The 224,610-nt window shown below is 64.0% G+C and carries 223 protein-coding genes, 1 pseudogene, 1 riboswitch and 1 other annotated feature (1 of these 226 running past the window's edge); of the genes and pseudogenes, 124 read left to right on the top strand and 100 right to left on the bottom strand.

Annotation, left to right across the window (positions count from 1 at the left end; all coding sequences use genetic code 11):
- Positions 1–97 precede the first annotated feature (97 nt).
- From GRI97_RS10715 to GRI97_RS10705, 3 genes are all read left to right on the top strand, one after another.
- Complete coding sequence (locus GRI97_RS10715; protein WP_161391179.1) at positions 98–388, top strand: hypothetical protein; 291 nt, start codon at positions 98–100, stop codon at positions 386–388.
- Between the two features lie 118 nt (positions 389–506).
- Entirely contained in the window at positions 507–914 is a 408-nt protein-coding gene (locus GRI97_RS10710; protein ID WP_202392708.1) for a DUF4279 domain-containing protein, read from the top strand.
- An 83-nt stretch (positions 915–997) separates the two neighbouring features.
- Positions 998–1,267: a hypothetical protein gene (locus GRI97_RS10705; RefSeq protein WP_161391178.1), complete on the top strand. Its 270-nt coding sequence runs from the start codon at positions 998–1,000 to the stop codon at positions 1,265–1,267.
- Positions 1,268–1,352: 85 nt separating this feature from the next.
- Here GRI97_RS10705 and GRI97_RS10700 read toward each other — a convergent pair whose 3' ends face one another.
- Positions 1,353–1,799: a DUF4440 domain-containing protein gene (locus tag GRI97_RS10700; RefSeq protein ID WP_161391177.1), complete on the bottom strand. Its 447-nt coding sequence runs from the start codon at positions 1,797–1,799 to the stop codon at positions 1,353–1,355.
- Positions 1,800–1,965: 166 nt separating this feature from the next.
- Positions 1,966–2,021 (top strand) — a sequence feature (sul1 is cis-regulatory element that is thought to sense ions involved in sulfur or methionine metabolism; They are found in Alphaproteobacteria).
- Positions 2,022–2,104: 83 nt separating this feature from the next.
- Between GRI97_RS10700 and GRI97_RS10695 the strand changes: the two genes are divergently transcribed.
- Positions 2,105–3,601, top strand: coding sequence for a SulP family inorganic anion transporter (locus tag GRI97_RS10695; protein WP_235917761.1), 1,497 nt, complete (start codon positions 2,105–2,107; stop codon positions 3,599–3,601).
- A gap of 17 nt (positions 3,602–3,618) precedes the next feature.
- Complete coding sequence (locus GRI97_RS10690; RefSeq protein WP_161391175.1) at positions 3,619–4,305, top strand: pentapeptide repeat-containing protein; 687 nt, start codon at positions 3,619–3,621, stop codon at positions 4,303–4,305.
- Positions 4,306–4,505: 200 nt separating this feature from the next.
- Here GRI97_RS10690 and GRI97_RS10685 read toward each other — a convergent pair.
- The 7 genes and pseudogenes from GRI97_RS10685 to GRI97_RS10655 form a co-directional block, all read right to left on the bottom strand.
- Positions 4,506–4,824: pseudogene (locus tag GRI97_RS10685) on the bottom strand (GIY-YIG nuclease family protein).
- Position 4,825: 1 nt separating this feature from the next.
- Complete coding sequence (locus GRI97_RS10680) at positions 4,826–5,560, bottom strand: RES family NAD+ phosphorylase (protein WP_161391174.1); 735 nt, start codon at positions 5,558–5,560, stop codon at positions 4,826–4,828.
- A complete protein-coding gene (locus GRI97_RS10675) occupies positions 5,560–5,973 on the bottom strand; it encodes an MbcA/ParS/Xre antitoxin family protein (protein WP_161391173.1) in 414 nt (137 codons plus the stop codon). The genes GRI97_RS10680 and GRI97_RS10675 overlap by 1 nt, the downstream gene beginning before the upstream one ends.
- A gap of 90 nt (positions 5,974–6,063) precedes the next feature.
- The gene (locus GRI97_RS10670; protein ID WP_161391172.1) at positions 6,064–6,657 is read right to left on the bottom strand and encodes an NIF family HAD-type phosphatase; all 594 of its coding nucleotides are present in this window, start codon (positions 6,655–6,657) and stop codon (positions 6,064–6,066) included.
- A 132-nt stretch (positions 6,658–6,789) separates the two neighbouring features.
- A complete protein-coding gene (locus GRI97_RS10665; RefSeq protein WP_161391171.1) occupies positions 6,790–7,401 on the bottom strand; it encodes a hypothetical protein in 612 nt (203 codons plus the stop codon).
- 46 nt (positions 7,402–7,447) lie between these two features.
- Positions 7,448–7,984, bottom strand: a complete 537-nt coding sequence (locus GRI97_RS10660; RefSeq protein WP_161391170.1) for a hypothetical protein — start codon at positions 7,982–7,984, stop codon at positions 7,448–7,450.
- A 170-nt stretch (positions 7,985–8,154) separates the two neighbouring features.
- Positions 8,155–9,108, bottom strand: coding sequence for a J domain-containing protein (locus GRI97_RS10655; RefSeq protein WP_161391169.1), 954 nt, complete (start codon positions 9,106–9,108; stop codon positions 8,155–8,157).
- Positions 9,109–9,314: 206 nt separating this feature from the next.
- Here GRI97_RS10655 and GRI97_RS10650 point away from each other — a divergent pair, with 206 nt between their 5' ends.
- The gene (locus GRI97_RS10650) at positions 9,315–10,151 is read left to right on the top strand and encodes a hypothetical protein (protein WP_161391168.1); all 837 of its coding nucleotides are present in this window, start codon (positions 9,315–9,317) and stop codon (positions 10,149–10,151) included.
- A 141-nt stretch (positions 10,152–10,292) separates the two neighbouring features.
- Here the strand turns inward: GRI97_RS10650 and GRI97_RS10645 are convergent, their stop codons facing one another.
- Positions 10,293–10,772, bottom strand: a complete 480-nt coding sequence (locus tag GRI97_RS10645) for a diacylglycerol kinase family protein (RefSeq protein WP_202392707.1) — start codon at positions 10,770–10,772, stop codon at positions 10,293–10,295.
- 116 nt (positions 10,773–10,888) lie between these two features.
- On the bottom strand, positions 10,889–11,851 hold the full coding sequence (gene bla, locus GRI97_RS10640; protein ID WP_161391167.1) for a class A beta-lactamase: 963 nt from the start codon (positions 11,849–11,851) through the stop codon (positions 10,889–10,891).
- A gap of 107 nt (positions 11,852–11,958) precedes the next feature.
- On the opposite strand from bla, the gene GRI97_RS10635 reads away from it, so the two are divergent.
- The gene (locus GRI97_RS10635; protein WP_161391166.1) at positions 11,959–12,822 is read left to right on the top strand and encodes a LysR family transcriptional regulator; all 864 of its coding nucleotides are present in this window, start codon (positions 11,959–11,961) and stop codon (positions 12,820–12,822) included.
- A 59-nt stretch (positions 12,823–12,881) separates the two neighbouring features.
- On the opposite strand, the gene prfH is transcribed toward GRI97_RS10635, so the two are convergent.
- The 3 genes from prfH to GRI97_RS10620 are packed head-to-tail and all read right to left on the bottom strand — an operon-like array spanning position 12,882 to position 14,994.
- The gene (prfH, locus tag GRI97_RS10630; protein ID WP_161391165.1) at positions 12,882–13,505 is read right to left on the bottom strand and encodes a peptide chain release factor H; all 624 of its coding nucleotides are present in this window, start codon (positions 13,503–13,505) and stop codon (positions 12,882–12,884) included.
- Positions 13,502–14,620 carry an RNA ligase RtcB family protein gene (locus GRI97_RS10625; RefSeq protein ID WP_161391164.1) on the bottom strand — a complete coding sequence of 373 codons (1,119 nt, stop codon included), beginning with the start codon at positions 14,618–14,620 and terminating at the stop codon, positions 13,502–13,504. The genes prfH and GRI97_RS10625 overlap by 4 nt, the downstream gene beginning before the upstream one ends.
- On the bottom strand, positions 14,620–14,994 hold the full coding sequence (locus GRI97_RS10620) for a hypothetical protein (RefSeq protein ID WP_202392706.1): 375 nt from the start codon (positions 14,992–14,994) through the stop codon (positions 14,620–14,622). The genes GRI97_RS10625 and GRI97_RS10620 overlap by 1 nt, the downstream gene beginning before the upstream one ends.
- Positions 14,995–15,461: 467 nt before the next feature.
- Here GRI97_RS10620 and GRI97_RS10615 point away from each other — a divergent pair, with 467 nt between their 5' ends.
- The 16 genes from GRI97_RS10615 (at position 15,462) to lysC (ending at position 30,071) form a co-directional block, all read left to right on the top strand.
- On the top strand, positions 15,462–16,079 hold the full coding sequence (locus GRI97_RS10615) for a GbsR/MarR family transcriptional regulator (protein ID WP_161391162.1): 618 nt from the start codon (positions 15,462–15,464) through the stop codon (positions 16,077–16,079).
- A 58-nt stretch (positions 16,080–16,137) separates the two neighbouring features.
- A complete protein-coding gene (locus GRI97_RS10610; RefSeq protein ID WP_161391161.1) occupies positions 16,138–16,872 on the top strand; it encodes a DUF4166 domain-containing protein in 735 nt (244 codons plus the stop codon).
- A complete protein-coding gene (locus GRI97_RS10605) occupies positions 16,865–18,409 on the top strand; it encodes a TIGR01777 family oxidoreductase (RefSeq protein WP_161391160.1) in 1,545 nt (514 codons plus the stop codon). Before GRI97_RS10610 ends, GRI97_RS10605 begins: the two co-directional genes overlap by 8 nt.
- Before the next feature lies 1 nt (position 18,410).
- Positions 18,411–19,286: an oxygenase MpaB family protein gene (locus tag GRI97_RS10600; protein ID WP_161391159.1), complete on the top strand. Its 876-nt coding sequence runs from the start codon at positions 18,411–18,413 to the stop codon at positions 19,284–19,286.
- 87 nt (positions 19,287–19,373) lie between these two features.
- Entirely contained in the window at positions 19,374–19,964 is a 591-nt protein-coding gene (locus GRI97_RS10595; RefSeq protein ID WP_161391158.1) for a hypothetical protein, read from the top strand.
- Positions 19,961–20,635 (top strand): hypothetical protein, encoded by a 675-nt coding sequence (locus tag GRI97_RS10590; RefSeq protein WP_161391157.1) that lies wholly within the window; start codon positions 19,961–19,963, stop codon positions 20,633–20,635. The genes GRI97_RS10595 and GRI97_RS10590 overlap by 4 nt, the downstream gene beginning before the upstream one ends.
- Complete coding sequence (locus GRI97_RS10585; RefSeq protein ID WP_161391156.1) at positions 20,635–22,458, top strand: hypothetical protein; 1,824 nt, start codon at positions 20,635–20,637, stop codon at positions 22,456–22,458. The genes GRI97_RS10590 and GRI97_RS10585 overlap by 1 nt, the downstream gene beginning before the upstream one ends.
- A complete protein-coding gene (locus GRI97_RS10580; RefSeq protein ID WP_202392705.1) occupies positions 22,455–22,964 on the top strand; it encodes a hypothetical protein in 510 nt (169 codons plus the stop codon). Before GRI97_RS10585 ends, GRI97_RS10580 begins: the two co-directional genes overlap by 4 nt.
- Positions 22,949–23,485 carry a hypothetical protein gene (locus GRI97_RS10575; RefSeq protein ID WP_202392704.1) on the top strand — a complete coding sequence of 179 codons (537 nt, stop codon included), beginning with the start codon at positions 22,949–22,951 and terminating at the stop codon, positions 23,483–23,485. The genes GRI97_RS10580 and GRI97_RS10575 overlap by 16 nt, the downstream gene beginning before the upstream one ends.
- Positions 23,486–23,816: 331 nt before the next feature.
- Positions 23,817–27,137: a hypothetical protein gene (locus GRI97_RS10570; RefSeq protein ID WP_161391155.1), complete on the top strand. Its 3,321-nt coding sequence runs from the start codon at positions 23,817–23,819 to the stop codon at positions 27,135–27,137.
- A 9-nt stretch (positions 27,138–27,146) separates the two neighbouring features.
- Entirely contained in the window at positions 27,147–27,560 is a 414-nt protein-coding gene (locus GRI97_RS10565) for an SGNH/GDSL hydrolase family protein (protein ID WP_161391154.1), read from the top strand.
- A gap of 4 nt (positions 27,561–27,564) precedes the next feature.
- A complete protein-coding gene (locus GRI97_RS10560; protein WP_161391153.1) occupies positions 27,565–28,470 on the top strand; it encodes a hypothetical protein in 906 nt (301 codons plus the stop codon).
- Between the two features lie 87 nt (positions 28,471–28,557).
- Positions 28,558–29,121, top strand: coding sequence for a lysozyme family protein (locus tag GRI97_RS10555; RefSeq protein ID WP_161391152.1), 564 nt, complete (start codon positions 28,558–28,560; stop codon positions 29,119–29,121).
- Positions 29,121–29,489: a phage holin family protein gene (locus GRI97_RS10550; RefSeq protein WP_161391151.1), complete on the top strand. Its 369-nt coding sequence runs from the start codon at positions 29,121–29,123 to the stop codon at positions 29,487–29,489. Before GRI97_RS10555 ends, GRI97_RS10550 begins: the two co-directional genes overlap by 1 nt.
- Positions 29,486–29,875 carry a hypothetical protein gene (locus GRI97_RS10545; protein WP_161391150.1) on the top strand — a complete coding sequence of 130 codons (390 nt, stop codon included), beginning with the start codon at positions 29,486–29,488 and terminating at the stop codon, positions 29,873–29,875. Before GRI97_RS10550 ends, GRI97_RS10545 begins: the two co-directional genes overlap by 4 nt.
- Positions 29,763–30,071, top strand: coding sequence for an Rz1-like lysis system protein LysC (gene lysC, locus GRI97_RS19005; RefSeq protein WP_456236741.1), 309 nt, complete (start codon positions 29,763–29,765; stop codon positions 30,069–30,071). The genes GRI97_RS10545 and lysC overlap by 113 nt, the downstream gene beginning before the upstream one ends.
- On the opposite strand, the gene GRI97_RS10540 is transcribed toward lysC, so the two are convergent.
- The 4 genes from GRI97_RS10540 to GRI97_RS10525 all read right to left on the bottom strand — a co-directional run bounded on the left by GRI97_RS10540 (position 30,072) and on the right by GRI97_RS10525 (position 33,576).
- The gene (locus GRI97_RS10540; protein ID WP_268891186.1) at positions 30,072–31,229 is read right to left on the bottom strand and encodes an acyltransferase family protein; all 1,158 of its coding nucleotides are present in this window, start codon (positions 31,227–31,229) and stop codon (positions 30,072–30,074) included.
- A 631-nt stretch (positions 31,230–31,860) separates the two neighbouring features.
- Positions 31,861–32,478, bottom strand: a complete 618-nt coding sequence (locus GRI97_RS10535) for a hemerythrin domain-containing protein (RefSeq protein ID WP_161391148.1) — start codon at positions 32,476–32,478, stop codon at positions 31,861–31,863.
- Positions 32,479–32,602: 124 nt separating this feature from the next.
- Positions 32,603–33,061, bottom strand: coding sequence for an NADH-quinone oxidoreductase subunit A (gene ndhC / locus GRI97_RS10530; RefSeq protein WP_161391147.1), 459 nt, complete (start codon positions 33,059–33,061; stop codon positions 32,603–32,605).
- Positions 33,062–33,255: 194 nt separating this feature from the next.
- Entirely contained in the window at positions 33,256–33,576 is a 321-nt protein-coding gene (locus tag GRI97_RS10525) for a DMT family transporter (RefSeq protein ID WP_161391146.1), read from the bottom strand.
- A gap of 170 nt (positions 33,577–33,746) precedes the next feature.
- On the opposite strand from GRI97_RS10525, the gene GRI97_RS10520 reads away from it, so the two are divergent.
- The gene (locus tag GRI97_RS10520; RefSeq protein ID WP_161391145.1) at positions 33,747–34,751 is read left to right on the top strand and encodes an asparaginase; all 1,005 of its coding nucleotides are present in this window, start codon (positions 33,747–33,749) and stop codon (positions 34,749–34,751) included.
- Here the strand turns inward: GRI97_RS10520 and GRI97_RS10515 are convergent, their stop codons facing one another.
- Positions 34,752–35,378, bottom strand: coding sequence for a TetR/AcrR family transcriptional regulator (locus GRI97_RS10515; protein WP_161391144.1), 627 nt, complete (start codon positions 35,376–35,378; stop codon positions 34,752–34,754).
- Positions 35,379–35,499: 121 nt separating this feature from the next.
- Here GRI97_RS10515 and GRI97_RS10510 point away from each other — a divergent pair, with 121 nt between their 5' ends.
- Together GRI97_RS10510 and GRI97_RS10505 are read left to right on the top strand one after the other, a co-directional pair.
- The gene (locus GRI97_RS10510) at positions 35,500–36,261 is read left to right on the top strand and encodes a MipA/OmpV family protein (protein WP_161391143.1); all 762 of its coding nucleotides are present in this window, start codon (positions 35,500–35,502) and stop codon (positions 36,259–36,261) included.
- Positions 36,262–36,347: 86 nt separating this feature from the next.
- Positions 36,348–36,653: a hypothetical protein gene (locus GRI97_RS10505; protein WP_161391142.1), complete on the top strand. Its 306-nt coding sequence runs from the start codon at positions 36,348–36,350 to the stop codon at positions 36,651–36,653.
- Positions 36,654–36,716: 63 nt separating this feature from the next.
- Here GRI97_RS10505 and cobT read toward each other — a convergent pair whose 3' ends face one another.
- Complete coding sequence (gene cobT / locus GRI97_RS10500; RefSeq protein ID WP_161391141.1) at positions 36,717–38,537, bottom strand: cobaltochelatase subunit CobT; 1,821 nt, start codon at positions 38,535–38,537, stop codon at positions 36,717–36,719.
- A gap of 98 nt (positions 38,538–38,635) precedes the next feature.
- The gene (locus tag GRI97_RS10495; protein ID WP_161391140.1) at positions 38,636–39,355 is read right to left on the bottom strand and encodes a DUF4197 domain-containing protein; all 720 of its coding nucleotides are present in this window, start codon (positions 39,353–39,355) and stop codon (positions 38,636–38,638) included.
- 77 nt (positions 39,356–39,432) lie between these two features.
- Here GRI97_RS10495 and GRI97_RS10490 point away from each other — a divergent pair, with 77 nt between their 5' ends.
- Entirely contained in the window at positions 39,433–41,598 is a 2,166-nt protein-coding gene (locus GRI97_RS10490; protein ID WP_161391139.1) for a primosomal protein N', read from the top strand.
- On the opposite strand, the gene GRI97_RS10485 is transcribed toward GRI97_RS10490, so the two are convergent.
- Positions 41,583–42,512, bottom strand: coding sequence for a CPBP family intramembrane glutamic endopeptidase (locus GRI97_RS10485; protein WP_161391138.1), 930 nt, complete (start codon positions 42,510–42,512; stop codon positions 41,583–41,585). The two genes, GRI97_RS10490 and GRI97_RS10485, sit on opposite strands and share 16 nt — an antisense overlap.
- Positions 42,481–43,530, bottom strand: coding sequence for a bifunctional DNA-binding transcriptional regulator/O6-methylguanine-DNA methyltransferase Ada (ada, locus tag GRI97_RS10480; protein ID WP_161391137.1), 1,050 nt, complete (start codon positions 43,528–43,530; stop codon positions 42,481–42,483). The genes GRI97_RS10485 and ada overlap by 32 nt, the downstream gene beginning before the upstream one ends.
- Before the next feature lie 230 nt (positions 43,531–43,760).
- Between ada and GRI97_RS10475 the strand changes: the two genes are divergently transcribed.
- The 7 genes from GRI97_RS10475 (at position 43,761) to GRI97_RS10445 (ending at position 50,817) form a co-directional block, all read left to right on the top strand.
- Complete coding sequence (locus GRI97_RS10475; RefSeq protein ID WP_328598536.1) at positions 43,761–45,305, top strand: S1C family serine protease; 1,545 nt, start codon at positions 43,761–43,763, stop codon at positions 45,303–45,305.
- 137 nt (positions 45,306–45,442) lie between these two features.
- Positions 45,443–45,997 carry a F0F1 ATP synthase subunit delta gene (locus GRI97_RS10470; RefSeq protein ID WP_161391135.1) on the top strand — a complete coding sequence of 185 codons (555 nt, stop codon included), beginning with the start codon at positions 45,443–45,445 and terminating at the stop codon, positions 45,995–45,997.
- Positions 45,998–46,011: 14 nt separating this feature from the next.
- On the top strand, positions 46,012–47,541 hold the full coding sequence (gene atpA / locus GRI97_RS10465; RefSeq protein WP_161391134.1) for a F0F1 ATP synthase subunit alpha: 1,530 nt from the start codon (positions 46,012–46,014) through the stop codon (positions 47,539–47,541).
- A 24-nt stretch (positions 47,542–47,565) separates the two neighbouring features.
- Positions 47,566–48,192: a LysE family translocator gene (locus tag GRI97_RS10460; RefSeq protein WP_161391133.1), complete on the top strand. Its 627-nt coding sequence runs from the start codon at positions 47,566–47,568 to the stop codon at positions 48,190–48,192.
- Between the two features lie 4 nt (positions 48,193–48,196).
- The gene (locus tag GRI97_RS10455; protein WP_161391132.1) at positions 48,197–49,075 is read left to right on the top strand and encodes a F0F1 ATP synthase subunit gamma; all 879 of its coding nucleotides are present in this window, start codon (positions 48,197–48,199) and stop codon (positions 49,073–49,075) included.
- Between the two features lie 24 nt (positions 49,076–49,099).
- Positions 49,100–50,557 (top strand): F0F1 ATP synthase subunit beta, encoded by a 1,458-nt coding sequence (gene atpD, locus GRI97_RS10450; RefSeq protein ID WP_161391131.1) that lies wholly within the window; start codon positions 49,100–49,102, stop codon positions 50,555–50,557.
- A 2-nt stretch (positions 50,558–50,559) separates the two neighbouring features.
- On the top strand, positions 50,560–50,817 hold the full coding sequence (locus GRI97_RS10445; protein ID WP_161391130.1) for an ATP synthase F1 subunit epsilon: 258 nt from the start codon (positions 50,560–50,562) through the stop codon (positions 50,815–50,817).
- 66 nt (positions 50,818–50,883) lie between these two features.
- On the opposite strand, the gene GRI97_RS10440 is transcribed toward GRI97_RS10445, so the two are convergent.
- The 12 genes from GRI97_RS10440 to GRI97_RS10385 all read right to left on the bottom strand — a co-directional run bounded on the left by GRI97_RS10440 (position 50,884) and on the right by GRI97_RS10385 (position 59,106).
- Entirely contained in the window at positions 50,884–51,486 is a 603-nt protein-coding gene (locus GRI97_RS10440) for a hypothetical protein (protein WP_161391129.1), read from the bottom strand.
- A gap of 86 nt (positions 51,487–51,572) precedes the next feature.
- Positions 51,573–52,166: a DUF938 domain-containing protein gene (locus GRI97_RS10435; protein WP_161391128.1), complete on the bottom strand. Its 594-nt coding sequence runs from the start codon at positions 52,164–52,166 to the stop codon at positions 51,573–51,575.
- Positions 52,163–52,849, bottom strand: a complete 687-nt coding sequence (locus GRI97_RS10430) for an NAD(P)H-binding protein (protein WP_161391127.1) — start codon at positions 52,847–52,849, stop codon at positions 52,163–52,165. The genes GRI97_RS10435 and GRI97_RS10430 overlap by 4 nt, the downstream gene beginning before the upstream one ends.
- An 18-nt stretch (positions 52,850–52,867) precedes the next feature.
- Positions 52,868–54,028, bottom strand: a complete 1,161-nt coding sequence (locus GRI97_RS10425) for a deoxyguanosinetriphosphate triphosphohydrolase (protein ID WP_161391126.1) — start codon at positions 54,026–54,028, stop codon at positions 52,868–52,870.
- A 72-nt stretch (positions 54,029–54,100) separates the two neighbouring features.
- Positions 54,101–54,796 carry an aspartate/glutamate racemase family protein gene (locus tag GRI97_RS10420; RefSeq protein WP_161391125.1) on the bottom strand — a complete coding sequence of 232 codons (696 nt, stop codon included), beginning with the start codon at positions 54,794–54,796 and terminating at the stop codon, positions 54,101–54,103.
- 70 nt (positions 54,797–54,866) lie between these two features.
- Positions 54,867–56,339, bottom strand: a complete 1,473-nt coding sequence (locus GRI97_RS10415; RefSeq protein ID WP_161391124.1) for an NAD(P)(+) transhydrogenase (Re/Si-specific) subunit beta — start codon at positions 56,337–56,339, stop codon at positions 54,867–54,869.
- Positions 56,339–56,656, bottom strand: a complete 318-nt coding sequence (locus GRI97_RS10410; RefSeq protein ID WP_161391123.1) for an NAD(P) transhydrogenase subunit alpha — start codon at positions 56,654–56,656, stop codon at positions 56,339–56,341. The genes GRI97_RS10415 and GRI97_RS10410 overlap by 1 nt, the downstream gene beginning before the upstream one ends.
- A 2-nt stretch (positions 56,657–56,658) precedes the next feature.
- Positions 56,659–57,234, bottom strand: a complete 576-nt coding sequence (locus GRI97_RS10405) for a hypothetical protein (RefSeq protein ID WP_161391122.1) — start codon at positions 57,232–57,234, stop codon at positions 56,659–56,661.
- Between the two features lie 15 nt (positions 57,235–57,249).
- The gene (locus GRI97_RS10400) at positions 57,250–58,374 is read right to left on the bottom strand and encodes an NAD(P) transhydrogenase subunit alpha (RefSeq protein ID WP_161391121.1); all 1,125 of its coding nucleotides are present in this window, start codon (positions 58,372–58,374) and stop codon (positions 57,250–57,252) included.
- Between the two features lie 12 nt (positions 58,375–58,386).
- Positions 58,387–58,521, bottom strand: coding sequence for an aa3-type cytochrome c oxidase subunit IV (locus GRI97_RS10395; RefSeq protein ID WP_161391120.1), 135 nt, complete (start codon positions 58,519–58,521; stop codon positions 58,387–58,389).
- 129 nt (positions 58,522–58,650) lie between these two features.
- Positions 58,651–58,836 (bottom strand): hypothetical protein, encoded by a 186-nt coding sequence (locus GRI97_RS10390; RefSeq protein WP_161391119.1) that lies wholly within the window; start codon positions 58,834–58,836, stop codon positions 58,651–58,653.
- A 117-nt stretch (positions 58,837–58,953) separates the two neighbouring features.
- On the bottom strand, positions 58,954–59,106 hold the full coding sequence (locus GRI97_RS10385; RefSeq protein WP_161391118.1) for a hypothetical protein: 153 nt from the start codon (positions 59,104–59,106) through the stop codon (positions 58,954–58,956).
- A 218-nt stretch (positions 59,107–59,324) separates the two neighbouring features.
- On the opposite strand from GRI97_RS10385, the gene GRI97_RS10380 reads away from it, so the two are divergent.
- Complete coding sequence (locus tag GRI97_RS10380; RefSeq protein WP_161391117.1) at positions 59,325–60,743, top strand: sigma-54-dependent transcriptional regulator; 1,419 nt, start codon at positions 59,325–59,327, stop codon at positions 60,741–60,743.
- Positions 60,744–60,772: 29 nt separating this feature from the next.
- Here the strand turns inward: GRI97_RS10380 and folP are convergent, their stop codons facing one another.
- From folP to GRI97_RS10365, 3 genes are all read right to left on the bottom strand, one after another.
- Positions 60,773–61,885 (bottom strand): dihydropteroate synthase, encoded by a 1,113-nt coding sequence (gene folP, locus GRI97_RS10375; protein ID WP_161391116.1) that lies wholly within the window; start codon positions 61,883–61,885, stop codon positions 60,773–60,775.
- The gene (locus tag GRI97_RS10370; RefSeq protein WP_161391115.1) at positions 61,882–63,018 is read right to left on the bottom strand and encodes a site-specific DNA-methyltransferase; all 1,137 of its coding nucleotides are present in this window, start codon (positions 63,016–63,018) and stop codon (positions 61,882–61,884) included. The genes folP and GRI97_RS10370 overlap by 4 nt, the downstream gene beginning before the upstream one ends.
- A gap of 191 nt (positions 63,019–63,209) precedes the next feature.
- Positions 63,210–63,851, bottom strand: a complete 642-nt coding sequence (locus GRI97_RS10365) for a ribonuclease HII (RefSeq protein ID WP_161391114.1) — start codon at positions 63,849–63,851, stop codon at positions 63,210–63,212.
- Here GRI97_RS10365 and GRI97_RS10360 point away from each other — a divergent pair.
- The 7 genes from GRI97_RS10360 to GRI97_RS18415 all read left to right on the top strand — a co-directional run bounded on the left by GRI97_RS10360 (position 63,850) and on the right by GRI97_RS18415 (position 69,714).
- Entirely contained in the window at positions 63,850–65,019 is a 1,170-nt protein-coding gene (locus GRI97_RS10360; protein WP_161391113.1) for a PQQ-dependent sugar dehydrogenase, read from the top strand. The two genes, GRI97_RS10365 and GRI97_RS10360, sit on opposite strands and share 2 nt — an antisense overlap.
- A gap of 66 nt (positions 65,020–65,085) precedes the next feature.
- Positions 65,086–65,874, top strand: a complete 789-nt coding sequence (locus GRI97_RS10355; RefSeq protein ID WP_161391112.1) for a TSUP family transporter — start codon at positions 65,086–65,088, stop codon at positions 65,872–65,874.
- Between the two features lie 70 nt (positions 65,875–65,944).
- Positions 65,945–66,457, top strand: a complete 513-nt coding sequence (locus tag GRI97_RS10350) for a GNAT family N-acetyltransferase (protein WP_161391111.1) — start codon at positions 65,945–65,947, stop codon at positions 66,455–66,457.
- Positions 66,458–66,512: 55 nt separating this feature from the next.
- Entirely contained in the window at positions 66,513–67,058 is a 546-nt protein-coding gene (locus tag GRI97_RS10345; protein WP_161391110.1) for a DUF1285 domain-containing protein, read from the top strand.
- Entirely contained in the window at positions 67,058–67,660 is a 603-nt protein-coding gene (locus tag GRI97_RS10340) for a CoA pyrophosphatase (RefSeq protein ID WP_161391109.1), read from the top strand. Before GRI97_RS10345 ends, GRI97_RS10340 begins: the two co-directional genes overlap by 1 nt.
- Positions 67,657–68,856 carry a CCA tRNA nucleotidyltransferase gene (locus tag GRI97_RS10335; RefSeq protein WP_161391108.1) on the top strand — a complete coding sequence of 400 codons (1,200 nt, stop codon included), beginning with the start codon at positions 67,657–67,659 and terminating at the stop codon, positions 68,854–68,856. Before GRI97_RS10340 ends, GRI97_RS10335 begins: the two co-directional genes overlap by 4 nt.
- 267 nt (positions 68,857–69,123) lie before the next feature.
- Positions 69,124–69,714, top strand: coding sequence for a hypothetical protein (locus tag GRI97_RS18415; protein WP_202392702.1), 591 nt, complete (start codon positions 69,124–69,126; stop codon positions 69,712–69,714).
- A 62-nt stretch (positions 69,715–69,776) separates the two neighbouring features.
- Here GRI97_RS18415 and parC read toward each other — a convergent pair whose 3' ends face one another.
- The gene (parC, locus tag GRI97_RS10330) at positions 69,777–72,068 is read right to left on the bottom strand and encodes a DNA topoisomerase IV subunit A (protein WP_161391107.1); all 2,292 of its coding nucleotides are present in this window, start codon (positions 72,066–72,068) and stop codon (positions 69,777–69,779) included.
- 143 nt (positions 72,069–72,211) lie between these two features.
- Here parC and GRI97_RS10325 point away from each other — a divergent pair, with 143 nt between their 5' ends.
- Both GRI97_RS10325 and GRI97_RS10320 read left to right on the top strand, forming a co-directional pair.
- Positions 72,212–73,138, top strand: a complete 927-nt coding sequence (locus tag GRI97_RS10325; protein WP_161391106.1) for a DUF4238 domain-containing protein — start codon at positions 72,212–72,214, stop codon at positions 73,136–73,138.
- A gap of 182 nt (positions 73,139–73,320) precedes the next feature.
- A complete protein-coding gene (locus GRI97_RS10320) occupies positions 73,321–74,262 on the top strand; it encodes a hypothetical protein (protein WP_202392701.1) in 942 nt (313 codons plus the stop codon).
- Positions 74,263–75,105: 843 nt separating this feature from the next.
- On the opposite strand, the gene GRI97_RS10315 is transcribed toward GRI97_RS10320, so the two are convergent.
- Positions 75,106–76,485: a PIN domain-containing protein gene (locus GRI97_RS10315; protein WP_161391104.1), complete on the bottom strand. Its 1,380-nt coding sequence runs from the start codon at positions 76,483–76,485 to the stop codon at positions 75,106–75,108.
- Positions 76,486–77,379: 894 nt separating this feature from the next.
- Between GRI97_RS10315 and GRI97_RS10310 the strand changes: the two genes are divergently transcribed.
- Entirely contained in the window at positions 77,380–78,951 is a 1,572-nt protein-coding gene (locus GRI97_RS10310) for an anti-phage dCTP deaminase (RefSeq protein WP_235917760.1), read from the top strand.
- A 723-nt stretch (positions 78,952–79,674) separates the two neighbouring features.
- Positions 79,675–80,508: a DUF4349 domain-containing protein gene (locus tag GRI97_RS10305; protein ID WP_161391103.1), complete on the top strand. Its 834-nt coding sequence runs from the start codon at positions 79,675–79,677 to the stop codon at positions 80,506–80,508.
- Between the two features lie 63 nt (positions 80,509–80,571).
- On the opposite strand, the gene GRI97_RS10300 is transcribed toward GRI97_RS10305, so the two are convergent.
- From GRI97_RS10300 to GRI97_RS10290, 3 genes are read right to left on the bottom strand one after another with little or no spacing between them, the layout of a single operon-like run.
- Complete coding sequence (locus GRI97_RS10300) at positions 80,572–80,907, bottom strand: 2Fe-2S iron-sulfur cluster-binding protein (RefSeq protein ID WP_161391102.1); 336 nt, start codon at positions 80,905–80,907, stop codon at positions 80,572–80,574.
- Positions 80,907–81,992, bottom strand: a complete 1,086-nt coding sequence (locus GRI97_RS10295) for a cysteine desulfurase family protein (RefSeq protein ID WP_161391736.1) — start codon at positions 81,990–81,992, stop codon at positions 80,907–80,909. Before GRI97_RS10295 ends, GRI97_RS10300 begins: the two co-directional genes overlap by 1 nt.
- Entirely contained in the window at positions 81,989–83,065 is a 1,077-nt protein-coding gene (locus GRI97_RS10290) for a cysteine desulfurase family protein (protein WP_161391101.1), read from the bottom strand. Before GRI97_RS10290 ends, GRI97_RS10295 begins: the two co-directional genes overlap by 4 nt.
- A gap of 92 nt (positions 83,066–83,157) precedes the next feature.
- On the opposite strand from GRI97_RS10290, the gene GRI97_RS10285 reads away from it, so the two are divergent.
- Positions 83,158–83,814 (top strand): alpha/beta hydrolase, encoded by a 657-nt coding sequence (locus GRI97_RS10285; RefSeq protein ID WP_161391100.1) that lies wholly within the window; start codon positions 83,158–83,160, stop codon positions 83,812–83,814.
- 139 nt (positions 83,815–83,953) lie between these two features.
- Positions 83,954–84,652 (top strand): TonB family protein, encoded by a 699-nt coding sequence (locus GRI97_RS10280; protein WP_161391099.1) that lies wholly within the window; start codon positions 83,954–83,956, stop codon positions 84,650–84,652.
- Positions 84,653–84,683: 31 nt separating this feature from the next.
- On the opposite strand, the gene GRI97_RS10275 is transcribed toward GRI97_RS10280, so the two are convergent.
- Positions 84,684–84,893: a hypothetical protein gene (locus GRI97_RS10275; protein ID WP_161391098.1), complete on the bottom strand. Its 210-nt coding sequence runs from the start codon at positions 84,891–84,893 to the stop codon at positions 84,684–84,686.
- Between the two features lie 97 nt (positions 84,894–84,990).
- On the opposite strand from GRI97_RS10275, the gene GRI97_RS10270 reads away from it, so the two are divergent.
- Positions 84,991–86,856 (top strand): DUF885 domain-containing protein, encoded by a 1,866-nt coding sequence (locus GRI97_RS10270; protein WP_161391097.1) that lies wholly within the window; start codon positions 84,991–84,993, stop codon positions 86,854–86,856.
- 105 nt (positions 86,857–86,961) lie between these two features.
- Here GRI97_RS10270 and GRI97_RS10265 read toward each other — a convergent pair whose 3' ends face one another.
- The 9 genes from GRI97_RS10265 to GRI97_RS10225 all read right to left on the bottom strand — a co-directional run bounded on the left by GRI97_RS10265 (position 86,962) and on the right by GRI97_RS10225 (position 94,601).
- Entirely contained in the window at positions 86,962–87,231 is a 270-nt protein-coding gene (locus tag GRI97_RS10265) for a hypothetical protein (RefSeq protein ID WP_161391096.1), read from the bottom strand.
- Positions 87,232–87,433: 202 nt separating this feature from the next.
- Complete coding sequence (locus GRI97_RS10260) at positions 87,434–87,619, bottom strand: hypothetical protein (protein ID WP_161391095.1); 186 nt, start codon at positions 87,617–87,619, stop codon at positions 87,434–87,436.
- Positions 87,620–87,740: 121 nt separating this feature from the next.
- Positions 87,741–88,367 carry a hypothetical protein gene (locus GRI97_RS10255; protein WP_161391094.1) on the bottom strand — a complete coding sequence of 209 codons (627 nt, stop codon included), beginning with the start codon at positions 88,365–88,367 and terminating at the stop codon, positions 87,741–87,743.
- A 248-nt stretch (positions 88,368–88,615) separates the two neighbouring features.
- Entirely contained in the window at positions 88,616–88,849 is a 234-nt protein-coding gene (locus tag GRI97_RS10250; RefSeq protein WP_161391093.1) for a hypothetical protein, read from the bottom strand.
- A 4-nt stretch (positions 88,850–88,853) separates the two neighbouring features.
- A complete protein-coding gene (locus GRI97_RS10245) occupies positions 88,854–89,135 on the bottom strand; it encodes a transposase (protein WP_161391092.1) in 282 nt (93 codons plus the stop codon).
- Positions 89,123–89,629 carry a hypothetical protein gene (locus tag GRI97_RS10240; protein ID WP_161391091.1) on the bottom strand — a complete coding sequence of 169 codons (507 nt, stop codon included), beginning with the start codon at positions 89,627–89,629 and terminating at the stop codon, positions 89,123–89,125. The genes GRI97_RS10245 and GRI97_RS10240 overlap by 13 nt, the downstream gene beginning before the upstream one ends.
- Before the next feature lie 407 nt (positions 89,630–90,036).
- A complete protein-coding gene (locus GRI97_RS10235) occupies positions 90,037–92,049 on the bottom strand; it encodes an acyltransferase family protein (protein ID WP_161391090.1) in 2,013 nt (670 codons plus the stop codon).
- A 430-nt stretch (positions 92,050–92,479) separates the two neighbouring features.
- Complete coding sequence (locus tag GRI97_RS10230; RefSeq protein WP_161391089.1) at positions 92,480–92,803, bottom strand: hypothetical protein; 324 nt, start codon at positions 92,801–92,803, stop codon at positions 92,480–92,482.
- 205 nt (positions 92,804–93,008) lie between these two features.
- The gene (locus GRI97_RS10225) at positions 93,009–94,601 is read right to left on the bottom strand and encodes a phosphoenolpyruvate carboxykinase (RefSeq protein WP_377019504.1); all 1,593 of its coding nucleotides are present in this window, start codon (positions 94,599–94,601) and stop codon (positions 93,009–93,011) included.
- Positions 94,602–94,914: 313 nt separating this feature from the next.
- On the opposite strand from GRI97_RS10225, the gene GRI97_RS10220 reads away from it, so the two are divergent.
- The 9 genes from GRI97_RS10220 to GRI97_RS18410 all read left to right on the top strand — a co-directional run bounded on the left by GRI97_RS10220 (position 94,915) and on the right by GRI97_RS18410 (position 100,958).
- A complete protein-coding gene (locus GRI97_RS10220; RefSeq protein WP_161391087.1) occupies positions 94,915–95,664 on the top strand; it encodes a response regulator transcription factor in 750 nt (249 codons plus the stop codon).
- Positions 95,657–97,213, top strand: coding sequence for a sensor histidine kinase (locus GRI97_RS10215; protein ID WP_235917758.1), 1,557 nt, complete (start codon positions 95,657–95,659; stop codon positions 97,211–97,213). Before GRI97_RS10220 ends, GRI97_RS10215 begins: the two co-directional genes overlap by 8 nt.
- Positions 97,210–97,701 (top strand): HPr kinase/phosphorylase, encoded by a 492-nt coding sequence (locus GRI97_RS10210; protein WP_377019507.1) that lies wholly within the window; start codon positions 97,210–97,212, stop codon positions 97,699–97,701. Before GRI97_RS10215 ends, GRI97_RS10210 begins: the two co-directional genes overlap by 4 nt.
- An 89-nt stretch (positions 97,702–97,790) precedes the next feature.
- Entirely contained in the window at positions 97,791–98,699 is a 909-nt protein-coding gene (gene rapZ, locus GRI97_RS10205; RefSeq protein ID WP_235917757.1) for an RNase adapter RapZ, read from the top strand.
- A 72-nt stretch (positions 98,700–98,771) separates the two neighbouring features.
- Positions 98,772–99,176 (top strand): PTS sugar transporter subunit IIA, encoded by a 405-nt coding sequence (locus GRI97_RS10200; protein WP_161391084.1) that lies wholly within the window; start codon positions 98,772–98,774, stop codon positions 99,174–99,176.
- A 16-nt stretch (positions 99,177–99,192) separates the two neighbouring features.
- Entirely contained in the window at positions 99,193–99,468 is a 276-nt protein-coding gene (locus tag GRI97_RS10195) for an HPr family phosphocarrier protein (protein ID WP_328598535.1), read from the top strand.
- Between the two features lie 6 nt (positions 99,469–99,474).
- Positions 99,475–100,275 (top strand): TrmH family RNA methyltransferase, encoded by an 801-nt coding sequence (locus GRI97_RS10190; protein ID WP_161391082.1) that lies wholly within the window; start codon positions 99,475–99,477, stop codon positions 100,273–100,275.
- 44 nt (positions 100,276–100,319) lie between these two features.
- Positions 100,320–100,730 (top strand): hypothetical protein, encoded by a 411-nt coding sequence (locus tag GRI97_RS10185; RefSeq protein WP_161391081.1) that lies wholly within the window; start codon positions 100,320–100,322, stop codon positions 100,728–100,730.
- Between the two features lie 39 nt (positions 100,731–100,769).
- Complete coding sequence (locus tag GRI97_RS18410) at positions 100,770–100,958, top strand: hypothetical protein (RefSeq protein ID WP_202392700.1); 189 nt, start codon at positions 100,770–100,772, stop codon at positions 100,956–100,958.
- Between the two features lie 325 nt (positions 100,959–101,283).
- On the opposite strand, the gene GRI97_RS10175 is transcribed toward GRI97_RS18410, so the two are convergent.
- Both GRI97_RS10175 and rmuC read right to left on the bottom strand, forming a co-directional pair.
- Positions 101,284–101,988, bottom strand: a complete 705-nt coding sequence (locus GRI97_RS10175; protein ID WP_161391080.1) for a hypothetical protein — start codon at positions 101,986–101,988, stop codon at positions 101,284–101,286.
- Positions 101,985–103,406: a DNA recombination protein RmuC gene (gene rmuC, locus GRI97_RS10170; protein WP_161391079.1), complete on the bottom strand. Its 1,422-nt coding sequence runs from the start codon at positions 103,404–103,406 to the stop codon at positions 101,985–101,987. Before rmuC ends, GRI97_RS10175 begins: the two co-directional genes overlap by 4 nt.
- A gap of 244 nt (positions 103,407–103,650) precedes the next feature.
- Here rmuC and GRI97_RS10165 point away from each other — a divergent pair, with 244 nt between their 5' ends.
- On the top strand, positions 103,651–105,315 hold the full coding sequence (locus tag GRI97_RS10165) for a formate--tetrahydrofolate ligase (RefSeq protein WP_161391078.1): 1,665 nt from the start codon (positions 103,651–103,653) through the stop codon (positions 105,313–105,315).
- 215 nt (positions 105,316–105,530) lie between these two features.
- On the top strand, positions 105,531–106,739 hold the full coding sequence (locus GRI97_RS10160) for a hypothetical protein (protein ID WP_161391077.1): 1,209 nt from the start codon (positions 105,531–105,533) through the stop codon (positions 106,737–106,739).
- 104 nt (positions 106,740–106,843) lie between these two features.
- Here GRI97_RS10160 and def read toward each other — a convergent pair whose 3' ends face one another.
- Positions 106,844–107,413, bottom strand: coding sequence for a peptide deformylase (def, locus tag GRI97_RS10155; RefSeq protein ID WP_161391076.1), 570 nt, complete (start codon positions 107,411–107,413; stop codon positions 106,844–106,846).
- A 149-nt stretch (positions 107,414–107,562) separates the two neighbouring features.
- On the opposite strand from def, the gene GRI97_RS10150 reads away from it, so the two are divergent.
- Entirely contained in the window at positions 107,563–107,952 is a 390-nt protein-coding gene (locus GRI97_RS10150) for a nuclear transport factor 2 family protein (RefSeq protein WP_161391075.1), read from the top strand.
- A 9-nt stretch (positions 107,953–107,961) separates the two neighbouring features.
- On the opposite strand, the gene recR is transcribed toward GRI97_RS10150, so the two are convergent.
- Positions 107,962–108,558, bottom strand: coding sequence for a recombination mediator RecR (gene recR / locus GRI97_RS10145; RefSeq protein WP_161391074.1), 597 nt, complete (start codon positions 108,556–108,558; stop codon positions 107,962–107,964).
- 45 nt (positions 108,559–108,603) lie between these two features.
- On the opposite strand from recR, the gene fmt reads away from it, so the two are divergent.
- Positions 108,604–109,509 (top strand): methionyl-tRNA formyltransferase, encoded by a 906-nt coding sequence (gene fmt, locus GRI97_RS10140; protein ID WP_161391073.1) that lies wholly within the window; start codon positions 108,604–108,606, stop codon positions 109,507–109,509.
- A gap of 258 nt (positions 109,510–109,767) precedes the next feature.
- On the top strand, positions 109,768–110,514 hold the full coding sequence (gene truA, locus GRI97_RS10135) for a tRNA pseudouridine(38-40) synthase TruA (RefSeq protein ID WP_161391072.1): 747 nt from the start codon (positions 109,768–109,770) through the stop codon (positions 110,512–110,514).
- A gap of 113 nt (positions 110,515–110,627) precedes the next feature.
- On the opposite strand, the gene GRI97_RS10130 is transcribed toward truA, so the two are convergent.
- The 3 genes from GRI97_RS10130 to cobS form a co-directional block, all read right to left on the bottom strand.
- Entirely contained in the window at positions 110,628–112,703 is a 2,076-nt protein-coding gene (locus GRI97_RS10130; RefSeq protein WP_407924103.1) for a transglycosylase domain-containing protein, read from the bottom strand.
- 353 nt (positions 112,704–113,056) lie between these two features.
- On the bottom strand, positions 113,057–114,859 hold the full coding sequence (locus tag GRI97_RS10125; protein WP_161391071.1) for a WG repeat-containing protein: 1,803 nt from the start codon (positions 114,857–114,859) through the stop codon (positions 113,057–113,059).
- A gap of 153 nt (positions 114,860–115,012) precedes the next feature.
- On the bottom strand, positions 115,013–115,996 hold the full coding sequence (cobS, locus tag GRI97_RS10120; protein WP_161391070.1) for a cobaltochelatase subunit CobS: 984 nt from the start codon (positions 115,994–115,996) through the stop codon (positions 115,013–115,015).
- A gap of 86 nt (positions 115,997–116,082) precedes the next feature.
- Here cobS and GRI97_RS10115 point away from each other — a divergent pair, with 86 nt between their 5' ends.
- Positions 116,083–116,724 carry a glutathione S-transferase family protein gene (locus GRI97_RS10115; RefSeq protein ID WP_161391069.1) on the top strand — a complete coding sequence of 214 codons (642 nt, stop codon included), beginning with the start codon at positions 116,083–116,085 and terminating at the stop codon, positions 116,722–116,724.
- A 9-nt stretch (positions 116,725–116,733) separates the two neighbouring features.
- Here GRI97_RS10115 and GRI97_RS10110 read toward each other — a convergent pair whose 3' ends face one another.
- Positions 116,734–117,429 carry a winged helix-turn-helix transcriptional regulator gene (locus tag GRI97_RS10110; RefSeq protein ID WP_161391068.1) on the bottom strand — a complete coding sequence of 232 codons (696 nt, stop codon included), beginning with the start codon at positions 117,427–117,429 and terminating at the stop codon, positions 116,734–116,736.
- A 67-nt stretch (positions 117,430–117,496) separates the two neighbouring features.
- On the opposite strand from GRI97_RS10110, the gene GRI97_RS10105 reads away from it, so the two are divergent.
- Genes GRI97_RS10105 through GRI97_RS10075 form a run of 7 tightly spaced genes read left to right on the top strand, consistent with a single transcriptional unit; the run spans position 117,497 to position 121,654 of the window.
- Positions 117,497–117,922, top strand: a complete 426-nt coding sequence (locus GRI97_RS10105) for a VOC family protein (RefSeq protein ID WP_161391067.1) — start codon at positions 117,497–117,499, stop codon at positions 117,920–117,922.
- 41 nt (positions 117,923–117,963) lie between these two features.
- Entirely contained in the window at positions 117,964–118,650 is a 687-nt protein-coding gene (locus tag GRI97_RS10100) for a glutathione S-transferase family protein (RefSeq protein WP_161391066.1), read from the top strand.
- A 2-nt stretch (positions 118,651–118,652) separates the two neighbouring features.
- A complete protein-coding gene (locus GRI97_RS10095; RefSeq protein WP_161391733.1) occupies positions 118,653–119,009 on the top strand; it encodes a DUF1428 domain-containing protein in 357 nt (118 codons plus the stop codon).
- Position 119,010: 1 nt separating this feature from the next.
- Positions 119,011–119,808, top strand: coding sequence for a VOC family protein (locus tag GRI97_RS10090; RefSeq protein ID WP_161391065.1), 798 nt, complete (start codon positions 119,011–119,013; stop codon positions 119,806–119,808).
- 2 nt (positions 119,809–119,810) lie between these two features.
- Complete coding sequence (locus GRI97_RS10085) at positions 119,811–120,302, top strand: VOC family protein (RefSeq protein ID WP_161391064.1); 492 nt, start codon at positions 119,811–119,813, stop codon at positions 120,300–120,302.
- 36 nt (positions 120,303–120,338) lie between these two features.
- Positions 120,339–121,004, top strand: a complete 666-nt coding sequence (locus tag GRI97_RS10080) for a dihydrofolate reductase family protein (RefSeq protein WP_161391063.1) — start codon at positions 120,339–120,341, stop codon at positions 121,002–121,004.
- On the top strand, positions 120,998–121,654 hold the full coding sequence (locus GRI97_RS10075) for a glutathione S-transferase family protein (protein WP_235917756.1): 657 nt from the start codon (positions 120,998–121,000) through the stop codon (positions 121,652–121,654). The genes GRI97_RS10080 and GRI97_RS10075 overlap by 7 nt, the downstream gene beginning before the upstream one ends.
- Before the next feature lie 51 nt (positions 121,655–121,705).
- Here the strand turns inward: GRI97_RS10075 and GRI97_RS10070 are convergent, their stop codons facing one another.
- Positions 121,706–122,215, bottom strand: coding sequence for a hypothetical protein (locus GRI97_RS10070; RefSeq protein WP_161391062.1), 510 nt, complete (start codon positions 122,213–122,215; stop codon positions 121,706–121,708).
- Between the two features lie 68 nt (positions 122,216–122,283).
- Between GRI97_RS10070 and GRI97_RS10065 the strand changes: the two genes are divergently transcribed.
- Complete coding sequence (locus tag GRI97_RS10065; RefSeq protein ID WP_161391061.1) at positions 122,284–122,934, top strand: glutathione S-transferase family protein; 651 nt, start codon at positions 122,284–122,286, stop codon at positions 122,932–122,934.
- The gene (locus GRI97_RS10060; RefSeq protein WP_161391060.1) at positions 122,931–123,281 is read left to right on the top strand and encodes a GFA family protein; all 351 of its coding nucleotides are present in this window, start codon (positions 122,931–122,933) and stop codon (positions 123,279–123,281) included. The genes GRI97_RS10065 and GRI97_RS10060 overlap by 4 nt, the downstream gene beginning before the upstream one ends.
- Before the next feature lie 35 nt (positions 123,282–123,316).
- On the opposite strand, the gene GRI97_RS10055 is transcribed toward GRI97_RS10060, so the two are convergent.
- Positions 123,317–123,910 carry a J domain-containing protein gene (locus GRI97_RS10055; RefSeq protein ID WP_161391059.1) on the bottom strand — a complete coding sequence of 198 codons (594 nt, stop codon included), beginning with the start codon at positions 123,908–123,910 and terminating at the stop codon, positions 123,317–123,319.
- Positions 123,911–123,965: 55 nt separating this feature from the next.
- Between GRI97_RS10055 and GRI97_RS10050 the strand changes: the two genes are divergently transcribed.
- The 4 genes from GRI97_RS10050 (at position 123,966) to GRI97_RS10035 (ending at position 126,071) form a co-directional block, all read left to right on the top strand.
- A complete protein-coding gene (locus GRI97_RS10050; protein ID WP_161391058.1) occupies positions 123,966–124,247 on the top strand; it encodes a BolA family protein in 282 nt (93 codons plus the stop codon).
- Positions 124,244–125,128, top strand: coding sequence for a pirin family protein (locus tag GRI97_RS10045; protein WP_161391057.1), 885 nt, complete (start codon positions 124,244–124,246; stop codon positions 125,126–125,128). Before GRI97_RS10050 ends, GRI97_RS10045 begins: the two co-directional genes overlap by 4 nt.
- A 50-nt stretch (positions 125,129–125,178) precedes the next feature.
- A complete protein-coding gene (locus tag GRI97_RS10040; protein WP_235917755.1) occupies positions 125,179–125,685 on the top strand; it encodes an FKBP-type peptidyl-prolyl cis-trans isomerase in 507 nt (168 codons plus the stop codon).
- A gap of 83 nt (positions 125,686–125,768) precedes the next feature.
- Positions 125,769–126,071 (top strand): hypothetical protein, encoded by a 303-nt coding sequence (locus tag GRI97_RS10035; RefSeq protein ID WP_161391056.1) that lies wholly within the window; start codon positions 125,769–125,771, stop codon positions 126,069–126,071.
- Positions 126,072–126,078: 7 nt separating this feature from the next.
- Here the strand turns inward: GRI97_RS10035 and GRI97_RS10030 are convergent, their stop codons facing one another.
- Positions 126,079–126,639: a hypothetical protein gene (locus GRI97_RS10030; protein ID WP_161391055.1), complete on the bottom strand. Its 561-nt coding sequence runs from the start codon at positions 126,637–126,639 to the stop codon at positions 126,079–126,081.
- Positions 126,640–126,808: 169 nt separating this feature from the next.
- Here GRI97_RS10030 and GRI97_RS10025 point away from each other — a divergent pair, with 169 nt between their 5' ends.
- Together GRI97_RS10025 and GRI97_RS10020 are read left to right on the top strand one after the other, a co-directional pair.
- Complete coding sequence (locus GRI97_RS10025; protein ID WP_161391054.1) at positions 126,809–127,870, top strand: NAD(P)H-dependent flavin oxidoreductase; 1,062 nt, start codon at positions 126,809–126,811, stop codon at positions 127,868–127,870.
- 53 nt (positions 127,871–127,923) lie between these two features.
- Positions 127,924–128,697, top strand: coding sequence for a Fic family protein (locus GRI97_RS10020; RefSeq protein WP_328598533.1), 774 nt, complete (start codon positions 127,924–127,926; stop codon positions 128,695–128,697).
- 9 nt (positions 128,698–128,706) lie between these two features.
- Here GRI97_RS10020 and GRI97_RS10015 read toward each other — a convergent pair whose 3' ends face one another.
- The 3 genes from GRI97_RS10015 to GRI97_RS10005 all read right to left on the bottom strand — a co-directional run bounded on the left by GRI97_RS10015 (position 128,707) and on the right by GRI97_RS10005 (position 131,499).
- Positions 128,707–129,324: a glutathione S-transferase family protein gene (locus GRI97_RS10015; RefSeq protein ID WP_161391052.1), complete on the bottom strand. Its 618-nt coding sequence runs from the start codon at positions 129,322–129,324 to the stop codon at positions 128,707–128,709.
- Between the two features lie 80 nt (positions 129,325–129,404).
- Entirely contained in the window at positions 129,405–129,944 is a 540-nt protein-coding gene (locus GRI97_RS10010; protein ID WP_161391051.1) for a TetR/AcrR family transcriptional regulator, read from the bottom strand.
- Positions 129,925–131,499, bottom strand: coding sequence for an MFS transporter (locus GRI97_RS10005; protein WP_161391050.1), 1,575 nt, complete (start codon positions 131,497–131,499; stop codon positions 129,925–129,927). Before GRI97_RS10005 ends, GRI97_RS10010 begins: the two co-directional genes overlap by 20 nt.
- Before the next feature lie 721 nt (positions 131,500–132,220).
- Between GRI97_RS10005 and GRI97_RS10000 the strand changes: the two genes are divergently transcribed.
- From GRI97_RS10000 to GRI97_RS09985, 4 genes are all read left to right on the top strand, one after another.
- The gene (locus GRI97_RS10000) at positions 132,221–132,652 is read left to right on the top strand and encodes a DUF6152 family protein (RefSeq protein WP_161391049.1); all 432 of its coding nucleotides are present in this window, start codon (positions 132,221–132,223) and stop codon (positions 132,650–132,652) included.
- On the top strand, positions 132,649–133,515 hold the full coding sequence (locus GRI97_RS09995) for a hypothetical protein (RefSeq protein WP_202392697.1): 867 nt from the start codon (positions 132,649–132,651) through the stop codon (positions 133,513–133,515). Before GRI97_RS10000 ends, GRI97_RS09995 begins: the two co-directional genes overlap by 4 nt.
- Complete coding sequence (locus GRI97_RS09990) at positions 133,515–134,522, top strand: hypothetical protein (protein WP_161391048.1); 1,008 nt, start codon at positions 133,515–133,517, stop codon at positions 134,520–134,522. The genes GRI97_RS09995 and GRI97_RS09990 overlap by 1 nt, the downstream gene beginning before the upstream one ends.
- A 205-nt stretch (positions 134,523–134,727) precedes the next feature.
- Positions 134,728–137,280, top strand: coding sequence for a TonB-dependent receptor plug domain-containing protein (locus GRI97_RS09985; RefSeq protein ID WP_161391047.1), 2,553 nt, complete (start codon positions 134,728–134,730; stop codon positions 137,278–137,280).
- A 66-nt stretch (positions 137,281–137,346) separates the two neighbouring features.
- Here the strand turns inward: GRI97_RS09985 and GRI97_RS09980 are convergent, their stop codons facing one another.
- Positions 137,347–137,808, bottom strand: a complete 462-nt coding sequence (locus GRI97_RS09980; RefSeq protein WP_161391046.1) for a hypothetical protein — start codon at positions 137,806–137,808, stop codon at positions 137,347–137,349.
- Positions 137,809–137,960: 152 nt separating this feature from the next.
- Here GRI97_RS09980 and GRI97_RS09975 point away from each other — a divergent pair, with 152 nt between their 5' ends.
- The gene (locus GRI97_RS09975) at positions 137,961–138,323 is read left to right on the top strand and encodes a hypothetical protein (protein ID WP_161391045.1); all 363 of its coding nucleotides are present in this window, start codon (positions 137,961–137,963) and stop codon (positions 138,321–138,323) included.
- Between the two features lie 315 nt (positions 138,324–138,638).
- Here GRI97_RS09975 and GRI97_RS09970 read toward each other — a convergent pair whose 3' ends face one another.
- Entirely contained in the window at positions 138,639–139,034 is a 396-nt protein-coding gene (locus GRI97_RS09970; protein ID WP_161391044.1) for a hypothetical protein, read from the bottom strand.
- Position 139,035: 1 nt separating this feature from the next.
- Positions 139,036–142,095: a TonB-dependent receptor domain-containing protein gene (locus tag GRI97_RS09965; protein ID WP_161391043.1), complete on the bottom strand. Its 3,060-nt coding sequence runs from the start codon at positions 142,093–142,095 to the stop codon at positions 139,036–139,038.
- A 587-nt stretch (positions 142,096–142,682) separates the two neighbouring features.
- On the opposite strand from GRI97_RS09965, the gene GRI97_RS09960 reads away from it, so the two are divergent.
- From GRI97_RS09960 to GRI97_RS09935, 6 genes are read left to right on the top strand one after another with little or no spacing between them, the layout of a single operon-like run.
- The gene (locus GRI97_RS09960; RefSeq protein WP_161391042.1) at positions 142,683–143,246 is read left to right on the top strand and encodes a hypothetical protein; all 564 of its coding nucleotides are present in this window, start codon (positions 142,683–142,685) and stop codon (positions 143,244–143,246) included.
- Between the two features lie 18 nt (positions 143,247–143,264).
- On the top strand, positions 143,265–143,666 hold the full coding sequence (locus tag GRI97_RS09955) for a hypothetical protein (RefSeq protein ID WP_161391041.1): 402 nt from the start codon (positions 143,265–143,267) through the stop codon (positions 143,664–143,666).
- Positions 143,663–144,661, top strand: a complete 999-nt coding sequence (locus GRI97_RS09950) for a hypothetical protein (RefSeq protein WP_161391040.1) — start codon at positions 143,663–143,665, stop codon at positions 144,659–144,661. The genes GRI97_RS09955 and GRI97_RS09950 overlap by 4 nt, the downstream gene beginning before the upstream one ends.
- A 13-nt stretch (positions 144,662–144,674) precedes the next feature.
- Positions 144,675–145,115: an antitoxin YezG family protein gene (locus GRI97_RS09945; RefSeq protein ID WP_161391039.1), complete on the top strand. Its 441-nt coding sequence runs from the start codon at positions 144,675–144,677 to the stop codon at positions 145,113–145,115.
- Between the two features lie 35 nt (positions 145,116–145,150).
- The gene (locus GRI97_RS09940) at positions 145,151–145,765 is read left to right on the top strand and encodes a glutathione S-transferase (RefSeq protein WP_161391038.1); all 615 of its coding nucleotides are present in this window, start codon (positions 145,151–145,153) and stop codon (positions 145,763–145,765) included.
- Between the two features lie 4 nt (positions 145,766–145,769).
- Positions 145,770–146,315 (top strand): SMI1/KNR4 family protein, encoded by a 546-nt coding sequence (locus tag GRI97_RS09935; protein WP_161391037.1) that lies wholly within the window; start codon positions 145,770–145,772, stop codon positions 146,313–146,315.
- 9 nt (positions 146,316–146,324) lie between these two features.
- On the opposite strand, the gene GRI97_RS09930 is transcribed toward GRI97_RS09935, so the two are convergent.
- The 7 genes from GRI97_RS09930 to GRI97_RS09900 form a co-directional block, all read right to left on the bottom strand.
- On the bottom strand, positions 146,325–147,752 hold the full coding sequence (locus GRI97_RS09930) for a L,D-transpeptidase family protein (RefSeq protein ID WP_161391036.1): 1,428 nt from the start codon (positions 147,750–147,752) through the stop codon (positions 146,325–146,327).
- A gap of 68 nt (positions 147,753–147,820) precedes the next feature.
- The gene (locus GRI97_RS09925) at positions 147,821–148,528 is read right to left on the bottom strand and encodes a murein L,D-transpeptidase catalytic domain family protein (protein ID WP_235917754.1); all 708 of its coding nucleotides are present in this window, start codon (positions 148,526–148,528) and stop codon (positions 147,821–147,823) included.
- A gap of 217 nt (positions 148,529–148,745) precedes the next feature.
- The gene (locus GRI97_RS09920) at positions 148,746–149,264 is read right to left on the bottom strand and encodes a L,D-transpeptidase family protein (RefSeq protein ID WP_161391035.1); all 519 of its coding nucleotides are present in this window, start codon (positions 149,262–149,264) and stop codon (positions 148,746–148,748) included.
- A 4-nt stretch (positions 149,265–149,268) separates the two neighbouring features.
- Positions 149,269–150,558 carry an adenylosuccinate synthase gene (locus tag GRI97_RS09915; RefSeq protein ID WP_161391034.1) on the bottom strand — a complete coding sequence of 430 codons (1,290 nt, stop codon included), beginning with the start codon at positions 150,556–150,558 and terminating at the stop codon, positions 149,269–149,271.
- A gap of 157 nt (positions 150,559–150,715) precedes the next feature.
- On the bottom strand, positions 150,716–151,999 hold the full coding sequence (locus GRI97_RS09910; RefSeq protein WP_161391033.1) for a PQQ-dependent sugar dehydrogenase: 1,284 nt from the start codon (positions 151,997–151,999) through the stop codon (positions 150,716–150,718).
- Positions 152,000–152,102: 103 nt separating this feature from the next.
- A complete protein-coding gene (locus tag GRI97_RS09905) occupies positions 152,103–153,323 on the bottom strand; it encodes a tetratricopeptide repeat protein (protein WP_161391032.1) in 1,221 nt (406 codons plus the stop codon).
- A 91-nt stretch (positions 153,324–153,414) separates the two neighbouring features.
- Complete coding sequence (locus tag GRI97_RS09900) at positions 153,415–154,488, bottom strand: helix-turn-helix transcriptional regulator (RefSeq protein ID WP_161391031.1); 1,074 nt, start codon at positions 154,486–154,488, stop codon at positions 153,415–153,417.
- A 227-nt stretch (positions 154,489–154,715) separates the two neighbouring features.
- Between GRI97_RS09900 and GRI97_RS09895 the strand changes: the two genes are divergently transcribed.
- Complete coding sequence (locus GRI97_RS09895; RefSeq protein ID WP_161391030.1) at positions 154,716–160,178, top strand: autotransporter domain-containing protein; 5,463 nt, start codon at positions 154,716–154,718, stop codon at positions 160,176–160,178.
- A 51-nt stretch (positions 160,179–160,229) separates the two neighbouring features.
- Here the strand turns inward: GRI97_RS09895 and GRI97_RS09890 are convergent, their stop codons facing one another.
- The gene (locus tag GRI97_RS09890) at positions 160,230–160,535 is read right to left on the bottom strand and encodes a hypothetical protein (protein ID WP_202392696.1); all 306 of its coding nucleotides are present in this window, start codon (positions 160,533–160,535) and stop codon (positions 160,230–160,232) included.
- A 19-nt stretch (positions 160,536–160,554) separates the two neighbouring features.
- Entirely contained in the window at positions 160,555–160,908 is a 354-nt protein-coding gene (locus GRI97_RS09885; protein ID WP_161391029.1) for a hypothetical protein, read from the bottom strand.
- 134 nt (positions 160,909–161,042) lie between these two features.
- A riboswitch (cobalamin riboswitch) is annotated at positions 161,043–161,232 on the top strand.
- Positions 161,233–161,402: 170 nt separating this feature from the next.
- Between GRI97_RS09885 and GRI97_RS09880 the strand changes: the two genes are divergently transcribed.
- The 5 genes from GRI97_RS09880 to GRI97_RS18405 all read left to right on the top strand — a co-directional run bounded on the left by GRI97_RS09880 (position 161,403) and on the right by GRI97_RS18405 (position 166,340).
- Entirely contained in the window at positions 161,403–163,544 is a 2,142-nt protein-coding gene (locus GRI97_RS09880) for a TonB-dependent receptor (protein WP_161391028.1), read from the top strand.
- Positions 163,545–163,645: 101 nt separating this feature from the next.
- Positions 163,646–163,825 (top strand): hypothetical protein, encoded by a 180-nt coding sequence (locus GRI97_RS09875; RefSeq protein ID WP_161391027.1) that lies wholly within the window; start codon positions 163,646–163,648, stop codon positions 163,823–163,825.
- On the top strand, positions 163,822–165,348 hold the full coding sequence (locus tag GRI97_RS09870; protein ID WP_161391026.1) for a PepSY-associated TM helix domain-containing protein: 1,527 nt from the start codon (positions 163,822–163,824) through the stop codon (positions 165,346–165,348). Before GRI97_RS09875 ends, GRI97_RS09870 begins: the two co-directional genes overlap by 4 nt.
- 331 nt (positions 165,349–165,679) lie before the next feature.
- A complete protein-coding gene (locus tag GRI97_RS09865) occupies positions 165,680–166,132 on the top strand; it encodes an alpha/beta fold hydrolase (RefSeq protein WP_202392695.1) in 453 nt (150 codons plus the stop codon).
- The gene (locus GRI97_RS18405) at positions 166,095–166,340 is read left to right on the top strand and encodes an alpha/beta fold hydrolase (protein ID WP_202392694.1); all 246 of its coding nucleotides are present in this window, start codon (positions 166,095–166,097) and stop codon (positions 166,338–166,340) included. The genes GRI97_RS09865 and GRI97_RS18405 overlap by 38 nt, the downstream gene beginning before the upstream one ends.
- A 6-nt stretch (positions 166,341–166,346) precedes the next feature.
- On the opposite strand, the gene GRI97_RS09860 is transcribed toward GRI97_RS18405, so the two are convergent.
- Entirely contained in the window at positions 166,347–166,736 is a 390-nt protein-coding gene (locus tag GRI97_RS09860; protein ID WP_161391025.1) for a hypothetical protein, read from the bottom strand.
- 527 nt (positions 166,737–167,263) lie between these two features.
- Here GRI97_RS09860 and GRI97_RS09855 point away from each other — a divergent pair.
- The 3 genes from GRI97_RS09855 to GRI97_RS09845 all read left to right on the top strand — a co-directional run bounded on the left by GRI97_RS09855 (position 167,264) and on the right by GRI97_RS09845 (position 168,447).
- Positions 167,264–167,560 carry a hypothetical protein gene (locus GRI97_RS09855; protein ID WP_161391024.1) on the top strand — a complete coding sequence of 99 codons (297 nt, stop codon included), beginning with the start codon at positions 167,264–167,266 and terminating at the stop codon, positions 167,558–167,560.
- Positions 167,561–167,656: 96 nt separating this feature from the next.
- On the top strand, positions 167,657–168,010 hold the full coding sequence (locus tag GRI97_RS09850; protein WP_161391023.1) for a hypothetical protein: 354 nt from the start codon (positions 167,657–167,659) through the stop codon (positions 168,008–168,010).
- 125 nt (positions 168,011–168,135) lie between these two features.
- The gene (locus tag GRI97_RS09845; protein WP_161391022.1) at positions 168,136–168,447 is read left to right on the top strand and encodes a DUF3817 domain-containing protein; all 312 of its coding nucleotides are present in this window, start codon (positions 168,136–168,138) and stop codon (positions 168,445–168,447) included.
- An 18-nt stretch (positions 168,448–168,465) separates the two neighbouring features.
- On the opposite strand, the gene GRI97_RS09840 is transcribed toward GRI97_RS09845, so the two are convergent.
- Positions 168,466–169,518, bottom strand: a complete 1,053-nt coding sequence (locus tag GRI97_RS09840) for a LacI family DNA-binding transcriptional regulator (RefSeq protein ID WP_161391021.1) — start codon at positions 169,516–169,518, stop codon at positions 168,466–168,468.
- Positions 169,519–169,793: 275 nt separating this feature from the next.
- Here GRI97_RS09840 and GRI97_RS09835 point away from each other — a divergent pair, with 275 nt between their 5' ends.
- The 3 genes from GRI97_RS09835 to GRI97_RS09825 are packed head-to-tail and all read left to right on the top strand — an operon-like array spanning position 169,794 to position 175,296.
- A complete protein-coding gene (locus GRI97_RS09835; RefSeq protein WP_161391020.1) occupies positions 169,794–172,577 on the top strand; it encodes a TonB-dependent receptor in 2,784 nt (927 codons plus the stop codon).
- A gap of 41 nt (positions 172,578–172,618) precedes the next feature.
- The gene (locus tag GRI97_RS09830; protein ID WP_161391019.1) at positions 172,619–174,340 is read left to right on the top strand and encodes a sulfatase-like hydrolase/transferase; all 1,722 of its coding nucleotides are present in this window, start codon (positions 172,619–172,621) and stop codon (positions 174,338–174,340) included.
- Between the two features lie 32 nt (positions 174,341–174,372).
- Positions 174,373–175,296 (top strand): formylglycine-generating enzyme family protein, encoded by a 924-nt coding sequence (locus tag GRI97_RS09825; protein ID WP_161391727.1) that lies wholly within the window; start codon positions 174,373–174,375, stop codon positions 175,294–175,296.
- Positions 175,297–175,392: 96 nt separating this feature from the next.
- Here the strand turns inward: GRI97_RS09825 and GRI97_RS09820 are convergent, their stop codons facing one another.
- Positions 175,393–176,505 (bottom strand): ATP phosphoribosyltransferase regulatory subunit, encoded by a 1,113-nt coding sequence (locus tag GRI97_RS09820; protein WP_377019540.1) that lies wholly within the window; start codon positions 176,503–176,505, stop codon positions 175,393–175,395.
- Between the two features lie 95 nt (positions 176,506–176,600).
- Positions 176,601–177,200, bottom strand: a complete 600-nt coding sequence (locus tag GRI97_RS09815; RefSeq protein WP_161391018.1) for a TetR/AcrR family transcriptional regulator — start codon at positions 177,198–177,200, stop codon at positions 176,601–176,603.
- A 129-nt stretch (positions 177,201–177,329) separates the two neighbouring features.
- On the opposite strand from GRI97_RS09815, the gene GRI97_RS09810 reads away from it, so the two are divergent.
- From GRI97_RS09810 to GRI97_RS09800, 3 genes are read left to right on the top strand one after another with little or no spacing between them, the layout of a single operon-like run.
- Complete coding sequence (locus GRI97_RS09810; RefSeq protein ID WP_235917753.1) at positions 177,330–178,733, top strand: efflux transporter outer membrane subunit; 1,404 nt, start codon at positions 177,330–177,332, stop codon at positions 178,731–178,733.
- An 11-nt stretch (positions 178,734–178,744) separates the two neighbouring features.
- Positions 178,745–179,893 (top strand): HlyD family secretion protein, encoded by a 1,149-nt coding sequence (locus tag GRI97_RS09805; RefSeq protein WP_161391016.1) that lies wholly within the window; start codon positions 178,745–178,747, stop codon positions 179,891–179,893.
- Between the two features lie 19 nt (positions 179,894–179,912).
- Positions 179,913–181,457 (top strand): DHA2 family efflux MFS transporter permease subunit, encoded by a 1,545-nt coding sequence (locus tag GRI97_RS09800; protein WP_161391015.1) that lies wholly within the window; start codon positions 179,913–179,915, stop codon positions 181,455–181,457.
- Positions 181,458–181,498: 41 nt separating this feature from the next.
- Here GRI97_RS09800 and GRI97_RS09795 read toward each other — a convergent pair whose 3' ends face one another.
- On the bottom strand, positions 181,499–183,226 hold the full coding sequence (locus tag GRI97_RS09795) for a bifunctional metallophosphatase/5'-nucleotidase (protein ID WP_161391014.1): 1,728 nt from the start codon (positions 183,224–183,226) through the stop codon (positions 181,499–181,501).
- A 71-nt stretch (positions 183,227–183,297) separates the two neighbouring features.
- Positions 183,298–185,874, bottom strand: coding sequence for a TonB-dependent receptor (locus GRI97_RS09790; RefSeq protein WP_161391013.1), 2,577 nt, complete (start codon positions 185,872–185,874; stop codon positions 183,298–183,300).
- Between the two features lie 346 nt (positions 185,875–186,220).
- Here GRI97_RS09790 and GRI97_RS18400 point away from each other — a divergent pair, with 346 nt between their 5' ends.
- Entirely contained in the window at positions 186,221–187,627 is a 1,407-nt protein-coding gene (locus GRI97_RS18400) for a hypothetical protein (protein WP_202392693.1), read from the top strand.
- A 43-nt stretch (positions 187,628–187,670) separates the two neighbouring features.
- Here the strand turns inward: GRI97_RS18400 and GRI97_RS09785 are convergent, their stop codons facing one another.
- The 3 genes from GRI97_RS09785 to GRI97_RS09775 form a co-directional block, all read right to left on the bottom strand.
- Positions 187,671–190,220 carry an HWE histidine kinase domain-containing protein gene (locus tag GRI97_RS09785; RefSeq protein ID WP_161391012.1) on the bottom strand — a complete coding sequence of 850 codons (2,550 nt, stop codon included), beginning with the start codon at positions 190,218–190,220 and terminating at the stop codon, positions 187,671–187,673.
- Between the two features lie 220 nt (positions 190,221–190,440).
- Complete coding sequence (serA, locus tag GRI97_RS09780; RefSeq protein ID WP_161391011.1) at positions 190,441–192,024, bottom strand: phosphoglycerate dehydrogenase; 1,584 nt, start codon at positions 192,022–192,024, stop codon at positions 190,441–190,443.
- A 106-nt stretch (positions 192,025–192,130) separates the two neighbouring features.
- Positions 192,131–193,270: a phosphoserine transaminase gene (locus GRI97_RS09775; RefSeq protein ID WP_161391010.1), complete on the bottom strand. Its 1,140-nt coding sequence runs from the start codon at positions 193,268–193,270 to the stop codon at positions 192,131–192,133.
- A 191-nt stretch (positions 193,271–193,461) separates the two neighbouring features.
- Between GRI97_RS09775 and GRI97_RS09770 the strand changes: the two genes are divergently transcribed.
- The 3 genes from GRI97_RS09770 to GRI97_RS09760 all read left to right on the top strand — a co-directional run bounded on the left by GRI97_RS09770 (position 193,462) and on the right by GRI97_RS09760 (position 195,362).
- Positions 193,462–193,920, top strand: a complete 459-nt coding sequence (locus GRI97_RS09770; RefSeq protein ID WP_202392692.1) for an MgtC/SapB family protein — start codon at positions 193,462–193,464, stop codon at positions 193,918–193,920.
- 114 nt (positions 193,921–194,034) lie between these two features.
- On the top strand, positions 194,035–194,721 hold the full coding sequence (locus GRI97_RS09765; protein ID WP_161391009.1) for an extensin family protein: 687 nt from the start codon (positions 194,035–194,037) through the stop codon (positions 194,719–194,721).
- 83 nt (positions 194,722–194,804) lie between these two features.
- Positions 194,805–195,362, top strand: a complete 558-nt coding sequence (locus GRI97_RS09760; RefSeq protein ID WP_161391008.1) for a rhodanese-like domain-containing protein — start codon at positions 194,805–194,807, stop codon at positions 195,360–195,362.
- Between the two features lie 6 nt (positions 195,363–195,368).
- Here the strand turns inward: GRI97_RS09760 and GRI97_RS09755 are convergent, their stop codons facing one another.
- Entirely contained in the window at positions 195,369–196,274 is a 906-nt protein-coding gene (locus tag GRI97_RS09755; RefSeq protein ID WP_161391007.1) for an AraC family transcriptional regulator, read from the bottom strand.
- 144 nt (positions 196,275–196,418) lie between these two features.
- Here GRI97_RS09755 and GRI97_RS09750 point away from each other — a divergent pair, with 144 nt between their 5' ends.
- Positions 196,419–197,453: an aldo/keto reductase gene (locus GRI97_RS09750; protein WP_161391006.1), complete on the top strand. Its 1,035-nt coding sequence runs from the start codon at positions 196,419–196,421 to the stop codon at positions 197,451–197,453.
- Positions 197,454–197,510: 57 nt separating this feature from the next.
- On the opposite strand, the gene GRI97_RS09745 is transcribed toward GRI97_RS09750, so the two are convergent.
- From GRI97_RS09745 to GRI97_RS09715, 7 genes are all read right to left on the bottom strand, one after another.
- Positions 197,511–198,263 carry a proteasome-type protease gene (locus GRI97_RS09745; RefSeq protein ID WP_161391005.1) on the bottom strand — a complete coding sequence of 251 codons (753 nt, stop codon included), beginning with the start codon at positions 198,261–198,263 and terminating at the stop codon, positions 197,511–197,513.
- Positions 198,264–198,300: 37 nt separating this feature from the next.
- A complete protein-coding gene (locus GRI97_RS09740; protein WP_161391004.1) occupies positions 198,301–199,116 on the bottom strand; it encodes a transglutaminase family protein in 816 nt (271 codons plus the stop codon).
- Between the two features lie 25 nt (positions 199,117–199,141).
- The gene (locus tag GRI97_RS09735; RefSeq protein WP_161391003.1) at positions 199,142–200,086 is read right to left on the bottom strand and encodes an alpha-E domain-containing protein; all 945 of its coding nucleotides are present in this window, start codon (positions 200,084–200,086) and stop codon (positions 199,142–199,144) included.
- Between the two features lie 16 nt (positions 200,087–200,102).
- Positions 200,103–201,533: a circularly permuted type 2 ATP-grasp protein gene (locus GRI97_RS09730; protein WP_161391002.1), complete on the bottom strand. Its 1,431-nt coding sequence runs from the start codon at positions 201,531–201,533 to the stop codon at positions 200,103–200,105.
- An 89-nt stretch (positions 201,534–201,622) separates the two neighbouring features.
- Positions 201,623–202,405, bottom strand: coding sequence for an alpha/beta fold hydrolase (locus GRI97_RS09725; protein ID WP_161391001.1), 783 nt, complete (start codon positions 202,403–202,405; stop codon positions 201,623–201,625).
- Positions 202,406–202,499: 94 nt separating this feature from the next.
- Positions 202,500–203,057 (bottom strand): DUF3617 domain-containing protein, encoded by a 558-nt coding sequence (locus tag GRI97_RS09720; protein WP_161391000.1) that lies wholly within the window; start codon positions 203,055–203,057, stop codon positions 202,500–202,502.
- Positions 203,048–203,602, bottom strand: coding sequence for a DUF3617 domain-containing protein (locus tag GRI97_RS09715; RefSeq protein ID WP_161390999.1), 555 nt, complete (start codon positions 203,600–203,602; stop codon positions 203,048–203,050). Before GRI97_RS09715 ends, GRI97_RS09720 begins: the two co-directional genes overlap by 10 nt.
- 91 nt (positions 203,603–203,693) lie before the next feature.
- Between GRI97_RS09715 and uvrB the strand changes: the two genes are divergently transcribed.
- From uvrB to GRI97_RS09700, 3 genes are all read left to right on the top strand, one after another.
- A complete protein-coding gene (gene uvrB / locus GRI97_RS09710) occupies positions 203,694–205,880 on the top strand; it encodes an excinuclease ABC subunit UvrB (RefSeq protein ID WP_161390998.1) in 2,187 nt (728 codons plus the stop codon).
- A gap of 94 nt (positions 205,881–205,974) precedes the next feature.
- Positions 205,975–206,259 (top strand): type II toxin-antitoxin system RelE/ParE family toxin, encoded by a 285-nt coding sequence (locus GRI97_RS09705; protein ID WP_328598532.1) that lies wholly within the window; start codon positions 205,975–205,977, stop codon positions 206,257–206,259.
- The gene (locus GRI97_RS09700; protein WP_161390997.1) at positions 206,234–206,551 is read left to right on the top strand and encodes a HigA family addiction module antitoxin; all 318 of its coding nucleotides are present in this window, start codon (positions 206,234–206,236) and stop codon (positions 206,549–206,551) included. The genes GRI97_RS09705 and GRI97_RS09700 overlap by 26 nt, the downstream gene beginning before the upstream one ends.
- Before the next feature lie 52 nt (positions 206,552–206,603).
- On the opposite strand, the gene GRI97_RS09695 is transcribed toward GRI97_RS09700, so the two are convergent.
- Positions 206,604–207,785, bottom strand: a complete 1,182-nt coding sequence (locus GRI97_RS09695; RefSeq protein ID WP_161390996.1) for an NAD(P)/FAD-dependent oxidoreductase — start codon at positions 207,783–207,785, stop codon at positions 206,604–206,606.
- A 286-nt stretch (positions 207,786–208,071) separates the two neighbouring features.
- Between GRI97_RS09695 and GRI97_RS09690 the strand changes: the two genes are divergently transcribed.
- Positions 208,072–208,725 carry a hypothetical protein gene (locus GRI97_RS09690; RefSeq protein ID WP_161390995.1) on the top strand — a complete coding sequence of 218 codons (654 nt, stop codon included), beginning with the start codon at positions 208,072–208,074 and terminating at the stop codon, positions 208,723–208,725.
- Positions 208,726–209,115: 390 nt separating this feature from the next.
- A complete protein-coding gene (locus tag GRI97_RS09685) occupies positions 209,116–210,021 on the top strand; it encodes an OmpA family protein (protein WP_161390994.1) in 906 nt (301 codons plus the stop codon).
- A gap of 50 nt (positions 210,022–210,071) precedes the next feature.
- Here GRI97_RS09685 and GRI97_RS09680 read toward each other — a convergent pair whose 3' ends face one another.
- Positions 210,072–212,171: a protein-disulfide reductase DsbD family protein gene (locus GRI97_RS09680; RefSeq protein ID WP_161390993.1), complete on the bottom strand. Its 2,100-nt coding sequence runs from the start codon at positions 212,169–212,171 to the stop codon at positions 210,072–210,074.
- Here GRI97_RS09680 and GRI97_RS09675 point away from each other — a divergent pair.
- On the top strand, positions 212,155–213,414 hold the full coding sequence (locus GRI97_RS09675; protein WP_235917752.1) for an FAD-dependent monooxygenase: 1,260 nt from the start codon (positions 212,155–212,157) through the stop codon (positions 213,412–213,414). The two genes, GRI97_RS09680 and GRI97_RS09675, sit on opposite strands and share 17 nt — an antisense overlap.
- A 113-nt stretch (positions 213,415–213,527) precedes the next feature.
- A complete protein-coding gene (locus GRI97_RS09670; RefSeq protein ID WP_161390992.1) occupies positions 213,528–214,592 on the top strand; it encodes a lipase family protein in 1,065 nt (354 codons plus the stop codon).
- On the opposite strand, the gene GRI97_RS09665 is transcribed toward GRI97_RS09670, so the two are convergent.
- From GRI97_RS09665 to hemC, 3 genes are read right to left on the bottom strand one after another with little or no spacing between them, the layout of a single operon-like run.
- Positions 214,589–215,518, bottom strand: a complete 930-nt coding sequence (locus GRI97_RS09665) for an MICOS complex subunit MIC60 (RefSeq protein ID WP_161390991.1) — start codon at positions 215,516–215,518, stop codon at positions 214,589–214,591. The genes GRI97_RS09670 and GRI97_RS09665 overlap by 4 nt on opposite strands.
- Positions 215,519–215,548: 30 nt before the next feature.
- A complete protein-coding gene (locus GRI97_RS09660; protein WP_161390990.1) occupies positions 215,549–216,253 on the bottom strand; it encodes a uroporphyrinogen-III synthase in 705 nt (234 codons plus the stop codon).
- Positions 216,250–217,209 carry a hydroxymethylbilane synthase gene (hemC, locus tag GRI97_RS09655; RefSeq protein WP_161390989.1) on the bottom strand — a complete coding sequence of 320 codons (960 nt, stop codon included), beginning with the start codon at positions 217,207–217,209 and terminating at the stop codon, positions 216,250–216,252. Before hemC ends, GRI97_RS09660 begins: the two co-directional genes overlap by 4 nt.
- A gap of 48 nt (positions 217,210–217,257) precedes the next feature.
- On the opposite strand from hemC, the gene tsaD reads away from it, so the two are divergent.
- The 7 genes from tsaD to GRI97_RS09620 all read left to right on the top strand — a co-directional run.
- The gene (gene tsaD, locus GRI97_RS09650; protein WP_161390988.1) at positions 217,258–218,301 is read left to right on the top strand and encodes a tRNA (adenosine(37)-N6)-threonylcarbamoyltransferase complex transferase subunit TsaD; all 1,044 of its coding nucleotides are present in this window, start codon (positions 217,258–217,260) and stop codon (positions 218,299–218,301) included.
- A complete protein-coding gene (locus GRI97_RS09645; protein WP_161390987.1) occupies positions 218,298–219,326 on the top strand; it encodes an NAD(P)H-dependent glycerol-3-phosphate dehydrogenase in 1,029 nt (342 codons plus the stop codon). The genes tsaD and GRI97_RS09645 overlap by 4 nt, the downstream gene beginning before the upstream one ends.
- Complete coding sequence (locus GRI97_RS09640; protein WP_328598531.1) at positions 219,323–220,864, top strand: lipopolysaccharide biosynthesis protein; 1,542 nt, start codon at positions 219,323–219,325, stop codon at positions 220,862–220,864. Before GRI97_RS09645 ends, GRI97_RS09640 begins: the two co-directional genes overlap by 4 nt.
- Before the next feature lie 427 nt (positions 220,865–221,291).
- Positions 221,292–222,743 (top strand): vWA domain-containing protein, encoded by a 1,452-nt coding sequence (locus GRI97_RS09635; RefSeq protein WP_328598530.1) that lies wholly within the window; start codon positions 221,292–221,294, stop codon positions 222,741–222,743.
- Between the two features lie 100 nt (positions 222,744–222,843).
- Positions 222,844–223,593, top strand: a complete 750-nt coding sequence (locus GRI97_RS09630) for an OmpA family protein (protein WP_161390986.1) — start codon at positions 222,844–222,846, stop codon at positions 223,591–223,593.
- A 231-nt stretch (positions 223,594–223,824) separates the two neighbouring features.
- Entirely contained in the window at positions 223,825–224,457 is a 633-nt protein-coding gene (locus GRI97_RS09625; RefSeq protein ID WP_161390985.1) for a hypothetical protein, read from the top strand.
- Positions 224,458–224,544: 87 nt separating this feature from the next.
- Positions 224,545–224,610, top strand: the beginning of a protein-coding gene (locus tag GRI97_RS09620) for a response regulator (RefSeq protein ID WP_235917751.1). The gene runs 330 nt beyond the window's last position; the window shows 66 of its 396 coding nt (coding positions 1–66); its start codon is at positions 224,545–224,547; its stop codon lies off the right edge, out of view.

Below are 224,610 nucleotides of genomic sequence, written 5' to 3'. Positions count from 1 at the left end.
GACAATGGCTTCGATAGACCCGCGCGTGGCCTTCGACGGGCTCAGGCCGAGCGGATGCGGTGCGTGGGCCGTGGCGGTGTTTGGAGGAGCGCTTTTCATGCGGCAGGATCATGATCTCAATCGCGGGACCCTGCCCGCGCGGCGCGGGCAGGTGCAGCCGGGGCCGGTGACGCCGGCCAGCGCCGGGGATATTGCCGGGCTGACGACAGAACTGACGGGCCGGCTGGAAACGCAAATGGCCGCGCAGGCAGCGGCATTGGCGGTGACGGAAGGCGCGCTCGCCACCAGTCTTGCTGCGCTGGAGGCGGCGCTGGCTGCGCTAGATGCGGAACTGGCCGCGCTGGGCGGGCGGGTGACGGCGCTGGAGGCGGTCGCTGTGGAGGAGTGATGCTGCGCCGCATCTGGGGCATTGCGTGCCATCGCTGCTGATGGTTACACAAGGGCATGGAATATATTCGCCTGAATTATCATCATCTTTGTCATAGCCATGGCTGCCCGGTGCAGCCGTGAGTCATCTGCGCAAATCGGCGGCATCGCTGGGTTTTCAGGGCGATCATCTCGACCCCGGAGAGATCACCCGGCTGCTGGGCCGATCCCCCTCTGTCGCCGTGGCCAAGGGCGAATACTGGTACACCTCACTCGGCGCGGAAAAGAAGGCGGAGACCGGTTCGTGGCGGATCTGGGCAGATCACCGCCAGCCGGCTGATCTGGACGGGCAGATCCGCCTGCTGCTGGAGCCGCTGTCCGCCGATCTGGAGGTGTGGCGCCGGCTTTCCGGATTGTATGCGGGGCGGATCTTTGCCGGGATGTTCCTGGGCAGTTACAATCAGGGGATCGGAATCCATGCCGATACCGTGACCATGATGGGCGAGCGCGGACTGCATATGGAGTTCGACATTTATGGCCCGGATTGATCAGGGTCAGGATGGACCGGGTTCAGGATTGATCGGGGTTCGATTGATCTTGTCGTCCGGCGCACGGGCGATAGAGTGATGCCATGCCGATCCTGTTTCTGAATATCGCCCTGGCCCTGTTGCTGATTGCCGCGCTGGTGGGCGTGGTGCGCCCCTATGGCGGGCGCTGGGGACGGTTGCATTTCAGCGTGCTGGCGATCGGACTGGCGCTGTTGCTGCTGGTGATGGGCGGACTGATGGTGACCGAGCGGGTGCTGGGCGAGGCGGCGGAGCGGCCCCCGGCAGAGGCACAACCGGTGGGTGAAACGATCGAGGCCGATCAGCCGGGAACGCCGCCTGGCCAGATTGTGTGAGCGCCAGATCGTTTAAGCGCCAGATCGTCTAAGCAGATGTTTGCCCTGCCCTGACAGAATGAGAGCGGGCGGGCAGACCGGATTGTCAGTCGATGATGCCGTGGCGGCGCAGTTCGGCATCTTCATCGCCGGTGATCCAGCCGAACACCTGCGCCTGCCCGTCGGTGATGCGAACCAGATAGGCATTGGTGAAATCCACGTCCTTGTGCGCGCCGCGCACATCATAGCTGGCGCGCCAGTCGACATGGGCCAGCGCGTGGAGATCGTCGATCGGGGTGATGCGCAAGTTCTGCACGGTCATCGATTTCGTGCCGATGGCGCAATAATGAGCGAAGCCTTCGGCCATCGACTGTTCCAGCGTCGGCCCGTCGCGACAGCCATCCTTCGCCCCCGTGCTGACCCCGGCCGGGGCGGCGGCGATGAAAGCATCGGCATAGAGATCGCGGATCGCGGCCATGTCGGCATGATCATCCAGCGCATCATTCACCAGGCTTTCGTAGCGGGCGAACAATTGGGTGATGGCATGCTGCATGGTGAGTATCCGGGCCTGTGCTTGCGACGTGGGGGGCCGTTTTGACACGGCCGATACAGGCCAAACACGGCGCCGGAGGGGGCGGTTCCCGTTAACCACAGTAAGATACCGCAAGCGCCCGGGGACTTGCCTTATGCGACAAAGCGGTTAGAGGGCGCGGCATTCGCATGGACCCGGTGCAATTCCGGGTGGCTATCCCGGCCGCCGATCCGCCGGGCAACCCGATATCGTCACTGCCCTGCCCCGCCCGTTCCCCCAGGGAAGCGCCGGAGGATGCGTGCGACATCGCGTTTGTCAGTATCATCATGATCCCCAATCCTTTCCGTCAACGGACCCAATGGTTCGTCAATGCCGTCCAGTTGCGCCGCGACATTCTGGCCGGGGTGCTGGTTGCCCTGGCCCTGATCCCCGAGGCGATCGGTTTTTCCCTGATTGCCGGGGTCGATCCACGGGTCGGGCTCTATGCATCCTTTTCCATCGCGGTGATCATCGCCTTTGCCGGCGGGCGCCCGGGGATGATTTCCGCCGCGACCGCCGCCGTGGCGGTGCTGGTGGGCCCGCTGGTGCGCGATCACGGGCTGGAATATCTGTTTGCCGCCACAGTGCTGATGGGGCTGATCCAGATCCTGGCCGGCTTCCTGCGGCTGGACATGCTGATGGACTATGTTTCCCGATCAGTGGTGACCGGTTTCGTCAATGCATTGGCGATCCTGATCTTCATGGCGCAATTGCCCGAGCTGATCGGGGTGCCGGTGGCGACGTATGTGCTGGTCGCCGGCGGGCTGGCGATCATCTATCTGTTTCCGCTGCTGACCCGCGCGGTGCCCGCGCCGCTGGTGGCGATCGGCGTGCTGACGGTGATTGTGGTGATGCTGGGGCTGGATGTGCGCACGGTCAGCGACATGGGCGCCCTGCCCGATGCGCCGCCGCATTTCCTGATCCCCGATGTGCCGCTGACCATGGAAACGCTGCGCATCATCCTGCCCTATTCCCTGACCATGGCCGCCGTGGGGCTGCTGGAATCGATGATGACGGCGCAGATCGTCGACGATCTGACCGATACCCCATCGGACAAGCGGCAGGAGATGAAGGGACAGGGCATCGCCAGCCTGGTGACCGGATTTCTGGGCGGCATGGGCGGCTGCGCCATGATCGGCCAGTCGGTGATCAATGTGAAATCGGGCGGACGCACGCGGCTGTCCACGCTGGTGGCGGGCGTGTTCCTGCTGTTCCTGCTGCTGGCGCTGGGCCCGGTGGTGGCGATCATCCCGATGGCGGCGCTGGTGGCGGTGATGATCATGGTATCGATCGGCACCTTCAGCTGGCGATCGATCACCGATATCCGCCACCACCCCTGGCAATCATCGCTGGTAATGCTGGCGACGGTGGTGGTGACGGTGTGGACCCATGATCTGGCGCGCGGCGTGCTGACCGGCGTGGTGCTGTCCGGCCTGTTCTTCGCCGGCAAGGTGCGGCGGCTGTTCGCGGTGACATCGCAACTGTCGGATGATGGCAGGCGGCGCGACTATGCGATCGGCGGACAGATCTTCTTTGCCTCTGCCGAACAATTTGCCGGGGCGTTCGATTATGCCGAACCGGTGGAGCTGGTGGTGATCGATGTGTCGCAGGCGCATTTCTGGGACATTTCGGCCGTGGGCACGCTGGACAAGGTGGTGCTGCGGTTCCGGCGGGCCGGGGCCAGGGTGGAAGTGGCCGGGCTGAACGAAGCCAGCGCATCCATGGTCGAACGGTTCGGCCGCCACGACAAAATCGGCGAAGGGCAGATGCCGGGCGGGCATTGAGCCGCTATCGGACGCCGATGGATGATTTGTTCGCTGATTCACCGCTGCAGTCGCAGACCCTGACCCGCACCGATATCGAAGCCCTGACCGGAATACCCCGCACGCTGATCGGATGCGATCTGGAAGAGGTGGATCTGGGGCGGATGGATCTGTCCGGCTGGGTGTTCCGGCAATGTTACCTGCGCCATGCCGATTTCAGCGGGGCGCAGCTGGAGGGCACCAGCTGGCAATCCTGCCGGGGTGCCTTCACCCGCTTCATTGGCAGCGACCTGACCGATGCGCAGATGGTGGGCAGCGATTTCAACAATGGCAGCTTCCGCGGGGCGATACTGCAGGGCGCTGAGCTGAGCGGATGCAAGCTGACCGGCGCCGATCTGGCCGAGGTGCAGGCGATCGATTGCGCGATGGAAGAGGTGCTGCTGGTGAATGCCCGCCTGCCCGGCTGGTCATTCCGCAAGGCGGTGCTGAAGCGGGTGGATTTTGCCCAGGCCGATCTGCGCCAGTGCGATTTCCGCGATGCGGTGTTGGAACAATGCAGCCTGCGCAACGCCCTGCTGGACGGGGCACGGTTCGACGGTGCCGATCTGCGCGGCGCCGATCTGGGCGGGGTGCGGCTGGCCGATGCGAGCGCGTTTCGCGGCGCGACGATTTCGCGCGATCAGGCCGGGCAATTGCTGCGCGAACTGGGGCTGGTGGTGCGGTGATGGTGGCGGGCACCGCCCTCTCGGGTTCGTCATGCCGGACCCCGATCCGGCATCCATTTCGCAGGTCAGGGCCGTGGTGGAGGCGGATTGTTGGGCGTCAGGCTGGGCGCGTGGCGTGGGGTGGTGCTTCCAGCGGCAGGACGGCGGCGGGGGCGGCATGGATGCCGGATCGGGGTCCGGCATGACGGGTGATAGGGTGGCTATTTGCGGGAAGGCTTTGGTTCAAAACCGAGCCCGATGGCCAGATCGCCACTGCTGGTTTGCTTCGTTGATCAGCGCGATCTTCCAGTTACGGCGCCAGTTCTTCAACTGCTTCTCACGCTTGATCGCATTGTCCATGTCATCGAGAATTTCGAAATAGACCAATCTGTGCACGCCGTAACGCGTGGTGAAGCCTTCGATCACGCCCTCACGATGTTGCCACAGGCGCACGAGCAGATCGGATGTTACGCCAATATACAGCGTGCCATAGTATCCGCTGGCCAGAATATAGACGCAAGGCTGGCGGTCGGCAGGCACCCTACCCCGTTTCCACCACCCGAAACATGCGGTCTTCTCCGCCACTGCCGCCAGCCGTGCGGACCAGATCGACCGTGGTGCCGTTCCAGTGATAATCGAGATGGCGGGCCTGGATCGGGCCCGATGCGCCATCGGGATAGAACAGGCCGACGCATTGGCCGCCTTCGTGGCGCACGCTGGGATAGGCGATGCCGTCCGATCCGTCGCGGCGGAGGCGACGGGCGAGATCCTGGGCCGGGGTGTAATCATCCGGGTGGAGCAGCGGATCGCCCGGCCCGCGCCCCAGCAGATCGGTGCAGTCTGCCTTTACCGTCAGCACCAGTTCGCGGAACTGGGAGGTCCAGCCGGGCGCTTCATGCGTGGCGGCCATGAAGCGGGCGTGGTGGTGGATGGTTTCGAACAGCGCGGTTTCGAAGGCGCGCGCCGCATAGAGCACGCCATAGTGCCCGTCCGAGAAGCGGCTGGGCCGATCCGGGCTGGCATGGGTGAACGGCGCCATCAGCCAGGACGCGCCGGGTCCGCCGACGCGGCGCGCGGGCGGCACCAGATCGAGATTGCCGACGCCGGCCATCAGGCGCGGATTGCTCTTCTGTTCGCCCGACAGCAGCAGCGGCCAGTCGGCAGGATCGGCGATATCTTCAAACAGATCGATCGGGGGGAAGGCGCTGCGGATGATGCGGACGGCGCCGGGCCAGTGGATGGCGGTTGTGCCCGGTTCTGGCGCCGGATCGACCATTACCAGGCACCGCGTTCGGCATCGAGATAGCGGCGCACGCGCATCAGATCAGTCAGTTCCCCGCCCAGCATGATATCGAGCGCACTGGCGCCGGCGAAATCACGGCTGGGGGCGCGGACCCAGCCATAGGCGCGCTGCGGTTCGGTGAAGATCAGCCGCAGGGATTTGTGGATACCCATCAGATTGGACAGCCGCGCCCGCGCATCGCGCGAGAGCCGGCCGGGCCCTTCCGCCTTCCAGCGGCGGAAGCTGCGCAAAGGCATATCCAGCAGCACGGCCGCCTGATCATCGGTGATGGCCCATTTGCCGAACAGATTGATCGCTGCGCGAAACATCGCCGCGCCTTCATCCTGCGTCACCGGCTGGGCGGTGAAACCTTGCGGGGTGAAGTCCACGGGTTGCAATGCGGGCATGACTAATCCTCCAATATGGCAGCATGTAGGAGAATGAGTGCCATTTGGCAATATTTGGATCGGTTTGTGACGCTTGGCCTGCAAGCGAAGCTATTCCCCGCTCGGCTGGCCGCGCCAGTTGCGCTTTTCTATCTTTCGAACATCGGCGGTATCTTTGAGGGTCGTCAGATAGGACGCGAGCAATGCCAGTTCCTGGTCGGCGGGATCACCTTCAAACGGGCGCGGATAAATGGCGTTGCCATAGTTGCGCGCGCATTTTGCCGGTGTGTCATCCACGATCAGCATACGCTGCAACGACCAGCCGATCCGGCGCACCTTCCGGAGCGGTTTGAGATAATGCATGTGATCCCAGGCGTCGATCATATAGCCGCCGCTGTCGGTGTAGGCCCGACGCAAGGTAGCGCGGCTGCGCCCCCAGACGAACTGAAGCCTGGCCGGATCAGGAAAAATCCTGTCCACCACTGCCTGAACATAGAGGTCGGAAGCCGACGACCATACCGCGACATCGAAATGGGTCAGCACGTGGCTGAGGAATTCATCGAGACCCGGCCGACGATAGACATGGTATCCGTAGATTTCGAAATCAGCGGTGCGATCCAGCGGTTGTTCGCAGGCATGGATCAGCGTTTCATCCAGATCGAGGATGAGCAGGGTTCTATCCGGGTTGCGGTGATACCGGTCCATTCGTTGCCGATAGAACAGAACGGCACGAAAATCATTCAGGTTCCAGCAGGCATTCCGCGCTGCGCGCGGCCTCTCCACCACCTGTTCCGGCCGTTTCCCCTCCCCCCAGCGAGCTGGGGGAGGATTTTTTGTTTATTCTGTGGGGGAATAGGGGCGGTTGCAGTGTTCGATGAAGCTGGCGATGGCGCGGGTGCCGGCCGGGGTGGCGGCCATGTCGGTGGTGGGGCCGGCGGCGGTGAGGCGGAGCCAGCCGTTGGTGGCGAAGCTGGCGAGGAAGGGGGAATCGCCGGGAATTTCGCGCGAGGTGAAGCGGGGCATATCGGCCATTTCGGTCTGCCGGGTTACGCCCACCAGCCGCAGCGCCTGTTCGCCCGAAGCGACGGTGATGGCGGACAGATCCGGCGCACCGCCGGTGATGCCGGCGAAAATGCGCGCGCCGCCTTCCTCGCAGGAGAAATTGAGCGGCTGATCGTCGGTGCCGCTGCGTTCATAGGCCAGGATGGCCGGGCGGGTGCGGTCGCTTTCGTCGATGCGCAGGGCCCAATCGTAACCCGCGCGCGGGGACGGCGGGGCTGTGGTGGGCTCTGCCGTCGGTTCGGCAATGGGAGCGGGGTCCGTTGCCGCGATCGGGCTTTCTTCTGCCGCCACCATATCGGCATCGGCCGCCGTGTCGTCAGCGGAGGAGCCGCAGGCGGTGGTGGCGAGCAGGATCAGCGAACAGCAGGCGGCAAGGTGGGATTTCATGCGGAACCTTTCGGCGGGAATGCAGGATGAAGGATTGCCACAGCGATCAGGCCGGCGGCGAATAGGGCCGGTTGCAATGTTCGATGAAACTGGCGATCGCGCGGGCGCCCACCGGGGTCGCCACCATGTCGCGCGTATCGCCGGTGCCGCTCAGCCGCAGCCAGCCATTGGTGGCAAAGGCCTTGATCAGCGGCGCATCGCCGGGAATCTCCTGGCTGGAGAAATAGGGCATGTCGTCCAGTTCGGTCGCTTCGGTGCTGCCGGTCAGGCGCAAGGTCTGATCGCCGGACGCGAGGGTAATTTCGCGCAGGGTCACCGGCCCGCCCGTGATGCCGGCGAAGATCCGCGCCCCGCCCTCTTCACAGGAAAAGCTGATCGGCTGATCATCCGTATTGGCCATTTCATAGGCCAGGATTGCCGGGCGCGTGCGTTCTTCATCATCGATGCGCAGGGCCCAGTCATAACCTTCTTCCGGGGTCGGGCCAGACACTGGAGTGACGGCGCTCGCTGGCATGGACAGCGGCGCAACCAGCGCGACGGCGGCAACCGCAGCGGTGCGGACAATGGCGGAGAACATGGTCACGGATCCCTTCCTGAACCGCCCGGGCGGGCGCCTGTCTCGATTACCGCCAAACATCCATCCGACAATCCTGCCGAACGAAAGCGCGCGGTGAGCAGACGGATCAGGGCGGTGAATGGCGCGGAAACGCGTGGACCACAGGCGGGTTCCACCCGTTCGCCAGCATCAGCGGGTTACAGGCAGCCTTCGGTGTATTCGATGCTGCGCGTGCCCACAGAAATGCCGGTGACCTCGCCACCCTGGATCGAGAACTTGATCCCGCGCTGGCCGCCGCGTTCATAATGAATGAGCTTCTTGTCGGGCGCGTCGGAGTAGATGTCCGGCTCTTCCTTCAGATTGGTGTAGGCGGCGTGCACCGCCGATTCCGGATCACCCAGGCTGACCCCGCGATCGGTGGTGAAGACCGGCGCTCCGTTGCCGCTGTAAGCCTCCACCGTGGAGATCTTGCCCTCTTCCACCAGCATGACGATGCTGGGCGGGCCGCCGACCACTTCGAAGCCGAGGCAGATCCCGTCATCCACATCGGTATATTGGCCATTGTCCCGGATGATCAGGTCGGATGCCTGCATGGCGGCTTCGACCGTGGCGCCGGCCTCGATCCCGGCCCAGCCGGAAGGGGTGAGGATGCGGCAATCCACCCCACGACAGGGGGCAGGCGTGGTGGTTTCTGCCGCAAGCGCGGGGGATGGTTGCGGGGCAACTGGTGCCGGATCGCCAATGGGTGGCGCGATGGAAGCGGCCGCGACCGGTACCGCCTGCTGTTTCATGTAGAAGGCCGCACCGCAGAGGGAGAGTACGGTCACCCCAGCCAGCGCCAGAATGCCGCCACGCCGCAAGCCGCGCACATTTTCGTCCGAAGGGGACGGCGCGGAAACGGGGACGGGAGGGCTGGATACGGGGGCCGAAGCGGGTGCGGCGGGTTGGAGCGCCGCATCATAGGCCCGGCGGCGGTCGGGATCGCCCAGCACCGCATAGGCATCTTCGAGCCGGGCTGCGTAATCTTCGGCATCCTCATTCGAACCGCCGAATTCATCGGGGTGGCAGCGGCGGATCATCACGCCATAGGCCGCATCGATGACATCCGCGTCTGCTGCGCGATCGACACCCAATATCTCGTAATGGTTCATTCTGGCCCCTGTGCAGCCGGCCGGGCGGCGACCGGAGCCCGCGCTTAAGCCCATCTGCGGCGGCGACCGCAAGGCCGGGTCAGGTGAATGGAGTGATGCCGTGGACCGGTTGATTGTGCCGTTGGCAGAGTGATGGCACTCTGGGCCGGGGATGGAGCGGGGTAGCGGGCATGCCGAATGTAATCTTGAGCCTGAGCATCTGGTACATGGTGGCCCTGCTGGCGACCCTGATCGGGTCTTGCCGCCCGTTCATCCCGGGCTGGACGCGGCGACGGTCTGCCCTGATCGCCAGCATCTTGCTGGCAACGGGGGTTGCGCTGGCTGCATTTGCAATTGGCCAAAGCGCCGACATTGCGGACATACGCAAACCTGCGGAAATACTCCTGCTGTGTTTGGGTGGGACGTCCATCATGCTGGCGGCCGGAGCATCAATGCGGCGGTTGATCAAACGGCCAAGGGCACCAGACGATACTGATTCAGGATCGCATTCGACCATGGATTGGGCCCGCAACTGGGCCGACAACTGGCACTGGCGGGAATTGTTGCTGCTCGCGCTGGCAGGCGCGGCCGGCGTGGAAATCTTCGTCTTGATCAATTCCCCGGCCCAATGGGTTGCAACCGGCAATCTCTCGAAATGGATCGCCATCCTGGTCGCCGCCCCAGCCGCCCTGATTCTGCCAGCCTATGGCTTGGCCATTGCGCTGGGCATCGTGCGGCCGCACAGGGCCGACCGCAGCCGCATGCAATACGCCTTTCGGGCGATTGCTTATAGCTTGATCTGCGCGGTGATCCTGTCAGTTCTGACGGTCTTCATCATGCACCCACTGGATCTGGTTTTGCCGGTCGTGATCGGTGTGGTCTTTACCGCATTTGGCTGGTTCGTTGTCGGCACAGCCGGACTGATGATCGGGGTTGCAGGTTCGATCCATCCCTTGTGGCGCGATTGGCGACGGCAGGACTTTGCCGTGTTGGCCGGGGTCAGCCCTTTGGTGATGATGGCTGTCTATTGGGCAGTGCTCGAACCCTTCAGGTACTCGCTGTAAAAACGCCGGGATGGCAGGAGTATGCTGGCAGTCGTGTTTTTGCCGAGCCACATCACGGTCCAAGACCCTGCTGCGGCAATCGTTGCGAAAGAAACAGGAGTGAACAGTGAAAGCTCGCCCCACCGACCCCGTGGCGATGGGTCAGAGCGGTGCCCAGGTCTCAAACAGCATAGGCGCCAGATTTTGCCATAGTGGCGGACCCAGAACACTGCCCCCGATCAATGCCGCCGCGATCGAGGCGATCAGCACCGCCCCGGCGGCCACATCCTTGGCAGCGCGGATTTCGGGACGTTTTTCCCGCGTGATCGCATTGCAGGCCTGCTCGATCCCGGTGTTGAGCAATTCAGCGATCATCACCAGAGCCATGGCCAGAACGAGCCAGCGAAACCCGGTCAGATCAATCTGCAGCCAAAGGCCGGCAATCAGCACCAGCCCCGCGACCAGCAGGTGTACGCGCATATTGCGTTCGCTTCGCAACGCGAAGCCGATGCCCGCAGCAGCATGGGCGAAACTGCCCAAAAAATCCCGCCAGGACTGAACCCGGCCGGCGCCCATACGCCAGCCCGCATAGGCCAGCAAAACCACCAGCGGCAAAGCAAAAACCGGCATGCTGTCGAACATCGGAACCTGCGGCAAAGTGGGATAGACGGCGATGACGATGCGCTTGTTTGCCGATTGCCGCGTCTTGTAAAGTCGATTGGCGCAACGTCGATTGGCGGGCATTTCTGCCGGCCGTTTCAGAAGAGCGAATTGTGCCGGATCAACAGCGCCTGGGGTGGCGTGCCGCGGGTGGCGGCGGCGATCTGGCCGACGCGGGCCAGCGTGGCGATGGCGCCGGGATCGCGCGGTTCGATGCGGGCGGATGGTTCGAACCAGGCGGCGATGATCAGCGGGGTGGCGCCGGACGGCCCACCAAAGGCGAGATCGCCATAGGTGTGGCGGGTGGCACCGAAGCCGGTGCCGGTCTTGTCCCCCGCGATCCAGCCCGCGGGGAAGCCGGCGCGAATGCGGTCGAGGCCGGTTTCGATGGCCATCATCCATTGCCGCAGCGTGGCCCGCGCGGTGGGTGACAGCACAGCGCCCAGCAGCAGGCGCGACACGGTGCGGGCCATGGCGGCCGGCGTGCTGGTGTCGTAATCGGTATTGGGCGGAGTATCGTTGAGTTCGGTTTCAAACCGGTCCAGCCGACTGACATCATCACCCATGGCGCGCCAGAAGCGGGTCATCGCTGCCGGGCCGCCATATTCGCGCAGCAGCACATTGGCGGCGGTGTTGTCACTCAGGACCAGCGTCGCGCGGGCGAGATCGAGCGCCGTCATCCCGTCTGCCAGCGCCGGTTCGGTTGCCGGGCTGTGAGGCACGAGATCGGATTTGGACCAGTACAGCGTGTGCAAGGGATCCAGTTCACCATGGTCGGCCATGGCCAGCACCATGGCGGCAAGCGACAGCTTGAAGGTGCTGCACATGGAAAAGCGTTCATCTTCGCGCCAGCCGAACCCCTGCCCGCGCGCGGGATCGACAATGAACGCACCCAGCCGGCCATCGGCCTGCCGTTCCAGTTCGGCGAGCGCATCAACCGCACCGGTGGAATCGAACGGCGCCCGATCATCAGTTTTGTCAGGGGCAGCGCCTTCCCCTTGGGTGCAGCCCATGGCCAGTGCCGCCACTGCGCCTGCCAGTAAAGATCGCCTGTCGAACATGTTTACCCCTTGCCAGCGCCGTGATTGCCGGGCTTTTCTGGCGTCTGCCGGCACTGGCGGCAAATCATGGTTTTCAGGGTTCGCCCCCAGATATTCTAAGGACAACAATGGATATCCGATCCCTGTCGCTCAACACGCTGCGCGCGTTCGAAGCTTCGGCACGGCATCTGAATTTTACCCGCGCCGCCGATGAATTGTGCGTGACGCAGGCGGCGGTGAGCCAGCAGGTCAAGACGCTGGAGGCGCATATCGGCAAGGCCCTGTTCCGCCGCACCACGCGCGGATTGGTGCTGAGCGATGAGGGCGCGCTGCTGGCGCCGGTGGTGGGTGATGCCCTGGCGCGAATGGGTGATGCGCTGACGGTGGTGAGCGGCGAAGGCGCGCGCGAGGTGCTGACGCTGGGCGCGGTGGGCACCTTCGCACTGAGCATATTGCTGCCGCGCCTGCCCGAGTTCCAGGCGCTGCACCCCGGGGTGGATGTGCGCCTGCTGACCAACAACAATGCCGTCGATCTGTGGACCGAGAGCCTGGATCTGGCCATCCGGTTCGGTGACGGGGCGTGGCACGGGGTCCATGCCCAGCCGCTGATGCGCGCGCCGATGGCCCCGATGTGCAGTCCCGCCCTGGCCGACGGCATCCGCACCCCGGCCGATCTGGCGCGGCTGCCGCTGCTGCGATCCTATCGCGCGCGGGACTGGCCCGCCTGGTTCGATGCGGCCGGAATAAAGGGTGCGACGGCGCAGGGCCCGGTGTTCGATGCATCGCATCTGATGGCGCTGGCGGCGATGCGCGGCCTGGGGGTGGCGCTGCTGCCTGTACCGCTGTTCGACCGGGAGCAGGCCGCAGGGCAATTGGTGGCGCCGTTCGACATCACGGTCGATCGCGGCGGATATTGGCTGACGCGATTGTCGTCACGACCGGTGAGCCCGGCCATGGCGGTGTTTTCACAATGGCTGGCGGAGGTGGTTTGAGCCGCTAGCGAATGCGGCCCTGCCCCCGAGAGGGAGGCAGGGCCACAAAGCCCACCAGATCAACCGGTTTTCAGGACAAAACGCGGGCCGGTGTAGATGCGCCGGGCATTGCCGCGTTCGAGTTGCTGGTTCGCCACCCAGCGCGATTGGCTGTTGCCGGCGCGGGCCCGTTCTGCGCGTTCCGAGAGCATGATCGCCAGCCGCAGCCGGGCCAGCCGGCGGTTGGCCTGTTGCGATCTCTGATCCTGCGCCGTGGCCACCAGTCCGGTAGGGCGGTGGGTGGCGCGGATAGCGCTGTCCGTCTTGTTGACATGCTGACCGCCCGGCCCGCTGGCACGCATGGCCTGCCATTCGATATCTGCATCGCGCAGTTCGGGCATGTCGTCAGGCTGTGGCGCCAGGCTGACCCCGGCAAACCAGTTGCGCCGCCGATGATGCGGGCGAAACGGGCTGGTACCCACCCACAGCATGGTGCCGATCCGTGCGGCGGCAAAACCATCCGCCCCCGTACCGGAAAGCTGCAGCAACAGCGACGACGGCAGGCCATCGGGACTGTCGAGCAGACTGCAGGTGAGACCGGCCACCAAAGCCTCCGCCGCGAAGGCCTCTGCCAATCTGGCCACGACCCAGCGGCATTCTTCCGGCCCGGAGCCGGAGGTGAGATGCAGGACGATCTCGGTCATTGGCTGCGGACCTTGTAGCTGAGCAGCGGGCGCAACCGGGCGATCACCCGGATAAGCCCGACATGCTGAAGATCGGCGATCACACCGGTGATATCCTTGTAGGCCTGTGGTGCCTCTTCAAAGATCAGCCGGCGATCTTCACAGATCACCCGACTGCCGAGCGGTGTGCGTTCGAGTTCCGCCGCCCGGAACCGGCGGGAGAGCCGGGCGTGGGCATCGCTGCGGCTCCACCGCCGGCCCGCGCCATGGGCCAGCGAGTGGAGTGCCCGGTCACCTGCGGCGGCCACCGGTTCAACCAGGAAACTGAAATCCCCGCGCGATCCCGGTATGGCCACCAAGCCGCGATCGGCCGGTGCCGCCCCCTTGCGATGGAGCCAACCGGCCTGCCCCGCCACAGCATGCGGGGTGACGGAATTGTGGCAGATGTCGAGGATGCGGCGTCCGCCCATGGCCAGTTTTTCCGCAAAGCGATCTGCGATGATCTGCCGGTTGAGCACGGCCCAGGCCATGGCCCGGTCATGATCCTGCAGATAGGCCTGGCCGGATGTGCTGTCCGCCGGAAGGCCGACATTGCCGTTGCGCGAGATATGCCCCTGCAGCGCCGCATGGCCGAGACCACGCGACCCGGAATGGACCATCATCCACAGGCGATCGGCATCCAGATCCAGTTCGGCAAAGCGCGCGGGATCGGCGATGTCTTCCACCCGCTGCAGTTCGACGAAATGATTGCCGCCGCCAATGGTACCGAGCGAAGGATCGGCCATGCTTGCCGGAAGATCAGCGCGCACCAGCGCCGCCGCCTGATCGCCATCCCACGGCCCATCCAGATCCCGCAGCCGCCGTTCCGCATGGGCCAGGCGGAATTTGCGCAGCGCGCCATCCATCTGCCACAGTGCCATGCCGCAGCCGATGTCACTGCCAACCAGCGGCGGGTGGATGTGATCGGGCGACCAGAAGGCCGCCCCCACGGCAATGCCATGGCCGGCGTGGAGATCGGGCAGGCCCACGACATGCCGGATGCCTGCCAGCCGGGCGGAAGATCGCAGTTGATCCACTGCCTGCGGATCGAACTGGGCTGGATCGCGGGCGATCAGTTTGATGTCTGACCGTTCCATCACTTGCCCCCTTTCCGTACGGGTGTGCGATTGATCGGTGGCAGGCGATGTTGCAGTTCGCGACAATCCTTCAGCAATCCATCGGCCGGATCGACAAAGAAACAATCCCGCATGGCAGGATGGAAACGAATAACCCGCCCCTGCCACATCCATTCGCCATCGCGACCGACAGCGATGCGGGAGAACACGAAATCGTCCACATGCAGACGGACATGCATCTTGACCGTGCTGCCCGTATCCAGCCCGGCGCAGATTTCGCTGAAAACATCATCCCATTTCTGCCCGCGCCGGCTACGCAGGAAGCGCACCAGTGGACGGAGATTTTCGTTCAGCGATTTGGTGTAGGGCGCCGCGATCCGGGCGTGGCGTTTCAATCCGATGTGTTGGTTTTCAGGAGTTCTGTGCCCTTTCAATTTGGGAGAGGCAGCATGGCTGGCGCCCCAGCGAGGGCGTTCGACAATGACCTTGAACATGTCAGCGCGCATGAACAGCCTCCCCCGAAACAGAGGGGCAAGAGGCCTGGCGCGCCAGAGCGAAGCAGCAATGAAGAAGAATATGTGCGGAGGCGGCAGCGTGCCGGCCCGCAGCAGGGATCAGGTGAGCGTGCTCACCTGCAGGGGAATTGCCCATGCAATATCATCCTGAAAAATCGAGATAAGAAGATCATGATGCTGGCTGACGATGTTCGAGCGCATGATATCCTCCTTTCGATTCCAGGATGGCCGTGATTGGCCGGCGCGCGCATTAGCGCAACTGCCCGCACCGTACAAGTTGCAAAAGATACCGGAATGACAGCGACGCTGCGCTTGACTTTGCATCCTGATAATCAGATATTTCTGTCATGACAGAAATTACAAACACCACAGTCGATGAGTCGGGCAAGCTTCCCGCCGCTGTCGAGCAGTTCATCCTGAGCTGGGGCGATATGGGCGGGCAATGGGGCGTGAACCGTTCCGTGGCGCAAATCCAGGCCTTGCTGTTCCTGTCCGAACGGCCGCTGACGGCGGAGGATATTTCCGAGAAGCTGGGCATCGCCCGGTCCAATGTTTCCAACAGCCTGCGCGAATTGCTGGCGTGGAAGCTGGTGCGGCGGGTGCCGGTGCTGGGCGATCGGCGCGATCATTATGAGGCGGAGAGCGATCTGTGGCAGATGACTCGCAAGGTGGCCCAGGGCCGCAAGGAGCGGGAGATCGATCCGATGGTCGGCGCGATCCGCGATGCCATGCAGGGTGTGGATGATCCGCGCATCAGCCCGGTGGTGCGGCAACGGCTGCATGCGATGCATGATTTCGCCAACACCGTGGACAGCTGGTACCAGCAGATGCTGAACGTGCCGCCGGCCCAGCTGATGACGCTGATCCGCATGGGCAGCAAGGTCGTGGGGTTGCTGCGCTTCATGGGCGGCAAGGGCGACAAATCCGCTGCATCGGCCGGGAGCAAGGATCGAGGGGCGGACTGAGCCCCCCTTTTGCCCATCAATTTCTCTCAATACAGAAATATCGGAAGAGACATACACCATGATCAACCCGATAGCTGCCCCGCCCGCCGACCGCCCTGCCCACCCTGCACTGGCAGATACACCGCTGGCCGATTTACGATTTCGTACCTTGCTGGGCGCCGAGGGCTGGGCGCGCTTGCCGGCAGTGGTGCAGGCGCGGTTTGCCCATCGGTTTCAGCCCGGGCAGTCGGTCGATTACCCCGGAGTGGTGACTTTCTGCGCCATGCGCGGCGCCGGCTGGGTGCTGGCGCAGGCGGTGCGGTTGATCGGTGCGCCGCTGCCGCTTGGGCGCGGAGGCGGAATGGCGGCGGTGGTGAAGGTGAGCGAGGATGCCGCATCGGGCGGGCAGGTGTGGACGCGCAGCTATGCGCGCGCTGCAGGACGTCCGCAGGTGATCCGGAGCGTCAAGCGGTTCGCCGGGCCGACCGGGCTGGAGGAATATCTGGGAGCCGGCTTCGGCATTGCGCTGCGCGTTCAGGCGCGGGCATCGGGGATCCGCTTCAGCAGCGACCATTATTTCTGGCGTGTCGGCACGCGCAAGCTGGGCTGGCGGCTGCGGCTGCCACGCTGGCTGGCGCCCGGTACGCTGGTGATCGACCATCGCGATCTGGGCGATGGCGATTTCAGCTTTGCCCTCACGCTGCGGCATCCGCTGCTGGGGGTGCTGATCCGCCAGGTCGCGCGCTTCCGCGATGCTGCCCTCCCCCACCTGCCTGAGAACCAACTGCCCGAAACGGAGATGTGCCATGACTGATGTGCTGTGGTTGCTGGTGTTCGCCCAGATGATGATGGGCGGGTTCGACACGCTGTATCACCATGAGGGGACGCAGCGGCTGGCCTGGCGGCCCGGGCAGGCGGCGGAGCTGCGCCTGCATGGGGTGCGCAATCTGGCCTATGCGCTGCTGTTCATGGCGCTGGGCTGGACCACGCCGCAGGGCTTGTGGGCCTGGGCGCTGATCGTGCTGGTGGCGGGCGAGATGGTGATCACGCTGTGGGATTTCGTGGAGGAAGACCGGTCGCGCCTGCTGCCGGCGACCGAGCGGGTGATCCATACGCTGCTGACGCTCAATTATGGTGCGATCCTGGCCCTGCTGATCCCGGCCTTGTGGAAACAGGCGGGGCAGCCGACCGCCCTGCCCCCGGCCTGGCACGGGCTGATGAGCTGGTTCTGCCTGATCGCAGCCGTGGGCGTGATCCTGTCCGGCCTGCGCGATCTGGCCGCCGCGGCGCGGTGCAAGCGGATCGCGCCGGCCGATGCGGCGCCGCTGGCCGAAGCCCTGGCCGATGCCGCGCATGTGGCCAGCCATGCCGACATGCGGCATGTGCTGGTGACCGGCGGAACCGGCTTTGTCGGCAGCCGGTTGGTGGAAGCGCTGGCGGGTGCCGGGCATGCGGTGACTGTGCTGACCCGCGCGAAGGACAAGGCCGCGCCACTGGCGCTGCATGGAAGGGTGCGGATCATCGATACGCTGGATGCGATTGCCGATGACGAGCCGATCGATGCGGTGGTCAATCTGGCCGGCGAGGCGATTTCGGACAGCCCCTGGACCCGGGCCAAGCGCATCCGCATCATCCGTTCGCGGCTGGCGGTGACCCATGCGCTGGTACGGCTGATCGCGCGGCTGGAGCGCAAGCCGGAGGTGCTGGTGAGCGGATCGGCGATCGGCATCTATGGCCTGCGCGGCGATGAATGCCTGCAGGAACGCGACGAGGGGACGGCCTGTTTTTCCAGCCGGGTCTGCGTCAGCTGGGAACGCGCCGCCAAGCGCGCCCGGGCGCATGGCACGCGGGTGGTGCTGCTGCGGACGGGACTGGTGCTGGACAACAGCGGCGGGATGCTGGCGCGGATGCTTACGCCGTTCGAATTCGGCCTGGGCGGGCGGTTCGGCCACGGGCGGCAATGGATGAGCTGGATCCACCGGGACGATCTGGTGCGGATGATCGTGCATTGCCTGGCGCGCACCGACATGCAGGGCCCGGTCAATGGCACGGCGCCGGAGCCGGTGACCAATGCCGGGCTGACGGCGGCGATCGGGCAGGCGCTGCACCGGCCGGCGCTGATCCCGGTGCCGGCCGCGCCGCTGCGCCGCCTGCTGGGCGGGTTTGCCGAGGAACTGCTGTTGTCGGGGCAGCGGGTGCTGCCAGGGGTGGCGATGGACCATGGGTTCCGTTTCCTCTATCCCGAGATCGACAGCGCCATGGCGGTGATCACCGGCAACAGAGCCAAGGCTCAGGCCAACGGTCAGGGCATGCAACTTGCACCCGCCCCGCTGCAACCCGGAGGTGCCTGACATGACGGCGACAGCGCGTAACCATTTTGCCCCCGGCGCCCGGCTGAGCGAGCGGCTGCGGGCCCGGTTCGTGGGGCAGGTGCGCAGCGTGTTCAACGATGCATCGCAGGGTGAGGTGCCGGTGGTGCCATCCGACCACGCGCTTTATCCCAGAGGATCGGTGATCTGGCGCGTGCACGGCGATGTGGCGACGATGATGGTGGGCGGGGTCGCCGCGCTGCTGCTGCAGATGCTGCACCCCGCGGCGCTGGCCGGGGTGTGGGACCACAGCCATTTCCGCAACGACATGCAGGGCCGGCTGCGGCGGACGGCGCGCTTCATCGCGAAGACCACCTATGCCGAGAAGACGGAGGCCGAGGCGGCGATCGCCCGCGTGCGGCAGGTGCATGACCATGTGCGTGGCACCCTGCCCGATGGCACGCCCTACAGCGCCAATGACCCCGAACTGCTGGCCTGGGTGCATGTGTGCGAGGCATTGTGTTTCCTGGATGCCTGGCGCGCCTTTGGCGAACCGGGGATCAGCCGGCGCGATCAGGACGCCTATTTCGCCCAGGCGGCGCTGGTGGCGCGCGCATTGGGGGCCGACCCGGTGCCGGAAAGCCGCGCGGAGGCGGAGGCGCTGATCCGGCGGTTCCGCCCCGCCCTGCGCGCCGAAACGCGGACGCGCGAGGTGGCGCGGATGGTGCTGGACCAGCCGGCGCTGAGCCGTGCGATGGCGCCGATGCAGGCAGTGACGATGCAGGCCGCGATCGGCATCCTGCCACGCTGGGCGCAGGATCTGCATGGGCTGCATCCCGCGCCGCTGACCCGCCATGCCAACAGCGCGGCGACCTGGGCGATGGCCGGCACGCTGCGCTGGGCGTTTCGGCGGCGCTGAGCAATCATGATGCTGTGGGCGCCTTCTACCTCGTCTTGACGGAAAGGGCGCGATTCAACCTGCTGCCCGATCCGCTAGACCCGGGGGATGGCCGCACTCATCACGCTTTGCAACCAAGCCCTTTCCCTGGTGTGGAAGGGGCAGATCGCCAGCCTGAACGAAGGGACGCTGGAGGCGCGGGAATGCCTGCGCTTTGCCGGTCCCATCCTGCAGGAAATGGCCGACTGGTCCGACGATCTGCCGATCGGACGGGCCCAGGTGATGCTGGCGGAGGTGGCCAATGACCGGGCTGGCGAATGGCGCCATGCCCATGCCGCACCGGCCGATATGGCGGCGCCTGTTACCGTGCTGGCGGATGATGCATCCCCGGCCGCGTATCTGTACGAGAACGGGCGCATTTACTGCGATATCGCGCCGGTGCGGCTGAACTACACCCGGTCCACCGTGGATGCCGGGGAACTGCCCCCGCTGCTGGCGCGGGCCTTTGTCGATGAACTGGCGGCGCGGATTGCCGGACCGCTGACGCGCGATGCCGGGCTGGCCCAGGCGCTGATCCAGCAGGCCGAAGTGTCACGCGCGCGGGCGCTGGCAGATGAGGAGAACAAGCGCAACCGCAGCGACCGGGCCTGGCCCTCACAGGCCGAGCAGGCGCGGCTTGGCGCAGGAGATGCGGCATGAGCCGGTTTCGCGCCGCCCAGCCCAATTTCAGCCGGGGCGAGCTGGCCCCGGCGCTGCATGCCCGGTTCGATGTCGATGCGTGGAATGCCGCCGTGCGCCGCGCGCGCAATGTGGTGATCCTGAAGCATGGCGGGCTGAGCAAGCGACCGGGCACCGAACTGGTGGCCGAGGTGCTGGACGACAGCGCGCCCAACCGGCTGATCCCGTTCCAGTTTTCCCTGACCCAGAGCTATGCGCTGGAAATGGGCCAGGGCTATATGGCGCCCTGCGCGCATGGCGGCCGGGTGGTGGAGGAAGAGCTGGCCATCACCCACATCAGCAATGCGGCGCAGGCGCGGGTGAGCGCGGCGTTCCATGGATTTGCGGCGGGCGATGTCGTCTATCTGTCGGGCATTGCCGGCGGCCTGGGCGATCTGCTGAACGGGCGGGCCTGGCGGGTAACCGGCGTGACGGATGCCAATGGCCTCAACGCCAGCTTCACCATCGATGCCGATACCAGCGCCCTGCCCGCCTTCACCACGGCCGAAGGGGGCACGAACCGGGCAGCTGCCGGGCCGCCGGCTGCGGTTGCGCCCGTGGTGCCGATCCCGATTGCCCCACCCATCGCGCCGCCGATCCGTGGCGGGGGTGGCGGGGCGTGGCGCAGGCCGCTGATGCAGGATGATCGCTGATGGGTGTCGCCCGCGTCTATCGCGCCGGATCGCCATATAATGGCGTGGAACTGGCAGAGATCGATTTCGAACAGACCGCCGATACGCTGTATCTGGCGCATATCGACCATCCCCCGGCCAAGCTGGTGCGATCCGGCCATACGCAATGGCAATTCCGCGATGTCGTCTTCGGCCCGACGCTGGCCGCGCCAGCCGGCTGTTCCGCCGGATCGATGGTGGCCAACACCGATGGCGACAATGACCACAAGAACTACTTCCCCCAGCCCGCACGCTATTGCGTGACGGCGATCAATGACGACACGGGGGAAGAAAGCCGCGCATCGGGCAGTGCCACGACCACCAATGATCTGACGCTGAAGCGCAATTACAACACGATCAGTTGGCCGGCCGTGACCGGCGCGACGCGGTATCATGTCTACAAGGCTGAAAATTCGCAGTTCTTCGGCTATATCGGCACCACGCAGGGGCTGACTTTCCGCGACGACAATATCGGCCCGGCGCTGGACCAGGCGCCGCCGACGCGGTGGGATCCCTTTGCCGCAGCGGGCGATTACCCGTCCACCGTGACGCTGTTCGAACAAAGATCGGTCTGGGCGCGCAGCGGCCATGCGCCCAATGCCGTCTATGCGTCCCGTTCCGGCCAGCTGGAAAACATGGACCGGTCCCGCCCCTTGCGGGAGGATGACAGCCTGTCTTTCACGATCATCGCCGGGCGGGTCAATTCGGTGAACCAGCTGGTTTCCACCACTGGCCTGCTGGCGCTGACATCGGACAGCGTGTTCACCGTGGATGGCGATGGCCAGGGCGGGATCCTGACCGGCAATTCGCCGCCGGCCACCCGGCGCCAGATCGGCCGGGGATCGACGCGGTTGCCGCCGCTGGTGGTGGACAATGTGGTGTTTTACGCCCCATCCACCGGCAGCGCGGTGCGGACGATCAATTACAGTTTCGAGATCGACGGCCTGCGATCGAGCGATGTGTCGATTTTCTCCCCCCATTTCTTCGAAGGGATGGAGATCCTGTCCTGGGCTTATGCGCAGGAACCGCGATCGCTGATCTGGGCGGTGCGATCCGATGGGAAGCTGCTGTGCTTCACCTGGGAACAGGAACAGAATGTCTGGGGCTGGACGCTGTGCGAAACCGACGGGCGGGTGCTGAATGTCTGCACCATCACCGAAGAGGGTGAGGATCGGCTGTATCTGATCGTCGAACGGATGGTGGACGGGCCTGAAGGCAGGCGCGCGCGGCGCTTTGTCGAACGCATGGCTTCGCACCGGTGGGACGATGTGCGCGATTGCTGTTTCCTGGATTGCGCCGTCTCCGCCCGGTTCGACACACCGCAATCGCGGTTCACCGGATTGTGGCATCTGGAAGGGCGCGATGATGTGGCCGGGCTGGTGGACGGCGTGGCCGTGCGCGGGCTGCGTGTGACGGGCGGGGTGCTGGAACTGCCGGCGCATGTGCCATCGGGGCGCGAGGTGCGGTTCGGCCTGCCCTATGCTTGCGAGGTGGAGCTGTTGCCGCTGCGCACGCCGATGGACGGGATCGGCACCAATATCGGCCGGCGGCAGCAGAGCGGCGACATCGTGCTGACGCTGCGCGACAGCCGGGCGGTGATGGCGGGCATCGATGCAGCCAATCTGTTTCCGCTCAAATCTCGCAGCGGCGAGGCCTGGGGCACGCCCGATGCGCTGATGACCGGCGATTATGTGGTGACGAGCGCGGGCAGGGCCGGCGATGCCATCACCTGCCTGATCCGGCAGGACGATCCCCTGCCCTTCACTTTGCTCGGCGTCGCGCGCGATGTGATCGTGCAGGGATGAACCCCGCCATCATCCCGGCAGAATGGCGCCATATCGGCGCGATCGCGCGCGGAATGCGAGCCTGCGACCGGCGCGAATGTGCGGCGATGGGGCACGGCCCGAAGCAGGCGCTGCGGCTGGGTCTGCAGGCCAGCGACCAGGCCTTCACGGTGATGATCGACGGGCGACCGGCGGCGATGTTCGGGCTGGTGGTGCGGTGCGCGCTGACGGGTGAGGCGGTGCCGTGGATGCTGGGCACCGATGCGCTGCACCGCCAGGCGCGCGCGCTGTTGCAGCAGGGGCCGGCGATCATCGAGCGCCTGCGGCGGAGCGGGCGGGCGCAGGGCCGCTGGCGGCTGAGCAATTGGGTCGCGGCGGACAATAGCCGCGCGATCCGCCTGCTGCGCCGCTGGGGCGTTGCAGTGGAGGACGCGCGCGTGACGCGGCGCGGGGTGGATTTTCACGCTTTCCACCTGGACGGCGGGGATGGCCGAGAGAAGGAGACGCAAGAATGTGTGAACCGGTAAGCGCCGTGATGACCGCTGTCAGCACCGCCATGGGCGCGCTGCAGGCCAATGCCCAGGCCCGCTATGCCGCGCGGATTGCCGATCGCAATGCGGATATGGAACGTGAAGCCGCGCGGCAGGACATCAGCAATTCGCAGGAACAGGCGCAGGCGCATTATCGCCAGCTCGCCGCGCTGAAAGGCGCGCAGCGGGCACGGGCAGCGGCCAATGGCGTGGGCGTGGACTGGGGCACCAGCGGCGATCTGCTGGCCGAGACCGAAGCATTGGGGCGGGAGGATATCGGGCGGATCTATCGCCAGGGCCATGAACGCCTGCGCACGCGCGACATCGGCGCGGCCAATTATGCGGCGGAGGCCAATGCCCAGCGATCCGCCGGGCGAGCCGCATTGGCCAAGGGCGTGCTGGATCTGGGATCGAGCGTGCTGACGAATGCGGCGCAGTTCGGTGGGCGTGCTGGTCAGGCTGGGCGGGCCACGATCAACAAGGGGTCCGCCGCGAAGAAAGGCCTGCCGAAGCGGTGAGGTGGTGGGGTGTGATGGGCCACTCAGGCGCAACGCTGAGCCCCAGTTTCATGCTCCGCTCAGGCCGAGGGATGGATGCCGGATCAAGTCCGGCATGACGGTGTGTGGGGGGTGGATGATGGGGTTTTCGGCTGATGTGGCCGATGCGACTGGCCATGCAATTCAGCTGCGAGCACTGTCCGCCTCTCCCTGACGTCATACCGGACTTGATCCGGTATCCATGCTGCCTTCGCCGTCGGTCTTGCGGAAGATCGCGGGGGTTTGCGCCCTGCCCACCCCGCTGCGACCAACGCCTGCTTCAATCTCCATCGCCGCGATTCAACGCCTCTCTATGCCGACTTACACAACCATTCTGTTTTCCAGCGGGGATGCCATGGCGGTCAGCACCGATAATGCCTTTTCCGGACCCTTTCTGACGAATGGGGCCACCACCCAGTTTCCTTTCGGCTTCACGGCGCCGGGCGCGGCGGAGGTGGCGGTGGTCACCTATGATGCGGCCGGCCAGCGGGCCGATGTGGCTGCGGCCGATTACACGGTTGTGCTGAACGGCGGCACCGGTTTTGCAACCGGCGGCAGCGTGCAGTTCGCCACCGCGCCGGTTGCGGGCCTGCGGCTTTATGTGCTGCTGTCCCCGGCCTTTACCCAGGATATCGCCTTCGAAAACGGATCCGGCTGGCTGGCCGAACCGGTGAACGAAGCGCATGACCGGGGCGCGCTGCGTGATCAGGCGCTGGCGCGCGATCTGGCCCGTGCGCCCAAGGGGCAGCCGGGTGCCACAGTGCCCGATATCGGCGCGATTGCCGATGGGCAGGCGCTGGCGCTGGTGGATGGGTTGATCCAGGGCGTGGCCAATGATCCGGCCAGCGCGGAGAATGCCGCCGCCCGTTCCACCCGCTTTGCCGGCCTGTCCGACACCGCGCGGCAGCGGGCCGAAACCGCCCGGGCGGAGGCGCTGGATGCCGCCGCCATCGCGCAAGGCGCGGCGGCCGGCAGCCTGGCGCAGGGCATTTACCCCAGCCTCGCCGAGGGCATTGCCAGCGTGGGCGTGGGCGCCAGCTTCTATGTGCCGGACGGCAATGGCGACAATGTGCTGTGGCGCAATGAAGGCGGCACTGCCGTGCGCGGCGGCCATGTGGCGCCGGGGGTGGAAAGCCTGCGCGCGCAGATCGCCAGCTTTGCCAGCCGCCGCTTCATCGGGCGGCAGGATGTGCCCGCTGCCGGCGATGCGGATGTACCGGCCATCACCACGCTCTATGCCGCAGCACGCCCCCGCCCGGGCGTGATCATCGGCCTGGAATATCGCGGCGGGACCAGCGGTGGCGCGATTGCGCCACTGGTCGCAACCGAAAACCCCGCCGATGGGCAGCAATTGACCCAGCTGCGGCGCGCCGCGCCCTGCCCCGCGCTGGCGGGTGCGCATGAAACCGTGCTGTTCGCCGCAATCGGCCAGCCGCCGCTGCGCTATGCGGCGGGCGACTATCTGGGTTTCGCCTGCCAGGCCGGATCGATCCGCTGCACCGGCAACACGCTGGAAGACAGCGGGCCGGACAATGGCGGCCGCTGGCAGGCGGCGGGTGACACCACCAGCCTGAGCCGGGAGCATTACATCAATGATGACAGCCGGCTGGAAATCCGCCTGCTGGTGGATGAAGGCGACGGGATCGAGGCCGTGACCGCGCGGGAGGCGGATGCGACCGCGTTTCTGCGTGACGGGCACAATGGTTTTCTGCCGATCTTCCTGGGCCATGGCGGATTTCGCGGCCAGTCGGCCCCCGCGCGCAACCAGGCGAGCCCGCGCCAGCTGGAACAGTTCTGGCGCATCCCCGTGGCCAATTTCAGCCGGCACGGCATCCAGACCCCGGAACTGGAAGGCGCCGAATTTGCCGGCCGCGCGATCGACGCCGCGATTGCCGCGCTGACAGCGGGCAAGCGGGTGATACTGTATATCCAGGAAATCCATCACCAGCTGGACCAGAATGCCGGGCTGAGCGCGGAAGGCGCCTTGGCATCCCTGCAGCAGCTGTGCGCCGTTTTGCGCCAGGGCGTGATTGCCGGGGCCGGCGCCAGCGCCGCCCAGGGGCTGGCGATCGGCGTGCTCAATTTGCCCCAGCCCCATGGCGCGGGCAGCTACACCCCCGCGCGGGGCCATGCGGTGAACATGCTGCTGGATGCGGCGCTGGCCAATGGAACGGCGGAGTTCGACTTCATCGTCAATCTGGCGGCCCTGCCCGAACTGACGCAGGCCCCGCCGCCAGAGGGCAATATCTGGTACATGGTCGACCGGCTGCACCGCACCACTGCGGGGGAGCGGCTGGTGGCAGAACGCATCCGGCAGGACACCGCGCAATGGCTGGAAACCGCCGTCACCGCGCGCATGGCCGCGCTGGTCCACCGGGCCGAGGGCACGGCGGCCGAGGTAGACATCGCGCGGGACACCGCGCTGACCGCGATCGGGCTGGAAACCGCCGAACAGATCGCGGCGGTGGAGGATGCTGCTGTTACCTCCATCGCCACGGCACGGAACTGGGCCGACAGCGAAGGCCTGGAGCCCGGTGGGCCGGGGACTTTTAGTGCGATGGAGTGGGCGAAGGCGGCAGAGTCGGCATTCAACACATTGTTTGATTTGAGCGGGTATTATGAGGATACTGCACATATTTGTCTAGATATTAACGGCAATATCGCAAGCTTTCAGCGATTTTCTGATGGAGAGCAATTCGGAAATTCTCCAGTTACCGGATCCGGCTCAATCGCAGTCGTTTTTGACCCATCATCTGCAAAGACAATCGTAGATATTTCGTCAAGCAGCGGCCTTGTTTCTCGATCTTACAATGATGAATACTGGGAAGACACACGCATTATTTCGATCGACGCCACTGGCGCAGTGCTTTCTTTCGACAACCCCTCCCCTTCATGCTCAGATCACAATTCAAGCCTGATCGACCGAGATGGTTATCCGAAATCTCACTTGATTGGTGGACAATTCATTCGCGAGTTTCCGCGTATTCGCGATCAGTTGATGCTCGATGCTGCCAACTTCACCCTGCACATCGCATTTGTCGGTGACAGCTACACGGAAATGCGGTCGTGGCTACGCAACCAAGCGCAAGCGTGGAAAACCGAGTTAGGCGACGGCGGGCCAGGCTGGTGTGGAGTTGGCGACCCCGCTGGCTCGCCAGCTAACATCAACGGCAACGTCGATGAGACGCTACTCAATGTAGCCGCCTACGGCGCCGCCAACATCGTCGGAACATGGATGGGAGCGGAACATAGCCCAGATTGCTGCTCTGCAACCAGTTCGACCGCAGGCAGCGGATTTTCTTTCAGTTATAGCGGTCATAACACCATCAAGAGTGCTGAAGCATTCTGGCTAGGTGGCCTTGGCGTAAGCCGGTATCGCTGGAATGGCGGTGCTTGGACAACACTCAACTTGTCCGGATTGGGAGGACAAAAGGGCGCGCTAACCGGCATACCGACTGGCGCATGGACGCTCGATTGGGAGGTGGTTTCCGGCAACTGTACATTTCACGGGGTCAATTTCCTCACAGGCCTGAAAGGCATCGTGATCCATGACCTTGCTGTTTCGGGTTCATCTCTAACCAATCACTGGGCAGCGACCGTCCGAGCTTCTCCTGCAACTTGGAGGGCAAATTAAGCTGCAGCCATGGCAAGGTTGGGAAACATCCGAACCTTTATTGTGCCAATTGGCACCAATGACCAAACTTACAACTTGGCTTATGCTTCATACGAAAAGTCAATGTTGGCGTGGATTGACGAGGTAGGTCGAGTAGCTTCTCGCGGAGCAGATATTTTGTGGGTGTGCGCTCCGGAAAATGGCCGAGACCCTGCAACATTTCCTCTTCGGATGGCCGAATTCACAAAGCGAGCAAAAGCGGTCGCTCTGGCGAAAAACATTGCCTTGCTCGACATGCAGCCTCTCTTCGGCACCGCTTATGCCGATTACGGCTTCGGCGGGACCGATCGCGAACTGATTACAGCCGATCTGCTTCACCCGAATGATGCAGGCGGTGCTGTCTATCGCCAAGCCATTCGTAACGCCCTAACTCACAGGAGCTGAAACAATGCCCAGCGCACTTCGCACCATAGTTGAGAACGTCGCGACCACTGGAACCGTGACGATTGACCGCAGCCGAACCCGCTTCGCAAACGAGCCGATCTGGCACAACGGAGGGGTCGAATTTTGGTTCGACGGAGCCCACATCAATTCACAGCCGAATCAGGTTGATCCAGTCACTGGAACCCAAGTTAACGACCTTGCGCAAGGGCGGACTGCTATTTGGCAGTTGTCGACAGGAACTATAAAATACGAAGAAAACGGGTGGGATTTTGGCACGATCACTGGTGCTAATAATTCCCTGAACATCCCCACTGACGTTACCACCAGTATTTGGGGCAGCGGCACCGAAAATCAACATTTCGGGATCGTACTTTATCTCAGGCTTCCAACTGAGGAAAACTGGAACCCGTCCGGGAATATCCTCCCATTTTTCCATTTCGATAGCCCCAACGGTATGTATGCCGACCCCTCCATGGCCTCGATTAGCGCAATGACAGGAACCACAAGCAAGCTGATCCGAATGCACCGACCGGTTTCCACAAGTGCGCGCGATACTTTGGATATTACGGTTCCTTCTGCAGCATTCGGAAAATTCTGCCAGTTAGCAGGATGGCGTGATGCTGCCGGTGTCCACTTGCAATTGCGCTACGATAACGGCGATACAGGCGCTGTTGCATCACACGCCATAACTGGTTCGGGCAATGCAACTAACAACTTCAGCACGCGCGAAGGCGTGATCGGCTTCCGCACAAATTACACTACCTTTGCGACTTCAGGAGCCGCGTCCCGCTGGAAGCTTTACGCGGGAGGAGTTGAGAATCTTCGCGTAAGTGGCCGAAACTTTTCGGACGTGCTCACCAGCGACTGGGCTTGGCGATTAAAAATGATGACCGACGGCATTTATGCCTGACGAAGTACCAATCGAAGGAGCGCATGAGCGAGCATCAGAGCAGCGCTCGCTCAATTCTTCACAGACAAAAAGGCAGGGAAACGCGCCATGATTTTTCCCGATGCGTTCTTCGCCGACATCCGTAAAATCACCGGATCGCTCGACCAGGTGCAGGTGGATACCATCAACCGACTGCTTTTCGCCGCGTCACACTGGCCGGTCGGGTGGTTGGCCTATGGATTTGCAACCGCCTGGCATGAGGCGCGGCTGAAGCCGATCGCCGAATGGGGCAAAGGCGCAGGCAAGCCCTATGGCAGGCCTGGCAAATATGCCGATGCCCAATATGGCCGGGGGCTGGTGCAATTGACCTGGGATGCCAATTACGAATGGGCAGACAGGGCGCTTGGCCTGAACGGGGCCCTGCTGCGCGATTTCGATCTGGCGCTCGATCCTGCTCTCGCCACCGCCATATTGGTCAAGGGGATGGAAACCGGCGCCTTCACAGGCAGGAAACTGGCCAGCTATCTGCCCGGCCCCGAAGGGATGCATCGGCAGTTCGTGAACGCGCGGAGGATCATCAATGGCACCGATCGTGCCGATCTGATCGCTGACCACGCGATGAAATTTCAATCTGCCGTCCGTGCCGGCGGCTGGGGCTGCACGAGGGCGTGATGGAACATTTCTCTCTGTCGGAATGGCTTACGTCCGCCGGCTATACATTGCTCGCCGCCGTTGGCGGCCTGCTCGGCTATGTCATGCGGGAGCATGACAAGGGCAATCCACTGTCCGGCTGGCGCGCCGTGACGGAGGCTCTGTCATCCGGCTTTGTCGGCTTCCTGGTGATGCTGCTGTGCCGGGCTATGGGGTTCGATCCGCTGTGGTCCGGATTTGTGGTCGGGATCTTTGGTTGGCTGGGGGCATCTGTCTCCATCCGGCTGTTGGAACGACTGGTTTATCAGAAGCTGGGGATCAAGCTGAAGGCGGTCCCCGATCGACACATGGAAACCACGCGCACCAGCGAACAGGGAGAGGTGCCATGAACTGGCTGATCAACGCCCTGACCCCCTATCGATCACAGCTGTTCGCGCTGGTGGGGGTGCTCGCCGTCTGCGGCGTGGGCGCCACCTCGGTGGCCTGGCTCTATATCCGGCTGCAGGGGGAACGGATCACGGCGCAGGCATCGCGCATCGATGGCCTGCTGAAAGCCAATGGCCAATGGGCAGCCCATGCCCGTGACGTAGAGCGGTTGCGGGCGCTGGAACAGGACAATGTGCTGCTGCTGCAGGACAAGCTGGCCCTGATCCAGCGCCAGAATGCGGCCGCCGCGCTGCAACTGGAACAATTGGAGGCTACCAATGCCGAGGTTAAGGACTATCTCGCCCGCCCTATTCCTGCTGATCTGCGCCGGCTGCTCGGACGGCAATGAGATCACATCTGCCCCGCCATCCGCCTATCGCGGCATTCCGGCCGGCTTGATGGCGCCTTGCGTGGTGCAGGATGTACCGCTTGCCACCACAGCCGACATGGTGATCAGCCGAGGGCGATGGAAAGCTGGGTTTGAGGAATGCGCTGCCAAAATCGATGCCATCAGAGCGCATGATGCTATTATGCGTTCTAGGTAATTATGCGTCCACAGGTGCCTGACCCGACAATCTGCGCGCAAAAGCGCTTCCTCGTTTATTGAAAGGCAACTCCACCCAATTGTAGAGCGCTGCCGAAACCGGGATTGTCGCGACGATCGCCAATAGAACAGCAATGATAGCCTGAGCCTGAGTGAACGCCTCCCCGAGCATCAGGCCCGCCCCGCCGACGAAAATTGAAAACAACGGGATGTGGATCAGGTAGGTCGAATAGGATTGCGCCCCCATCCACGAAACGACCTTATTGGTGCCCATCCACCGCAGTATTCCAAAAGCCTTATTTGACGGAGCCGCGCTCAGGCCCTGTTCGATCCGAACGAGATAATAGAAGAAACCCCAGATCGGAAAGATCAGCCACAAACCGGGGACCGCTCGAGCATATGCCATGGCTGACAGTGCGCAAGCTGCAATCAGCATCATTCCTTGCGCACGCGTTAAACCTTCATTGAGCGACATGCGAGACGCAATACCGATCACAAACAGCGGCATCGCAAGCAGGATGAAGGAATCATAGTGCCAGTTGAGGTCTGACGCCCTCAGACCGATGGACATCGCTGCGAAGACTGCGGCCATTATCAGCACCATTGGCGGGGTGGCGCGGCGGAACATCATCAGGATCGCCGGCGCCAGCAGATAGAATTGCCATTCGAGCGACAGGCTCCATGCTGGCGACAGAAAGCTGCTTGATGCAAATTGAAGCCATTCTTCAGGCGGGATACCGTGGAGCATCGATAAATGTAGAACGAGATGTGTTCCGAAATGCTCGTTCTCATCGGCAATTCGCGCAATCCGCTCCGGCCGACCGCTTACCCATTCGTGGGCAGTATACGCGTCCAGATACAGCGGAGAAATCGCGATTGCGATCATCAGGCAGAACAGGAAGATCGGATAGATCCGGAAAAAGCGCCGAACAATGTAGGCCGGATAAGCCTCCCGCTTAGTTTCCAAGAGGTGGGCAATGACAAAGCCACTCAGGATTATGAACACCCCCACAGCCACTCCGGTCTGCTGAATCAGGTTGGAGGCGATGCTGAGCGGTTTGCTTGAAATCTTGTCCAGCCCAACCAAAAATACGGCATGGCCGAGAACGACCCACCATGCCATCCAAGCGCGCAAACCCTCTAGCGAATGAAAACGCATCGTCTGATTTGCCCCGCTTAATGTGCCAGGCAGCGCGTTAGGCTAGCGCTTTGCGATTGAGCAAGCCACATTTACCGGATCGAAACTGCAAGCCGTCCAGCCAGCAAAGAAATTAGGCCGAATCTAGGCCTCCGCCCCTCGCCGCTCATCCGCATGGGCGGCCGGATCGTACAGCGCCCAGCCAGATTGTTGCCTCAGCAAATCATGGCGGCAGCGCTTGCAGCGGGATCGGTAGTTCAGGCCATCGTGCCAGACCCGGCGGCGGTTCACCCGGTGGCCGAAGAACTCACAAATCGTCAACATGAACATTGCGCGCAACCCCTGCGATCACGCCCGGGTTCCCACGCCCAGGCACCAATTCCGTCCATTGCAAGATAAGGAGAACGGCCTGTCACGCCGGATCATCCGGGCGGGAAAATGCGCGTCCAATGCGCAAATGCAACTTGTAAATTTGCAGTTACACAAAGCCGTGCAACTTCATGGATTTACTCGGCACGTCGCAGGTGATGCACGGCCCACCGATACACAATCGATACACAAATACTCGATTGGCTGGCCGCATCGTGGCGGAAGGCACTGATTCGCCGGGGTCTTCCGCCAGATGCTGGGTGCCCGGCCGCACCCTGGGCCATCAGTGCTTGTGACTGATTTTCTTTTCGATTGTTGCCTCTGCCTTTTCCGCCTTCTTGCGGCGTTCGAACACGTCCATCATGTAACGGGCATCGGCTTCGCTCAGCGCCGCTTCCGCCGCGACGAACTGTTCCTGTTCCTCCTCCCCGATATGGTGGAGATAATCGTCTTTCAGCGCCGCGAAACGGCGCAGCCAGCCGGGCGACGCCATGTCGCGCGCGGCCAGATCGGCCATCAGATCATCCAGTTCCTTGTGTTCTGCCACGGCATGGCGGGCAAAATCGGTGGTATCGGGATTGCGCAGCACGCTGGACCACAGTGCCTGTTCCTCCGCCGCGGCATGCGCCTTGAGTTCATGCACCAGTTCGGTGAACAGCGCCTCCCGCTCCGGCGATTTGCCGTGGGTCTGTTCGATCATGGACAGCAGGGCCCGGTGGCGATCGTGATCTTCGACCAGCCGCCCGAAAATGTCCGGATCGCCGCGAAATTTGGTCTTTGGCGTGCTGCCGATGCGGACCGGCAGATCGGGCGCGATCGCGCGGGCGGCGGCGATGCCCCTTTCCTTGGCAGCGCGTTCGCGGTCTGCAGGAATTTTCTCGATCGTGGCGGCTTTACCCATGATATCCGATCCTTGCCTCATGGCGCCCGCCGCCGGCTCCACCGCTGCATGCGGGGCGCCGGGCGGGCGCTTCACCCAACAAATGGATCGACGCACGGCTGGTTCCGGCGGCGGGACGGGCGGCCTATTCCCATTCCAGCGCGCCCTTTTTCCATTCGTAGAGGAAACCCACGGTCAGGACGGTGAGGAACACGATCATTCCGCCCCAGGCCTGCCAGCCCAGATCGAACACCGTCACCGCCCATGGGAAGAGGAACGCCACCTCCAGATCGAAGATGATGAACAGGATTGCGACCAGATAGAACCGCACGTCGAAGGCGCGGCGCGGTGCCTCGAACGCAGGGAAGCCGCATTCATATTCGCTCAGCTTTTCGTCACCCGGGCGGTGCGCGCCAGTGAAGCGCGAGGCGACGATGGGGGCGAACACGAAGCCGGCGGACAGCAGCACGGCAATGCCGAGGAAGATCAGGATCGGCAGCCATTGGGCCAGATCGGTCTGGGCCAGGTCGAGGCCGGACTGCGCGAACGGGGCCGCGGCCCCCAATAGTGCAACGGGGGTGATTGCGGGGATGGTGGGCGACATGATCATACTCCCTGGTCTTGCCGGGTTTCCCCGGACACAGGCCCGCCTGTGGCGGTGCCATTCAGTGGGCGGAGACGAAGCTCCACGGGGATTGTCGCTGCAGATAGGGCGCGCCATGCGCAGGGCAGCGAAGGAAGGCACGCACAGGGGTCCCGCTGAGGAGCCCGGAAAACGGCGCGCCGTGAAGGGCTGGATCAGCCCGGCGAAGACAGCTTCATCAGCAGCAGGCCACTGACGATCAGCACCGCCGCGCCGATGCGCATGATGCTGACGGTTTCACCCAGTAACACAATCCCCACGGTAAAGGCACCCACGGCGCCGATACCCGTCCAGATGGTATAGGCGGTGCCGAGCGGCAGCGACTTCATCGACAGAGACAGCAGGGCAAAACTGGCCACCATTGTGATGATGGTGATGACGCTGGGGATGACCCGCGTGAAGCCTTGCGATTGCTTCATCGTGTAAGCCCACACGACTTCGAGAACGCCGGCGATGACGAGATAGATCCAGGGCATGACAAACCTCTTGAGCGGTTTGCCGGGCCGTCCCGGACATGATCTCCGACAGACCCATGGGTGGGCAAGCGGGTGAGGACGTGGCCTCTGTCGGTCAGATATGCAGCCGAGCAAACGGAGTCAAGCAGGGGACATGGCGTGGGTGGCCATGGCGGTGTATGCGCGGGGACATGAATGCACCCTCCCCCCAGAACCCCACCTCCGGTCGTATCCGCATCCTCGCCACAGGCGGCACCATTGCCGGGCGGGCAACCTCTGCCGCCGGCTACCGCGCCGGGCAGATCGGCGTGGCGGATTTGCTGGCGGAGGCGCGGAGCCTGGGCCTGGGCGACGATGTGGAGGGGCGCGATGTCGCCAGCATCGGATCGCAGGATATCGGCCTGCCGCAATGGCGCACACTGCATGATGAATGCCTGGCCGCGCTGGCTGATCCGCAGGTGGCCGGGGTGGTGATCACCCATGGCACCGACACGGCGGAAGAGACGGCGCTGCTGCTCGATCTGACGCTGCCCGCCGGCAAGCCGGTGGTGCTGGTCGGCGCGATGCGCCCGGCTGATGCGCTGGGCGCCGATGGCATGCGCAATCTGGCCAATGCGCTGCAACTCGCGCGCGATCCGGGCGCGGTGGGGCGTGGCGTGCTGCTGGTGATGGGGGACAAGATCTTCGCCGCCCGCGATGCGCGCAAGCGGGCCACCCAGGGCGCGGAGGCGTTTGACGGCTTCCCGCATGGCGCGCTGGGCGCGGTCAGCCCGGTGGCGGTCGACTGGTTCGGCCTGCCCGATCGGACGGGCGATGGTGCGGCCTATGCCCTGCCCGCCGAACTGCCGCGCGTGGCGCTGCTGCTGGCCGGCGCGGGCATGGATGGGGCCGATGTGGCGGGCATGACCACCCGCGGGGCGCAGGGGATCGTGCTGGCCGGCATGGGCCAGGGCAATGCGCCCGCCGCCATGCTGGAGGCGCTGGCGCAGGCGGCGGCGGCCGGCCTGCCCGTGGTCCGTTCCACCCGCGTATGGGACGGGTTGGTCGATCGCAATGTGGAGGTGGATGACGATGCCGCCGGCTTCATTGCTGCGCGCGGGCTGAACCCGGCCAAGAGCCGGATCCTGCTGCAATTGCTGATCGGCAATGGCGTGACCGATCGGGCGCAGATTCAGGCGGAATTCGACCGGCTGTAATCAGCGCGGCTGCACCGCCCGTTCGAAAAAGGCCCAGCGCTGGTCGAAGAAGGCGTCCGCCTCCGCCTGATCCGGCGGGGGCACGTCCAGGAAACGGATCCGCTTGGCCAGCCCATCCAGCAGATCGCGCAGCATGTTCGCCAGCGCGTCTGCGTCCCCATCGATGATCTCTCCGCTGGCCTGCGCCGCGCGGATGGCGGCGGCCATCGGCTGATTGATCGCCCTGTCCCAATCCTCCACCCGATCGCCCAAGGCCGGGTTGCTGACGATCTCCTCCATCACCAGCCGAAACATGCGCGCGCCGCGCATTGTGTTGGCCTCATCGAATTTCGCCCGAGCCATGGCTTTGAGCCAGTCCATCGGCGCCCGGCCATCTTCTGCCGAGGCGGTAAACCGCGCGGCATTCTGTTCCAGGCTGCGATCGATCACGGCGATCAACAGCGCTTCCTTGCTGGCGAAGCGGCGATAGATCGTCAGCTTGCTCACCCCGCAGGCGGCGGCAATGTCGTCCATCGAGGCGGCAGAGCCCTTCTCGCTGAACTGCTGCAACGCGCCATCCAACACGCGATCCCGGATCGCCTCTGCCTCGGCCAGGGTCGGGCGGCCAGTGCGGCGCTGCTCGGTCATGCTTCCCTCCTTCCCGGTGCAGGTCATGGATCGGCCACAAGTAAACTTGCGAGTTGCCTTTTCAAGCGCGGCGAATAAGGAAACTCATTAGTGTCGTTTATCACCTCAGACAGGATGCCCCATGCCCGGACCCGCTGCAATCTTGCGCCAAGCCACCCTTGCCGGCGCTGCTCTGCTGGCCTGCGGTGCCACCAGTGCCCAGGCGCAGGACAGCGATCGGGTTACCCTGGGGGTCGGGGTAATTGCCGCCCCCGGCTATCAGGGATCTGATGATTACCGCGTGCTGCCCGCGCCGATCATCGATGTGCAGATCGGCCGCTTCTTTGCGGGAATGAACAATGGCGTGGGCGTGCATGTGATCGACACGCCCGATCTGAAGACGGGCGCCAGCGTCACCTTCGTGCGCGGCTATCGCCGGGGTGATTTGCCCGATGGGCTGGATACGCTGGCCGACGCAGCCGGGGCGCGTCTGTTTGCTTCTGCCCGGCTGGCCGGCATATCGGCCGGCATAAGCGCCACGCGCAGCCTGGGCGGCACCGCCGGCACGGTGGCCGATCTGTCGCTGTCCTATCCGATCCGGTCGGGCGAGCGGCTGATGCTGATCCCCTCGGTTTCGACCAGCTGGGCCAGCGACAAGGCGATGGACCGTTACTTCGGGATCACCGCCGCGGAGGCGCAGGCATCTGGTCTGGATGAATTCCACACCTCCGCCGGTTTCCGGGACATGACCGCCAGCATGACCGCCAATTATCGCCTGTCCGGCCGGCTCAGCCTGGTCGGGATGGCCGGGATGACGCAATTGTTCGACAAGGCGGCCGACAGCCCGATGGTGAAGCATCGCTGGCGTCCGATGGGTCTGGTTGGCGTGACCCACCGCTTCTGACCGATGACCGCTGTCGGAGGGCAGGAAACCAAACGCCTCGGCTTGCGTTCGGGGCAGGTGATCCACAATGTCCGAAAGGGAAGACGATGCGTAAACAGCTGAGCATGGTGCTGATGGCCCCGATCGCCCTGGCGCTGGGCGCCTGTTCCGAACAAACCGAACAGCAGGCCTCTGCCGCCGCAGAATCTGCCGGACAGGATATCGAAGCCAATGCCGCCGAAGCCGCCAACGCCATCGGCAGCGCAGCCGACACAGCCGCTGCCAAGGCCGGCGAAGTGGCCGACGACGCGTTGGCAGCGACGGATGAACTGGGCGACAAGGTCGAACAGAAGACAGCCGAAGTGGAAGCCAGCGCGCACAATGAATCGGTCGCGGAAGCCAAGGCCGACTGATTTGCGGACGCAATGAGCATGACCAATTTCCTGGAGCGTCGCGCTGTGGCGCTCCAGGCACAATCAATCCACCTCGAACAATCCTGCCAGCTGTTCGATGATCGTCCCGCCCAGCTGCTCGACATCCATGATCGTCACTGCCCGCTTGTAATAGCGGGTCACGTCATGGCCGATCCCGATCGCCACCAGTTGCACCGGTGACTGCTTCTCGATCCAGTCGATCACCTTGCGCAGATGCTGTTCGAGATAGCCGGCGCTGTTGACGCTCAGGGTGGAATCATCGACCGGTGCGCCGTCGGAAATCACCATCAGGATCCGCCGGTCTTCCGGCCGGGCGAGCAGACGGGAATGGGCCCACAGCAGGGCTTCGCCGTCGATGTTTTCCTTCAGCAGTCCTTCGCGCATCATCAGGCCGAGGTTCTTGCGCGCCCGGCGCATGGGTTCGTCGGCTTTCTTGTAGATGATGTGACGCAGATCGTTGAGCCGCCCCGGCTGGGCCGGCTTGCCCGTGCCGAGCCATTTTTCCCGGCTCTGCCCGCCCTTCCAGGCACGGGTGGTGAAGCCCAGGATTTCGACCTTCACTCCGCAGCGTTCCAGCGTGCGGGCCATGATGTCGGCGCTGATCGCGGCGATCGAGATCGGCCGGCCGCGCATGGAACCGGAATTGTCGATCAGCAGGGTGACGACGGTATCCTTGAATTCCTGTTCCTGTTCGCGCTTGTAGCTGAGCGAATGGCCGGGGCTGATCACCACGCGCGCCAGCCGCGCGGCATCCAGCAGCCCTTCTTCCTGGTCGAAATCCCAGCTGCGGTTCTGCTGTGCCATCAGGCGGCGCTGCAAGCGATTGGCCAGACGGGTGACGACGCCCTGCAGCCCGGTCAGCTGGCTGTCGAGATAGGCGCGCAGGCGATCGAGTTCCTCGTAATCGCACAGTTCCTGCGCCTCGACGACCTCGTCGAATTCCTCCGTGAAGCTGTTGTAGGCAAAGCTTTCGGGCAGATCTGTCCAGGGCCGGTTGGGGCGCACGGGCATCATGCCCTCTTCCCCCTCGTCCCCCGGATCGCCTTCGGTCATTTCTGTTTCGGATTCGGTTTCCTGCGACTGGTCTTCGTCGCTTTCGCCTTCTCCCTGTTCGCCCGCGACAGGTTCCTGGCGGGTTTCCTCCCCGCTGTTCTGCTCTTCGTCGGTGCCCTCTTCCTCGTCACCGCCGGGGTGGTCTTCACCCGGTTCATCTTCACCTGGCTTGTCGATTTCTTCGCTCTGGACCAGTTCCAGATGGCGCAACAGATCGAGCGAGAGCGCCTGAAAAGCGCGCTGATCATGCAGCGAAGCCGCCAGCTGTTCGAAATCATCTCCACTGCGGCTTTCGATGAATTCGCGGACCATTTCGACGCCAGCCTGCGCCGCCAGCGGGATCGGCTGGCCGGTCAGCTGTTCGCGCAGCATCAGCGCCAGGGCGGAGGGCATCGGCACCTCTTCCGAGCGCGTGGCGCGGGTGATCGGGTCCGCCCGCATGCGCAGTTCGGTTGCCGTCTTCAGATTGGCGCGCATCCCGGCGTAATCATTTTCGCCGATCGCCTCGTAACGGACCTGTTCGATCGCATCATAACAGGCGCGTGCCGAAGGTTCCGTGGGGGCACCGCGCCGGTGCAGCCCCTCGTTATGGTGCCGCAGGCGGAGGGCAAAGCTGTCAGCAAATCCCCGTGCCTCGCCCGCCTGTTCGGCCGGCAGCGAACGCCCCGGCATCGGCACGCGCAGCGCATTGCCCTGCAGGGCCGGGGCATCGGCCGTCCAGTGCAGTTCCAGTTCCGGTTCACGCGCAATGGCCCGTGCGGCGCCGGTAAGCGCCAGCCGGAAACGATCAAGGGGGGTCTCACTTGCCAAGGTACTACCGAATGCTCCGGTGCAATGTGTTTGCAATTGCCCCCTATATGCACCGAACCCCGCCAGAGCCAAGCATGCGCGGTCAGGCGGCGCCTTTCCTACAGCGCGCCGGACGCCCCGAACACGCTGATCAGCACGGGATCGCGCGTAGCGGCGGGATTGGCGCGAATGGCCGATTCCTCCCGCCCGATTTCCTGCCAGATCGCATCATTCACCCGGCCGGCGAAATTGTTGACCAGCCCGGCGGTATCCACCCCGGTCAGCCCGGCCAGCAATTGCGCCATCAGCGGATCCTGCGCCAGCCGCAGCGCGTCACCCATGCCCGGTACCATGGCATTGACCAGCGCCATGCCCATTTCCTGCCGCAAGAAGCTGGTGGCCGCCGTCGGCCCGCCGCGCACCAGCGCCAGGGCATTGCTGACCCCGATAGAACGAACCGCCTCCGTCACGATCGGGGCCGCGCGATAGGAAGCATCGACCGCGATATCGGCCACCACGCCTTCCATGCGCGATTTGAACAGCGCGGAGGTCAGGATGCTGCCCAGCACATCGCCGCGCGCGCCCAGATAGGATGACAGGCCCAGTTGCCGCACCGATTCGTCCCAGAACCCGCCATCGGCCGTCAGCCGCACAAAGGCCCGCTCGCTCGAGAGCACCAGCATGCGCCGGATCGCCTCGGTCAGGCTGAAGCCGCCCATGCTGGTACAGCCGGGCAGCGCCAGCGCGCCACCGGCGGCCAGCGCACCGACCAGAAAGTCACGGCGGTGCACGGCCGGTTCGGCGGCTACATCGTTGAGAAGCAGGCTGTTGGCAGTCATCGGCAAATCCTTTCCTCTGCAATCGCGCGCGTGGTCCTTGCCCCGGCGATTGCCCATTGCCCATATAGGGCCCATCCATGAACCGCGTCCGACTTATCATATTCAACGCCGCGCTCGGTCCGCTCGATTATCGCGTGCCGGATGGCATGACAGTGGAGCCCGGCAGCGTGGTCGTCGCACCGCTGGGGCCCCGGCAGATTGTCGGCATCGTCTGGGAAGAGGATCGCCTGCCCGCGCAATCGGTTCCCGATGCCAAGCTGCGCCCGCTGCTGGGCGTGCTGCCGGTGCCGCCGCTGCGGCCCCAGTTGCGGCGGCTGATCGAATGGACGGCGGAGTATTATTGCGCCCCGATGGCGGCGGTGGCGCGCATGGTGCTGTCGAGCGGCGGCGCGTTGAAGGGCCCCTCCACCGTTACTGAATATCGGCTGTCCGGCGGCATGCCCGAACGCATGACCCCGCGCCGCGAACAGGCGATTGCTGCGCTGGAGGGCGAACAGGCGACCATGCGCGAACTGGCCGGAATGGCCGATGTCAGCGAGGCCGTGCTGCGGGGGCTGCTGCAACAGGGGGTGCTGGAACCGGTGCAGGTCGATTGCGATCGCCCCTACCCCCGCGCCAGCGCCAGCTTCGCCCCGCCCGATCTCTCGGCCGATCAGCAGGGTGTAGCCGACCGCTTCATCGCAGCGATGGAAGAGGATCGCTTTGCCCCCTTCCTGCTGGATGGGGTAACCGGATCGGGCAAGACCGAGACCTATTTCGAAGCCGTTGCCCATGCGCTCGATCATGGGCGGCAGGTGCTGGTGCTGCTGCCCGAAATCGCCCTGACCGAGGCGTTTCTACGCCGGTTCGAGGAGCGGTTCGGCGTGGCGCCGATCGTGTGGCACAGCGCGCAGAAATCGACCGAGCGCCGCCGTGCCTGGCGCGCGATCGCCGCCGGGGACGCGCAGGTGGTGGTGGGCGCGCGATCGGCGCTGTTCCTGCCCTATGCGCGGCTGGGGCTGATCGTCGTCGATGAAGCGCATGAGATCAGCTTCAAACAGGATGATGGCGTGCGTTACAACGCGCGCGATGTGGCGGTGATGCGCGCGCGGTTCGAAAAGATCGTCGTGGTCCTGGCCAGCGCCACCCCGGCACTGGAAAGCCTGCAGATGGCCGAAAGCGGGATCTACACCCGGCTGGTGCTGCCGGGCAGATATGGCGGGGCCACGCTGCCATCGATCGCCACCGTCAATCTGACCGAGGAAAAGCCTGAACGCGGCCGCTGGCTGGCGCCGACGCTGGTAAAGGCGCTGTTCGCGCGGATGGAGCGGGGCGAACAATCGCTGCTGTTCCTCAACCGCCGGGGCTATGCGCCGCTGACGCTGTGCCGCCATTGCGGCTATCGCTTCAAATGCCCCAATTGCAGCGCCTGGCTGGTCGAACACCGATTGTCGCAGCGGCTGGCCTGTCATCATTGCGGCCATGAGACCAAGCCGCCGCCGGCCTGCCCCGATTGCGGCGAAGGCGACTGCATGGTCGCCTGCGGCCCCGGGGTGGAGCGGATCGCCGACGAAGTGGCCGAAATCCTGCCCGATGCGCGAGTGGTGGTGGCGACATCGGACACGCTCAACACGCCGGAAAAGGCCGCCGAATTCGTTGCCCAGGCCGAAGCGGGCGAGATCGATGTGATCGTCGGCACCCAGCTGGTGACCAAGGGATTTCACTTCCCCGAACTGACGCTGGTGGGGGTGGTCGATGCCGATCTCAGCCTGGAAGGCGGCGATCTGCGCGCGGCGGAGCGCACCTATCAGCAGGTGGCGCAGGTGGCCGGCCGGGCCGGTCGCGGGGCCAAGCCGGGCGAGGTGCTGATCCAGACGCGCCACCCCGATGCGCCGGTGATCGCCGCGCTTGCCGCCGGGGATCGTGACGCCTTCTACAGCGCAGAGACCGAGGCGCGGCGCCATGCCGGGGCTCCGCCCTTCGGCCGCTGGGCCGCGATCATCATTTCGAGCGAGGATGAAAACGAAGCGCGCGAGGCGGCCAATCGGATAGGTGCGACGCGCCCCAGCCTGCCCGATGTGGCGATCCTGGGCCCGGCACCCGCGCCGCTGTCGCTGCTGCGTGGTCGTTATCGCTATCGCCTGCTGATGAATGCGCGCCGCAGCGCCGAGGTGCAGCAGGTAATCCGCGACTGGCTGGGTGCGCTGAATTTCCCGCAAGGCGTGCGGGTCAGCGTGGATATCGATCCCTACAGCTTCGTCTGAGCAGAACCGGGCAACCAGCCGAAGGGCACGATCCGCCCGCGCCGCACCGCCAGTCGCAGCAGGGTTAGGCCCGCAACGGTCGAAACGCCCAGCGCCACCAGCGATGCCTCCAGCCCGAAGGCGCCACCGCTCAGCCAGTCCGGCCCGGTGCTGCGGCTGATGAACAGGCCGATCGGCGGTTCGCCGCCCGATACCGGAATGCTGAAAACCCAGCCTTGCGTGAAATTCCACGCGGTATGGATGCCGATGGCCAGCCATAGCCGCCCGGTCAGCATATAGGCCGCCCCCAGCAAGACCCCCGCCTCAACCACCAGCGCGGCCGCCGCCGACAGCGTGGCGCCGTCATTGGTCAGATGCGCCAGGCCGAACAACAAAGAGGTTACCGCCAAAGCAAACCAGCTGCCCGCCAGCCGTTCCAGCTGATGGAAGATCAGCGCCCGAAACAGCGTTTCTTCCAGCACGCCCGACATGATCGCCATGCCCAGCAGTTCCGCCCATTGGGTATCGGCCGGGGCACGGATGCCGCTGATCTGATAGTCGCCGACCAGGATCACCAGTCCGGCGGCGAGAGCAAACAGACCCGCCCCCAGCATCAGCCCGCCGCCGAGTTCCATGGCGGCCCCGCTGCGGGAAAAATCGCGATGCGGCACACGTTCGACCCAGCGTTTGAAATCACGCCAGACGAAGGGAATGGCCGCGGCGACCGCGCAATTGGCGATCAGCACGCCCAGCGGGTGGCTGGTGGCGAGCAGGCCATTGACGATCATGCCCACCAGCATGACCGCAAGGATGATCGCGACCAGCCCCAGCACGATCAGCACCAACGGGAAATCGACCACCCGACGGATGATGCCCGGCTGTCGGCGGTTTGCGGTGGCGGGTTCAGCCGGCGGGGGGAGTGTCGGATCGGTCATCGCGTTCCTTGTCGAGCAGCGCGCGCTTGATTTCCAGCCCATAGGCATAGCCACCCAGAGAGCCGTCGCTGCGCACCACACGGTGGCACGGGATCAGCACCGCGACATTGTTTGCGCCATTGGCGCTGCCGGCGGCGCGTACCGCTTTCGGGCTGCCGACGGCGGCGGCGATTTCGGCATAGGATCGGGTTTCGCCCGCCGGAATGCGGCGCAGTTCCTGCCACACTTTCTGCTGGAACGCGGTGCCTTGCACATCCAGCGGAATATGCTGCGCCTGTCCGGGTTGCTCCACCGCGTCGACCACCTGCTGCAGCAATTTTGCGAATTGCGCGCTCCCCTGGCGCAGTTCCGCCTGGGGGAACCGTTGTTGCAGCGCTTCCACCCCTTCGTTGAAGGACAGCCGACACACGCCCTTGGCCGTCGCCGCGACCAGCATGGGGCCGAGCGTGGTTTCCACCACCGCCCAGTCGATCGCCACGCCTTCACCCCCGCGGACCCATGCCGATGGTGCCATGCCCAGTTTTCCTTCCATCGATTGGTAAAAGCGCGACGGGCCGGAAAACCCGGCGTCATAGATCGCCGCCGTGACATTGCCTTCGTCGCTTAGTGCATCACGCGCCCGTTCTTCACGCAGGGCGCGGGCATAGGCGGCAGGCGAAAGGCCGGTGGCGCGAGTAAACAACCGCTGAAAATGGCCGGGGGAATAACCGGTCAGATCGGCCAGATCCGCCAGCGAGGGGCTGCTTTCGGCCAGCTTGATGGCCGCGATCGCTTGTTCAACCGCGGCGCTGTCCCGGCTGACATCATCGGGCAGGCAGCGCCGGCAGGGGCGCAATCCGGCTTTCGCGGCGCTGGCGCCATCGGCGAAGAAGCGCACATTGTCCCGCCGGGGATGACGCGCGGCGCAGGATGGCCGGCAATAGATGCCGGTGCTCAGCACCCCGGTCACAAACCGGCCGTCATAGTGGCGATCCCGCCGCTGGACGGCCGCCCAGGCTTCTTCGCTATCGATCTGCATGCAGCGTTCCGGCCCGCTCTTCCCGTCAGACTCCGCCCCCGGATCCGGAAGCAGGTCATCGGTGCTATAGCGCGTTGCGGGGCAAAAGTGATTCAGCATCGCCATCATCCTGTCTGTCTCTGCCAAAACACTGCCCCAGACCCGCAATCCATGCGTCCCGCCGCTTGCGCTCAAAGCAAAGCAGCGCGAAAAGGCGCCCCGTGACTTGGGGCAAAACATCTTTCGCAAAAGTGGCACGGCTGATCCTGGCCCTGCCGCTGCTGTTGCTGGCTGTTCCTGCCGGGGCAGACCCGGCGGATATCGACGCGGCGACGCGCGGCGTGGTCCGCATCGTGCTGATCGCCAATGAGGGCGGGCAGATGGTGCCGATCTCCCATGGGACCGGCTTTGCCATCTCTCCCGAACGGATCGTCACCAATGCCCATGTCATCGCCGAAGCGCGCGACGACGCGGAGATTTCGATCGGAATCGTGCCATCGGATGGCGTCGACGCCGTCTATGCCCGGGTCATCGCCTTCGCCCCCCGATCCGACCTGGCCCTGCTGGCCACCACATCCCCGATGAAGCTGCCCCCGCTCACGCTGGCGAGCGCGCAACCCGATGACAGCAGCGCCGTCACAGCAGTCGGCTATCCAATGAATGTGGAACGGGCGCAGGGCCTTTCCACCTCAGACGTGTTTCGGGCGCAGCCGCCGGTGAAGAGCACCGGCTTCCTGTCCGGCCGGCGGCCGACCCGCGAATTCGATTCGCTGCTGCACACCGCCTCCATCGCGCGCGGCAACAGCGGCGGCCCATTGCTGGACAGTTGCGGCCGGGTGGTTGGCGTAAACAGTTTCGGGGCTGAAACCGGTGGCGCCGATGCCGAATTCTTCTTTGCCGTTTCCACGCGCGAACTGCTGAATTTCCTGCGTGAAAACAATGTCACCCCGCAGGTGAACGGCATGCCCTGCCGCAGCCTGGCGGATCTGGATGCCGATGAAGCCCGGCGCACCGAACGCGAACAGCAGGCCAGCCAGGCCCGCGAACGGGCCAGCGCCGAAGAAACCGCCCGGCGGTCCGACCTGGCCCGGCGGGACATCGAATTTGCCCTGCTGAACGAACGCGACAACCGCGCCGCCATCGCTTTCCTGCTGATCGCCATCGCCTTTACCGCGGGCGGCGCCGCCTGGCTGGCCCATGATCGCGGCCATCAGCGCAATCGCGCCATCGCCGGCAGCATCGTGCTGGTCGCCGTGTTCGGGGCCGGCTGGGCCTGGCTGGCGCGGCCTGGTTTCGATCAGATCGAAGACCGCCTGCTCGAACACATGAAGGCGGAAGTCGATGCCAGCGCCGATGGCGCAACAGGCGCAGGCGGCAAGCCGCGCACCACCGGCAGTTTCATGTGCGTGCTCGACGCCGACCGCAGCCGCGTGACCGGGGCCAACACCGATGACCTGCCGTTCGAATGGACCAACAGCGGCTGCGTGAACAAGCGCACGCAATATGGCCTGGCCGACGGCGAATGGTCGCGCGTGTTCGTGCCGGATGATGAAGCATCGGTTTCGGTGAATCGATTCGATCCCGAAAGCGGCGAATATCGCGTGGAACGTTTCCTGCTGAACCGCGAATCCATGACCCGCGCGCGGCAGGCCCGTAGCGAATATCAGGCCCCCGCCTGCAACGCCGGCGGCGAGGCTGCGGCAGAGCTTGGCGCGCGGCAAACTGCGATCCGTTCGCTGTTGCCGGAACGGCCGAATGAAAGGCTTGTTTATAACTGCAAGGCCACCGGGGGCTGACGCCTTCCCACCCCGGCTTGCATCACCCGTGACCCGATGCTAGGCGCCCGCCAATCCTGCCGGGGTGCTGAATTCAGCGCCCCCTTTGTGGCAGGTCAGCAATACCCGTCCATACGGACTCAATGAGGACATCGCGCGTGGAGCTTTCCGCCGGTATTCAGGCAAGCCTAGCAGGGCGGTACGCAAGTGCCCTGTTCGATCTCGCGAGCGAGGCTGGCACGGTGACTGCCGTCGAAGCCGATCTCGCCACCTTCAATTCCGCCCTCGCCGAATCGGCAGATCTGCGCAGCCTGATCCGCAATCCGGAAATCGGCAGCAGCCAGATCGGCAAGGTTCTGGCCGCGCTCGCCGCGAATTTCGGTCTGTCGGACGTGACAACCAAGTTCCTGGGCGTGCTGGCCCAAAACCGTCGTGCAGCCGAACTGCCGGCGATCATCCGCGCATTCCACACCATCGCTGCCGCGCAGCGGGGCGAAGTTGCCGCGGAAGTCGTCAGCGCCCATCCGCTGACCGACGAACAGCTTTCCGGCCTCGAGCAGAAACTGCGTGCCCGCGAAGGCCGCACCGTCAAGCTCAAGTCCCGGGTCGACCCGGACCTGCTTGGCGGGCTCGTCGTCACCATCGGATCGAAGCGCATCGACAGCTCGATCCGCACCCGTTTGAATTCGCTCGCCCTGGCCATGAAGGGCTGATGAAAGGCTAACCAATGGATATCCGCGCCGCAGAAATCTCCAAGGTCATCAAAGACCAGATCGCCAATTTCGGCAATGACGCTGAAGTAAGCGAAGTCGGTTCGGTGCTGAGCGTCGGCGACGGCATCGCGCGCATTTACGGGCTGGACAAGGTCCAGGCCGGTGAAATGGTCGAATTCGCCAATGGCGTTCAGGGTATGGCGCTGAACCTCGAAGCCGACAATGTCGGCGTCGTGATCTTCGGCTCCGACGCCGAAATCCGCGAAGGCGACAGCGTCAAGCGGACGGGCACCATCGTGGACGTTCCCGTCGGCAAGGGCCTGCTGGGCCGCGTGGTTGACGCTCTGGGCAATCCGATCGACGGCAAGGGCCCGATCGTGGACGCCGAACGCCGCCGCGTCGAAGTGAAGGCACCGGGCATCATCCCGCGCAAGTCGGTGCACGAACCCGTGCAGACCGGTTTGAAGGCGATCGACGCCCTGGTTCCGGTTGGCCGTGGCCAGCGCGAACTGATCATCGGCGACCGTCAGACAGGCAAGACCGCCGTCGCGATCGACACCTTCATCAACCAGAAGGAAGCCAACGCCGGCACCGACGAAGGCAAGAAGCTGTACTGCATCTATGTCGCCGTGGGTCAGAAGCGTTCGACCGTCGCGCAGATCGTGCGTCAGCTGGAAGAAAACGGCGCCATGGAATATTCCATCGTCGTTGCCGCAACCGCTTCGGAACCGGCTCCGCTGCAGTATCTGGCGCCCTATACCGGCTGCGCCATGGGTGAATTCTTCCGCGACAACGGCATGCACGCCGTGATCGTGTATGACGATCTTTCCAAGCAGGCCGTTGCCTATCGTCAGATGTCGCTGCTGTTGCGCCGCCCGCCGGGCCGCGAAGCCTATCCGGGCGACGTGTTCTATCTCCACAGCCGCCTGCTGGAACGCGCTGCGAAGATGAACGAAGACAATGGCGCCGGTTCGCTGACCGCCCTGCCGATCATCGAAACCCAGGCGGGCGACGTGTCGGCCTATATTCCGACCAACGTGATTTCGATCACCGACGGCCAGATCTTCCTCGAAACCAACCTGTTCTATCAGGGCATCCGTCCGGCGATCAACGTCGGCCTGTCGGTCAGCCGCGTCGGCGGTGCCGCGCAGACCAAGGCGATGAAGAAGGTGTCCGGCTCCATCAAGCTGGAACTGGCCCAGTACCGCGAAATGGCGGCCTTCGCCCAGTTCGGTTCTGACCTGGACGCCGCGACGCAGAAGCTGCTGAACCGTGGTGCGCGCCTGACCGAATTGCTCAAGCAGGCGCAGTTCAGCCCGATGCCGTTCGAAGAACAGACCGTGTCGATCTTCGCCGGCACCAATGGCTATCTCGACACCGTGCCGACCAACCGCGTCACGGAATATGAAGCAGCCATGCTGACCTATTTCCGCAGCGAACATGCTGACGTGCTCGCCGAAATCCGCGACACGAAGGCGTTCGACGATGGCGTGAAGGGCAAGACCAAGGCTGCGCTCGACGCGTTCGCCAAGACGTTTGCCTGATCGCAGCGGAACTGAACTGACTGCATGCTGACGCTGCAAACCCTTCTGGCCTGGACTGCCCTTGCGGCAGGACTGGTGCTGTTGCCGGGGCCGGACACCTTGCTGGTGGCCGGTCATTCGGCACGCAGCGGCACGAAGGCGGGAATGCAGGCGATCGGTGGCATCCTGTTGGGCGGCGCCTTCTACATGGCGCTGTGCGGTTTCGGTTTCCTGTCGGTGCTCAATGCGGTGCCGGGCCTGTTCCTGTCGGTGAAGATCGTCGGGGCGATCTATCTGGCCTGGCTCGGCTTCACCATGCTGCGGGGCGCGCTGCGCCCCTCGGCCGGGGAAACGCAGCCACGCATGCGGCTGGGCGGATCGCCCTTCACCCAGGGCTTCGTTAGCACCGTGCTCAACCCGAAGCTGGCGATGTTCTTCCTGGCCGCCCTGCCGCAATTCGTCGGCACCGGCCCGGATGCGCCCTGGCAGGGCATGCTGCTGATCGGGATCGTCTATGTGCTGGGCTTCGTCTGGTGCGTGGCGCTGATGCTGGTTGCCACCCGAGCTGGCCGGCGCGCCAGCCAGAGCCGTGCAATGCGGTGGTTCGAAGGCGCCATGGGCGTCGGATTTGTAGGACTTGCGGGCCGTCTGGCCCTCACTCGGAACGTTTGAGACAATGGCTAGCCTTAAAGAACTCAAAGGCCGCATCAACTCGGTCAAATCGACCCAGAAGATCACCAAGGCCAAGCAGATGGTCGCTGCGGCCAAGCTGCGTAAGGCGCAGGCCGCTGCCGAAGCTGCCCGCCCCTATGCCGAACGGCTGGCAGGCGTGATGGCCAGCCTGGCCGGCAAGCTGGCAGGCCAGAACAATGGCCCGCTGCTGCTGCGCGGCACCGGATCGGATCAGCGGCATCTGCTGGTGGTCGTGAATACGGACAAGGGCCTGTGCGGCGGCCTCAACTCGGTGCTCGTGCGTGCGGCAATCGCCAAGGCACGCGAACTGATCGACGCCGGCAAGGACGTGGAATTCTATCTGGTCGGCCGCAAGGGCCGCGCGCCGATCAAGCGCGCCTTTGCCGACAAGGTGGGCACGCAGTTTGACACCTCGAACGTGCGCCAGCCGGGCTTCGACGAAGCCGAAGCAATTGCCGATGAAGTCATCGCCAAATACGAAGCCGGCCAGTTCGACGTCGCGCTTCTGGTCTACCCGATCTTCCGTTCGGCCCTGGTGCAGGATCCGACCGTGCAGCAGATCATTCCGGTGCCGGCCCCGGCCGTTGCCAGCAATGCGGCATCGGGCGCAGTTGTCGAATATGAACCGAGCGAGGAGGCGATCCTCGAAGAACTGCTGCCGCGTTACCTGAAGACGCAGATCTTCGGCGCACTGATCGAAATCGCCGCATCCGAACAGGGCGCTTCCATGACCGCGATGGACAATGCCACGCGCAATGCCGGCGATCTGATCAACAAGCTTACCGTACAGTACAACCGCAGCCGCCAGGCCGCGATTACCACCGAACTCGTCGAAATTATCGCCGGCGCAGAAGCGCTCTAAGGCATCGAAGGCAAGGAAACGAAAATGGCCACCGCCCCTGTGCTCAACCAGACCACCAACGGCACCATCAGCCAGGTCATCGGCGCTGTCGTCGACGTGACCTTCGAAGGCGAACTGCCCCCCATCCTCACCGCGCTGGAAACGCAGAACGGCAATACCACGCTGGTGCTCGAAGTCGCCCAGCACCTGGGTGAAAGCACCGTGCGCACCATCGCCATGGACGGCACCGACGGCCTGACCCGTGGTCAGCCGGTGGTCAGCACCGGCGCCCAGATCTCCGTGCCGGTCGGCCCCAAGACGCTCGGCCGTATCATGAACGTGGTCGGCGCGCCGATCGACGAACGCGGCCCGATCGGTGCCGACCAGTTCGCCCCGATCCATGCCAAGGCACCGGAATTCATCGACCAGTCGACCGAAGCGGCCATTCTGGTCACCGGCATCAAGGTCATCGACCTTCTCGCCCCCTATGCAAAGGGCGGCAAGATCGGCCTGTTCGGCGGCGCTGGCGTTGGCAAGACCGTGCTGATCCAGGAACTGATCAACAACATCGCCAAGGGCCATGGCGGCGTGTCCGTCTTCGCCGGCGTGGGTGAACGTACCCGCGAAGGCAACGACCTTTACCACGAATTCCTCGACGCCGGCGTCATCGCGTCGGATGCCGACGGCAACCCGACCTCCGACGGTTCGAAGGTGGCCCTGGTGTTCGGCCAGATGAACGAACCGCCGGGCGCACGTGCTCGCGTGGCTCTGTCGGGCCTGACCATGGCGGAATATTTCCGCGACCAGGAAGGCCAGGACGTGCTGTTCTTCGTGGACAACATCTTCCGCTTCACCCAGGCTGGTTCGGAAGTGTCGGCTCTGCTGGGCCGTATTCCTTCGGCTGTGGGCTATCAGCCGACCCTGTCGACCGACATGGGCGCGCTGCAGGAACGCATCACCTCCACGACCAAGGGTTCGATCACCTCGGTGCAGGCCATCTACGTTCCCGCAGACGATCTTACCGATCCGGCGCCGGCAACCTCCTTCGCCCACCTCGACGCAACCACCACGCTGAACCGTGCGATTTCCGAACTGGGCATCTACCCGGCGGTTGACCCGCTCGATTCCACCAGCCGCGTGCTGACCGCCGCCGTCGTTGGCCAGGAACATTACGACACGGCCCGCCGCGTTCAGGAAACCCTGCAGAAGTACAAGTCGCTGCAGGACATCATCGCCATTCTGGGCATGGACGAACTGAGCGAAGAAGATAAGCTGACCGTCGCCCGCGCGCGCAAGATCCAGCGCTTCCTGTCGCAGCCGTTCCACGTTGCCGAAGTCTTCACCAACATCCCGGGCAAGTTCGTCCAGGTGGAAGACACCGTGCGTTCGTTCAAGGCCGTGGTCGATGGTGAATATGACCATCTGCCGGAAGCTGCTTTCTACATGGTCGGCGGCATCGACGAAGCCATCGAAAAGGCCAAGAAGCTGGCTGAGGAAGCCTGATAATGGCCCTGCATTTCGAACTCGTCACACCGGCCAAGCTGGTCCGTTCGGAGGATGTCCACATGGTGGTTGTCCCCGGAACGGAAGGCGAGTTCGGTGTGCTGGAAGGCCATGCGCCTTTCATGTCGACCATCCGTGACGGCGCGCTGCAAATCTTCCGCACCGCCGGCGGCACGCCCGAAACGATCCAGGTTCGCGGCGGCTTTGCCGAAGTGAGCGAAACCGGGCTGACGGTTCTGGCCGAACATGTAGACGGCTGAGCCGACTGCAACACCGAATACGAAAAGGGCGCCATTTCGGCGCCCTTTTTTGTGCCCTGCCCCGTTTCAGTCGGCGAGAACGCCGGGCAGGTAATCTTCCTGCACATAGGCCAGCGGACGGCCATCCGGCAGGGTGAGCACCGCGCGCTGATCGAACAGCACCGCCGGCAGCACGCCCCCTTCGTAATAGCGCCGCGCCCCCAGCGACCGGCGCTGAAAATTGAGCGGCCCGACCGCGCGGCCGAAGGCGATATCGGTGGTGCGCAGCGTGGTGAAAATCTCCGCCGGCATGCGAGAAGGCACATACCACAGCCGCGCTTCGGACAGCACATGGTTCCCGCACCGCAGCCGGACATGGCGCAACACCACCTGTTCGCTCACCGGCACGGCCAGCTGCTGCGCCACCTCGGCAGAGGGTGTGATCAGATCATCGGCGAGCTTATCCGCCACCACCGAACTGGCCGGCGCCATGTCCCGGCTCTCGCACCATTGATCGAGCGCCAGCGTGGCGGAATTGGCCGCCTCGATCCGGCTCTGCAGCGCCACCACATCCGCCATGCGCGGATCCTGTGCGGGAGCGGCAGTCGCATGGTCAGGCGCTGGGCCCGCCGCGCAGGATGCCAGCAGCAGGGCAAGCGTTCCAAAGGCGACAGATCGGATCAGCGTCATGACGGAAATCTCGCTTGTTCCGGGCTGACCGGCAAGCGAGATCTACAACGACCGGTTCAATTTTCGACCGACGCTCCCGTCCACCCTCACCCCTTGCGATAGACGAGCATCAGATTGTTGGCCGGCATTTCCACCCGCCGTGTGCGCCTGAGGCCATGCCCGGCCGCCAGCCGGTCCATATCCGCCAGGTCGCGCAGGCCCCATTCCCGGTTACGATCCTTGAGTGAGCGGTCAAAGGCCCGGTTGGACGGAACGGTTTCGACCTCCGCCTCCAGATAGGGACCATAGAGCACCAGCGGCGCGCCTGCGGGCAACAGCGCCGCCGCCCCGCGGAACAGGCCGATGCTGGCCGCCCAGGGGCTGATGTGGACCATGTTGATGCACACCACCGCGTCCGCCGCCTGTACGGGCCATTCGGCTGCAGCGGCATTCAGCAACAGCGGCGGCAGGAGATTGGGCAGGTCAGCCTCTTCCCGCCAGGCGGCGATCGATGCCAGCGCGCCGGCATCGGGGTCGCTCGGCTGCCAGGCCAGATGCGGGAAGCTGCGCGCAAAATGCACCGCATGTTCGCCGGTACCGCTGGCCACTTCCAGGATCTGGCCGCTGTCCGGCAGTTCTTCGGTCAAGATGGCGGCAATCGGTTCGCGGTTGCGGTCCGTTGCCGGGGCGTGGCCCTTCATCGCCTGTCCTCCTTGCGCGCGAGCCGTTCGATCGCGTCATGTTCATGGGTGAAGCGCCCGCCCGCGCGGCTCATCGCCCCGGTCAGGGCGGCCTGTGCAACGTCATCGGCCGCGATCGAGCGGTAACGGCGCCTTTCCCCGGTCATCAGCCGGTCCGCCAGCGGACTGACCAGCATGGCCAGGCGTTCCAGCACCCTTGTATCATTTTGCCTTGTGCCGCGCAGCAGGCCAGGGCGCAGGATGTCGAGCCGGCGGAACCCCAGCCGCCCCACGGCCGCCTCCGTCTCCGCCTTGACCCGCAGATAGAGCGTGCGGCTGGATATTTCCGCCCCGACCGAGGACACCAGCACGAAGTTTTCGACCCCATTATCCCGGCAGGTCTGCGCCACGGCCAGCACCAGATCATGATCGACGGCACGAAACGCCGCTTCATTGCGCCCGGATTTGGCCCAGGTGCTGCCCAGGGCGCAAATGGCGCTGTTGGGAGAGATGGCCGCGATGGCATCGCCCCAGCCCAGCGTATCGGCCACCACCATTTCCATCCGCGCGCCCGGCGGCAGCGGCGTTTCCCGCCGCCCCAGCGCGATCAGCCGCATGCCAGGCGTGGTCATGGACTGGCGCATGACCGCGCCGCCGATCAGGCCACTGGCGCCCACCAGCAGAATGCGCCGCCGTTCCGCCATCAGCCGGCCCCGAACCCATCAGACATTGGACAGCCCATCGGGTGTACTACCGAACAATTCGCGGTAGCGGGCAATGGCATAGCGATCGGTCATTCCGGCAATGAAATCCCCGATCCGGCGCGCGCGCTGCGGTTCTTCATTGCCGAGTTCCCGCGCCCAACCATCGGGCAGCAGCGCGGGATCGCCGTGATAGGCCGCGAACAGCCGGGCAATCACATGGTTGGCGCGCTGTGCCGTGCCCAATTGTTCGGGATGATGATACAACCGCTGGTAGAGAAAGCGCTTCAGCTGCCGTTCGCAGGCGGCCACATCCGGCGAAAATCCGACCAGTGCCCGCCCGGCCCCGGCCACATCGGCCATGCTGGTAATGCCCACCAGATTGGCGCGGGTGTTTTCGATCAGATCATTGACCATCCAGCCGATCTGATCGCGCACCAGTTCGCGCAGCAGGATGGGCCGGTCCTGACCGGGAAAACGTTGTTCGATCGCGCGCCAGCGGTCGGCCACGAAATCCAGCGTCAGCAGATCGTCGAGCAGCAGGAAGCCCGAGCGTACCCCGTCATCGATATCGTGATTGTCATAGGCGATATCGTCCGACAGCGCCGCAATCTGCGCCTCCAGCGAGGCGTGGCTCGCCAGATCGAGCGGATAGGCCGCGTCGAGTTCCTGCAGTGCCCAGCGCGGGTGCCGCACCGGGCCATTGTGCTTGGCCAGCCCCTCCAGCATTTCCCAGCTGAGATTGAGCCCGGGGTGGGAGCAATAGGGGCTGTCCAGCCGCATCAGCGTGCGCAGGCTGTGTTCATTGTGATCCCAGCCGCCGAATTCCTTCAGCGCCTGTTTCAGCGCATCCTCCCCCGCATGGCCGAAGGGCGGATGGCCGATGTCATGCGCCAGGCACAGCGCCTCGGTCAGATCCTCGTTCACCGCCAGCGCGCGGGCGATGACGCGCCCGATCTGCGCCACTTCCAGGCTGTGGGTCAGGCGAACGCGATAATGATCGCCATCGGGGGCGATGAAGACCTGCGTTTTGCCCGCCAGCCGACGGAAGGCGATCGAATGGATGATCCGGTCGCGATCACGCTGAAAGGCGCTGCGCGGTCCGCGCATGCCGTTGCGTTCCTGAGGGAATTCACGACCCCGCGACAGGGCGGGGTCGGCGGCATAGGGCGCACAGGACATGCGCCGTTGGCTAGGCGCAGACGCCCCAGCTTGCAACGTGAACGGAAGGCGAACCTTCCGCCTGTCCGTGCCTCAATCCCGGCCCAGCAACCATTCGGCGCCGGCCCGGGCATGGATGCGCGCGCTGTCATAGATCGGCAGCACATTGGCATCGACATCGACCACCAGATTGAATTCGGTGCAGGCCAGCACGATGGCTTCGGCGCCTTCCTGTTCCTTGACCGTGATGATCGTCTTCATCAGCCGCTCCGCATCGCGGGTGGCCTTGCCGACCATCAGCTGATCATAGATCAGCCGGTCGAGATCGGCGACGATCTTCATATCCGGCGGCAACAGATCGACGCCATGTTCCACCAGCCGCCGGCGATAGAAGCTTTCGGTCATCACATTGCTGGTGCCGAGCAGGGCCGCACTCTTGACCTGATCGGCCTCCATCGCCTTGCCCACGCATTCGGCGATATGCAGCACCGGCACGGAAACGGCAGCGGCGACCTTGTCGTACACGCGGTGCATGGAATTGGCGGCGATCAGCACCATGCCGGCACCCGCTGCCTCAAGCCGGCGGGCGGAACCGGCCAGGATTTCGGCGGCACGGTCCCAGTCGGCCTGTTCCTTCAGCGCATAGAGCTGCGCGAAGTCGAGGTTTTCGATCAGCAGCGGCGCGCTGGAGCGAAGCCCGGCGGTGTGCTGCACAAAGGTGTTGATCTCATCGAAATAATTGCGGGTCGAAACCCAGCTCATGCCGCCGATAATACCCAGCTTGCGCAAGTTTCATTCCCTCATCTGACTGGCCGGTGCGGCATAGCCTGCCGCACCGGAAAACGCGTGATCCCCGGCCTCAATCGGCCAGGGCCTTGTTGATCTCTTCGACCATCTTCTTGGCATCTGCCAGCAGCATCATGGTCTGGTCCATGTAAAACACGTCATTATCCACGCCGGCGTAACCCACGCCGCCCATGCTGCGCTTGATGAACATCACCGTCTTGGCCTTGTCCACATCGAACACCGGCATGCCATAGATCGGACTGCTCCTGTCCGTCTTGGCCGCCGGATTGACCACGTCATTGGCGCCGATAATGAAGGCGACATCGGCCTGGGCGAATTCGCTGTTGATGTCTTCCAGTTCGAACACATCGTCATAGGGAACATTGGCTTCGGCCAGCAGCACATTCATGTGCCCCGGCATGCGCCCGGCCACGGGGTGGATCGCATATTTGACGCTGACGCCCTCATGCTTGAGCAGATCGCCCATTTCACGCAGCGCGTGCTGGGCCTGCGCCACCGCCATGCCATAGCCGGGGATGATGATGACGCTTTCGGCCTGTTTCAGCATGAAGGCCGCATCATCGGCGCTGCCCTGCTTGTAGGGGCGCTGTTCGCGCGCCTCCCCACTGCCGGCCGCTGCCTCTGCCCCGAAACCGCCGGCGATCACGCTGATGAAGCTGCGGTTCATGGCGCGGCACATGATGTAGCTGAGGATCGCGCCCGATGATCCGACCAGCGCGCCGGTGATGATCATCGCGCTGTTGTGCAGGGTGAAACCCATTGCCGCCGCCGCCCAACCGGAATAGGAATTCAGCATGCTGACGACCACCGGCATATCCGCCCCGCCGATCGGGATGATCAGCAGGAAGCCGATGACAAAGGCCAGCGCCACGATGATCCAGAACGCCAGCCCCTGCCCCGGCCCGGCCTGCGCCGCCAGCGCATAGGCGGCGGTCAGCCCCAGGATCGCGACCAGCGTGCCCAGATTGATGACATGGCGCGCGGGCAGCAGGATCGGCGCGCCGGACATATTGCCGTTCAGCTTGGCAAAGGCGATGACCGATCCGGAAAAGGTGATCGCGCCAATCGCCGCGCCCAGCGCCATTTCCACTCGGCTGACCGCCAGGATATTGCCATCTAGGCCCAGAATGCCGAAGGCCAGCGGATTGAGGAAGGCCGCCACCGCAACCAGCACCGCCGCCAGCCCAACCAGCGAGTGGAAGGCGGCCACCAGTTGCGGCATGGCGGTCATTGCGATCCGCCGGGCGATGACGAAGCCGATCGCCCCGCCCACGGCAATGGCGCCGAGAATTTCGGGCAGGCTGGCGATTTCATGCGTGATCAGCGTGGTGACCACAGCGATCAGCATCCCGGCCATACCGAAGCGATTGCCCCGGCGGCTGGTGGCCGGGGATGACAATCCGCGCAGCGCCAGAATGAACAGCACGCCGGCGACCAGATAGGCCAGTGCGACCCAGGAATCGACCAGCCGCGCGGCATCGGCGGCAATGCTGAGATCGGTGGTGTTGGCGGGGGGCAGGACCATCAGGCTTTATCCCCCTTCCCGGCGCCATCTCTGCCTGGACGATCCTTCTTCTTGTACATTGCCAGCATGCGTTCGGTGACGGCAAAGCCACCGAAGATGTTGACGCTGGCCAGCACCACCCCGGCCAGGCCAAGCCACTTCGCCGCCGGGCTGCCATTGGCCGCAGCCGCAACCAGCGCCCCGACGATGATGACCGAGGATATGGCATTGGTCACCGCCATCAACGGCGTGTGCAGCGCCGGGGTGACCGACCAGACGACATAATAGCCCACGAAGCAGGCCATCACGAAGATCGACAGGATGCTGATGAAATCCATGGTCAGGGCAGCCTCTGGTTGCACATGTCGAAATGGCCTTCCCCATCGTGGAAACAGAGCAGCCCGTCAGCAATGTCCTGCGCATCGGGCGCTTGCCAGACCATCTTGCCGGTTTCGTCGCGGCTGCCCCAGGCGAGCTGGAACATCAGATAATCGGCTGGAAAGGGCGAATTTTCTGCCGCGTCATGGGTGAAGAAAGTCGCCTCCGCCGCGCCGTCCCCCTGGGTCAGCACCAATTGCCGCGTCTTGCGGAGGAAATCGGCCGGCACCTTGCCATCGGCGCAGAGCAGGTCAACCGCATGGTCGAATTCCGACCGTGCCCGGGCAAAGGCCCGGTCCGCATCAGCATCCAGCGGCAGATTGGCCGAAGCGAAGCTCTTGCGATCGACGATCACGCTGTCTGGGCGCCAGCATTTGACGGGGGTGGCGACGGGCGTCGGCACCACCACTGGCACCTCCGCCGCCGGGGTTGATGCAACCGGCGTTTCCGGCGCCGAAGAGGAGGCTGCCCTGTCCTGACAGCCGCTCAGGGCCAGCAACAAGCCGCCCATGATCCAGCCGTGTTTGCCGTGTCGCATCCTTCCTCCTGCCGATCAGGCCGCCTCAAGCCTTTCGCTGACCACTTTCCCACCCTGCGTCAGTCGCACGGCATTGCCGATTTCATCATCCAGCACCGGGCGCCCGGCATCCTTGTCCCAGAAGGCGGACAGAAAATTGTAGTGATTGCGCGCGAACAGCGCGCTGGCATCGGCCGGCAGATGGGCGGGCGTGTTGGCATAGCCGATGATGGTTACGCCATGGCGTTCCACCCGCTGATCGGCCACCGACCCTTCGACATTGCCGCCCTGCGCCACGGCCAGATCGAAAATCACGCTGCCGGGGCGCATGCTCGCGATCTGCGCATCGCTGATCAGGCGCGGCGCGGCCCTGCCCGGGATCAGTGCGGTGGTGATCACGATATCCTGCTTCGCGATATGGCTGGACACCAGTTCCGCCTGCGCGCGCTGATATTCTTCCGACATTTCGCTGGCGTAACCGCCTGCGCCCTCACCCTCGATCCCGGCAACGCTTTCAACGAAGATCGGCTTGGCGCCCAGCGACTGGATCTGTTCGCGCGTGGCGCTGCGCACATCGGTGGCGGAAACCTGCGCCCCCAGCCGGCGCGCCGTGGCAATCGCCTGCAGCCCGGCCACGCCCACGCCCATGACGAACACCCGCGCGGCGGAGATCGTGCCCGCCGCCGTCATCATCATCGGGAAGGCCCGGCCATAGGCGTCGGCTGCGGCGATCACCGCCTTGTAGCCGGCCAGATTGGACTGGCTGGAAAGAACATCCATGCTCTGCGCGCGGGTGATGCGCGGCATGAATTCCATGCTCAGCGCCTCGAGCCCAGCCGCGGCATAGGCATCGACCCGGGCGCGCATGGCAAAGGGATCGAACAGCGCAGCCACCCATGCGCCGGGCGCCGCGCCTGTCAGGCCGGCGGGATCGGGCGCCTGGATGGCCAGAATAATGTCGGCGCCCGCCACCGTCGTGGCGGCATCACCGATATGGGCACCGACATCGGCAAAGGCCTGATCGCTGATCGAGGCCGCCGTGCCCGCGCCGTTTTCCACTGCAACCTGCGCGCCGAGAGCGGTGAATTTCTTCACCGTCTCCGGAATAGCGGCAACCCGCCGCTCACCAGCGGCCTGTTCTTTCAGAACCGCGATGCGCACAGGGGCAGCCGATCAGGGCGCAATCAGAATGACGACCAGCGCCACCAGCGCCGCGATCAGTGGCACGGACCACTTCAGCGTGCCGATGAAGCTGTTGTAGGTGCTCTGTGCGGCCTTCATATCGTTCGCCGATTCACTCTGTGCCATCTGGCGTCTGCCCCTTGATCTTCGAAAAAATGGTTCTGCAATGGCTCTATCGGCTGAAACGCCGGTTCTCAACCCCTGCGTAATTGGGCCTTTTGCGATCAGCCCGATTTTCATCCGCTCGCGACAGCCTCAACGCCCAAAATCGAACATGTGCGGTGGCCCTGCGTCGATCCGGTCGATCCGCATTATCTCGATCTGGCAGTGATAGGCGCCCAGATGGCCGAAAGACCCAGGTTTTGTGGCTGTCCGCCCGATCCCTTCGATCCACAACTCTCCGCCTTGCGGGCCGCTGTTCTGCGCATCGACTTCCGACAAGCGCGCGCGGGGTTCTTCCGCGAACCGAACCCAGCAGGCCTGCCTGTTTCGCCGCGGGATGGCCAGGCACTCTGAGCGCGGTTTTTCGCAGGGGTAGAAATCAGCGCTTTCTTCCCCTCAGAGGTATTGCCCCCGCAAGGGCTCCACCGCGCCATAGTCCGGGGCCTGCACGCCATCGGGCAGGGCTGGATCCCCTTCGCCAGCCTGGCATGCCGAGCTGCTCAGAGCCATCAGCGAGAGGAAAACGATCCTGAGGCACAACTGGGTCATCCTTCCCACTCCGTGTCGATGGTCGTGCCCGGCATCATTCCGTCATCGACCTGAACGATCCCTGGAATGTATCAGCCTATCGAGATGCCATTGATCCGCAAGCCGCCCGCCCACGAACGGCAGCGCATGTTTCTGCGAAAACCATGCGGAACGTTTATTTGCCATTTACCCCCGCAGTTTATGCCAAACCCCGCACAGGCAGTGAGGTTGCAGGAATAATGGCCGAAGTCGAACAGCGATTGCTGATGCTGATTGACGATGAACCGGCACAGAGCCGGCTGATTTCCGCGCTTGCCGCGCGGGATGGCTGGCGGACCCTGGTCGTGCGCGATTCGGAAACCGCCATCGCCACCTTGGGCACGCGTCAGGGCATGCAATTGTCCGCCATCATCCTGGACCAGTGGGTCCCGGGCGATGCCGCCTGCGAACTGATCGCCGAACTGAAAGAACGCCGCCCCGCGCTGCCGATCCTGATGCTGACCACCAGCACCAGCCCGCTGCTGGCCGTGGAAGCCATGCGCGCCGGTGCCACCGATTACCTGGTCAAGCCGGTCGCGCCCGACCGGATGATGCAGGCGCTGCTGAACGCCACCACGCGCGAAGCACCGCAGGATGAACTGACCCCGCTGACCGAAAAAATGGGTGCGGCGCTCGATTTCGATGCGATGGTCGGCACCTCGCCCTCCTTCCGTGCAGCGCTGGCCAAGGCGGCCAAGACCGCGCGCGGCCATGGCGCAGTGCTGATCGAAGGGGAAAGCGGCACCGGCAAGGAAATGCTGGTCCGCGCCATGCAGGCCGCCAGCCCGCGCGCCCGTGCCCCGTTCCGCACCATCAATATTGCCAGCATCCCCGGCAACAGCCTGGAATCGGTGCTGTTCGGCCATGAAAAGGGCGCCTTTACCGGCGCCTTCGACCGCCAGGTCGGCGCCCTGCAGCAATGCGACGGCGGCACGCTGGTACTGGATGAGGTGGACCGGCTGAGCCTGGAACTGCAGGACCGGCTGCTGGAGGCGATGACGCTGCGCAGCGTGCGCCCGATCGGCGCCAGCCACAGCTTCAAGGTGGATGTGCGGATCATTTCCGCCAGCAATATCTGGCTGGCCGACCTTTCTGCCGCCGGCCATTTCCGGCCCGAATTGCTCAAGCTGTTGTCAGCCACGGAAATCGTGCTGCCCCCGCTGCGCGAACGGCCGGGCGACATTTCCTCCCTCACCCGCCATTTTCTGGCCCGCATCGGTGAACAGCCGGGCCTGCGCGAACTGGGCATTACCGATGGCGCGCTGCAATTGCTCAATGCGTTCGACTGGCCGGGCAATGTCCGCCAGCTTCAGGCTGTGCTGTTCCGCGCGGCCGTGTTCTGCGACGGCAATGCGCTGACCACGCAGGATTTCCCGCAACTGTCCGAAATGATCGGCGATCTGCTGGATGGCGCCCGCCCGCTGCAGCAGGGGGCCGGGGTGGAACTCTACACCCAGGACGGCAATCTGCGCCCGCTGGAAGATATCGAGGCGGATGTCATTCGCCTCGCCATCGGCCATTATCGCGGCCGCATGACGGAGGTGGCGCGCCGGCTCGGCATCGGCCGATCAACACTCTATCGCAAACTCAGCGATCTGGGGATCGACAACGCCGCCTGACGGGCTGCCCCAGTTGGCCGCGCGACTTGCTAGGCCACCAGCCCGCCGAAATCCGTGACGGCGGCATCGCGCAGCCCGCGCCAGACATTGCGGGCCTGCACCGTGTCGCGCACATCATGCACGCGCAGCAGCTGATATCCGGCCTGCATCCCGCGCAAGGCCAGCGCCACACTGCCGCCCAGCCGTTCATGCGCGGGCGCTTCATTGCTCAACGCGCCGATGAACCGCTTGCGGCTGACGCCCAGCAGCAGCGGCTGACCCAACGCGTGGAACAGTTCCAGCGCATTCATCAGCGCCAGATTGTCCGCCACGCTCTTGCCGAAGCCGAGACCGGGATCGAGGATGATGTTTTCGCGCGCAATGCCCGCCGCCAGGGCGCGGTCGCGCGCCAGCCGCAGCCAGTCGAACACTTCGAACACCACATTGCCGTAACCGGCCTTGCAATGCAGATCCTCGCCCTCCCCCGGGGCGTGCATCAGCACCACAGGCGCACCGCTGTTGGCCGCCAGGCCCAGACTGCGCGGATCATGGCGCAAGGCCGACACATCGTTGATCAGATGCGCGCCGGCGGCCAGCGATGCCTTCATCACAGATGCCCGGCGGGTGTCGACACTGATCGCGGCGCCCATCGCGGCGCAGCGTTCCACGGCGGGGACAACGCGCTTGACCTCATCCCCTTCCCAAACGGCGGCGGCGCCAGGGCGGGTGCTTTCCCCGCCAATATCGATGATCGCGGCGCCGCCTTCGAGCATGTCGGCGGCATGGGCATGCGCCGCCTCCGGATCGTCGAGGAATTTGCCGCCATCGGAAAAGCTGTCCGGCGTAACGTTCAAAATGCCCATGATCTGCGGCTGATCCAGCCGGATCACGCGTTCGCCCATCTTCAGCGGCGCATGGACGATCTGCAGATCGGCCCATTGCTGGATCGCTTCGCTGGCCAGCCCGGCGGGCAGGCGCGCAATCGCATCATCCATGCCCCGCGGGGTCGTCACATCGCGGCTGATCACCACCCCATCACGCACCACCACCAGCGCGAATTCCCGCGCGTAGGCCAGCCCGCCGGCGATGCGCAGGGCATCGCCATCCACCAATTGCGGGCCCGCCACCAGGGTAAGCGGCTGAAGATAGAGCTTTTCCATCAATCCTCGATCGACAGCAGATAGGTCTGGCGCAGGGCATCCAGCGGCTTGATCGCGCCTTCATGTTCCAGATGCCAGAAGGTCCAGCCATTGCAGCTGGGCGCGCCCTGCAGCGTCTTGCCGACATGGTGGATCGATCCGCATTCCTTGCCGCTCATCAGCGATCCATCGGCGCGAACCTGGGCCGAAAAGCGCCGCTGCTTGTCGAACAGTTCCGTGCCGGGGGCCAGCATGCCGGCTTCGACCAGCGAACCGAAGGCGATGCGCGGCGCGGTGCGCATGCTCTGCATGGTCTTGAGCGCGCTTTCATCCAGCGGCAGGGCGCATTCGATGCGTTCCATCGCAGCTTCGCGATAGATGTTTTCGCGTTCGCAACCAATCCAGTTGCGGCCCAGACGCTTGGCGACGGCGCCGGTGGTGCCGGTGCCAAAGAACGGATCGAGCACCACATCGCCAGCCTCGGTCGTGGCCAGCAGCACGCGATACAGCAAGGCCTCGGGCTTTTGCGTCGGGTGAACCTTGTGCCCACCCTTCTTCAGCCGTTCCTGGCCGGCGCAGATCGGGATGACCCAATCGCTGCGCATCTGCAGTTCGTCATTCAGCGTCTTCATGGCGCGATAGTTGAAGTGATACTTCGCCTTTTCGCCCATGCTGGCCCACAGCAGCGTTTCATGCGCATTGGTAAAGCGGGTGCCGCGGAAATTGGGCATCGGGTTGCTCTTGCGCCAAACGATGTCGTTCAGCAGCCAGAAGCCCAGATCCTGCATGATCGCGCCGACGCGGAAGATGTTGTGATAGCTGCCGATCACCCACAGCCCGCCATCGGGCTTGAGCACCCGGCGCGCTTCGGTCAGCCAGGCCCGCGTGAAGCGATCATAGGTGGCGAAGCTGTCAAACCGGTCCCAGTCATCGGTGACCGCATCCACATGGCTGCCATCGGGGCGATTGAGATCGCCACCGAGCTGCAGATTGTAGGGCGGATCGGCAAAGATCAGGTCCACGCTGGCGTCGGGCAGGCTGCGCATCGCCTCCACGCAATCGCCCGGCAGAATGCGGCCGAGCGGCAGATCAGCCTTGTCCACCACCGGCGCGACATGGCGCACGCGCGGCGCCCTGATCTTGGTTAAAGCTCCCATAATGTCCTTCTGACCCCCTGATTGACCCATAGGGTGAGTCTTCTCGAGTCGCGGGTCAAGAATCCATTTTGTCACGCCTTCGCGCAACGCAGGCCATTTCAGGCGGAACGAAAGGAGTCCTGCACAAGATGTTGAGTCACGTCCAAAATCCATGACTCGACATGTTGGGGTGTGGCCCGGAGGACTCGGACCTATGCAGAAAAGAGATCGAGCTGCGCAACGGGCGAAAAAGACCGCCGGTGGAGCGGCGAGGGCCCATATTCGCGCAGCGCGGTCAGATGCTGTGGCGTGCCATAACCGGCGTTGCGTTCCCAGCCATAATGCGGGTGTTCAAGCGCCGCATCGCGCATCAGCCGGTCACGCCAGGTCTTGGCCAGGATCGATGCAGCACCGATCGAGGGCTCGATCCCGTCACCGCCGACGATCGCCCGCGCCTGCCAGCGCCATTCGGCCCGGCGGCCATGCGGGGTCATATTGCCATCGACCAGCACCATTGACGGATCACAACCGATCGCATCGCACAGGGCCGCCACCGCCTGGCTCATCGCCAGCATGGTCGCCTGGAAAATATTGATCCGGTCGATCTCTGCCGCATCGACGACGCCGATTCCAAATGCACACCGACGCCTTATGCGCTGTTCCAGTTCATCGCGTCGGCTGGGGGAAAGCTTCTTGGAATCGTCAAGACCGGACGGGCGTGGCTTGCACAGCAGCACGGCGGCCGCCACAACGGGGCCAGCCAGCGGGCCACGGCCAGCCTCGTCCACTCCGATGACAAGGTTGTCCGGCGCGAAGCCGCCACTGAATTCAGGTGAGGGAGTTCCGGAAAGCATGCGTCAGATCGTCACTTCAGTCTTTATCCTAGCCTCTGCGCTGGCCGCTGCAAGCTGCAGCGCCGCGCCGGCCGGGGATAGTTCGGCTGCCTCCACCCCAGCACCCACCACGCCTGATACGGCGGCGCCCTATCAGGTCAGCACGCATGGCAATTTCAACCAGCCCTGGGCGCTGGCGTTCGAGCCGGGCACCAGCCGCCTGTTCATCACCCAGCGGCAGGGCACGGTGGTGTTCTTCGACACCGCCACGGGCACCAATGGTACCGTCACCGGGGCGTTGCCGACCGTGGATTACGGCGGCCAGGGCGGCCTGGGCGACATCGCCTTTGCCCCCGATTACGCCACCAGCAAGCAGATCTATCTGACCTGGTCCGAAGCCGGTGAAGGCGACACGCGCGGCGCCGCCATGGGACGCGGCAAGCTGGAATGCGGCAGCAACAATGCCTGCACGCTCAGCGATTTTTCGGTGATCTGGCGCCAGACCCCCAAGGTGAACGGGCGCGGGCATTTTTCGCATCGCATCGCCTTTTCCCCGGATGGCAAATATCTGTTCCTGACCTCTGGCGATCGGCAAAAGGGTGACCCGGCGCAGGACCTGACCACCAATCTGGGCAAGGTGCTGCGGCTCAATCTCGACGGCACCCCGGCGGCGGGCAATCCCTTTGCCGATCGCGGCGGGGTTTCGGCCGAAATCTGGAGCTATGGCCACCGCAGCGTGCTGGGGCTCAAGTTCGACAGCCAGGGCCGGCTATGGGAACTGGAACACGGGCCGAAGGGCGGCGATGAGCTGAACCTGATCGAACCGGGCAAGAATTACGGCTGGCCGATCGTGTCCAATGGCGTGAATTACGACAATTCGGACATTCCCGACCACTCCACCCGCCCGGAATTCCAGGCCCCGGCGATCAGCTGGAACCCGGTGATCGCGCCGGGCAATTTCATCTTCTATTCGGGCCGCATGTGGCCGGAATGGCGGGGTGAAGCCATCATGCCGGGCCTGGGCCCCAAGCTGCTGGTCCGCGTGGCGATCGACGGCACGCAGGGGCGTGAAGTGGCTCGCTACAATTTCGACAAGCGGCTGCGCGACGTCATCGAAGCGCCCGATGGATCGATGTGGATTGCCGAAGACGGTGTCGATGCCAAGCTGCTGCATCTGACCCGTCCCTGACAGGATGGCTTTGATTAGGTAGGCACACCGGCTTGTCTCCACGCGCCCGGCTGATAGGGCGGGCGCGTGGATCTCGCCCCTGACATCATCGCCCTGTTGATGCTCGCCGCCTTTGCGGCCGGTGCCATCGATGCCGTGGCGGGCGGCGGCGGGCTGATCACGATCCCCGCCCTGCTGGCCGCCGGAGTTCCGCCGGTTGCCGCCATCGCCACCAACAAGCTGCAGAGCACCTGCGGCACGGCCGGCGCCTTCTTCGCCTATGCCCGCAAGGGACTGATCGATTACCGTCGTTTTGCTTTGCCGGCGCTGTTTTCCTTCCTCGGTTCCGCGCTGGGCGCCTTCGTCCTGACGCGGGTCGATCCGGGTTTTCTGTCGGCCCTGTTGCCGCTGCTGCTGATCGCGATGGTGGCCTATTACAGCTTCGCCCCGAAGCTGGGCGATGATGACCGCCACAGCCGGTTCGGCATCCCGGCCTTGCTGGGCGTGGCGGCGATCATCGGCTGTTATGATGGGTTTTTCGGACCCGGCACCGGATCCTTCTTCACCACGGCGCTGGTGGCGCTGTTCGGCATGGGGCTGATCCGCGCCGTCGCCCATACCAAGCTGCTGAATCTGGCCAGCAATCTGGCCGGGCTGATCGTGCTGCTGGCCGGTGGGCATGTGCTGTGGATCACCGGGCTGGCGATGGCGGTGGCAAGCGTGGCCGGCGGGCAGTTGGGGGCACATCTGGCGCTGCGGTTCGGCGCGGGCCTGGCCCGCCCGTTGCTGATCATGTCCGCCCTGGCGCTGACGGCCAAGCTGCTGTCCGAACCGGACAATCCGATTGCCATGGCCCTGCGCGGCTGGATCGGCTGACCCGGCAGGCCGTGACACCATACGGTTTGCGTTGCGAATCGTCCCCATGCCCCCTATCGGCGCGCGGCCCATGGCCGATGCAGTCCACACTCTGATTCCCCTGGCACAGGTGGAACCGCCGATGATCGAGCAATTGCTCGATCGTGCCTTCGGTCCTGACCGCTTTGCGCGCACGGCCTATGCCATTCGCGAAGGAACTCAATGGCTTCCGGCGCTCAGCTTTGCCGCGCTGGATGACGATGACCTGCTGGTCGGCACCATCCAGGCCTGGCCGGTGGCGCTGAACGGCAGCGATGGCCGCCCCTATCCGATGGTGATGGTCGGGCCCGTGGCTGTGGTGCCCGAACGGCAGGGCGAAGGTTTCGGCCTGGCCCTGATGCTGGCGCAAGGCGCGGTGCTCGATACCCCTGCCGCCCTGCCCCAGATGCTGATCGGCGACGCACCCTATTATGGCCGCTTCGGTTTTCGCCAAGCCCCGCGCGGCTGGCTTTGCCCCGGCCCATGGGACCCCGCGCGGCTGATGGTCCGGTGCGGCAATCATGCCGCCCTGCCGCAGGACGGCATGCTGGGCCCCTGGAAATAGTTCAGCACGTTGCGGCATATTGTTGCACGCTCCGGCATCTGCCATGGGGCGGGCCATGCCCTACGAACCGCTTCCCGATCTTTCCGCGATGTCGCTGGCGCAGATCGCGGCGGCGGTGAAGGCACGGCGGCTGCCGCCAATCGAGAGCTGGCATCCGGAAGAAACCATGGACAGCGGCATGCGTATCGCGGCCGATGGCACCTGGTTTCACAATGGCAGCCCGATCTATCGGCTGGCGATGGTGCGGGCCTTTTCCACCCTGCTGATGCGCGATGATGATGGGCAGCATTGGCTGGTCACGCCGCAATGCCGCCAATCGGTCGAGGTGGAAGATGCCGCCTTCATCGCGGTGGAAATGCAGGCCCGCCATGGTGCGCTGGCGTTCCGGCTCAACACCGACGAACTGATCGTCGCCGGTCCTGATCATCGGCTTCGCGCCACAGGAAATCCTGAAGTTCCCGCCATTTATCTGGGCGTCCGCCATGGATGTGAGGCGCGGCTGAACCGATCCACCTGGCTGCAGATCGCCAATCATGCACTGGCCGGCAGCAATGGCATGAATGTGGTCAGCCGGGGCATCAGCTTCCCGCTGGTGCCGTGATGAGCGCGCTGTTCGATCAACTGCAGCGCCGGTTCGTCGCCGGCCATGCGATAGAATTACGGGATTTGCGCGACGACAGCCAGTTTGCGCCGCCGGTCGTCCGCCCTGCTGCCGTGCTGGTGGCGATCACCGACAGGGACGAACCGGGCGTGATCCTGACCCATCGGCCCGAAGCGATGCGGGCCCATCCGGGGCAAGTTGCCTTCCCCGGGGGCAAGATCGATGAGGGCGAAGACGCGCTGCGAGCCGCGCTGCGGGAGGCGCGGGAGGAACTGGCGATCCAGGCTGAGGACGTGCGGCTGATCGGGGCGAGCGACCGTTTCATTACCGGGTCGGGCTATGACGTAACGCCGGTGCTGGGGCTGGTGCCGCCCGATTTGCCGCTGGTGCCCAATCCGGCCGAGGTGTCTTCCTGGTTCGAGGCGCCGCTGAGTTTCGTGCTCGATCCGGCCAATCATATCAGCAAGATAGGCGAATGGCGCGGGGAACCGCGGGGTTATATCGAGATCAATTGGCAGGGGCACCGGATCTGGGGGATCACGGCGGCAATCCTGGCCAATCTGGGCCGCCGGCTCGACTGGCTGCAGGAAAAATCGCAATGAATACAGATACAAATCCACCCCATCTGCCGGCGGCCGAATGGACGCGGCGGGCCGATCTGGCCAGGCTGGTGGCAACGCTGGGGCCCGGCAATCTGCGCTGGGTCGGGGGTGCGGTGCGGGACACTTTGCTCGATCATCCGGTGAAGGACATCGATGCCGCGACCCCGCTGGAGCCAGAAGTGGTGATGCAAGCGCTTAAGAATGCAGGAATTTCCTGCATTCCGACCGGGATTGCGCATGGCACGGTGACGGCGGTGCTGGCCGGCGGGCCGGTGGAGATCACGACCTTGCGGCATGATGTCAGCACCGATGGGCGGCGGGCGACGGTGGCCTTTGCGACCGCGTGGGAGGATGATGCAGCGCGGCGGGATTTCACCATCAACGCGCTCTATTGCGATCCTGACACATTGGAATTGCACGATTATTTTTATGGCCGGGCGGATCTTGCGGAGCATCGGGTGCGGTTTATTGGCGATGCCCGGCAGCGCATTCGCGAGGATCATTTGCGGATCCTGCGGTATTACCGGTTTCAGGCCCGGTTCGGCGCCACGCTGGATGCCGAGGCAGAGGCAGCCTGTGCCGAACTGGCCCCCACGCTGAAGGGATTGAGCCGCGAACGGGTGGGAAGCGAGCTGCTTAACCTGTTGTCTTTAAACGATCCTTCGGCAACGGTAGCACGGATGTTCGCAGCCGGGGTGCTGCCGGTGATCCTGCCCGAAACGACCGCGACGCAGGTCGCAGCGCTGGCGGCATTGTGCGGGGAAGAGGCGCGGCAGCAGGTGGCGCCCGATGCGGTGCGGCGGCTGGCGGCGCTGGTGCCGGCGGATGCCAAGGTGGCCGAGCAGGTGGCGGCCCGATTGCGGCTTTCTGCCGCGCAAAAGAAGCGCCTGGCCACCGCCGCAGCACGCCCTGCCTGCGCATGGACACGCGCGGAGGACGTGCGGGTGCTGGCCTATCGCCAGGGCAAGGAGGCCGCGATCGACCAGGTTTTGCTGGCCGGGCAGTCCATCGCGCCGCTGATCGGGTGGGACGTGCCTGCCTTCCCGCTGAAGGGTGGCGATATCGTGCGGCGCGGGGTCGGGGCCGGGCCCGAGGTGGCGCGGATTCTGCGGCAGGTGGAAGAAAAATGGCTGGCGGAAGGGTTTCCAGGCCAGGATCGCGTCATGCAAATCCTGGAAGCCACGCTGCCCGCCTGACCCTCTCCACACAATGTAATATCTTCTGTTACCAAATTTTCACGGCCCATCGCCGCTGAGGGTGGATTCATCCGTTCGGCATGGACTCGCGGCCGGTCAGCAGGAACCATGCCAGCCGGACCGGGTTGGATGTCCAGAAGCATGCGGGACCGCCCGCAGTTTCGGACTGGCGGCACGGAACCTGCCCAGAGTGGCATTGGGGTCGCGCCCGGTTCACCCTCCCCGAGTTCTTCGGGGTGCAAATTTGGTGCAATACGGAGAATTATCATGAAGTTCGGATATCTTGCTGCAGCGGCCTTTGCCGCCGGCACGGCTTTTACCGTTCCCGCCGCCGCCCAGGACGCGGCCCCGGCCGCCCCGGCTGAAGGCGCCCCGGCAGCCGATGCCGCCGCAGCAGCACCTGCCGGTGCCGCCGCGATTGCCGCTGGCGCCACCGTCTATGGCCCCGATGGCGCTGAAGTCGGCACCATTGCCTCGCTGGAAGGCGGCAATGCCACGATCAACACCGGCAGCGTGACGGCCACCGTGCCCGCCACGGCCATTTCGGCCGGCGCCAAGGGCCCGACCATCGGCTGGAACAAGGCTCAGCTGGAAGAAGCTGTTTCGGGCCAAGCCGAAGCCAGTGCCGCCGCACTTGAAACCGCCCTGGTGGCCGGTGCCCAGGTCTTCACCGTTGACGGCCAGCCGGTCGGCCCGGTGAAGGAAGTGAACGCAGCCGGCATGGTGGTGGTCGAACATTCGACGGCCGGTGCCATCTCCCTGCCCAAGGCCCAGTTTGCCATGCATCAGGACAAGGTGACCTTCATGGCCACCGCAGCTGACCTGAATGCAGCGGTTGCCGGCCAGGCCGCCAGCTAAGCCATAGGGTCAAACCCAAAAAGGAAGCCCGGTCATCTGCGGATGGCCGGGCTTCCTTGCGTTCAGGATCCGAATTTGTTGTCTCGCGGGAAGCCGTTGGGCGGCAGGCGGCCGGCGGCGCCACGGGCGACCTTCCACATGTGCATGTCGGTTTCGGTCCGCACGCGCTTGCTTTCGCCGCCCATGGTCCAGCTGAGCCCGGCCACCAGATTGAGCGTGATCGCGTCAGCCATGCCGCCATCGCGGTAACGCTGCAACCCGACGCCCTGCCCGCGTGCCATGACCGGCATTTCTTCCAGGCTGAAGACCACCAGCTTGCGATTGTCCCCCACCACGGCCACGTGATCATGATCGGGCGGGATCGGGCGCACGACCGACAGCTTCGTGTCTGCCTTCACATTCACCACCTGGCGCCCCTTGCGGGTTTCGGCCAGCAATTCATCGGTGACAGCGACGAAACCCTTGCCTGCGGTGCTGGCCAGCAGCAGTTGCAGATTGGGCCGGTGGACGATCAGCGCCACGATATGCACGGCGGCATCCATATCCAGCGTGTTGCGGATCGGTTCGCCGAAGCCGCGCGCGCCGGGCAGCTTATCCGCCCCGATGGTGAAGAAGCGCCCGTCATCGCCGGCGATCAGCAGCTTGTCCGTGGTCTGGGCATGGAGGGCAAAGGCCGGGCCATCGCCTTCCTTGAATTTCCAATCCTGATCCAGCGGCAGATGGCCACGGGCCGCGCGGATCCAGCCGCGCTGGCTCAGGATCACCGTCACCGGTTCCTTCTCGATCATCGCATCCATGCTGAATTCGACGACCGGGATCGCCTCTGCAATGGTGGTGCGGCGACGGCCGAGCAGGGTTTCTGGCCCATATTCCTTGCGCAGGGCGTTCAGATCCCGCTTCAGCCGGGTCCGCTGCCGCGCCGAGGAATCGAGCAGCTTGAGCAGTTCCTCGCGTTCGGCGATCAGCGCGTCACGTTCGCGGTTGAGCTCCATCTCCTCCAGCTTGCGCAGCGAACGCAGCCGCATGTTGAGGATTGCTTCGGTCTGCCGGTCGGTCAGGCCGAATTCGGCCATCATCACCGGCTTTGGCTCATCCTCTGTCCGGATGATTTCGATCACCCGATCCAGATTGAGGAAGGCGGTGATGAAGCCTTCGACCAGTTCGAGCCGGTCGGCAATCTTGTCCAGCCGGTGGCGGGTGCGCCGCTGCAGAATATCGATCTGATGCGCGACCCAGTTGGACAGCAGTTCATGCAGGCCCATCACCATCGGCGTGCGCGTGGCATCGAGCACGTTGAGATTGAGCGAGAACCGGCTTTCCAGATCGGTCAGCTTGTAGAGGCTTTCCTTGAGCAGTTCGGGATCGACATTGCGGCTCTTGGGAACGAGCACGATGCGAATCTGTTCGTCGCTTTCATCCCGCACATCTTCCAGGATGGGCAGCTTGCGATCGGCGATCAGCTGGGCGATCTGTTCGATCAGCCGGCTTTTCTGCACCATGTAGGGGATTTCGGAGATGACGAGCTGGTACTGCCCCGCCCCGACCCGCTCTATCCCGGCCAGCCGATCCGCCTCTGCCCCCGCTTCGGCCGCATGGAAGCGCGCCCGCACGCGGAAACTGCCGCGCCCGGTTTCATAGGCGCGGGAAATGGCCGCCGCGGAATCCACGATCAGCCCGCCAGTGGCGAAATCGGGGCCGTGGAACAGTTCCATCAACCGGGCATGTTCGACATGGGGATTGTCGATCAGTTCGAGCACGGCATCGATGATTTCGGCCACATTATGGCTGGGGATGCTGGTGGCCATGCCCACGGCGATGCCGCTGGCGCCATTGGCCAGCAGATTGGGGAACAGCCCCGGCATCAGCGCCGGTTCGATATCCTCATTGTTGTAGGTGGGGATGAAATCGACCGTGCCTTCATCCAGCCCCTCCATCAGGCTGATGGCGGTGCGGGTGAGGCGGCATTCGGTGTAGCGATAGGCGGCGGCGTTATCGCCATCGATATTGCCGAAATTCCCCTGCCCTTGGACCAGCGGGTAACGCAGGGTAAAATCCTGCGCGAGGCGGACCATGGCATCATAGACGGCGGAATCGCCATGCGGATGGTATTTGCCGATCGCATCCCCCACGACGCGGGCGGATTTCTTGGGCAGGGTATCGGGCCACATGCGCAGATTGCGCATAGTCCACAGCAGGCGCCGGTGAACCGGTTTCAGCCCATCGCGCAGATCGGGCAGCGAGCGTGCCGTGATCGTGGACAGGGCATAGACCAGGTAGCGTTCCGACAAAGCACTGTCGAACGGGGCGTCGACGATGGCGTCGAACGGATCCTTTTCATCGTTTGTGGTGGCCATGGGCCAGCCCTACCACCAGCGATGGCGGCGGGACAGGTGGGATTGTGATGTTTCCCCGTTGGTGTTGGGGGGGGTGTGGGGTGGGGGCAAAGCACTGCATCACGCCCCTAGACATCTGCCGGCCTTATTTTCAGCTTACGACCATGAATCAAAAGCCGCTAAAGACTGAACTGCATCATTGGTGGCCGCGAACCCTTGCCGACCATTGGGCTGCGGCCGACGGCATGATGTCAGTAATAAGACCGAATGGAGCCGTACATCGAGCGCCGCCGGGCGCGTTCGGTGCGATCACAAATGCCCATCATATTAAGCTCGGCGGCCCGTGGGTTTCGACCTTCGAACCAATTTTCAACGAGCCAGATAATGAAATGACGGCGTTCGTGCAGTGGCTGGGAACACTCGAAGCATCCTTATCGTCGCCAAATCAGTCGACCGTCGATCGGATTCTGCCACAGCCGCTCATCGATCAACGCGCTGCGCAGATCGCCCGCATCACCGCATCTATGCTTGCCCGCAGCCCGTGCATCCGTGCTTCGATCAAGCGGACCGCTGAGTGCTACCGGCGCGATTTCGGCCTACCCAATCCAACAGCCGATAAAACGCTAATCGCGGTGAACCAGCGCGGGCTCTACGACGCTTATCGCAAACGCATGATGCACGGCCGCTGGGCGATCTTATTCAGTGATGAGCGGGAATTTGTTGCCGGTGACGGATTCCTGCACAATTTCCCCGCCTCCCAGAACGCACTCGATGCTGGCCTAAAGCTAGTGCTGCCGATCTTGCCAACGGCGACGATCGTCTACACGTCGCCGATGCAGTATCCCATCGAACCGCGCCTAGTTACGCTACGGCTTGGCGCTGAAGAGGTGGAGCGATTGAACGCAATCACTCAGGTCTATGCCAGCGACTTTCTCTTCTATCGCGTTGACAAACCGGCGTTGACCGAAGCCTTTAGACACGGCGGGCATCGCCAGTTCCAATATCATGGTCATCACTGGCTTGACCCGCTGCTTGACGACCTGTCGCAATATAGAATTCGAGAAAAAGGACAGCGCCGCTGGCATCCGTAGTCTGCGTGCGTAGAATGGATCACTATCAGGTGATCATTGGCTCGACCGTTTGGTAACAAGAGGTGATGGCACATTTCTTCCGAAGTAGTGCAACGTCAACGGTACGGGTTGAAGTAAGGATGATGTCCGCATATGCCCCAACTATGAATTGGAAGCCTAGAAACCTTCGCGAACTTGCCCGCATGGTCGTCGGAGATGCCGAGCATTTTCCTTACCGGTCGAGCAAATACATTACGGAATTCTTCGAAGATTGTGATCTGGATTTCGTGCACGCCGGTGAGACGCGTCAAGTCTGGGCAGCCGAGCGGATCGAAGAAGTGCTGGCAATGCCGCGCGCCACGCCATCAGTGATGCCGGACGCTTTCATCCGCATCATCCGCCGTCTGCTCGACAAAGGTGACGCGGAGGGTGATGACGCCGATCGCATCAAGGCTCTAGCAGCGCTGAATATAATGCTGGCGCGCGAAGGCTGGGCCGCATTCTATGATGAGAATGGCCTCGGACAACTTCGGCACATCGCAACTAACACCATTGCTCAGACCGCCAATCCCCATCGCCCGTTCACGCCGTCGGAAATCGAGCGCCGCGATCAGTTGCTCTCCTATCTTTGCAAATGCTCCGAGGATGAACTGATCGAGGATGTGCTGCTGCCGCTCTTCCGCCAGCTCGGCTTCCATCGCATCACTGCTGCCGGGCACAAGGATAAGGCGCTGGAATACGGCAAGGACGTGTGGATGAAATACACGTTGCCAACACTGCACGTCCTGTATTTCGGCATCCAAGCCAAGAAGGGGAAACTTGATTCGTCCGGTGTGAGCACCGCCAATGTCGCGGAAATTCACAATCAGGTGACAATGATGTTGGGGCACGAAATCTTCGATCCCGAGCTTAGCCGCCGGGTACTAGTCGATCACGCCTTCATTGTCGCAGGCGGTGAGATCACCAAGCAGGCACGCAACTGGATTGGCAACAAGCTCGATGCCAGCAAACGGTCACAAGTGATGTTCATGGACCGGGAGGACATCCTCAATCTGTTCGTCGTAAATAATCTGCCCTTACCAAAAGGGGCGCTCCCAGCAGTCACGCAAGCTTGGGATGACCTTGACGACGATCTACCTTTTTAATTCCAAGAACACGATAATCAACTAATCCCAATCTCGCGCCTCGGCCTCGGCTTTGCCGGTAATGGTGCCAACCGAGCTCAGTTTCCCATCGTGCGATCCAGTCCTGCGCAGCCAGCGGCCGTGCGGTGAAGACGTGTTTCAATCGCTTCCGCGCCCACTTCTCCATCTGCATCAACATCGCCCGCCTCAAGACAACAGCGCAACATGTTTGGGAGCATCGAACGATTAAGCATTATGTTCCCACAACTTTCCGTTGCCGCATGCGAAACTACGCGTTTGCGGTGACGAAACACTTTTCATTTATTTTTAGTCGTCTTGCTAGATTTGCTAGGTTTGAGAGACGGTGTATTCCCTGGTGTGCCTTTGTTATCACGACGGCGTTGATCTGGCTTCCCCGTTGATTTCGCGATCGGCTTTGGCCCTGGTTTGAGTGCCATGCATACTCTCCTTTGTCAGTTTGAAAAATCAACTCCGCGCGCGACTTCTGTCTGAGATTTATGACGCAGGCGTATTGCGCAACATTCCGCACGAGTTCTGATTGGAGTCAATGCCGAATGATATTTGTACAGTACCAATACCCCGAAAATATCGGTAGCTAGGAGTTCCAGAGACACAATACTCAACGCATCCGACCATTGCGCTTCGGTTTCGGCCCCGGCTTTGCCGGCGAAGTTCGACAACCTGCCGTGCGATCCAGTCCTGCGCAGACAGCGGCCGTCCGGCGAGAGGACGTGTTTCAATCACTTCCACGCCCACTTCTCCATCTGTATCCACATCGCCCGCCTCAAGACCGCAGCGCAGCATATTCAGGAATGGTGCAATTAAGTATTATGTCCCCGGAACTCATCGTGCCCCCTGGGCTGCGCCGTCGTTGCGGTAATGCACTAGCCCATCCTCATCATCCTTGATCAACGCCAGGAGCAGCTCATGGGTCGGCGGTGCGGCGTGCAGCCTGACAGCGTCAAGGTCGATTAGCTCACCGAGGACGGTGTCTCTGACCTCGACCGGCGCCAGCATCGAGGCCGTCACCGCGCCGCGCATGTTTTGCGCGGTCACCCTGACCTCGACCTGCACCACGCCGACGGTCCGACCCTCCAGCTCGAGCACTGCGGTGAGTGACTGGGTGCGACCGTGCCGGAAGTCCTCGCAGCGGAACTCGACGTGGACATCAGTGTCCTCCGAATTCTCGAGCGCGAAGCTGGTCCGATCGGGACGCTGCAACTGCTGGGATAGGTTGGGCACGTTGGTGAGGAAATTGCTCCGCGTGTCGGGGGGCGGCGGCCCGAAGAGGTCGATGAGGAACGGTTCGCCATGCAGCCGCGCGTTCCCGGAGCGTAGCTCGACGGTGACGTGCTCGGCGGCCAACTGGCCCGTGTTCTCGAGCAGTACCCTTATTGGGTAAGTGGAGAACTGCCGGGCGGCTCCTAAATGTATTGCAGGGACGTCGCGCTCCCGTATCGCCCTCTCGTAGTCATCGTAGTCCTCGTGGTAGTTCGCGTTCTCGTGGAGTCCGCCGATACCGAACGGGCTGGTCCGCTGCCTGGCATTCTTGGCGAGGATCATCTGCGACACCCTCCCAGCCAGATCAGCCGGCAGCGGATCGACGCGGTGCCGGACCAGCGGCGGATGGTCGACGAGTTCGATTGAAACCGAGAGCTGCGGCTCCGTCGTCTGCAGCACCCTCACGCGTTGCTCTAGTTCCGCGACGCGGCGGTCGGAGGGTGACGGTTCGGGATCAAGGAGCCATCCCTCGTCCGGCTTGCAGGCCTTGAGATTGTGTCGCCGGGCCGCCGCGCGCGGCCGGCTGTCAAAACTGAGCACCTCAAGCCGGGTTGTATCGTCGATCAGTGCGTGAAGCGCCTGCGCGATGATCCGGTCGTCGCCGTTGTCGCGCTCGAGGTCCTCCAGCGCCCCCCAGTCTATCGCGCCCGCCGCGACATAGGCGATGTCCACTCGCACGGGCTGCGCGACGACGGTCGCTGGCTGGCCAGTCTCAATAGAGGGGTCGAGCAGCCGGTTCACGTGACGAGCGCGCTTCCCAAGCCGGCCGTCTCGCTTGCGAGCGTCGATCTCGGAGCTGACCTGAGGGAGAACGAGGAGCAGGACCGGGCCCGGGCTGAAGGACGCCCAGTCGAGCTGCTCGAGCGGGCGCGCCTCGAACACCATCTGCGTGTCGAGGGCGAACACTCGGTCGTAACCGGTTGTGTCGAGCGGAATCGTCATTTGCGGAGTTCCTCGGCGACCATTGTGAAGTATTCTGGGAATAGAAGTAGCCCTGCGGCGACCGCGCCGCCCAGCCTGTCCAGCGCCGTCGGTACAAGGGTCCCCAGCACCTTCGGCACCACGCGGTCCACGAGCCCGCCTCGAGCATGGAGATGGCCGACGGCAGCACTAGGCCGTATTTCACGCGCTTCTGGAGGAAGGTAAGTTGCGCGTGCAGGTTACCATCGGCGAGATCGGCCAGATCCGCGATCGCCGTCATCAGAATGGCTAGGCCGTAACCGAAGTCCCCTACGGTCGATCTGCGATCCGACACGCGTACCCCTTTCGCCTTCAAGATTATAAGAAGGTACTCATAGGTGCGGCTGTCGGCCCAGGCCGCGAGCATTCGGGGAAGAGCTTCGGCGTCCGACAACTTGCAGATTGAGCGGTCGCTGACGTGCGGCAGGACGGCGCCCGCGACCAGGTCGAGCAGCATGCCGTCGGTCATTATGTCCCCGGAACGACATTGTGAGACGTTGACGCAAGAGCGAGCATGCGATCCAGCTGAGAACTGCATCAGTATATCGTAAAATTTATCCTACGCTTCGAGCATTTTCACCGTCTCCTCAACGGCTCACCTGCACTGCTTCCGACCGCTTTGGCCCGCTGCTGCTGCCTCCATTGCGTGAGCGCGAATTCTCTACAAACTCAGCCCCCATTCTTCGAGCAAGGCGGTCGGATGTTTGTTGGCCGCTCGACCCTCGCGAGCTTCGATCAGACCGTTCGTCCATTTTCGTCTCTCCACTCGAAAACTGTTTCCGATTTGTGCACCGCCTGTCTGCAGAAAGCCAGCTATCGTTATAACGTTTCGACAGCTACGTTGCACATGTGGCCCCATATCACGAGACGGAACATATGGAGAACGAATTCAGAGCAGTCAGTCATCCGGAGCTTGTTTTCGGTATTGCTGGCGCAATCGGCATCGACATAGATGCTATTAATCGCACCCTCTCTGACGCTTTGAAATCTGTTGGCTACGAGTCAGTCCTCATTCGAATCACCGACGAGATTGCTCGAGAGGTCACTGACGTACTAAAGCCCGCTACGTCGGATTTTGGTTCCGAAGCTTCCTACAAGATGACCCATGCTAGCGCCGTATGCCGCAAGTATGGTGCAGCAGATACGCTGATGAGATTCGCCATCAATGGAATCCGAAGGCATCGATCCGAGGCTGTTCTGGAAATTGATGAAGAGCCGCCAGAGGAAAGAGTCCAGGCGGGAACTGCCTATGTCATCCGGCAACTCAAACGCCCCGAAGAGGTGCATTTACTCCGCAAGGTTTACGGTAAGCAGTTTGTGCTCATTTCGGCCTACGGATCGTCTGAAGACCGCAAGCGCACGATAGAGAAGGCCTTGCGTCGCACATTACCTCTTGATCGACCAGATCACGAAATCGGCGCGCTTGCAGAAGAGCTAATTCACAGAGATCAACATGAAGAAGTCGATGATCACGGGCAACACCTTCGAGATACATTTCATCTTGCCGATGTTTTTATAGACGGAATCTCCGCCGGAAATATGAAATCCATGGTCAGCCGCTTCATTGATGCCTTTTTTGGACGAGCGGATATTGCTCCTACTCGTTGGGAATACGGAATGTACGCCGCCAAATCAGCCTCATTGCGATCGAGTGACCTTTCTAGGCAGGTTGGAGCGGCCATTTTCACTTCTGAAGGGGAGCTAATTTCCCAAGGATGCAATGAAGTTCCAAAGGCGTTTGGAGGCACTTATTGGGATGGCGACGAGCAGGATTACCGCGATGTTAAACTCGGCCATGACCCAAATGATCTCATTAAAAAAGAAGTGGTCCGAGATCTACTTGAGCGCCTACTTAGGGGCGGCATGCTCTCAGAGAGCGCAATTCAAATCGGCGGGGCGGCAGCGATCGTAGACGCTTTCACAAAAGGAGCCGCAGCAGGGGCTCCTGCCGGGTATGGATGCCTTGATGGAGCTGCTGTGATGGAACTCACTGAATACGGTCGGGTTGTGCACGCAGAAATGGGCGCAATTTGCGATGCGGCCCGACTAGGGCGAGCACTAAAAGGCAGTGTGCTATTCTGCACAACCTTCCCATGCCACAATTGCACTAAGCACCTGCTTTCTGCAGGAATATCTCGCGTTATATATATGGAACCTTATCCAAAAAGCAAAGCCAAGGAACTTCATGAGCACGAAATAGAGATTGAAAAAACCAGCAATACTCGAGTCAGCTTTCTTCCATTTCTTGGAATTTCTCCCGTCAGATACCGTGATATCTTTCAGAAAGGAAAACGCAAGAAGGAAGGCGCGGCATTGAGTTGGATGGCCGGGGCCCCTCGACCTCTGATCGATATAGCAGCCATAACCTACGTCGATCTCGAGGCTTTCGAAATAAGAAAATTAGATGCAAAATTAAAGAAAATAGATCCTGCATCTTCAGAGATTTGAATGTGGCGAAAGCATGCTGTTACCCCGGCGGTATTCTATCGGTCGAAACCTACCAACATGCACAAACGTGACAGAACCGCCTTCGCTGCACCTACAAGGTTCCGACGGTGCCCCTACGTACACTGACGCAATTTGGGTACCCAAAGAGGCACCCATAACCACTCCCATTATTCATATGGCTACGCCAGTGATGATATCCAGGCGCGGATGGGTGATGCTCGGCGGGCGCGCGCACCTGATCATTTTAAGTTTACGCAGACTCATGGTCATGCCTTCGGGCGAATGGAGCTGATCGGCCTTGCCGCTGCTTCTTCGTTCAATACATGTTGGAACCGATTGGCCCGAATTTTGAAGATCCGGATGGTCAGTCCTGATCCATCAGGATCGCTGGGACGTCTGAGCAGGCATGACATCAACAGAGGCCTCAACTTGTGCCCCGACCGAGCATGGGCCGCAGGCATGAACAATAGCAACATACGCCATTTGCCCGCCATACCATCACTCAACCCAGCCCGCCACAATTGCGCCACATTTCAGCTTGCCAAGCCTCAATTGTGGCGTAAATATGGCGACAACGAGGCGCAAATAAGGCGTCCGCAGTGATCAATGCCTTGATTGTGGTGAGATGGAGGATTGAAAATGCGTGCTTCTCTGATGAAAATTTTAGCTTCAGTTGGTCTGCTGGCTCTGGCTGCCTGCTCTCAGGAACAGGAGCCGGGGGATATGGCGTCAGATACGCCGGTGGTCGGGATCGAGGCGCCGGGTGATGCGGCTGCGTCGGAGGCAGCGGCGGATGGTACTGCGGCGGCGGGCAATGGCGCGGCGGCGGACAGCAGTGTTGCCCCTGCTTCGGCCGCAATTCCGCTGTCGATCCCCAAGATCGCCTATGTGTTCAATTACAGTTTCCGCCTGGCCGATGATGCGTTGGCGCCGTTGCAGCAGAAGCATGCCGATCTGTGCGAGGCGCAGGGGCCGCTCAATTGCCGGATCATCTCCCTCACCCAATCCGGCAATGAGGGCAGCTATGCCAGCGGGCGGCTGGAGCTGGCGGTGGCGTCTGACAAGGCGCGCATGTTTGGGGACACGCTGACCGGGGCGGCGATCAATGCCGGGGGCGAGCAGACGTCGGCCACGATCGAGGGGGAGGATCTGTCCAAGCAGATGGTCGATACCGAGGCGCGGCTGCAGAGCCGGATCGTGCTGCGCGACCGGTTGATGGAGGTGCTCAAGACCCGCCGGGGCGAGGTGAGCGAGCTGGTCGAGGCGGAACGCGGCGTGGCGCAGGTGAGCGAGGAGATCGATCAGGCGCGCAGCTGGCTGCAGGAAATGCGCGGGCGCGTATCCTATAGCCGGGTCAGCATCGAATATGAATCCACCTCCCCCGCGGCGAGCAGCTTCTTCGAACCGATCCGCATGGCGACCGGATCGCTCGGCTCCATTCTGGGCAGCGTCATCGCCGTGCTGATGGTGCTGGGCGCGATCTTGGGCCCGCTGCTGGCCGGGGCATGGGGCATCCGGCGGTTGAGCCGGCGGTTCAGCGCCAAGCCGGTGGGCTGATCGGGGTTGCGGCGGCGGCCATGCGGGAGCGCGTGGCTGCCGGGTGCGGGTGTTGGCGCGGTGTCAGAACCGCTGCAGATCGTGGCTGTCGGCGGGCATGTGGACTTCGATGCCGTCGAGATCTTCGGTCAGTTCGATCTGGCAGGCCAGGCGGCTGAATTTCTGCACGCCGGCGGCCAGATCGAGCATGTCTTCCTCATCCTCGACCGCTTCGGGCAGGCGGGCGAACCAGTCGCGGCCGATGATCACGTGACAGGTGGAGCAGGCCATCTGCCCTTCGCAGGTGCCTTCCAGCGGCATGCCGGCGGCCTGGCCGATTTCCAGCAGACGATCGCCCGGCGTGGCATTGGCTTCGACCGTCGCGCCGTCGCGTGTGGTGAACAGGACCCGTATTGTCATTATCCTTGTTGCGATGCAGCACTATTGAGGAGATCGGCCGCCGCTTCAAGCTCTGCGGCGGTGGTATAGCGCCCGAAACCCAGACGGATGGAGGCGCGTGCCTGTTCTGCAACAAGTCCGATTGCGCCCAGGATGCGGCTGGGGCGGTTGGACTGGCTGGCGCAGGCGGAACCGGCCGAAAAGCAGAGCTGGCGCGCGTCGGACATCAGCCGGGCGACATCCAGCCCATCGCGCCGCAGGTTCAGATTGCCGCGATAGCGTTGCTGCGCATTGCCGTTGAGCTGCCAGTCGGCGAAGAGTTCGCGCGCGCGATCCCACAGCGCGGCAACATGGGCTGCATCCTGCTCCATGCGTTGCAGCGCGATCTGCGCGGCCACGCCCATGCCGGCACAGAGCGCCGGGCTGAGGGTGCCGGAGCGCAGGCCATGCTCCTGCCCGCCGCCGGTCGCCTGCGGGCGGATATCGACGCCGTCGCGCAGCCACAGCGCGCCGATGCCCTTGGGGCCGTGGAATTTGTGCGCGCTGATCGCGATCATGTCTGCCTCTGCCACCGGCAGCTTGCCCGCCGCCTGCACGGCATCGCACAGGAACAGCGCCCCGGCCTGACGGGCGCGGGCGTAGAGTTCGGCCACGGGCTGGATGGTGCCGATTTCATTGTTGACCTGCATCACGGCCAGCAGGCCCAGCCCATCGGGCAGGGGGACTTGCGGATCGACGATGCCGGCGGGGCCGACCGGCAGCACGGTGCAATCGCCCGGCAGGGCCTGCGCGGTTTCGAAGACGGCGGAATGTTCGATGGCGCTGATCGCCACACCGGCGCCCTCGCGGCCCGGTTCGCAGCCGCGCATGGCCAGGTTGATCGCCTCGGTCGCGCCGCTGGTGAAGATCACCCGGCCGCCGGGCGGGAACAGCGCGGCGATGCGATCGCGCGCCACCTCGACCGCGGCATCGGCCTGCCGGCCCAGGCGGTGGATGCTGTGCGGATTGCCGTAGCCGCGCCCGCCCGGCCCATCGAGCCAGCGGAGCATTTCTTCCCGCACTTCGGGTGCGAGCGGGGTGGTGGCCTGATAATCGAGATAGATCACGCCCGGCCCTTCCCCGCGATCCGTTGCCAGCACTGGGCAAAGGCGGCGATGTGATCGGGCGTGCTGTTCCACCCGGCGCTGACGCGGATGGTGCGGGCGGCGGTTTCCTCCGCAACACCGAAGGCCAGCAGGGTGCGACTGGGCTTGAGCGTGCCAGAGGAACAGGCGCTGCCGGCCGAGACGGCAAAGCCTGCGGCGTCGAACTGGATCAGCTGCGCGGCCGAGCTGATGCCGGGCATGGTGATCGACAGGATCGTGCCATCACGCCGGGCGGAGGCGGCCTGAATGGCGCCGCCGGCCTGCAGCACGCCCGCGGCCAGATCGGCAAAGGCGGGGGCGACGGCGGCCTGCCAGCCGTGATCGGCCGAGAGGTTGTCGCGCGCTTCCAGGGCGGCAGCGAGCGCCAGGACGGCGGGCAGGTTTTCGGTGCCGGCGCGATAGCCGCGTTCCTGCCCGCCGGTGGGGGCGAGCATGGCGTAATCGCGCAGCAGCAGCGCGCCGATGCCGATCGGGGCGCCGAGCTTGTGGCCCGAGATCACGACCATATCGGCATCGGGCAAAGCGTATTTGCCGGCCGATTGCGAACAGTCGGCGAGCAGCCAGCCGCCGGCCGCGCGCAGTTGCGCGGTGAGCGCGTCGATCGGCTGGATGACGCCGGTTTCCGAATTGACGTGCTGGATCGCGGCGATGGGGCGGCCTTCGAGTGTCAGCGCTTCGGCCAGCGCATCGCGATCGACCACGGCATCGGCGCCCATGGGCAGGACGGTGGCGGCGGGGGCGGCGCGGAACACGGCGTCATGTTCGACGGCGGAGACCAGCTGCCGCTCTGCCTTGGCCTGGCCCAGGCCGATGGCCAGCGCCTCGCTCGCGCCGCTGGTGACAATGACCTCCCCCTGCCAGCCGAGCGCGGTTTTCACGCGGGCGCGGGCATCTTCCAGCGCGCGGCGGGCGGCGCGCCCTTCGGCATGCGGGCTGGAGGGATTGGCCCAGAGCGCGAAGCCTGCGCGCATGGCCTCGGCCGCTTCGGGACGGAGCGGGGTGGTGGCGGCATGATCTAGATATATTCGGTTCATCGGTAACAATTGCGAAATGGGACTGAAACCCTATATAGCCCGGCACTTTCCGCGCGCCAGTCGCGCCTCTTTGCAGAACAGAGTCCAACGCCATGCCCTCCGTCATTTTTCCTGGACCCGAAGGCCGTCTCGAAGGCCGTTTCTCCCCTGCGCCGCGCCCGCGTGCGCCCGTGGCCATGATCCTGCACCCGCATTCGCAGGGCGGTGGCACGATGAACGACCGGATCGTGCAGCGGCTGTACAAGACCTTCACCGATCGCGGCTTTGCCACATTGCGCTTCAATTTCCGGGGCGTGGGCCGCAGCCAGGGCAGTTTCGACAATGGCATCGGCGAACTGTCCGATGCGGCGAGCGCGCTGGACTGGGTGCAGTCGATCCACCCCGAAGCGCAGGTGACCTGGGTCGCGGGCGTCAGCTTCGGTGCGCTGATCGGCATGCAATTGCTGATGCGCCGCCCGGAAATCCGCGGCTTCATCTCGGTCGCGCCGCCGGCGAACATGTATGACTTCTCCTTCCTGGCGCCCTGCCCGGCCTCCGGCATTTTCGTTCAGGGCCTGGCCGATACGGTGGTGCAGCCCAATTCGGTGCAGAAGCTGGTCGACAAGCTGCGCACGCAGAAGCACATCACGATCCACCACGATGAGATCCCCCGCGCGAACCACTTCTTCGAAAACGAGATCGAGGAACTGATGGGTTCGGTGGACAAATATCTCGATTTCCGGCTCGATCCGTCCTGCCCGATCCGCTGAATTCGGGCCCCGTTTCGGCGGGGTAGGGATTTTTGGCGCAGGCCCTGCTTCGGCAGGGCTTGTCTATTGCACGACTCATCTGTAATGTTACACCATTACGCGAGTCCGCACAAAGCGGACCGACAGAGAGGATGTGCTTATGTCTTACATGGACCAGGCCAGTGATCCCCGCCGCAGAGCTGCCACCATCATTGCCGTGGGCGGAATCCACGCGCTGCTCGCTGTGGGGGTGGTTGCCGGATTGGCGGTGAATGGGGGGATCAAGCTCCAAGGTGAAACCACCACGATCTTCGATGTGCCCGTCGACATACCGCCACCGCCCGCCCCCACGCCGGAAGCCAGCGCGCAACCGCGTGACGATACCCCGGTCGTGCGGCCGTCGCCGGAATTGGTGCTGACCCCGCTGCCGCCGATCCCGTCCGACCCCATGCCGCTCGATCCAGCCTATGGCAACCCGACAGCGGGCAGCAATGACACCGGGCCGATCAGCATCCCGACCCCTCCCCCGCCGCCCATGCCGAGCCCGACGGCCACATTCAGCCCGGTGCGGGCGAAGGCGATCAACAGCCCGGCGGGGTGGATTTCCACCGATGACTATCCGGCCAATGAATTGCGCCGGGGCATCGAGGGGACGAGCCATTACCGGCTGGTGATCGGCAGCAATGGCCGGGTGAACGCCTGCGAAATCACCACCACATCGGGCAATGCCCGGCTGGATGCGACCACCTGCAGCCTGATCACCCGGCGCGCGCGGTTCGATGCCGCGATGGACAACAGCGGCGCGCGGACGGTGGGCACCTATTCCGGCAGCGTGAAGTGGGAAATTCCCAAGGATTGATGCAAACCGCCGGACGGCAGCGGGGGAAGGGTTACTCTTCCGCTGCCGCAGCAGCGCGATCGCGCAGGGCCTGGCCGCCGCTGTCCGGCAGGGTCCAGATCAGCACATTGACCACCATCACGAAGGCCAGCAGCACCATCAGCACCGCCTGCTTGCGCTGGCCATGCCGACGCCACAGCCACACGGCGCCCAGCATCAGCACGATGGCGGCCAGCGTGACCAGGGAGAGTATGAAATCCATGCCGATGGGCTAGGCCATCCGGCAGGCGGTGGGAAGCGATTTGCGACATCGGCCACGGCTGTTTGACACGCGCGGGCTGTAGCGCGAGGACTGGGGGATGACCCAGACTCTCCCTCCGCTCTCCCGCCGTAATGCCCTTGCCGGTATGGGGCTCGCCGCCGCCGTCGCCGGCCTGCCCGGTTGCCGCCATCTGTTTGGTGGCAGCAGGAATGCGCCGGATGACCACACGCTGACGCCTGAGCAATTGCTCGACGATGTGGCGTGGAACCTGTTGCAGCATGAGCCCGACCGGGCGACTGCGCTGGGGGTGGATGTGGGCGATCATGCCGCGCTGCGCGGGCGGTTGAAGGATGTTTCGGCCAAGGGCCAGGCCGCCTATGCCGATCAGCTGCGGCGCGATCTGGCGCGGGTGCGGGCTTACCCGAAGGACGCGCTGGACCCGGCGACGCGGACCAGTTTCGAGGTGATCGAAAGCGCCTATGCCAATGCGCTGGAGGGTTTTGCCCTGCCCTATGGCGATGTGGCGGTCGGCAGCTGGCGCAACACGCCCTATGTCGTGGTGCAGAATGTGGGCGGCTATCTGGATCTGCCGCGCTTCCTGGATGCCGATCATCCGATCGCGAGTGCAGATGATGCCGAAGCCTATCTGTCCCGCCTGGCGCAGATCCCCGCGGCGCTGGATGGCGAGCTGGAGCGGACCCGGCGGGCGGCCGACATGGGCCTGATCGCGCCGGATTTCCTGATCGACCGGACCATTGCCCAGCTGGAGGCATCGATCAGCGATGCCCGATCGGGCGGAACGCTGGTCGAATCGCTGGTGCGCCGGACGGCCGCCATACCCAATGCTGTGACGGGACCATGGCAGTTCCGCGCGGTGCCGATCGTGACCGATGCCATCGTACCGGCGCTGCAGCGGCAGCTGGCCGAAATGCAGCGCCAGCGCGCGCGGGCGGTGGCCGATCCGGGCATGGGTTCACGCCCCGGGGGCGCGGAATATTACAGCTGGGCGCTGCGGGCGAGCACCACCACCAGCATGACCGCCGAGGAGATCCACCAGATGGGGCTGGCCCAGCTGGAGGAAATCCACGGCCGGATGGACCCCATCCTGCGCGGGCTCGGCTATAGCCAGGGCAGCGTGGGCGCGCGGATGACGGCGCTGGGGCAGGATGCGCGGTTCAAGTTTGCCCCCGGCGATCCGGGCCGGGCGGAGATCATGCGCTTCATCGAAGAGCGGATCGGCTGGATCCGCGCGCAAATGCCGCGCGCCTTCAACACGCTGGTGCCCGCGCAGCTGGAAGTGCGCCGCCTGCCCCTGGCCGAAGAGCCGGGCGCGCCCACCGCCTATGGCGGGGCGGGATCGAAGGATGGCAGCATTCCGGGCAAGATGTGGATCAATCTGCGCACCACCGATCTGCACCGTAAATATGATGTGCCCACGCTGGTGTTCCACGAAACCATTCCCGGCCATGTGTGGCAGGGCGAATATGCCAATCAGCAGCCGCTGATCCGATCCATCCTGGCGTTCAATGCCTATTCCGAAGGCTGGGCGCTGTATGCCGAACAGCTGGCCGATGAGCTGGGCGCCTATGCCGACAATCCGGCCTGGCGGCTGGGTTTCCTGCAGGATCAGGCGTTTCGCGCCTGCCGCCTGATCGCCGACACCGGGCTGCACGCCAAGGGCTGGACCCGCGAACAGGCGATCGCCCTGTTCATGGACCGCAATGGCAACAAGCGCGAACAGGTGGTCAATGAAGTCGACCGCTATTGCTCATGGCCGGGCCAGGCCTGCGGCTACAAGGTGGGGCACAGCGAGATCGCGCGCCAGCGCGACCGGGCGCGGCAGGAGCTGGGTGCAGCCTATGATCTGAAGGCGTTCAACGATGCGGTGGTGACCGGCGGCAATGTGCCGCTGGATGTGCTGGGGCGCAATGTGGAGCGGTATGTGGCGGGGGCGCGGGGGTGATGGGGGAGTGTGCGGGTTGAGGGGAAATGATACTCAACTGAACCCAACTTCGCGCTTTGGCTTCAGAGCCCACAATTAGGTACTGTGCCCCCAGAAATCCTGAGGCTAATTCTCCCAACGCATCGATTTTTTCCTGTCTTCAGAAGAAATCCGGATTGATACGGAGTTTTCATTTTTTTCTATATCATAATATCTTGGATCATTTAAAATAACAATTTTACATTCGCCATTGTTAACATTGTAAAATACAGAACTAGAACCCACTAATACATCAACACCCTTTATTCTTACTAATTTCACATTCATCACCGCTTGCTCGACATTTAATTCATTGCCGAATAATTTAATTGCCGGGCAATCTCCGTTATAGTACACACCCTCGATATCCTCGAGTGAAATCTTCGGCTCCGCTCTACAAGATATTGACATAAAAGAAATCAAGACGACCGCAGTTATTCGTAATAACATTCGCCGTTACCTATTCTGCATCGAATATGACATTTGCAGTCATTGTGCCTGAAAGTCTAGTTCGATTTTCGGGGACACAAGTTCCGGGAACACAATACTCATCCCCCCCTCAAGCGCGCTTCAGTCTCGGCCCAGGCTTTCCCGGCAACAGCCGCCCACCAAGTTCAACCTCCTGCCATGCGATCCAGTCCTGCGTAGCCAGCGGCCGCCCGGTGCGAAGGCGGGCTTCCATCGCTTCCGCGACCGCTTCTCCATCTGCATTCAGATCGCCCGCTTCAAGGCCGTAGAGCAGCATCGCCTGCCAATTCACCGGTCGCGTCCGGCACGGCCACACCGGTGACGGATTATCCTTCAGTCACATATTTGCGCCCTGTAGTCCTGACCTCAAATCGAGATACAAGGCGCCCAAGGGCTACTCAGTTCAGGCAAATCGGAACGCTTAGCATCGACATGGTCCCATCACCTATGTTTGCGACGGGACGCATTTCGTATCGTATTGTCCGACAAGGTTTATCCGATTTGGAGTCTTTGGCTGTCGCCTCATTCGACAAGTTGTATCGGAACATGATTTCGCGCAGGGTGGATGCTGCGGCACTGCCCGTCGGCCGGTATTGAACCGCCAGATTGAGGGCTCTCTCGGTCAAGGTACCGGAAAGCCGATAATCATGGTTGCCCGAAACTCCGCCACCACTGACCGTGCCTTCCGCGTCGATCGACAGGTTGATACTGGAGCCGATGTGGCGAAAGCCAGCATCATCATAGTCGCCGTCTACGGTGAAGCTGGCGTCGCCTTCATTCTCGATCGTGCCAAACAAGATCAGGCGCGCCCGCCCTGGTGCGATCTCTTCAAACTTCGCCGTCGCGTCACCGGAGCGCCACTTGGTGATTGGAAAATCGCTGTCGTCTATTTCGGCACGTACGGGCCCTGAATAGGTGGCGCCAATGTAGGGCGGCGGCGCTGCGACGTCGCCGCAGCCCAGCAGGCTCATTGCGGTCGGAATACAGATACTCTGGCGTAGCAATGTCGATACCGTCCGGCGCATATTTCTCCTTCCGGCGCGATGGGTTTCCGGTCAATCACCTTACCATCGCACAGGGGTTTTGGCCGTTACAATTGGATTTACGGTGGCAGGGCATTTTACTTCTTCGTGGGTCCGCGCCTTGCTGGTCTGGGCTTTCGTTCAAGAACTGTCTCAATCCGATCGAGAAAAGCACTCGCCCCGGAATTCTTCCATTCCGCCTGAATGCCCCGCTCCGCCGCGAAGTTCCGGGGACATGATATTTACCCCCCTCAAGCGCGCTTTGGTTTCGGCCCAGGCTTTCCCGGCAACAGCCGCCGGCCAAGTTCGACATCCTGCCGTGCGATCCAGTCCTGCGCAGCCAGCGGCCGCCCGGTGCGAAGGCGGGCTTCGATCGCTTCCGCGACCCCTTCTCCATCTGCATCCAGATCACCCGCTTCAAGGCCGTAGCGCAGCATTGCCTGCCAGTTCGCCCCCTTCGCGCCAGCCAGGACTCCATCCGTCAACGGATCATCCTCCAGCCCGGCCGTAACCGGATTTTGCTCGCACCGCCGTCATCAGATGCGCGTCTTCCATCGGATAGCTGGCGAACCGCCCCTGAAACAAATAACCACGCCACTCCTCGCGGAAATTGACATGCCGCGTGTAGCGCCGGTGCGCTTCCCCCAGAGCCGTCCGCAATCCGCCTGCATCCTGCGGCACGAGGATCAGGTGAACATGATTGTCCATCAGGCACCACGCCAGACAACGGCCCAAACAGCCAACTTTCGAAATATTTTCTAAGGATTCCAAGCAGAGCGAGGCAAAACCACACCATCAACTTCTACACTTGCATCACCGGGCTCAGATAAATTCCAATATGAAAGAAGCACCTTTTCATTATTTATCTCTTGCTCATTTCCGACGGATTTAGTCAAAGTACTATAACCAAAGGAAACGTCCAGCAAATTAACCATCCCATCATTATCCCAATATGCATATCTGGTAGGATTTGGGTATAAATTACACTCAGACTCAGCCAATTCCCCAAATGGTTTTACGTAATACATGTACTGATCAGAGTATATATCACCACTTACCTTAAACGATGCGAGACCGGCCGCTTGATTCAAAAAATCATTGCGCCTAAAAATTACATCTCCACCACTCAATCTACAAATTTGTCCTCCCACCCTGCGGTCGGCATAAGAAAACCCACTCTTTTCTTCAACCTTTGCATATCCAATATCTTTTTCAAAAATACCGCATGAAGAAAGTAATATAGCAATCAGCGCTATTGCTCGCATATATTGACTTCCAAATTATCAACGCGGGGACTAACAGTAATCCCCAAGAGGATACTCACCAAAGATAACTATACATTTCTGCACCAATTTTTACCCTGCGGTCCATCTTGATCATCTAGCCGCGTGGCGTGCCACCTCTAAAACATGAGGGTGCCGCACATCAAAACGGGAAGCGGGACCCATACCAAAGGCCGCCCAGCTGGGCCGTTCCGGGGACACTAAACCCAAAGAGACCGTCTTTCCGCGATCGGAAGCAGGGTTGCTCCGCGCTTCGCGCGGCCCCTCCACCACCCGTTCCGGGCGGTTCCCCTCCCCCAGCGAGCTGGGGGAGGATTTTGGCGGGTTGGGGAGCGCGGACTGGGCAGGTCCGGACCCGGTCATGATTTGCCCGAGAGGCTCAATCCGACTTACTGCTCCGCTCCGCCGAGCACTGCATCCCATTCGATCGCCATGGCGCCTTGCGTGGACAGATGATGCTTGTCGGCGAACCAGGGCCGGCCATCGCGCATGAAGCGGCATTGTCCCTCTTGGCAGAATTGCGCCCGCACCTCGAGATAGCGCACCTGCGGCCGCGATCGCGCGATGTTCCGCACCAGCATCGCGGTCGGCTCATATGCCGGGTCCAGATCGCTCTCTTGCTGGAAATCCGGCGCATTGTGCCGTGGCCCGCCGACCGCCTGGGCCAGCGCATGGCGCAGCGGCAAGGTGCCGATCACCGCGTGCTGATACGGGTCGAAATCGAACCGGGGAATATCTCCGACCAGCACGACCGTCTTGCCCGCGGCGTGCAGCTGGTCGATCAGCCGCGTCAGCCCCTCCCGCACGGCCTGTTCCGATGTAACCTGCGCGCCGATCACGCCGTTGTCGAACCGGTGGAAGCGGCCATTTTCCTCCCGGCTGGGCCAGGAACCGGCGATGACCACCGTTTCGATCGTGGGATCGCGCGCCAGCCGCGCGACCGTGGTTTTGATGAAGGCTCCGCAATAGGCCGCCTGGCTCAACCGCGTCGCATCGCGGGAGGTAAAGCCGGACAGCGGCGGGCAGGCCGCCTTCTCCACCCGCAGCAGGCCGGCGTCCTGGCGCGCCAGATAGGCGACCAGCCCCGGCTCCAGCGCGGCGGCATGGCTGTCCCCCAACAGCGCCACCCGCGCCCCGGCAGGCGCGCATTTTCCCCCCACCGGCGCGCTCGATTCGAACATTCGCAAGCAGGGCGAGGTCCGCTGTGCCACCACCGTCTGCGCCGCTTCGGGCAGCCGCATCGGCAATCCGCGTGTGACCATGAACGACAGCGGCAACAGACCGCAGACCGCCATCGCGGCGGCGTAGCGCAGCAGCACTGTGCGGGAATTGCCCCCCGGCTTGCGGAAAGGTTGTTCGACAAAGCGCCACGACAGCACCGCCAGCCCGAAACTGAGCCCCACCACGCCCAGCATCACGCCGAATGAGGGCGGGTAGTCGGACGACACCCGCACCATGGCCATCAACGGCCAATGCCAAAGATACCAGGAATAGGAGACCAGCCCGACGAAGCGCAGCGGCGCCCAACCCAGCATCCGGTTGGCCACGCCATGCGGACTGTGCAGCAACAGCACGGCGGCGCCCACCGGCAACAGCGCGGCAAATCCGGGAAACAGCGTGTCATGATCGAACAGGAACATGGCGGCGACCATGGCGACCAGCCCCGCGACACTGGCGATATCGATCGCCAGCGCTCGCCCTGGCGCCTGCCCCGACCCCGGCGCTCCTGCCCGCTCCGCATGCAGCATCGCGAGCGCCGCCCCTGCGCCCATCTCCCACGCGCGTGGCGGCAACAGATAGAATGCCGATACCGGTGCCTCGAACACCGCCAGGATCGACAGCGCGAAGGAAAAGGCGGACAGCGCCACCATCGCCCCGATCGCCATGCTCGCCCGCAACCGCGCCAGCAGCAGCATCACGAACGGGAAGACGACATAGAATTGTTCTTCCACGCCCAGCGACCAGGTCATCAACAGCGTGTGGCGGGCGGTATTGTCCTGAAAATAGCCCGCCGATTGCCAATAGTGCAGATTTCCTACGCCAAATATCGCAAACAGCGCCTCTCGCCCCAGCCGGGTCAGTTCCCGCGCGTTGAACAGGACCAGGCCCAACAGGCATACGACCAGGATCAGGAACAACAGCGCCGGCAGGATGCGCCGCGCGCGGCGCGTGTAGAATTCGACGAAGGAGAAGCGCGATGCGCGGACTTCGCGATGAATGATCCCGCCGATCAGATAGCCGGAGATCGCAAAGAAGATGTCGACCCCGACAAATCCGGACGGAACAGCCCAGGGAAACGCGTGATAGATAACCACGCCCGCCACCGCGATCGCGCGCAATCCATCGATATCGGGACGATAGCCAGGCGCAGCCGCGCCATGCACATTGCCGTTTTCCGTCACGCTACCCCACCCGAACAAACCCTGCCGTCCAGAGCGTGTTCCGATCCGATTGCATCGGATAGCCGCTCCATTTTCTTTTGTTTGCCGCAATTTCCGAGCCTGCAGGTGATTCCACCTGCCTAGAAATTGCTCTATGGCGCGCCGGCCGAGGGGATGACAATAGCGATGCGCGGATTGTTCGGCCCGCTGGTTGAAGCACGCGTTCGGCTGGACAGCGCCAGACGCGGCCTGTGCGTCGCCTTCGGAATCCGATCCGGCGTTGGTCAAGGCGATCCGCGCTTCGCGCGGCCCCTCCACCGCCCGTTCCGGGCGGTCCCCCTCCCCCAGCGAGCTGGGGGAGGATTTTGGCGGAGGGAGGGTTCGGACGCAAAAGGCCCGCCCTTCCCCAAAGGAAGAGCGGGCCTTTTGCCGTCCAGCAGGGCTGGAACTCTTACTTCTTGCCGAACAGCTTGCCGGCCATGCCGGCAATGTCGTTCAGCGGGTTGCCGTCGCCATCGGCGTCGAGCATGCGGGCGAATTCCATCAGCGAGCCTTCGCCGCCGATGTGCTGCACGATCTGGTTGAGCACGCCGGTGTCGAGGCCGGTCTGGGCCGAGGCCAGTTCCACCGTGTCGCCCTGGGCCTGATGCGCCTTGCTCAGCGCGGCGATGGCCTTTTCCGCCAGGGCGGGTTCGATGCCGACCTTGGCGGCCAGATTGGTCACGTCATCGGGTGAACCGGCCAGATTCTTCAGAATTCCGTCGAACAAGCTCATCGCGCACTCTCCCTGTAACAGATTCACCAAACCAACGCGTCAACCCGGCCCCAGTGCCGGAACCGCATAAAGAAAGGGCGGCCAATAGAGCGGCGATCCGATTGCATCGGATCGCCGCTCTATTTTCTCTTGTTTGCCGCGATTTCCGAGTCAGCAGGTGGTTGCACCTGCTTGGAAATCGCTTCAGGCCGCCCTTGTCATTCCATCAGGCCGGCTGCGGGGCAGCGCGGCGGACGCCTTCGTCGACATGTTCTTCGAACTGGGCGAAGTTGTCGATGAACAGCTGCATCAGCTTCTGCGCGGTGCGGTCGAATTCATCCTTGTCCGCCCAGGTCGAGCGCGGATCGAGGATGCCGCTGTCCACGCCCGGCACGGCCACCGGCACTTCGAAGCCGAAGTTGGGATCGGTGCGGAATTCGGCGTTGTTGAGCGAGCCGTCGAGCGCGGCGTTGAGCAGCGCGCGGGTGGCCTTGATCGGCATGCGGTTGCCGGTGCCGTATTTGCCGCCCGTCCAGCCGGTGTTGACCAGCCAGCAGGACACGCCGCCCTTGGCGATGCGTTCCTTCAGCAGATTGCCATAGACCGAGGGGTGACGCGGCATGAAGGGCGCGCCGAAGCAGGTGGAGAAGGTCGCTTCGGGTTCGGTGACGCCGATTTCGGTGCCGGCGACCTTGGCGGTGTAGCCCGACAGGAAGTGGTACATCGCCTGATCCGGGGTGAGGCGCGCGATCGGAGGCAGAATGCCGAACGCATCGGCCGTCAGCATGATCACATTGGCCGGCACCGGGCCGAGGTTTTCTTCCGAGCAGTTGGGGATGAATTCGATCGGATAGGCACCGCGGCTGTTTTCGGCCAGCGAGTTGTCATCCAGATCGAGTTCGCGGGTGACATCATCCATCACCACATTTTCGAGCACGGTGCCGAACTTGCGGGTGGTGGCGTAGATTTCCGGCTCAGCCTCTTCCGAAAGGCGGATCATCTTGGCGTAGCAGCCGCCTTCGAAGTTGAACACGGCGGTATCCGACCAGCCATGTTCATCGTCCCCGATCAGCGTGCGGCTGGCGTCGGCGGACAGCGTGGTCTTGCCGGTGCCGGACAGGCCGAAGAACACCGCGCTCTTGCCATCGGCGCCGATATTGGCCGAGCAATGCATGGGCATGACGCCCTTGGTCGGCAGCAGATAGTTGAGGATGCCGAACACGCTCTTCTTCATCTCACCGGCATATTTGGTGCCGCCGATCAGGATCAGCTTTTCGGAGAAATTGACCGCGACCACGGTTTCCGAACGGCTGCCGTGGCGTTCCGGATCGGCCTGGAAGCTGGGCAGATCGATAATGGTGTATTCGGGGGTGAAGCTGGTGAGTTCTTCGGCCGTCGGGCGCACCAGCAAGGTGCGGATGAAAAGATTGTGCCACGCCAGTTCATTGATCACGCGCACATTGGCGCGGTATTCCGGCTGCGAACCGCCGAACAGATCGGCGACATAGAGGCGATCCTTGTCCGCCAGCGCGGCCATGAAATCGGCCTTCAGATTGGCGAAATGTTCCGGGGTCATCGGCACGTTGACCTTGCCCCACCAGACGGTGCTTTCGGTTTCCGCGTCACGGACAATGAACTTGTCCTTCGCGCTGCGGCCGGTGTGCTTGCCGGTTTCGACGACCAGCGGGCCGTACTTGGCCATGCGGCCTTCGCCGTTGCGGATCGCTTCTTCGACGAGCGCGGCCGTGCCGAGGTTCGCGCGGATTTCCGCGGCGGTGCTGATGCCCTGATCGGCCAGGGAAACGGAAGGCGAAGTCACCGGCAATATTCTCCTAACAGTTCGGCAACGATGTGAAGACTCGATACCGGCTGTGACCGCTTCAGGATTGGGCAGCCTAGTGCCTTGCGCATAGTCCGCAGGCCCCTTCCCGTCAATTTGTGTCGCCATCCATGCCGAACTTCTATGCAAGTTGCAGCAAATCCATCTTTTTCAGTACAATTTTACTGAAATTGAGAACAAATCCCGCGCGCGAGCCCACCCTGCCAGCCGATCTGTTGCGACGGGGTGCGGATGTCGATAATCTTTGCTTTTCCTACTCGTTTTCGCCCGCACCCACGCTACGATAGCCGCAATGACCGAAAGCACGCCTTCCACCGCCATCCGCCCGCGCAGCGTTGCGCTGGTGGATGATGATCGCAATATCCTGACCACCCTGTCCATCGCGCTGCAGACCGAAGGTTATGCCACGCGCGTCTATTCCGATGGCGAGGCCGCGCTGAAGGCGCTGACGGAAAATCCGCCCGATCTGGCGGTGTTCGACATCAAGATGCCACGCATGGACGGGATGGAGCTGCTGCGCCGGCTGCGCGAGACATCCGATTTGCCGGTGATCTTCCTGACCAGCAAGGACCAGGAACAGGATGAGGAGGCCGGGCTGGCCATGGGGGCGGATGATTACATCGCCAAACCCTTCAGCCAGCGGCTGCTGCTCGCCCGTATTCGCGCGATCCTGCGCCGGACCGGCCCGGTGCCCGAACCGGGCGGCGATACCGATGCCCCGCCCCCCGCGCCCGATGCGCCGCTGATCACGCGCGGCCGGATGGAGATGGACCCGGCGCGCCATCGGGTGACCTGGGACGGCAAGCCCGTGTCGCTGACGGTGACGGAGTTCCTGATCCTGGAAGCGCTGGCGCAGCGGCCTGGGGTGATCAAGAGCCGCAATCAGTTGATGGATGCGGCCTATCCCGACGATATCTTCGTCGATGATCGGACGGTGGACAGCCATATCAAGCGGCTGCGGCGCAAGTTCCGCGCGGTCGATTCCACCTTCGGCGCGATCGAAACGCTCTATGGCGCGGGATACAGCTTCTCTGATGGCTGACAGCCCTGGCGAGCAGGGCTGGCGGCGGCGGTTGCTGACCCGCCCGCCCGGATCATCGCTGACCACCCGAATCCTGGCGCTGAACCTGCTGCCGCTGCTGTTGCTGGCGGGGAGCCTGCTGTTCCTGGATTCCTATCGCCGGCAATTGCTGGACGAGCGGTTCAAGCTGGCGCGGATCGAGGCACAGATCACGGCCGAGGCGCTGGCCGGGGCCAGCCGGGCGCGGCAGAATGCGCTGCTGATCCAGATCGGCAAGGAACAGCGGATGCGACTGCGCATCTATGACGCCAATGGCCAGCTGCAGGCCGACAGTTTCGCGCTGGCGCCGCCATCCTTCACCTTCGGCGATCCGGTGGCGGCGCCCTGGCCGCAGGATTTCGCCCGCTGGCTCGATCGGGTGGTGGATTTCGTGGTGGGTTCCCCCAGCGCGCCCGATTATTTCGAACCGGCCGATCTGAGCGCCAATGCCTGGCCCGAAGTGCTGCGCACGCGCGACCAGGGGCTGACGCAGATCGAATTGCGCGTGGCGCCGGACCGGACGCCGGTGATCACCGCCGCCGCGCCCGTGGGGCTGCATGGGGCGAGCCTGCTGACCACCCGCAATGCCACCGACGTGACCCAGGCGGTGCGCGATGCGCGCACATCGATGCTGGCGGTGTTTGCCGTGGCGATGACGCTGTCGATCATCCTCTCGCTCTATCTGGCGCGCACGATCATCGACCCGCTGCGCCGGCTGGGCCGCGCCGCCGTGCGCGTGCGCGCCGGCCGCGAACGGGAGGTGGAGGTGCCGCGCATGGCCGAGCGGCGCGACGAGATCGGCGTGCTGGCGCGCGCGGTATCCGACATGACCAATGCCCTGCGGCAGCGGATCGATTCGGTGGAAATGTTCGCCGCCGATGTGGCGCATGAGATCAAGAACCCGCTGGCATCGCTGCGCAGCGCGCTGGAGTTCCTGCCCCGGGTGGACGACCCCGATCTGCGGGCGCAGCTGATGGATGTGGCGACGCATGATGTGCGGCGGATCGACCGGCTGGTGACGGAAATTGCCGAGGCCAGCCGGATCGATGCCGAGCTGAGCCGGGCGACCTTCGAAGTGTTGGACCTGGGCACGCTGGTGGAAAATGTCGCCCGCGCGCGCGCCAACCGGGCGCAGGATGCCGGGCGCGAGGTGGTGATCGAGCGGGATTCGCGTGCGCTGCTGATTTCCGGCGTGCCGATCCGGCTGGAACGGGTGATCGAAAACCTGCTCGACAATGCCGTGTCGTTCTCTCCGCCGGGGGGGCGGATCACCGTGTCGCTGACGCATGATGGCGATCAGGTGCGCGCGGCGATCAGCGATCAGGGGCCCGGCATCCCCGAGCATCTGCGCGAAAAAGTGTTCGACCGGTTCCATTCCGAACGGCCGGTGGCGGAGGATTTCGGCAATCACAGCGGCCTGGGCCTGGCGATTGCGCGGACCATTGCCGAGGCGCATTTCGGGACGCTGACGGTGGAGGATCCGCCGACTGGCGAGGGCGCCTGCCTGGTGCTGGCCCTGCCCGCCGCATGAGCGAAACCGTGAGCTTCCTGCACCAAGCCAGTTGCGTGGCGGTTGGTTATGGCATGGCAAACCGTGGGGCAAACGGTGGGGCGAACGGCGGGCCTGCACGGGCGGTGCTGATCGAAGGGCCGCCGGGCTGCGGCAAATCGAGCCTGGCGCTGGCGCTGATCGATCGCGGGGCGCGGCTGGTGGGGGATGACGGGGTGCGCCTGGCTCCGCTGGACATGCCGGGCGTGGAAACGCGGCTGATCGCATCCCCGCCGCCCAACATTGCCGGGCTGCTGGAGGTGCGCAATGTCGGGCTGGTGCGTTTTCCCACGGCGAGCGCGCCCGTCAGCCTGATCATCGTGCTGGATCCCGCTGCCCCGCGCTTTGTCGAACAGGCCGAACAGGCGGAGCGATTCGGCTGCGTGATCCCGCTGATTCGCCTGTGGCCCGACAGCCCCGTTCTGCCCCTGCGGGCCGAGCAGGCGCTGTGGCTGCACGGTATCACCTGAGCGCCAAGCAGCAGCGCAGGCAGCGCGGCGCGCGCCGGCAGGCATTGGCCCCCCTTCCCTTTTCCCCGGGCTGCGGGCACATGCACGCCATGGACAACATTCCGCCGGATGACCGCCAGCGTATCCTCCTTGTCACCGGCATGCTCGGTGCCGGGAAATCCACGGTGCTGCGCGAGTTGGAAGATCTGGGCTGGGAAGCGATCGACAATTTCCCCATCCGCCTGCTCGGCCGGCTGATCGATACCGACACCGCCGGGCCGCCGCTGGCGATCGGGTTCGACTGCCGCACGCGGGGCTTCGATCCGGCCGATGTGATCGAACGGGTGAAGAAGCTGGGCGCGCGCGACAATGTGGTGGTGACCACGCTGTTCATCGATTGCGCCGGGACCGAGCTGGAACGCCGGTTCAACGAAACGCGCCGGCGGCATTATCTGGCGCAGGATCTGCCCGCCGCGACCGGCATTGCGGCCGAACGCGAGCTGCTGTCCCCGCTGCGGCGCTGGGCCGACATGCTGGTGGATACCACGCATTTTTCCACCAATGATCTGCAGGCGCGCATCCGCGAGCTGTTCGCCACGGGCGCGCCGCAGGAAATGACGGTGACGGTATCCAGCTTCGGTTTTGCCCGCGGGATGCCGCCGGTGGCCGATCTGGTGTTCGACATGCGTTTCCTCAACAATCCGCACTGGGACGCCGATCTGCGCCCGCAGACCGGGCTGGACGCCGGAGTCGGCGAATATATCCGGCAGGATCCGGCCTTTGCCAGCACTAGCCAGCGGATTACCGAGCTGCTGACGGAGCTGCTGCCGCGCTATGCCGTGCAGGGGAAAAGCTATGTCCACATCGCATTTGGCTGTACCGGGGGGAGACATCGTTCGGTGTTCATGGCGGAACATATCGCCGGGGCCTTGCGCGACGCCGGGTTTTCGCCCACTGTTCTGCACCGCAATCTGGGGTCTCGTGCTGCCGAAATGATTGAAGGGCCGCAACAACCATGACTTGCAACACCAGCGTTCCCGCTGCGCCGGATTCGGCGGCTGTGGCTTACTGACGGACGAGATCAGGCACGCATGATCGGATTGATCCTTGTTACCCATGGCCGCCTGGCCGATGAATTCGTGCAGGCGATGGAACATGTCGTGGGCGAACAGCCCGATGTCGCCACGGTCTGCATCGGGCCGCATGACGATATGGAAGCGCGGCGCAATGAAATCGCCAGCGCCATCATCCGCGTGGATTCCGGTTCGGGCGTGATCCTGCTGACCGATCTGTTCGGCGGCACCCCGTCCAATCTGGCGATATCGCTGCTGGAAGCCGGGCGCACCGAGGTGATCGCCGGGATCAATCTGCCGATGCTGATCCGGCTGGCCGGCGCGCGCAAGGACATGGCGCTGCATGCCGCCGCCTCCGCCGCGCGCGATGCGGGGCGCACCTATATCACGATCGCCTCCGAATTCCTCGGCCAGGTGGCATAATGCAGGGAGATGCGGCGTGGGAGAGTTCAGCCGCGAAGTATTGATTGTCAACAAACGCGGCCTCCACGCCCGTGCCAGCGCCAAATTCGTCAACGCCGTCGCCGCCATGGAAGGCAGCCAGGTGCGCGTTTCGAAGGATGGCCACAATGCCTCCGGCGGGTCCATCCTGGGCCTGATGATGCTGGGCGCGGCCAAGGGCGACACCATCGAACTGGCGGTCAGCGGGGAAGCGGCCGAACAGCGGCTGGGCGAGCTGGTGGCGCTGGTGGAAGATGGCTTCGGTGAAGACTGAACGCTGATGCGGCGCGAAATTACCGGGTTTTCCAATCCCACCGTCAAATATCTGCGATCCCTGCGCGAGAAGAAGCACCGCAAGCGGGAAGGCAAGTTCCTGGCCGAAGGGCTGCGCCTGCTGACCGATGCGCGCGAGAGCGGCCGCCTGCCCGAAATGCTGGTGATGGCGCTGGGCCGCGATGCCCACCCGCTGCTCAACACGCTGGAAGCCGATGTGCTGGAGGCGGGGGGCGAGGTGGTGGAAACCACGCCCGACATTCTGGGCAAGATCACCGGCAAGGACAATCCGCAGGCCGTGGCCGGGGTGTTCGCCGAGTTCGACACCGGGATCACCAGCCTGCAGCGCGATCGCGCGCCGATCTGGCTGGTGGCGCAGGCGCTGCGCGATCCCGGCAATCTGGGCACGATGCTGCGCACCGGCGATGCGATCGGTGCGGGCGGGCTGATCCTGATCGACGATTGCGCCGATCCGTTTTCGGTAGAGGCGGTGCGCGCCAGCATGGGGGCGATCTTCACCCAGAGCGTGGCGCAGGCGAACTGGCCCGAATTCCTGGAATGGCTGCGCGGCGGATCGGGGCAATTGGTGGCAGCTTCCCTGCGCGATGCCCTGCCCTATCGCCAGGCGCCCTATGCCGCGCCCTGCTTCGTGATGGTGGGCAATGAATCGCGCGGGTTGCCGCAGGAGTATGAAGACGCCTGCGATTTGCGCGTGACCATGCCGATGCGCGGACGGGCCGACAGCCTGAACGCGGCGGTGGCCGGCGCGGTGCTGGGGTATGAGGTGCTGGCGGCGCTGGAGGGGTGAGGCGATTGGGTTGATTACCCTGCCTTGCTCCGTCACTTGCAGCCGTGCCAGCCACCGTTAACATCACTGCATCAGACATGATCGAGGATGGACCGATGCGCGCATATTGGGACGACGGGGACCGTGGAGTGGCGTCGAGCGAGGCGAAAGAGGTCAGCCTGGCCGAAGCGCGGCTGATCTGGTCCGACGATGTTCATGGGGTGCAGGGGCATTTTTTCGGGCTGATCGACGATCAGGACCGAACGATCCAGTTCTACTATGATGCCGGCATCCCTGATCATGTCGAGGATGCGAGGGACCTGCCGATTGTCTGGTTGGATTTTCCGGTTCCGGAGAAGCGGGGATCCTATGGCCGGATGGTGACTGTCGGGGAGGTCGATGGATTGATCCAGACGGCGTTTGCGGAAGGGCTGGATCACCGCAATTTTGGCGAACTGTCGTTTGAAGAATGGTAAGTGCCGGGAAGGCATTGGTCAAACTGACGGGGAGCGGGAATGAGCGTCCATGAGAGCATCATGCAGGGGCTGAACGAGGCGCTGGATCATGCCCAGGGCCAGGATATTGGCGCGCTCGTTCACCAGAAGCGCACGATTGAAGTTCGCGATCCGTCGGCCAACCGTCTGGTTACAGCATCGCTAAACATGGCCGGCGGTAAACTGCACGTTCGAAAATCGGAAATTTGATGACAGGTTTTTTGCCGCTATTTCCAAATTAGCAGTTGATTTTATCTGCTTAGAAATTGCCCAAGATATACTTCGCATCGGTTAAGCAGGCGCAGATTTGCTCATATCCATATGAGCAACCAATCCGAACGGTGAATCGAAGCAGGTAGATATGTAATTTGCTTCACTTTCATGGAATCTTACATTTGCCCAATAGCAAGGATTTCCATCGTCGATAAGTATGATTTTCTCCGAGATAATCTCCGTCTCAAACGTCTTTATTAGGACATTCAGCTTTTCTCTGCATTTATCAGTAAATTCGCCTTCATCCATTTTTCGCCTCCGCTCAATCCCCGGCAACAAAACTCGTGATCCGCCAGGTGCCGTTGCGGCTGGAGGCGAAGAGGCGGTAGTCGACGATGCTGCGCAGCTTGTCGGTGGCGATGTAGCCGGTGTCCTTGCCGTGCTTGACCTGCTGCAACGCCGCCTCCGGCGAGAGGCCGTTGACCAGCGTCACCGCTTCCCAGGAGAGCTGCGCGGTCGGGGTTCCGGTGCCGTCGGCATTGGGGAGCAGCGGGATGGCTTCGCCGGTGACGATCATGGTGTTGAAGGGATCGCCGGGGATTTCCTGTTCGAAATACCAGGGCAGCGTGATGCCGCTCTGGCGGTTGGAGGCGCAGCCCAGGGTCAGCAGTTCGTCCAGCACGCCCCACAGCGGGGCGTCGGTGGTGGCGAGGCGGCTGCGCAGTTCGGCGCGGCCGCTGCCGCCGCCGAAATCCAGTTTCACATCTTCGGCGGCCAGGGTGGCGACCACTTCGGCGTCGCGCGCCTTCACGGCGGCGGACAGCTGTTGCAGGAACAGATCCGCACCCTTCACCTGCTGGCAATCATTGCGCGGGGCGTAGGGGCCCGGCTCGGCGACAACGGGGGCGGCGCCGGTCGCTTCCTCCACCATGCTGGTGGCGACGGCCTCGATCTTGTCCGACGGGGCGTCAGCCTGGCTGCAGGCAGCCAATGCAAGAACCAATGCGCCCGGCCAGATTGTCTTCATTCCCGTTCCTTCACCCTCGCCGCATCATGAGCTCCAGGCAGCCGCAATTCTTCTGCCGGAACATCAGCGATGGTGTAGCGTGGTACGCTTTCCACTTGCTGAACCTCGTCCGCTTCGCGCTTGCCAATCTCAATACCCTTATCACGCAATTTACGGGCAGAAGACAACACATTGCGTTCATAGCTGCCCACAAAATTGTTGTAGTGCTTCACGGCGGAATCGAGGCCAGCCCCTACCTTCTTCAAATGGTCTCCTGCAGTCGCAATTCGGTTATAAATTTCACTGGCCAGAGATCCGATCGCGCGCGCTTCCTGCGCCAGCGCATCCTGGCGCCAGACCTGCGCCACGGTGCGGGCGATGGCGATCAGATTGGTGGGCGTGGCCAGCAGCACCCGGCGTTCGAAAGCGAAATCCCACAGGCCGGGATCGTGTTCGAGCGCGGCGGCGACGAAATGTTCGCCCGGCACGAACATCACCACATAATCGGGCGCATCCTCGAACTGGCTCTGGTAACTCTTGGCCCCCAGCTGCTGCACATGGTTCTTCATCGAGCGGACATGGTCGGCCATCGCCGCCGCGCGCCCTTCCTCCGTATCGGCAGCGAAGGCCTGCTGATAGGCGACCAGCGAGACCTTGGCATCGATCACCAGCACCTTGCCGCCGGGAATGCGCACGATCGCATCGGGGCGCAGCCGGCCTTCTTCGGTGTTGATCGATTGTTCGAGAAAGAAATCGGTATGCTGCGACAGTCCGCAAGCCTCCAGCAGATTGCGCAGCTGCTGTTCGCCCCAGCGCCCGCGCGCCTTGGGCGCATTGGTGAGCGCGCTGCCCAGCCTCATCGCTTCGGTGCGGACCGCTTCCTGCCCTTCGCGCATGGACTGGATCAGGCCGGTGAGCTGGCCGAAGGCATCGACCCGCTTGCGTTCGAGATCGGCGACCTGATCCTCATAGCTTTTCAGCCGCGCGCCGACCGGTTCGAGCAGGGAGCGCAGTTTTTCCTCCGACGCGCGTTCCGCCACGCCGAAGCGTTCATTGGCGCGGGCGAGGAAGGCATCCTGCGCGCGGGCGAGCACGGCCGAGCCGGTGTTTTCGAATTCCTTGAGCAGATTGGCGCGCGATTCTTCGAGCAGGCGCTTCTGTTCGGCAAAGCCGGCGGCCTGCGCCTTCAGCGTCGTCAATTCTTCGCGCGACTGATCAAGCGCGGCGGCAAGCCGGTCAGCGCGTTCAGCCCGTTCGCTCATGGTTGCGAGTTCGGGCGCCATGCGCACCACGCGTTCGGCGTGGGTCTTGGCCTCCCCCTCCGCAGCCGCCAGGCGGTTGCGCAGTTCCGCCAACGGCCGGCCGCCGAGGAACCATCCTATCGCGAGGCAGACCGCCGCCAGCGCGACGATCAACAGGGTGGGCAGCACGAGGTCCAAGGCACATCTCCAGATCCGGAACGAAGAGCGAACGTATCTGTACGGCGGAAAGCGCACAAGGGCAGTGGCGAAACAATCCCCTTCCCTGTGTCACACGCGCGCAAGAATCAGGCTTGAGCATCACGGCGAAAGAATTGTATGGGTTACTTACAATTCGTGATTGCGAAAATTTCGTAATTGTGAAAAAAGCAGATCGTTACGCCCGGGGGCTCCGGGCGAACGCCACAACCGGAAGAGGATATCTATGCCTACTGATATCGAGATTGCCCGCCAGGCAACGCTGATCCCGATCACCGACGTCGCGAAGAATGCCGGCGTTCCTGACGAAGCGCTGATCCCCTATGGCAAGTACAAGGCCAAGATCGACCGCGATCTGCTGCAGACCGGCGACAAGCAGGGCAAGCTGATCCTCGTCACCGCAATCAACCCGACTCCGGCCGGCGAAGGCAAGACCACGACCTCGGTCGGTCTGTCTGACGCCCTGCACCGCATCGGCAAGAAGGCACTGCTGTGCCTGCGCGAACCCAGCCTTGGCCCGTGCTTCGGCGTCAAGGGCGGCGGCGCCGGCGGCGGCAAGAGCCAGGTCATGCCGATGGATGAAATCAACCTGCACTTCACGGGTGACTTCCACGCCATCACCAGCGCGCACAACCTGCTGAGCGCGATGATCGACAACCACATCTATTGGGGCAACACGCTCGAAATCGATCTGCGCCGCGTCACCTGGCGCCGGGTGCTGGACATGAACGATCGCGCGCTGCGCCAGATCGTGGGCCCGCTGGGCGGCGTGTCCAACGGCTTCCCGCGTGAAACCGGTTTCGACATCACCGTTGCTTCGGAAATCATGGCGATCCTGTGCCTGGCCACCGACCTGGCCGATCTGCAGAAGCGCATGGGCGACATCATCATCGGTTACCGCCGCGACAAGACCCCGGTCTTCTGCCGCGACGTGAAGGCCGACAGCGCGATGACCGTGCTGCTGAAGGATGCCATCCTGCCGAACCTGGTGCAGACGCTGGAAAACAACCCGGCCTTCCTGCACGGCGGTCCCTTCGCCAACATCGCCCATGGCTGCAACTCCGTGATCGCCACCAGCACCGCGCTGAAGATGGCCGATTACGTGGTGACCGAAGCCGGCTTCGGCGCCGATCTGGGCGCTGAAAAGTTCATGGACATCAAGTGCCGCGCTGCCGGCTTCACGCCCGACGCCGTCGTGCTGGTTGCTACCGTGCGCGCGCTGAAGATGAACGGCGGCGTGGCCAAGAAGGATCTGGGCGAACCGAATGTGGACGCCGTCCGCAAGGGTTCGGTCAATCTGAAGCGCCACATCGAAAACGTGAAGAAGTTCGGCGTGACCCCGACCATCGCGATCAACCACTTCTACCTCGACACCGATGAAGAACTGGCCGTGATCAAGGAAATGGCAGAATCGTTCGGCGCCGATGCCGTGATCTGCAAGCACTGGGCCGACGGCAGCGCCGGCGCGGAAGAACTGGCCAAGATCGTTGCCGCCAAGGCCGATGCCGGCGCACCCGATTTCAAGCCGCTCTATCCTTCGGAAATGGGCCTGGCGGACAAGATCACCACGATCGCGACCGAAATCTACCGTGCAGCCAATGTCGCCATCCCGGCATCGGTTCGCAGCCAGCTGAAGCAGTGGGAAGAGATGGGCTATGGCCACTTCCCGGTCTGCATGGCGAAGACTCAGTACAGCTTCTCCACCGATCCCACGCAGCTGGGCGCGCCGGAAGGCCATGAAATCGCCATTCGCGAAGTACGCCTGTCGGCCGGTGCCGGCTTCGTCGTCGCGATCTGCGGTGAAATCATGACCATGCCGGGCCTGCCCAAGATCCCGAGCGCGGAAAACATCTATCTGGACGACAATGGCCAGATCGAAGGTCTGTTCTGATCGGCTGATCCCGGCCTGCGGGCCAGGATCGATGTGAACACGGAAAGGCCGCCCCACCGGGCGGCCTTTTTCGTTTGGGCACCCTGCGCCGCGGTTCATTTTCCATTTGGGCAGAGTCAACATTGCTTGCAAAACATGCCCCTTGGAAACTAAGGTCGCGGCGAGACCCGGCCCCTGAGAAGGCCGGACGAACAGCTCTGGGGAGATTGAAGGGCATGAAACGCCAGACGGCTTTACGCATCCATTCGCGGCAGCTTACCTCTGCCATTGCGGCCATTGCCGCCGCTGCCACATTGGCCCTGCTGCCGGCCGGCGCCATGGCGCAGGAACGTCCGGCCGATCTGACGCAACTGCCGCCGGTGCCGACCGATTACACGCCGGAAAAGACCGCATGGGGCGATTACGACCTCAGCGCGACCTGGCAGATCGAATATATCAACAATATCAAGATCGTGTTCGAACGGCCGGAAGCCTATGGCAATCGCGTCTATGTGACCGATGAAGAATTCGCCCGCCGGCTGGAATTCGCCCAGCGCCAGGATGGCAATTTCGGCGAAGGCGAAGGCGTCAGCGCGCCGGGCACCGAAGGTCTGACCGCCTGGGTGCGCGATTCGGATTTCGGCCATCGCACATCGATGCTGGTCAGCCCGGCCAATGGCCGCCTGCCCCCGCTGACTCCCAAGGGCGAAGAGCTGTACAAGGCCGGTCGTTCGGGCTGGGTCCCGGGCCAGCATTATGACTGGGTGACGGATTTCGACAGCTGGGATCGCTGCATTTCGCGCGGTTTCCCGGCATCGATGTTCCCGTTCCGCTACAACAACGGCATCCGCATCTTCCAGTCGCCCGGCTATGTCGTGCTGGCACTGGAAATGCTGGGCACGCGCGTGATCCCGATCGGCGACATGCCGCACTGGCCCGGCAATGTCGAAGGCTGGATGGGCAACAGCCGTGGCCGCTGGGAAGGCAAGACGCTGGTGGTGGAAACCACCAATATCAAATCCGGCGACAGCGTGTCGCAGGATGCCTATGCCCGCTCATCATCCCCGCTGAACATGGCCACCCAGGCGGTGCCGCCGTTCAACACCATTCCGATGAGCACGCAGGCCAAGATGGTCGAACGGATCACCCGCACGGGCGAGAATTCGATCGTCTATGAAGTCACCTATTCGGATCCCGAAGTCTACACCCAGCCCTGGACTGCGCGTCTGGAATGGGCCCGTGACGACGATTATGAATTCTTCGAATACGCCTGCCACGAAGGCAACAAGGCGGTGCGCGACTACATCACCGCATCGCGCGCCGAACGCGCCAATGTCGCGGCCGGCACCAAGGAGGCCGATGCGGTCGACGATCGCGCACGCTTTGCCGAAGTGTTCGACTTCGACCCGGCCCTGGGCCCCCGCCCGCCCCGGCCGCAGCAGTAATGGCCTGATCGCTGCCCCATCTTCACCGGATGGGGCAGTCTCAGCAAAAAGGGCGCGGAGCCATCGCTCCGCGCCCTTTTTGCGTCCGGGTTACCTTGGAACCGTCAGGCTGCCTTGCGCAGCTTGTCCAGCTTCTTGAGCGCCATGCTGCGCTTCAGCCGGCTGAGGTGGTCAATGAACAGAACCCCTTCGAGATGGTCCATTTCATGCTGGATGCAGATGGCCATCAGGCCTTCCATTTCCTCTTCGTGGAGATTGCCGTCGACATCCTGCCAGCGCACGCGGCAGCGGCCGGGACGGTCGACGTCCGCAAATATCTCCGGCACGGAGAGGCAACCTTCCTGATAGGTGATCTGCTCTTCGCTCGGATCCAGAATCTCGGGGTTCACGAAAACCCGTGGTTCCTTCTTCGTCGGCTGATGCGTGTGGTGATGGCCGCCATGTTCATGGCAGGCTTCGGGTTCCGCATCGGGATCTTCCGGCTGCAGATCAATCACCAGCAGGCGCAAGGGGATGCCGATCTGGATCGCGGCAAGCCCGATGCCATGGGCGGCATACATCGTGTCGAACATGTCGGCGACCAGCGCCTTGAGCTCGTCGTTGAAGTCGACAACCGGCTTGGACACGGTCTTGAGCCGGGCATCCGGCACTTCGAGGATTTCATGAATGGCCATGGGTGCGAAATAGGCGCCTCTCCCCCCCGCTGCAAGATGCTGTTGCACCCGGCCCCAAGGACGGCGCCGGAGCGGAACCGGCAGGCCACACCCTTGTTGATCGGGCAGGCCGGCGCGAGATCCGGACACATTGGGAAAGGAGCCTGACAATGGCCCAGCAGTCCAAGACGATCATCGATCTGGAAACCCGCTTCTGGCAATCCATGGTCGACAAGGATGCGGCATCGGCCAAGGCGCTGATCGCCGAGGAATGCCTGATCACCGGGCCGCAGGGATCGATGCTGATCGATCCGGCCGCCTATGAGGCGATGACCGAACAGGGCAATTGGAGCCTGGAGACATTCAGCTTCAGCGCCATCCAGGTGATCTTCCCCAAGGATGACACCGCGGTGATCGCTTACACCGTGAACCAGCGAGGGGACATGGATGGCAGACCGATGGATCTGACATGCGCGGATGCCACCACCTGGGTGAGTGATGGTTCGGCCTGGAAATGCGTGCTGCACACCGAAACCATCATGGAAGACCGGTCCCGTTGATCGGCGGCTCTAGCTGATCGGGCGACGGGCACGCAGGGCCTGGGCCAGCGTCCCTTCGTCGAGATAATCCAGTTCCCCGCCGACCGGCAGGCCATGAGCGAGCTGGGTGATGCGCACGGGGAAAGCCTCCAGCCGTTCGGCCAGATAATGGGCGGTGGTCTGCCCTTCCAGCGTGGCGTTCATCGCCAGCACCACTTCATCCACCCCGCCCTGTTCCACCCGGGCCAGCAGCGCAGGGATCGACAGATCTTCGGGCCGGACGCCTTCTAGCGCAGACAGGCGCCCGCCAAGCACGTGATATTGCCCGGCGAACAGCCGCGCGCGGTCCAGCGCCCAGAGATCGGCGACATCTTCCACCACGCAGAGCTGGCGCCGGTCCCGCCGCGGATCGGCACAGATGCCGCAGGGGTTCTGCGTATCGACATTGCCGCAGGTCTGGCATTCGACCAGCGTTTCGCGCACGGCGGCCAGCGCATCGAGCAATTGCACCAGCGCGGTTTCGCGCCGCTTGACCAGCCACAGCACCGCGCGTCGGGCCGAACGCGGGCCCAATCCGGGAAGCCGGGCCAATGCCGCGCTGAGCGCTTCGATCTCTTGCGATGCCATGCTGCGCCAGATAGGGCCAGTTGCGAGAGATAGAAAGGGCGGGACATGCGCATCATCTTCATGGGCACGCCCGATTTTTCCGTGCCGACGCTGCGCGCGCTGCATGCGGCCGGGCATGAGATCATCGCGGTCTATTCGCAGCCGCCGCGCCGCGCCGGCCGGGGCAAGCAATTGCAGCCCACCCCCGTGCACCGCGCGGCCGAGGGACTGGGGCTGATGGTGCGCCACCCCGCCAGCCTGCGCGATGCAGAGGCGCAGGCCGATTTCCTGGCGCTGGAGGCCGATGCCGCCGTGGTGGTCGCCTATGGGCTGATCCTGCCACTGCCCGTGCTGCAGGCGCCCCGGCTGGGCTGTTTCAATGTGCATGCATCGCTGCTGCCGCGCTGGCGCGGGGCGGCGCCGATCCAGCGGTCGATCCTGTCCGGCGATCCGGTGACGGGCATCACCATCATGCAGATGGAACAGGGGCTGGACACCGGCCCGATGCTGGCGCGCGCGCGGTTGCAGGTGGAAGACCGCACCAGCGGCGAACTGCATGAAGTGCTGGCGGACATGGGCGCGAAGCTGATGGTCGATACGCTGGCTGATGTGAATCATCTGCGCCCCGAGCCGCAGGAAGAGCGGGAGGCCAATTATGCGGCCAAGATCGACAAGGGCGAAACCCGGCTGGACTGGCACAAGCCGGCCGAGCTGCTGGAACGCGAAACCCGCGCCTTTGCCCCCTTCCCCGGATCCTGGTTCGAATTGGATGGCGAGCGGATAAAGCTGCTGCGCGCGCATGTGATCGGCGTCAATGGCGCGCCGGGCACGGTGCTGGACGCGGATTTCACCATTGCCTGCGGCGACGCCTCGCTACGCCCGGTGATGCTGCAGCGGGCGGGCAAGCCGGCGATGAGCGCAGCGGATTTCCTGCGCGGGAAGCCGGTGCCGGTGGGGACGGTGTTGCGGTAAGCGGTGGTCGCACCCGCCGCTTCCCTCGTCATTCCGGACTTGATCCGGAATCCATTGCGCGGCTGGCGCGGTGGCTGCGATTTGGGCGCGCACTCGGCGGCTTGTGAGGCGCGTCGGCTGCTTGCTCCGTGCAGAACCACACATGGATGCTGAATCAAGTCCAGCATGACGGGATTGAGAGGTGACGGCTTGGGCTGATGGCGCGCTGATCAGCCTGCCCTCTTGTCCAAAACTCGCCGTCGGTTCAGGGAGCGCACGATGACCCGCTTTGCCCTTACCATCGAATTCGACGGCGGCCCCTTCATGGGGTTGCAGCGGCAGGATCATGGCCCCAGCGTGCAGCAGGCGGTGGAAGACGCCGCCCTGGCCATTACCGGGGAACAAGTGATCCTGCACAGTGCCGGGCGGACCGACAGCGGGGTGCATGCGCTGGCCATGCGCAGCCATTTCGATCTGGAGAAGCTGTTCGATCCGTTCCGCCTGATGGAAGGGCTCAATGCCAAGCTGCGGCCCGATCCCGTGGCGGTGACCGCGTGTGAGGTGGTGGCGGATGATTGGCATGCGCGGTTTTCCTGCGTGGGGCGGCGCTATCGCTATCTGATCCGCAATCGCCGGGCGCCGCTGACGCTGACCCGGGGGCGCGAGTGGCTGGTGACGCGGCCGCTGGATGCCAAGGCGATGCACCGCGCGGCGCAGCATCTGGTCGGGCATCATGATTTCACCACCTTCCGTTCGGCCCATTGCCAGGCGGCCGACCCGGTCAAATCGCTCGACCGGCTGGATGTGCGGCGCGAGGGGGAGATGGTGATCGTGGAGGCCGATGCGCGCAGTTTCCTGCACCATCAGGTGCGGTCCATGGTGGGCACGCTGGCCATGGTCGGGCTGGGGCGCTGGCGCGAGGAGCAGGTGGCGCAGGCGCTGGCCGCGCGCGACCGGCAGCAATTGGGGCACAATGCCCCGCCGGACGGGCTCTATTTCCTGGCTGCCATCTATCCCGACGACTGACAGCCGGAATTGCGATTAGAGCGGCGATCCGATTGCATCGGATCGCCGCTCTATTTTCTTTTGTTTACCGCAATTTCCGAGTCAGCAGGTGATTCCACCTGCTTAGAAATTGCTCAAGGCCCCTGCTGAGCAGGCGCCGGGGATGATCCGCCCATGGGCGGCAGCTCCAGCCGCACACCCTGGCCATCCATCCGCACGCCGACCGGCACGCCCTGCACTTCGGTGCTGATCGTGGCGCCCTGCCCGTCGATGCTGAGGCGGCTGCGGTCATCGCCGAGCGGGATATTGTCGAGCGTTGGCACATCCTGCGGCTGCACCGGTCCGCTCGGATCCGGGGCCGGGGTTGGCCGCTGGCGCACGGGGCGGGCCGGCTGGCCGGTCGCCTGCTGCATGAAATCGCGCCAGATCTGCGCTGGCAGGCCGCCGCCGGACACGCCCTTGAGCGGCGAATTGTCGTCATTGCCGATCCACACGCCCACCACCAGATCGCCAGCATAGCCGACGAACAGCGCATCGCGGCTGTCCTGCGTGGTGCCGGTCTTGCCGAAATTCGGCCCGGTCAGGATCGCGGCGCGACCGGTGCCCTTGTTCACGGCGCTGCGCAGCAGGGTTTCCATCGCTTCGTGTTCGCGCGAGGACAGGCTGCTCTGATCCCCCCACAGCCAGTCGAACCAGCCGGCTTCGGGCGCCTTGAAGGCGCGCGGCACCACGGGGAAGCTGTTGCCGGCGATCCCGGCATAGGCGGCGGTCAGTTCCATCAGCGTCATGGTGGAGGTGCCCAGTGCCAGGCTGGGATCATCGGCATCCATCGCCCCCTTCAGCCCCAGTTCGCGGGCGGCGCCGACCACCTCATCGCCGCCGACCTGCTGCAGCAGGCGCACGGCGGCGACATTGCTCGACTGGGCAAACGCCTCTTCCAGGGTCAGGCTTTCCGAATAGCGGCCACCCGAATTGCGCGGGCGGTATTCGCCTTCGGTGATTTCTGCATTGCTGATCCGGTCCTGCGGCGTCAGGCCGGATTCGATCGCGGCCAGATAGACGAACAGCTTGAAGGTCGATCCCGGCTGACGCTGGGCCTGGGTCACGCGGTTGAAGGGGGATTTGGCGTAATCGGTGCCGCCGACCATGGCGACCACTTCACCATTGGGGCGCATCGCCACCAGCGCCGCCTGCGCCCCGCCCAGCCGCGCGCGATCGACCACACGGCGGGCGATGTTCTGCAGCCGGGAATCGAGCGTGGTCGTCAGCGTCTGGCTGGCATAGCCCCCCTCCCCCAGTCGCCGCGCCTCCGGCAGGGCCCAGTCGGCGAAATAGGTGCCGGTGGGCAGATTGCGGCGGGTGCGCGAATCCACGCGCGGGATTGGCAGGGCAGCCGCTTCCGCCTCTGTCAGATAGCCGGCATCGACCATGGCCCCGATCACCAGCTTCATCCGCTTCTTGGCGCGTTCGAAATGGCGGGTGGGGGCAAGCGCAGATGGGGCCTGCATCAGCCCGGCCAGCATCGCGGCCTGTTCCGGCTTCAGATTTTCCGGCTGGCGGAAGAAATAATGCATGGATGCGGCGCGCAGCCCATACACATTGTCCCCGAAATAGGCGTTGGAGAGATAGCGTTCGAGGATCTCATCCTTGGTCAGCCAGGCTTCCAGCCAGAAGGCGATCAGCGCCTCCCGCGCCTTGCGCGTCAGGCTGCGTTCGGAGCTGAGGAAGGTGAATTTGGCCAGCTGCTGGGTAATCGTGCTGCCGCCCTGTGGCCGGCCGCCGGTCATATTGGCCCAGACCGCCCGGGCGATGCCGCGTGGATCGACGCCCCAGTGCGAATAGAACCGCCGATCCTCGATCGCCAGAAAGGCTTCGGCCACATGCGGCGGCAGTTCGGCCACCTTGACCGGCGTATCGACGATCGCGCCATTGCGGGCGATGGGCGTGCCATCCGCCGCCAGCAGGGTGATCTGCGGCGGCACGATCGGTTCAAGCGATTTGGACAGCGGCGCGGTGATCGCCAGCCAGCCGATCAGCAGGAACAGCAGCAGCAGGCCACCGGCGGAAATCCGCCCGGCCCAGCGCCAGCGCCGGCTGCGCGACTTGGCCGCCGGCGGCATGACAGGAGGGGGAGAGCTGGCGCCGTAATCGCGGCCGTAATCCGGTCCGCTGTCGCGGCCCGACCAGCGATCGGGCGGGAGGTCGTCTATCGGATCGAGGCCGTGCCACGGACGATCATCGACCGGTTGCCGCCAGGCGCCGGTGTCGTCATCCGCGAAATCGGTATCGTCCAGATCGTCGGGATCATGGCGGGAGGAGGAAGAGCGGCTGTCGAATTTCGGCCGAGTCACTGGCCGCTGCGACCACGGCCAGCGCCGCCAACGCACGCCACCAACCTCTACGCCAAACCGATCAGAACCCCTGCTCATCGCCCGTGTATTACAATACCAATACAGTGATGGCGAGAATTTTCAGAACCGTTTTTCATCGGATTGCCCAATGCTGAGACAACATCCAGTCTCCGGGAAAGGTGACCGCCCGTTCCGCATGGGCAAGCCGGCGCTCAGTAATCAGGGCCAAATGCCCTGCACACACCGTTCTCCCCGCAATAGCTGTGCGGTGCGCGTGCCGGATCGGGCGGCCTTTGCTCGACACCGGTCAAGGTGCCGAAAAGTTCCGCGATATGCTTGCTTGTCGGAGGCAGCGCTTCGGCCAGATCGGCCTCGGTCGCCTTCAATGCGGCAATCGCCCGCTCCTGCTGGTCGGTTGAGGGAACCAGCGTACTGTTTGGGCTGGCTTCCACTTTTCGCATGTAAGCGCGGAAATCCGTTTCCAGTTGCACGATGAAATCATGCGCATTGTTGGGGACGGAAGGGCTGCTGAAGAACCAGAAGTTACGGGCAAGATCACCATTGCGAAATTCGGCTCTCGCGCTCAGCACATCACCAGTGGTCGCTATTTTCCATTCGACCTGATCGGTGGTCTGAAGTTTGAGCTCTATCACCCCTTTGACCCGGCGCCACATCGGCGTCGTTTCCATTGGCACCGCCGGCAATGCCACCTCCAGCTGCCAGGCGCCGAAATTCCGGGCATCCAGCACCAGCGGAGGCGCATAATATTTAAAGGTGGCAAAGCCGGCTGGTTGTGGATCGAAGCGGGTAACGACCGCCGTTCCCCCGTCTGCCGCCGCGCCGGCTTCGATCAGATATTGCGATCCTTCCGCCTCCACCTGCAACAGCGTCTGCACCGGCCCACGATTGGGTGGCGGTTGCGGCGCATGATCGGCCCAGGCACCATCGGCGGCGATATACCCTTGGCGGTTGTTCGTCCGCACACGCGCCAGCCCGTTGGCGGCAAAGGCCCCTGCCCCGGTAAAACGCGGCGCGATGACCAGTCGCCCCGATTGGTCGGCATAGCCATACATATTGCTATCCCGACTTTCGATCAGCACCATTCCATTGGGGGAAATACCCCGCGCCGTCATATCGGCTGGAAACCGGGCCTTCACCTGGCCAGCCGCATCGATGTAGCCGGTGCGGCCATCAGGAAGGCCCACGCGCGCGAGACCATCCGGCGCGTCCATTCCGCCCAGCGTTTCCGAGGGAGTGAAGCTGCCGGCGAAATAGAACTGAGCGGGGATCCGGAACGCACCATCACGGCCGATATATCCAAACGGACTTTGGCCATCCGAACGCGCCGGGGCCAACCCGTTATCGGCAAAATTGCCGATGATCGAAAAGGTTGTCGCGATGATCTGCCGGCCCTGGGTATCGACGGCGCCGCTCTTCCCGTCGATCTTTACTACCGCCATTCCGGCGCTGAAGGGCATCGCGTCGGTGTAGATCGGGGGCACCACGATCCTGCCGGATCGATCGACGAAGCCATATCGCATCGTGCCATCGGCCGGGTCCGCCCGCCCCACCCGGGCAAGTCCGTCCACACCGAAGGGGTCCGCCAAGGCGAATTGCGGTTCTGCCGCCATCCGCCCCTCCGCATTCACGAAGCCCCAGGCATCACCGACCGCAACAGGTTCGGGGCCATGGACAAACAATTCGCGCTGACCGGCGCTGCGGACCTTGTCGAAATTCCATCCGGTTTCTTCACCGCTGCGCAAATTGATGAAGCCCCATTTGCCGCTTTTGCGCACAGCAACCCAGTCGCCACTGAATTCCGTCGGCGCCTCCTCAAAAACGGGGGCCTGCACGATCCGGCCGGATTGATCGACAAAGCCGAACAAGGGCACGCGTTCGTTGAGCCGGATTTCAGACTGGATTTCAGATTGGACTTGAGATCGAGCGTGGGCACCGTTTGCCGAACCCAGAGCCAATGCGAATGCACTGACAATCGTCGCAATGGATTTACGCATGCCCAGCCCCCTGCGGCAATGTGCCGCAAGAGGGGAAGATATAATGCCGAATTCAAATTGCAGCACAAATCGCCATTCCGGCGAGACAGTGTGCAGGCAGGGCGATATCGGCCCGCAGGACGGGCCGCCTGCCTTTCGATTGCGCCAGTCGAATTACGCCTTGGCGACGACGCTTTCGGGCAGTTCGACGCCGAACACCCGCTGGTAATATTCGGCCACCAGCATGCGTTCTGCCTCATCGCATTTGTTGAGGAAGCTCAGGCGGAAGGAATAGCCCGGATCGCCGAAGATTTCGGTGTTCTGCGCCCAGGTGATGACGGTGCGCGGGCTCATGACGGTGGAGATATCGCCATTGATGAAGCCCTGGCGCGACAGATCGGCCACGCGGACCATGTCGGCCACCAGCTTGGCATCCAGCGTGGTCTTCGCGCCAACGATTTCGCGTTCGGTTTCCTGCGGCAGATAGTTGAGCCCGACGACGATGTTCCAGCGGTCCATCTGGCCCTGGTTGATCGCCTGGGTGCCGTGATAGAGCCCGCTGGTGTCACCCAGCCCGACCGTGTTGGCCGTGGCGAACAGGCGGAACCAGGGGTTGGGCCGGATCACGCGGTTCTGATCGAGCAGGGTCAGCTTGCCCGCCTGTTCCAGCACGCGCTGAATCACGAACATCACATCCGGGCGGCCGGCGTCATATTCGTCGAACACCAGCGCCACCGGGTGCTGCAGCGCCCAGGGCAGCAGGCCTTCGCGGAATTCGGTGACCTGCAGCCCGTCGCGCAGCACGATGGCGTCGCGGCCGACCAGATCGATACGGCTGATATGCGCGTCCAGATTGATCCGCACGCAGGGCCAGTTCAGCCGCGCGGCGACCTGTTCGATATGGGTTGATTTGCCGGTGCCGTGATAGCCCTGCACCATGACGCGACGGTTGTGGGCAAAGCCGGCCAGGATCGCCAGCGTGGTGTCCGGATCGAACACATAGGTTTCATCGATATCGGGCACGCGGTCGTCAGCCTTGGAAAAGGCCGGAACCTTCATGTCGATATCGACACCGAATACTTCGCGGACATCCACTTCGATATCGGGAACCGCCATTACGGTGCCGGAATCGCCCTGATTGCTGGTCATTTCGTTCATCGCCGCCGATGACTAGACGGGCGCGGCAGGTGCTGCAACAAGCAAAGGGCACTGCCGGTCCGGCAGCCGAAGGGAGAGTTCCACCGATGAAGCTTTATGGTTTTCCGCTGTCCGCCTATACCCGCAAGGCCGCCGTCGCGCTGGCTGAAAAGGGGCTGGAATTCGATTGGGAGCCGTCCAATCCCGGCCAGCCGACCGAAGAATTCCTGAAAGTCAGCCCCTTCGGCAAGATCCCCGGTTTTGCCGATGGGGAATTCAGCGTTTCGGATTCCAGCGCCATCGTCGCCTATCTGGATGCCAAATACCCCGCACCGGCGCTGATCCCCGCCCAGGCAGAGGCCCGCGGCCGCGCGATCTGGCTGGATGAAGCGGTCGATACCGTGCTGATCCCGGCCGGCGCGCCGATCGTGCACCAGCGCTTCCTCTACCCCGTGGTGTTCGGCAAGCCGGGCGATGAATCGCTCGCCGTGGCGGCAGAAGAAGCGATCCAGAAGCCGTTGGCCTATTTCGAGGGCATCCTGGGCAGCGACGGCTGGCTGAGCGGCGAATTCTCGATCGGGGATATCGCGCTGGCCTGTTCGCTCAAGACGATCGGCTATGGCGGCTGGACGGTCGATGCCGCCAGCCACCCGAAGCTGGCCGCATGGCAGGAACGCGTCCAGGCCCGTGCCGCCTGGCAGCAGGTGGCCGAACGCGAAGCCAGCATTTTCGCTGCTCTGAAGGGCTGATCCCCTCGCTTACTCGCGCTGCTGCCCAACCTTGGGCGGCAGCGCGAACAACTGAATGAAGCGGCGCGCCAGATCGCGGTTGCCCGTGACGGTCAGATCGCTGCTGGCCTCCACATCTTCCAGCGGTTGATGGCCATAGATCATCCGCAGCATCGGCAGGGGCGCCGTCATGCGGAACACCGCATCGCCCTCTGCCGCCGGGCCGCGCCGCACCGGCAATTGCCCGCCCTGCAGATCGGCCAGAAATTCATCGCCCCCCACGCCAATGCCGATCGTGCCGCTGGCATCGCCCATGGCGCCGGGCACCAGCATGGTGCGCATCGACAGCATCAGCGACACGGGCGAAAGCGGCAATTGCGGATTGTGTTCGGGCGATCGCGCCGCCCAGCGCCCCAGTTCCTGAATTGCCGGTTCGGCCAGATAGCCCCATTCGGTCAGCTCATAGATCTGCACGGCTGCCGGCGGTGGCAGCTTGCGCCGCGCGAGCACGCCCATCTCTTCCATCGAGGCCATGCGTTCGGTCAGCACCTTGGCCGAGATTCCGGGCAGGCTGGCGCGCAGATCGGAAAAGCGGCGCCCGCCGAGCATCAATTCGCGTATGATCAGCAGCGACCATCTCTCGCCGATCAGTTCCAGGGCGAAGGCGGTGCCGCAGGCATCCCCATACCACTTGCCATGCGGCTTGGTTTCTTTTTGTAACTTCATAGTTGCTTTTGGTAACTCAGATGGGCACAAAGATCAAGCAATCGCCGAATCGGAGAGGATCAAGACGATGACACGCATGGTTTTCATCAATTTGCCGGTGACGGATCTGGCCAAATCGATGGCGTTTTATGATGCTGTGGGTTTCACCAACAATCCGCAGTTCACCGATGACAATGCCGCCGCGATGATGTGGTCGGATGAAATCATCGTCATGCTGCTGAAGCATGATTTCTGGAAGACCTTCACCACCAAGCAGATCCCCGATGCGCATACCACCGCCCAGGTGATGTTGTGCTTGAGTCAGGACAGCAAGGAAGCGGTGGATGCGATCGTGAGCAAGGCCGTGGATGCTGGCGGCAAGGCGGCACCCACGCCGAACCAGGATTATGGCTTCATGTATGGCCGCAGTTTCGAAGATCCGGACGGGCATATCTGGGAAAATGCCTGGATGAACATGGATGCGCTGGCCGACGGTCAACCGCCGGAGATGTAATCCCGGCGTCCGCATCCAGGCCACTGGCGAAGGAGGAGACAATGCCGATTGATCCCGCAGCCCCGCTGGAAATCACCGCATTCGACTGGGTGCCCGATTTCGCCCGTGGCTATGTTCGCGATTTGCGCCCGCGCTGGGCGTGCGAGGAACTGGGCCTGCCCTATCGCGAAAGGCTGATCAGTTCGCGCGATCGGCCCGGATGGTATTATGCCGAACAGCCGTTCGGCCAGGTGCCGGTGATCCATGATGGCGAAATCCAGCTGTTCGAAAGCGGCGCCATCCTGATCCATCTGGCGGAAAAGGACGGGCGGCTGCTGCCCCCGTCCGGCCAACCCCGTGCCGATGTGCTGGCCTGGCTGTTCGCCGCCTACAACAGCCTGGAACCCATGACCATGGAACAGGCCAGCGTGACGATTTTCCATGCCGGCGAGGATTGGGCGGAAGCGCGCAAGCCGATCCTGCGCGAAATGATCGGCCAGCGGCTGGTGCAGCTGGCCGATGCCATAGGCGACCGCGAATGGGTGGCGGGGGATTTTTCCATCGCCGACATCGCCCTGATCACCGTGATGCGCGAATTCGACCGGGAGGGGCTGGAGCCCTTCCCCACCCTGGCCGCCTATCTGGAGCGCGGCACCGGTCGGCCGGCATTCCGCCGCGCGCTGGCCGCGCAGATTGCCGCCTTTTCCGCCGATCCCGACATTGAAACCAAACAAACCGTGGGAGAATGACAATGTACATTCAGGGATTTCTGATCGCCGTGCCCGAAGGCAACAAGGCCGCCTATCTCAAGATGTCGGAAGACTTCTGGGAAATCGCCAAGGATTTCGGCGCACAGAGCCAGGTCGAAACCTGGGAAGCCGATGTGCCCGATGGCGAAACCACTGATTTCCGCCGCGCGGTCAAGTTGGAGCCGGGCGAGAAGGTGGTGTTTTCCTGGATGATCTGGCCGGACAAGGCGACCGCCGATTCCAGCCATGAAAAGATGATGGCCGATCCGCGCATGGAAGCGATGGACCCGACCATGCCGTTCGACGGCAAGCGCATGATCTTCGGCGGTTTCGAACCGCTGATGGTGCGGGAGGCCTGAGATGATCGCCGGTTTTCCCGTCTGGTACGAACTGCTCGTGCCTGATGTCGACGCGGTCGAGCCGCTCTATCGCGCCACGCTGGGCTGGAACATCGCCGATGCACCGATGGATGTGCCGAGCGGCATCCCCTATCGCATGATCACCCGCGCCGATGGTGGCGGGGCCGGGATTGCCGGTCCCATCCCGTCCGAAATGGCGCAGCATGGGGTAAATCCCGCCTGGTACCCCTATTTCACCGTGGCCGATGTCGATGCCGCCGTGGCCAAGGCGCGCGAGCTGGGCGCATCGGTGTGGATGGAACCCGCTGACGTGCCAGGCGCCGGCCGCCTGGCCATGCTGGGCGATCCGCAGGGGGCGACATTCTATGTCATGACCCCCACCCCGCCGGCCGATGATCCGGATGCGAAGAGCACCGCCTTCGACGTCAATCTGGCCGGCCATTGCCGCTGGAACGAGCTCAACACCACGGACGGCCCGGCGGCGGACGGGTTCTACAAGCTGCTGTTCGGCTGGAACACCGATGACGGCATGCCGATGGGCGATCTGGGTCAGTATCAGTTCGTCAATGTCGATCAGGTGGTGATCGGCGCGATCTGCCCGATCGTGCCCGAAGGCATGGCGCCGCACTGGCTGCCATACTTCGGCGTCGACAATATCGACGATGCCGAGGTGCTGGTGAAGCCGCATGGCGGCACGATCACCCACCCGATCACCGAAGTGCCGGGCGGCGATTTCGTGTTCACCGCGCTGGACGCCGGCGGGGCCCATGTCGGCTTCACCGGTCCGAAAGGCGTGTGACCATGGCGAGCGTCAACAGCGACAAGACCCGGCTTTGCCTGTGGTATGACAGCGGCGCGGAGGAAGCGGCACAATTCTATGCCGCGACCTTCCCCGACAGCAGCGTGGGCGCGACCCATCGCGCGCCGGCGGACAATCCCTCCGGCGAGGCGGGCGCTGTGCTGACGGTGGATTTCACCGTGCTGGGTTTCCCCTGCATCGGGCTTAACGGCGGGCCGGCCTTCACCCATAGCGAGGCGTTTTCCTTCCAGATTTCCACCGAGACGCAGGAAGAGACCGACCGCTATTGGAATGCCATCGTCGGCAATGGCGGGCAGGAAAGCATGTGCGGCTGGTGCAAGGACAAATGGGGGATTTCCTGGCAGATCACCCCGCGCGTGCTGACCGATGCGGTGGCCGGATCGGACCCGGTGGCCGCCAAGCGCGCCTTCGAAGCGATGATGACGATGAAGAAAATCGACATCGCCGCAATCGAGGCCGCGATCGCCGGCTGACCACGCGATTATCGATTACAGGATTGGGAGGATTGAATGCCACGCAGGATTATCGGCGGCGCCTTTGTGTCGATGGATGGGGTGATGCAGGCGCCCGGCGGCCCGGAGGAAGACCCCACGGGTGATTTCCCCTATGGCGGCTGGCTGACGACCATGTTCGACGAAGCGCTGGGCCATCAGGTCGATACCCTGTTCAACGGCGAATTCGAACTGCTGCTGGGCCGGCGCACCTATGACATCTTCACCGCCCACTGGCCCTTCATGCCCGATGAGGATCCGCTGGCGAACAAGCTGAACCGCATCCGCAAGCATGTGCTGACATCCTGCGAGAAGCCGTTTTCGTGGCAGGGCAGCAGCCGCGTGGCCGATATGGAAGCGCTGGCCGCGCTGAAGGCCGAAGACGGGCCCGATCTGGTGATCCAGGGCAGCACCACGCTCTATCCGCAATTGCTGCAGCACGGCCTGCTCGACCGGCTGGTGCTGATGGTCGCCCCCATCGTGCTGGGCACCGGCAAGCGCCTGTTCGGGGGTGGCACGCCGGGGCGGACGTTCCGCATGGTGGAGAGCCGGATTTCCTCCACCGGGATCATCATGACGACCTATGAGCCGGTCGGCGTGCCGGAAATCGGATCTTTCGCGATGGATGAACCGAGCGAGCGCGAACTGAACCGGCGCGCGCGGATTGCGCGGGGTGAATGGTGATGCTGGCGCTCTATGGCCATCCGTTTTCTTCCTACACGTGGAAGGCGCTGATCCCGCTTTACGCCAATGGCACCGCGTTCGAATTCCGGCTGGTCGCGCCGGATGAGCCGGAGCATGCCGCCTTTGTCCAGACGGCGCATCCGGCGGGCAAGTTCCCGATCCTGCGCGATGGGGATGCGGTGATCGTGGAGGCGACCGCGATCATCGAGCATCTGGCCGCGTTTCACCCTGGCCCCGCACCGCTGATCCCCGCCGATCCGGCGCTGGCGGCGCAGGCGCGGATGATCGACCGGGTGTTCGACAATTATGTGATGGCCAATCTGCAGCGGGTGGTGAATGCGCGCATTGCCAATGCCGCCGCCCCCGATCCGGCGGAGGTGGCCGCCGGCACCGCCGGGCTGCAGCGCGCCTATCGCTGGCTGGAAGGCTGGCTGGATACCCACCAGCTGGCGCCGCATGTTTCCCTGATCAGCTGCGCGGCCGCGCCATCCTTGTTCTATGCCGACTGGATCGAGCGGATTCCGGCCGAATGCCCGAGGTTGAGCGGGTTCCGTGCCGAACTGCTGGCGCTGCCGCCGGTCAGCCGCTGCGTGGAGGATGCGCGGCCGTTCCGCGCCTATTTCCCGGGCGGGGCGCCGGATCGCGATTGAGGTGGGATGGCGCGGTGCCAACCATTCCGACGTCGTAAAGATGAACAGCCTCTACCGATAGAAGCCAAGCAACTCGCCATTGATCAACAGCTTTGGCGGAAAGCCGCGCTCGGTCAATTTGAGTTCCGTGACATCATCTTGATGATCGGAAATCGGCCGGAAAAACACGCTCCCATCCTTGATCGAAACGTCGACGTCAAAAGGGTGGTAATGCCCGATATAGCGATCTTCTTCGAAAAACAGAACCTTCTGTCCACCTTGGCTGGAGCACGAGCTGCATTGAGCAAGCTGGATGTAATGATAGTCGAAGACGATATATTCATGCGATCCGGACCGGATGGTTCCCACCCTGCGCACCGAATATTCATTCGTATATTTGTTGATCAAATATTCAAAGCCATGCATTGGCTCGGGCTTGATCGGAGCGTCGGACCGGGGATTGTTTTCGCCCGAACAACCGCCGAGCGCCAGCAGGGCAAAGGCGCCGGAAATCGGTAGGGAACGCCACGGCCGTGTCATTGATTGCATCGGTGAAATGACCTTTTCAAAAAGGCGGCGCAAGGGTGACCAACACACTTGCGAATATCACGATGTTCCCCCTATGTTCAAACCGAAAGTGGAGCAAAGATATGGCCCGATTCACATTTTATTTTAATCCGATGAGCCGGGCCCAGATTGCCCGCTGGGCGCTGCATGAGGTGGATGCCGATTACGATCCGGTGTTCGTCGGTTATGAGGACAAGCCGGCTGATTTCCTTGCCGCCAATCCGATGGGGAAGCTGCCGACCATCGTGCATCATCATGAAGGGCATGATCATGTGGTGAGTGAAGCGGCGGCGGTCTGCCATTATCTGGCGCTGACGCATCCGAAAAAGGGCTTGCTGCCCGGTGAGCATGAGGCGGCCGATTATTTCCGCTGGCTGTTGTTCGCCGCCGGTCCGCTGGAACAGGCGGTGACCAATCGCGCCTTCGGCTGGGAACCGACGGAAGAGCAGGAACGCACGGTCGGCTTCGGCAGCTATGCGCGCACTGTGGATGCGCTGGATGGCTGGCTGCAGACGCATGACTTCGTCTGTGGATCGCGCTTCACCATGGCCGATGTCTATGTCGGTTCGGCGGTCGATTGGGGGCTGACCTTCGGCACGCTGGTGTCACGGCCCAGCTTCACCGCCTATGTCGAACGGCTGCGCGCGCGCGGTGGCTATCAGGCGGCCAAGGCGATCGACATGGCACTGATCGCGGAAATGCAGGCGCAGGCACCCGACGGGCCAGGCCAATGAGCTATAGCGCATCCTGCCATTGCGGCGCGGTCAGCGCCGATATTGCCGAAGAATTGCCCGCGCGGGGCATGAGCTGCAATTGTTCGATCTGCCGGCGCAAGGGCACGGTGCTGCATTTCACCCCGGCGGCGAATGTGCAGATTGCCGCCGCCGATGAGGCGATCGGCAGCTATCGCTTCAACCGCCATGTGATCGAGCATCAGTTCTGCCGGGTGTGCGGCTGTTCCCCCTTCGCCCGGGGCAGCACGCCCGATGGCGGAGAGATGATCGCCGTCAATCTGCGCTGCGTGCCCGATTGCGACCTGGATGTGCTGGAGATCGACCGGGTGGACGGGGCTTCGTTCTAATCTGACTTCAGGCGCAAGGCTCGAGCGAACGCCTCTCAGGCGAAAGCAGCGGCCTTGCGCAGCAATTGATAGGCTTCCACCACCCGCTGCAGCTGCCCTTCCTTGCTGCGATCCCCGCCATTGCGATCGGGGTGATAGCGGCGAACGAGTTCGGAATAGCGGCGCCGCAGCCGGGTGCGGTCGGCATCGGCGGACAGGCCCATGACCATCAGCGCGTCCCGCTCCTTCGCGGAAAAGCCGTTGGGCGCGGCCCCGGCGGCACGAACGCCAGCCCGGTGGCGGATGCTGGCCGCGCGCGCGCCGATGGCGTCGAGCGGATCGACGAAATCGGCCCAGCGCGGGATGCCGCCCACCCCGGCATCGGGGCGAAAGGCGCGCGTGTCATTGCGCCAGCCGGACAGCGGCGATTGCGCGGCGTAGATTTCTTCCGCGCTCATCCCGGCGAACCAGTCATAGCCGGCGTTGAATTCGCGCACATGCTGCAGGCAGAACCAGCGCCAGTTGCCGGGCCCGTCGAAGCCCGACGATTGATCGCCCGGCGCGCGGAACTCGCCCGCCTCCTGGCATCCCGGCGCATCGCAGGCGCGCCCATCACTTTCATATCGGCCGTGGAACTTCTGACTGCGCATCCCCATAATCATGGTGATAGAGCGCCGAATTGAAAACCCCCGAACGGAGTCGAGCATGAGCGGACCCTTGCAAACCGAGATGGAAACCCTGTTGCAACAGGAGTTTACGCCCGGCCGACTGAATGTGATCAATGACAGCGCATCGCATCATGGCCATTCGGGCGATGATGGCAGCGGGGAATCGCATTTCACCGTGGTGATCGAAAGCGATGCCTTCACCGGCAAGAACCGGCTGGAACGGCAACGCATGGTCAACCGCGCGCTGGGCGATATTCCCGGCCAGCGCGTGCATGCGCTGGCGATCCGCGCCTTCGCCCCCGGGGAAGCTGTCGCATGAGCATTCTGCAGACGGTCACCCCGATCACCCATGATCTGGGCGGCTTCAGCGTCCGCCGCGCGGTACCCAGCCCGCAATGCCGGATGGTGGGCCCGTTCATCTTCGTCGATCAGTTCGGCCCCGCGCGGCTGGAACGCGGCCAGGGCATGGATGTGCGCCCGCATCCGCACATCAATCTGGCCACGGTCACATGGCTGTTCGAAGGCGGGATCGACCATCGCGACAGTCTGGGTTCCTTTGCCACCATCCGCCCGGGCACGGTCAATCTGATGACCGCCGGCAGCGGCATCGTCCATTCGGAACGCAGCCCGCAGAGTGAACGCGATGCCGGGCCGGCGATGTATGGCATGCAGACCTGGCTGGCCCTGCCGGACGGACAGGAAGACATCGCCCCCGCCTTCGAATCCATCGCCGGCCTGCCGCTGGTGGAAGACAGCTGCACCAAGGCGCGCGTGATCATGGGATCGCTGTGGGGGCAGACCGCCGCCACCACCACCCATGCGCAAACCATCTATGCCGAAATCGACCTGGCGCCGACCGGATCGATCCCGATCGATGCCGAAGCGGATGAGCGGGCGGTGATGTTGGTCGGCGGAGAAGCCAGCGTGGATGGCACGCCGCTGGAACTCTATGTTCTGACCGTGCTGAAGCCGGGCGCCGCCATGATGCTGCGGTCGGACCGGGGCGGCAAGATCATGCTGCTGGGGGGCGAGGCGTTCAGCACGCGCCGCTATGTCTATTGGAATTTCGTCAGTTCCAGCCGCGAGCGGATCGAACAGGCGAAGGAAGACTGGACCGCCGGACGGTTTCCCACTGTTCCGGGTGACGACAAGGAATTCATCCCCTTGCCTGAAAAGCCGAAAACCGTCAGCTATCCCTGAATGACGGCGACCCTGGCCGTGCCTGCATGAATTTCGGAGAATTTGCCCCCATGATCAAACATCCCATGGCCCAGGCCGGCCTGGCGCTGGCCGCCGCCATCGTGTTTGTTGCCGCCGCCCATGCCCAGAACCGCGTGCAGGAAGCAGCCGATCCGTCGCAGGATATGGCCTGGCACAGCGCGCAAGCCGCTGCGCTGGCCAGCCGGCAGGCATCGGATGGCTGGCAGTGGATGGAAGGCGGGCTGCTGTGGCGCCGCGTGGCGGGCGATGGATCGGGCAAGCACCCGACCGTGCGCGACGTCGTGACGGTTCACTACGAAGGCACGTTTGTTGATGGGAAGGTGTTCGATTCCTCCTATCGCAGCGGGCGCCCGGCCACATTCCCGCTCGCCCAGCTGGTCCCCGCCTGGCAGATGGCCATTCCCAATATGGGCGTGGGCGACACCATCGAACTCGCCGTGCCGGCTCCGCTGGCCTATGGCACGCAAGGCGGCGGGCCGATCCCGGGCGGCGCGACGCTGCTGTTCAAGATCGAATTGCTGGGCATTCGCGGCTGATCGAGGGTTGTGGGGCGCGGGCGCTGATGCGCTCGCGTCCATCCAGCATTGCAATCTGATGGAAATGGGGCAGGCTGCTGCCCATGATGTCGCGCCTCAACCTTCTCGCTTCGCCGTTCTGGCAATGTGCGGTGATGGCCGTGCTGGCCATGGTCGGCCTCAGTCTGGGGTTTGACGTGGCCCTGATGCTGACGTTTTTTGCCGTGTTCGCGATCGCCACGCTGCAAGCGCTAAAGACCAGACGGGTGCCGTGGAATTTCGCCGCACGCGATCTTACGATGGCGACCCATCCCCGCGCCTTCGTCATTCTCGTCGCGATTATGGGTCTGCTCGCAGCAACCAATCTGCTGCTGCTTGTCAGTAAGCTGTCCACCATAGCAGGATAATACCCCCCTATCCGATCGGCGCGATCGTCAGGTTCGAATAGCGGAAATCCGCGCCCGAACAGCCAATCCGTACTGCCGGGGTCGGCGCGTTCAGCGCGATCCGCTGCTCCAGCCCGGCCATGCGCAGCGTAACCGTGCCAGCCTGGAATGTCAGGGTGAACGCAGTCTTCCCGCCATCGCGCAGCACGGTGGCGATGGGGTGTTCCACATCCCGCCCGTTGGCGCTTTCTTCCCAGCCCAGCCCCTGGATCAGCCGGTTGCGGCGCTCCGGATCTGCTAGGGCGCCCAGACTGAACCCTGCAACATCGGACGGCGAGGTACCGGGCTCCCCACGCTGGGCAATGCCCAGACGGGTGAGCGAGAGAAAGTGTTCATGCTGGGTGATACCGCCCAGTTCCACCTCCCCCGAAACGACGAAATCGCCGGCAGGAGCGGGAAGTACCAATTCCGAAAAATGGCCGGGCGCGGTGTCGCAGCCATAGTCGATGCCCGTCCGGTCTGCGGCAGCGGCCAGTGTCGGCGGATACAACAGGGCGATCAGCGGCAGCATATATCGGCATTTCAGCATGATGTGACGTCCCCCGTTTCTGCCGCGTGGCAGTACCCGACAAAACTGACACATCCGGCCAGTGCCAGCAATTGCTGGCGCAGCGCACCGGACATTCCCACCCTGACCGCCAATCCCTATGTTGGGCGCTGACCCCGACGCCCAGCCCGTCGCCATGTGAGCAGGCCCCATGCCATTCTTTGATCGCTTCGATCTGTCGGTGCCCTTGATCCAGGCGCCGATGGCCGGAGTTTCCACTCCGGACATGGCGGCGGCGGTTTCCAATGCCGGGGCGCTGGGGTCGATCGGGCTGGGCGCCAGCGATGCGGCCACCGCGCGCGGCATGATTGCGGCGGTGCGGGCGCAGACGGATCGCCCCTTCACCGTCAATCTGTTCACCCATGCCACGCCGGTCGAAGATGCTGCGCACGAAGCGGAATGGATCGCCTTCCTCGCCCCGCTGTTTGCCCGTTATGGCGCCGCCTCGCCCGCACAGCTGCGCACGATCTATCGCAGCCTGGCCGATGATCGGGACATGGTCTCCATGCTGCTCGACACCGCGCCGCCGGTGGTGAGTTTTCATTTCGGTCTGCCGCCGGCCGATATTATCGCGGCGCTGAAACAACGCGGCATCGCTCTCATCGCCACCGCCACCAATCTGGCCGAAGCGCAGGTGATTGCTGCGGCGGGGCTGGATGGCGTGGTGGCGCAAGGGGTGGAGGCCGGTGGCCATCGCGGCCTGTTCGATCCGGCGGCGCATGATGATGCCCTTTCCACCTTCGCCCTCACCCGCCTGCTGGTCCAGTCCGTCGATCTGCCGGTGATCGCGGCCGGGGGCATCATGGACGGGGCCGGCATCGCCGCCGCGCTGGATCTCGGCGCAGCAGCGGCGCAGCTGGGCACCGCCTTCATCGCCTGCCCGGAATCCGCCGCCGATGCCGCCTATCGCGCGGCGCTGGCCAGCCCGGCGGCGCATCACACGCAGCTGACCGCGCTGATATCGGGCCGCCCGGCGCGGGTGCTGGCCAACCGCTTCACCGCGCTGACCGATGCCACCAGAGGACGCCAGCCACCCGATTATCCGCGCGCCTATGATGCGGGCAAGGCGCTGCATGCCGCAGCCAGCGCACGCGGCGAATATGGTTTTGGCGCGCAATGGGCCGGCCAGGGCGCGCCCCTCGCCCGCTCCATGCCGGCGGCCGAACTTGTGGCGGTGCTGCAGGCAGAGCTGGAGGCGTGCCGGCAGCCTTAGGGTTTTGCCCGAAGGTTTGCGCCCCTTGCGAAATTGACTACATCGGATGGGTGGTGCGAACACTGGATCAGATCAAGGCCGATATTGCCGGCTGCAAGGCCGCGCTGGATGGCCTGCGCGCGTTGCAGGGGCATACGCTGGACCATCTGCAACGCTATTACGATGTCGAACTGACCTATACCTCGAACGCGATCGAGGGGAACACGCTGACCTATCGCGAAACCGCCGAACTGATCGAACATGGCATCACCGTGGGTGGCAAGCCGCTGCGCGATCATCTGGAAGCGGTCGACCACTATGATGCCGTGCAATGGATGCGCGAAACGGCGATCGGCGGCGATCAGGTCAGCGAAGGCATTGTGTGCGAACTGCACCGGCGCATCGTGCTGCGATCATCGCCGGACATTGCGGGCATTTACAGCAACCATGCCCGCCGGATCGCCGGTTCCCCGGTGATATTCCCCAATCCGGCCAAGATACCGGTGCTGATGGAACAGTTCGGGCAATGGCTGGCAGCAGCGCCGCCGACGCCGGAGGCTGCCTTCGATGCCCATTACCGCCTCACGGCCATTCATCCGTTCAGCGATGGCCATGGGCGCGCGGCACGGCTGCTGATGAATTTGATGCTGTTGCGCGCGGGCTATGTGCCGGTCGCCGTCCGCCCGGAAGACCGCAAGTCATATCTGGACAGCCTGGAGCATGCCTCTCTCAGTGATGGTGATCTCGAACCGTTTCAGCGGGTCATGCACATCAGGCTGCATGACACGCTGAGGGATTATGTGACCGCGCTGAGCGAGGGGATCGCGCCGGAAGGTCGCCACCCCTAGCCGCGCGCCCTAGCCGCGTTCGCGTTCCAGCACGGTCTGCACCGCCGGATCGGCGGCCAGCCGGTCATGCAGCGCCTGCACGTGGGGGAAAGCCACCAGCCCGTCATCCAGCTTGGCCCGGGCCCAGCGGATCATCGGGAAAGCATAGGCATCGGCCACCGATCGCCCGCCGTCCAGAATCCATTCGCGCCCGGCCAGATGCGCATCCAGCACGCCGATCTGCTTGCGCACCAGCGCCAGCCCGGCGGCGATCACCGCCGCCCTGGCCGCGTCGCTGCTGTCGGTGGTGTAGCGGGCAGGCATGAACACCGGCCAGAAGGCAGCGTGCAGATCGCTGGTCATGAAGCTGCACCAGCGATGCAGTTCCGCGCGGGACCGCAGATCCCCACCGCCATCCAGCCGCGCACCGCCATGCTTGGCCGCCAGATATTCCAGGATCGCCCCGGCCTGCGTCAGCACCCAGCCATCATCTTCCCGCAAAGCCGGCACCGCGCCGCTGGGATTGACCGCCTTCAGTTCCGCCGACCCGGTCTTCACCCGCACCGCTTCATAGGGGGAGCCGATCCATTCCAGCGTGATATGCACGGCCAGCGAACAGGCGCCGGGCGAATAGAACAGGGTCGTCATGGGCAGGGGACTCCATTGGCACGGGCAAATCGCCTCTTGGTCGCGCCGGGTAAAGGCAAAGCAAGGCCGAAAAACGGCAGCTATTCGCCCTGTCCGATCATCGCTTCCAGCCGTTCGGCGATCTTGCGTTTCAATTCGGGCGGAATCGGATGGAACGACAGCACATCGCTGATCCACAGCCCATCCGCCGCGAGGCGGGCGATGAAGCGGCTGACGCCGGCCTCGTCTTCCGGGGCCGGCACCGGCGGGGTCCAGTGATCGACGGCATCGGCCCATAATTGCACCAGCGCGGCATCGCCTGCGCTTTCCAGCATCATCAGCAATTCGCCGCGCGTCGCCGCCTTGCATGACACGCGGATATAGGCTGCTTCGCGTTCGGCGGCATTGCCCTCCCCCGCCGGCTTGCCCAGGGCCACGGCCAGATCGGCTTCCCACCGGTGGACCATATGTTCGTGGATCGCCTGCACCAGCGCCGCGCGGGAGGGGAAGTGATAGATCAGCCCGCCGCGCGTGACGCCAGACCGTTCGGCCACGGCATCGAAAGTGATGCCGGTCACGCCCTTGTCCTCGATCAGCCCGACGATGCTGTCGAGAATCTCCTCACGCTTGCTCGCACGCAATGGCGCTCTCCTGTGTTGTGTCCGGTGCTGCGACCGGTGCGTTGCGGCGCAGCAGGCGCGCCGTCACCAGCGCGCCGGTCGCCAGCATGGCCGCAATCAGCCAAAGCACTTTCAGGAAGGCGGCGTCAAACGCGGTGGCCGCCGCCATGCGCAGGGCGGCGCCATCCGCTGCCGAACCGGCCAGTTCCAGCGCCGCGACGATCCCGCCGCGTGCGGCCTCCGGCGCGCCGGGCGGCAGTTGCAGGCCGATGCTGTAGAGCGCGGGCAGCAGGCTGCCGAGCAGCGCCACCGCCGCCAGCCCGCCCAGCTCATAAGAAACCTCCTCCACAGAGGCGGCCATGCCGGCGCGGTGCACGGGGGCGTGGTTCATGATCGCGCTCGACGCGACCGAGATGGTCGCGCCGATGCCAGCCCCCGCCAGGCACAACGTCGCCACCAGCCAGGCGAGCGGAGCATCGGGCTGCGCCATCACCAGCGCCGCCAGCACCACCGCGCCGGCCGCCAGCGCCATGCCGCCGCTCATCAGCAGCGGTAGCCCCAGCCGATGAAGCAGCGCCCCGCCCAGCAGCGCCGTCGGCAGCGCGCCCACCGCGATCGCCGATACCAGCAGGCCGGCGTGCATCGGGCTCATCCCATCCACCAGCTGGAACCGCTGGGTGATGATCAATTGCAGCCCCGCCAGCGCGAACAGCACGAAGCCGGCCGCGAGCACCCCGGCCAGAAAGGCAGGGTTACGGAACAGCGCAAAATCGATCAACGGATGCGCCAGCCGCGCCTGCCGCCGGGCGAACAGCACCCCGGCCACCAGCGCAGCAGCCAGCGCCACCAGCGGCAGCACCAGCGCCTGACCGCTTCCGGCTGCACCCTGCACCATGTCCTGCGCGGCATGGGCGGCCTGCTTGATGGCCAGCACCAGACCCGCCAGCGTCACCAGCGCCAGCACCGAAGACCAGCCATCCCATGGCGCCACGGCCCGGCCTTCATCGACCGGATTGGACGGCGCGATCAACCAGCCAGCCACGAAGGTCAGCACCACCACCGGCACATTGATCAGAAACACCGATCCCCACCAGAAATGCGACAGCAGCAGCCCGCCGATCACCGGCCCCAGTGCCGCGCCCACGATCGCCAGCGATCCCCAGACGGCAATCGCCAGATGGCGTTCCCGCTCATCGGCAAAGCTGATGCGGATCAGCGACAGCGTGGCCGGCATCATCGCCGCCGCCCCGACCGCCAGCAGGGCCCGCGCGCCGATCAGCATCGCCGCCGATGGGGCAAAGGCAGCCAGCAGCGATGCCAGCCCGAAGATCGCCAGCCCGGCCAGGAACAGCCAGCGATGGCCGAACCGATCCCCCAGCGTGCCCGCCCCCGGCAATAGCCCGGCCATCACCAGCGGATAGGCATTGACGATCCACAGCATGGCCGACGATCCGGCATCCAGTTCGCGCGTCAGCGTCGGCAAGGCGGTGTAAAGGATGGAATTGTCGAGGGTTACGAGCAGCAGGCCGGCAGACACCAGCAACAGCACGCCCCAGCGATTGGGCACGGCAGACATGGGAGACTCCAAAATAGCGCGCAAACTATACAAACATGTTTGTATAGTTTCAATCCCGCATCCGCTGGCCGTTGCGCCAAAGTTGTACGAAAGCTGTACTGGGCCCGCTGATAGAACCTCTTGCGCCTCAGTTTCAGCAGACTCGCTTGACGCGCAATCTCAATCGAATTAGTTGAGATTCGTGAGGCAGCTGATCCCAGCCTCCGTTTCGTCCCCCGGGATCCGCGGCTTTTGATCGGGAAAGCAGCTTGCTCCGCGTTACCAAAGGCTAAAGCGCGCGATGCCCAGGCGACCACGCCCGGTGTCGTGTTCCCTCCACGGTGAGGTGATACGATGCGTATGATGAAAATGGCACACTGACCCCCAAGGCACAGCGCAGGTCGCCCCCGTCAACTGCGGCCCTATCCGGTTGTCGCGTAACACCCGGTCCCGTCGCGCCCGTATCGGGCGTGGCCTGCGCTATCGCCACGGGCTCAGGCCTGGTCTGATCCGCCCCCGTTTCGTCCGGCCTCCCTCTCCCTGACATGCACTGTCGGGCCGGTCGCAAACGGGGCGGCATCAGCCGTCCTGCATCCATCACCATCCATCCATTCGCCCGACATGTTCCCCCCTGGGGACCAATGCCGGGCGCGATGCTTCGCGTCCTGCGGGCCCGCCGGCCCCGGGGTGATCAATTGGCACACCACAGGGTGACCGACATGGTGGCCGAGGAGACTAGAACATGAAGACAACCATTTTTGGCGTCGTGGCAGCAGCCGGCATCGCCGCCCTATCGCTCGGCATCGCCACTCAGAGCTTTGCCCACCATTCCTTCGCATCCGAATTCGACGTTGCCCGCCCGGTCGAGGTGCAGGGCCGCGTGACCAAGGTCCGCTTCGTCAATCCGCATGCCTGGCTGTTCGTGGATGTGCGCAACCCGAATGGCACCACCACCAATTGGGGCTTCGAATTCGGATCGCCCAGCGTGCTGGCGGCCAAGGACATCAGCCGCACCGATGTGCCGATCGGCTCCACCGTGCATATCGCCGGCTTCCGGTCGAAGAACACCGGCCCGTTCGGTTATGCCCAGGAAGTGGACCTGCCCGGTGGCCGCAAGGTCCAGGTCGGTAGCGCGCCCGATGCGCCGACCCTGCGCCGGGGTCGCGGCCAGTGATCGGATTTCGCCCTTTCCTGCAGGGTACGGCAGCGCTGGCGGTTCTTGCCGCCGCGCTCGCCTTGCCCGCGCCGGTGCTGGCGCAGAACGCCGCACCCGCTGCCAGCCAGACAGCCGCAGCAGCAGCCATCCCGCGCCTGGCCAATGGCCACCCCGATTTTTCGGGCGTGTGGCAGACACTGAGCGAGGCGGATTACGATCTGGAACCGCATGAAGGCCGGCGCGACGCGCCGCCCTCTGCCGGGGTGGTGATCGATGGCGCGACGGGCGGCAAGCTGCCCTATCTGCCCGAAGCGCGCGAGCAGCAGCAGGCCAATTTCGAAGCCCGCGCCGAAGACGATCCGCGCCTGAAGTGCTGGACGCTGGGCGTGCCGCGCAGCGTCTATTACCCGGCGCCATTCCAGATCTTCCAGCGGGACAATGATCTGACGCTGGTGCATCAGTTCGGCCATCAGGTCCGCACCATTTACACCAATGGTACGCTGCACCCCGGCGTGCTGCAGGAAAACTATTGGCTCGGCGATTCCCGCGCCAGCTGGGACGGCGATACGCTGGTGGTCGATGTGACCCATTTCAATGCCGAAACTTGGCTCGATCGTTCCGGCAATTACCACGGCGAAAAATTGCATGTGGTGGAACGCTGGAACTTCATTGATGCCAACACCATCGCCTATCAGGCGACGGTCGAAGATCCCGAAGTATTCTCCCAGCCCTGGACGCTGGAAGTGCTGCTGCACCGCCGGCGCGACCGCGATTTCCAGCTGATCGAGGATTACTGCCACACCCTGCCCTATGCCGATTATTATCCGCACAATGTGGAAAAATCCGTGGCAGCCCGCCCTGCGCAAGAGGAAGGCCAGTGATGACCGGATATTCCCACCGCCTATCCGTCGCGGCTTTGGCGCTGATCGCTGCCGCCACCCTGCCGGCATCCGCGCTGGCGCAGCAGGCCGTCGCGCCCAATCCCGAAACGGTGATGCAGAACCGCTGGAGCGGCACCATGGACCCGATCGCATCGGGCGAATGGACCGGCGCGCGCCTGCCCGATGGCCAGCCCGACGTCTCCGGCCATTGGTCCAACACCATCGCCAATCACAGCAATTTCACCGATCCGCAGGGTGGCCCGCCGGGCGAACCATCGCGCCAATTCGCCCTGCCGCGGGATCAGCGCGCCCCCAGCCGGGTGATCGATCCGGCCGATGGGCACGTACCCTATCTGCCGGCAGCCGCCGCGCTGCAGGCCGATTTCGCCGCCCGCTTCACCAACCCGACCGATCAGCATCTGGTGGAACCGCTGGTGCGCTGCGCCCCGGGCGGCGTGCCGAAAAGCTTCTTCTGGCATGGCTATGAAATCCGCCAATATCCGGGCGTGGTGCTGTTCCTGTTTCAATCGGGCACCCGCATCATCCGCCTGGATGAGAAGCCGTTCCTGCCTGACAGCATCAAGCTGTGGAACGGGGATTCGCACGGCCATTGGGAAGGCAACACGCTGGTCGTCCGGGTGCAGAACAACAATGGCAAGGCGCTGTTCGGCCGTTCGGGCGATTACATGAGCGAAAATGCCGTGGTCGAGGAACGCTATGTCTTCGACAACAACAACAAACGCTACAATTACCTCGCCACTTTCACCGATCCGACCGTCTATTCCCGCCCCTGGACCGCCATGGTCCCGGCGCGCCGCTATACCGAAGCCGATGCGATCGATGGGTGGCATTATGAAGTGATCCCGGCCGACCGCCCGAAAAATCCGGACGGCAGCGATCAACCGCTGATGCACGAACATCAGGAACGGATTTGCATCGAAAACAACGGCCCGTTCGGCGGCGGCGCGATCGGCGTGCCGCAGGTCGGCCCGATCATCGCCCGATAACGCCATGAAGATCTGTTTCATGCGCCGGTCCGGCCCACCCATCTGATCTGCGGCCGAAAGGTCGCTCACCACACAACCAACGGCGCCTGAACAGGGGGCGGAAACCCCCGGGCGCCGGACATGACAATGCGAAGCAGCCTGACGCGCGCACGCCACCGCTTGCGCGCGAAGGGAGGCGCTCGCCCGCAACAGGGTAACAATGACAATGGCATATTTCCGTACCAAGATCCGTTCCGGCGCCCGCTCCGGCATTGGCCTGGCCGCACTGCTGGCCGGTCTCTCCGCCCTTCCCGCCCATGCCGCCGACACGGCAGAGGCAGCAGCAGAAACCGCTGACGCCGCCGCCGAAGCCGCCGATGATGCCAGCGCCGCCGCAGACGACAGCCGCGAAGACGGCATTTTCGTCGTCGGCACCCGGCGCGGCACTCGCGTGCTCGAAGCCGCCAGCCTGATCGATCTGGTGTCCCGCGAGGAACTGGACCAGGGCGGCGCCATCACGCTGCAGCAGAGCCTGTTCCGCATCTCCCCCTCCTTCAACTTCCCGCAGGGTTCGGCCGCGCGCGTCGGCGGCGGCGCCACCCGATCGGCATCGCTGCGCGGGCAGAACCCCGATCTCACGCTGGTGCTGGTCAATGGCAAGCGCCGCCACGGCTCGGTCGCGACCGGCGGCACATTCCCCTATGGCGGGGCCGGCTATGCCGACATCAACGCCATTCCGCTGGCCGCGATTTCGCGCGTGGAAGTGCTGCTGGACGGCGCATCGGCGCAATATGGTTCGGACGCGATCGCCGGCGTGCTCAATCTGGGCCTGCGGGAAAATGACAGCGGCGGCGGGCTGACCGCGACGCTGGGCACTTACAAGAAAGGCGATGGCGAAACCGGCGCGCTGAGCGGCTGGATCGGCACAAGTCTTGGCGGTCGGGGCTTCCTGAATGTCAGCGCCGATTATTCGCGCCGGGGTTCCACCGATCGCAGCGGGCCGGACATTCGCCCGCGCTATTTCCGGATCGCTGACGACGGCAGCCTGCTGCCGACCAACAGCACCGCCGGCACCGCCGACCCGCGCGAACCCTATGGCCGCGACCGGGTGGGCCAGTGGGGCAATGGCCAGGTCGAACATCTCGCCGTGCTGGCCAATTTCGGCTATGATCTGACCGATCAGCTGCAGGCCTATGGCTGGGTCAACTATGCCAACACCAACACCCGCAGCTGGGTGAACCCGCAGGTTCCCTCCTCCCCCTCCAACATCCGCGCGATCTTCCCCGATGGTTTCCAGGTGGTTGGCGAATATTATGACGACAATTACTCGGCCGTCGGCGGGCTGAAGTATGATGCCGGCGCCAGCGGCAGGTTCGATCTGTCGCTGATCTATGGCCGCCACGCGCGCGACACGCATAATTTCAACCTCGTCTCCCCCTCTTACGGGCTGGATAGCAAGACCGATCTCTATTCGGGTCAGGTCACGGCCGAACAGTTCACCAGCGCGCTCGATTACGATCTGGATATCGATGCCGGGCTTGCCCGCCCGATCGCGCTGCAGGCCGGCATCGCTTTCCGCCATGAACGCTGGTGGATCAGCAAGATCGGGGAAGAACAGTCCTGGAACCACGGCGGCGTGCCAATCCTGGATGGTTCGCAGGCCGGCCAGCCCGCCGGCTGGGGCGGCACCGAACAGGGCAATGCCCCGTGGGACGTGACCAGCGGCAACCGCCAGGTGTTCAGCGGCTATATCGGCGCCGATTTCCATCTGACGGACAAACTGCTGGTGGAAATCACCGGTCGCGGCGAACATTATTCCGACTTCGGCTGGACGGCGACGGGCAAGTTCTCCGCCCGCTATGACATCTCCCCTGCCCTGGCGCTGCGCGGCACGGTCAGCAATGGCTATCACGCCCCCAGCGTCGGCCAGCTTGCGTATCAGAGCAGCGGCTATGCCGGGACATGGAACCATTCAGGCATAACACCTGAACCGAACCGTACCAGGCAGGTTACCCCTGGCAGCACCGTTGCGCGGGCTCTGGGTGGCGGACCGCTGGAACCGGAAAAGGCGCTCAACATTTCCGCCGGCTTCGTGCTGCGCCCGATCGAGAATGCATCCCTGACGGTGGATGTCTATCAGATCGACGTCGACAACCGCATCGTCACCACCCAGGCGCTGACCGGCGCCGTGGTGGAAGCAGCCACGGCGGCCGCAGGCATCCCCGATTACAAGAGCATCACCTTCTTCACCAATGGCCTGGACACGCGCACCCGCGGCGTGGACACGCTGGCCCGTTACGGCATTTCGCTGGGGCAGGATGCCAGCCTGGATCTGTCAGGCGGGTTCAGCCTTTATGACACCACGGTGCAGCGGGTGCGCGCCAATACGGTCAGCTCGGTCGCGCTGTTCCAGCGCAATGTGATTCTGAACCCGGAACTCGGCACGCCGGAATACAAGATCGTGCTGGGCGCGGATCTGACAGTGGGCAAGTTCTCCGCCTCCCTCAACCAGTTGTTCTATGGCAAATACACCTATGTCCACCCGACAAATGCCGCCAATGACGAAGTCTATGGCGCGAAGGGCTACACCAATATCGAAGCCACCTATCGCCTAACCGATTCCACCCGGGTCACGGTGGGGGCAAACAATGTGTTCGATACCTATCCGGCGCAATTCATTGCCGCCAATCAGGTCAACGGCATCAACCGCTATTCCTTCATCCATCCCGAAGGGGCCAATGGCGCCTATTATTACGCGCGCCTAGCGGTTGATTTCTAAGCTTTCCGAACTCCTCCTCCGGAGAACTCCTGGCCGGATGCCCTGCGCATCCGGCCGTTTTTGTGCTCATTCCTGCGTGGCATGCACCATCACGCTGGCGCGACGGCGTTCGACCAATTGCCGCACCCCGGCGGCGCTTTCCAGCCGGTCGAAGGTCACCACCACATCGGCATCATGCGCAGTGGTCGGCACCAGGGTGAATATCTGCTGCGGCGCGCCATCCGCTGCTGCTGCATCTGCCAGCCGATGGATCTCCAGCAGCTGCGGATCGCTGGCCCGCACCACCCATTCCACTCCTTCGCCTCCGGGCAATTGCACCTGATTCACCCCGTCCTTCGCAGTGTGGAAGGTGCAGCCATCCTCGGTTTCCGTCAGCGTGGTGCAATCCGCCGCCTTGGCGCCCGGCCGCTGCGGATTGGGAATGGCGAAGGCCGGCGCATCCAGAGCGGGTGCGGTGGCCGCCTGCACACCCCCGGTGGCCGCGATCAGGGCCAGCGAACCGGCCAGATTTCCTGTGATGGGGCGCATGATCATTCCTCGCTGATTGCCGCTCTGGGCATGTCTGCCGGTGGATCTATCAGCGCGGGGGCGAGCAAGGCGCTCTTATGCAGGGCGGTTTATGGGACATTTTCTCATCTGTTCGATAGACCTGTGCTGTCGAAATCACGGGAATCGCATCGATGGCGAAGAAAACAGCCGAACAGAAAGCTGCCGAGGCACTACGCTATACGGCCGCCAGCGGGGCCGCCAATGCTGCGGAGCTGGAACCCTTTCTGACCGACCCCAACCAGGGCATCCGCGCCTATGCGGCGATGAACCCGGATGCCGATGCCGGCATTCTGGACCGCTTCGCCGATGACAAGTTCTGGGGCGTGCGCATGGAAGTCGCTCGCCACGCCAATGTCAGCGACATCACGCTGCGCCGCCTGCTGGAACCCAGCCCACCCAAACGCGGCGTGGTGCATCACGCGGCGCGGGAGAAACTGGAACAGCGGGGGATTGTGTTCGGGGCGGATGGAATGCCAGTGGAGGGCCCAGGCTGAGGGGATGTTGTTGCAGAGCTAAGGCAACCGATCGCCATTTTGCAGGGCCTTGCGCGACTGACACCTGCCCATGAAAATCACGCAGTAAAACAGCCCGTTCGCCGTCATACCGGACTTGATCCGGTATCCATGTCTCGTTCCGCTCGGATGGTGAAGGCGAAGTGCCAGGCTGGACTCCAGAAACGCTGCTGGCGGCGAGCCTACGCCGGACCCTGCGGCGATGGCGGCATGGATGCCGGATCAAGTCCGGCATGACGCAGTGCGTGTAGGGGGGTGGTGCCCCGCCCCCCTCTGCCGTGAAGGACCTGTACTCCGTCAATCCCGGCGGTCCCAGGTGGCCCGTTCGAAGCGGTCGATCAGCCCGCGCATCTTGGCCTGTACGGCGGCAAATTCGGGGGTACCCTCTGCGGCGGCGGCGTCGGCGGTGCGGGCTTCGATCGTGGGGTATTCGCATTCCCAGATCACATAGGGGCCGCCGGTGTCCTGACTGACGCGGACATAGACGGTGCCGACCTGGAGGCCGAGGCGCTGGCGGACGGCGGAGGCTTCGAGGCGGGTGGCGAGCACGGCGTCTGCCTGGCCCGGCTTGGGATAGTATTTGTTCTGCACCAATATGCTGCCGGGTGCCTGATCGGTTTGGGCCGGTTGGGTTTCAGCATGGGCGGTGGTGGTCAGCGCCAGCATCAGCGCGGTTGCGAGCAGAGTTTTCATGTCAGAACTCCACCGTTGTGGTTGCGTACCAGGTGCGGCCGAAGGGGGTGTGCAGGCCGGCGTTGTAGCCGATGGCGCCATTGGTCAGCGGCGGATCGCGATCGAACAGATTGTTCACCCCCAGCCGAAGCCGCGCATTGGGCACGTCGGAGCCGGAGAGGGCGAAGCGATATTCGACATTGGTGTTGACGGTGAACCAGCTGCCCACGCGGTAGAAGGCATTGGTGACATCGTTGATCGCGCCGGTGTTGTCGAAGGCGCCGACATATTGGGCGAAGGCGCCCGCCGACCAATTGCCGCTGGCCCAGTTGAGGCTGGCATTGCCCTGCCATTTGGGCCGGCCGTTCTGTTCCAGCAGATCCCCGCCGGCAGACACGGCAATGGCCGGTTCATTCAGCGCGATGATCTCGGCACCCTGGCTCGAGACGGTCTGATAGGCTTCGAGCAGGCGGGAGGCCTGGATGCCAAAGCGGAAATCGCCCAGCGGCGTATCCGACAGGCGGTAATCCACAGCGATATCTATGCCGCGCGTCAGGCGGGAATCGAGGTTGAGGAAGGGATCGAGCACCTGGATGATTTCCCCCGCCGGGGCGAGGCCCGAGCCGGCGAAGAAGGCAATGTCTTCAGGCGTGATCGCCTGACGGATCACCGAGGCCTCGGAGCCGCCAGCCAGCCGCGCGGCGTAATCCAGCGCCGAGAAATTGGCGAGGCCGAACAGGCCGTGGATGCCGCGCTGCTTGATCGACCAGTAATCGGCGGTGATCGTAAGGCCGGGGACAAAGAGCGGTTCCAGCACCACACCGAAGGAATGGGAATTGTTGTATTCTGGCTTCAGATCGACATTGGAAATGCGCAGGCTTTCTGCCTGGGCATTGCCCACGGTGCCGCAGGCGCCGAGCGTGGCGATCTGCCCCTTGTTGAGTGCCGCCTGGCAGCGATACCAGTCCCGCACCGCCGACACGCGGCCGGTGGGCGGGCTGTTGAGCAGGATCAGATTGGGGGCCTTGAACCCTTCGGCATAGGCGCCGCGCAGCTTGATGCCGCGAATAACTTCCCAGGAGGCGGTGAAGCGCGGGGTGAAGACGCCGCCGACATCGCTGAAATGTTCGACCCGCCCGGCCAGCTGAATATCGAGGCGGCGCATCAGCGGAATGTTCAGATCGGGATTGACCAAGGGTACGGTCAATTCGGCAAAGGCGGAATAGACATCCCGCTTGCCGAAGAGATCGGCCGAGGCGCTGGAGCCGAGGATATCGCTGGCGTAATTCACCCCGGTGACCAGATCGGTGAAGGTGATCGTGCCGTCCTGGCGCGGATCGCGATCCTCCGTCAGGGTTTCATGGCGGAATTCGACGCCGGCGGCAAAGCCGACATCCCCCGCCCAGAGGCTGACCAGCCGGGGGTTCGACACCTTGAAATCGGCCAGAAACAGGCTGGTCTTGTTCAGGCGGGTGGCATCGACCGTGATGGCATCGATCACCGATTGCGGATTGGGCGTGCCGTCCCCCACCGTGGGGCTGGTCAACGATCCGCCGTTGAACAGATTGTAAGCGCTGGATGTTTCATTGGCGAGCGCGCGCTGGAACAGCGTGCTGCTGACCAGGTTCGATGTGTCGCGCGTGCGCGCTTCGGAATAGAGCGCGGCGGCATCGTAATCCCAATTGCCGATCTGGCCGCGCAGGCCCAGCAGGGCGCGATAGCTGCTGGTATCGACATCGACGACGATCGGCCCGGTATCGACCAGCTGCACGCGGGTGCCGGTGGCCGAATTGTTGATGACGATCGGGATGCCTTCTTCGGGTGCATCGATGCCCGGCAGGCGGTTGGGGTTGAGCCGGCCGTCGCTGAAGCGGACCGGGCCGAAGGGGTTCCAGTAATTGTTCGCCGGGATGACCAGCGGCGTGGTGGCGAGCGGGGTCAGCCCTTCGCGCTGGATGACCGAATTGGCGCCATAATAGGAAATTTCGGCGTAAAGCTCTGCCTGCTGCGAAAATTCATGGCTGGCGACCGCGAACAGATTGGTGCGGCGAACGGCGGGGAAGAGATCGCGATCGGCATTGCGATCCAGCCACAGGCTTTCATCGATCCGGCCATCATCCAAGCACAGGCTGTCGCTGAGTTGCGCGGTGCAGCCTGCGTAGCTGCCGGGCTGGATATGGAACAAGCCGGTGGCCGAGGTGATCAGATTGCCGTTCTGTCGCACCGGGCGGCCCAGCGCGAACTGGCCCCAGGGGGTGTTGTCCGTGGTGCCGCGAAAATCCAGATCCCCTTCGAAATCGGTGCCGGCGACCAGATCACGCTTGTCTTCCGAACGGGAGAACCAGCGATCGCGCGTGTGCAGCGCCGTCTGGCGCGAAAAACTGCCGAACAGCGACAGGCGCGTACGTCCTTCGTTGAAGGAGAAGCCCGCCTGACCGTTGAACACCAGTTCATCGCTGGAGGTTTGTTCGGGCGTGCGATAGGTGGCCGAGAGTTTCAGCCCTTCGTAATCGGTCTGCAGCACGGTGTTGACCACGCCGGCCACGGCATCGGCGCCATAGAGTGCCGAGGCGCCATCGCGCAGCACCTCCACCCGCTGCACGCCGAGCACCGGCAGCGAGTTCATGTTGTAGGTGGTGATCGGGATGCTTTCTTCGCCCGACTGGCTGCCCGGATGCTGCACCATGCGGCGGCCGTTGATCAGCGTGAGCGTGTTGCCCGTGCCCAGGCTGCGCAGATTGATCGAGGCGACATCCCCGCGCACGGCATTGATGCCGGCGTTGAAGTTCACATTGTTGGTCAGCAGCGAGCCGTTGCTGGGCAGCGTGCGGAACAGATCATCCCCCGAAATGGCGCCGGTGGTGGCAATCGCCTGCGCGTCGACCACGGTAACCGGGAGGGTGCCGGCGACGGCCGAGCGTTTGATCTGCGACCCGACGACGGTGATGACGTTGGGTTCGGCTTCGGCCTGATCGGGCGCTGGCGCAGGCGCAGATTGGGCGTGAGCGGCAGGCGGGGCCAGAGCGAAAAGAGCGGTTCCGGCCAGCATGGCGGCGCCATGACGCAAGGGAGAGATCGACATGAAAAGGGGCACCTGACGAACAAACGGGGTTGAGGCGCCCTGCCCGCCGATTGCGCGCACAGCGCCGTGTCGACGCGGCCGGGCCGGTCGAAGCGGAAAATCGATGATGCAGGAGGTGACACGGCGCGCGCAGGCGACCGGCCATTCCGGCAGTTGGGGATGTGCGAGACCTGGCGTGGTCGCCTCGGGATCGCATTGGCTGCTGGCCACCCACAGTGGGAGGGCAGCCTGCTTTGTTAGATTTCAACCTAATTGGTTGAGAATGGCGAGTCAATCGGGGTGGTTGGTGGTTTGCCGCAGTTGCGAAGGGAAAAATTGGGCAGCGGGTGGGCTGGAAACACTTTGTTACGGAAGGGTGCGGGTGGGTGGGGAGATGGTTGGCCGCCGGCGCTCCCGCCTTGGCGCGTGGCCTTCGACGAGCTCAGGCCGAGCGGGTGTGGTTGTTGAGCGAGAGGCTGAGGGCTGCTGACAGCGTGGGCAGCGGGTGGTCTGGAAACCATCTCTTGCGGGCACCGTTGTACCCGCAATCCGGTATTCCCCGCCCGGCATTCATGAGCCGGACACAATCGAACGGCCAGCCTGACACCATGAAAACGCCCGCCACCCTGCCCCGCAAGTGCCTGGCCGCCCTGGCCGGCACGGTTCTGATCAGCCTTTCGGCCGCCTGCGCCGCCGAGGAGCAACCGACCGAACAGCTCGATCCGGACACGCAGACCGTGGACGAGATCATCGAGCAGGCGGACAAGGTTCACCCGGCAACGCTGTATCAGCTGGCCGGCCAGCTGATGGCGCAGGGCCGGCGCGATGAGGCGGTGAAGTGGTTTTATGTCGGCCAGTTGCGCTATCGCTTTCTGCTGGCGGCCAATCCTTCGGCGCGGGCCAAGGATGAGCCGCTGTTCGCCTCGCTGAGTGAATCCGTCGGGCGGCCGGTGAATGAATATGCGTTCGGCGATGTGGATGCGGCGGTGAAGGAAATCGATGCCGCGCTGGCCTGGGATGCGGCCAATCCCAATGCCATTACCCCCAAGGACGGCCATGCGGCGGAACTGGCCGAATTGCGCGCCGGTTTGCAGAAGATGCGCGACGACATGGTCGCGCAGAAGGACCTGATCCGCGAGACCCGCACCCGCAACGGGCTGGAAAACCGCTAGACACGAGAGGAAGGCCCGATGTTCATGGCTCTGACCACGATGATCACTGCCGCTGCGCTGCAGCCCGTCCCCGCCAATGAGGTGGCGCCACCGCCGATGGTGGCGAATGACGACAAGGCCGAGGCCGGGCGGCTGCATATCGGCAACACCGGCATTGCCTGCGTGAAAGACCCCTGCCCCCGGCGCGCGGTGTTCGTGCCGGATGAACGCGGCCAGGCCGATCGCAATAATCTGCTCTATGTCGATCTGGACGGTGGCAGGCCCGCGCCGCCATTGGTGGGCAATCCTGAGGATGTGGCAGCAATCGTGACCGCCTGGGACGAACGGCGGTGCCTGGCCATCGACGGGCGGCTGATCCCGGGCGAGAATGACCAGCCCGAGCTGCGGGTGGACCGGATCGTGGGCCCCTGTAACGAATGAAGCGGGGCTGGCTTCATGGGTTTGCCGCCGGGCTGACGGCCCTGACGCTGAGCGGTTGCAGCGATCGGGAAGGTTCCGAGCATGCCGCGCTGGCGCTGGCCGAGGCGATCCACCCTGGCCAGTTCAAGCTGCACGACAGTTATCTGCAGACCGGCGGATATTACGAGGTTGCGCTGGTGAGCCGCACTGACCCGCTGCTGCGGGTGCGTTTCGTGATCGATCGCGAGGCGGGGGAATGCCAATTAGGCAGCCGGTGCGAGGAGCGGTATCGTCGCGCCCATGCCGCCGCCGTCAGCACCGCGATCAAGATGAAGGCGCTGAACGCCGCCTTCGTCAGCTGCGGCGTGCCGATGCTGGGCTTGCATGATCCGGCCAAGGCCCCCGCATTCCGCACGATCGTGGAGCTGGATCTCGACCCGGCCGACCAGCAGCCGGCGCTGAACCGGCTGGCGCCCTGCATTGCCGCCTATCGTGCGGCCCTGCCCGCGGACAGCCCGGCCGATCTGCGCGTGTTGAGCCTGCGCATTCTGCGCCCCCAGGGCAGCCCGGCCCCGGTGCAGCCGATGACGCTGGACAGCCGCCTGCCAGGCAAGCGCGATGACCAGCCCAGCTACATGATCGCGATGCTGCCCGACGAACCGCGGGCGATGGCGGAGAAGCTGCGGCTGTATGCGAATTACGTCCGCGGCAGCGGGTTGAGCGACAAGCTGGCGGAGACCGCACAGCGCGTGCTGGCTGCAGATCCACAAGGCGGGCATGTGCCCAATCATGCGCTGAACTGGCAGCTGAAGCTGGACCCGCAGCGGCTGGACGTAATCCGCACCTATGTGCTGGCCTGCAGCGCGCATGTGCCGGGCCAGGGACCGTGCAAGACCGATGTGGCGGTGCGGATCCGCTATGATCTGGCGAGGGATGAAGCATCGGAAGTGGCGGTGATCCGCAATTTTCGGGATGACCGCGGATCGCCCGTGCTGCCCCCGCTGCCCGGTCGTTGAGAAGGAGAAGCGCGTGCCGCCTGCCGACATTCAAGAGATCGAACAGGATATCGTCCTCGCCATGGCGGGCAATGTGCATGCGGTGATGGACGGCGAATGGGAGGATCGCGAATGGGTGCATCTGTTCGTGGATGCCGAAATCGCCCCCGATGGATCGCAGACCAGCAGCATCACCTTTGCCCTGGCCCGCAAGCCGGGCGGCAGGCTTGAGGAGATCAGTTTCCGCCTGCCGCGTGAGGCGAAGAGACTGTTGAACGATCTGGCCGAGGCGATGCGCCAGCCGGGCGGTGAGCGCTGGTCATCCGCGCAGCTGCGGATCGAGCAGGACGGGCGCTATGGCGTTGAGTTCAGCTATGATCCGCCCCGGCGGCTGGGTGGAGATCTGCTGGACAAAAGGTTCGACGATTACCTGCTGCGCTGGCTGGAAACGCCCGAAGGCGCGCGCTTCGCGTGATTGGCAGGCTGCCCCCGCCCGGTTAGACGCGCCCGATGACCGATGTTCCGATCCTCTACAGTTTTCGCCGCTGCCCCTATGCCATGCGGGCGCGGATGGCCGTGCTGGTGAGCGGGGTGGACTATACCCACCGCGAGGTGGTGCTGCGCGACAAGCCGGCCGCCATGCTGGCCGCGTCGCCCAAGGGCACGGTGCCGGTGCTGGTGCTGGCCGGAGGGCAGGTGATCGACGAGAGCATCGACATCATGCGCTGGGCGCTGGCGCGGAACGACCCGGAGAACTGGCTGGCGCGCGATGATGCGGGGTTGATCGCGGAATTCGATGGGGCGTTCAAATATCACCTCGACCGCTACAAATATCCCAACCGGTATGATCTCGACCCCCTGCCCCATCGCGCCGCCGGGCTGGCGATGCTGGTGCAGCTGGCTGATCGGCTGACAGGGCAGGACTTCCTGCATGGGAAAGAACGCGGGCTGAGCGATATGGCGCTGTTCCCCTTCGTTCGGCAATTCGCCGCGACCGATGCCGACTGGTTCGCCGAAGCGGCGCCGCCGGTGGTGCAGGCGTGGCTGGCGCGGCTGGCGGGATCGGAATTGTTCGAACGGGCGATGATCCGCCTGCCGCAATGGATCGATCCAGTCGGAGAGTAAGACAATGAGCGCAACGATACTGCCGTTCGAGCGACTGCCGAGTGAGGCCGATGTGGCGGCGTTCGAAGGCGAATTCGGCGTGAGCCTGCCGGAGGATTACCGGCAGTTTCTGCTGACATGGAATGGCGGGCATTTTCCCCAGCCGGAGAACATGTTCGAGCGCGGGCTGGCGCTCTGTTTTCCGGGCGAACCGATCAGCCCGGAACTGGCGGAGGTGGATTTCTACGCCACCAATGGACTCTGGGATATCGCGCTGTTTCATGGCCTGCTGCGGCGACCTGAGCAATATGGCGATCTGGCCCAGATCTGGCGGACATTCCGGCATGACAGCCCGCCCGAACTGCTGCCGATTGCCAGCCAGATGGGCAATGCCAAATATTTCCTCTGCCTCAACGGTCCACGCCGGGGTGAGGTGCTGTTCACATCATACGAAACGCACCGCAAATATCACGAGGAAGAGGCGATCACCCAGGCCGATTATATCTGCATGGCCGCCAGCTTCACCGCGATGTTCGACGGGCTGGACTGGCGGCGGCTTTACGAGGACTGAGGCCGCCGGTTACGGGCCGACGTCCGACCCGCTGGCCTGGAACCGCCGACCCTCGCTCGATGGGAAGCCGAGTGCGGCCGAGACGCGGTCATTCCAGCCATAGGCATCGGCGCGGATCACCGGTTCGCCCGCATCATCGAACAGCACGGTCTGATACAGCAGGCGGACGGGAATTTCCTTCGGCAAGGGGACGAAGGTTTCCTTGCCCGTGGCGCGGGCTTTCTGCCATTCGTCCGTCACCCCTTCGTCGCGGGCGAGCATTTCGGCAAAGCCGAGCGCATCTTCCACGCGGACGCAGCCATGGCTGCGCTGGCGCTGGACTTCGCCGAACAGCTGCTTGGCCGGGGTGTCATGCAGATAGATGGCATGATCGTTCTTCATGTCGAACTTGACCAGGCCGAGCGAGTTTTGCGGGCCTGGTTGCTGCACGATCCAGCCATCGCGCCAGGCCATGTTGTTGCGCGCCAGATAGCCGGCGCCCTTGCCGGCGATTTCCTTGTTCTGGATCGAACGCGGCACCGTCCAGGTGGGATTGGCGACCAGGCGATAGATCGGCGAACCCAGCTGCGGGGTTTCGGTTTCGGGCTTGCCCACCACAACCTTGCGCGTGTCGACGATCTTGCCATCACGCCAATAGGTGAGCCGGGCGGCGGCAATGTTCACATCGATGCGGGTGTCAGGCACATTGCGATCGAGCCAGCGCAGCCGCTCCATCGCAACAGCGATGGCCTTGGCCCGGTCGGTATCGGAGAGATTGAGAATCTGCAGCGCTTCCGCCCCGATCACACCATCGGGTTCGATGCCGTAATCGGCCTGCATGCGCTTGACCGCGGCCACCATGATCGGGGTGTAGCCCGTCCCTGGCTCCACCCGGTCGAGATAGTCGGAGGCAACCAGCTGACGCGCGATCAGCGGAATGCGCGGATCGGTGTCACCGGGCTTGAGAGGTTCGCCGGCATCGGGGATTTCAGTCGCGGGCGCCGTGCCGTCCTTGCGCAGGGCCAGATAGGCGTCGGACAGCTTGCGGTAATTGTCATCCTGCGGGGCGAGGCTGTCGATCCACTCACCCAGCTTGCCATCGGCCAGCGCCTTGGTCAGCCCGGCCTGCAGTTCCGGTTCGGGCCGGGCGGCGGTGTAGATATCGTAGAGCTTGGTTGGGTCGGACACGCCCTTCGCCACGGCGGTGGCATAGCGCAGCGCGCTCTGCGTCAGGGCCTGCTGCCCCTCGGCACTGTCCGGATCGCCTTCCACGGCGAAGTTCATGCGATCGAGACCGTGGGTGGCGCGGTTGTCGATCGCTTCCTTCAATTGCCGGGCGGTGCCATCGGTCCAGCTGCCATCCTCGGCCCCGGCGACGGAACTGCCGGAAAACATGTCGCAACCGGCCAGAGGAACCGACAACGCCAGAAGCGAACAGACGAGCAGGGCTTTACGCATTCATATCTCCTTGAGAGACATAAACGGCGATCGGCGGTTTCTGTGCCGGGGGCAGGTGTAAAAGCCGCTCAGGCCTTGGCGGCGTAGAGCAGCCGGCCCTCCCCCATGTAATCGAACAGCGTGGCCAGTTCGCTGTCGCCCACGGCGAAGCAGCCCTGGCTGCGACCCAGCTTGCCATGCGCCTTGACCATATCGGCCTCCGCATACCAGGCGCCGTGGATCACCACCGCGCGATCAAGCGCATTGTTGTTGGTGGGATCGAGCCCACGGATGCGCTGGGACCGGCCATGTTTGCCGACGTAGTAATCGGCGGTAACGAAGGCGCCTTCGCTCGAGGCGTTGGAATTGAACGCGTTCGAGAATTTCTGCAAAAAGCCGGTGTGGCCAGGGTCCGAGCCGGAACCATGCGCGACGAGCATGTGGGAGATGTCGCCGCTCTTCACATCAAGGAAATGCATTCGCGCATCCGCCGAGGGTGCGGTGAAATCGACGATGGCGATCCGATCGCGCAGGCCGATATCCCGCGAATGGGTATTGAGCGCTGCCAGCGCCCGCTGCAGCAGCGCGGGATTGAGCGAGCCGAGCGAGGCCTTGACTGGCGTGGCCGGAACGCGCGCCGCGACGGGCACGGGCGGCGGAGGCAGTGGTTTGGCCGGGCCGAGCAGCGGGCCGGTGGCCGAACGCGCCAGACCACCCGCCGCCACCGCCGCGCCGGCAAACATCAGCGCACGGCGGCTGACATGCGGCAAAGGGGAAGAAGAGGGTTTGTCACTCATATGTAACATGTGGGGGTGTTGCGGCGGGTTTGAAGCGGGTTTGGCGCGCCTTGTCCGATGCGGGGCTCTGTTGGGCTTGGGTAATGGTGGCCCACTTTGTCTTCCCGGCCAAGGCTGGGCTCGGTTTCAGCATGCGCCGATCAGATGAGGGTTGAGCGGGCTGGCAAAAAATCTCAACCTTCGGCGGGATGACGAGAAATGTAGGTATACCAGTATTTTAAGGACGGATTTCGATTGGTGTTCCGTCGGGGACCACGGCCCAGATTTCGGCGATTTCGGCATTGGTCATGGCGATGCAACCGTCGGTCCAGTCGCCGCTGACTCTGGTGCCGGTTTCGGCGCCGCGCAGGCCGTTGGGCTGGCCGTGGATGAAAATGTCGCCGCCGGGGGAGCGGCCGCGGCGCGCGGCGTAGGCGCGGTCGGCTTCGTTGGGGTAGGATATGCGCAGCGAGAGGTGGTAGCGGCTGTTCGGGTTGCGCGTGTCGATGGTGTAGCGGCCTTCCGGCGTGCGTTCATCGCCTTCGAACTGCTTGTGACCGCGCGGTTCGTCGCCGAATTGCAGCCCGGCATATTGGCGCAGCACTTCGCCTTCGCGCATCAGGGTCAGCGTGCGGTCGGATTTGTCGACCAGCACGTAATCCGCCGCCAGCGGGGCGGGTTCCACCGCGCTGCATCCGGGGAGGAGCAGCGCGGCGGCGAATATGGTCAGCGCCCTGCGGAGGGTGGACCGGGTCATGGCGTCAATCCGCGAAGGGATCCCGCACCAGGATGGTGTCGTCACGTTCGGGGCTGGTCGAAACGCTGGCCACCGGGCATTCGATCAGTTCTTCGATGCGGCGGATATATTTGATCGCCTGAGCCGGCAGATCGGCCCAGCTGCGTGCACCGGCGGTGGTGTCGCTCCAGCCTTCGATTTCTTCGTAGATCGGTTCCAGCCGCGCCTGTTCCATGGCGTTGGCGGGCAGATAATCGATTTCCTTGCCGTCCAGCATATAGCCGGTGCAGATCTTGAGCGTTTCGAAGCCGTCGAGCACGTCCAGCTTGGTCAGGGCGATGCCGGTGACGCCGCTGATCGCGCAGCTCTGGCGCACGAGCGCGGCATCGAACCAGCCGCAGCGACGCTTGCGCGCGGTGACGGTGCCGAATTCATGCCCCTTGCGGCCGAGCAGTTCGCCCACTTCATCGTCCAGTTCGGACGGGAACGGGCCGGAGCCCACGCGGGTGGTGTAGGCCTTGACGATGCCGAGCACGAAACCGGCAGCATTGGGGCCCAGCCCGCTGCCCGAAGCGACGGTACCGCTGACGGTGTTGGAGCTGGTGACGAAGGGATAGGTGCCGTGATCGACATCCAGCAGCACGCCCTGTGCGCCTTCGAACAGGATCTTGGCACCATCGCGGCGCTTGTCGCGCAGGCGTTTCCACACCGGCTGGGCGAATTGCAGGACGAAGGGCGCAATCGCGCGTAGTTCTTCCAGCAGGGCGGCGCGGTCCACTGCCGGTTCACCGAAACCGGCGCGCAGCGCATCATGATGCGCGCAGAGCCGATCGAACATCGCGTCCAGATCGTCGAGATGGTGCAGATCGCAGACGCGGATGGCGCGGCGGCCGACCTTGTCTTCATAGGCCGGGCCGATGCCGCGACCGGTGGTGCCGATCTTGCCCTTGCCGGCGGCCTGTTCCCGCAGCCCGTCCAGATCGCGGTGCAGCGGCAGGATCAGCGGGCAATTGTCGGCAATGCCGAAGTTTTCGGGGGTAATGGAAACACCCTGCCCTTCAAGCCGTTCGATTTCGGCCTTGAGCGCCCAGGGATCGAGCACCACGCCATTGCCGATCAGCGACAGCGTGCCGGTAACGATGCCCGAAGGCAGCAGCGACAGCTTGTAGGTGGTGTTGCCGACAACCAGCGTGTGGCCGGCATTGTGCCCGCCCTGAAACCGTACGACGACATCGGCGCGATCCGCCAGCCAGTCGACAATCTTCCCCTTGCCCTCGTCACCCCATTGGGCGCCGATCACCGTGACATTGGCCATGCTTGAGAAACTTTCTTTTCCGCTTACCGCCGCGCCCTAGGCAAAGCAGGCGCCGAGAGCAACCAGCACATCCATAGCATCGTGTCGCGCCGGGGAAAACTCACGCACATATTTGACCGTAAAAAGGGCGCCACCGGGTGATGGCGCCCATACCCGGTCAGCCGCCCGCAGGGGTCAGCCGGAGAATCTTCGCATTGGGGCCTTCGGTCATGATGATCAGCGCGCCATCTGCCGCCTGCCGGACCAGCCGCAGCCGTTCCTTCAGATCCTTGAGCAGGCGTTCTTCCCCCACGACCCGATCCCCTTCCAGCACCAGCCGGGCCAGATGCTGCTGACTGAGCGAGGTGACGAACAGATTGCCCTGCCACTGCGGGAACAGATCGCCGGAGTAGAATTCCAGGCTGGAGGGCGAAATCACCGGATCCCAATAATAGACCGGCTGTTCATAGCCAGCCTTGACCGGACCATCCCCGACCGGGCCGCCGCTGTATTCATGGCCATAGCTGATCAGCGGCCAGCCATAATTGGCGCCGGGGCGGATGATGTTGATCTCATCCCCGCCGCGCGGGCCGACATCCGCTTCCCACAATTGGTCGGTACCGGGGCGGAAGGTGAGGCCCAGCGGATTGCGGAAACCGACGGCCCAGAGTTCCGGCCGGGCGCCGGCCTGACCGGCAAAGGGATTGCCCGGCGCCGGCGCGCCATCGGTGGTGATGCGCACGATCTTGCCGATGCCGCTGTCGAGCTGCTGAATATAGGGGCGCAGCGGGGTGGAGGCGAGATCGCCCAAGGTCACCAGCAGGGCGCCGGTCTTGTCGAACAGCAGCCGGGCGCCGAAATTGCCATGTTCGGATTTCAGATCGGGTTCCTGGCGATAGATGACGCGGACATCTTCCAACCGGGGCTGCGTCCCATCGACCAGCCGGCCGCGGGCGACCGCCAGCACATTGCCGGCCGGGCGCGCCTCCACATAGCTCCAGTAAATGCGCTGATTGCCGGTAAAATCCGGATCGAGCACGACATCGGCCAGGCCGGAGATTTCCTGCCGCACGGAGGCGGGCAGCCCCTCCACCGGAGGTGACAGCTGCCCCTTGTCGATCACACGCAGACGCCCGTCGCGTTCGGTGACCAGCAGCTTGCCATCGGGCAGGAAGGCCAGCCCCCAGGGATCGACCAGCCCTTCGGCCAAAACCTGCGTATTCAGCGCGACATTCGAGGGCGTGTAGGGCGCACGGGTCTGTTGCGGAAAGGCCGGGGTCTGTTCGGCGGCATTGGGCTTGCGCCCTTCCACCGGCATGCCCGGTTGCGGGACATAGGACGGGGTCGGTGTGCGCGGGCTCGGAGCAGGTGCCGGTGCGGGCGTTGGGGTTGGTGCGGTATTTTGTGCCGTAGCGGATGTGCCGATCAGCAGCGCAGCAAGCGCCAGTCTGGAAAATTTCATGTGCCCTCCCAATATCCGGATATCCGACCATGCGGTTCCGGTTGCCGGCCAGATCACCGGAAATCCCGTCCTTTGGGAAGAGGTTTTGTGATGATCCGGTCTTTTAGCGGCAGGTCAGGCGATCGAGCCAGGGATCGAGGCCCGACGCATTCATGCGGATGCCGCGCACGAAGCCGGCTTCGCCCCACTGCTCGCGGCGCCGGACCGCCCGTTCGAGCAGTTCGACCGCCTGCCCCGGCACGCCCCCGACAGCAGCGACCAGCACCGCCCAGGCGCTGGTGCGGCCGGGTTCATGGGCCAGATCATTCAGCGCGTGGCGCAGGATGCAGCGATGGGCGGCATCCCGCCCAGCTGTGAGAGACAGGGCGATATCGGCAGCGCGGGCGGACAGCGTGTCATTCATGCGCAGCCGCCCGAGCAGCGCCAGTTCCGCCGCGTGGCCGGCGTAATCGCCCGCGATCAGCGCGATATAGGCGAGATATTCATGCGCCACCGTGTAGCGCGGGTGATCCTGCGCAATGTCCTGCAACGCTGCCAGCGGCCGCGCCTGATCGCCGGCCGACCATTGCGCCCAGGCCAGATCGGTCAGGATCGGGACCGAGCCGGGCTGGATCGAGCGCGCCTGGTTGAGATGGCTGATGCCGTCCGCAAATTCACCGTGATCGGCCAGGATATTGCCGAGCCAGAAGTGGGTGATCGGATCGGCAGGCGCCAGATCGAGCGCATGGCGGAAGGATTGGCGCGCGGCGGACATGTCGCGATCCCACCAATAGGCGATGAAACCGGCCACGCGATGGCCGCTGGCCAGCGCCGGATTGAGCCGCAACCCGGTGCGCAGTGCGAATTGCGCAGGCGGAAAGGCCAGCAGATCGCTGCGTTCGCCGAATTCGCGGGAGAGCACCAGCGCTTCGGCCAGGGCGACATAAGCGGCGGCATAATCCGGGGCGCGCTGGGTAATGTCACGCAGCAGGGAAACGGCCTGTTCGATGGCGCGAGCATTGCGGCCCATGATCCAGTCGCGCGCGCGCAGATAATCTTCCTGTATAGCAGGATCGACCGGACGATCGGGGACGGCAACCAGGGCCAGCGCCGGCCGCTCACTGACGGCATCCAGCTTGGCGCTGGCTGTCGAACTGCGGACCCAGGCTTCCAGTTCGTGCCGCAGGGCAAAGGTGGTGCTGGTCTTGCCGCCGGGAATGCGATGGACCGGCAGATTGCGATCCCGCGCCCAGCGAATGGCGGTGGTGCGATCACGGCCGAAGAAGGCGCCGATCGATTTCCAGCCTTCGATCCGTTGAGCGGAAATTTCGGAAGCGCTTGCCATTCGCCTTGCCCCTACTGCCATCAACAGGTGTTTAGCGATTCTCTAAACAGCCGGCGTCCATCATCTGTTTAGGGGCGGCCGAATACAATGCTCACCCATCCGCAGGCCCGGCCATGGCGAAGCGGTGGGCCAGGCCGGTGAGGCCGGCAAAGCCGCCGGTATCGGTTTTGGCATAGATGCGATGGAGATGCGCGCGGGCGGTGGCGCGGGCCATGCCGAGGCGGTCACCGATTTCGGTCAGATCGCTGTGTTCGACCGCATCCTGCAGCACGCGCGCCTCTGTCGGCGTCAGGCGATAGAGCGCGGCCATGGCGGGCCAGGCGATCCGGCGCGGCTGATCGATCAGGGTGACATGGACGATGAAGGCCGTGGCCGATCCCGACACCAGATCGGCGAAGCGATCCCGCGGGACCGGGCGGGCTTCGCACAGCAGGCGCAGCGGCTCTCCGGCCGGATCGGTCAGTTCCGCCGCATGGGGCAGGCCATCGGCGATGGTGGCACGCACGGCATCGGCAATGGGCGTGCGGCGCAGCCCTTCGCCCACGCGCAGCCCGACCAGCCGGCCAAGATCGGTATCGAGTTCCACCACCTGATGATCATCGGACAATTGCAGCAGGGAGCCGCTGAGCACCGAGGACGCCTGGCGATAGCCCTGCGCCAGCCCGGAATCGCGGATCAACCGGCTCTGCACGAAGACCGCACGGGTCAGATGCGGCAGGATGTCGCGCATGCGGGCAATATCTTCCGGCCCGAAAGGCGGCGCATCGCCGCGCCGCAGGAAAGAGATATGCGCACTGATGCCCGGGCGGCGGACCAGCACCGCGGCCAGATTGTCGACAATGGCCTGGGGCGCGAGATACTCGCGATAGAACACGCCGGCGCGGATATCGGGCTGTTGCAGCAGATCATGCGCGGTGGCGATATCTCCTTCGCCGAGCTTGAGGAGATGGGGCAGCAGCACATCATGCTGGTGGTAGGTTTCGGCATAGCTGGCCATCCATGCCGGATCATTGCCGAACTGTGCCTGGAACCCGGCATCGCGTTCTTCATCGACCCAGCCGATGAAAGCGCTGCTTGCATCGAAATGCCCGGTCAGCCGTTCGAGCAGGGCCGGAAAGCGCGCCGGATCAAAGCCGGCATCATAGATTTCGCCGATCAGTACCATGCCCTGCCCCTGCCCCCATCGCTGGCCCCAGCCTGCGCGCCGGGAGGCTGCATCAAGGCCGATCTGCGGCGCTCCGTCGAGCAGAAAACCGCGATATGCAACATATTGCAACATGCTGCCGCAACTTGCCACGTTCCGCCCCGCCCCGGTTTGCCGCAATCTGCCAACAACATTTTGATGGCGACATCCGGTGCCCGCTCGGCGCCGATCACGGGGCAGGACAGACAATGGCATATTCCGCGACACAGACGATCACCCGCCGGCTGCATCTGGCCCTGCTGGCCCGCAGCGCGCTGACCCTGCCGCTGATCGCCCCGGCTTCCGCCCAGGCGCAGCAGGTGTGGGATGGCAGCACCGACGCCGATTTCGGAAAGGCGGACAATTGGGACACGGGCGTAATGCCCAATGCCACCAGCCTGTTGGTGATCGCGAGCGATAATACCGCCGTGCGGGTACCCGTGGTCGGCGCCGGACAGGATTTCAATATCCGCGAACTGACCGTGGGCCGTGGCGAGGATGGCACGCTGACCATTGCCGCCAATGGCCGGCTGCAACTTGGCAGCTCCGGCAGTACTGCCGGTGCCGGCACTCTGACCATCGGGGACACCTTGTCCCCGTTTGGGGTGATCAATGCCAGCGAAGGCCGGGTGAATGTGGACGGGGGCGTGCTGGACGTGAACGGCACAACAAGCATTGGCAATGGTTTCGGATCGACCGGGCGGCTGATGATCACCAATGGCGGAGTTGCGCGCACGGCATCGCTGTGCCTGGGCTGCGGCAATCCCAATTTCGCCGGTTTCGGCTACATTCTGGTGGAAGGAGCAGGATCCCGGTTCGAACTGGCCGGGCCAGGCCAGGGCTTGATTGGCAATGGCGGACAAGGCGGGGGCACTGCGCAATTCGTGGTCCGCAGGGGCGGTAAGCTGCTACAGACAGCCAACTCCGTATCGGGCTTGAGCGTCGGCGCGCTTTCGTCGCTGACTGTTAGCGATGCCGGATCGGAGTTTGACCTTGCCGCTCCACTCCTGGTGAATGGCGATCTGGGCATCATGGATGGCGCAGACGCCAGCATCGGTGCACTGACCGTCAATGGCTCGCTGCTGGTTGTCGATGGTGCCGTGCTGCAGCAGCGGGATGGTGATGGCAACAACTGGAACTTCGGCCAGCAGGCTGGCGTCCGGATTGGCGGGATCGGCACACGGGTGCGCGTCAATGGCGCGCTGGACATTGGTGGCAGCAATCCGGACCAGCCGGCTGCAGATTTTCTGGTGGAGGACCATGCCGTGCTGCAGGTGCTGTCAACCAGCCCCAGCGCGCTGTCTTTTGGAGCGCACCGCAACCTTACCATCAGGAACAATGCGCAGGTAACGTTGACTGGCGGCCTTTCCATGGGACACAGCACACTGACCGTGCGCGATGCCACGCTGACCATGTCAGGCCCTCTGGACATGGCTGGGCTATTCGCTGGTAATATCACCAATCTTTTCAATGCTGATTTCAGCGCCACGAGCATCCAGGCCGGGGCCAATGCAACACAGGGCGCGTCGATCATCAATCTGGGCGGCGCGGCCGAAGGGCCGGCCGGAGCAATCGGCCAGTTCACCGTGGGCCGGATCACGCTGAACGGCGTCGATGACGGGCCAGCGGCAGAGCTGGTGATCAATCACACCAATGGCGAGGCGATCATTGCGGCTGATATCACCGGCAATGGCGGCATTGTGCGGCATGTCGCTGGCAACACGATCCTGACCGGCACCAATCTGAGCGGTACCTTCAACGGGCAGACGCTGGTGACCGGCGGATCGCTGGCGGTGAACGGTAACTATGGCGGCGGTACCCATGTCATGCAGGTCAGCGGCGGCGCAAGGCTGGGCGGATCGGGCCGGATCGACGGCGATGTGACGCTGGCCGATGCCACGCTGGCACCGGGCAACAGCGTGGATGTGCTGACATTTGGCGGGTCGCTGACCCTGGGGACCGACAGCGTGCTCGCCTTCGAATTGGGATCACCCTTCGGCGCAGCTGGGATCGACAGCGATCTGATCGAGGTGACCGGCAATCTGGTGCTGGATGGGCAGATCGACATCATCGATACCGGCGCCTTCGGCCCTGGGCTGTACCGGCTGATCAGTTATGGCGGCACGCTGACCGACCGGGGGATGGAGATCGGCGCCACGCCGGGCGGTGTGCGCGTGCGGGATCTGACGATCCAGACCGATGTGGCCAATCAGATCAATCTGATCCTGGCCGAACCGGGTTCCTACACCTTCTGGGATGGGGTGGATCAGGATGGCAACAACCAGATCGACGCGCGCGATGGTGTCTGGACCGCCAGCGCCACCAATTGGACGACATCGGACGGCCGCGACAATGGCGCCTTCCTGCCGGACAGTTTCCTGATCTTCGGCGGCCCGACCAGCCGCCCGGACCAGCGGCTGGCGGCCGTGCCATCGGCCACCGCCGGGCTGGTGACGGTGGATGATACCGCCGGCCCGGTGCGGCTGGCCAATGGGGTGCAGTTCGCCGTGGACGGCTATACCGTGACCGGGGACGACATTGTGCTGGATGCGACCATTCCCTGCGGCGAATGCAGCCCCCTGCCCGGATCGGTGATCATGCGCGTGGGCGATGGATCGAACGCGGGCGCGGCCTTCGTGGCGACGATCGATGCGCGGCTGACCGGGGAAGCCGGGCTGACCAAGACCGATCTGGGCACGCTGATCCTGCTGGGTGCCAACAATTACACCGGCGGAACCATTGTCAGCGAAGGCACGCTGCAGGGCAACAGCACCAGCCTGCAGGGCGATATCGCGATCGAGACCGAAGGGCTGCTGCTGTTCGATCAGGCCACCAGTGGCAGCTATGCCGGGGTGCTGAGCGGTGCTGGCGGGATCATCAAGGAAGGCGCCGGCACGCTGGCGCTGACGGGCGATTCCAGCGGTTTCAACGGGGGCACCTCTCTGACCGAAGGCACGCTGCTGGTGAACGGCACGCTGGGCAATGGCGAGCATCGCTTCAACGCCGGGGATGGCGCCATTCTGGGCGGCACGGGTACGATTGGCGGGGTGGCGAACCTGAGCGATGCCATTCTGGCGCCGGGTGCCCTGCCCGGCGGGCCGAACAATGGCGTGGGCCATCTGACCTTTGCCGGCAATCTGAACCTGAATTCCGAAACCATCCTCAGCTTCCAACTGGGCGCGCCCGATGGCGCCGCTGGCGTGGCCAGCGATCTGGTGACGGTGGGCGGCAATCTGTCGCTGAACGGCACGCTGAACATCGTCGATGCCGGCGGGTTCGGCAGCGGGGTCTATCGCCTGTTCAACTATGGCGGCGAGCTGTTCGGTTTCGGGCTGGAGATCGGCGATACGCCCGAAGGTGTGCTGGCGAGCGATCTGGCCATCCAGACCGCGATCGAAAACCAGGTCAATCTGGTGTTCAATGCTGCACCGGCGGACAGCTTCACCTTCTGGGATGGTGGCGATGTCGATGGCAATGGCCGGATCGATGCCGGCAGCGGCACCTGGACCGCCGCGCGCAGCAACTGGACCACGATAAACGGCAGCGCCAATGGCGCCTATGACCCGGCGGATTTCCTGATCTTCGGCGGGCCGACAACCAACCAGCAAACCCGCGCGCGGGTTGCAGCAGCAGCCGTGCCCAGTTCCACCGCCGGGCTGGTGACGGTGGATGATGCGGCGGGTGCGGTGACTCTGGCCAATGGGGTGCAGTTCGCGGTCGGCGGCTATACCGTGACCGGCGACGCCATCGGCCTGGCGGCGCCCGCCGTGGTGTTCCGCGTGGGTGACGGCAGCGATGCCGGCGCCGAATTCACGGCCACGATCGCATCCGCGCTGACCGGCACGGGCGGGATCGACAAGACCGATCTGGGTACGCTGATCCTGACCGGAACCAACACCTACAGCGGCGGATCGCGGGTGACCGATGGCACGCTGCAGGGCAATGCCACCAGCCTGCAGGGCCCGATTGCCGTGGCCACCAATGGCACGCTGCTGTTCGATCAGGCCGGCGCCGGCACCTATGCCGGGGTGCTGAGCGGCACCGGTACCTTGCGCAAGGAAGGCGCCGGAGTGCTGGGGCTGAGCGGCAATTCGGGCGGCTTTACCGGCGGCGCGGAACTGGCGGCGGGCGGCATCGCGCTGACCGGAACGCTGGGAACGGCCACCAATGGCGTGCTGACCACGGCGGCGGGCACCACGCTGACGGGCAATGGCACGCTGGGCAATCTGGACCTGGGCGGCACGATCGCCCCCAATGCCGGCCAGACGGCCACCGGGCGTTTCAATATTTCCGGCGATCTGATCGTGCGGGGGGGCGCCAGCTTCCTGGTGGATGTGGCCGCCAGTGGCGCGGGCGACCGGATCCAGGTGGGCGGCACCGCCGTGCTGGAAGGCGGCACGGTGGTGGTCAATGCACTGGACCCGGGCGTCAGCTATACCAATGGCACCGTCTATCGAATTCTGGATGCGGCCGGCGGGCGCAGCGGTACCTTTGCCGGGCTGAGCGAAAGCTCTGCCTTCCTCGATTTCACGCTGGGTTATGATCCGACCGGCGCCTTCCTGACCACGTCGGTGATCGCGCAATTCCCCGATGTGGCGTTGACCTTCAACCAGCGGCAGGCGTCGCTGGGGCTGCAGGATCTGGGGCAGACCGCCGGATCGGACAGTCTGGAAGTCTACAATGCCATCCTGCTGCTTGATGCGACGCAGGCGCGGGCCGCCTTCGACATGGCCTCGGGCGAAATCTATGCCGATATCGTGGCCGGTGGGCAGCGCGCGGCCAAGCAGCGCGGCGGGGCAGCGCTGCGCCGGGGGCTGGAGCCGGGGCGCGAGGGGCTGCAGGCCTGGATCGGGGGCGGCATCACCCGGTCGCGCGTATCCGGCGACGGCAATGGCGCGCGCTTCACCAATCATGGCGAAGCGCTGGAACTGGGCGTGGATTACCATGGCGCGGACGACCGCTTCGCCGCCGGGATCAGCGGCGGTTGGGTCAGCAATGATGTCAGCAATGACGATCGCCGCTCTCGCGCCGATCTGGATGGCTGGTTCATCAGCGGCTTTGCCCGCTATGGCGATTTCGGCCCCGGCCTGACACTGGGGGGAGCGGTGAGCCATGCCGACAGCGACGGTACGGCCAGCCGCAGCATCGGCTTCGGCACGATCAGCCGCGCCACCAGCGCCCAGGTGGACCACCGCGCCACCGCGCTGACCGGGGAACTGCGCTATGGCTTCGGCCAAGCGGCAGAGGCAGGCAAAGGCGGCTGGGCGTTCGGCCCCTCGCTGGCGATCGACCATGCGTGGAGCAAGCTCGACGGCTTTGCCGAAAGCGGCGCGGGTGCGCTGGATCTGTCGAGCGGCGGGATTTCGGACAGCTCCACTCGCTATGCTGCGGGCGCCTTCGCTTCATGGCGAGCCGACAATGCCCGGCTGGTGATCGATGTCCGCTATGCCAAGGACAGCAATGATGATCTGGCCAGCGAATTGCGCCTGGCCGGATCGCCGCGCGCCTTCACCATCCTGCCGGCCCGCAATGGCGGCGAAGGGGTGCAGATCGCCGGATCGGGCAGCGTGGATCTGGGCAGCAATCTTTCCATCGGCGCGCAGGGCGGCGCGTTTCTGGCCGATGGGGCGAATGATGTTTCGGCCAGCGGCTGGCTGCGCTGGAAGTTCTGATCAGGGGGCCGGGGAAACGAGGGGTGATGGCTTTGAGAAGGTCAGCACTCCTCACCTTCCCCGGATCCGCCGCAGCGCCCAGCCCAGTGCCTCCCCCGCCAGGCCGAGCAGACCGCCGGCGAGAAAGAACAGCGAGATCAGCATCAGCCAGCCGAGCGTCGTCATGGTATAAAGCACACCGCCGATGTCTGCGCCGAGCACGCTACATGGCTGGGCAAAGCCTTCGTGCAGGCCGCAGCCGTTGAGATCGGCGATGACACCCGCCAGCGCCACCGACGCCAGCGGGGCGATGCCGATCAGGATCATCGCCATCAGCAGCGCGATCCGGCGGCGCGCGGTGCCTGGCGCCCTGTTCATGTGATCGAGCAGGCTGCCGTCATGCCCGGCGGCGCAGGCTCGCCGCGAAGGCCAGTGAGGCCAGGCCCGCGCCGATGAGCAGCCAGTTGACCATCCCGCCGCCGACCTCGCCCTGATTGGCAGCGGCAATGCGGCTGGCGGCCGATTGCGCATTCTCGCCCGCCGCGCGGGAATCGATCATCGCCACCATCCCCGGATCGTTGCATTTGGGCAGCAACAGTTCGAGCGCTTCGGCGGAATCGCCATTCTGTTCGCGCACCAATTGTTCACAGCGCGCCTGATCGGCGGCGCTGACGCCGGAGCCGGTGAACTGGCGGTAACCACCGAAAGCGAGCAGCGCGATGCCGAGGATAACGAGGACGATATTCTTCATGGCGAGACCTGATACTGTTTGGCGACCTTTGTCTCAACGCAGATTGTGCTGAGAGGTTGCCGCTCTGGACGGGTGTAACGTTACATATTGATCTGTTACCGTAATTAACTTGCATTAATTTGCACCTGCTGGCGTGGCGCCCCCGTTGTCGAGGTCATCCGGGGGCACCCGGACGCTAAGAGGGAAGCCGGTGCAAGACCGGCGCTGCCCCCGCAACTGTAAGTGGCTAGCGAAAGTCCGATTGCGTCACTGGGTCCACCCGGGAAGGCCAAGACCGAGCGGTGATCCATGAGCCAGGAGACCTGCCCCGATAGCTGAAGTCTTCCGGCGGGGTGTCTGGACAGGCCGCAATATCGCGCATCGCCCCAGAGGCGGTGATCGCTGCTGCGTGCTCGCCCTGTTTTCGTCGGATCAAAAATACTGGTTCGTCCAGGGGCCGCCCCGTTGGGCAGAACCGGCAGTATCCGCCTGTGGGCGGCAACAGGGAGGTATAATTGAACCGTCACATTCTGAGCGGACGCGCCACGCTGGCGTCTGCCGTATCCATTCTTGCATTGGCCAGCAGCCCTGCCTTGGCGCAGCAAGCGGCCCCCGCCGATCGGCAGGAGAGCGAAGAGCGCGACGCCATCGTGGTCATCGGCCAGCAGGCGGGCGTGCTGACCCTCGATCAGACGGGTGCGGGCAGCCGTCTGGGGCTGAGCGTGGCGGAAACCCCTGCAAGCGTGGATGTAATCAGCAAGGAAATGATCCGGGCACTTGGCGATCGGACGATTGTGGCGGCCGCATCGAGAGCGCCGGGCGTGATCAATGATTCGGGATCCTACGGCTATTCGCTCAGCGCGCGCGGCTTCACCGGTTACAATTCGGTGATGCAACTGTACGACGGCATGCGCGTCTATACCACGAGCACGCAGACATTCCCCGGCGATCCGTGGATGGCCGAGCGGGTGGACGTGCTGCGCGGTGCGGCATCGGTGCTGTATGGCGAAGGCGGCATTGGCGGCGCCGTCAATGTCGTGCGCAAGCAGCCCAACACCACTCGCCACGAAGGGGAATTCCGCGTCAGTGGCGGCAGCTACAACACGTTCCAGGTTGCCGGCGGACTGGGCGGTCCGGTCAGCGACAGCCTGTCCTATCGGGTTGACGCCAGCTACAACACATCGGACGGATGGGTCGATCGGGGCGAATTCAGCAGTCTGGCACTGTCCAGCCTGATCCGTTTTCAGCCAACCGACACGCTGACCTTTACCCTGAGTCATGATCGGTTTGAATCCGACCCGGTCAACTGGTTCGGCACACCGCTGCGCAATGGTGAATTCGTTCCGGAAATCAAGAAGAAGAACTACAATGTCGGCGATCGTGCGCTGGAATTCGATGATGACTGGACCCAGTTCCAGATCGCGTGGGAGCCCAATGACCAATTGTCGATTTCCAACGTCGCCTATTACCTGAATTCCCGCAAATACTGGCACAATGTCGAACGCTACGCCTGGAGCGGGCCGAACATCATGCGCAGCAGCTATACAGAGATCCTGTATGACACCTGGCAAATCGGCAATCGGCTGAACCTGGTGTACGAGCATGAAATCGGCGGCATGGAACATCGGTTCAGTGTCGGCGCAGAGGTGAATATTGCCGAATTGAAGCGGACGGATGCAGCACCCAATTCGCCCAACACCAGCACGATCGACCCGTTCGATTTCGATCCGGGTGTTTTCCAGTATGGCGCCTTCGGAACCCGGTTCAAGCATGCGACCGATCTGGAACAATATGCGGTGTTCGGCGAAAGCCGGCTGCTGCTGACCCCCGCCCTCTCGCTGGTGACCGGCATCCGCTATGATCGCCCGTCGGTGCACCGGGACGACGCGCTGGACAGCGCGCAGAGTTTCGACAAGACCTTCCCGGGCGTCAGTTGGAGGGCAGGCCTGGTGTACAATCCGCAGGACAATATCGCCCTGTATGCCCAGTATTCGCGCGCGACCGATCCCGTCACCGCATTTCTGACGGCCAATCTGGCCCAGTCCGCCTTCGAAGTTTCGACCGGTTCGCAATGGGAAGCGGGCGCAAAGGCGACATTCTGGGGTGGACGGGGCGAAGCGACGATTTCCGGATACCGGATCGTGAAGAACAAGATTCTGTCCCGCTCGGCAGCGGATCCTGCAGTGCAGGTGCAGGTCGGTCAGCAATCATCCTTTGGGGTGGAAGCGTCCTTCGCGCTGGCCGTGTCGTCCAGCTTCAGCATCATGGCCAATGGCACCCTGCTGAATGCAGAGTATGATGATTTCAACGAACTGGTCAGCGGTGCGCTGGTGAGCCGCGATGGCAATGTGCCGATCGGGGTCGCCAACAAGGCGGCCAATCTCTGGTTGTCCTGGACACCGCTCGATGCGCTGCAACTGGACAGCGGCGTGCGCTATGTCGGGCGGCGTTATGCCGATGCGGCCAATGAAAGGCGGATGCCCGGTTATACCGTGGTCGATGCCTCGGTGCGATATGACCTGACCCAGCAGGCCAGCGTGACGCTGAACCTGCGCAATCTGCTGGACAAGACCTATGTCATGAACGCCTATGGGCCGTTGCAATGGGTGATTGCAGAGCCGCGCACGGCCATGCTGTCGCTGGATTACCGGTTCTGATGTCTCACAGGGGGCGCGATGAGCGATTGTCGCTCCCCCTGCGAGTGGCGGCAGCCATCCTTGGCGGATATGCCGTTGTATATGCTTGGATCTATGCACTGGTGCTGATCCTGCCCATGGATCCGATCGAGGCTACCATATTGACCACCTGCGCCGGTTTTATCGTTTATGTGCTGATCGCATTGCGGGCGTTTGCCGTGACATCCCTGCGCCGGGTGTGGGGGGAAATCATCCTGGCTACCGGTTTGCCGGTAGTGATCGCGCTGGCCATCCAGTCATGATCGGCCGGTTGCGACAGAACTTCACCTGGTTGCACAGCTATGCCGGCCTGGTTTTCGGCTGGATTGCATTCGGCGTACTGTTCACCGGCACGCTGGCCGTGTTTCATGCGGAGATCAATCTGTGGACCTCCCCGGCGGCAGCCGGCATCCGGCCCGGCGCCGATCGCGCGGCCGCACTGGCGCAGGCGCGTGCCTATCTGACCGAACACGACAGTGACGCGCAGCAATGGCGCATTGTGCTGCCCACATATCGAGAGCCGCTGATCAAGCTGGTCGTCACCGATACCGATGGCAGGTCTGCCACGCATTTTCTGGACCCTGTTTCCGGCCGGAAACTGCCCGTCAACATGACGGCCGGCACATTTCTGCTGCGGTATCACTACATGATGGGCGTGGACCGGGCCAAGAATCCAACCGGTTTCCTGATCATTGGCGCAACCGCGATCGCCATGCTGGTGCTGGTCGTCAGCGGAGTGATCCTCCACAAGCGGATCCTGCGCGATTATTTTGTTTTCCGTCCGCGTGCATCGCGCCAACGTTCATGGTTGGACCTGCACAATATCCTCTCGGTCATCCCGCTGCCGTTCCACGTGATGATGGCCTACACCGGGCTGGTCATAATCTATTACGCCTATATTCCAGCCGGAATGCATGCACGTTATGATGGCGATGCCTCCGCATTTTCGCGGGACAACAATCTTTCCTATTACATCGACCGCGACACACCCGCAGGCGCCCAGGCGGACACGGCGCCGCTATGGGAACTGGTCAATCGCGCAGAACAGGCCTGGGGTGGCGGCGATGCCACGAACATCTATGTGAGCCACCCCAACCGCGCAGATGCGATGGTGGAAATCTGGCGCCAGCGGGATGACCGGATATCCAACTATCCCGATAGGGTGACATTCTCCGGCGCTGACGGCAGCCTAATCAGGGTGCTGGTCAAGCGTTCACCCCTGCGTGAAGCACGATCCTTCCTGTCCGGGCTGCATTTCATCGAATGGGGCGGCATGCCCGCGCGATGGGCCTATTTCCTGTGCGGGCTGATGAGTTGTGGCATGGTCGCCGCGGCGCTGGTGCTGTTTGTGGAGAAGCGCCGGGCCAGGAAGGGCGGCGCTCCTCCCTTGCTCAGCGTGGCGCAATCGCTGACCGTAGCGGCTGTGGGCGGACATCTTGTCGCTTGCGCCGCCTATCTGGGATGCGAACGCGGATTGACGGCCATCCCCGGCGCAGATGCATCGCTGTCCGGCAGCATGTTCTTTGTCATATGGCTGGGAAGTGCCGTGCATGCGTTCGTTCGTCCCTATTACGCCGCCTGGACAGAGCAGTTGGTGGCAGGCGGAATATTGTGGATTTGCCTGCCGATCATCAGTGCGCTGACCGGAACCGGATTGTGGCAGACGCTGCAGGATGGTGATTTCGTCCGGGCCGGTTTCGATCTCATGGCATTGTGCGGCGGGGTGTTGATGTTGCTGATCGGTTGGAATATCCGGTCAGGGCAAGCTGTGCCGACGGTGGCTTGATGCTCTGGATCGCCTTGTCGACAGGGGCGGCCGCTATCTCGTTGATACGACTGGCCGACGGTGCGATGTCGCCAGTGACGTTTTGCCGGCACCCGTGGCTTACCTCGACAATAAGGGTGGGCGCGGCCATACTGCTGGCAATATCTGCTCTGGCATGGTGCCTTTCATCCACCACCCCAGCGATTGGCGCTGCAAGCTGGCTGTTCGGAGCACTGCCCGTGATGACCCTGCCAGTTGTTTTCGCATGGCCCTATTCCCGACAAGTCGCTTTGTTCGCCCCGCCGGTGATTTTCATGTTGGTGGGGCTGTTTGTGACATGGCCCCTTCGCGCATGAACCTGCTGCTGATCCCCGGCTTCATGCTCGACGCTGATTTGTGGCGCGATATGCGCGCGGCGCTGGCGGAAATCGGCGATGTCGTGCTGGCGGATCTGACGCGGGATGACACGCTGGGCGGCATGGCCGATCGCGCGATTGCCGCGCTCAGCAGGCCGGCGCTGGTGGTCGGTTTTTCCATGGGCGGCTATGTCGCGCGGGAAATTGCCTATCGCGCGCCGGACAGGGTGGCAGGGCTGGCGCTGGTGGCGACATCATCGCGCGCGCATGGGCCGCAACCGGGGCTGCCCGATCCAGCCGAGTTCCGCCAGATCGGCCGGGCAGCCGTGATGCGATCCCTGCATCCCGATCATGGCAGCGACGCTAATATCCAGCGCGTGCAGGCGATGAGCCGGCGGGCTGGGCGGTGCCGTGTTTGCGCGGCAGGCCGCACTGGATCGCCCCGATGATACGGCGCGGCTGGCAGAGATCACCTGCCCCACACTGGTGGTGGCCGCTGCGCAGGACCGGTTGCGCACGGTGGAGGAAAGCCGCGTGCTGCAGGTCGGGATTGCGGGATCGCGGCTGATTGTGGTGGAACATTGCGGGCATCTGATCCCGCTGGAGCAGCCAGACCAATTGGCAGCTTCTATCGAGGAACTGGCGCGGGCGCTGTAAGCCCCCTCACCCGCCGCGATAATAGCTTTGCGCGGCGTCGGCGTCCTGGATTTCATAGGCGAACCAGGCCGCTTCGCCATGATCGTAGAGTTTCACCATGCCGTCTTCCACCACCGCCTCAAAATGGGTTTCGGACGCGCGGTCATAGCCGGTGGCCCGGCCTTCATGGCGCTTGATGGTGATCGAACTGCTGGCGCCCGCCTCCTGAATCTCGGGCAGTGTCCCACCGAAGGCTGCATCACGATCGCCGTCATGGCCCTGCAGCCGGTCACCGCGCGCCTCGGCAGCGATACGCAGGTCCTGCCCGGCGGTGTGATCGAACATGCCGGCCACTTTCCGGCCTGTGACGAAAGCGAAGGCGGCGGCAGCGATCAGGGCGCGAGTGTGGGTTTGCATGGGCGCAGGTGGCACCAGCGGGCGGCAAAGATCAAGCCATCATTCCGGCAGGCTGCTCTGCGAAGGCTAGGTGCAGAAGTGCACACACGAATAGTTTCACGCAATACTATGCCCGTTAACGCTGATGGTTAAATCGTTAATCGATGTAACTGTTAATTTTACATGTTGCATGGCGTCATGGTTTGTTAGATCATCTTCCAGAAAATAAAAGAATCAGGGGATGTTCGGAAAAGCACGCCGACCGGGTGACCGTTGCGGAGGCTTGACGCGCATATGTTCTGGTCAATTTTGCAGATTTCAGGGTCGACAAAATATCCCCTGCCGGGTGCGCCGCGCCTGATCGTGCCAGCTTTCCGCTGTCAGCAATTATGAAGGACGACGCATCCGCAACCCGTAATCCTTTCAATCCGTCATCCACAAAGGAGATGACCGATGCAATATTATCTGAAGGAAGCAATCGTCCCGGCGGCCATAGCGCTGCTGTTCGGCATTCTGGTGATCCTGTTCGCAGGGCAGATCGGGTAACGATGGGCCGGGCGTGGCGCGCGGAGGACGCCCAACCGGTCAACGAGCTGGATGTCGTCTATGTGCTGTCGGTCAGCGAAGTGCCCGAGGGGGGCGCGGCGCTGTCGATTGAAAAATCTGCCCTGGGGTTCCACTATCGGCTGGAGCGGGAACTGCTGTGCTATGAAAGTCCGGCTTTCGAGACGAAACCGGCGGCACTGGACAGCGCCTTTCTCCACATCCGGCGGCTCGGCATCACCCGCGTGCATCAAATTCTGCCGCATCTGGTGCGGGAGGAGATCCCGCGCATTCCATCATAATAACCCCTTCCACCTTCACGGCCGGCGGAACCGACGCCGCGCCATAGGATTGGTGGGGCAGAGCCGGCGATTGGCAGCACCCGGCGCAAGGGCAAGATGATGGAACTGGAAGAGATCAAGCCGCAGCCCGCCGGGCAAGTGCATGATCGCCTGGCCGAGCTGATCAAATCCTTCGGCGGACTGGGCATGGATGGCCCACTGGGCGGATATATCGCCGATACGCTGATGGACTGCGACGATCGGTGGGGCACCGATAATGTCATCACCTATCTGCATGAGGATGAGGGCGGCAATGGCGTCCGCCTGGAAGTGCAGCAGATTCCACTCTCCGCCTTTGAAGACGGTCGCGAGGGATGGCGACTGGCCTATACGCTGAGCCTGTTCAGCCTGACAGCCGTTCAGGATGTGGAGTTCGAGATTGCCGAAGCGGTCAGCCTGATTGCCGAATGATCGTGCCCGATGGCGGGCTATCCCGGTCGCAGGCCGGTCGGCATCTTGTGTGACCATGCTGGCGATGGCAAAGCGATGAATGCGAATCCTTCGCAACAAAACCATCGCTGCCCCGGGACCCTGCCATGCTGCGCCTTTTCCGCTTTGTTGCCCTGATCGAAGGGATCACCACCATAGCGCTGTTCCTGGTGGCGATGCCGATGAAGTACTGGCTGGGCAATCCGGCGCTGGTGCCGCCGGTGGGCATGGCCCATGGCGTTGCCTGGCTGGCCTATGTTCTTGGCATGCTGGCCTGCTTCCCCGGCAAGGGCTTTACCGTGTGGCAATGGGTGCGCACCTTCCTGGTGGCATTCGTGCCGTTCGGGACATTCCTGAATGACCCGATGATCCATCGGCGGGAAAAGGATTTGCAGGGTCAGGCCGCTCTGAAAGCTTGATCCAGGGCTGACGGGCAATCACACCGCCGCGCTGCTGCCTCGCACCACCAGTTCGACCGGGCAAAGGATCGTGCGCTGGTCCTGTGGATCGCCGGTGATCAGAATATCCACCGCCTGCGCGGCGATGCGGGCGATTGGCTGGCGCACGGTGGTCAGCGGTGGCCAGCAAAGGCGGGCGGCGTCGCTGTCGTCAAAGCCGACGACGGACAATTGCCCCGGCACATCGATGCCGCGATCGCGCGCCTGGCTGACCACGCCAGCGGCCAGTTCGTCATTATAGGTGAAGATCGCATCCGGCCGGCAATCGCGGTCGAACAGTTGCGCCCCGGCGTGACGGCCCAGGTCGATGATATTGGGCACCCCGCCCCCGGCGGCACCCCAGCCGGTGTCGCGGATCAGATCGGGCATTGCGACGATTGCCATCTGATCCGCCGTGATGCCCTGTTCGGCCAGGCCGGCGAGGAAGCCATCGCGCCGCAGCGGGGATGATGCCTGGTGCGGCATGCCGGTGACCAGGCCGAACCGGCGGCGGCCGATGGACCACAGATGCTGCGCCACGGCGCGGGCACCCGCCGCATGATCGGCCACGATCGCCACCGATCGCGCCACTTCCAGCGCGGGAGAGATGCGGACATAGCGCACGCCATCGGCATCAAGCGCGTCGAGCAATTCCAGATCGTCACACACCGGCGCCGGCAGGACCATCCCTTCGCAGCGCAGTTTTCGCAAACCTTCGCGATAGGCATCGACATTGCGCATGCTGTGAACGCCGGCTTCCTCGATCGCGAGGTGATAGCCGTGTTGGCGGCAGGCGCGGATCGCTTCACGCATCAGTTCGCCGAAGAAATGCGATCCGCCAATCAATGGCGCGAACATGCCGATCAGCCCTGAGCGCGATGTTGCCAGCGAGCGGGCGGCCAGGTTCGGGCGATAGCCGAGGCTGGCGATCGCCGCCTGCACCCGCTGGCGTGTATCCGGGCTGACCCGCGCATCGCCATTGACCACGCGCGACACCGTCTTGGCCGAAACCGCCGCCAGCACCGCCACATCGTCCAGCGTTACCGCCTGCACCAGCCTGAATTCCCCGCGAAAGATGGCGCCGTTCCGGTCGCCCTTGGCAGGGCCATAGAAAAGATATCAGCGCCGATCGCAATATCTACTTTTTCAATTGAGATTGTCTTGATACATGGCATGTCAGCGCTGTCATCGGCGTAATTGCGTGTGTATGACGCGTGGGATGACCCGTGTCTGCGCCAGAAAATTCGTGCGCGATGCCTACCGGACCACCGGAGGTTTCAGCCTGTTTGCGAACAGCCTTGAAGCATCTGTTGGGGAAACGACGAGTCATGATCCGGTCAATCACGGGCACCGCATGGTGTTCTGCCCTGGCGCTTGCCAGCGGCGCATTCATCACCACCAGCGCCGCGGCGCAGGATGCCACTGCAACAGCGGAAAAACCGGTCGATGCCGGCGATGAAGCTCCTGTCGAAGCGATTGTCGTCACCGGCATCCGTGCCGGGCTCGACCGGGCAATCAACGTGAAGCGGCGGGCCGACAGCGTGGTCGATGTCATCAGCGCCGAAGATGTCGGCCGCTTCCCCGATGTGAATGTGGCCGAATCCGTACAGCGCATTACCGGCGTGCAGATCAACCGTACCCGGGGTGAAGGACGCACGGTCAATATTCGCGGGCTGCCGGCCAATTTTACCCTCGGCACCTTCAACGGCCGGCTGCTGCCCAACGCGCTTTCCAATGCAGACAGCGCCTCCAGCCGGACGTTCGATTTCACCATTTTGCCGCCCGAATTCATCCGCCTGCTGTCGGTTTACAAATCGCCGACCGCCGATCTGGAAGAAGGCGGGCTGTCGGGCACGGTCGATGTCACCACCCCGCGCCCGTTCGATACCGGGCGGCGGGTGCTCGCCGCCTCTGCGCAGGGTGAGTATGAAAGCAATTCGGGCAAGTTCGCGCCGCGTGCATCCGCGTTCTATTCCGATGTGTTTGCCGATGGGCGGATCGGGTTTTCGGCCGGGCTGTCCTACACCAGGCGCAAGCCGGAAACCCACACGGCCGGGGCATTCTACACCACGCTGACCGAAGGGGGCGGCATTCCCGCCGGCGCCGGGCGCGGGCCGGATGATCTGAACGGCGATGGGGTGATCGATCCCAATCTGCGCGTGCGAATTCCGTTGCAGACCTATGTCTATAATTATGAAGAGGATAATGAACGGATCAGCGCGATTTCCTCGCTGCAGTTCAAGGCCAGTGATGCGCTGACCCTGTCGCTGGACGGGTTTTACAGCAAACTCAATGTCACCGCGATCACCAATGAAAACCTGCAGATCTTCAACAATGCCAGCACGGTTATCAGTGCCGAGGCGCAGGACATCGACGGTCTGCCCACCACCACAAGGTTGCGGGTGGCCGATCTCGATAATCGCGGCGGCGGGCGTTACGAACACCGCAATGGCTATATCTATTCGCTGGTCGGCGGCGCGGACTATGAGGCTGACGGCTGGACCGCGAAACTGGATGCGTCCTACGCCCGGTCCGCCCAGCATCGCGACAATCTGAACATCGCCACCATCGCCAATGGGGAGGCGGAATATACCGCCCGCCCAGGGGACAAGGTCGGCAGCACGATTTATTACAATGGTTTCGATGCGGCGCGGCTCGATCCGGCGAGCTTCCGTGTGGCCAGCCTCAACGGCGAATTCAACCGCGACAGTTCGGACGAGGTGTGGGACGTCCGGGCCGATGTCGCACGGGAATTCGGCACACGCGGGCTGACCGCCATCCGGTTCGGCGGGCATTATGTCGATCGGGCGATCCATCAGGACAATGAACGGCTGACCGTTTCGGCCGCCGGCGTATCCGCGCTCTATGGCGGACTGCCCGCCGGGCCGATCGCCGGATCGTTCAGCGCCGCTCCCTTCATGAAGCTGCGGGAGGCTGGCAGCGGGCAGTTTCTGGGCAGTTACAACGGACCGGCGCTGTTCCCGACCAGTTGGCTGGCATCGGATACCCGCGCCTTCGTGTCGCAATTCAGCGATGAGGAGCTGATTACCGCCGGGGTGATCACCAATGATGCCAGCGGCATCACCGATGTCGCCGAACAGACCTGGGCCGGCTATGTGCGGGGCGATCTGGCTTTCGGGCGGCTGAGCGGCAATATCGGCCTGCGCGTGGTGCGCACCAATCAGCAGACCACCGGGGTCAGCCCCGATCTGAACGGCATCACCGTGCTGCCCGATGCGGGCGGGATCACCCGCGTACCGGCGGCCGAACCGCTGACCGTCAGCCGGGGCTATACCGATTTCCTCCCAAGCCTGAATCTGAAGTTCGAGGCATCGGACGATGTGCAGCTGCGCCTGTCCGCATCGCGCACCATGTCGCGGCCCAATCTGGGCGATATCTCCCCCAACACCACGGCCAGCGGCACCGCGCTGACGGTCACGCGCAACAACCCCTATCTCGATCCGTTCCGGGCCAACAATCTGGATCTGACGGCAGAATGGTATTTCAGCCGCGACGGCCTGCTGGGCGCAGCGGCATTCTACAAGGATATCGCCTCGCTGATCCGCACCGATACCAGGGTGGAAACACTGCCTGTGACCTACATCCGGTCTGACGGTTCGCAGCAGCAGGCATCGCTGGATTTCGCGGTCAGCCGGCTGGTCAATGGTTCGGGCGTGAATGTGAAGGGGGTGGAAGTCTATTACCAGCAGGCGTTCCGCAGCCTGCCCGAACCCTTCGACGGGCTGGGCACCGTGCTGAATTACACCTTCATCGACAACAGCGACCCAACCCAGCTGACGGCGGCATCGAAGCACAATTTCAATGCCACCGGCTATTACGAGAAAGGCCCGGTGGGCCTGCGCCTGTCCTATTCCTGGCGCAGCGGGTTCCTGTCCACGGTCGCGGCGGCCCCGGCGATGAACCAATATACCAAGGCTTTCGGCACGCTGGATGGCAGCATCAACATCCGCTTCACCAATGGCGTGTCGCTGGTGTTCGAGGCGGTAAACATTCTCGATACCGACGAAAGCATCCAATATGAAGGCGGCCTGCCCGCCAGCTACATCGATGCCGGTCGCCGCGTCTTTGCCGGGGTGCGCTTTGCGCTCTGACCCCTTCCCCATCGCCAGCCTTTGCAACTGAGGACATGTCCATGCGCCCCATCCCCCCCATCCCCCTACGTCACACACGCACCATGCTGTCCGGCCTGGCGCTGTTGCTGGCCGGCACTTCGGCGCTGGCCGGGGACATCGTCGGCCAGGTTACCGGCCCTGATGGCAAGCCGCTGGCCGGGGTACGGGTGCAGGCGCCCGAAGCCCTGCGCAGCGCGGTTTCGGCAGCGGACGGCACATTCCGCCTGCCCGATCTGCCGGAGGGGGAAACGCCGGTGATCGCCGGCCAGCTGAGACTGACCACCGCCGTCGAGCGCGTTCCGGTGCCCGCATCGGGGGAGGCGCGGATCGCCCTGCAGCTGCAGGCCAATGGATCCATCGCGCGCGCCGCCGCGCTGCATGCGGAACCTGCGCCGGAACATCTGGCGGAAAAGCAGGCCTATCTCGATTCCATCCAGCCGGTTTCCGGCCGGGTGCCCAATGTCTTGGTGATCCTGTTCGATGATCTGGGTTATGGTGATTTGTCATCCTACGGCAATCAGCTGATCCGCACGCCGCGCATCGATGCGCTGGCGCAGCAGGGGGTGAAGCTGGAACAATTCTATTCCGCATCCCCCGTCTGCACCCCGTCGCGCGCGGCGTTGCTGACCGGGCGCTATCCCAGCCGCGCGCATGCATCCAACCATGTCTATTTCCCCACCGGCAGCCCCATGGCCACCATCCGCCGCAGCATGGGCTGGGCCAATGCCCTGCCGCAGGATGAGGTGTTGCTGCCCGAAGTGCTGGCCCGGGCCGGCTATGCCACCGGCGCCTTCGGCAAATGGCATCTGGGTGATCAGCCCGGCCATCGGCCGACCGATTTCGGTTTCCGCGATTATTTCGGCATCCTCTACAGCAATGACATGAACCCCGCGACGCTGTGGCGCGGCAATGCGGTGGATACGCCGGCGGACCAGACCGACCAGGCGACGCTGACCGAACGGATCACGGATGAGGCGGTGGCGTTCCTGCGCGCCCATGCCGGTGGTCCGTTCTTCGCCTATGTGCCCTATACCGCGCCGCATCTGCCGCATCACCCCAATCCGAAGCATTCGGGAGTCTCCGAAGGCGGGGTCTATGGCGATGTGATCGAGGATCTGGACAGCAATGTCGGCCGCCTGCTCGATGTGCTGCGAGAGTTGAAGGTGGATGACAACACCATCATCATCGTCACCAGCGACAATGGCGGCGATTACGGCGGCAGTGCCGGCGATCTGCGCGGGCGCAAGGGCGAAACCTGGGAAGGCGGCCAGCGGGTGCCGGCCTTCGTGATCTGGCCCGGGGTGACGAAACCGGGTACGGAAAGCCGGGAAATGGCGATGAATATCGATGTCTTCCCCTCCATCCTGGCGGCAGCGGGCATCCCCCTGCCGCCCGACCGCACGATCGACGGGCGCGATGCGCGGGGCCTTCTGGGTGGTGGAGAAACGCCGCATGATTTTCTTTATTACCTAACCACCTGGTCCGGACAGTTCGATGGCATTCGCGATCGCCGGTTCAAGTTTCACGATATCGTGCCCAATGTCTCCCCGCTCGGGGCCGGGGGCGATGTGCCCTATAACGCCGTGCCCTCCCTCTATGATCTGCAGCGCGACAATGAATCCCACGATCTGAGCGCCCGCCACCCGCAGGACACGGCGCGACTGCGCAGCCAGCTGGAAAGCTTCCGCGCGGCAGCAGCGAGCAATCCGCGCGGCTGGCGAGAAGGGAACGCCGCACCGTGAGCGGGACAGCGGGCCCTGGTTTGACATCCGGCATGGTGCACCTGCCGGGTGGGCGTTTCATCATGGGGTCAGACCGGTTCTATCCCGAAGAGGCCCCTGCCCGCGCGGTGCAGGTCGATCCCTTCTGGATCGACGACGTGCCGGTGACCAATGCCCGCTTTGCCGAATTCGTCGCCGCCACCGGCCATGTCACCCTGGCCGAAATTGCGCCGGACCCGCGCGATTACCCCGGCATGCCGCCGGAACTGGCCGTGGCCGGATCGCTGGTGTTCCGCCCCAGTGACGGGCCGGTGCCGCTGCATCAGGTCAGCTGGTGGGAATTTGCCCCCGGCGCCAGCTGGCGCGCGCCGACCGGCGCTGGCAGCGATCTGACCGGGCTGGAGAACCACCCGGTGGTGCATGTCGCCTGGGCCGATGCGAAGGCCTATGCCGATTGGGCGGGCAAGAGCCTGCCGAGCGAAGCGGAATGGGAATATGCCGCGCGCGGCGGGCTGGCCGACAGCGATTATGCCTGGGGCGATGAACTGGCGCCTGGCGGCGCGATGCTGGCCAATTACTGGCAAGGCCCCTTTCCCCATGGCAACAGCCTGCTGGACGGATGGGAGCGGACATCACCCGTGCGCCATTACCCCGCCAATGGCCACGGGCTGTGGGACATGATCGGCAATGTGTGGGAATGGACCGGCGACTGGTACGCCCTGCCCCGCCCGCATCGCAAGACGCGCGGCAGTTGCTGCGTGCCCGACAATCCACGCGGCGGCACCAGAGGCGGTAGCTTCGACCCCGCCGAACCCACCCGCATCCCGCGCCGCGTGCTGAAGGGCGGATCGCATCTGTGCGCCGAAAGCTATTGCCAACGCTACCGCCCCGCCGCGCGCCAGCCGCAGGCGGTGGACAGCAGCACCAGCCATATCGGGTTCCGCTGCGTGGTGCGCGGAAAGGCGGCGAGAGGCTGACCGCTGAGGGTTTGCCTTATCCTTCGATGAACTCAGGATGAGCGGGGTTAGTGGCTTTCAGGAAAGCCCGAAAGGCGCTGCTCAATCACGCCTGTCTCAGATCGCCTCGACCGCGTCGCCGACCAGGCGGTGGGTGCAGCCCAGTTTGGCCGGGTCGTCGCTTTCGGTCAGCGCGCCGACCGTGCGCCAGCCTTCTGCGCGCAGGCGGCGGGCAGTATCGCGGTCGTGGGTGATCGGCAGGAACAGCGCCGGGCGGCCGGGCTCATCGCTGCTGACGATGTCGATCAGCCGTTCGGGATAGAGCGAGAAGCCGGTGGCTGGTTCTTCCGTGCCGCCGATGGTGTAGGTGCCGCCCCGACCCAGCGCGCCGCGTACGCCGTCGGCATAGAGGGTGAAGCCGAACCAGCTCTGATATTCAAAGCCGTGGCGTTCGGTCGGGTCGAGCGTCAGCCGGGCGCGTCCATCCACGCGCGCGGCGATCTGGCGCAGCGCGTCGATCCGGCTGGCGAGCACGCCGCCGGCATCGATCGTGGCCAGTTTCGCCAAGGCATCCTCCACCGGGCCGCTGGCATAGAGCAGCGGCAGATAGGCTTCGCCGCCGGCCGCGACCAATGCGCCGGCATCCTTGGCGTCCAATTCACGCCGGACGGCGGCCACCTGGCCGGCGTCGAGCGGGAATTCCTGCGCGGCCAGCGTATCGACCAGATCCGGCAGGGTGAAATCGACCGAGATGCCGCGGGCGCCCGCAGCCTCCAGCGTGGCGATGGCCAGTTCGACGATCTCCGCCGCCGCATTGGCGCCGTCGCTGCCGATCAGTTCGGCGCCCAGTTGCAGGTTTTCGCGCCGGGGATCGAGCATGTCGCCCGTCATCCGTGCGACCAGCCCGGCATAGCAGAGCCGCAGCGGGCGCGGCACGGCGGCAAGGCCAGTGGCAGCGATGCGGCCGACCTGGACCGTCATGTCAGACCGCAGGGCGAGCATGCGCAGGCTGCGCGGATCGACGAAGCGGAACATGTTGCGGGTCAGCAGGCCATCCATGCGTTTGGCCATGGATTTTTCGAATTCGACCAGCGGCGGGCGGACCCGGTCATAGCCATGCGCGTCCATGGCCGCGAGCGCGGCGTTTTCGATGCGCGTGGCAGCGGCCGCAGACTGCGGCAGGCGGTCTTCGAGCCCTTCGGGCAAGAGGTCGTCAGCAGGATCCATCATGTTGCCGGCGCCTTACGCGGTTTTTGCCCGTGGAGGAAAGAGGGATTGGGCCAGCAGCGATTGGGCAGGTGGCGATTCCGGCACGCCAGACCCGATCATTCGCGCGCGCTGTATACGCGCAGGAACGCGCTGACTGCGCATGAGACCGCCTGGTCAACGGAAAATTCCGGTTCTGCGCCGAACAGCCGGGGTTCCAGCGTGCCGGCTTCGAACAAGGCCTTGAGATGGGCACCCATCACGGCCGGGTCGGTATTGTCCAGCACGCCGCGCTGCTGCAGCCGGGCCAGGTAGTCGGCCACGATCAGCCAGCCGCGTTTCGGACCCCGGCGATACATGTCCCGACCCAGTTCGCTATTGGCCCCTTCGGCAACGGCGGTGCGCATCATGGCCAGGGCATCGGGCGCGGTGATGAAGGGGAGATAGGCCATGCCGAAACTGGTCAGCACCTGCCGGACGTCATCATGGCTGGAATCGAGCAGTGCGCTGAGCTCTTCGCCCCGTTCTTCCATCGCATCCATCATGGCGACGGCGAAGAGTTCCTCCTTCGAGGGGAAGTAGTTGTACAGTGTCGCCTTCGACCCGCCGACGCGGGTGGCGATTTCTGCCATGCTGGCGCGTTCATAGCCGACTTCCCGAAACAGGTCAGTCGCCACTGCGATGATCGCCGCGCGTTTTGCGTCGGTCTTAACCCGCATATCCATCTCCATTACTGAACCGCACTGTACGCTTTTCCGTTGACGACGCAATCCCCCGCTCTTAGGTGACCGTACTGTTCAGTTTAGGAGGACTCGGTGCGCCCATTGCCCTGCGCAGAACGAAGGATGATGGCCCTTGCCGCTGTGTCGGCGTGGGCGATCCTGCTTTCCAGTTGCGCCACACTGCCGGAAGCGAGCGCTTTGCCCAGCATGGCGCAGGCAGACAGCCATGCCGCCGCGCAAAGCTTCGCGGCGACAGAGACGCCCTGGCCATCCGATGGCTGGTGGAGCGCATTTGGCGACCCGCAGCTGACCGGGCTGATCGAGGAAGGGCTGGCCGGGGCGAGCGATCTGCGCGTGGCAGAAGCGCGACTGGCGCGGGCGCAGGCACTGATTACCCAATCGCGCAGCGGCCTGCTGCCCAGCGTGAGCGCGGGAGCCCAGGCCGGGGTAACCCAGCAGAGCGAGAACTATCTGGTGCCGGCCGGTTTCGCCCCAAGAGGCTGGCCCGACTATGGCCAGGTTTCCGCCAATCTGAGCTGGGACCTGGATTTCTGGGGCAAGAACCGTGCGGCGCTGAACGCGGCGAAGCTGGAAGCCTCCGCAGCGCAGGCGGAGGCCGCTGCGGCGCGGCTGACGATCGCCGCCGGGATTGCCGATGGTTATGCCGGCCTGTCAGGCCTCTATTTCGAACGCGATGCGGCCGAGAAGGCCGTGACCGTGCGATCGCGCACGGTGGAACTGCTGGCCGAGCGCGAGCGTGAGGGGCTGGAGAACAGCGGCGCCGTAGCGCAGGCCCGGTCTGTGCTGGCGACGGCGCAGGGGCAGTTGCTGGCGCTGAATGAAAACATCGAGCTGAGCCAGAACGGACTGGCCGCGCTGATGGGCGCCGGGCCGGACCGGGGGCGATCGATCGCGCGACCGGGCAATGCCCTGACCCGCGATTTCGGATTGCCGGCCAATATCCCCGCCGAGCTGCTGGGCCGTAGACCGGACATCATTGCCGCGCGGATGCGGGCCGAGGCGGCGAGCAGCCGGATCGACCAGGCGGAGGCGGCCTTTTACCCCAACATCAATCTGACCGCGCTGATCGGCCTGCAGGGCCTGGGCCTGGGCAATGTGTTCAAGAGCGGATCGGACTTCGGATCGGCGGCCCCCGCCCTGACCCTGCCGATTTTCGACGGCGGGCGGTTGCGCGGGCAATATCGTGCAGCCGAAGCCGATTATTTTGCAGCCGTGGGCCAGTATGACGGCGTGCTGGTGCAGGCCCTGCGCCAGGTGGCCGATGCCGCGACCAGCCGCCGCGCGCTGGATCAGCGGTTGGAGAAAGCCCAGGCGGCGGCGGATGCGGCGCAGGCGGCCTGGACAGTCGCCAACAACCGCTATCGCGGCGGCCTGGCCAGCTATCTGAATGTTCTGACTGCCGAGGACGCGCTGATCGCGGCCCGGCGCGACGTCGCTTCCCTGCAAACCCGTGCATTCAGCCTCGAGATCGCGCTCATCCGCGCGCTCGGCGGCGGTTACCGTTCCTGAAGGATACCCCCATGACCACCATCACCGCCGACCATGCGGACAGCCCGGCCATCGACGCCGCCGACGACAACAGCAAGAGCAGCCGCAAGAAGGGCTTCCTGGGCCTGGCCGCCGCCGTGCTGCTGCTGGGGGGCGGCTATTTCGCCTATGACCACTTCATCGCATCGCGCCATGCGGTGACCGACAATGCCTATGTCGGGGCCAATATCGCCCAGGTCACGCCACAGATCGGCGGGGCCGTAATCGAAGTGCTGGTGGACGATACCCAGGCGGTTAAGCGCGGGCAGGTGCTGCTGCGAATTGACGATGTGGATGCAAGGCTGGCGCTGGCCCGCGCCGAGGCGCAGCTGGCGCTGACGCAGCGGCGGGTGCGCGGACTGATCGCGACGGGCAATGGCCTGGGCGCGCAGATCGCATCGCGCGCTGCAGACCAGGCGCGGGCCGAGGCACAGGTGGCCGCCGCGCAGAGCGAGTTGGAAAAGGCCCGGGTCGATCTGCAGCGGCGGGAAGCGCTGGTGGCATCGGGTTCGGTTTCGGGTGACGAGCTGACAGCGGCCCGCAATGCCTTCAACACCGCACGATCCAACATGAAAATGGCCGAAGCATCGCGCGCGCAGGCCGCCGCCAACCGCCAGAGCGCGGTGGGGGATCGCGACGCGAACAGCGCGCTGATCGCCAACACCACGCCGGACACCAATCCCGAAGTGCTGGCCGCGCAGGCCGAGGTAGAACAGGCGCGCGTCAATCTGGAGCGCACGGTGGTGCGCGCGCCGGTGGATGGCGTGGTGGCCAAGCGCAGCGTGCAGGTGGGCCAGCGGGTCCAGTCTGGCCAGTCGCTGATGGCCGTGGTGCCGCTGCACGCCGCCTATGTCGACGCGAATTTCAAGGAAGTGCAGCTCAAGCATGTCCGCCCCGGGCAGAATGTGCGGCTGACGTCCGATCTCTATGGCAGCGATGTCGTCTTCACCGGCAAGGTCGTGGGCTTTTCCGGCGGGACGGGCGCAGCCTTTGCCGTGGTGCCGGCGCAGAATGCCACCGGCAACTGGATCAAGGTGGTCCAGCGCCTGCCCATCCGGATTGCGATCGATCCCGGGCAGCTGGCGGAACACCCGCTGCAGGTCGGCCTGTCGATGACGGCCGATATCGACCTGACCAACTGAGCGGCGGCGGAGACCGAGCATGGCGAGTATCGCCGGAACCATCGCGGATGAGCCCGCCCCGCTGACCGGTGGGCGGCTGATCATGGCCGCGCTGGCCATCGCCGCCGCCAATTTCCTGGTGGTGCTCGACACCACGATCGCCAATGTGTCCGTCCCGACGATTTCGGGATCGCTGGGGGTTTCGACATCCCAGGGCACATGGGTGATCACATCCTATGCAGTGGCCGAAGCGATCACTGTGCCGCTGACCGGCTGGCTGGCCAGCCGGTTCGGGGCGCAGCGGGTGTTCATCACCTGCTATTTCGCGTTTGCGATCTTTTCCCTGCTGTGCGGCCTTTCGTTTTCCCTGGGCATGCTGATCGGCATGCGGGTCATGCTTGGCCTGTTCGGCGGGCTGATCATGCCATTGTCGCAGATGCTGCTGCTGCGGATTTTCCCCAGGGAACAGGCGACGCTGGCGACGGTGATCTGGGCAATGACGACGCTGATCGGGCCGGTGGCCGGGCCCATTCTGGGCGGGATCATCAGCGACAGCATCGGCTGGCACTGGATCTTCCTGATCAATGTGCCGGTGGCCCTGGCGGGCGGCTTTGCCACGCTCTATTTCCTCAAGGGCCGCAAGGATCCGACCGTTGGCGCGTCGATCGACAAGATCGGGCTGGCGCTGCTGGTGGTGTGGGTAGGGTCGCTGCAGATCGTGCTGGACGAAGGACGCAACCATGACTGGTTTGCATCCCCCATGGTGTGCATCATGGCGATCATCGCCGCGATCGGTTTCGTCGCCTTCCTGATCTGGGAATTGACCGAAAAGAACCCGATCGTGGATCTGCGGATTTTCCGCCATCGCGGCTTTGTGGTGGCGGTGTGTACCTATGCGGCCGGGTTTGCGGCATTTTCCGCGATCATCGTGCTGCTGCCGCTCTGGCTGCAGCAGAACATGGGCTATACCGCGACCTGGGCCGGCTATGCGACCGGGATCATGGGCATTCTCGCCATTCTGTCCGCACCCATCGTGGGCAAGGCGACCGAGACATTCGATCCACGCCTCATCATCTGCGTCGGCCTGTTGGGCCTGGCGGTGATGAATGTCTGGCGCATGGGTTTCAACACCGATGCGACATTCCTGCAGATGGCCTGGCCCACGCTGCTGACCGGGCCATTCATGGTGATGTTCTTCGTGCCGATCACCGGCCTGGCGATCGCGACCGTGCCGCCCGAACAACAGGCCAATGCAGCCGGTATGTCCAATTTCATGCGCACGCTGGCCGGCGCGCTGGCGATGTCGGTGGTGCAGACCGGCTGGGCCAATGCGACGCGGGAAAACCAGACCGAGCTGGCCGGGGCGATGCAGCAGGGCCAGACGACGCTGGACGGGATGATCGCGAGCGGTGCGTCACCCGAAATGGCCACCGCTTCACTGGCGGGACTGGTGGAACGGCAGAGCGTGATGCTGGCCACGCTGGACATGTTTGCCACCGTCAGCCTGTGCTTCGTAGTGGCGGCAACGCTGATCTGGCTGGCCCCGCGCCCGAAGGGACCGATCGATACCAGCGCCGGCCATTGATAGGAAAGGGGCCGGTTACCGGACCGGCCCCTTCCCCATGATCAGTCGGTGCTGGTGCCGTCCACCACCCGGCCCAGTTCGGCCACCGTCGCCCCCTGGGCAATGAAGGCCTGCAGCGCGTCCAGGTCGAGCGCGCCATCGGTGATCACGCGCCCTTCTGCCAGGACCGAGAAGCCATCCCCGCCACTGGCGAGGAAATTGTTCACCGTCACGCGATAGCGGGCCGCCGGATCGATCAGCACGCCCTGCAGGGTGATCGCCGTCACGCGCGATCCGACCGGCGCCTTGCGATCATAGCGGTAGTTGAGCGTGTGCGAGGGGATCAGCATCGACTGGCGGAAGATGGCCGGGCTGTCTGCGGTAAACTGTTGCTCCAGAACGCGGCGCAGCTGATCGCCCGTCAGTTCCAGCACGGTCAGGACATTGCCGAAAGGCTGGAAGGCGAAGATCTGGCCATAGGTCAGCGTGCCATCGGCAGCCGGAACAAGCTGCCCGCGCAGGCCACCAGAATTGATGAAGGCGAATTGCGCCCCGCCCTTCGCCGGATCGGCGGTGTAGGCCAGATGCGCATCAGCCACGAGATTTGCGAGCGCATAATCGGTATCGCCCTTGCGCGGTTCGAGTGGGCCATGGATCCGCCCCGCGACTTGCGCGGAGATCGGCGCGGCGGCGTCGACATAGCGGCGCACCAGGCTGGCGACATCGGCCTGTTCCGCCCCATCGGCATGGACCGGGTAATTGCGCGCAACGAAGCGCGGTGCCTGCCCGGCCCCGCCAATCGAAAGGCGGATATCGGTGACGAAATTGCCATAACGCCCGGCGCTGGTCAGCAGCCGGGGCGAGCCATCGCGGGCCGGCCGGTCGCAGACATAGGCGGCATGGGTATGGCCGGACACGACCAGACCGATGGCCGGATCGAGATTGTCGAGGATCGGCACGATCGATCCGGACAACGAGGGGCAGCCGGTGACGTTGAGGAAGGGATCGACCCGCCCGCCTTCATGGATCAGCAGGATCACGGCATCGGCGCCCTGCGCCTTGAGTTCCTGCGCCAGGCGGTTGGCGGTTTCCGCCTCATCCGCGAAGCGATAGCCGGCGGTGGCGCTGGGGGCGACGAGCGTGTCCGTACCCTTCAGCGTCATGCCGATGAAGCCCAGCTTCACGCCGCCGAAATCGCGCATCACCGTGCCGGGAAACAGCGTTTCGCCCCGATCGTCCAGCACATTGGCGGCGAGATAATCGAAGCGGGCGCCGGCAAACTGATCCAGCGCGCAAGGGGTGCGCAGTGTGTTTTTCGCGCAGCCGCCATCCTGCATGCGGCGCAGCTCGGCGGTGCCGCGATCGAATTCGTGATTGCCGACAGCGGCGATATCCAGCCCGATCGCGCCGAGCGCCATGATCGAGGGTTCATCAAGGAAATAGGCAGATTCAAGCGGGCTGGCGCCGATCAGATCGCCCGCCGCGACGGTAATCGTATGCGGAATGCCCTGACGCAGTTGCGCCAGCGCGGCGCCCATCTGCGCCGCCCCGCCCAGCCGGCCTTCCTGCATGGCGGTGCCATCGTGCCAGGATGTCTTCGCATCCGGGGCGACGAGATTGCCGTGAAAATCATTGAGCGCGAGGATCTGAATCTCCCGCGCAGCAGTGCCAGCCGATCCTGCCGTTGATCCTGCAACCGGCGGTGTCGCTGCGCATCCCGCCAGCAGGGCGCCGAGCATGGCAGAAAGGGTGACAGCGCGCGCATGCGAGGAAGGACGGCGGATAGACATGGTTTTGGTCCTGCAGAAATGAGGAATGGCGACCCTTGCGGGCCGCCATTCGCACATCATCGTTTCAGTTATCAGAAAGCGACATTGATCGTGGCGGAGAAGGTCCGCGGAGCACCGATCTGCGCGAAAGGCGCCGATCCCGGTGTGCCGCCGATCTGCCCGGCGCCGATCACATTCCCCTGGTTCAGACCGGTGGGGACGCTGCCGACATAAAGCTGATCGAACACGTTGTAGATGTTGAACTGCAGGAAGGTGCGGTCGTTCAGACCGGCCCAATCCATCTTCACTCGTGCATCCAAATTGACCAGCCAGAAGGCCGGAGTCTGCGCGCCATAGATTTCCACCGGTGCAGCGGCGGTGCCGCCATACATGGGCAGGTTGGTGTCGTAGAGATAACGACCGCCGGTCCGCTTGGCCGTGGCACCGAAGTCCACCGGACCCAGGAAGGCACGGGCCTGCACGCCGTAGGAATATTCCGGGGCGCCGCTTTCGCGATTGCCGGCGGTGGCAACGAAGAGCGGCTGACCCTGGGTGGTGCAACCATAGACGCCGCCGGTGACCTGGGCCGTCGAGCATGCGCCGCTCTGCACGTCGTCCTTGATTTCGGACTTCATGTAGGAGCCGAAGGCATAGATCATGAACTGCGGGATCGGCTGGAAGGCGATGCTGCCGTCGATACCGTATTTGTCCACGACGCCCAGGTTGCGATAGACGTTGCGATCCGTGTCGGGATCATAGGCCGACGCCAGACGATTGGTATATTTGGTGTACCAGCCGACCAGCTGTGCCTGGATCATCGAAGAGGTGTAACGCACCCCAAGATCGATATTGTCAGTGGTTTCCGGTTCCGGCTGAGCCGATGCGGTATCCGCAGCGAAGAAGAACGAGTTGTAGAGTGCGTCGGTGCCCGGAACCTGCAGACCCTTCGAATAATTGACGAAGGCCGACATGTTGTTGCCGAAATCATAGGTGGCGCCGAAGGATGGCAGCACCTTGTTGTACTTCAGCAGGCGTTCCTGCGGGCCCTGCACCGTGGGGTTGGCCGCAGCATATTCGGCATTGCGCGGATCGCCGGCGCCGAAGCAGTCGACGAAGCCGCTGTCGCTGGTGGTGAAGCAGTTGTTCTGCAGATCGCGGGTGAAGAACGGCGCGCGCAGGCCGGCGTTGACCTGCAGCGCTTCATTCATGAAAGAACCGCGATACTCACCGGAAACCTGATGCAGGATCGCATAGGACAGACGGTCACGCTTCTGCAGCGGCGCGCCGGTGACGTCCAGCAACGGAACGTTGGAGGCGAACACATCCAGCGGCTCACCATTCGGCAGCAGCAGGCCGACTTCGCCGGTCTGGCGATGGCGGGCATGGTCGAAGGTATAGGCCAGACGAACAGACTGGGTTTCCGAGAAATCCCAGCGCAGGTTGCTGATCACGCCGAAACGGTGGGTCTGCGTCTGGCTGGGTGCCAGCAGCGTGACTTCGTCGAGCAGATCGCCGTCACCATTCAGGTCCATGCCAAAATAGGGGCTGCCGCCGATGAAACCGCTCAGACCTCTGGACAGGCCTTCGCGGGCGGTAACAGTGCCGCCGCCATTGGCCTTCACATATTGATAGCTGGGATCGATCGACAGGGTGATGTTGTCGCTGAGGTGGAACAGCGAGGCACCGCGGATATTGCCGGTGTTCGACGGGTTGTAACGACGATCGAACTGGGTGCCGCAGCCGTTGGGCTTATCCGCCTCACCCGGAATGCCGGGCGTGTCGAAGGTGTTCACCTCGCATGCGGGTACGTCATAGAAACGTTCATCGCGGGTGATCGGGAAGCGGTTGCTGGAATTCGGGCCGGCGACGCGATTGGCATCCAGACGCAGCGGCAGAGAACCGAAGAAATTGTTGCGGTTTTCATTGTAATGGCCGGAAATGGAGATGAAGTCGCCTTCATTGCCAATCGGCTGCCAGATCTTTGCGTTGAGCTGGAACTTGTCGTTCGTGCCATAATTGTTGAACGGATTGTCGTATTTGGTCTTGCTGACCGCGACGAAGCCGCGCGTGTCGAACGGTGTCATCGCACCAGTGTCGATCATGCCGAAGAAGCGGCGATAGTTGTAGTCACCGACAGAGGCTGAGGCGACCACGCCGGCTTCTTCGCCGGGGGTGCGCATGCGGTAATTCACGGTCGATCCGCTGGCCGAAGCCGTCGGGCTGTCGACGTCGGTCGAGCCGAGGTTGACGTTGACCTGCTCGATGACTTCCGGATCCATCTGCTGGTTGGAGTAGATGGCGTAGTTGCCGGAATCGTTCAGCGGGATACCATCGACCGTCAGGCTGACACGATCGGAAGAGAAGCCACGGATGGTCAGCTGCCCGCCGCCTGAGCCATAGGCATCATTGTTGGTGAAGTTCACGCCGGGCACGATGTTGATGCTGTCCAGCACCGTCTGGCCGGGGTTGTTGCGGCCCAGCTGCTCATTGGTCAGGACCTGACGAGCCTTGGACGTGTCGGGAACGACAATGCCTTCGACGCCGTTGCGATTGATGCCGCCGCTGACGACGATGACGTTTTCTTCGAAATCGATCGAACCCGTCGACTGGGCATGCGCCGTCGTCGCCAGGCCCAAGGCGCTGGCGGCCAGCAGATATCTCGCTTTCATGTACTCAGACCCTCAATGTTCTCGGTCCGGTTTCGCTAGAAACCAATTGAGACAGCTTTTGGTCGCCTAGAGGGCAGATCTGTGACAGTCTTTCGGGAAAATTACGGTTATGTTTCCGAAGTTTGTTGAAATGTCCGCCATGTGATCCAGTTTGATTTCATCTAATACCAAATGAGACTCCAGCAAATATGCCTATTCTCAATTGCATAGGTAGTTTCGCTTAGGTTTGATGAATTCAAACCAACGGCTCTGTGGCCTTTCCGCATCAGAGAGCCGAAATTTTCCGTGATCCGTTTTCCGGAGTTTGTCCGCTTACCCCTTTGGCAATTGCAAATTTGGGGATGGCATGATGAATTATCGGAAATGGATCCATACGGCTGCGCGCGGCCGGATTCTCGCCGGCGTTGCTGGATTCGCGGCGACGCTGTCGCTGGTTGGCTGCGGCAATGACAAGCCGGCACCCATCCCGACGCCAACCCCCACGCCGGTAACGCCGGCGCCGACACCACCAGCGGTCGCCTTTTGCGATCCGGCGAATCCAGCCCCTACTCCCGCGCCTGCACCGGGATCGGCAATCACCTATCAGACCGGCGACGGCCATCGGATCCGCATCCACAATGGCGTGCTGACCATTCAGGCCCCGGTGACGCAGACGACGACCGAGGATTTCCGCTATGCTTCGCATGGCACCTGCGAGGTGCTGGGCGGGCGGGTGCTGCGGACATGGGCCGGCGACCGGCGCAGCATCACCCTGCCGGGCGGCGCCAAGCTGACCATGCGGGGGCAGAGCCAGCAATTGCTGCGTGTCAGCATCTATGACGGGGCGACCAGCCGCGAGGTGGATGTACTGACCCATACGGTGATGCATGACAGCAGCGATGCCGCCATCGCACGCAGTCGCGATGCGGCGGAATATGACGGGGAAACCGCGCAGTTGGACACTTTGCAATTTCCGGCGACCCGGCTCGATCCGCTGAGCCGCACATATATGATGCAATTGATCAATTTCTACACCGAGGCTGCCGCTGCGGATGGTACCCCGGCGCCGCGCATCTCAACCCCGCAATTGCTGGGTCGGCAGGACAAGGATGTCGTCCGCGCCGCCATTGCCGTGCCAGCGGCACCAGCGCAAACCGACGCCGTTTGTAGCACCACGCCGGATCCGCAGGACGGGTTGACCCGCAATGCCGATGGCACGCTGACCTATCTGACCCGCAGCGGGCAATGGCGGGTGAAGCTGGACGGCCATACGATCACCGTCAGCTATACGGGGAGCGATGGCATGGCGGCTGAGATGTGGGGCGACCCGCATGAGAACCTGAATGGCAAGCACATCAAGGACTGGGAAACATCGCGGCGTTCTGTGGTGCTGGGCGATGGCACCAAGATCACCATGCATGCCGATGGCCCGCAGGAGGTGATCCACACCACCAGCATCTATGATGGTGCGCAAAGCCATGAGATCGGCAGCGTCGGCAATGTCGTACGCCACAGTTGCATCAATACCGCCACTGCCCGCGAACGGGATGCGCAGGAAGCAGATGGAGAAACCGCACTGCTGACCATGCTGCGAAGCCCGCAATCGCAGATCGGCGGGCTCAGCTTCCTGAATGTCTATACCGAAACGAAGACCGCCACGGGACAGATGGAACGCGATATTTCCATCACCCTTCTCGGCGACACCGGTGAAGGCGACATCAACCCCAAACAAGTCAATGATTATTACGACGATCCCCGGATCGGCCACACCTGATATCCGGCCCAGGGCAGCGGGATTGGCTCGCTGCCCTGGGCGCCTATTCGATACCGGTTGCCACGGCAAAGGCGCTGGCGATTTCCTGCGCGCCATAGGGTTTGGCGATGATCGGAGCAGCAGCGCCAGCCTGGCTGTCCACCCCTTCCCCGTAACCGGTGGCAAACACGAAAGGCACGCCGCGTTCCGCGAGGCAGGCTGCGATCCGTTCACTGGTTTCCACGCCGAGATTGAAATCCAGCACGGCAAAATCGACCGCTGCCTGCTCGAGATAGCGCAACGCTGGGGCCGCCGCCGAGAAGACGCAGATGTCGGACGCGCCGAGTGATCGCAGCGCATCCTCTGCATCCAGGGAAATGATCATGCTGTCTTCGACCAGCAGGATTTGCTTTCCAGCCAACGGCTTGGGCCGTTCGTGCTGAGGAACGGGGGCGGCATTGCGGGTGGCTTTTTCGCTGATCCCGGCAATGTATCGCGCAGGCACGCAGAATTGCCCGTGCAATCCGCGCAGGCGATACTGCAGATCCGCATCTCCACCCAGATCGTGCGGGATCGCCCGCTCGATGATCGTCGAGCCGAACCCGCGGCGGGTTGGCGCCGTTACCGCCGGGCCGCCATTTTCGGTCCAGTCGATCAGCAGGCATCCTTCTTCATCCAGCCGCCATTCAATCAACACATTGCCGCTGTCGGACAAGGCGCCGTATTTGACGGCATTGGTCAGCAGTTCATGGAACACCAACGCCAGCGTGGTGAAGGCCACCGGTTCCAGCAGCACTTCCGGACCGGACAGGGTGACGCGCGCCTCGCTGGTTCCGAGATAGGCACGCGCTTCGGTTTCGAGCAGATCGGTCAAGCGCGCGGGCCCCCAACGATCGCGGGTGATCTGATCATGCGCGCGCGCGAGCGACTGGATGCGCCCGTCCAGATTGCCGATGAAGCCATCGACAGTATGGGTGCTGTCCCGGGTCTGCGAAATGAGCCCGCGGATCAACGAGAGAATATTGCGCACGCGGTGGTTCAGTTCCGCAATCAGCAATTCCTGCCGTTCGCTGGCCCGGCGGCGTTCTTCATTCACATTTTCGGACAGGCGCACGATAACTTCGAGCATGCCCACCCGGATTGCCTCAGCCAGGCGCCGTTCGGGCTGGGAGAACGGCAGGCACTTGCCCTTCACGATTTCCGCCCAGATTTCGAAGCTCTTGCGCGGGGTCAGCCGATCACCGCGGGGGCCTGGCATGATCGGTTTGTTGGGATTGCCCGCCCAGCGAACCGACTGCAGTTGTTCGGTGCGGAACAGCACAATGTAGTCGCGCGGGCGCGTTGACAGCGGAATGGCTATCAGCCCGGCCACCAGATCCGCATATTCGGACGCCGCGGGAACCAGAGACTGCAGATGTTCGGTAACGAAAATCTGGTTCGACGATGCCTGATTGAGCATGGCCAGAATATCGCCGAACTGTTCCGACGAAGGCGCACGCCCCTTGAATGTAACATGGCCATTATACTGGACAGCCGCACCATCAGCGGGAATGGCATCGAGCACCGTTTCGGCCAGCCAATCGGAATCGTGCAATATCTCCGCGTTGCGAGCAATGGTCGACACCAGCCGATCAATATTGTCGCGCCCGGTGTTTTCGTATTCCGCAGCTTCCGCACGTTCGCGGCTTTCCAGCATCAGGGAAAACATCTGCCCGAACAATTCGGATGCCGTGCGCACACCCATGCCCGGCAAACGCGGGGAGTAGTTGTGGCAGGCGATGAGCCCCCACAACCGCCCACCGACGATGATGGAGATCGACAGCGAAGCCGTGATCCCCATGTTCTTGAGATATTCGATGTGGATCGGCGATACCGCGCGCAAGACCGACAGCGACTGATCGAGCGGTTGACCATCGGCATCGAGCCCTGGGGTCAGCGGCACGGGGATGGCATTCACATCGGCGATGATGCGGAAGATGTTGCGCAGATAAAGCCGCCGGGCCTGCGCCGGGATATCCGAAGCGGGGTAATGGTGCCCCATGAAGCTGTCGATGCCGGGACCTGCGGCTTCGGCAATGACCTCCCCCGCGCCGTCGTTGTCGAATTTGTAGATCATCACCCGGTCGAACCCGGTAATCGCCCGCACCTGCCGTGCGCCTTCGCGCAGGAAGGCGTGCATCGAACTGGTCTGGTTGAGCCGTGCAAGAAGCGTGCGCACCACGCTGCCAACGTCATTGTCCTGCCCGGTGGCAGGCTCTGCCTCCATGACAATGGCATTGCCCGAAAAGTGCAGCGCCACATCAAAAGGCGGGGCCCCATCGAACAGTTGCACATTGAGCATGCGCTCCACCGCATCGGGCCCGCGCAGCAAGGTCAGCCTGTTGCGCAAATCATGCACTGCCTGCGGCAGAAACAGGTCTGACAGAGGTTTCCCGAGCAGTTCGTCAGGCGATTTCCCGGAAAATTCGGCCGTGTTCACCGAAACTCTGGAAATCAACCAATCCCGGCCCACGCTAACGAGAAATCCGAACGGCTGAATATTGCCCAGAATATGGATGGGCTCCTGATCACAGTTGAGCAGATCCACCTGATATTGCTGGCCGTAATTCGTCATTGGAAACTTTCATCGTGATCCGCGCGCCTGCCGGATGCAGCACAGCCAAACGGACCAACGCGCAAATGCGATGCAGGTTCCCCTTTAGACGCATTGCCACCCTTTCGCATAGGGCGACAGTTGCAAACGATAGCATATATCGACCTCCATCATCGGCAAAAAAGAAGCCGCCCCCGGGTGGTCGGGGGCGGCTTCGTTGTCTGACGATGTCAGTGATGGATCAGAAGGCGAGCGCCTTGACCGTCACCACGCCTTGCAGCGCTTCGGCCTGGGCGATGACATCTGCCGGGATTGCCTGATCGACGCTGAGCAGCACGACCGCTTCGCCACCGGCTTCGCGGCGGCCGAGGTGGAAGGTGCCGATGTTGATGCCGGCTTCGCCCAGCAGGCTGCCGATGCGACCGATGAAGCCCGGTGCATCGCGATTGACGATATAGAGCATGTGGCCTTCGAGATCGGCTTCGATGCCGATGCCGAAGATTTCCACCAGACGCGGGGCGCCATTGGAGAACAGCGTGCCGGCAACCGAGCGTTCGCCCTGGCTGGTGGCCACGGTCACGCGCACCAGCGTGTGATACACGCCTTCGCGCTCGTTGCGGATTTCGCGCACTTCGATACCACGTTCGCGGGCGAGGAACGGCGCGTTGACCATGTTCACGCTCTGCGAATAGCGGCTCATCAGACCAGCCAGCACCGCGCCAACGATCGGCTTCTGGTTCAGCTGCGCCGCAGCGCCTTCGGTTTCGATGCTGATCTTGGGCAGATCGCCATGGGCCAGCTGGCCGACCAGCGAACCGAGGTTTTCGGCCAGCGCCATATAGGGCTTCAGCTTGGGGGCTTCTTCGGCCGACAGGCTGGGCATGTTCAGCGCATTGGTGACGCCGCCATTGACCAGGAAATCGGCCATCTGTTCGGCCACCTGCAGTGCCACATTGACCTGCGCTTCGGTGGTGGAGGCACCCAGATGCGGGGTGCAGACGAAGTTTTCCGTGCCGAACAGCGGATTGTCGGTCGCGGGTTCTTCCACGAACACGTCCAGCGCGGCGCCGGCGATGTGGCCGCTGTCGAGCAGATCCTTCAGCGCCGCTTCGTCGATCAGGCCGCCACGGGCGCAGTTGACGATGCGCACGCCCTTCTTGGTGCGTTCCAGCCGTTCACGGCTGAGGATGTTGCGGGTTTCATCGGTCAGCGGCGTGTGCAGCGAGATGAAGTCGGCGCGCTGTTCCAGCGTGGACAGGTCCACCTTCTCCACGCCCATTTCCACGGCGCGTTCTTCGGTCAGGAAGGGATCATAGGCGATGACCTTCATCCGCAGACCCAGCGCGCGGCTGGCGACGATCGAACCGATATTGCCGGCGCCGATCAGGCCCAGGGTCTTGCCGGTAACTTCCACGCCCATGAAGCGGTTCTTTTCCCACTTGCCGGCGTGGGTGGAGGCGTTGGCTTCCGGAATCTGGCGCGCGAGCGACATCATCAGCGCGATCGCGTGTTCGGCGGTGGTGATGGAATTGCCGAACGGAGTGTTCATCACCACGATGCCCTTGGACGAGGCATAGGGGATGTCGACATTATCGACGCCGATGCCGGCGCGGCCGATCACCTTGAGATTGGTGGCGGCATCAAGGATTTCCTGCGTCGCCTTGGTGGCCGAACGAATGGCGAGGCCGTCATACTGGCCGATCACCGCCTTCAGTTCTTCCACGGTCATGCCGGGCTTTACGTCAACGTCGCAGCCGCGCTCTTCGAAAATGCGGGCGGCGTTGGGATCCATCTTGTCGGAAATAAGGACTTTGGGCTTGGTCATTGTTTTTGTTCCACTGCTTCCGTCGCGCGGTTCGTTGCCGCAGCGGACGGGCTGAATTCGGGGAAGTGGCATTCCGGCAGGCCGTGCCCGCCGGAATGCAGACAGATCAGGCTGCCGCTTCGGCGGTCAGCTGGGCATAGGCCCAGTCGAACCAGGGGCCGAGCGCTTCGACATCGGCGGTGTCGACCGTGGCGCCGCACCAGATCCGCAGGCCCGGGGGGGCATCGCGGTAACCGGCCACGTCATAGGCGGCATCCTGGTCTTCAAGCAGCTTGGCAAAGCGCTTGATGAAATCAGCATCGGCGCCTTCGACCGTCAGGCAGACCGAGGTGCGCGAACGCGTGCCGCGATCTTCGGCCAGATGGCCCAGCCAGCTGCGTTCGGCAACGATCTTGTCGAGCGCGGCGGCATTGGCATCGCTGCGCGCCTTGAGCCCTTCGAGCCCGCCCAGACCCTTGGCCCATTCGAGCGCGTGGATCGCATCTTCCACCGCCAGCATGCTGGGGGTGTTGATGGTTTCGCCCTTGAAGATGCCTTCGGCCAGCTTGCCCTTGGACATGAGACGGAACACCTTGGGCAGCGGCCAGCTGGGGGTGTAGTTTTCCAGCCGCTCGACGGCGCGCGGGCCGAGGATCAGCACGCCATGGCCGCCTTCACCGCCCAGCACCTTCTGCCAGGAGAAGGTGGCGACATCGATCTTGTGCCAGGGAATATCGTAAGCGAACACCGCGCTGGTGGCGTCGGCGAAGCTCAGCCCCTCGCGATCATCGGGAATCCATTCGCCATCGGGCACGCGCACGCCGGAGGTGGTGCCGTTCCAGGTGAACAGCACGTCATCGCTCCAGTCGATCTGATCGAGATCAGGCAGCTTGCCGTAATCGGCGCGCAGCACATTGGCTTCCAGTTTCAGCTGCTTGACCGCATCGGTGACCCAACCTTCACCGAAGCTTTCCCAAGCCAGCGCCGTGACGCCGCGTGCGCCGAGCATGGTCCACATGGCCATTTCGAAGGCGCCGGTATCCGAACCCGGCACGATGCCGATGCGGTGCGTATCGGGCAGCTGCAGCACTTCGCGCATCAGATCGATGCACAGCTGAAGGCGCGTCTTGCCGATCTTCGCACGATGCGAGCGGCCGAGCGATTCGGTGGCGAGTTTTTCGGGGGCCCAGCCCGGCGGCTTCGCGCAGGGACCGGAAGAAAAGAATGCACGCGCGGGTTTCCGCGCGGGTACCGTATTGTCAGTCATAAAGACTCTCCTCACAGAGAGCTCGCGCGGCGTTGGGACCGCGTGGCCCGGCGCCGCACCTAAACCCATCGGCAGCGGAGTCAAGCGGCGCGATGACGGACCGGCAGTTATCAGCGGTTATCGGTTACCCACCGGCAATCTTGCCCGCCCTGCCCCATCATGCCAATCATCCGGCGGGAGAGATGGACACCATGGACAGCGACACGCTTCTTCGCCTGCTGGCGGCCACCGGATGCGGTGTGCTGATCGGGATTTCGCATGATTTGCGCGGCAAGCCGGCGGGTACCCGCACGCTGGGGCTGGTGGCGCTGGGCGCTGCGCTGCTGACCGCCGGCACCACGCAATTGCCGATGATCGCCGGGCACCCGGATGCGGTCAGCCGCGTGATCCAGGGCGCCATTCAAGGTATCGTTACCGGCATCGGTTTCCTGGGCGCGGGCGCGATCATGCGCGGGCCCAATGAGGTGCGCGGGCTGACCACGGCGGCCAGCGTCTGGGTCACCGCCGTGCTGGGCATCATCTGCATGCTGTCGCCCTGGCCGCTGATCGGCATCGGATTGCTGATCGCGGTGGTGCTGTCGGCGTTCGCCCATCCGCTGGAGAACTGGCTCGAACGGCGGCGCAAAACCGAATCGGATCAGGAAAGCTGACATGGTGACGGCCTGACACCAATCCGGAGCCGCCCGGCCCCAAACCAGCCAATTCCCTTATAAAGTCAGCACCCGCTTAAGGCGGCGTTAACCGCAATATGGGACCAACGGCCCATGAGAGGATACGCCACCCTTGCTCTGTTGGCGGCTCTGCTGAGCGCCTGTTCCATTCCCGAGGCCAAATCCGGCGGCGGGCGGAGCGGTGGCGGTGGGCCCAGCAGCAGCGCGAGCGGGCCGCCGATCGCCGTCAATCCGCAGGCGCGCCAGTGCCTGGCCAATCTGGGCCAGATGGGCGCCAGTTTCACGCCCCTGCCCGATCGCTATATCAGCCAGGGCTGCACCAATCTGGGCACCGTTCAGCTGACCGCGCTGGCGGCCGACAATGGCCAGTTGATGATCGGCAATCTGGGCCCCGTCACCTGCGATGTAACCAGCGCCTTTGCCGGCTGGGCCCGTTTCGGCGCGGATCGTGCAGCGCGGCAGATCCTGGGATCGCCGCTGCGCAGCATCGAGACCATGGGCAGTTACAATTGCCGCAATGTCGCGGGCAGCGGCCGCCGATCCGCCCACGCCACGGCAGCGGCGATCGATATCTCTGCCTTCGTGCTGGAAGACGGGCGGCGGATCACCGTCAGAAACCATTGGAACAATGGCAGTTCGGATGAACGCCGGTTCCTGCGCACGGTGCAGGAAAGCGCGTGCAAGCGGTTCGCTACCGTGCTTGGCCCCGGATACAATGCCGCCCATCACGATCATTTCCATGTCGAGGGCGTGATGGGTACGAAGAGCTTCTGTCGGTAACGCCCTCTGCCGCTCAGCCATTGTTCACCCGTGCAATGATGAATTGGCCTTTCTGATCTTGTCGGATGGAAAAGAGGGTTCCGATGCGTCTTGCGATGATCACCAGCCTTGCCCTGCCCCTGCTGATAGCTGGTTCTGCACTGGCGCAATCCCCGGCGGCGCAAGGGCCCACCCGACTGACGACACCGATTCAGACGACGCCGGAACAGCGCAATCCGCAGATCGATTACCCCGGGTTCCAGCAGCTGACGCGGGAGATCGCCCCCGTGCGTTCTCAGCGCCTGCTGCCGATGACAGATTTTCAGGCCGTGGCCGGGCAGCCAGATGTACTGGTGCTGGACGCGCGTTCGCGCGATGCCTTTGTGGCCGGACATCTGGCCGGCGCGGTCAATTTGCCGCTGACCGATTTCAACGAAGAAAGCCTGGCCGCTGTCATCGGCACAGACCGGGGCCGCAAGATCCTGATCTATTGCAACAACAATTTTTCCAACAATGCCGCCCCGGTACCGCGCAAGGCGGCCCCGCTGGCGCTGAATATCCAGACCTTCATCAATCTGACCGGCTATGGCTATCCCAATGTCTGGGAACTGGCCGATGTGGTGGATTTCAACGATCCCGCCGTGGGCTGGGTTACCGGCTGAACCCGCCTACCCCTCAGCCAGCATCACCATGCCGGCGCGGATCGCGGCGCCGTCACGGCCGGGGGCCTCACCGAACTGCCGACGGTAATCGCGGCTGAACTGGGACGGGCTTTCATAACCCGCAGCATAGCCGATCGCGGCAATATCCCCCTCCCCCGCCAGCAGCATGCGCCGCGCCGCGTGCAGGCGAATGTGTTTCTGGAAGCTGATCGGCGTCATCGCCGTGGCGGCGCGGAAATGGCGGTGGAAGCTGGCGAGACTCATGCCGGCCAGCGCGGCCAGTTCGGGCACGCGCAAGGGTTCGGCATAGCTGTCCCGAATGCGGCCGACCGCGCGGGCGATCCGGCCCATGCGACTGTCGGCCAGGCCCGCCTGGCGCAGCATGAGGCCATGTTCGCCATGCAGCAGTCGCCAGACGATTTCGCGGCGGATCAGCGGCGCCAGCACCGGCAGATCGCGCGGCCGGTCCAGCACATCGAGCAGGCGGGTCAGCGGATCGATCAGATCGCCGGCCAGATCACCGACCGCGATGGTCGTCAAAGGCGTTGCCCCGGCCGCAGGTTCACCGCCTTCGGCCAGCACCAGATCGGCGATCATCGCCGGATCGATCGCCAGGCTGAAGGCCAGATAGGGGCGCTCCGCACTCGCCTCCACGATCCGCGCCGTCACGGGCAAATCCATAGAGGCGATCAGGCATTTGCCCGTGTCATAGCGATAGGCCCGATCGCCCAGCAGGCTGACCTTCGCGCCCTGCAGGACCGCGCAGAAGGACGCGCGATAGACCGAATGGATCAGATCGGATGGTTGGTAAGCAACGGTCAGCCGAAGCCCTTCCAGCGGGCTGTCGGCACCGTGCAAAGCGTGCTGGCGCAGCAGCAGGTCGCGGATCCGATCGAGTGCAGCATCTTCCATGATGCGCCCTTGTGCCGTGCCCTGGAAGCAGAAGAAAGACGGTGTTTGAGAGAATCGGGCAAGAGAATGCGACGATCTGCATCGCACTGCCGGCGCCTGCGCCCTATCTCTGCAGCAAGCTTCCACCCCAAAGAGGAGACGCCCATGCGTTATCGTCAGCTTGGCCCCAGCGGCCTGTTCGTATCCCAGCTCTGCCTTGGCACCATGACATTTGGCGGCAGCGGCGGCATGTGGGGCCAGATCGGCCAGTTGCAGCAGGAAGAGGCCGATGCGCTGGTGCGCGCGGCGGTGGATGCCGGGGTCAATTTCATCGACACCGCCAATGTCTATGCCGGGGGTGAGAGCGAGCGCATCCTGGGCCAGTCGATCCGCAATCTGGGCCTGTCGCGCGACGAACTGGTGATCGCCACCAAGGTAATGGGACCGATGGGCGAAGGGCCCAATGCACGCGGCACATCGCGCAAGCACGTTCTGGATCAGTGCCGCGACAGCCTGCAACGGCTGCAGCTCGACCATATCGATCTTTATCAGATTCACGGCTTCGACCCGGCAACGCCCATGGTCGAAACGCTGGAGGCGCTCAACACCCTCGTGCAGCATGGCCATGTTCGCTACATCGGCCTGTCCAATTGGGCCGCCTGGCAGATCGTGAAGGCCATTGGCCTGACCGAAGCGCGGCGGCTGGCGCCGATCCTGTCGCTGCAGGCCTATTACACGCTGGTAGGCCGCGATCTGGAGCGGGAGGTGATCCCGATGCTGCAGTCCGAAAATCTTGGCCTGATGGTGTGGAGCCCGCTGGCTGGCGGATATCTGTCAGGCAAATACAACGCCGGCAGCGACGGTGAAGCCGGCCGCCGCGCCGCCTTCAACTTCCCCCCGGTCGATCTGGATCGTGGGGACAAGGTGATCGCCGCGCTGCGCCCGGTGGCGGAAAAGCACGGCAGCAGCCCCGCTCGCATCGCGCTGGCCTGGTTGCTGCACCAACCCGCCGTCACCAGCGTGATCATCGGCGCCAAGCGGCCCGATCAACTGGCCGACAATCTGGCCGCTGTGGAGGTGCAGCTGGATGGCGATGATCTGGCGGCCCTGAATGCCGCCAGCGTGCTGCCGGCCGAATATCCGGGCTGGATGCTGGAACGGCAGGGAGAATACCGGGCGCATATGGCCGGGCAGAACTGACGATGATGCCGGGTGACAGTTCCGTTGCCACCCGGCCATCATCAACCATTCAAGCCGTTATTTCACCTTCGGCTGATAGAATGTGTAATCGGGCAGCGAATGGAATGCGCTGCGCAGCGCATCGCTCCAGCTGGAGGAAATGGCCTCGTAATAGGGGTCGTTCTGTTCGATCCGCCGTTCGTGCAGCGGCTGGAAGTTGTCGCGTTCCAGCACCAGCAGATCCAGCGGCAGGCCGACCGACAGATTGGCCTTCAGCGTGGAATCGAAGCTGACCGTCAGCAGTTTCACCGCATCTTCGAAGCTCATATCCCGGTCATAGCCGCGGATCAGGATCGGCCGGCCATATTTGGTTTCCCCGATCTGGAAGAATGGGGTGTCAAAACTGGCTTCGATGAAATTGCCTTCGGGATAGATCAGGAACAGGCGTGGTTCCATGCCCTTGATCTGACCGGCCAGGATGATCGAGGCGGAAAAACGCCCACTGCCCTTGGCGCCGTTGCGTTCCTGGGTATCCTGCACGGTTTGTTGCAGCAGCTTGCCGACTTCGGCCGCGACCTGAAACATGGTCGGCAGTTCAAGCAAGGAATTGTGTCGGTTGTCCGGGGCCTTGGTGCGTTCTTCCAGATGGCTGATGACCGCCTGGGTGGTGGCCAGATTGCCCGCCGTCATCAGGGCGATCACGCGTTCGCCCGGATTGTGCCAGCGGAACATCTTGCGAAAAACCGAGATGTTGTCGACGCCCGAATTGGTCCGGGTGTCGCTCATCAACACCAGCCCGCGATCGAGCACCATTCCCACGCAATAGGTCATTCAACGTCCCTGTGGCCACCAGTACGAAGGCACGGCTCTACTGCGCGGTAACCTGCTGTTCAACCGCGAGATCGACTTCCAGATGTTCGGCAACCGTGCCGAAGCTGATCCCGGTCAGCGGCGCGGCATCGTGATAATCGCGCCCGGTGGCCACGCGGACATAGCGGTGATCGGGGCAGATTTCATTGGACACGTCGAAGCCCACCCAGCCCAGCCCGTCCACCCAAGCTTCTGCCCAGGCATGGGTCGCATCCTGCTGCACCCGGTCGTCCATCAGCAGATATCCGCTGACATAGCGGGCCGGAATATCCATCGCCCGTGCGGCAGAAATGAAGATATGCGCGTGGTCCTGGCACACCGCATGGCCAGCGGTGACCGCCTCTTCCGCCGTGGTATCCACCCGCGTTTCCCCCGGCTTGTAAGGCACCCGTGCCAGGATCGCCGCCGACAGATTGTGCAGCGTGGCCAGCGTGCCTTCATCGCTGCGCTCAACGGCAGCCAGCAATTGCCGGATCTTGGGGCCAGGCTTGGTAAAGGCCGTCTGGCTGAGGAAAGCCCACAGCGGCAGATGCCCCGAATGCTGGCCGATCACCCCGGCATTGTCCCGCGTGATCACGGTGCCATGGCAGGTGATGGTCACTTCCTGCGCGTCTTCTTCCAGCGAGACCAGCGTCACATGGTTGAAGTGCTGATCGTCATAGCTGAGTTCTTCGCGCGCCCCGACATATTCGACACGCCAGTCGATCACTTCCTGCCCTTGCGTCGTTTTGGGCATCAGCCGCAGCCGTTGCAGTCCGTAGGTTGCCGGCTGGTCGAAGCGGTAGCGGGTGGTGTGGCGGATAGCGAGCTGCATGCCCTGTCCCTGCTGCGGAGGTGGATCAGTCGACGAAACGATACTGATCGGAAATGGCGGATGCGATGGCGGCGTTGGATTGGATGAAACCGCGCAGAAACTGGTGCAGTCCCTGATCGAAAATATCCTCAACAGTCTTGCCCCCCAGCGCGCGGTTGGCCAGTTCCATCATCTCATGCGCCTTGCCTTCACCGCCATGCGCCTGGGCGAGGGAATCCATGTGTTCGCGCATGGAGGCATAGCAGAACGCCAGGCTGCGCGGAAAACGCGGATCCAGGATGACGAAATCGGCAATCGATCGTGCATCCATCCGCCCGGCATTGAGCCAGCGATAGGCGCGTTCGCCTGACAGAGAGCGAAGCACATTGTCCCACTGCCCCGTGTCCAGCGCCGTGCCGACATACGACAGGGAGGGCAAAAGCAGGTAATATTTGACGTCGAGAATGCGCGCCGTGTTGTCCGCCCGTTCGATGAAGGTTCCGCAACGGGCAAAAGCGTAGATTTCATTGCGCAGCATGGAACCATAGGTGGCGCCGCGCGCCAGGGTCGATTCCCGCCTGATGGCCCCCAGGATCCCGCCAAGGTTGATCTCCCTCACCGGACGGGCGAGCAGATCACGCAGCGTCATCCAACCTTCGTTGATCGCTTCCCAGACTTCGGCGGTGATCGAGGTGCGGCAGGCGCGAGCGTTCATACGCGCCAGATCGAACATGCGCATCACGCTCTGATCGTTGGTTTTCCCGCGCAGAACATAATCACAGACATGTGCGCTGCTGTAATCGTCAAACTGCTTTTCATAAGTCTTGCGCAGTTCCAGCGTGGTCAGGATGGAGCGCCATTCTTCGGTCGCGGCATCTCCGCCGCGCGTCAGCGCCATGCGATGCCCCGCCTCCAGCAAACGCGCAGTGTTTTCCGCCCGTTCGAGGTAGCGATACATCCAGAAAATGCCACTGGCGGTCCGGCCTAGCATTGCTCAACTCCGCCCATCAGTCGTCCAGCACCCAAGAATCCTTGGTTCCCCCACCTTGGCTGGAATTCACCACCAGCGATCCCTTCTTCAGGGCGACACGGGTCAACCCACCCGGCGTGATATCGATCCCTTGCGGCGAGACGAGCACGAAGGGGCGCAGATCGACATGGCGCGGCGCCAGCCCACGATTGGTCAGGATCGGACAGGTGGACAGGGCCAGCGTCGGTTGGGCGATGTAATTGCCCGGATTGGCCACCAGTTTCTTGCGGAAGGCTTCGATTTCGCGCTTGCTGGAGGTCGGCCCGATCAGCATGCCATAGCCGCCCGATCCGTGGACTTCCTTCACCACCAGTTCGGGCAATTGGTCGAGCACAAATTTGAGCGAATCCTCTTCCGCACAGCGCCATGTCTGCACATTGGGCAGCAGCGGTTTTTCGCCAGTGTAGAATTCCACGATTTCCGGCATGAAGGCATAGATGGCCTTGTCATCGGCAATGCCCGTGCCCGGCGCATTGGCGATGGTGATACCGCCCGACCGATAGACATCCATTATCCCCGGCACGCCCAGCATGCTGTCTGGCCGGAAGGTCAGCGGATCGAGGAAATCATCGTCCACCCGGCGATAGAGCACATCGATCGGCCGGTAACCGCTGGTGGTGCGCATCTGCACCTTGCCATCGATCACGCGGAGATCATTGCCTTCCACCAGTTCGGCGCCCATCTGGTCGGCCAGGAAAGCGTGCTCGAAATAGGCGGAATTGTAGATCCCCGGCGTCAGCACGGCGACTGTGGGCGTGCCTTCCGTGCGCGGTGGGGCGCAGGCGGCCAGGCTCTTGGCCAGGCGGCGCGGATAGTTGGAGACGGGCTGAACCTTGATCTGGGCGAACAGTTCCGGAAACATCGCCATCATTGTTTCACGGTTTTCCAGCATGTAGCTGACGCCCGAGGGAGTGCGGGCATTGTCTTCCAGCACCAGGAATTCATCGGGCCCGGTGCGCACCAGATCGATGCCGACGATATGGGTATAGACCCCGCCGGGCGGCGTGAAGCCGACCATCTGCTGCAACCAGGCGGAATTGTTGCGGAACAGCCGTTCAGGCAGGCGGCCCGAACGGATGATTTCCTGCCGGTGATAGAGATCATGCATGAAGGCGTTGAGCGCCCGCACCCGCTGTTCGATCCCGCGGGACAGTTTCCGCCATTCCGAACCGGAAATGATGCGCGGCACCATGTCGAACGGGATCAGGCGTTCTTCGCCATCATCATCGCCATAGACATTGAAGGTGATGCCGGTTCGGCGAAAGAAGCTTTCCGCTTCGAAGGCCTTGCGCCGCATCCATGACCGATCCTGTTCGGACAGCCAGCGGTCATAAAGAGAATATGCGTTCCGCACCGTGCCGTCCGGTGCGTACATCTCGTCGAAGTTGTTGTTATCCGAAGCGTTCATACACCCCTTTACCGCATTGCAACATGGCACGGTTGCGGGCCCTCGCCAAGCCATGTCTTGCAGATTTGTGGCAAGTTTTTGGCGCATTCTCAGGGGCGGTCGAGTTCCTGCAACACTGCCCTGATCGCCTCGGGAGCATAGGAAAAACCCAGATGGGTGCAGCGCAGGGCCACCACCCGATCGCGTTCCCCTTCGCGCCCGGCGGCGCTGCGCGGAGAGATGACTCCGTCGCGCGGGCTCCACATCGCGACCGTATCCACCGGGGGCTTGGCCGCCAGATCCGTCTCGATCGGCGGAGCGTCCACCCCATGGCCGGTGATCAGTTCGTAGAGGCGCCAGGCATTGTTGGCATTGGGTGCGCCGGAAAAGGGGGAACCCATACTGATGACGCGCGCCACCTTGTCCGGCCGATGCTTGGCCACTTCCCGGGCAAATATGCCGCCAAGGCTCCACCCCAGCAGCACGATCTTCTGATCATAGCGTGCGTGCACGGCATCGAGCCGTTCGGCCAGCGCCGTAAAATTCTGTTCGGTGGGGCCCCAGTTCCAGCCCAGCCCCCAGTGTTTGGTCTTGTGGCCGGCCCGTTCCAGTTGTCGCGCCAGATAGCGCATCCGCAGGGGATGGGTGCAGAAACCCGGCATGATCATAACGATACGCCGATGGGCGGCCGGTTCGATGTCCAGCGGCGGACGAAATTTGCGCCTGAACGGTTCAGCGCCGGCAGACAGTTCGCCCAGCAGCAGGCCGATTTGCGGACCCCGCGCGCTGACCGGCGCCGGCCGGCTCATCAACGCCAACCGTTTGCCCAGGGCCCCGCGCCATTCGCCGAAGCGGGTCGGCCTGGCAAACGGCGTGGTGAATTGTCTGACCATGCCGCGATGTTAGATCATAGTCCGGCGCAAATGACACGGATATTGGCCCGCGCCATATTTGCGCAACAATCACGCTGGATGGACCGGGCCAAGCTCAACAATCGCCGACGCGCCTGTTTTCCACCGTCATCCTGATACTGGCGGTGCCGCCGGGGATGCTGAGACCCTGCTGTTCGATCACCAGTTCCATCGAGGATTCAGTGCTGCGTCCGACCCCGTCCATGGTGATGACCGAGCTTCCCCCGTCAGCCGCAGCGCAACGCATCACCGCGCTCATCTTCGCGCCTGTGGTGGTGAAGCTGTCAAACCTGCATTCTCCGCCCTGAACCGTCTGGAGCATGGCGCCAAATCCGCGCTTCGCCTCCTCAGCACTCAGACAATGCTGGCTTTCCTGAGGCGCGACAGCCGCCATTCGTTCCCGCGCCAGCCGCGCCTCTTCCGGCGGGGCGCCCGGCAGTTCGTAGGCCGTCATGCGGGTTATGCTGCGATAGAGCCCGGGGACGGGTTGTTCCAATTGCCCGGCGCGTTCGAGTATCTGGGCATCGCTTGGCTGCTCAGCCTGCCCGGCATCATCGCCGGACAGGTTGCAGGCCCCGAGCATGAGCAAGGCGGGCGCCGCCATCAGGCAGCGCCCCGCAAAATTCAGACGCATTCGCCGGTGCGTTCAGACGTCATCTTCATCCCGATATTGGCTTTGGTGCCGCCCGGCAGACCCTGTTCCATGTTGACGGTCATGGTGGAGGACGTTGCCTTGGTTTCACCCGACAGCGTCACCTTGCCTTCGGTGCCATCGGCGCCCTTGCAGGTGCCTTCCGCGTCAAGCTTGCCGCCATTGACATCGAAGCGGGAATATTCGCACGGCAGATCGTTCATCTGTTCGGCCATGCCGCGCGCACCCTTTTCAGCCTGCTCAGCCGTGACGCAATAGCTGTTGGTCTGTGCAAAGCCCTGCTCCATTGCGGTGCGCATCTGCGTCTTCATCGCATCGGGCATGTTGGGCACGTCGAAATCGGTCAACTCCACCTTCAGGCTGTACTGGCCCGGCTGCGGCTTCACCATTTCGCTGGCGGCTGCCTCAACTTCATCCGCTGTTACCTGTCCGTCGGCTGCAGCATCGTTGGAATTGCCGCAAGCTGCCAGTGCGATCGCTGCCGCGATCGGGAAGACCTTGTAATAGCGCATAATATTCCCTCTCATGTTGTCCAACCGCTGCGGCGGTCCGCTGCGGGCCCCTGACTATCAAGCGCAGACCTTGCTGCCAATGCATCATGGTCCCATATGTTCCGCCATGGTCGAACTCGTCATCCGCCGTGGGCTGGAAGAACCCGATACTTCCGGCAATTTCATTCCGCACAAGCCTGTGCGGCCGGAAAAAAGCGACGGCGGCAGACCGTTCAAGCTGGTTTCCGAATATCAGCCCAGCGGCGACCAGCCGCGTGCAATTGCCGAACTGGTTGAAGCCGCAGCCAGCGGCGAGCATACGCAGGTGCTGCTGGGGGTAACCGGCAGCGGCAAGACCTTCACCATGGCCCAAGTGATCGAAAAGCTGCAGCGCCCGGCGCTGATCCTGGCGCCGAACAAGATCCTGGCGGCGCAGCTCTATGGTGAATTCAAGAGCTTTTTCCCGGACAATGCCGTCGAATATTTCGTCAGCTATTACGATTATTATCAGCCTGAAGCCTATGTCGCGCGCAGTGATACCTATATCGAGAAGGAAAGCAGCGTTAACGAAGCGATCGACCGGATGCGCCATTCGGCCACCCGATCGCTGCTGGAACGCGATGACGTGATCATCGTCGCTTCGGTGTCCTGCCTCTACGGCATCGGGTCGGTCGAAACCTATTCGGCGATGATCTTCGACATCAAGAAGGGCGAAAGCGCCGATCAGCGGGAAATGATCCGCAAGCTGGTGGCGCTGCAGTACAAGCGCAACGACGCGGCCTTCACGCGCGGGACGTTCCGCGTGCGCGGCGACAATCTGGAAATCTACCCCAGCCATTATGAAGACATGGCCTGGCGGATCAGTTTCTTCGGCGATGATATCGAGGACATCAGCGAATTCGATCCGCTGACCGGCACCAAGGGCGCCAGCCTTTCCAGCGTGCGCGTCTATGCCAATTCGCACCACGTCACCCCTGGCCCGACGATGAAGCAGGCGGCCGAGGCGATCCGCTTCGAACTGCAGGAACGGCTGAAGGAACTGCAGGAAGAAGGGCGCTTGCTGGAAGCCCAACGCCTGGAACAGCGGACCAATTTCGACCTGGAAATGATCGCCGCGACCGGCAGCTGCGCGGGGATCGAAAACTACAGCCGCTTCATGACCGGGCGCCTGCCCGGCGAGCCGCCCCCCACCCTGTTCGAATATCTGCCGGAAAATGCGCTGCTGTTCGTGGACGAAAGCCACCAGACGGTGCCGCAGATCGGGGCGATGGCGCGCGGCGACCACCGCCGCAAGATCACGCTGGCCGAGTACGGATTTCGCCTGCCCAGCTGCATCGACAATCGTCCGCTGCGCTTCAACGAATGGGATGCGATGCGCCCGCAGACGGTGGCCGTTTCGGCGACGCCGGGCAGTTGGGAAATGGAACAGTCCGGCGGCGTGTTTGCCGAACAGGTCATTCGCCCAACGGGCCTGATCGATCCGCCGGTGGAAATCCGCCCGGTCGAAGATCAGGTGCAGGACTGCATCTATGAATGCAAGGAAGTGGCCAAGAAAGGTTACCGCACGCTGGTGACCACGCTGACCAAGCGGATGGCCGAGGATCTGACCGAGTTCATGCATGAGGCGGGCGTGCGCGTCCGCTACATGCATTCCGACGTCGAAACGCTGGAGCGTATCGAACTGATCCGCGATCTGCGGATGGGCGTGTATGACGTGCTCGTGGGCATCAACCTGCTGCGTGAAGGGCTCGACATCCCCGAATGCGGGCTGGTGTGCATTCTGGATGCGGACAAGGAAGGCTTCCTGCGGTCGGAAACCAGCCTGATCCAGACCATCGGCCGCGCTGCGCGCAATGTGGATGGGCGGGTGATCCTCTATGCCGATCGGATCACCGGCAGCATGGAACGGGCGATGGCGGAAACCGACCGGCGCCGGGAAAAGCAGCGCGCCTATAACGAAGAACACGGCATAACGCCGCAAACCATCCGCCGCCAGATCGCCGATATTGTCGCCCATACGGCCGCGCAGGATGGGGTGACCGTCGATCTGGGCGATGATGATCGCAACAATCTGGTCGGGCACAATCTGCGCGGATACATCGAAGACTTGGAAAAACGCATGCGCGCCGCCGCTGCCGATCTGGAATTCGAAGAGGCCGGCCGCCTGCGCGACGAGATCCGCCGGCTGGAGAACGAGGAACTGGGCCTGCCCGACGACCAGAAGAAGGCCCCGCGCGTGGGGCGTTCGAACGAGGGCAAGCCGGGCACGCGCAAGATGCGGTACGGCAAGACGCAGAAGAAGTTCGGGCGGTGATGATCGGGTAATGGCCGGCGTTACCGGTTCCGTCCGTAGAGCGGCCTAGGCAAGACAAATAGACGTCGTCAGCAATGCAGCAGTTCGGAGACGAATGATGATTGCCAGCTTTGCGGACAAGGACACGATGATGATTTGGGAAGGTAGGCGAAGCCGCAGGCTTCCTGCTGATATTCAGCAATGTGCGCTTGCGCGGCTGTCCATTCTCAATCGCGTCAAAGAGCTATTGGAACTGACCGCTCCGCCCAGCAACCGGCTTCATGCGCTGACTGGAGATCGCCAAGGTCAGCATTCCATTTCAATTAACATGCAATGGCGTGTATGCTTCACTTGGAAAGACGGAAACGCATACGATGTCGAGATCACCGACTACCACTGATCCAGAATGGCTGCACAATCCCCACGCCGGGGAACTGCTGGCGTCGGAATTCATGGAGCCGTTGGAAATGGATTGCGTCGCGCTGGCGGAAGCCATCGCTGTCGATCCTGCACGGCTGCAGGCTGTCATTGAAGGTGATGCCCGCATCGACGGAGAGCTGGATCTGCGCCTCGCCCGCTATTTCCGCATGTCTGACGGCTTCTTCCTGGGATTGCAGGATGACCACGAGCTCCGCAATGCCCGGCGCGCGCTGGATGGAGATCTGGAGCGGATCGTTCCGCGCGCGGCCTGACCACCGCGCAGCCGCGCGCTGAGATTACAGATCCATATCCGTTAGCCTGCCCCTATCCCGCGAACCGATCCGGGCGGAAGGTCGTGAGTAGCTCCGCCTTTGGCCCGCCCAGCACTTCGGTGGCGGCCAGTTCGCCGATCAGAGGGGCCATGCTCATGCCGCTGTGCATGGCCGCGACATAGGCATTGGTCTTGCCGGGAAGATGGCCGACGATCGGGAAGCTGTCTTTCGGCAGCACACGATGGCCGATGCTGACCCAGTCCAGCTTCAAATCGTGGAGCGCCGGGACATAGGTGCGTGCGGCTGCCAGCAGACGTTCGCCATTTTTGCGCGTCGGGGCCATGTCCGGCGTGCCGGCGAATGTGGAACCGGTGACAAAGCCACCATCGGGCGGCTGTTTCATATTGGCGCCCGCACCAAAGGCGAGCCGGGGCAGGACATTGGCGCCGGGTTCGGTATGGGCAAGAATGCCGGGACTGGTTTCGATCGGCACATGGGCACCGAGCATGGCGGACAGCGGCATACTGTCCAGACCGGCAGCGATTACCACCGCATCGACATCCAGCGCGCCGCCGCCGGTCAGGACGCGGCGCACCGGGCCTGCGCCCGCATCGAATCCGGTGACCGAGACCGGGCTTTCCACCGTAGCTCCAAGGGTTTCAGCAGCGGCCAGCATTGCTTCTGTCGCGACGCGCGGATTGACCGTGCCTTCCGCCGGGCAGAAGCTGGCGACATCGACCGCGCCTGGGTTCAAGCCCGGCATCAACGCGGAGAGGCGCGCTGCATCGATCATTTGCGAGGGATAGCCCCAGGCCATTTGCTGTTCGATCGAAGCCTGTGTGCGCTGCGCGACATCGGCCCCACTGCGCCATTGCACGCAGCCGTTCCACTGCATCGGCAGAGCGTCATGTCCCAGTTCGGTCTGCAGCCGATGCCAGCCGAGAATGCCGAGCAAATTGAGCATGTAATAGGGATGCGGGCGCTTGCCGCCGGCATTGAGCCAGGCAAAGCTGCCGCCGGTGGCGCCGGCTGCGGGCTTTTCCTTCTCCAGCACGGTGACCATCGCCCCGTCGCGCGCCAGATGGTAGGCGATCGAGGCGCCGATGATACCCGCCCCGATCACGGCCACCCGCATGCCTCGCTGCGGCAGGGCGGCGCGCAGCATGGTGCCCTGGCTCAACGCCGCCGCGCCACCGAGAAGAGGAAACAGCCCGCGCCGCGAAATCCCTGCCACCACATGCACTCCGTCAACGATAATGTGGGCACACACAGCCCCCTCGCAGGCGCATTTTTCGGTTCTGCCGCGCAGCCGGTCAATTGGATCGCCAGTGCCTGGGGCAAGAATTCGGGAAAGCTGCGCAGATCGGCCACCGGCGGAAAAAGACAGGCGCATGCGCCGCCGCCCAGGCTTCGCCACGCCGGATTCCGCGATGCCGGTTTTCCCCAGATCGATGACGATGCACGGGGCGGCGATACCACCCGAGCTTGAAACCGGCGCGTACTGCCCCCATCAGGCGCGCATGACCGCGATCTTGCGCCCCCGCCTGCCTGCACGCCTGCTTCTTGTCCTCACCGGTTGCGCCCTGCTTGGTGCCTGCAACAACGGCAGCAACAGCCAGGAAAGCGAAGACGCCAGCCAGACCGAGCGGATCGCGCTCGACGAACTGCCACGCACCGCCGCAGATCCGATTGCTTCCCCCGACACGAAGGAGGCCCGATGGGCGGTGAGCGAGGATGGGCAATCCATTCGGTTCGGCATGAACGGTGGCCCGCCGATGTTCTCCCTCGAATGCAAGATCCGGCAAGATCCGACGCAGGTTACGTTCATTCGCCACCTGCCCGCCCGACCGGGGCAGAAGGCCCTGCTGCCGATCATCGGCAATGGTGTGATCGTGCGGCTGAAAGTCGATGCGACCGTGGACAAGGGAGCCTGGGTCTGGGAAGGCACGCTGCCGTCCGCTGATCCGCAGCTCAATGTCTTTACCGGTCGCGGCGAAATGGAAGCCACCCTGCCCGGCGGTGGCACGCTGGTGATCGCCGGCAGCCATGTACCCGGAGAATTCATCAGCTGGTGCCGGGCCCGCGGTCGCGTGCAGCAGGCAGCGGAACAGGAAAAGGTGGCGGCGGCGCTGGAGGCAAAGGAAACCCCAGCACCCGATACGGCGGCAGAATAGACTCGCGTCGCCCGATGCGGCTGCCAGCCCCTTGTGCACTGACGGCCTTCCGGAATCGCGCGAGCTGGAATGCACGTCGAACCGGAAAATAGTCTGGTCGGCAGGGCAATTTTCCGCGCTCTGCCACATTGCTGCCACACAGTTCACCGCGCGACTCAACCGGGTCGTCTGCCCTGGCGCGATTCTCTCCCCTTACGTTCATCCAACCGACAGGATTTTCTGAACACCCAGGAACTCCGCACTGTCCGGTGCGGTTATGTCGATCTTGGACAAGCAATTGGAGGGGGCTCATGTCGTCGGAAATGCCATCACCGGGGAATGGCTTTCAGGCGGAAATCGCGATCACCTTGCGTGCCAGCGAGCACCGGTGACGATTGAAGGAGTAGGGTTATGAAGGTTATTTCGAACAAGCGCCGAGGTCTGATCCTGCTGGCAGCACTGACTGTTCCCGTTGCAGGCGGCCTTTCCGCACAGGAGCTGAACCCGGCCGGCAGCGCGCCGCAGAGTGCATCGGACAGTTCCGTCCTGACCACGGTGGAAGGGTCCTTTCCCGACGATCTGAGCGGCCTGACCGAAGGGCCGGAAATCGAAGGCGTGATTTCCGCACGATCGGGCAACCGGGTGCAGGTTACCAGCACCGACGGCACCAGCACGGTCATTGCCTTTGGCGATGTCACCGAAATCAAGGCCAGCGGCGGCTTTCTGGGCCTGGGCCGTGACCGGCTCGCAACGGATTCGCTGCTCAACGGCCTGCCCGTTACCGTCCGCACCGTCGAATGGGGTGGCGGTCTGGCTGCCAGCCGGATCGATCTGAAGAACAAGGATCTGCGCATTGCATCGATGATCCGCAACGGCACCGCCCAGGGCTTCGCCGAACAGACCGCCGCCACCGAGGCGCTGCGCGGCCGGATGGGCGACATCGACAAATATAACATCAAGGCCACCACCAATGTGAACTTCGACGTGGGCCAGGCCGTGCTGAGCGAAGCCGCGAAGGCGGATCTCTGCGCCGCAGCGGCCCAGGCCAATTCGACCGAAAACGCCCTGCTGCTGGTCGTGGGTTACACCGATTCAACCGGTGATCCGGAATTCAACCAGACGCTGAGCGAACGCCGTGCCGGCCGCGTGGTCAACCATCTGCAGCAGGCCTGCGGCTGGGAACCCTATCGCATGCTGACCCCGACTGGCATGGCCGCATCGGATCCGCTGGCCAGCAACGATACGGATCAGGGCAAGGCGCAGAACCGCCGCGTTGCCGTGAACATCCTCGTCAGCAAAAGCGTGGACGGGATCTAATTCCGAAGATGTCGGGGTGGGCCAATGGCCCACCCCGATTTTTTGTGCAGCTAGCGTCGAGATTGATCCGCCAGCTCCACCAGACTCTCCGGCGTCAGCACCTGACCCAATTGTTCGCCTTCTGCGCCAGGGCGATACCACAGATAGAGCGGCACACCGGCCGCGCCGTGGTCGGTCAGAAAGCGGGTGATTTCCGCGTCGCGCACGGTCCAGTCGCCACGCATCGCCACAACGCCCGCCCGCTCGAAAGCATCGCGCGTGGCTTCGCGTTCGATGGCCACTTTCTCATTCACCTTGCAGGTCAGGCACCAGTCGGCGGTGAACCACAGGAACACCGGTTTCCCGCTGGCGCGCGCCGCCGCCAGACCGGCAGCATCATAGGCAACGGGCGACAGCATGCTGTCGCCAGCAGCGGGCGGCGGGACGAAGGCGCGCGGCAGGAAGGCCGCAACCAGCAGCGCCGCAGCAATCGGCGCCAGCACCAACGGCTTCGATCCGTCGGTCATCGCGGCGCGGCGCCAGAGGATCATCACCAGCAGCGCCAACCCGGCCAGCACCATGCCCAGCACCGCAAACCACGGACCGCCCAGGCGCCAGGCCAGCCACAGCAGGCCTGCAGCCGTCAGGATCATGGGAACGGCCAGGATGCGGCGGAACACATCCATCCATTTGCCGGGCTTGGGCAGCATGCGCCGCAGCGGCGGCACGAAGCCGAGCAGCAGGAATGGCAGCGCCAGACCCAGACCCAGCGCGCCGAACAGCACCAACCCCTGCCACCAGGGCAGCAGCAGCGCCGCCCCCAGCGCGGCGGCCATGAAGGGCCCGGTGCAAGGCGTGGCCACGAAGGCCGCGAGCAGCCCGGTGGCAAAGCCGCTCTGCCGCCCGCCCGAACGGGTGAAGGACAGCGACGGCAATTCATACAGTCCAGCCAGATTGGCCGCGATCAGCACGGCGAGCACCAGCAGCGCAATCACCACGCCGGGTTCCTGCAGCTGGAAGGCCCAGCCGATTTCACTGCCCCCCGCCCGCAACGCCAGCAGCAGGCCACCCAGAGCCAGGCAGGCCAGCACCACGCCGGCGGTATAGGCCAGCGCATCCGCCTTGGCGCCACTGTCCTGCCCGCCCGCGCGGGCCAGAGTCAGCGCCTTGAGGCTGAGGATGGGGAAGACGCAGGGCATCAGATTGAGCACCAACCCGCCGAGCAGCGCCCCGCCCAGCAACAGCCACAACGGCGCGGTGGCATCGGTACTGGCACTGCCGGCAATGACCTCCCCGCCCGCAGGCACTTCGCCGGGCTGCGCAGCAAAGCGAATGCCGCCGCCGGCGCCGTCCAGCTTGAGCATGCCGGAAATGGCATCGGGCTGCTGCTTCAGCCCACCACGCGGGATTTCCACAACCAGCATATCGCCTTGCCGACGGAAGAGCTGCGGCGCGGCGTAATCGACAGCCTTGGTCTGTTCGATAAAGACATGCGGCTCAGCCAAGGTGAGCGAGGCTGGCAGCGGAATGGCGATCTGCAACCGGTCCGCCGTCCAGCCGAAATGCGCCTGCTGATCGAGCAGCGGCGGCAGCGCTGCACGCCAATTGTCGAACTGGGCATTAGACTGGCTGACGCTGGCCTGGCTAGCACTGGCCGGGGTAACGGTCACTTCTGCAAAAAGCCGCCCTTGCTGGGGAACGCACAGCGTATCGCTGCAGATCAGCCAACGGCCGAACACCGAAATCGGATAGCGCCCCGGCTTGGCCGAGGCGGGCACGCGCAGCGCTGTCAGCACCGCATAATCGCCTTCGAACACATGGTTCATCAGCCCCGACAGCACCAATCGATGCGGCAGCGGATAACGCAAATCATCGACCTGCCAGCCATCCGGCAGGGTCCATTCCAGCTCCATGCCGAGCCCGGCATCGCCCGGATTGGCCCAATAGCCATGCCAGCCCGGTTGCGGGATGAAATGCAGCGCCAGATCGGTCGATTCACCGGGGGCCGGCGGCGCTTCCACCTGCAAGGAGGCGGCGCCGCGATCCATCCGGTCCGGCTGCTCAGCCATCTGGGCCGAAGCTGGCGTGGGCAGGAATGCTGCGGCCAGTACCGGCGCCAGCAACAGAATGGCGAGAATCGCCCGGATGAACGGCATGAAGCTTGCGCGCATGGTATCGGGCGATCTAGGGCTGCATGCCATGGGCGACAAGCGCGAACTCCTCATCCTTGGTGGCGGCCTGGTAGGCATGACGCTGGCGCTGGCCGCCGCGCGCCGTGGCATGGCCAGCCATGTGGTCGACCGGGCCGATCCGGCGGAATTGCTGGCAGAAGGGTTCGATGGCCGCGCCAGCGCCATTTCCACCGCCAGCTGGAACCTCTTCACCAATATCGGGCTGGCCGACGCGCTGGAACAGCATGGCTGCCCGATCGAAAGCATCGCGGTGACCGATGGCATGAAGCCCGGTCGGCTCGATTTCACCCCTGCAAAGGGTGACAGCACGCTGGGGCGCATGTTCGCCAACCGCCAGCTGCGCCTGGCGCTGCATGAAGCCGCCGCCGCTGAACCGCTGATCGCCTTGCATTCGCGCGCCAATGTGACCGAACGCCATCGCGACGAACATGGCGTGCATGCAGTGCTGGCCGATGGCACGCGGCTGAATGCCGCGCTGATGATCGCCGCCGAAGGGCGCCAGTCGCCCACCCGTGACGATGCCGGGCTGGTGGTGGCGAAATGGGATTACCGCCACCGCGCGATCATTGCGGGCCTCACCCACGCGAAACCGCACAACGGCGTGGCCTGGGAAATCTTCTATCCCGCCGGTCCCTTCGCGCTGCTGCCGCTGCGCGATGACGATCAGGGCCGCCATCGCAGCGCGCTGGTCTGGACCGTTTCGGAAGAGGATGCCGCCGGTGTGCTGACCCTGTCCGAACGCGCCTTCCTGGCCGAGGTGGAACGTCGCATGCATGGCGTGCTCGGCGCGATTGCCGCCGATGGCCCGCGTTCGTCCTATCCGCTCGGTTTCCATCATACCGCCCGCATCACCGGGCAGCGGCTGGCGCTGATCGGCGATGCCGCTCATGGCATCCACCCGATCGCCGGTCAGGGCCTCAATCTGGGGCTGCGCGATGTCGGCGCGCTGGTGGAAGTGCTGGTGGACGGCATGCGGCTGGGGCTGGACCCGGGCGACGCGCAATTGCTGGCGCGCTATGAACGCTGGCGCGGGCTCGACAGTTTCAGCGTGGCGCTGGCCACCGATGGGCTGACCCGGCTGTTCGGCATTCCCGGCCGCCTGCCCAGCGCGATCCGCCGGTTGGGCATGGGCGCAATCCAGCGCACGCCGCCGCTCAAGCGCTGGTTCATGGATGAAGCGCGCGGCGTGACGGGCAAGCTGCCGGAATTGCTGCAAGGCTGAACGCCGCCGTGCTATCGTGCCGCTCTCATCCGGGGAGCGGCGTTATGCGTGCCTGTCTGACGAAAATCGGCCTTCTGCTGGCAGCGCTCTTCGCGCTTTTGCCTCAGGCGGCCTTGGCGCAACGGGCGGGCGAGCTGATCGAGGCATCGCCGGTTGCGGATGCCCCCGCCGACATGCGCGCCTGGCGCATCCGATACTGGACCACGGCCGACAACAACCAGCTGATCGCGGTGACCGGCATGGTGATCGCCCCGAAGAACCGTGCCCCGTCACCGCAGGTGCTGGCCTGGACCCATGGGCTGATAGGCATCGCCCAGCGCTGCGCGCCATCCCTGGGCACCACCAATTTCACCATGATCCCATCCTTGAGCGAGGTGATCAGCCAGGGTTACACCGTGGTTGCGCCCGATTATCCGGGGCTGGGATCGGACATGGTCCACCCCGTGCTGGTGGGCACGAGCGAGGGCCGCTCCGTGCTCGACGCCGTGCGCGCCCATCGCGCAATTGCAGAGGCGGATGCCGGCACGCGCTTTGCCGTGTGGGGCGAATCCCAGGGCGGACACGCAGCGCTCTGGACCGGGCAATTGTGGCGCGACTATGCGCCGGATCTGCAGTTGGTCGGCATCGCCGCGATCGTGCCGCCGACCGATCTGCCGCGCAATTTCCAGGAAGGCAGCGATGCCCGCGTGCGCGCGCTGCTGACGTCCTACACCGCCACCGCCTGGTCCCGCTATTATGGCGCGCCGATGTCGACCTTCGGTTCGCGGCAGACCCAGAATGTCATGACCCGGCTGGCCGACAACAATTGCGTGCAATTCGACGCCAAGCCGCGCCTGGGCACCATCATCGGCATATTGGCAGTGCAGCGCGCGATCCGCCGGCTGGATCTGGCGTCCGTGGAACCCTGGGGCCAATTGATGCGGCAAAACAGCCCCTCCCCCGCCGCGATCCCCGTCCCCGCCCTGATCGCCACCGGGCTGCGCGATGTGATCGTGGCACCCGCAGTGGTGGAGGATTTCGCTCGCGCAGCCTGCGCGCAAGGCAAGAAAATCAGCTACTTCTCCTTCGAAAATGGCGAACACTCCACGGTCGCGCGGACCGAGGCCAAAACCGTTCTCGACTGGATCGGCGCCCGCTTCGCCCGGTATCCAGCACCGAGCAATTGCGGGGAGTTCTAGTCTCCCAGACCGGGTGCGCCGGGGCTCAGCTGTTCGATGCGGTTGCCGCTGCCGTCGCGCAGTTCGCGCGGTTCGAGGATGGCGGTGGTTTCCAGCAGATCGAGCGCACGCTGGGCGGCGGCATAACGTTCGGCGTCGGCGATCCAGCTCTGCGCTTCTTCCGCATTGGGAAGATGGCGGATTTCCGCCACGGCCGCCTCTGTCCGGCCGCTTTCGATGAACATCCGCGCCCGTTCCAGCCGACGGTTGGCGGCGGGTGACGGGGCGTCTTCGCGGCGGACGACGAACAATTCGCCCAATTCGCGGGACAGCCAGGCGCCGGCGGATTCATTGGCGGGCGCCTTCACCAGCACCGCGACCAGCCCGTCGAGCCGGGCGATCAGCTGGTCCAGCGTGATGGGATTTTGCGAAGCGTCGATCACCGTGCGCACGGCGTTGGGGCGGGAATCGCCGAAGCGCAGGCGCAGTTGATCGGACAGGTAGCCGAGCGGCGCACCGCGTTCGATGGCGCGGCGGGTGGCGAAGGAAATCAACAGACCTTCGGCGCGGGCGGCATTTCCGGCCGCCGCCTGGGACTGCAGATCGAGCCGCGCAAGCCGCTGCTCCATGGCCGCAACCCGTTGATCTATACCGCCTTGTTGTTCGGCGACGCGTTCTACGGCGACGGTGGCGCGGCGGACTTCATCGCCGGGGACTGGCGGAACGACGACGGGGGCGATGGCGGTGAGCGGCACGTTGGGCTGTAGCGGAGCGGGGGCTTCCTGGCGGAAACGGAACATGTCCCAATCAGGCAGATCGACCGAGCGGGCGATCAGCCAGGCGGCTGCGATCCCGAGCAGGAAGGCGGCCAGAATGACGACGATCAGCGCCCGGAACCGCCCTGGGCGTTGGGTGCTTTCCTTGGGAAAGGATTGATAATCTTCCATATTACCCTTCGTCGCGCCCGGACGAGCCGGCTAGCCCGGATCGCTGTGTCTTGCCGCAGCGTCATGACACATCTGACGCGCCAAAGCCAAGAGCGCGGCGTCGCGCGGGTGATCGGCCGCGCGGACGGCGGCCCAGCCGGGGCCCGCCGCCGCCGCAATCCGGGGGCCCAGTGCAACCAGTGCAACCGCCGATCGCGGCAGGCCAAGCCGGTCACATTCGCGCGCGAGATGACGCGCTGCCTGCGCAGAATGCAGCGCCACCACCGCCCCGGCACCGATTTGGGCCGCCGCATGACCATTTAGCGACAAAGCCTGACTGCCATACACGATGCGCGTGGTGATGCGGATGGCGGGGGGCACGATCAGATCGATGTGATCCTCCCCCGCGAGCCGCAGCAGGTGTAGTGATGGCGGGCAGGCGTCAAGCACCTGCTGCAATCCCCCCACGCCGATTGCGGCCACAGTCAGCCCGGCCGCCCGGGCAGCATCTGCCGTAGCCTGGCCGACGCACCAGGCCGGCTTGCCCGCGAAGCGATGGATCGCATCGCCGGCATGCCGCAGGGCGTTGGCACTGCCGAGCAGCAGGCCGTCGATCTCACCCGGATCAGGGGGCTGCCAGTCACGGGCACCGATATGGAACAGCGGCAGCGCCTGCGCGGTCAGCCCCAGCGCCCGGGCGGCGGCCACGGTGTCCGCGCAACCGGGTTGCGGGCGGATCACCCAGAGCGTGGTCATGCAACGGCGGGACCGGAAAAATTCTCTGCAATCGCGGGCGTTGCCCGGGCCAGCAGTTCTTCGGCCAGCCGCGCCGGCGCGAGGCCGTCACTGACGGCGAAGCGGGCCGATGCTTCGACCCGGTCTGTGCCGTCCGGACTGAACAACGCCGCGCGCAGCTGCAGATGATCGCCGTCCAGATCGCACAACACGGCGATCGGGCTGTGGCAATTGCCGCCCAGCGCCGCCAGCAGCGCGCGTTCGGCCATTGCCTCCGCCCGGCTGGGCGCGTGATCGATCGCGGCGAGCAGCGCGGGGGTGGTGGCATCATCGGCCCGACATTCGATGGCGATGGCCCCCTGCGAGGGTGCGGGCAGCCAGTCGGCGGCCGCCAGCGCATGACCGGTGCCTTCATCGCCGGGATGTTCGGCCAGCGGGTGGCCGAGCCGACGCAGACCGGCGGCGGCGAGGAAGGTGGCATGCGCTTCCCCCTGTTCCAACCGGGCCAGCCGGGTGGCGACATTGCCCCGGAAGCTGACGATGCGGCAATCGGGCCGCGCGTGCAGCGCCTGGGCCGCGCGACGCGGGGCGCTGGTGCCGATGATCGCACCGGACGGCAGATCGGCAAGGCTGGCCGCGCCGATCAGCACGTCGCGCTTGTCTTCCCGCGGCAGCACCGCCGCGATGGCAAGTTCCGCCGGACGCAGCGTTTCGACATCCTTGAGCGAATGGACGGCGGCATCGATGCTGCCATCGGCCAGCCAGAGATCGAGTTCCTTGGTCCAGAGCGCCTTTCCGCCGATATCGGCGAGCGGGCGATCCTGGATTTTATCGCCGCTGGCGAGCACGGGGATCAGCGCAATGGCCGATTCCGGCCAGCCATGAGCGACGCAAAGCCGGGCGCGAGTTTCATGCGCCTGGGCCATGGCAAGGGGGGAACTGCGGGTGCCAAGTTTGAGAAGTGGTGTATCAGCCATAAGGCCCGTCTTGCTCTAAAAGCCATTTACGTCCAGTGGAACCCGCACATGGCGACCGTGCTGGGCATCGAAAGCAGCTGCGACGAAACTGCGGCAGCGTTGGTCACGTCTGACCGGCGCATTCTGGCGCAGGCCATCGCCTCCCAGGATGAAGAGCATGCGCCCTTCGGCGGGGTGGTGCCGGAAATCGCCGCGCGCGCCCATGCCGAACGACTGACGCCGCTGATCGCGCGGGTGCTGGGCGAAGCGAAGCTGAGCCTGGACGATTGCGACGCCATCGCCGCCACGGCCGGCCCCGGGCTGATCGGCGGGGTGATGGTCGGGCTGGTGACGGCCAAGGCGCTGGCCATGGCGACGGGCAAGCCACTGCTGGCGATCAACCATCTGGAAGGCCATGCGCTGAGCCCCCGGCTGGCCGATGCCACGTTGACCTATCCCTATGTGCTGCTGCTGGTATCGGGAGGGCATTGCCAGATCCTGCGTGTCGATGCGCCGGGCCGCTACAAGCGCCTCGCGACCACGATCGATGATGCGCTGGGCGAAGCTTTCGACAAATCGGCCAAGCTGCTGGGCCTGGGATATCCCGGCGGGCCGGCGATGGAACGGCTGGCCGCGCAGGGCGATCCGCGCGCGGTGCCCCTGCCCCGCCCGCTTTTCGGCAGCGCGGAGCCGCATTTTTCCTTTGCCGGGCTGAAGAGCGCAGTGATGCGCGCGCGTGACAGCGGGCAATATGAAGCCGCCGATATCGCCGCCAGTTTCCAGCAGGCGGCCGTCGACTGCATCATCGACCGCACGACCCGTGCGCTGGCCGGCATGCCGGGCGAACCGGTGACGGCGCTGGTGGTGGCCGGGGGCGTTGCCGCCAATGGCAGCATCCGCGCCGCGCTGGAACAATTGGCCGCCAGCCATGGTTTGCGATTTGTCGCCCCGCCGCTGGCGCTGTGCACCGACAATGCCGCGATGATCGCCTGGGCCGGACTGGAACGGATCGCCATCTGCAGCCCGCCCGATCCGCTGGATATCGCCGCGCGGCCACGCTGGCCGCTGGACCCCGACGCTGCGCCCGCACGTGGCGCCGGAGTGAAGGCATGACCGCAGCAGAAACCACACGATCGGGCGCGACCATCGGCGTCGTGGGTGCAGGTGCCTGGGGCACGGCGCTGGCGCAAATGCTGGCGGGCGACGGGCGACCCGTGCTGCTGTGGATGCGCGAAGCCGAACTGGCCGCCAGCATCAATGCCACACGGCGCAACACGCTCTATCTGCCCGATGCCGAACTGTCCCCCGCGATCACCGCGACGAGCCGGTTCGAGGACTTGCGGCATTGCACCATCCTGCTGTTGGTGACCCCAGCGCAGCATCTGGCCACCACGCTGACGGCGATGGGAACCGCGAATGGCGGATTTCCGCGCGATCTGGTTCTGTGTTCCAAGGGGATCGAGGCCGGCACCGGGCGGATGATGCATGGCGTGGCGCATGATGCGGCCCCCGGCAGCGATATCGCCGTGCTTTCCGGCCCGACATTTGCCCATGAAGTGGCCGCCGGCCTGCCGACCGCCGTGACGCTGGCCTGCGGCGGCGGGCAGGCGCAGTGGCAGCGGCTTGCCCCGGCCCTCGCCCGCCCGACATTCCGCCCTTATTACAGCGACGATGTGATCGGCGCGGAAGTGGGCGGTTCGGTCAAGAATGTGCTGGCGATCGCCTGCGGCGTGGTTGACGGGCTGGGGCTGGGACAGAATGCCCGGTCTGCCCTGATCGCGCGCGGCTATGCCGAAATGATGCGGTTCGGCGAAGCGCTGGGCGCGCAGCGCGACACGCTGGCCGGGCTGTGCGGCCTGGGGGACATGGTGCTGACCTGTTCGTCCACCTCCAGCCGCAATTTCTCCCTCGGCAAGGCATTGGGCGAAGGGGCCGATCCGGCCGCGCTGATGGCTGACCGCCGCACCGTGGCCGAAGGCGCGCATACCGCGCCCGTGCTCGAGGCGCTGGCCGCCGATCACGGCATCGCCATGCCGATCGTGTCCGCCGTCGCCCGCCTGCTGGAAGGTGCGCCCGCGCGCGAGATCGCCAGCAAGCTGCTGGCCCGCCCGCTCCGCGCCGAAAGCCCCACCGCGTGACGGCAACGCCGAAGCCGGACGAGCCGGGCGGCGATATCGAAGCGCTGGCCAAGGGCGGACGGACCAATCTGTTCGGCTTCCTGTTGCGGCTGGCCGCGCGCCTGCCGTTCCTGTTCATTGCCGGGCGGCTATATGGCGCCGATGCGCTGGGCCGGTTCGCATCCGCGCTGGTGTTCGTCGAGCTGCTGGCGATGATCTGCACCATGGGCGAGAAGCGCGGTTTGGCGCAGCGCCTGTCCAACACCGATGGCGACCATTGCGGGCAGGTGGCCGATGGGCTGCTGGTGGCTTTGCTGGCCGGATCGCTGGCCGGGGTAGTGCTGTGGCTGTTCCCGGCGCCGATGTTCCCGAGCGGGATCTATGGCCCCTATGACCGGTGGCTGGTGCTGGCGATACCCGCGCTGGCGCTGACCGAAGTGCTGCTGGCGGCGCAAGCCTATCGCTATGACATTGCCGCCACCGTGCGGGCGCGGGCGATCGTGGAACCCTGGACGATTTCGATCATGGCCGGGGTCATGTTCCTGATCGTGCCCGAAAGCGGGCTGGCAATGGCCTATCTGCTGTCGGTCTTTGCTGCGCTGCTGACGGCGCTGATCCCGTTTCTGCGCAGCTATGGCCTGCCGCGCAACTGGCGGCCGAGCCTGCGGCGCATGGCCGATCTGGTCTATCGCGGATTGCCGCTGGCGGCCGCCGACGGAATCGAATGGGGCACAAGGCGGCTCGACATCTTCATCCTGGGCCTGTTCGCCACGCCGACCGTGGTGGGCATCTATTATGTGGCGCAACAGGTGGCGAGCCTGCCGCAGAAACTGAAGAGCAGTTTCGAGCCGATCCTTGGCCCTGTGCTGACCCGCAAGCTGAAGGAACATGATTACGCCGCCATTGCCAAGCAGGTGTGCCAGGTCGGTTTCTGGATCACCGCCGCGCAGGCCGGTGTAGCGCTGGCGCTGGGCATTCCGGGTGAAGCGATCATGGGGCTGGTCGGCCCGAATTTCGTGGGCGGGACGGCGGCGCTGATATTCCTGCTGGCCGCCGAAGTGGTGGCGGCCACCGCCGTCGTTTCGGAAGCGGCGCTGGTCTATGTCGCCCGGCTGCGCAATCTGTGGGTATCGGTCGCCACCATCCTGCTGCAGGCCGGGCTGACCGTGGGGGCGATGGTGCTGGCCAGCGAATTGAACCTGAGCGACACGATGCGCGGGGCCCTGGCCGCCGGATCGCTGATGCTGGCGCTCGGTTTCTCCTCGCTCGTCAAGGCGGTGATGCTCAGCCGGATCCTGAAATATCCGGTCAACAACTGGCGCTGGGCGCTGGTCTGGGCCTCTGCCGCAGCGATCGTGGTGGGGCAGATCATCATCCGCCTGCCCGAATGGGCCGAACTGATCGTCGGCATTCCGGTGATGCTGGGCGTGTATTGCTGGATCATCTGGACGCGCGGCTTCGGCCCTGAAGACCGGATGCTGTTCCGCCGCAAGGTGGCCACGGATGAGACAGAAAGCGACGCCGCCGCCACAGCGGGCGATCTTTCCATCAAAGGCTGATCTTCGGGGTTTTCCCGCCGACGAATATTCACCTGCGGTTCAATTCGCGAGCGACAATTTTGCGCCATCAAGCCTCATTGGGGAGAGGACGACGATGCGTAACAGCAGCCTGCTTGCCGCCGTTTGTGGATTTGCTCTGATCACGGCCTGCGCCGCGCCGGGGGGATCGGGGGACAATGATATTGCCGAGGCGCCGCCACCACCGCCTGCCCCACCGCCCCCACCACCACCTCCTCCTCCGCCTCCCCCGCCGCCACCGCCACCACCGCCTCCACCACTGGTGACGCAGGATGGTTCGATGGTGGTCACGGGTTCGAGAATTCAGCGACAGGATTTCAACTCCTCATCGCCGATAGCGGCGATCAGCGGGGAACCGCACCCATCATCCTCTCCGGTTGCGTCTGCCGTTGCACGACGGCCGGCGCCGGTGCCGCCACCGACCGGCACCTATATCCGGCCCGCCCCGGTCCAGCCCGATCCGTCGCGTGAACGCTATGACGGGGAAGCGGTCTCGGCGATCAAGCTGGTCGCGTCCGAACCGGTTTCGACCTTTTCGGTCGATGTCGATACCGGCGCCTATGCCAATGCCCGGCGGTTCCTGACCGGTGGCGCCCTGCCCCCGCGCGATTCCGTGCGGACGGAGGAACTGATCAATTATTTCCGCTATGATTATGCGGAGCCGGATCAGCGCGATCGGCCGTTTTCGGTGACCACCGATCTGGCGCAGACGCCGTGGAACCCCAACAGCCGGCTGCTGCGGATCGGGTTGCGCGGATATGATCTGCCGCGCCAATCCCGCCCGCCGGTCAATCTGGTGTTCCTGCTGGATGTCTCGGGATCGATGAACAGCCCCGACAAGCTGCCGCTGGTGAAGACCGCGCTGACCCGGCTGACCGAGCAATTGCAGCCGCAGGACAAGGTGGCGATTGTCGTCTATGCGGGCGCGGCCGGGCTGGTGCTTCCCTCCACCAGCGACAAGGCGCAGATCCGCGCGGCGCTGAACCAGCTGAGCGCCGGGGGTTCGACCGCCGGGGGCGCCGGGTTGCGGCTGGCCTATGACACGGCGCGCACGGCGATGATCCGCGATGGCGTGAACCGCGTGATCCTGGCCACCGATGGCGATTTCAATGTCGGCATCAGTGACCAGAAATCAATGGTCGAATTGATCGAGCGTGAGCGGGACAGCGGCATCACCCTGACCACGCTGGGGTTCGGCACCGGCAATTACAATGAAGCGATGATGGAGCAGATCGCCAATCACGGGAACGGCAATTACGCCTATATCGACAGCGCGCTGGAAGCCGAAAAGGTGCTGTCCGACGAAATGCAGTCCACCCTGTTCACCATCGCCAAGGATGTGAAGATCCAGGTGGAATTCAACCCGGCGCAGGTGAGCCAGTATCGCCTGATCGGGTATGAGAACCGGGCCCTGCGCGAAGAGGATTTCACCAATGACAAGGTGGATGCCGGCGATATCGGCGCCGGGCACCAGGTGACCGCGATTTACGAAGTGGTGCCGGCCGGCGGCACCGGCTGGATCCAGCCGCGCCGTTATGAAGCCCCGCCCCGCCCGGCCGGAACCGGCGGCGAAATGGCCTTCGTCAAGCTGCGCTACAAAATGCCCGACGGCACGACATCGCGGGAGATTTCCCAGGCCGTGCCCGCCGCCGGGCTGGCGCGGGCGGCATTGCCGCGCGGCGACATGGCCTTCGCCACGGCGGTGGCCGCCTATGGCCAGAAGCTGCGCGCCGATCCCCTGCTGGCCCAATACAGCTATGGCCAGATTGCCGAACTGGCAGGCAGCGATCATGCCGATTACTGGCGGCAGGAATTCCTGAAGCTGGTGGGCGTAGCCGGGGCGCTGTCATCATCCAATTGATCGCCTGCCCCGGCACCACCATGCGGCGGTGCCGGGGCGATCCTGCAGGATTTCACGCACGGCCCCTGTTCAAGCGCATCGGGGCGGGTACACATGATCCATGATCTTTCTGCGCCATCCGCTGGTTCCGCTGATCCTGGGCATATTCGCCATTGTCGCGCTGGCGGCGATCGGCGCGCGGACCACGGGCACGGCCCTGGCCGATCGGCTTGCCCATGCGGCGCAGCAGGCGCTGGCCACGGTGCCGGGCGCCGGCAGCATCCGCGCCAGCTTCATTTCCCCCAGTGGTCTGCCCAGCCGCCACCCGGTTCTGTCCGGCGGCGAAGGGGTGAAGGATTCGATCCGCGCCCGGGCGGCCAAGGCGGTGGCAGCCGTGCCCGGCGTGGGCGGCATTCGCTGGGCCGATGGCGATGCGCGCGCGATCGGCGTGGTCGACCGGGTCGAGCCCTTGCATTGCCAGGAAGATGTGCAGTTCCTGCTGCGCGCGCGGACCATAAGGTTCGAGGAAAGTTCTGCCCGGATCGATGCCGGCAGCCAGAGCCTGGTGGATGAGGTGGCCACGGCACTGCGCCCGTGCCTGGGCAGCATCATCGCCATCACCGGCCACACCGATGCATCCGGGCCTGAACCGGGCAATCTGGCCCTGTCGCGCGAACGGGCGATGGCGGTGCAGCAGGCCCTGCTGGCGCGGGGCATTCCCGATGACGGCATCCGCGTGCGCGGCGTGGGATCGAGCGAACCGGCCGAGGGCCTGCCGCCATCGGACCCGGCCAACCGCCGGATCGAATTTTCGGTGATCGCGACCGATCCGATCCACCCCACCCCGGTCGATACGCCGGGACCGCGTTGAAGCCCCGCGCATTGCCAAGCGCCCGGCACAAGCTCTAGGGTAACTTACGGGCGGATCTGCCGCCCAACTCGGAAAACCACGCCGATGGCGCGCGCGCCGGCGACAGGGAACGGATCTGACGGGATATGCCAATCTGGCTGGAACTGTTCGTGCTGTTGCTGTTCGTTTATGCGGCCGGGCTGTGCCTGGGCTGGTTGATCTGGGGACGTGATAGCAGCGGGAAGAATATCGATGGCTGATCTGGTGACCCAGAACTGGGTCCTGTTTGTACTGGCGCTGATTATCGGGCTGATCATAGCCTGGTGGATTTTCGCGGCGAGCCGCCGCACGCGCGTGACACTGGACCGCGATCCCGCCGAGGAGACCGGCCCGGCAAAGCGCAACCAGGCGCTGATCGACGCCCCACCCGCCGCCCTGCGCGACAGAATGCCGCCGCCTGCCCAGCCCGTGCCGGCAGCGCCGGTTGCGACGCCCGTTCCCGTTGCCCCGCCTGCCCCGCCGCCAAGCGATCAGGCCATCCCGGTGACGCCGACCGAAGCACCTTCTCTGGAAGAACCGATTGCACCATTCGACGCCGTGGATGCCCCCGTAACGACACCGCAGACGCCAGAACCGGCAACAGACGGTGCCGACGATCTGACGCGGATCAAGGGCCTGGGCCCGAAGATCGCCGATATCCTGCGGGAGATGAATATCACCAGCTATGCCGAAATCGCGGCCTGGGATGATGCCGCGATCGACCGGGTCGATGCCGGACTGGGCCGTTTCCAGGGCCGCATCCGGCGGGACAATTGGGTGGAACAGGCCCGCCATCTCGCGGCCGGCGACATCGCCGGATATGAAGGCGCATTCGGCAAGCTGTGAGCATTATCGGCGGGAACTGAATCCCACCTTTCCGGGTTATCCTAGTTGAACAACAGCTTAGATGAATATCTGGAAAGGTAACCGCCCATGGCCGACCATCAGGATGACGGCCCTCCCACCGTGCTGGTCGTGGAGGACGAGTTCATTATCGCC

It is taken from the genome of Croceibacterium xixiisoli (assembly GCF_009827305.1).
GTDB lineage: Bacteria > Pseudomonadota > Alphaproteobacteria > Sphingomonadales > Sphingomonadaceae > Croceibacterium_C > Croceibacterium_C xixiisoli.
Note: the sequence above shows the minus strand (reverse complement) of the source record. Positions and strands in the feature narration are given on the sequence as shown.

What these genes read in the sequence shown, in the direction of transcription:
- GRI97_RS10095 (WP_161391733.1), top strand. Translation starts at nt 118,653, where the DNA reads ATGTACATTCAGGGATTTCTGATCGCCGTGCCCGAAGGCAACAAGGCC.
- GRI97_RS09980 (WP_161391046.1), bottom strand. Translation starts at nt 137,808, where the DNA reads ATGCGCCCCATCACAGGAAATCTGGCCGGTTCGCTGGCCCTGATCGCG.
- GRI97_RS10445 (WP_161391130.1), top strand. Translation starts at nt 50,560, where the DNA reads ATGGCCCTGCATTTCGAACTCGTCACACCGGCCAAGCTGGTCCGTTCG.
- GRI97_RS09755 (WP_161391007.1), bottom strand. Translation starts at nt 196,274, where the DNA reads ATGGAAGATGCTGCACTCGATCGGATCCGCGACCTGCTGCTGCGCCAG.
- GRI97_RS10415 (WP_161391124.1), bottom strand. Translation starts at nt 56,339, where the DNA reads ATGGTCCTGCCCCCCGCCAACACCACCGATCTCAGCATTGCCGCCGAT.
- GRI97_RS10715 (WP_161391179.1), top strand. Translation starts at nt 98, where the DNA reads ATGCGGCAGGATCATGATCTCAATCGCGGGACCCTGCCCGCGCGGCGC.
- GRI97_RS10570 (WP_161391155.1), top strand. Translation starts at nt 23,817, where the DNA reads ATGCCGACTTACACAACCATTCTGTTTTCCAGCGGGGATGCCATGGCG.
- GRI97_RS10015 (WP_161391052.1), bottom strand. Translation starts at nt 129,324, where the DNA reads ATGACGACCCTGTTCTATTCGCCCGGCGCCTGTTCGCTGGCCGTGCAT.
- GRI97_RS09935 (WP_161391037.1), top strand. Translation starts at nt 145,770, where the DNA reads ATGAGCGCAACGATACTGCCGTTCGAGCGACTGCCGAGTGAGGCCGAT.
- ada (WP_161391137.1), bottom strand. Translation starts at nt 43,530, where the DNA reads ATGCAGATCGATAGCGAAGAAGCCTGGGCGGCCGTCCAGCGGCGGGAT.
- GRI97_RS09730 (WP_161391002.1), bottom strand. Translation starts at nt 201,533, where the DNA reads ATGAACGCTTCGGATAACAACAACTTCGACGAGATGTACGCACCGGAC.
- atpA (WP_161391134.1), top strand. Translation starts at nt 46,012, where the DNA reads ATGGATATCCGCGCCGCAGAAATCTCCAAGGTCATCAAAGACCAGATC.
- GRI97_RS10050 (WP_161391058.1), top strand. Translation starts at nt 123,966, where the DNA reads ATGAGCGGACCCTTGCAAACCGAGATGGAAACCCTGTTGCAACAGGAG.
- GRI97_RS10075 (WP_235917756.1), top strand. Translation starts at nt 120,998, where the DNA reads ATGGTGATGCTGGCGCTCTATGGCCATCCGTTTTCTTCCTACACGTGG.
- GRI97_RS10110 (WP_161391068.1), bottom strand. Translation starts at nt 117,429, where the DNA reads ATGAAGTTACAAAAAGAAACCAAGCCGCATGGCAAGTGGTATGGGGAT.
- GRI97_RS09960 (WP_161391042.1), top strand. Translation starts at nt 142,683, where the DNA reads ATGAAAACGCCCGCCACCCTGCCCCGCAAGTGCCTGGCCGCCCTGGCC.
- GRI97_RS10325 (WP_161391106.1), top strand. Translation starts at nt 72,212, where the DNA reads ATGAATCAAAAGCCGCTAAAGACTGAACTGCATCATTGGTGGCCGCGA.
- GRI97_RS10305 (WP_161391103.1), top strand. Translation starts at nt 79,675, where the DNA reads ATGGCGTCAGATACGCCGGTGGTCGGGATCGAGGCGCCGGGTGATGCG.
- GRI97_RS10190 (WP_161391082.1), top strand. Translation starts at nt 99,475, where the DNA reads ATGCGGCGCGAAATTACCGGGTTTTCCAATCCCACCGTCAAATATCTG.
- GRI97_RS10430 (WP_161391127.1), bottom strand. Translation starts at nt 52,849, where the DNA reads ATGGCGGAACGGCGGCGCATTCTGCTGGTGGGCGCCAGTGGCCTGATC.
- GRI97_RS09715 (WP_161390999.1), bottom strand. Translation starts at nt 203,602, where the DNA reads ATGAGAGGGAATATTATGCGCTATTACAAGGTCTTCCCGATCGCGGCA.
- GRI97_RS10520 (WP_161391145.1), top strand. Translation starts at nt 33,747, where the DNA reads ATGAATGCACCCTCCCCCCAGAACCCCACCTCCGGTCGTATCCGCATC.
- GRI97_RS10160 (WP_161391077.1), top strand. Translation starts at nt 105,531, where the DNA reads ATGAAACGCCAGACGGCTTTACGCATCCATTCGCGGCAGCTTACCTCT.
- GRI97_RS10695 (WP_235917761.1), top strand. Translation starts at nt 2,105, where the DNA reads ATGATCCCCAATCCTTTCCGTCAACGGACCCAATGGTTCGTCAATGCC.
- GRI97_RS09785 (WP_161391012.1), bottom strand. Translation starts at nt 190,220, where the DNA reads ATGACGAATTACGGCCAGCAATATCAGGTGGATCTGCTCAACTGTGAT.
- GRI97_RS09705 (WP_328598532.1), top strand. Translation starts at nt 205,975, where the DNA reads ATGATGATTGCCAGCTTTGCGGACAAGGACACGATGATGATTTGGGAA.
- GRI97_RS10340 (WP_161391109.1), top strand. Translation starts at nt 67,058, where the DNA reads ATGAGCGCGCTGTTCGATCAACTGCAGCGCCGGTTCGTCGCCGGCCAT.
- GRI97_RS10175 (WP_161391080.1), bottom strand. Translation starts at nt 101,988, where the DNA reads ATGAAGACAATCTGGCCGGGCGCATTGGTTCTTGCATTGGCTGCCTGC.
- GRI97_RS10165 (WP_161391078.1), top strand. Translation starts at nt 103,651, where the DNA reads ATGCCTACTGATATCGAGATTGCCCGCCAGGCAACGCTGATCCCGATC.
- GRI97_RS10275 (WP_161391098.1), bottom strand. Translation starts at nt 84,893, where the DNA reads ATGGATTTCATACTCTCCCTGGTCACGCTGGCCGCCATCGTGCTGATG.
- GRI97_RS10600 (WP_161391159.1), top strand. Translation starts at nt 18,411, where the DNA reads ATGACGGCGACAGCGCGTAACCATTTTGCCCCCGGCGCCCGGCTGAGC.
- def (WP_161391076.1), bottom strand. Translation starts at nt 107,413, where the DNA reads ATGGCCATTCATGAAATCCTCGAAGTGCCGGATGCCCGGCTCAAGACC.
- GRI97_RS10615 (WP_161391162.1), top strand. Translation starts at nt 15,462, where the DNA reads ATGACAGAAATTACAAACACCACAGTCGATGAGTCGGGCAAGCTTCCC.
- GRI97_RS10335 (WP_161391108.1), top strand. Translation starts at nt 67,657, where the DNA reads ATGAATACAGATACAAATCCACCCCATCTGCCGGCGGCCGAATGGACG.
- recR (WP_161391074.1), bottom strand. Translation starts at nt 108,558, where the DNA reads ATGGCATCGCAAGAGATCGAAGCGCTCAGCGCGGCATTGGCCCGGCTT.
- GRI97_RS10345 (WP_161391110.1), top strand. Translation starts at nt 66,513, where the DNA reads ATGCCCTACGAACCGCTTCCCGATCTTTCCGCGATGTCGCTGGCGCAG.
- GRI97_RS10080 (WP_161391063.1), top strand. Translation starts at nt 120,339, where the DNA reads ATGCCACGCAGGATTATCGGCGGCGCCTTTGTGTCGATGGATGGGGTG.
- GRI97_RS09850 (WP_161391023.1), top strand. Translation starts at nt 167,657, where the DNA reads ATGATGGAACTGGAAGAGATCAAGCCGCAGCCCGCCGGGCAAGTGCAT.
- GRI97_RS10645 (WP_202392707.1), bottom strand. Translation starts at nt 10,772, where the DNA reads ATGTTCGACAGCATGCCGGTTTTTGCTTTGCCGCTGGTGGTTTTGCTG.
- GRI97_RS10405 (WP_161391122.1), bottom strand. Translation starts at nt 57,234, where the DNA reads ATGCGACACGGCAAACACGGCTGGATCATGGGCGGCTTGTTGCTGGCC.
- GRI97_RS10525 (WP_161391146.1), bottom strand. Translation starts at nt 33,576, where the DNA reads ATGCCCTGGATCTATCTCGTCATCGCCGGCGTTCTCGAAGTCGTGTGG.
- GRI97_RS09685 (WP_161390994.1), top strand. Translation starts at nt 209,116, where the DNA reads ATGAAGGTTATTTCGAACAAGCGCCGAGGTCTGATCCTGCTGGCAGCA.
- serA (WP_161391011.1), bottom strand. Translation starts at nt 192,024, where the DNA reads ATGACCAAGCCCAAAGTCCTTATTTCCGACAAGATGGATCCCAACGCC.
- GRI97_RS10125 (WP_161391071.1), bottom strand. Translation starts at nt 114,859, where the DNA reads ATGCGTAAATCCATTGCGACGATTGTCAGTGCATTCGCATTGGCTCTG.
- GRI97_RS10040 (WP_235917755.1), top strand. Translation starts at nt 125,179, where the DNA reads ATGATCAAACATCCCATGGCCCAGGCCGGCCTGGCGCTGGCCGCCGCC.
- GRI97_RS09885 (WP_161391029.1), bottom strand. Translation starts at nt 160,908, where the DNA reads ATGAAGAATATCGTCCTCGTTATCCTCGGCATCGCGCTGCTCGCTTTC.
- GRI97_RS09630 (WP_161390986.1), top strand. Translation starts at nt 222,844, where the DNA reads ATGATCTTTCTGCGCCATCCGCTGGTTCCGCTGATCCTGGGCATATTC.
- GRI97_RS10320 (WP_202392701.1), top strand. Translation starts at nt 73,321, where the DNA reads ATGGTCGTCGGAGATGCCGAGCATTTTCCTTACCGGTCGAGCAAATAC.
- GRI97_RS10485 (WP_161391138.1), bottom strand. Translation starts at nt 42,512, where the DNA reads ATGACCGATCCGACACTCCCCCCGCCGGCTGAACCCGCCACCGCAAAC.
- GRI97_RS09895 (WP_161391030.1), top strand. Translation starts at nt 154,716, where the DNA reads ATGGCATATTCCGCGACACAGACGATCACCCGCCGGCTGCATCTGGCC.
- GRI97_RS09675 (WP_235917752.1), top strand. Translation starts at nt 212,155, where the DNA reads ATGAAGCTTGCGCGCATGGTATCGGGCGATCTAGGGCTGCATGCCATG.
- tsaD (WP_161390988.1), top strand. Translation starts at nt 217,258, where the DNA reads ATGGCGACCGTGCTGGGCATCGAAAGCAGCTGCGACGAAACTGCGGCA.
- GRI97_RS10215 (WP_235917758.1), top strand. Translation starts at nt 95,657, where the DNA reads ATGGCTGACAGCCCTGGCGAGCAGGGCTGGCGGCGGCGGTTGCTGACC.
- GRI97_RS09770 (WP_202392692.1), top strand. Translation starts at nt 193,462, where the DNA reads ATGGACAGCGACACGCTTCTTCGCCTGCTGGCGGCCACCGGATGCGGT.
- GRI97_RS09815 (WP_161391018.1), bottom strand. Translation starts at nt 177,200, where the DNA reads ATGCGGGTTAAGACCGACGCAAAACGCGCGGCGATCATCGCAGTGGCG.
- GRI97_RS10495 (WP_161391140.1), bottom strand. Translation starts at nt 39,355, where the DNA reads ATGACTGCCAACAGCCTGCTTCTCAACGATGTAGCCGCCGAACCGGCC.
- GRI97_RS10410 (WP_161391123.1), bottom strand. Translation starts at nt 56,656, where the DNA reads ATGGATTTCATCAGCATCCTGTCGATCTTCGTGATGGCCTGCTTCGTG.
- GRI97_RS10455 (WP_161391132.1), top strand. Translation starts at nt 48,197, where the DNA reads ATGGCTAGCCTTAAAGAACTCAAAGGCCGCATCAACTCGGTCAAATCG.
- GRI97_RS09925 (WP_235917754.1), bottom strand. Translation starts at nt 148,528, where the DNA reads ATGAGTGACAAACCCTCTTCTTCCCCTTTGCCGCATGTCAGCCGCCGT.
- GRI97_RS09890 (WP_202392696.1), bottom strand. Translation starts at nt 160,535, where the DNA reads ATGAACAGGGCGCCAGGCACCGCGCGCCGCCGGATCGCGCTGCTGATG.
- GRI97_RS10675 (WP_161391173.1), bottom strand. Translation starts at nt 5,973, where the DNA reads ATGCCCGCATTGCAACCCGTGGACTTCACCCCGCAAGGTTTCACCGCC.
- GRI97_RS09970 (WP_161391044.1), bottom strand. Translation starts at nt 139,034, where the DNA reads ATGAAAACTCTGCTCGCAACCGCGCTGATGCTGGCGCTGACCACCACC.
- GRI97_RS10060 (WP_161391060.1), top strand. Translation starts at nt 122,931, where the DNA reads ATGAGCTATAGCGCATCCTGCCATTGCGGCGCGGTCAGCGCCGATATT.
- GRI97_RS09835 (WP_161391020.1), top strand. Translation starts at nt 169,794, where the DNA reads ATGATCCGGTCAATCACGGGCACCGCATGGTGTTCTGCCCTGGCGCTT.
- GRI97_RS09660 (WP_161390990.1), bottom strand. Translation starts at nt 216,253, where the DNA reads ATGACCACGCTCTGGGTGATCCGCCCGCAACCCGGTTGCGCGGACACC.
- GRI97_RS10200 (WP_161391084.1), top strand. Translation starts at nt 98,772, where the DNA reads ATGATCGGATTGATCCTTGTTACCCATGGCCGCCTGGCCGATGAATTC.
- GRI97_RS10440 (WP_161391129.1), bottom strand. Translation starts at nt 51,486, where the DNA reads ATGACGCTGATCCGATCTGTCGCCTTTGGAACGCTTGCCCTGCTGCTG.
- GRI97_RS10555 (WP_161391152.1), top strand. Translation starts at nt 28,558, where the DNA reads ATGATTTTTCCCGATGCGTTCTTCGCCGACATCCGTAAAATCACCGGA.
- GRI97_RS09735 (WP_161391003.1), bottom strand. Translation starts at nt 200,086, where the DNA reads ATGCTAGGCCGGACCGCCAGTGGCATTTTCTGGATGTATCGCTACCTC.
- GRI97_RS10315 (WP_161391104.1), bottom strand. Translation starts at nt 76,485, where the DNA reads ATGACGATTCCGCTCGACACAACCGGTTACGACCGAGTGTTCGCCCTC.
- GRI97_RS10425 (WP_161391126.1), bottom strand. Translation starts at nt 54,028, where the DNA reads ATGTCCTGTGCGCCCTATGCCGCCGACCCCGCCCTGTCGCGGGGTCGT.
- GRI97_RS10700 (WP_161391177.1), bottom strand. Translation starts at nt 1,799, where the DNA reads ATGCAGCATGCCATCACCCAATTGTTCGCCCGCTACGAAAGCCTGGTG.
- GRI97_RS10300 (WP_161391102.1), bottom strand. Translation starts at nt 80,907, where the DNA reads ATGACAATACGGGTCCTGTTCACCACACGCGACGGCGCGACGGTCGAA.
- GRI97_RS09870 (WP_161391026.1), top strand. Translation starts at nt 163,822, where the DNA reads ATGATCGGCCGGTTGCGACAGAACTTCACCTGGTTGCACAGCTATGCC.
- GRI97_RS09790 (WP_161391013.1), bottom strand. Translation starts at nt 185,874, where the DNA reads ATGAAAGCGAGATATCTGCTGGCCGCCAGCGCCTTGGGCCTGGCGACG.
- GRI97_RS10150 (WP_161391075.1), top strand. Translation starts at nt 107,563, where the DNA reads ATGGCCCAGCAGTCCAAGACGATCATCGATCTGGAAACCCGCTTCTGG.
- GRI97_RS10035 (WP_161391056.1), top strand. Translation starts at nt 125,769, where the DNA reads ATGATGTCGCGCCTCAACCTTCTCGCTTCGCCGTTCTGGCAATGTGCG.
- GRI97_RS10000 (WP_161391049.1), top strand. Translation starts at nt 132,221, where the DNA reads ATGAAGACAACCATTTTTGGCGTCGTGGCAGCAGCCGGCATCGCCGCC.
- GRI97_RS10055 (WP_161391059.1), bottom strand. Translation starts at nt 123,910, where the DNA reads ATGCGCAGTCAGAAGTTCCACGGCCGATATGAAAGTGATGGGCGCGCC.
- prfH (WP_161391165.1), bottom strand. Translation starts at nt 13,505, where the DNA reads ATGACCGAGATCGTCCTGCATCTCACCTCCGGCTCCGGGCCGGAAGAA.
- GRI97_RS10230 (WP_161391089.1), bottom strand. Translation starts at nt 92,803, where the DNA reads ATGAGCTTGTTCGACGGAATTCTGAAGAATCTGGCCGGTTCACCCGAT.
- cobS (WP_161391070.1), bottom strand. Translation starts at nt 115,996, where the DNA reads ATGAACGAAATGACCAGCAATCAGGGCGATTCCGGCACCGTAATGGCG.
- GRI97_RS09825 (WP_161391727.1), top strand. Translation starts at nt 174,373, where the DNA reads ATGGTGCACCTGCCGGGTGGGCGTTTCATCATGGGGTCAGACCGGTTC.
- GRI97_RS10280 (WP_161391099.1), top strand. Translation starts at nt 83,954, where the DNA reads ATGTCTTACATGGACCAGGCCAGTGATCCCCGCCGCAGAGCTGCCACC.
- GRI97_RS10705 (WP_161391178.1), top strand. Translation starts at nt 998, where the DNA reads ATGCCGATCCTGTTTCTGAATATCGCCCTGGCCCTGTTGCTGATTGCC.
- GRI97_RS10435 (WP_161391128.1), bottom strand. Translation starts at nt 52,166, where the DNA reads ATGAAGGGCCACGCCCCGGCAACGGACCGCAACCGCGAACCGATTGCC.
- GRI97_RS09725 (WP_161391001.1), bottom strand. Translation starts at nt 202,405, where the DNA reads ATGGTCAGACAATTCACCACGCCGTTTGCCAGGCCGACCCGCTTCGGC.
- bla (WP_161391167.1), bottom strand. Translation starts at nt 11,851, where the DNA reads ATGTTCGACAGGCGATCTTTACTGGCAGGCGCAGTGGCGGCACTGGCC.
- hemC (WP_161390989.1), bottom strand. Translation starts at nt 217,209, where the DNA reads ATGGCTGATACACCACTTCTCAAACTTGGCACCCGCAGTTCCCCCCTT.
- GRI97_RS10670 (WP_161391172.1), bottom strand. Translation starts at nt 6,657, where the DNA reads ATGGACCGGTATCACCGCAACCCGGATAGAACCCTGCTCATCCTCGAT.
- GRI97_RS09690 (WP_161390995.1), top strand. Translation starts at nt 208,072, where the DNA reads ATGACCGCGATCTTGCGCCCCCGCCTGCCTGCACGCCTGCTTCTTGTC.
- GRI97_RS10045 (WP_161391057.1), top strand. Translation starts at nt 124,244, where the DNA reads ATGAGCATTCTGCAGACGGTCACCCCGATCACCCATGATCTGGGCGGC.
- GRI97_RS09810 (WP_235917753.1), top strand. Translation starts at nt 177,330, where the DNA reads ATGGCCCTTGCCGCTGTGTCGGCGTGGGCGATCCTGCTTTCCAGTTGC.
- GRI97_RS10560 (WP_161391153.1), top strand. Translation starts at nt 27,565, where the DNA reads ATGCCCAGCGCACTTCGCACCATAGTTGAGAACGTCGCGACCACTGGA.
- GRI97_RS10590 (WP_161391157.1), top strand. Translation starts at nt 19,961, where the DNA reads ATGAGCCGGTTTCGCGCCGCCCAGCCCAATTTCAGCCGGGGCGAGCTG.
- GRI97_RS18415 (WP_202392702.1), top strand. Translation starts at nt 69,124, where the DNA reads ATGAAGTTCGGATATCTTGCTGCAGCGGCCTTTGCCGCCGGCACGGCT.
- atpD (WP_161391131.1), top strand. Translation starts at nt 49,100, where the DNA reads ATGGCCACCGCCCCTGTGCTCAACCAGACCACCAACGGCACCATCAGC.
- GRI97_RS09760 (WP_161391008.1), top strand. Translation starts at nt 194,805, where the DNA reads ATGCGTCTTGCGATGATCACCAGCCTTGCCCTGCCCCTGCTGATAGCT.
- GRI97_RS09985 (WP_161391047.1), top strand. Translation starts at nt 134,728, where the DNA reads ATGGCATATTTCCGTACCAAGATCCGTTCCGGCGCCCGCTCCGGCATT.
- GRI97_RS10260 (WP_161391095.1), bottom strand. Translation starts at nt 87,619, where the DNA reads ATGCTGCTCTACGGCCTTGAAGCGGGCGATCTGAATGCAGATGGAGAA.
- GRI97_RS10490 (WP_161391139.1), top strand. Translation starts at nt 39,433, where the DNA reads ATGAACCGCGTCCGACTTATCATATTCAACGCCGCGCTCGGTCCGCTC.
- GRI97_RS09920 (WP_161391035.1), bottom strand. Translation starts at nt 149,264, where the DNA reads ATGACCCGGTCCACCCTCCGCAGGGCGCTGACCATATTCGCCGCCGCG.
- GRI97_RS10005 (WP_161391050.1), bottom strand. Translation starts at nt 131,499, where the DNA reads ATGTCTGCCGTGCCCAATCGCTGGGGCGTGCTGTTGCTGGTGTCTGCC.
- GRI97_RS09860 (WP_161391025.1), bottom strand. Translation starts at nt 166,736, where the DNA reads ATGCAAACCCACACTCGCGCCCTGATCGCTGCCGCCGCCTTCGCTTTC.
- GRI97_RS09955 (WP_161391041.1), top strand. Translation starts at nt 143,265, where the DNA reads ATGTTCATGGCTCTGACCACGATGATCACTGCCGCTGCGCTGCAGCCC.
- GRI97_RS10395 (WP_161391120.1), bottom strand. Translation starts at nt 58,521, where the DNA reads ATGGCACAGAGTGAATCGGCGAACGATATGAAGGCCGCACAGAGCACC.
- GRI97_RS10540 (WP_268891186.1), bottom strand. Translation starts at nt 31,229, where the DNA reads ATGCGTTTTCATTCGCTAGAGGGTTTGCGCGCTTGGATGGCATGGTGG.
- GRI97_RS10370 (WP_161391115.1), bottom strand. Translation starts at nt 63,018, where the DNA reads ATGGGAGCTTTAACCAAGATCAGGGCGCCGCGCGTGCGCCATGTCGCG.
- GRI97_RS10385 (WP_161391118.1), bottom strand. Translation starts at nt 59,106, where the DNA reads ATGACCCAGTTGTGCCTCAGGATCGTTTTCCTCTCGCTGATGGCTCTG.
- GRI97_RS10115 (WP_161391069.1), top strand. Translation starts at nt 116,083, where the DNA reads ATGAAGCTTTATGGTTTTCCGCTGTCCGCCTATACCCGCAAGGCCGCC.
- GRI97_RS10065 (WP_161391061.1), top strand. Translation starts at nt 122,284, where the DNA reads ATGGCCCGATTCACATTTTATTTTAATCCGATGAGCCGGGCCCAGATT.
- GRI97_RS09720 (WP_161391000.1), bottom strand. Translation starts at nt 203,057, where the DNA reads ATGCGTCTGAATTTTGCGGGGCGCTGCCTGATGGCGGCGCCCGCCTTG.
- GRI97_RS18400 (WP_202392693.1), top strand. Translation starts at nt 186,221, where the DNA reads ATGATGAATTATCGGAAATGGATCCATACGGCTGCGCGCGGCCGGATT.
- GRI97_RS10030 (WP_161391055.1), bottom strand. Translation starts at nt 126,639, where the DNA reads ATGCTGAAATGCCGATATATGCTGCCGCTGATCGCCCTGTTGTATCCG.
- GRI97_RS09645 (WP_161390987.1), top strand. Translation starts at nt 218,298, where the DNA reads ATGACCGCAGCAGAAACCACACGATCGGGCGCGACCATCGGCGTCGTG.
- GRI97_RS10255 (WP_161391094.1), bottom strand. Translation starts at nt 88,367, where the DNA reads ATGCGCCGGACGGTATCGACATTGCTACGCCAGAGTATCTGTATTCCG.
- uvrB (WP_161390998.1), top strand. Translation starts at nt 203,694, where the DNA reads ATGGTCGAACTCGTCATCCGCCGTGGGCTGGAAGAACCCGATACTTCC.
- GRI97_RS09750 (WP_161391006.1), top strand. Translation starts at nt 196,419, where the DNA reads ATGCGTTATCGTCAGCTTGGCCCCAGCGGCCTGTTCGTATCCCAGCTC.
- GRI97_RS10290 (WP_161391101.1), bottom strand. Translation starts at nt 83,065, where the DNA reads ATGAACCGAATATATCTAGATCATGCCGCCACCACCCCGCTCCGTCCC.
- GRI97_RS10510 (WP_161391143.1), top strand. Translation starts at nt 35,500, where the DNA reads ATGCCCGGACCCGCTGCAATCTTGCGCCAAGCCACCCTTGCCGGCGCT.
- GRI97_RS10505 (WP_161391142.1), top strand. Translation starts at nt 36,348, where the DNA reads ATGCGTAAACAGCTGAGCATGGTGCTGATGGCCCCGATCGCCCTGGCG.
- GRI97_RS10090 (WP_161391065.1), top strand. Translation starts at nt 119,011, where the DNA reads ATGATCGCCGGTTTTCCCGTCTGGTACGAACTGCTCGTGCCTGATGTC.
- GRI97_RS09900 (WP_161391031.1), bottom strand. Translation starts at nt 154,488, where the DNA reads ATGGTACTGATCGGCGAAATCTATGATGCCGGCTTTGATCCGGCGCGC.
- GRI97_RS10580 (WP_202392705.1), top strand. Translation starts at nt 22,455, where the DNA reads ATGAACCCCGCCATCATCCCGGCAGAATGGCGCCATATCGGCGCGATC.
- GRI97_RS10545 (WP_161391150.1), top strand. Translation starts at nt 29,486, where the DNA reads ATGAACTGGCTGATCAACGCCCTGACCCCCTATCGATCACAGCTGTTC.
- GRI97_RS10595 (WP_161391158.1), top strand. Translation starts at nt 19,374, where the DNA reads ATGGCCGCACTCATCACGCTTTGCAACCAAGCCCTTTCCCTGGTGTGG.
- GRI97_RS09905 (WP_161391032.1), bottom strand. Translation starts at nt 153,323, where the DNA reads ATGGCAAGCGCTTCCGAAATTTCCGCTCAACGGATCGAAGGCTGGAAA.
- GRI97_RS10460 (WP_161391133.1), top strand. Translation starts at nt 47,566, where the DNA reads ATGCTGACGCTGCAAACCCTTCTGGCCTGGACTGCCCTTGCGGCAGGA.
- GRI97_RS09765 (WP_161391009.1), top strand. Translation starts at nt 194,035, where the DNA reads ATGAGAGGATACGCCACCCTTGCTCTGTTGGCGGCTCTGCTGAGCGCC.
- fmt (WP_161391073.1), top strand. Translation starts at nt 108,604, where the DNA reads ATGCGCATCATCTTCATGGGCACGCCCGATTTTTCCGTGCCGACGCTG.
- GRI97_RS09800 (WP_161391015.1), top strand. Translation starts at nt 179,913, where the DNA reads ATGGCGAGTATCGCCGGAACCATCGCGGATGAGCCCGCCCCGCTGACC.
- GRI97_RS09965 (WP_161391043.1), bottom strand. Translation starts at nt 142,095, where the DNA reads ATGTCGATCTCTCCCTTGCGTCATGGCGCCGCCATGCTGGCCGGAACC.
- ndhC (WP_161391147.1), bottom strand. Translation starts at nt 33,061, where the DNA reads ATGTCGCCCACCATCCCCGCAATCACCCCCGTTGCACTATTGGGGGCC.
- GRI97_RS10635 (WP_161391166.1), top strand. Translation starts at nt 11,959, where the DNA reads ATGGATATCCGATCCCTGTCGCTCAACACGCTGCGCGCGTTCGAAGCT.
- GRI97_RS09940 (WP_161391038.1), top strand. Translation starts at nt 145,151, where the DNA reads ATGACCGATGTTCCGATCCTCTACAGTTTTCGCCGCTGCCCCTATGCC.
- parC (WP_161391107.1), bottom strand. Translation starts at nt 72,068, where the DNA reads ATGGCCACCACAAACGATGAAAAGGATCCGTTCGACGCCATCGTCGAC.
- GRI97_RS10380 (WP_161391117.1), top strand. Translation starts at nt 59,325, where the DNA reads ATGGCCGAAGTCGAACAGCGATTGCTGATGCTGATTGACGATGAACCG.
- GRI97_RS09745 (WP_161391005.1), bottom strand. Translation starts at nt 198,263, where the DNA reads ATGACCTATTGCGTGGGAATGGTGCTCGATCGCGGGCTGGTGTTGATG.
- GRI97_RS10085 (WP_161391064.1), top strand. Translation starts at nt 119,811, where the DNA reads ATGGCGAGCGTCAACAGCGACAAGACCCGGCTTTGCCTGTGGTATGAC.
- GRI97_RS09680 (WP_161390993.1), bottom strand. Translation starts at nt 212,171, where the DNA reads ATGCGCGCAAGCTTCATGCCGTTCATCCGGGCGATTCTCGCCATTCTG.
- GRI97_RS09665 (WP_161390991.1), bottom strand. Translation starts at nt 215,518, where the DNA reads ATGGAAGATTATCAATCCTTTCCCAAGGAAAGCACCCAACGCCCAGGG.
- GRI97_RS09625 (WP_161390985.1), top strand. Translation starts at nt 223,825, where the DNA reads ATGGCTGATCTGGTGACCCAGAACTGGGTCCTGTTTGTACTGGCGCTG.
- GRI97_RS10285 (WP_161391100.1), top strand. Translation starts at nt 83,158, where the DNA reads ATGCCCTCCGTCATTTTTCCTGGACCCGAAGGCCGTCTCGAAGGCCGT.
- GRI97_RS10650 (WP_161391168.1), top strand. Translation starts at nt 9,315, where the DNA reads ATGGTGGCCCTGCTGGCGACCCTGATCGGGTCTTGCCGCCCGTTCATC.
- GRI97_RS10515 (WP_161391144.1), bottom strand. Translation starts at nt 35,378, where the DNA reads ATGACCGAGCAGCGCCGCACTGGCCGCCCGACCCTGGCCGAGGCAGAG.
- GRI97_RS10025 (WP_161391054.1), top strand. Translation starts at nt 126,809, where the DNA reads ATGCCATTCTTTGATCGCTTCGATCTGTCGGTGCCCTTGATCCAGGCG.
- GRI97_RS10565 (WP_161391154.1), top strand. Translation starts at nt 27,147, where the DNA reads ATGGCAAGGTTGGGAAACATCCGAACCTTTATTGTGCCAATTGGCACC.
- GRI97_RS10240 (WP_161391091.1), bottom strand. Translation starts at nt 89,629, where the DNA reads ATGCGAGCAATAGCGCTGATTGCTATATTACTTTCTTCATGCGGTATT.
- GRI97_RS09990 (WP_161391048.1), top strand. Translation starts at nt 133,515, where the DNA reads ATGACCGGATATTCCCACCGCCTATCCGTCGCGGCTTTGGCGCTGATC.
- GRI97_RS09775 (WP_161391010.1), bottom strand. Translation starts at nt 193,270, where the DNA reads ATGACTGACAATACGGTACCCGCGCGGAAACCCGCGCGTGCATTCTTT.
- GRI97_RS10310 (WP_235917760.1), top strand. Translation starts at nt 77,380, where the DNA reads ATGGAGAACGAATTCAGAGCAGTCAGTCATCCGGAGCTTGTTTTCGGT.
- GRI97_RS09910 (WP_161391033.1), bottom strand. Translation starts at nt 151,999, where the DNA reads ATGAAATTTTCCAGACTGGCGCTTGCTGCGCTGCTGATCGGCACATCC.
- GRI97_RS09950 (WP_161391040.1), top strand. Translation starts at nt 143,663, where the DNA reads ATGAAGCGGGGCTGGCTTCATGGGTTTGCCGCCGGGCTGACGGCCCTG.
- GRI97_RS09855 (WP_161391024.1), top strand. Translation starts at nt 167,264, where the DNA reads ATGGGCCGGGCGTGGCGCGCGGAGGACGCCCAACCGGTCAACGAGCTG.
- GRI97_RS09930 (WP_161391036.1), bottom strand. Translation starts at nt 147,752, where the DNA reads ATGCGTAAAGCCCTGCTCGTCTGTTCGCTTCTGGCGTTGTCGGTTCCT.
- GRI97_RS10210 (WP_377019507.1), top strand. Translation starts at nt 97,210, where the DNA reads ATGAGCGAAACCGTGAGCTTCCTGCACCAAGCCAGTTGCGTGGCGGTT.
- GRI97_RS10350 (WP_161391111.1), top strand. Translation starts at nt 65,945, where the DNA reads ATGGCCGATGCAGTCCACACTCTGATTCCCCTGGCACAGGTGGAACCG.
- GRI97_RS10605 (WP_161391160.1), top strand. Translation starts at nt 16,865, where the DNA reads ATGACTGATGTGCTGTGGTTGCTGGTGTTCGCCCAGATGATGATGGGC.
- GRI97_RS18410 (WP_202392700.1), top strand. Translation starts at nt 100,770, where the DNA reads ATGAGCGTCCATGAGAGCATCATGCAGGGGCTGAACGAGGCGCTGGAT.
- GRI97_RS09845 (WP_161391022.1), top strand. Translation starts at nt 168,136, where the DNA reads ATGCTGCGCCTTTTCCGCTTTGTTGCCCTGATCGAAGGGATCACCACC.
- GRI97_RS09915 (WP_161391034.1), bottom strand. Translation starts at nt 150,558, where the DNA reads ATGGCCAATGTCACGGTGATCGGCGCCCAATGGGGTGACGAGGGCAAG.
- GRI97_RS10270 (WP_161391097.1), top strand. Translation starts at nt 84,991, where the DNA reads ATGACCCAGACTCTCCCTCCGCTCTCCCGCCGTAATGCCCTTGCCGGT.
- GRI97_RS10665 (WP_161391171.1), bottom strand. Translation starts at nt 7,401, where the DNA reads ATGAAATCCCACCTTGCCGCCTGCTGTTCGCTGATCCTGCTCGCCACC.
- GRI97_RS10575 (WP_202392704.1), top strand. Translation starts at nt 22,949, where the DNA reads ATGTGTGAACCGGTAAGCGCCGTGATGACCGCTGTCAGCACCGCCATG.
- GRI97_RS09795 (WP_161391014.1), bottom strand. Translation starts at nt 183,226, where the DNA reads ATGTCTATCCGCCGTCCTTCCTCGCATGCGCGCGCTGTCACCCTTTCT.
- GRI97_RS09740 (WP_161391004.1), bottom strand. Translation starts at nt 199,116, where the DNA reads ATGCAGCTCGCTATCCGCCACACCACCCGCTACCGCTTCGACCAGCCG.
- GRI97_RS09865 (WP_202392695.1), top strand. Translation starts at nt 165,680, where the DNA reads ATGAACCTGCTGCTGATCCCCGGCTTCATGCTCGACGCTGATTTGTGG.
- GRI97_RS10360 (WP_161391113.1), top strand. Translation starts at nt 63,850, where the DNA reads ATGCGTCAGATCGTCACTTCAGTCTTTATCCTAGCCTCTGCGCTGGCC.
- GRI97_RS10625 (WP_161391164.1), bottom strand. Translation starts at nt 14,620, where the DNA reads ATGGAACGGTCAGACATCAAACTGATCGCCCGCGATCCAGCCCAGTTC.
- GRI97_RS10100 (WP_161391066.1), top strand. Translation starts at nt 117,964, where the DNA reads ATGCCGATTGATCCCGCAGCCCCGCTGGAAATCACCGCATTCGACTGG.
- GRI97_RS10610 (WP_161391161.1), top strand. Translation starts at nt 16,138, where the DNA reads ATGATCAACCCGATAGCTGCCCCGCCCGCCGACCGCCCTGCCCACCCT.
- GRI97_RS10585 (WP_161391156.1), top strand. Translation starts at nt 20,635, where the DNA reads ATGGGTGTCGCCCGCGTCTATCGCGCCGGATCGCCATATAATGGCGTG.
- GRI97_RS10220 (WP_161391087.1), top strand. Translation starts at nt 94,915, where the DNA reads ATGACCGAAAGCACGCCTTCCACCGCCATCCGCCCGCGCAGCGTTGCG.
- rapZ (WP_235917757.1), top strand. Translation starts at nt 97,791, where the DNA reads ATGGACAACATTCCGCCGGATGACCGCCAGCGTATCCTCCTTGTCACC.
- GRI97_RS10365 (WP_161391114.1), bottom strand. Translation starts at nt 63,851, where the DNA reads ATGCTTTCCGGAACTCCCTCACCTGAATTCAGTGGCGGCTTCGCGCCG.
- GRI97_RS09700 (WP_161390997.1), top strand. Translation starts at nt 206,234, where the DNA reads ATGTCGAGATCACCGACTACCACTGATCCAGAATGGCTGCACAATCCC.
- GRI97_RS10550 (WP_161391151.1), top strand. Translation starts at nt 29,121, where the DNA reads ATGGAACATTTCTCTCTGTCGGAATGGCTTACGTCCGCCGGCTATACA.
- GRI97_RS10680 (WP_161391174.1), bottom strand. Translation starts at nt 5,560, where the DNA reads ATGGTCGATCCGGCGCCAGAACCGGGCACAACCGCCATCCACTGGCCC.
- GRI97_RS10690 (WP_161391175.1), top strand. Translation starts at nt 3,619, where the DNA reads ATGGATGATTTGTTCGCTGATTCACCGCTGCAGTCGCAGACCCTGACC.
- GRI97_RS09830 (WP_161391019.1), top strand. Translation starts at nt 172,619, where the DNA reads ATGCGCCCCATCCCCCCCATCCCCCTACGTCACACACGCACCATGCTG.
- GRI97_RS09975 (WP_161391045.1), top strand. Translation starts at nt 137,961, where the DNA reads ATGGCGAAGAAAACAGCCGAACAGAAAGCTGCCGAGGCACTACGCTAT.
- GRI97_RS10655 (WP_161391169.1), bottom strand. Translation starts at nt 9,108, where the DNA reads ATGAACCATTACGAGATATTGGGTGTCGATCGCGCAGCAGACGCGGAT.
- GRI97_RS09805 (WP_161391016.1), top strand. Translation starts at nt 178,745, where the DNA reads ATGACCACCATCACCGCCGACCATGCGGACAGCCCGGCCATCGACGCC.
- GRI97_RS10535 (WP_161391148.1), bottom strand. Translation starts at nt 32,478, where the DNA reads ATGGGTAAAGCCGCCACGATCGAGAAAATTCCTGCAGACCGCGAACGC.
- GRI97_RS10105 (WP_161391067.1), top strand. Translation starts at nt 117,497, where the DNA reads ATGACACGCATGGTTTTCATCAATTTGCCGGTGACGGATCTGGCCAAA.
- truA (WP_161391072.1), top strand. Translation starts at nt 109,768, where the DNA reads ATGACCCGCTTTGCCCTTACCATCGAATTCGACGGCGGCCCCTTCATG.
- lysC (WP_456236741.1), top strand. Translation starts at nt 29,763, where the DNA reads ATGCGGCCGCCGCGCTGCAACTGGAACAATTGGAGGCTACCAATGCCG.
- GRI97_RS09820 (WP_377019540.1), bottom strand. Translation starts at nt 176,505, where the DNA reads ATGATGGATCCTGCTGACGACCTCTTGCCCGAAGGGCTCGAAGACCGC.